The organism is Stenotrophomonas sp. STK17_22 (genome assembly GCF_051983905.1).
GTDB classification, from domain to species: domain Bacteria; phylum Pseudomonadota; class Gammaproteobacteria; order Xanthomonadales; family Xanthomonadaceae; genus Stenotrophomonas; species Stenotrophomonas maltophilia_A.
Genome location: NZ_CP197010.1, coordinates 3,883,598 through 4,107,085, shown reverse-complemented (window position 1 = coordinate 4,107,085; position 223,488 = coordinate 3,883,598). Strand labels below are relative to the sequence as shown.

Annotated in this window: 219 protein-coding genes, 2 tRNA genes and 1 riboswitch (1 of these 222 running past the window's edge); of the genes, 138 read left to right on the top strand and 83 right to left on the bottom strand. The window is 65.5% G+C overall.

Translation table 11 applies throughout. The features are described from left to right. Nucleotides 1–286: 286 nt before the first annotated feature. The gene (locus tag ACSYS9_RS19260; RefSeq protein WP_071229655.1) at nt 287–1,891 is read left to right on the top strand and encodes a hypothetical protein; all 1,605 of its coding nucleotides are present in this window, start codon (nt 287–289) and stop codon (nt 1,889–1,891) included. 79 nt (nt 1,892–1,970) lie between these two features. Here the strand turns inward: ACSYS9_RS19260 and ACSYS9_RS19255 are convergent, their stop codons facing one another. After that, on the bottom strand, nt 1,971–2,681 hold the full coding sequence (locus ACSYS9_RS19255; RefSeq protein WP_071229656.1) for a glutathione S-transferase: 711 nt from the start codon (nt 2,679–2,681) through the stop codon (nt 1,971–1,973). Between the two features lie 95 nt (nt 2,682–2,776). Next, nucleotides 2,777–3,268, bottom strand: coding sequence for a hypothetical protein (locus ACSYS9_RS19250; RefSeq protein WP_032128549.1), 492 nt, complete (start codon nt 3,266–3,268; stop codon nt 2,777–2,779). A gap of 154 nt (nt 3,269–3,422) precedes the next feature. Here ACSYS9_RS19250 and ACSYS9_RS19245 point away from each other — a divergent pair, with 154 nt between their 5' ends. Together ACSYS9_RS19245 and clpB are read left to right on the top strand one after the other, a co-directional pair. After that, complete coding sequence (locus tag ACSYS9_RS19245; RefSeq protein ID WP_071229657.1) at nt 3,423–4,244, top strand: DUF3014 domain-containing protein; 822 nt, start codon at nt 3,423–3,425, stop codon at nt 4,242–4,244. A gap of 181 nt (nt 4,245–4,425) precedes the next feature. Then, nucleotides 4,426–7,011, top strand: coding sequence for an ATP-dependent chaperone ClpB (gene clpB, locus ACSYS9_RS19240; RefSeq protein WP_071229658.1), 2,586 nt, complete (start codon nt 4,426–4,428; stop codon nt 7,009–7,011). 72 nt (nt 7,012–7,083) lie between these two features. On the opposite strand, the gene ACSYS9_RS19235 is transcribed toward clpB, so the two are convergent. From ACSYS9_RS19235 to ACSYS9_RS19225, 3 genes are all read right to left on the bottom strand, one after another. Continuing rightward, a complete protein-coding gene (locus ACSYS9_RS19235) occupies nt 7,084–7,884 on the bottom strand; it encodes a MipA/OmpV family protein (RefSeq protein WP_071229659.1) in 801 nt (266 codons plus the stop codon). Between the two features lie 140 nt (nt 7,885–8,024). Then, nucleotides 8,025–9,314 carry an ATP-binding protein gene (locus tag ACSYS9_RS19230; protein WP_071229660.1) on the bottom strand — a complete coding sequence of 430 codons (1,290 nt, stop codon included), beginning with the start codon at nt 9,312–9,314 and terminating at the stop codon, nt 8,025–8,027. Continuing rightward, entirely contained in the window at nt 9,311–10,048 is a 738-nt protein-coding gene (locus ACSYS9_RS19225; RefSeq protein WP_071229661.1) for a response regulator transcription factor, read from the bottom strand. Before ACSYS9_RS19225 ends, ACSYS9_RS19230 begins: the two co-directional genes overlap by 4 nt. A 181-nt stretch (nt 10,049–10,229) precedes the next feature. On the opposite strand from ACSYS9_RS19225, the gene ACSYS9_RS19220 reads away from it, so the two are divergent. Beyond that, on the top strand, nt 10,230–11,516 hold the full coding sequence (locus tag ACSYS9_RS19220; RefSeq protein ID WP_071229662.1) for an O-acetylhomoserine aminocarboxypropyltransferase/cysteine synthase family protein: 1,287 nt from the start codon (nt 10,230–10,232) through the stop codon (nt 11,514–11,516). Nucleotides 11,517–11,913: 397 nt separating this feature from the next. Here ACSYS9_RS19220 and ybaL read toward each other — a convergent pair whose 3' ends face one another. Further along, nucleotides 11,914–13,611: a YbaL family putative K(+) efflux transporter gene (ybaL, locus tag ACSYS9_RS19215; RefSeq protein WP_071229663.1), complete on the bottom strand. Its 1,698-nt coding sequence runs from the start codon at nt 13,609–13,611 to the stop codon at nt 11,914–11,916. Nucleotides 13,612–13,780: 169 nt separating this feature from the next. After that, nucleotides 13,781–16,168, bottom strand: coding sequence for a TonB-dependent receptor plug domain-containing protein (locus tag ACSYS9_RS19210; RefSeq protein ID WP_440568409.1), 2,388 nt, complete (start codon nt 16,166–16,168; stop codon nt 13,781–13,783). A gap of 336 nt (nt 16,169–16,504) precedes the next feature. Here ACSYS9_RS19210 and ACSYS9_RS19205 point away from each other — a divergent pair, with 336 nt between their 5' ends. Continuing rightward, nucleotides 16,505–18,370, top strand: coding sequence for an ABC-F family ATP-binding cassette domain-containing protein (locus ACSYS9_RS19205; RefSeq protein ID WP_071229665.1), 1,866 nt, complete (start codon nt 16,505–16,507; stop codon nt 18,368–18,370). Between the two features lie 538 nt (nt 18,371–18,908). Here the strand turns inward: ACSYS9_RS19205 and ampR are convergent. Continuing rightward, the gene (ampR, locus tag ACSYS9_RS19200) at nt 18,909–19,775 is read right to left on the bottom strand and encodes a LysR family transcriptional regulator AmpR (protein WP_071229666.1); all 867 of its coding nucleotides are present in this window, start codon (nt 19,773–19,775) and stop codon (nt 18,909–18,911) included. 176 nt (nt 19,776–19,951) lie between these two features. Here ampR and blaL2 point away from each other — a divergent pair, with 176 nt between their 5' ends. The 3 genes from blaL2 (at nt 19,952) to ACSYS9_RS19185 (ending at nt 22,860) form a co-directional block, all read left to right on the top strand. Next, nucleotides 19,952–20,863, top strand: a complete 912-nt coding sequence (gene blaL2 / locus ACSYS9_RS19195) for a L2 family extended-spectrum class A beta-lactamase (RefSeq protein ID WP_071229667.1) — start codon at nt 19,952–19,954, stop codon at nt 20,861–20,863. 85 nt (nt 20,864–20,948) lie between these two features. Beyond that, nucleotides 20,949–22,163, top strand: a complete 1,215-nt coding sequence (locus ACSYS9_RS19190) for a cation:proton antiporter (protein WP_032128538.1) — start codon at nt 20,949–20,951, stop codon at nt 22,161–22,163. A gap of 55 nt (nt 22,164–22,218) precedes the next feature. Continuing rightward, nucleotides 22,219–22,860, top strand: a complete 642-nt coding sequence (locus tag ACSYS9_RS19185; protein WP_049422905.1) for a hypothetical protein — start codon at nt 22,219–22,221, stop codon at nt 22,858–22,860. Between the two features lie 133 nt (nt 22,861–22,993). Here ACSYS9_RS19185 and ACSYS9_RS19180 read toward each other — a convergent pair whose 3' ends face one another. After that, nucleotides 22,994–23,737, bottom strand: coding sequence for a DUF3011 domain-containing protein (locus ACSYS9_RS19180; protein ID WP_071229668.1), 744 nt, complete (start codon nt 23,735–23,737; stop codon nt 22,994–22,996). A 158-nt stretch (nt 23,738–23,895) separates the two neighbouring features. On the opposite strand from ACSYS9_RS19180, the gene aspS reads away from it, so the two are divergent. The 18 genes from aspS to queC all read left to right on the top strand — a co-directional run bounded on the left by aspS (nt 23,896) and on the right by queC (nt 40,478). After that, nucleotides 23,896–25,647, top strand: coding sequence for an aspartate--tRNA ligase (gene aspS / locus ACSYS9_RS19175; protein WP_071229669.1), 1,752 nt, complete (start codon nt 23,896–23,898; stop codon nt 25,645–25,647). Between the two features lie 16 nt (nt 25,648–25,663). Beyond that, nucleotides 25,664–25,987 carry a DNA primase gene (locus tag ACSYS9_RS19170; RefSeq protein WP_071229670.1) on the top strand — a complete coding sequence of 108 codons (324 nt, stop codon included), beginning with the start codon at nt 25,664–25,666 and terminating at the stop codon, nt 25,985–25,987. Nucleotides 25,988–26,018: 31 nt separating this feature from the next. Beyond that, nucleotides 26,019–26,540 carry a GNAT family N-acetyltransferase gene (locus ACSYS9_RS19165; protein ID WP_032128533.1) on the top strand — a complete coding sequence of 174 codons (522 nt, stop codon included), beginning with the start codon at nt 26,019–26,021 and terminating at the stop codon, nt 26,538–26,540. 75 nt (nt 26,541–26,615) lie between these two features. Continuing rightward, nucleotides 26,616–27,248 (top strand): esterase/lipase family protein, encoded by a 633-nt coding sequence (locus tag ACSYS9_RS19160; RefSeq protein WP_071229671.1) that lies wholly within the window; start codon nt 26,616–26,618, stop codon nt 27,246–27,248. 162 nt (nt 27,249–27,410) lie between these two features. Then, the gene (locus tag ACSYS9_RS19155; RefSeq protein ID WP_032128531.1) at nt 27,411–28,142 is read left to right on the top strand and encodes a YebC/PmpR family DNA-binding transcriptional regulator; all 732 of its coding nucleotides are present in this window, start codon (nt 27,411–27,413) and stop codon (nt 28,140–28,142) included. 105 nt (nt 28,143–28,247) lie between these two features. Beyond that, complete coding sequence (gene ruvC / locus ACSYS9_RS19150; protein WP_032128530.1) at nt 28,248–28,769, top strand: crossover junction endodeoxyribonuclease RuvC; 522 nt, start codon at nt 28,248–28,250, stop codon at nt 28,767–28,769. Nucleotides 28,770–28,782: 13 nt separating this feature from the next. Further along, entirely contained in the window at nt 28,783–29,376 is a 594-nt protein-coding gene (gene ruvA / locus ACSYS9_RS19145) for a Holliday junction branch migration protein RuvA (RefSeq protein WP_014648163.1), read from the top strand. Between the two features lie 48 nt (nt 29,377–29,424). Beyond that, nucleotides 29,425–31,344, top strand: coding sequence for a potassium transporter Kup (locus tag ACSYS9_RS19140; RefSeq protein ID WP_019337542.1), 1,920 nt, complete (start codon nt 29,425–29,427; stop codon nt 31,342–31,344). 692 nt (nt 31,345–32,036) lie between these two features. Further along, nucleotides 32,037–33,077 carry a Holliday junction branch migration DNA helicase RuvB gene (ruvB, locus tag ACSYS9_RS19135; protein ID WP_010481595.1) on the top strand — a complete coding sequence of 347 codons (1,041 nt, stop codon included), beginning with the start codon at nt 32,037–32,039 and terminating at the stop codon, nt 33,075–33,077. Continuing rightward, the gene (gene ybgC, locus ACSYS9_RS19130; RefSeq protein ID WP_071229045.1) at nt 33,067–33,498 is read left to right on the top strand and encodes a tol-pal system-associated acyl-CoA thioesterase; all 432 of its coding nucleotides are present in this window, start codon (nt 33,067–33,069) and stop codon (nt 33,496–33,498) included. Before ruvB ends, ybgC begins: the two co-directional genes overlap by 11 nt. 10 nt (nt 33,499–33,508) lie before the next feature. Beyond that, nucleotides 33,509–34,288 (top strand): protein TolQ, encoded by a 780-nt coding sequence (tolQ, locus tag ACSYS9_RS19125; protein ID WP_006438802.1) that lies wholly within the window; start codon nt 33,509–33,511, stop codon nt 34,286–34,288. A gap of 24 nt (nt 34,289–34,312) precedes the next feature. Beyond that, on the top strand, nt 34,313–34,741 hold the full coding sequence (tolR, locus tag ACSYS9_RS19120; RefSeq protein WP_071229044.1) for a protein TolR: 429 nt from the start codon (nt 34,313–34,315) through the stop codon (nt 34,739–34,741). Continuing rightward, nucleotides 34,731–35,786 (top strand): cell envelope integrity protein TolA, encoded by a 1,056-nt coding sequence (gene tolA / locus ACSYS9_RS19115; RefSeq protein ID WP_049422025.1) that lies wholly within the window; start codon nt 34,731–34,733, stop codon nt 35,784–35,786. The genes tolR and tolA overlap by 11 nt, the downstream gene beginning before the upstream one ends. A 284-nt stretch (nt 35,787–36,070) precedes the next feature. Continuing rightward, entirely contained in the window at nt 36,071–37,390 is a 1,320-nt protein-coding gene (gene tolB / locus ACSYS9_RS19110) for a Tol-Pal system beta propeller repeat protein TolB (protein ID WP_032128528.1), read from the top strand. Between the two features lie 64 nt (nt 37,391–37,454). After that, a complete protein-coding gene (gene pal, locus ACSYS9_RS19105; RefSeq protein ID WP_032128527.1) occupies nt 37,455–37,973 on the top strand; it encodes a peptidoglycan-associated lipoprotein Pal in 519 nt (172 codons plus the stop codon). 3 nt (nt 37,974–37,976) lie between these two features. After that, entirely contained in the window at nt 37,977–38,795 is an 819-nt protein-coding gene (gene ybgF / locus ACSYS9_RS19100) for a tol-pal system protein YbgF (protein WP_071229043.1), read from the top strand. A 237-nt stretch (nt 38,796–39,032) separates the two neighbouring features. Then, complete coding sequence (gene queE / locus ACSYS9_RS19095; protein ID WP_071229042.1) at nt 39,033–39,734, top strand: 7-carboxy-7-deazaguanine synthase QueE; 702 nt, start codon at nt 39,033–39,035, stop codon at nt 39,732–39,734. A gap of 78 nt (nt 39,735–39,812) precedes the next feature. Further along, nucleotides 39,813–40,478: a 7-cyano-7-deazaguanine synthase QueC gene (gene queC, locus ACSYS9_RS19090; RefSeq protein WP_049422913.1), complete on the top strand. Its 666-nt coding sequence runs from the start codon at nt 39,813–39,815 to the stop codon at nt 40,476–40,478. Nucleotides 40,479–40,530: 52 nt separating this feature from the next. Here queC and ACSYS9_RS19085 read toward each other — a convergent pair whose 3' ends face one another. Beyond that, nucleotides 40,531–41,487 carry a DUF2268 domain-containing putative Zn-dependent protease gene (locus ACSYS9_RS19085; protein WP_071229041.1) on the bottom strand — a complete coding sequence of 319 codons (957 nt, stop codon included), beginning with the start codon at nt 41,485–41,487 and terminating at the stop codon, nt 40,531–40,533. 179 nt (nt 41,488–41,666) lie between these two features. Between ACSYS9_RS19085 and ACSYS9_RS19080 the strand changes: the two genes are divergently transcribed. After that, nucleotides 41,667–41,742 (top strand) — tRNA-Lys (locus ACSYS9_RS19080). A 63-nt stretch (nt 41,743–41,805) separates the two neighbouring features. Here the strand turns inward: ACSYS9_RS19080 and ACSYS9_RS19075 are convergent. The 19 genes from ACSYS9_RS19075 to ACSYS9_RS18985 all read right to left on the bottom strand — a co-directional run bounded on the left by ACSYS9_RS19075 (nt 41,806) and on the right by ACSYS9_RS18985 (nt 53,300). Next, nucleotides 41,806–42,834 carry a site-specific integrase gene (locus tag ACSYS9_RS19075; RefSeq protein WP_123959457.1) on the bottom strand — a complete coding sequence of 343 codons (1,029 nt, stop codon included), beginning with the start codon at nt 42,832–42,834 and terminating at the stop codon, nt 41,806–41,808. Continuing rightward, a complete protein-coding gene (locus ACSYS9_RS19070) occupies nt 42,834–43,049 on the bottom strand; it encodes a DUF4224 domain-containing protein (RefSeq protein WP_049446516.1) in 216 nt (71 codons plus the stop codon). Before ACSYS9_RS19070 ends, ACSYS9_RS19075 begins: the two co-directional genes overlap by 1 nt. Nucleotides 43,050–43,060: 11 nt before the next feature. Then, nucleotides 43,061–44,443: a DNA cytosine methyltransferase gene (locus tag ACSYS9_RS19065; RefSeq protein ID WP_440568400.1), complete on the bottom strand. Its 1,383-nt coding sequence runs from the start codon at nt 44,441–44,443 to the stop codon at nt 43,061–43,063. After that, on the bottom strand, nt 44,443–44,592 hold the full coding sequence (locus ACSYS9_RS19060) for a hypothetical protein (RefSeq protein WP_192840756.1): 150 nt from the start codon (nt 44,590–44,592) through the stop codon (nt 44,443–44,445). Before ACSYS9_RS19060 ends, ACSYS9_RS19065 begins: the two co-directional genes overlap by 1 nt. Next, complete coding sequence (locus tag ACSYS9_RS19055; protein WP_440568398.1) at nt 44,585–44,956, bottom strand: hypothetical protein; 372 nt, start codon at nt 44,954–44,956, stop codon at nt 44,585–44,587. Before ACSYS9_RS19055 ends, ACSYS9_RS19060 begins: the two co-directional genes overlap by 8 nt. Continuing rightward, a complete protein-coding gene (locus ACSYS9_RS19050; RefSeq protein WP_440568396.1) occupies nt 44,953–45,936 on the bottom strand; it encodes a hypothetical protein in 984 nt (327 codons plus the stop codon). Before ACSYS9_RS19050 ends, ACSYS9_RS19055 begins: the two co-directional genes overlap by 4 nt. Next, entirely contained in the window at nt 45,933–46,223 is a 291-nt protein-coding gene (locus ACSYS9_RS19045; RefSeq protein WP_165710893.1) for a hypothetical protein, read from the bottom strand. The genes ACSYS9_RS19050 and ACSYS9_RS19045 overlap by 4 nt, the downstream gene beginning before the upstream one ends. After that, nucleotides 46,223–47,083 (bottom strand): hypothetical protein, encoded by an 861-nt coding sequence (locus tag ACSYS9_RS19040; RefSeq protein WP_440568394.1) that lies wholly within the window; start codon nt 47,081–47,083, stop codon nt 46,223–46,225. Before ACSYS9_RS19040 ends, ACSYS9_RS19045 begins: the two co-directional genes overlap by 1 nt. Further along, nucleotides 47,080–47,301, bottom strand: a complete 222-nt coding sequence (locus ACSYS9_RS19035) for a hypothetical protein (protein WP_032962321.1) — start codon at nt 47,299–47,301, stop codon at nt 47,080–47,082. Before ACSYS9_RS19035 ends, ACSYS9_RS19040 begins: the two co-directional genes overlap by 4 nt. Continuing rightward, nucleotides 47,298–47,519 carry a sigma-70 region 4 domain-containing protein gene (locus tag ACSYS9_RS19030; RefSeq protein WP_279936240.1) on the bottom strand — a complete coding sequence of 74 codons (222 nt, stop codon included), beginning with the start codon at nt 47,517–47,519 and terminating at the stop codon, nt 47,298–47,300. Before ACSYS9_RS19030 ends, ACSYS9_RS19035 begins: the two co-directional genes overlap by 4 nt. Further along, the gene (locus tag ACSYS9_RS19025; protein WP_440568392.1) at nt 47,516–48,295 is read right to left on the bottom strand and encodes a lambda exonuclease family protein; all 780 of its coding nucleotides are present in this window, start codon (nt 48,293–48,295) and stop codon (nt 47,516–47,518) included. The genes ACSYS9_RS19030 and ACSYS9_RS19025 overlap by 4 nt, the downstream gene beginning before the upstream one ends. After that, nucleotides 48,292–49,254, bottom strand: coding sequence for a phage recombination protein Bet (bet, locus tag ACSYS9_RS19020; protein ID WP_440568390.1), 963 nt, complete (start codon nt 49,252–49,254; stop codon nt 48,292–48,294). Before bet ends, ACSYS9_RS19025 begins: the two co-directional genes overlap by 4 nt. A 7-nt stretch (nt 49,255–49,261) precedes the next feature. Continuing rightward, nucleotides 49,262–50,200: a hypothetical protein gene (locus tag ACSYS9_RS19015; protein WP_440568388.1), complete on the bottom strand. Its 939-nt coding sequence runs from the start codon at nt 50,198–50,200 to the stop codon at nt 49,262–49,264. Nucleotides 50,201–50,293: 93 nt separating this feature from the next. Next, nucleotides 50,294–50,812, bottom strand: coding sequence for a hypothetical protein (locus tag ACSYS9_RS19010; RefSeq protein WP_111097936.1), 519 nt, complete (start codon nt 50,810–50,812; stop codon nt 50,294–50,296). Nucleotides 50,813–50,972: 160 nt separating this feature from the next. Continuing rightward, the gene (locus ACSYS9_RS19005) at nt 50,973–51,335 is read right to left on the bottom strand and encodes a hypothetical protein (protein ID WP_440568386.1); all 363 of its coding nucleotides are present in this window, start codon (nt 51,333–51,335) and stop codon (nt 50,973–50,975) included. 109 nt (nt 51,336–51,444) lie between these two features. Further along, a complete protein-coding gene (locus ACSYS9_RS19000; protein ID WP_440568384.1) occupies nt 51,445–51,705 on the bottom strand; it encodes a hypothetical protein in 261 nt (86 codons plus the stop codon). Next, nucleotides 51,702–52,052 (bottom strand): hypothetical protein, encoded by a 351-nt coding sequence (locus tag ACSYS9_RS18995; RefSeq protein WP_440568382.1) that lies wholly within the window; start codon nt 52,050–52,052, stop codon nt 51,702–51,704. Before ACSYS9_RS18995 ends, ACSYS9_RS19000 begins: the two co-directional genes overlap by 4 nt. Nucleotides 52,053–52,179: 127 nt before the next feature. Further along, a complete protein-coding gene (locus ACSYS9_RS18990; protein WP_151458225.1) occupies nt 52,180–52,545 on the bottom strand; it encodes a hypothetical protein in 366 nt (121 codons plus the stop codon). Next, nucleotides 52,542–53,300, bottom strand: coding sequence for a S24 family peptidase (locus ACSYS9_RS18985; RefSeq protein ID WP_225792040.1), 759 nt, complete (start codon nt 53,298–53,300; stop codon nt 52,542–52,544). The genes ACSYS9_RS18990 and ACSYS9_RS18985 overlap by 4 nt, the downstream gene beginning before the upstream one ends. Nucleotides 53,301–53,364: 64 nt before the next feature. Between ACSYS9_RS18985 and ACSYS9_RS18980 the strand changes: the two genes are divergently transcribed. After that, a complete protein-coding gene (locus ACSYS9_RS18980) occupies nt 53,365–53,598 on the top strand; it encodes a transcriptional regulator (protein ID WP_088611191.1) in 234 nt (77 codons plus the stop codon). Between the two features lies 1 nt (nt 53,599). Further along, nucleotides 53,600–53,779 (top strand): hypothetical protein, encoded by a 180-nt coding sequence (locus ACSYS9_RS18975; protein WP_440568379.1) that lies wholly within the window; start codon nt 53,600–53,602, stop codon nt 53,777–53,779. Between the two features lie 9 nt (nt 53,780–53,788). On the opposite strand, the gene ACSYS9_RS18970 is transcribed toward ACSYS9_RS18975, so the two are convergent. After that, on the bottom strand, nt 53,789–54,064 hold the full coding sequence (locus tag ACSYS9_RS18970; RefSeq protein WP_242890153.1) for a hypothetical protein: 276 nt from the start codon (nt 54,062–54,064) through the stop codon (nt 53,789–53,791). A gap of 72 nt (nt 54,065–54,136) precedes the next feature. After that, nucleotides 54,137–54,325 (bottom strand): hypothetical protein, encoded by a 189-nt coding sequence (locus ACSYS9_RS18965; protein ID WP_440568377.1) that lies wholly within the window; start codon nt 54,323–54,325, stop codon nt 54,137–54,139. A 101-nt stretch (nt 54,326–54,426) separates the two neighbouring features. On the opposite strand from ACSYS9_RS18965, the gene ACSYS9_RS18960 reads away from it, so the two are divergent. The 32 genes from ACSYS9_RS18960 (at nt 54,427) to ACSYS9_RS18805 (ending at nt 81,480) form a co-directional block, all read left to right on the top strand. Further along, a complete protein-coding gene (locus tag ACSYS9_RS18960) occupies nt 54,427–54,792 on the top strand; it encodes a hypothetical protein (protein ID WP_440568375.1) in 366 nt (121 codons plus the stop codon). Then, nucleotides 54,789–55,004: a hypothetical protein gene (locus tag ACSYS9_RS18955; protein ID WP_440568373.1), complete on the top strand. Its 216-nt coding sequence runs from the start codon at nt 54,789–54,791 to the stop codon at nt 55,002–55,004. The genes ACSYS9_RS18960 and ACSYS9_RS18955 overlap by 4 nt, the downstream gene beginning before the upstream one ends. Beyond that, nucleotides 54,997–55,974: a hypothetical protein gene (locus tag ACSYS9_RS18950; RefSeq protein ID WP_440568371.1), complete on the top strand. Its 978-nt coding sequence runs from the start codon at nt 54,997–54,999 to the stop codon at nt 55,972–55,974. Before ACSYS9_RS18955 ends, ACSYS9_RS18950 begins: the two co-directional genes overlap by 8 nt. Next, nucleotides 55,971–57,407 carry a replicative DNA helicase gene (locus ACSYS9_RS18945; RefSeq protein ID WP_180836650.1) on the top strand — a complete coding sequence of 479 codons (1,437 nt, stop codon included), beginning with the start codon at nt 55,971–55,973 and terminating at the stop codon, nt 57,405–57,407. The genes ACSYS9_RS18950 and ACSYS9_RS18945 overlap by 4 nt, the downstream gene beginning before the upstream one ends. Further along, nucleotides 57,404–58,024 carry a hypothetical protein gene (locus ACSYS9_RS18940; RefSeq protein ID WP_440568369.1) on the top strand — a complete coding sequence of 207 codons (621 nt, stop codon included), beginning with the start codon at nt 57,404–57,406 and terminating at the stop codon, nt 58,022–58,024. Before ACSYS9_RS18945 ends, ACSYS9_RS18940 begins: the two co-directional genes overlap by 4 nt. A 205-nt stretch (nt 58,025–58,229) precedes the next feature. Then, nucleotides 58,230–58,514, top strand: a complete 285-nt coding sequence (locus tag ACSYS9_RS18935) for a hypothetical protein (protein ID WP_440568367.1) — start codon at nt 58,230–58,232, stop codon at nt 58,512–58,514. Further along, a complete protein-coding gene (locus ACSYS9_RS18930; protein WP_440568365.1) occupies nt 58,511–58,972 on the top strand; it encodes a RusA family crossover junction endodeoxyribonuclease in 462 nt (153 codons plus the stop codon). The genes ACSYS9_RS18935 and ACSYS9_RS18930 overlap by 4 nt, the downstream gene beginning before the upstream one ends. Beyond that, complete coding sequence (locus ACSYS9_RS18925; protein WP_440568363.1) at nt 58,969–59,181, top strand: hypothetical protein; 213 nt, start codon at nt 58,969–58,971, stop codon at nt 59,179–59,181. Before ACSYS9_RS18930 ends, ACSYS9_RS18925 begins: the two co-directional genes overlap by 4 nt. Then, on the top strand, nt 59,171–59,704 hold the full coding sequence (locus ACSYS9_RS18920) for a hypothetical protein (protein WP_440568361.1): 534 nt from the start codon (nt 59,171–59,173) through the stop codon (nt 59,702–59,704). The genes ACSYS9_RS18925 and ACSYS9_RS18920 overlap by 11 nt, the downstream gene beginning before the upstream one ends. 15 nt (nt 59,705–59,719) lie before the next feature. Then, the gene (locus ACSYS9_RS18915) at nt 59,720–59,959 is read left to right on the top strand and encodes a hypothetical protein (RefSeq protein ID WP_071229015.1); all 240 of its coding nucleotides are present in this window, start codon (nt 59,720–59,722) and stop codon (nt 59,957–59,959) included. A 100-nt stretch (nt 59,960–60,059) separates the two neighbouring features. Beyond that, nucleotides 60,060–60,137, top strand: a tRNA-Met gene (locus tag ACSYS9_RS18910). A gap of 88 nt (nt 60,138–60,225) precedes the next feature. Then, nucleotides 60,226–60,465 (top strand): hypothetical protein, encoded by a 240-nt coding sequence (locus ACSYS9_RS18905; protein ID WP_225792042.1) that lies wholly within the window; start codon nt 60,226–60,228, stop codon nt 60,463–60,465. Continuing rightward, complete coding sequence (locus ACSYS9_RS18900) at nt 60,462–60,929, top strand: lysozyme (RefSeq protein ID WP_071229014.1); 468 nt, start codon at nt 60,462–60,464, stop codon at nt 60,927–60,929. Before ACSYS9_RS18905 ends, ACSYS9_RS18900 begins: the two co-directional genes overlap by 4 nt. Before the next feature lie 124 nt (nt 60,930–61,053). Next, a complete protein-coding gene (locus ACSYS9_RS18895; RefSeq protein WP_071229013.1) occupies nt 61,054–61,521 on the top strand; it encodes a lysis system i-spanin subunit Rz in 468 nt (155 codons plus the stop codon). Next, nucleotides 61,521–61,976 carry a hypothetical protein gene (locus ACSYS9_RS18890; protein ID WP_053091891.1) on the top strand — a complete coding sequence of 152 codons (456 nt, stop codon included), beginning with the start codon at nt 61,521–61,523 and terminating at the stop codon, nt 61,974–61,976. Before ACSYS9_RS18895 ends, ACSYS9_RS18890 begins: the two co-directional genes overlap by 1 nt. Further along, complete coding sequence (locus tag ACSYS9_RS18885; protein ID WP_071229012.1) at nt 61,948–63,447, top strand: terminase; 1,500 nt, start codon at nt 61,948–61,950, stop codon at nt 63,445–63,447. The genes ACSYS9_RS18890 and ACSYS9_RS18885 overlap by 29 nt, the downstream gene beginning before the upstream one ends. A gap of 10 nt (nt 63,448–63,457) precedes the next feature. Further along, nucleotides 63,458–63,661, top strand: coding sequence for a hypothetical protein (locus ACSYS9_RS18880; protein WP_071229011.1), 204 nt, complete (start codon nt 63,458–63,460; stop codon nt 63,659–63,661). A gap of 4 nt (nt 63,662–63,665) precedes the next feature. After that, entirely contained in the window at nt 63,666–63,929 is a 264-nt protein-coding gene (locus ACSYS9_RS18875) for a hypothetical protein (protein WP_049446574.1), read from the top strand. Beyond that, nucleotides 63,929–65,641, top strand: a complete 1,713-nt coding sequence (locus ACSYS9_RS18870) for a portal protein (RefSeq protein WP_071229010.1) — start codon at nt 63,929–63,931, stop codon at nt 65,639–65,641. The genes ACSYS9_RS18875 and ACSYS9_RS18870 overlap by 1 nt, the downstream gene beginning before the upstream one ends. Beyond that, the gene (locus ACSYS9_RS18865) at nt 65,638–65,997 is read left to right on the top strand and encodes a hypothetical protein (RefSeq protein ID WP_143048240.1); all 360 of its coding nucleotides are present in this window, start codon (nt 65,638–65,640) and stop codon (nt 65,995–65,997) included. The genes ACSYS9_RS18870 and ACSYS9_RS18865 overlap by 4 nt, the downstream gene beginning before the upstream one ends. Continuing rightward, a complete protein-coding gene (locus ACSYS9_RS18860; RefSeq protein WP_071229008.1) occupies nt 65,987–66,676 on the top strand; it encodes a hypothetical protein in 690 nt (229 codons plus the stop codon). Before ACSYS9_RS18865 ends, ACSYS9_RS18860 begins: the two co-directional genes overlap by 11 nt. Nucleotides 66,677–66,745: 69 nt before the next feature. Further along, nucleotides 66,746–67,747 carry a major capsid protein gene (locus ACSYS9_RS18855; RefSeq protein ID WP_071229007.1) on the top strand — a complete coding sequence of 334 codons (1,002 nt, stop codon included), beginning with the start codon at nt 66,746–66,748 and terminating at the stop codon, nt 67,745–67,747. 70 nt (nt 67,748–67,817) lie between these two features. Then, the gene (locus ACSYS9_RS18850) at nt 67,818–68,252 is read left to right on the top strand and encodes a Bbp16 family capsid cement protein (RefSeq protein ID WP_054172937.1); all 435 of its coding nucleotides are present in this window, start codon (nt 67,818–67,820) and stop codon (nt 68,250–68,252) included. Next, entirely contained in the window at nt 68,249–68,572 is a 324-nt protein-coding gene (locus tag ACSYS9_RS18845) for a hypothetical protein (RefSeq protein WP_071229006.1), read from the top strand. Before ACSYS9_RS18850 ends, ACSYS9_RS18845 begins: the two co-directional genes overlap by 4 nt. 49 nt (nt 68,573–68,621) lie before the next feature. After that, nucleotides 68,622–68,954: a capsid staple protein gene (gene gp10 / locus ACSYS9_RS18840; RefSeq protein WP_071229005.1), complete on the top strand. Its 333-nt coding sequence runs from the start codon at nt 68,622–68,624 to the stop codon at nt 68,952–68,954. A gap of 3 nt (nt 68,955–68,957) precedes the next feature. After that, a complete protein-coding gene (locus tag ACSYS9_RS18835; protein WP_071229004.1) occupies nt 68,958–69,599 on the top strand; it encodes a hypothetical protein in 642 nt (213 codons plus the stop codon). A 2-nt stretch (nt 69,600–69,601) separates the two neighbouring features. After that, complete coding sequence (locus ACSYS9_RS18830; RefSeq protein WP_071229003.1) at nt 69,602–70,774, top strand: hypothetical protein; 1,173 nt, start codon at nt 69,602–69,604, stop codon at nt 70,772–70,774. Next, complete coding sequence (locus ACSYS9_RS18825; RefSeq protein WP_071229002.1) at nt 70,774–72,420, top strand: hypothetical protein; 1,647 nt, start codon at nt 70,774–70,776, stop codon at nt 72,418–72,420. The genes ACSYS9_RS18830 and ACSYS9_RS18825 overlap by 1 nt, the downstream gene beginning before the upstream one ends. Continuing rightward, a complete protein-coding gene (locus ACSYS9_RS18820) occupies nt 72,417–72,890 on the top strand; it encodes a hypothetical protein (RefSeq protein ID WP_071229001.1) in 474 nt (157 codons plus the stop codon). The genes ACSYS9_RS18825 and ACSYS9_RS18820 overlap by 4 nt, the downstream gene beginning before the upstream one ends. Before the next feature lies 1 nt (nt 72,891). After that, complete coding sequence (locus ACSYS9_RS18815) at nt 72,892–73,458, top strand: hypothetical protein (RefSeq protein ID WP_071229000.1); 567 nt, start codon at nt 72,892–72,894, stop codon at nt 73,456–73,458. A gap of 1 nt (nt 73,459) precedes the next feature. Then, nucleotides 73,460–75,469, top strand: a complete 2,010-nt coding sequence (locus ACSYS9_RS18810) for a D-Ala-D-Ala carboxypeptidase family metallohydrolase (protein ID WP_440568354.1) — start codon at nt 73,460–73,462, stop codon at nt 75,467–75,469. Further along, complete coding sequence (locus tag ACSYS9_RS18805) at nt 75,466–81,480, top strand: hypothetical protein (protein WP_440568352.1); 6,015 nt, start codon at nt 75,466–75,468, stop codon at nt 81,478–81,480. Before ACSYS9_RS18810 ends, ACSYS9_RS18805 begins: the two co-directional genes overlap by 4 nt. Before the next feature lie 3 nt (nt 81,481–81,483). Here ACSYS9_RS18805 and ACSYS9_RS18800 read toward each other — a convergent pair whose 3' ends face one another. Next, complete coding sequence (locus ACSYS9_RS18800) at nt 81,484–81,723, bottom strand: hypothetical protein (protein ID WP_440568350.1); 240 nt, start codon at nt 81,721–81,723, stop codon at nt 81,484–81,486. Between the two features lie 4 nt (nt 81,724–81,727). Beyond that, nucleotides 81,728–82,183, bottom strand: coding sequence for a helix-turn-helix domain-containing protein (locus ACSYS9_RS18795; protein WP_440568348.1), 456 nt, complete (start codon nt 82,181–82,183; stop codon nt 81,728–81,730). A gap of 106 nt (nt 82,184–82,289) precedes the next feature. On the opposite strand from ACSYS9_RS18795, the gene ACSYS9_RS18790 reads away from it, so the two are divergent. The 5 genes from ACSYS9_RS18790 to ACSYS9_RS18770 all read left to right on the top strand — a co-directional run bounded on the left by ACSYS9_RS18790 (nt 82,290) and on the right by ACSYS9_RS18770 (nt 87,054). Next, nucleotides 82,290–82,439: a hypothetical protein gene (locus ACSYS9_RS18790; RefSeq protein WP_440568346.1), complete on the top strand. Its 150-nt coding sequence runs from the start codon at nt 82,290–82,292 to the stop codon at nt 82,437–82,439. After that, a complete protein-coding gene (locus ACSYS9_RS18785; protein WP_440568344.1) occupies nt 82,436–82,954 on the top strand; it encodes a Rha family transcriptional regulator in 519 nt (172 codons plus the stop codon). The genes ACSYS9_RS18790 and ACSYS9_RS18785 overlap by 4 nt, the downstream gene beginning before the upstream one ends. A gap of 341 nt (nt 82,955–83,295) precedes the next feature. Beyond that, complete coding sequence (locus tag ACSYS9_RS18780; protein WP_440568342.1) at nt 83,296–84,840, top strand: hypothetical protein; 1,545 nt, start codon at nt 83,296–83,298, stop codon at nt 84,838–84,840. Nucleotide 84,841: 1 nt separating this feature from the next. Continuing rightward, nucleotides 84,842–86,599 carry a WD40/YVTN/BNR-like repeat-containing protein gene (locus ACSYS9_RS18775; RefSeq protein WP_440568340.1) on the top strand — a complete coding sequence of 586 codons (1,758 nt, stop codon included), beginning with the start codon at nt 84,842–84,844 and terminating at the stop codon, nt 86,597–86,599. A gap of 110 nt (nt 86,600–86,709) precedes the next feature. Continuing rightward, nucleotides 86,710–87,054, top strand: coding sequence for a hypothetical protein (locus tag ACSYS9_RS18770; protein ID WP_440568338.1), 345 nt, complete (start codon nt 86,710–86,712; stop codon nt 87,052–87,054). A gap of 248 nt (nt 87,055–87,302) precedes the next feature. On the opposite strand, the gene ACSYS9_RS18765 is transcribed toward ACSYS9_RS18770, so the two are convergent. Next, on the bottom strand, nt 87,303–87,620 hold the full coding sequence (locus tag ACSYS9_RS18765) for a hypothetical protein (protein ID WP_049463266.1): 318 nt from the start codon (nt 87,618–87,620) through the stop codon (nt 87,303–87,305). 650 nt (nt 87,621–88,270) lie between these two features. Between ACSYS9_RS18765 and ACSYS9_RS18760 the strand changes: the two genes are divergently transcribed. Together ACSYS9_RS18760 and ACSYS9_RS18755 are read left to right on the top strand one after the other, a co-directional pair. Further along, the gene (locus tag ACSYS9_RS18760) at nt 88,271–89,122 is read left to right on the top strand and encodes an alpha/beta hydrolase (RefSeq protein WP_071228994.1); all 852 of its coding nucleotides are present in this window, start codon (nt 88,271–88,273) and stop codon (nt 89,120–89,122) included. Nucleotides 89,123–89,206: 84 nt separating this feature from the next. Further along, nucleotides 89,207–90,145, top strand: coding sequence for an alpha/beta hydrolase (locus ACSYS9_RS18755; RefSeq protein WP_071228993.1), 939 nt, complete (start codon nt 89,207–89,209; stop codon nt 90,143–90,145). A 107-nt stretch (nt 90,146–90,252) separates the two neighbouring features. On the opposite strand, the gene ACSYS9_RS18750 is transcribed toward ACSYS9_RS18755, so the two are convergent. Further along, complete coding sequence (locus ACSYS9_RS18750; protein ID WP_032128520.1) at nt 90,253–90,678, bottom strand: response regulator; 426 nt, start codon at nt 90,676–90,678, stop codon at nt 90,253–90,255. A gap of 94 nt (nt 90,679–90,772) precedes the next feature. Continuing rightward, the gene (locus ACSYS9_RS18745) at nt 90,773–91,540 is read right to left on the bottom strand and encodes a CPBP family glutamic-type intramembrane protease (RefSeq protein ID WP_071228992.1); all 768 of its coding nucleotides are present in this window, start codon (nt 91,538–91,540) and stop codon (nt 90,773–90,775) included. Nucleotides 91,541–91,689: 149 nt separating this feature from the next. Here ACSYS9_RS18745 and ACSYS9_RS18740 point away from each other — a divergent pair, with 149 nt between their 5' ends. Continuing rightward, nucleotides 91,690–92,004 carry a zf-TFIIB domain-containing protein gene (locus ACSYS9_RS18740; RefSeq protein ID WP_032128518.1) on the top strand — a complete coding sequence of 105 codons (315 nt, stop codon included), beginning with the start codon at nt 91,690–91,692 and terminating at the stop codon, nt 92,002–92,004. A 32-nt stretch (nt 92,005–92,036) separates the two neighbouring features. Here the strand turns inward: ACSYS9_RS18740 and ACSYS9_RS18735 are convergent, their stop codons facing one another. The 7 genes from ACSYS9_RS18735 to ACSYS9_RS18705 all read right to left on the bottom strand — a co-directional run bounded on the left by ACSYS9_RS18735 (nt 92,037) and on the right by ACSYS9_RS18705 (nt 100,164). Beyond that, nucleotides 92,037–92,996 carry an IS110 family transposase gene (locus ACSYS9_RS18735; RefSeq protein ID WP_440568334.1) on the bottom strand — a complete coding sequence of 320 codons (960 nt, stop codon included), beginning with the start codon at nt 92,994–92,996 and terminating at the stop codon, nt 92,037–92,039. Between the two features lie 322 nt (nt 92,997–93,318). Then, entirely contained in the window at nt 93,319–93,831 is a 513-nt protein-coding gene (locus ACSYS9_RS18730) for a GNAT family N-acetyltransferase (RefSeq protein ID WP_071229584.1), read from the bottom strand. Between the two features lie 81 nt (nt 93,832–93,912). Beyond that, on the bottom strand, nt 93,913–94,923 hold the full coding sequence (locus tag ACSYS9_RS18725; protein WP_071229585.1) for a copper resistance protein B: 1,011 nt from the start codon (nt 94,921–94,923) through the stop codon (nt 93,913–93,915). Continuing rightward, nucleotides 94,920–96,731 carry a copper resistance system multicopper oxidase gene (locus ACSYS9_RS18720; protein WP_032128515.1) on the bottom strand — a complete coding sequence of 604 codons (1,812 nt, stop codon included), beginning with the start codon at nt 96,729–96,731 and terminating at the stop codon, nt 94,920–94,922. The genes ACSYS9_RS18725 and ACSYS9_RS18720 overlap by 4 nt, the downstream gene beginning before the upstream one ends. Nucleotides 96,732–96,806: 75 nt before the next feature. Then, on the bottom strand, nt 96,807–97,190 hold the full coding sequence (locus tag ACSYS9_RS18715) for a CopL family metal-binding regulatory protein (RefSeq protein ID WP_071229586.1): 384 nt from the start codon (nt 97,188–97,190) through the stop codon (nt 96,807–96,809). A gap of 85 nt (nt 97,191–97,275) precedes the next feature. Then, the gene (gene recQ, locus ACSYS9_RS18710; RefSeq protein WP_049463264.1) at nt 97,276–99,081 is read right to left on the bottom strand and encodes a DNA helicase RecQ; all 1,806 of its coding nucleotides are present in this window, start codon (nt 99,079–99,081) and stop codon (nt 97,276–97,278) included. A 534-nt stretch (nt 99,082–99,615) separates the two neighbouring features. Next, nucleotides 99,616–100,164, bottom strand: a complete 549-nt coding sequence (locus tag ACSYS9_RS18705) for a Dps family protein (RefSeq protein WP_006439098.1) — start codon at nt 100,162–100,164, stop codon at nt 99,616–99,618. Nucleotides 100,165–100,250: 86 nt separating this feature from the next. On the opposite strand from ACSYS9_RS18705, the gene hrpA reads away from it, so the two are divergent. Continuing rightward, nucleotides 100,251–104,333 (top strand): ATP-dependent RNA helicase HrpA, encoded by a 4,083-nt coding sequence (gene hrpA / locus ACSYS9_RS18700; protein WP_071229587.1) that lies wholly within the window; start codon nt 100,251–100,253, stop codon nt 104,331–104,333. 53 nt (nt 104,334–104,386) lie between these two features. On the opposite strand, the gene ACSYS9_RS18695 is transcribed toward hrpA, so the two are convergent. Then, a complete protein-coding gene (locus ACSYS9_RS18695) occupies nt 104,387–104,923 on the bottom strand; it encodes a hypothetical protein (RefSeq protein ID WP_032130197.1) in 537 nt (178 codons plus the stop codon). A 130-nt stretch (nt 104,924–105,053) separates the two neighbouring features. Between ACSYS9_RS18695 and ACSYS9_RS18690 the strand changes: the two genes are divergently transcribed. Together ACSYS9_RS18690 and ACSYS9_RS18685 are read left to right on the top strand one after the other, a co-directional pair. Beyond that, nucleotides 105,054–107,210: a RelA/SpoT family protein gene (locus tag ACSYS9_RS18690; RefSeq protein ID WP_071229588.1), complete on the top strand. Its 2,157-nt coding sequence runs from the start codon at nt 105,054–105,056 to the stop codon at nt 107,208–107,210. Between the two features lie 30 nt (nt 107,211–107,240). Further along, on the top strand, nt 107,241–108,806 hold the full coding sequence (locus ACSYS9_RS18685) for a hypothetical protein (RefSeq protein ID WP_071229589.1): 1,566 nt from the start codon (nt 107,241–107,243) through the stop codon (nt 108,804–108,806). On the opposite strand, the gene ACSYS9_RS18680 is transcribed toward ACSYS9_RS18685, so the two are convergent. Beyond that, nucleotides 108,803–110,902: a glycosyltransferase gene (locus ACSYS9_RS18680; RefSeq protein ID WP_071229590.1), complete on the bottom strand. Its 2,100-nt coding sequence runs from the start codon at nt 110,900–110,902 to the stop codon at nt 108,803–108,805. The two genes, ACSYS9_RS18685 and ACSYS9_RS18680, sit on opposite strands and share 4 nt — an antisense overlap. 96 nt (nt 110,903–110,998) lie before the next feature. Between ACSYS9_RS18680 and mrcB the strand changes: the two genes are divergently transcribed. Both mrcB and ACSYS9_RS18670 read left to right on the top strand, forming a co-directional pair. Beyond that, complete coding sequence (mrcB, locus tag ACSYS9_RS18675; RefSeq protein WP_071229591.1) at nt 110,999–113,437, top strand: penicillin-binding protein 1B; 2,439 nt, start codon at nt 110,999–111,001, stop codon at nt 113,435–113,437. Beyond that, nucleotides 113,434–113,973: a tetratricopeptide repeat protein gene (locus tag ACSYS9_RS18670; RefSeq protein ID WP_081352367.1), complete on the top strand. Its 540-nt coding sequence runs from the start codon at nt 113,434–113,436 to the stop codon at nt 113,971–113,973. The genes mrcB and ACSYS9_RS18670 overlap by 4 nt, the downstream gene beginning before the upstream one ends. Before the next feature lie 69 nt (nt 113,974–114,042). Here ACSYS9_RS18670 and ACSYS9_RS18665 read toward each other — a convergent pair whose 3' ends face one another. Beyond that, nucleotides 114,043–115,005: an IS110 family transposase gene (locus tag ACSYS9_RS18665; protein ID WP_440568328.1), complete on the bottom strand. Its 963-nt coding sequence runs from the start codon at nt 115,003–115,005 to the stop codon at nt 114,043–114,045. 749 nt (nt 115,006–115,754) lie between these two features. Between ACSYS9_RS18665 and ACSYS9_RS18660 the strand changes: the two genes are divergently transcribed. The 3 genes from ACSYS9_RS18660 (at nt 115,755) to ACSYS9_RS18650 (ending at nt 120,381) form a co-directional block, all read left to right on the top strand. Continuing rightward, nucleotides 115,755–117,803 (top strand): ATP-dependent DNA helicase, encoded by a 2,049-nt coding sequence (locus tag ACSYS9_RS18660; RefSeq protein ID WP_071228858.1) that lies wholly within the window; start codon nt 115,755–115,757, stop codon nt 117,801–117,803. A gap of 9 nt (nt 117,804–117,812) precedes the next feature. Beyond that, nucleotides 117,813–118,526 (top strand): tRNA (adenosine(37)-N6)-threonylcarbamoyltransferase complex dimerization subunit type 1 TsaB, encoded by a 714-nt coding sequence (tsaB, locus tag ACSYS9_RS18655; protein WP_049400494.1) that lies wholly within the window; start codon nt 117,813–117,815, stop codon nt 118,524–118,526. 503 nt (nt 118,527–119,029) lie between these two features. Next, nucleotides 119,030–120,381, top strand: a protein-coding gene (locus ACSYS9_RS18650; RefSeq protein ID WP_440568326.1) for an IS3 family transposase whose coding sequence is annotated in 2 segments (ribosomal slippage) — nt 119,030–119,477 and nt 119,477–120,381 — 1,353 coding nt in all. Because the reading frame shifts where the segments join, the coding sequence is not laid out codon by codon here. A gap of 147 nt (nt 120,382–120,528) precedes the next feature. Here the strand turns inward: ACSYS9_RS18650 and ACSYS9_RS18645 are convergent. Together ACSYS9_RS18645 and gshB are read right to left on the bottom strand one after the other, a co-directional pair. Beyond that, nucleotides 120,529–121,413 carry an energy transducer TonB gene (locus ACSYS9_RS18645; RefSeq protein WP_071228217.1) on the bottom strand — a complete coding sequence of 295 codons (885 nt, stop codon included), beginning with the start codon at nt 121,411–121,413 and terminating at the stop codon, nt 120,529–120,531. Further along, nucleotides 121,413–122,360 (bottom strand): glutathione synthase, encoded by a 948-nt coding sequence (gene gshB / locus ACSYS9_RS18640; RefSeq protein WP_049400397.1) that lies wholly within the window; start codon nt 122,358–122,360, stop codon nt 121,413–121,415. The genes ACSYS9_RS18645 and gshB overlap by 1 nt, the downstream gene beginning before the upstream one ends. Before the next feature lie 240 nt (nt 122,361–122,600). On the opposite strand from gshB, the gene pilG reads away from it, so the two are divergent. The 7 genes from pilG (at nt 122,601) to ACSYS9_RS18605 (ending at nt 134,584) form a co-directional block, all read left to right on the top strand. Beyond that, the gene (gene pilG / locus ACSYS9_RS18635) at nt 122,601–123,002 is read left to right on the top strand and encodes a twitching motility response regulator PilG (RefSeq protein WP_005418455.1); all 402 of its coding nucleotides are present in this window, start codon (nt 122,601–122,603) and stop codon (nt 123,000–123,002) included. A gap of 18 nt (nt 123,003–123,020) precedes the next feature. Continuing rightward, entirely contained in the window at nt 123,021–123,383 is a 363-nt protein-coding gene (locus ACSYS9_RS18630) for a response regulator (protein WP_005410717.1), read from the top strand. Continuing rightward, nucleotides 123,383–123,913 carry a chemotaxis protein CheW gene (locus tag ACSYS9_RS18625; RefSeq protein ID WP_005410716.1) on the top strand — a complete coding sequence of 177 codons (531 nt, stop codon included), beginning with the start codon at nt 123,383–123,385 and terminating at the stop codon, nt 123,911–123,913. Before ACSYS9_RS18630 ends, ACSYS9_RS18625 begins: the two co-directional genes overlap by 1 nt. Before the next feature lie 41 nt (nt 123,914–123,954). After that, nucleotides 123,955–125,991: a methyl-accepting chemotaxis protein gene (locus tag ACSYS9_RS18620; protein WP_071228216.1), complete on the top strand. Its 2,037-nt coding sequence runs from the start codon at nt 123,955–123,957 to the stop codon at nt 125,989–125,991. A 100-nt stretch (nt 125,992–126,091) separates the two neighbouring features. Beyond that, on the top strand, nt 126,092–132,796 hold the full coding sequence (locus tag ACSYS9_RS18615; protein ID WP_071228215.1) for an Hpt domain-containing protein: 6,705 nt from the start codon (nt 126,092–126,094) through the stop codon (nt 132,794–132,796). Continuing rightward, nucleotides 132,783–134,123, top strand: a complete 1,341-nt coding sequence (locus ACSYS9_RS18610; RefSeq protein ID WP_071228214.1) for a chemotaxis protein CheB — start codon at nt 132,783–132,785, stop codon at nt 134,121–134,123. Before ACSYS9_RS18615 ends, ACSYS9_RS18610 begins: the two co-directional genes overlap by 14 nt. Beyond that, nucleotides 134,120–134,584 (top strand): chemotaxis protein CheW, encoded by a 465-nt coding sequence (locus tag ACSYS9_RS18605; protein WP_032130103.1) that lies wholly within the window; start codon nt 134,120–134,122, stop codon nt 134,582–134,584. The genes ACSYS9_RS18610 and ACSYS9_RS18605 overlap by 4 nt, the downstream gene beginning before the upstream one ends. 108 nt (nt 134,585–134,692) lie before the next feature. Here the strand turns inward: ACSYS9_RS18605 and ACSYS9_RS18600 are convergent, their stop codons facing one another. Then, on the bottom strand, nt 134,693–135,430 hold the full coding sequence (locus tag ACSYS9_RS18600; RefSeq protein ID WP_071228213.1) for a 16S rRNA (uracil(1498)-N(3))-methyltransferase: 738 nt from the start codon (nt 135,428–135,430) through the stop codon (nt 134,693–134,695). Further along, nucleotides 135,421–136,812, bottom strand: a complete 1,392-nt coding sequence (gene bioA / locus ACSYS9_RS18595; protein ID WP_071228212.1) for an adenosylmethionine--8-amino-7-oxononanoate transaminase — start codon at nt 136,810–136,812, stop codon at nt 135,421–135,423. Before bioA ends, ACSYS9_RS18600 begins: the two co-directional genes overlap by 10 nt. A gap of 77 nt (nt 136,813–136,889) precedes the next feature. Here bioA and nudE point away from each other — a divergent pair, with 77 nt between their 5' ends. The 9 genes from nudE to gcvH all read left to right on the top strand — a co-directional run bounded on the left by nudE (nt 136,890) and on the right by gcvH (nt 143,201). After that, on the top strand, nt 136,890–137,453 hold the full coding sequence (gene nudE, locus ACSYS9_RS18590; RefSeq protein ID WP_005418435.1) for an ADP compounds hydrolase NudE: 564 nt from the start codon (nt 136,890–136,892) through the stop codon (nt 137,451–137,453). Next, a complete protein-coding gene (gene cysQ / locus ACSYS9_RS18585) occupies nt 137,450–138,253 on the top strand; it encodes a 3'(2'),5'-bisphosphate nucleotidase CysQ (protein WP_032130106.1) in 804 nt (267 codons plus the stop codon). The genes nudE and cysQ overlap by 4 nt, the downstream gene beginning before the upstream one ends. A 13-nt stretch (nt 138,254–138,266) precedes the next feature. Further along, nucleotides 138,267–139,106, top strand: coding sequence for a nucleoside triphosphate pyrophosphohydrolase (mazG, locus tag ACSYS9_RS18580; RefSeq protein WP_071228211.1), 840 nt, complete (start codon nt 138,267–138,269; stop codon nt 139,104–139,106). Next, nucleotides 139,103–139,432, top strand: a complete 330-nt coding sequence (locus ACSYS9_RS18575) for a YnfA family protein (RefSeq protein ID WP_032130110.1) — start codon at nt 139,103–139,105, stop codon at nt 139,430–139,432. The genes mazG and ACSYS9_RS18575 overlap by 4 nt, the downstream gene beginning before the upstream one ends. 241 nt (nt 139,433–139,673) lie before the next feature. Further along, the gene (locus ACSYS9_RS18570) at nt 139,674–139,976 is read left to right on the top strand and encodes a DUF962 domain-containing protein (RefSeq protein ID WP_049422150.1); all 303 of its coding nucleotides are present in this window, start codon (nt 139,674–139,676) and stop codon (nt 139,974–139,976) included. A gap of 66 nt (nt 139,977–140,042) precedes the next feature. Further along, nucleotides 140,043–141,002 (top strand): SPFH domain-containing protein, encoded by a 960-nt coding sequence (locus ACSYS9_RS18565; protein WP_005410704.1) that lies wholly within the window; start codon nt 140,043–140,045, stop codon nt 141,000–141,002. Between the two features lies 1 nt (nt 141,003). Beyond that, nucleotides 141,004–141,444, top strand: coding sequence for an NfeD family protein (locus tag ACSYS9_RS18560; RefSeq protein ID WP_071228210.1), 441 nt, complete (start codon nt 141,004–141,006; stop codon nt 141,442–141,444). A 155-nt stretch (nt 141,445–141,599) separates the two neighbouring features. Beyond that, nucleotides 141,600–142,712 carry a glycine cleavage system aminomethyltransferase GcvT gene (gcvT, locus tag ACSYS9_RS18555; RefSeq protein WP_071228209.1) on the top strand — a complete coding sequence of 371 codons (1,113 nt, stop codon included), beginning with the start codon at nt 141,600–141,602 and terminating at the stop codon, nt 142,710–142,712. A gap of 93 nt (nt 142,713–142,805) precedes the next feature. After that, nucleotides 142,806–143,201: a glycine cleavage system protein GcvH gene (gene gcvH, locus ACSYS9_RS18550; protein ID WP_005410701.1), complete on the top strand. Its 396-nt coding sequence runs from the start codon at nt 142,806–142,808 to the stop codon at nt 143,199–143,201. Between the two features lie 292 nt (nt 143,202–143,493). Here the strand turns inward: gcvH and ACSYS9_RS18545 are convergent, their stop codons facing one another. After that, the gene (locus tag ACSYS9_RS18545) at nt 143,494–143,865 is read right to left on the bottom strand and encodes a hypothetical protein (RefSeq protein WP_177179498.1); all 372 of its coding nucleotides are present in this window, start codon (nt 143,863–143,865) and stop codon (nt 143,494–143,496) included. A gap of 111 nt (nt 143,866–143,976) precedes the next feature. Between ACSYS9_RS18545 and ACSYS9_RS18540 the strand changes: the two genes are divergently transcribed. The 4 genes from ACSYS9_RS18540 to radC all read left to right on the top strand — a co-directional run bounded on the left by ACSYS9_RS18540 (nt 143,977) and on the right by radC (nt 147,844). After that, nucleotides 143,977–144,495 (top strand): hypothetical protein, encoded by a 519-nt coding sequence (locus tag ACSYS9_RS18540; RefSeq protein WP_032130057.1) that lies wholly within the window; start codon nt 143,977–143,979, stop codon nt 144,493–144,495. A 242-nt stretch (nt 144,496–144,737) separates the two neighbouring features. After that, nucleotides 144,738–145,940, top strand: coding sequence for a tyrosine-type recombinase/integrase (locus ACSYS9_RS18535; protein ID WP_034018398.1), 1,203 nt, complete (start codon nt 144,738–144,740; stop codon nt 145,938–145,940). Next, nucleotides 145,937–147,004: a PDDEXK nuclease domain-containing protein gene (locus ACSYS9_RS18530; RefSeq protein ID WP_034018401.1), complete on the top strand. Its 1,068-nt coding sequence runs from the start codon at nt 145,937–145,939 to the stop codon at nt 147,002–147,004. Before ACSYS9_RS18535 ends, ACSYS9_RS18530 begins: the two co-directional genes overlap by 4 nt. Nucleotides 147,005–147,334: 330 nt before the next feature. Beyond that, the gene (radC, locus tag ACSYS9_RS18525; RefSeq protein ID WP_034018403.1) at nt 147,335–147,844 is read left to right on the top strand and encodes a RadC family protein; all 510 of its coding nucleotides are present in this window, start codon (nt 147,335–147,337) and stop codon (nt 147,842–147,844) included. A gap of 258 nt (nt 147,845–148,102) precedes the next feature. Here the strand turns inward: radC and ACSYS9_RS18520 are convergent, their stop codons facing one another. From ACSYS9_RS18520 to ACSYS9_RS18510, 3 genes are read right to left on the bottom strand one after another with little or no spacing between them, the layout of a single operon-like run. After that, nucleotides 148,103–148,582, bottom strand: a complete 480-nt coding sequence (locus ACSYS9_RS18520) for a toll/interleukin-1 receptor domain-containing protein (protein WP_079391116.1) — start codon at nt 148,580–148,582, stop codon at nt 148,103–148,105. Nucleotides 148,583–148,603: 21 nt separating this feature from the next. Beyond that, a complete protein-coding gene (locus tag ACSYS9_RS18515; RefSeq protein WP_079391118.1) occupies nt 148,604–149,578 on the bottom strand; it encodes a caspase family protein in 975 nt (324 codons plus the stop codon). A gap of 18 nt (nt 149,579–149,596) precedes the next feature. Then, on the bottom strand, nt 149,597–150,136 hold the full coding sequence (locus ACSYS9_RS18510; protein WP_238568666.1) for a TIR domain-containing protein: 540 nt from the start codon (nt 150,134–150,136) through the stop codon (nt 149,597–149,599). A gap of 453 nt (nt 150,137–150,589) precedes the next feature. Between ACSYS9_RS18510 and ACSYS9_RS18505 the strand changes: the two genes are divergently transcribed. The 4 genes from ACSYS9_RS18505 (at nt 150,590) to ACSYS9_RS18490 (ending at nt 154,944) form a co-directional block, all read left to right on the top strand. Next, a complete protein-coding gene (locus ACSYS9_RS18505; RefSeq protein ID WP_022960621.1) occupies nt 150,590–151,417 on the top strand; it encodes a DUF932 domain-containing protein in 828 nt (275 codons plus the stop codon). 81 nt (nt 151,418–151,498) lie between these two features. Then, nucleotides 151,499–153,583, top strand: coding sequence for a ParB/RepB/Spo0J family partition protein (locus ACSYS9_RS18500; RefSeq protein ID WP_034018408.1), 2,085 nt, complete (start codon nt 151,499–151,501; stop codon nt 153,581–153,583). Nucleotides 153,584–153,646: 63 nt separating this feature from the next. Then, nucleotides 153,647–153,856 carry a hypothetical protein gene (locus ACSYS9_RS18495; protein ID WP_028624810.1) on the top strand — a complete coding sequence of 70 codons (210 nt, stop codon included), beginning with the start codon at nt 153,647–153,649 and terminating at the stop codon, nt 153,854–153,856. 773 nt (nt 153,857–154,629) lie between these two features. Continuing rightward, nucleotides 154,630–154,944, top strand: coding sequence for a DUF736 domain-containing protein (locus tag ACSYS9_RS18490; RefSeq protein ID WP_034018411.1), 315 nt, complete (start codon nt 154,630–154,632; stop codon nt 154,942–154,944). 52 nt (nt 154,945–154,996) lie between these two features. On the opposite strand, the gene ACSYS9_RS18485 is transcribed toward ACSYS9_RS18490, so the two are convergent. Further along, nucleotides 154,997–156,496: a hypothetical protein gene (locus ACSYS9_RS18485; protein ID WP_034018412.1), complete on the bottom strand. Its 1,500-nt coding sequence runs from the start codon at nt 156,494–156,496 to the stop codon at nt 154,997–154,999. Nucleotides 156,497–156,548: 52 nt separating this feature from the next. Continuing rightward, nucleotides 156,549–156,839: a helix-turn-helix domain-containing protein gene (locus ACSYS9_RS18480; protein WP_034018414.1), complete on the bottom strand. Its 291-nt coding sequence runs from the start codon at nt 156,837–156,839 to the stop codon at nt 156,549–156,551. A gap of 265 nt (nt 156,840–157,104) precedes the next feature. Here ACSYS9_RS18480 and ACSYS9_RS18475 point away from each other — a divergent pair, with 265 nt between their 5' ends. From ACSYS9_RS18475 to ACSYS9_RS18435, 9 genes are all read left to right on the top strand, one after another. After that, nucleotides 157,105–157,452 (top strand): DUF2958 domain-containing protein, encoded by a 348-nt coding sequence (locus ACSYS9_RS18475; RefSeq protein ID WP_034018415.1) that lies wholly within the window; start codon nt 157,105–157,107, stop codon nt 157,450–157,452. A 322-nt stretch (nt 157,453–157,774) separates the two neighbouring features. After that, the gene (locus tag ACSYS9_RS18470) at nt 157,775–158,581 is read left to right on the top strand and encodes a DUF2285 domain-containing protein (protein ID WP_034018418.1); all 807 of its coding nucleotides are present in this window, start codon (nt 157,775–157,777) and stop codon (nt 158,579–158,581) included. A gap of 75 nt (nt 158,582–158,656) precedes the next feature. Continuing rightward, a complete protein-coding gene (locus ACSYS9_RS18465) occupies nt 158,657–158,938 on the top strand; it encodes a helix-turn-helix domain-containing protein (protein WP_034018421.1) in 282 nt (93 codons plus the stop codon). Between the two features lie 14 nt (nt 158,939–158,952). After that, nucleotides 158,953–159,813, top strand: coding sequence for a replication initiator protein A (locus ACSYS9_RS18460; protein ID WP_034018422.1), 861 nt, complete (start codon nt 158,953–158,955; stop codon nt 159,811–159,813). A gap of 289 nt (nt 159,814–160,102) precedes the next feature. Continuing rightward, nucleotides 160,103–160,741 carry a ParA family partition ATPase gene (parA, locus tag ACSYS9_RS18455; protein ID WP_034018423.1) on the top strand — a complete coding sequence of 213 codons (639 nt, stop codon included), beginning with the start codon at nt 160,103–160,105 and terminating at the stop codon, nt 160,739–160,741. Next, nucleotides 160,738–161,025, top strand: a complete 288-nt coding sequence (locus tag ACSYS9_RS18450; RefSeq protein WP_034018439.1) for a hypothetical protein — start codon at nt 160,738–160,740, stop codon at nt 161,023–161,025. The genes parA and ACSYS9_RS18450 overlap by 4 nt, the downstream gene beginning before the upstream one ends. After that, on the top strand, nt 161,022–161,567 hold the full coding sequence (locus tag ACSYS9_RS18445; protein WP_034018424.1) for a DUF2840 domain-containing protein: 546 nt from the start codon (nt 161,022–161,024) through the stop codon (nt 161,565–161,567). The genes ACSYS9_RS18450 and ACSYS9_RS18445 overlap by 4 nt, the downstream gene beginning before the upstream one ends. Then, entirely contained in the window at nt 161,564–162,163 is a 600-nt protein-coding gene (locus ACSYS9_RS18440; RefSeq protein ID WP_034018425.1) for a S26 family signal peptidase, read from the top strand. Before ACSYS9_RS18445 ends, ACSYS9_RS18440 begins: the two co-directional genes overlap by 4 nt. Nucleotides 162,164–162,623: 460 nt before the next feature. Beyond that, entirely contained in the window at nt 162,624–164,618 is a 1,995-nt protein-coding gene (locus ACSYS9_RS18435) for a relaxase/mobilization nuclease and DUF3363 domain-containing protein (RefSeq protein WP_034018426.1), read from the top strand. Nucleotides 164,619–164,693: 75 nt separating this feature from the next. Here the strand turns inward: ACSYS9_RS18435 and ACSYS9_RS18430 are convergent, their stop codons facing one another. From ACSYS9_RS18430 to ACSYS9_RS18390, 9 genes are all read right to left on the bottom strand, one after another. Then, nucleotides 164,694–165,299 (bottom strand): ABC-type transport auxiliary lipoprotein family protein, encoded by a 606-nt coding sequence (locus tag ACSYS9_RS18430; protein ID WP_223231737.1) that lies wholly within the window; start codon nt 165,297–165,299, stop codon nt 164,694–164,696. 92 nt (nt 165,300–165,391) lie between these two features. After that, entirely contained in the window at nt 165,392–166,321 is a 930-nt protein-coding gene (locus ACSYS9_RS18425; protein WP_034018428.1) for an MlaD family protein, read from the bottom strand. A gap of 91 nt (nt 166,322–166,412) precedes the next feature. Then, on the bottom strand, nt 166,413–167,237 hold the full coding sequence (locus ACSYS9_RS18420) for an ATP-binding cassette domain-containing protein (RefSeq protein ID WP_220276609.1): 825 nt from the start codon (nt 167,235–167,237) through the stop codon (nt 166,413–166,415). Further along, the gene (locus ACSYS9_RS18415; RefSeq protein ID WP_016487831.1) at nt 167,231–168,388 is read right to left on the bottom strand and encodes an MlaE family ABC transporter permease; all 1,158 of its coding nucleotides are present in this window, start codon (nt 168,386–168,388) and stop codon (nt 167,231–167,233) included. Before ACSYS9_RS18415 ends, ACSYS9_RS18420 begins: the two co-directional genes overlap by 7 nt. Further along, on the bottom strand, nt 168,385–169,005 hold the full coding sequence (locus ACSYS9_RS18410) for a DUF3313 family protein (RefSeq protein WP_016487830.1): 621 nt from the start codon (nt 169,003–169,005) through the stop codon (nt 168,385–168,387). The genes ACSYS9_RS18415 and ACSYS9_RS18410 overlap by 4 nt, the downstream gene beginning before the upstream one ends. Before the next feature lie 15 nt (nt 169,006–169,020). Beyond that, a complete protein-coding gene (locus ACSYS9_RS18405) occupies nt 169,021–169,368 on the bottom strand; it encodes a DMT family transporter (RefSeq protein ID WP_032665245.1) in 348 nt (115 codons plus the stop codon). Nucleotides 169,369–169,448: 80 nt separating this feature from the next. After that, entirely contained in the window at nt 169,449–172,553 is a 3,105-nt protein-coding gene (locus ACSYS9_RS18400; RefSeq protein ID WP_034018429.1) for an efflux RND transporter permease subunit, read from the bottom strand. Between the two features lie 24 nt (nt 172,554–172,577). Next, complete coding sequence (locus ACSYS9_RS18395; RefSeq protein WP_228022241.1) at nt 172,578–173,609, bottom strand: efflux RND transporter periplasmic adaptor subunit; 1,032 nt, start codon at nt 173,607–173,609, stop codon at nt 172,578–172,580. Between the two features lie 131 nt (nt 173,610–173,740). After that, on the bottom strand, nt 173,741–174,382 hold the full coding sequence (locus ACSYS9_RS18390; RefSeq protein ID WP_034018431.1) for a TetR/AcrR family transcriptional regulator: 642 nt from the start codon (nt 174,380–174,382) through the stop codon (nt 173,741–173,743). Nucleotides 174,383–174,483: 101 nt separating this feature from the next. On the opposite strand from ACSYS9_RS18390, the gene ACSYS9_RS18385 reads away from it, so the two are divergent. From ACSYS9_RS18385 to ACSYS9_RS18370, 4 genes are all read left to right on the top strand, one after another. Beyond that, nucleotides 174,484–175,887, top strand: a complete 1,404-nt coding sequence (locus ACSYS9_RS18385) for an efflux transporter outer membrane subunit (RefSeq protein ID WP_016487825.1) — start codon at nt 174,484–174,486, stop codon at nt 175,885–175,887. Between the two features lie 89 nt (nt 175,888–175,976). Then, nucleotides 175,977–176,882 carry a LysR family transcriptional regulator gene (locus tag ACSYS9_RS18380; protein WP_006378999.1) on the top strand — a complete coding sequence of 302 codons (906 nt, stop codon included), beginning with the start codon at nt 175,977–175,979 and terminating at the stop codon, nt 176,880–176,882. A gap of 32 nt (nt 176,883–176,914) precedes the next feature. Then, nucleotides 176,915–177,178 (top strand): EexN family lipoprotein, encoded by a 264-nt coding sequence (locus ACSYS9_RS18375; protein WP_016487824.1) that lies wholly within the window; start codon nt 176,915–176,917, stop codon nt 177,176–177,178. A gap of 58 nt (nt 177,179–177,236) precedes the next feature. After that, nucleotides 177,237–177,554 carry a DMT family transporter gene (locus tag ACSYS9_RS18370; protein WP_000539741.1) on the top strand — a complete coding sequence of 106 codons (318 nt, stop codon included), beginning with the start codon at nt 177,237–177,239 and terminating at the stop codon, nt 177,552–177,554. A 335-nt stretch (nt 177,555–177,889) separates the two neighbouring features. Here the strand turns inward: ACSYS9_RS18370 and ACSYS9_RS18365 are convergent, their stop codons facing one another. From ACSYS9_RS18365 to ACSYS9_RS18355, 3 genes are all read right to left on the bottom strand, one after another. Continuing rightward, a complete protein-coding gene (locus tag ACSYS9_RS18365; RefSeq protein WP_052157317.1) occupies nt 177,890–178,396 on the bottom strand; it encodes a hypothetical protein in 507 nt (168 codons plus the stop codon). Nucleotides 178,397–178,440: 44 nt separating this feature from the next. Then, nucleotides 178,441–178,971: a polyketide cyclase gene (locus ACSYS9_RS18360; protein WP_034018433.1), complete on the bottom strand. Its 531-nt coding sequence runs from the start codon at nt 178,969–178,971 to the stop codon at nt 178,441–178,443. Nucleotides 178,972–179,251: 280 nt separating this feature from the next. Continuing rightward, complete coding sequence (locus ACSYS9_RS18355) at nt 179,252–180,157, bottom strand: LysR family transcriptional regulator (RefSeq protein WP_034018434.1); 906 nt, start codon at nt 180,155–180,157, stop codon at nt 179,252–179,254. A 306-nt stretch (nt 180,158–180,463) separates the two neighbouring features. Between ACSYS9_RS18355 and ACSYS9_RS18350 the strand changes: the two genes are divergently transcribed. From ACSYS9_RS18350 to ACSYS9_RS18290, 13 genes are all read left to right on the top strand, one after another. Further along, nucleotides 180,464–182,461, top strand: a complete 1,998-nt coding sequence (locus ACSYS9_RS18350) for a conjugal transfer protein TraG (protein WP_181853945.1) — start codon at nt 180,464–180,466, stop codon at nt 182,459–182,461. After that, nucleotides 182,458–182,934: a CopG family transcriptional regulator gene (locus tag ACSYS9_RS18345; protein WP_068605611.1), complete on the top strand. Its 477-nt coding sequence runs from the start codon at nt 182,458–182,460 to the stop codon at nt 182,932–182,934. Before ACSYS9_RS18350 ends, ACSYS9_RS18345 begins: the two co-directional genes overlap by 4 nt. 68 nt (nt 182,935–183,002) lie before the next feature. Beyond that, on the top strand, nt 183,003–184,001 hold the full coding sequence (trbB, locus tag ACSYS9_RS18340) for a P-type conjugative transfer ATPase TrbB (RefSeq protein WP_440569419.1): 999 nt from the start codon (nt 183,003–183,005) through the stop codon (nt 183,999–184,001). Further along, nucleotides 183,998–184,384: a TrbC/VirB2 family protein gene (locus tag ACSYS9_RS18335; protein ID WP_068587371.1), complete on the top strand. Its 387-nt coding sequence runs from the start codon at nt 183,998–184,000 to the stop codon at nt 184,382–184,384. The genes trbB and ACSYS9_RS18335 overlap by 4 nt, the downstream gene beginning before the upstream one ends. After that, nucleotides 184,381–184,650: a VirB3 family type IV secretion system protein gene (locus tag ACSYS9_RS18330; protein WP_068587373.1), complete on the top strand. Its 270-nt coding sequence runs from the start codon at nt 184,381–184,383 to the stop codon at nt 184,648–184,650. Before ACSYS9_RS18335 ends, ACSYS9_RS18330 begins: the two co-directional genes overlap by 4 nt. A gap of 10 nt (nt 184,651–184,660) precedes the next feature. Next, a complete protein-coding gene (gene trbE, locus ACSYS9_RS18325) occupies nt 184,661–187,111 on the top strand; it encodes a conjugal transfer protein TrbE (protein WP_164823733.1) in 2,451 nt (816 codons plus the stop codon). After that, nucleotides 187,108–187,851 carry a P-type conjugative transfer protein TrbJ gene (trbJ, locus tag ACSYS9_RS18320; RefSeq protein ID WP_164823732.1) on the top strand — a complete coding sequence of 248 codons (744 nt, stop codon included), beginning with the start codon at nt 187,108–187,110 and terminating at the stop codon, nt 187,849–187,851. The genes trbE and trbJ overlap by 4 nt, the downstream gene beginning before the upstream one ends. A 12-nt stretch (nt 187,852–187,863) precedes the next feature. Then, complete coding sequence (locus tag ACSYS9_RS18315) at nt 187,864–188,190, top strand: hypothetical protein (RefSeq protein WP_068596004.1); 327 nt, start codon at nt 187,864–187,866, stop codon at nt 188,188–188,190. After that, a complete protein-coding gene (gene trbL, locus ACSYS9_RS18310) occupies nt 188,187–189,554 on the top strand; it encodes a P-type conjugative transfer protein TrbL (RefSeq protein ID WP_068596007.1) in 1,368 nt (455 codons plus the stop codon). The genes ACSYS9_RS18315 and trbL overlap by 4 nt, the downstream gene beginning before the upstream one ends. 18 nt (nt 189,555–189,572) lie before the next feature. After that, nucleotides 189,573–190,277 carry a conjugal transfer protein TrbF gene (gene trbF / locus ACSYS9_RS18305; protein WP_181853944.1) on the top strand — a complete coding sequence of 235 codons (705 nt, stop codon included), beginning with the start codon at nt 189,573–189,575 and terminating at the stop codon, nt 190,275–190,277. After that, nucleotides 190,274–191,266, top strand: coding sequence for a P-type conjugative transfer protein TrbG (trbG, locus tag ACSYS9_RS18300; RefSeq protein WP_164823731.1), 993 nt, complete (start codon nt 190,274–190,276; stop codon nt 191,264–191,266). Before trbF ends, trbG begins: the two co-directional genes overlap by 4 nt. A 2-nt stretch (nt 191,267–191,268) precedes the next feature. Then, nucleotides 191,269–192,549 carry a TrbI/VirB10 family protein gene (locus ACSYS9_RS18295; protein WP_014603536.1) on the top strand — a complete coding sequence of 427 codons (1,281 nt, stop codon included), beginning with the start codon at nt 191,269–191,271 and terminating at the stop codon, nt 192,547–192,549. Further along, on the top strand, nt 192,546–192,791 hold the full coding sequence (locus tag ACSYS9_RS18290; RefSeq protein ID WP_034018438.1) for a DUF2274 domain-containing protein: 246 nt from the start codon (nt 192,546–192,548) through the stop codon (nt 192,789–192,791). Before ACSYS9_RS18295 ends, ACSYS9_RS18290 begins: the two co-directional genes overlap by 4 nt. A gap of 330 nt (nt 192,792–193,121) precedes the next feature. Here ACSYS9_RS18290 and ACSYS9_RS18285 read toward each other — a convergent pair whose 3' ends face one another. Further along, on the bottom strand, nt 193,122–194,015 hold the full coding sequence (locus ACSYS9_RS18285; protein ID WP_049463542.1) for a LysR family transcriptional regulator: 894 nt from the start codon (nt 194,013–194,015) through the stop codon (nt 193,122–193,124). A 114-nt stretch (nt 194,016–194,129) separates the two neighbouring features. Between ACSYS9_RS18285 and ACSYS9_RS18280 the strand changes: the two genes are divergently transcribed. Then, nucleotides 194,130–194,888, top strand: a complete 759-nt coding sequence (locus ACSYS9_RS18280) for an SDR family NAD(P)-dependent oxidoreductase (RefSeq protein ID WP_071228218.1) — start codon at nt 194,130–194,132, stop codon at nt 194,886–194,888. A 107-nt stretch (nt 194,889–194,995) separates the two neighbouring features. Here ACSYS9_RS18280 and ACSYS9_RS18275 read toward each other — a convergent pair whose 3' ends face one another. Continuing rightward, nucleotides 194,996–196,393 (bottom strand): serine hydrolase domain-containing protein, encoded by a 1,398-nt coding sequence (locus ACSYS9_RS18275; protein WP_032130059.1) that lies wholly within the window; start codon nt 196,391–196,393, stop codon nt 194,996–194,998. Between the two features lie 286 nt (nt 196,394–196,679). Between ACSYS9_RS18275 and ACSYS9_RS18270 the strand changes: the two genes are divergently transcribed. Further along, on the top strand, nt 196,680–198,008 hold the full coding sequence (locus tag ACSYS9_RS18270; RefSeq protein WP_071228208.1) for an NTP/NDP exchange transporter: 1,329 nt from the start codon (nt 196,680–196,682) through the stop codon (nt 198,006–198,008). Between the two features lie 42 nt (nt 198,009–198,050). Next, the gene (locus ACSYS9_RS18265; protein ID WP_071228207.1) at nt 198,051–198,398 is read left to right on the top strand and encodes a DUF1304 domain-containing protein; all 348 of its coding nucleotides are present in this window, start codon (nt 198,051–198,053) and stop codon (nt 198,396–198,398) included. A 29-nt stretch (nt 198,399–198,427) separates the two neighbouring features. Here the strand turns inward: ACSYS9_RS18265 and ACSYS9_RS18260 are convergent, their stop codons facing one another. From ACSYS9_RS18260 to ACSYS9_RS18245, 4 genes are all read right to left on the bottom strand, one after another. Beyond that, entirely contained in the window at nt 198,428–198,811 is a 384-nt protein-coding gene (locus tag ACSYS9_RS18260) for a hypothetical protein (protein WP_256200917.1), read from the bottom strand. 27 nt (nt 198,812–198,838) lie between these two features. Next, complete coding sequence (locus ACSYS9_RS18255) at nt 198,839–199,318, bottom strand: hotdog fold domain-containing protein (protein WP_049420962.1); 480 nt, start codon at nt 199,316–199,318, stop codon at nt 198,839–198,841. Nucleotides 199,319–199,393: 75 nt separating this feature from the next. After that, nucleotides 199,394–201,871, bottom strand: a complete 2,478-nt coding sequence (locus tag ACSYS9_RS18250) for an acyl-CoA dehydrogenase (RefSeq protein WP_071228206.1) — start codon at nt 201,869–201,871, stop codon at nt 199,394–199,396. After that, the gene (locus ACSYS9_RS18245; RefSeq protein ID WP_071228205.1) at nt 201,868–202,785 is read right to left on the bottom strand and encodes an alpha/beta fold hydrolase; all 918 of its coding nucleotides are present in this window, start codon (nt 202,783–202,785) and stop codon (nt 201,868–201,870) included. The genes ACSYS9_RS18250 and ACSYS9_RS18245 overlap by 4 nt, the downstream gene beginning before the upstream one ends. A gap of 141 nt (nt 202,786–202,926) precedes the next feature. Between ACSYS9_RS18245 and ACSYS9_RS18240 the strand changes: the two genes are divergently transcribed. Next, complete coding sequence (locus tag ACSYS9_RS18240; RefSeq protein WP_006464233.1) at nt 202,927–203,529, top strand: TetR/AcrR family transcriptional regulator; 603 nt, start codon at nt 202,927–202,929, stop codon at nt 203,527–203,529. A 151-nt stretch (nt 203,530–203,680) separates the two neighbouring features. Here ACSYS9_RS18240 and ACSYS9_RS18235 read toward each other — a convergent pair whose 3' ends face one another. From ACSYS9_RS18235 to hslO, 3 genes are all read right to left on the bottom strand, one after another. Then, nucleotides 203,681–206,434, bottom strand: coding sequence for a TonB-dependent receptor domain-containing protein (locus ACSYS9_RS18235; RefSeq protein ID WP_440568298.1), 2,754 nt, complete (start codon nt 206,432–206,434; stop codon nt 203,681–203,683). 381 nt (nt 206,435–206,815) lie between these two features. Next, nucleotides 206,816–207,664, bottom strand: a complete 849-nt coding sequence (locus tag ACSYS9_RS18230; protein ID WP_049401414.1) for an XOO1806 family protein — start codon at nt 207,662–207,664, stop codon at nt 206,816–206,818. Between the two features lie 116 nt (nt 207,665–207,780). Continuing rightward, nucleotides 207,781–208,674: an Hsp33 family molecular chaperone HslO gene (gene hslO / locus ACSYS9_RS18225; protein ID WP_071228203.1), complete on the bottom strand. Its 894-nt coding sequence runs from the start codon at nt 208,672–208,674 to the stop codon at nt 207,781–207,783. A 77-nt stretch (nt 208,675–208,751) separates the two neighbouring features. Between hslO and mtgA the strand changes: the two genes are divergently transcribed. The 4 genes from mtgA to ACSYS9_RS18205 all read left to right on the top strand — a co-directional run bounded on the left by mtgA (nt 208,752) and on the right by ACSYS9_RS18205 (nt 212,497). Next, nucleotides 208,752–209,501 (top strand): monofunctional biosynthetic peptidoglycan transglycosylase, encoded by a 750-nt coding sequence (gene mtgA, locus ACSYS9_RS18220; RefSeq protein ID WP_071228202.1) that lies wholly within the window; start codon nt 208,752–208,754, stop codon nt 209,499–209,501. Between the two features lie 42 nt (nt 209,502–209,543). Then, nucleotides 209,544–210,563 carry a glycosyltransferase family 2 protein gene (locus tag ACSYS9_RS18215; RefSeq protein WP_071228201.1) on the top strand — a complete coding sequence of 340 codons (1,020 nt, stop codon included), beginning with the start codon at nt 209,544–209,546 and terminating at the stop codon, nt 210,561–210,563. Further along, nucleotides 210,523–210,954 (top strand): CBS domain-containing protein, encoded by a 432-nt coding sequence (locus ACSYS9_RS18210; RefSeq protein ID WP_019336409.1) that lies wholly within the window; start codon nt 210,523–210,525, stop codon nt 210,952–210,954. The genes ACSYS9_RS18215 and ACSYS9_RS18210 overlap by 41 nt, the downstream gene beginning before the upstream one ends. Nucleotides 210,955–211,582: 628 nt before the next feature. Continuing rightward, nucleotides 211,583–212,497, top strand: a complete 915-nt coding sequence (locus ACSYS9_RS18205; RefSeq protein WP_180844144.1) for an IS110 family transposase — start codon at nt 211,583–211,585, stop codon at nt 212,495–212,497. A gap of 187 nt (nt 212,498–212,684) precedes the next feature. Here the strand turns inward: ACSYS9_RS18205 and ACSYS9_RS18200 are convergent, their stop codons facing one another. From ACSYS9_RS18200 to ACSYS9_RS18185, 4 genes are all read right to left on the bottom strand, one after another. Then, on the bottom strand, nt 212,685–214,658 hold the full coding sequence (locus ACSYS9_RS18200; protein WP_071228093.1) for an AsmA family protein: 1,974 nt from the start codon (nt 214,656–214,658) through the stop codon (nt 212,685–212,687). Nucleotides 214,659–214,741: 83 nt separating this feature from the next. Then, entirely contained in the window at nt 214,742–215,380 is a 639-nt protein-coding gene (gene trhA / locus ACSYS9_RS18195) for a PAQR family membrane homeostasis protein TrhA (RefSeq protein ID WP_005410682.1), read from the bottom strand. A 214-nt stretch (nt 215,381–215,594) separates the two neighbouring features. Next, on the bottom strand, nt 215,595–217,199 hold the full coding sequence (locus ACSYS9_RS18190; RefSeq protein WP_014038155.1) for a peptide chain release factor 3: 1,605 nt from the start codon (nt 217,197–217,199) through the stop codon (nt 215,595–215,597). Between the two features lie 66 nt (nt 217,200–217,265). Further along, complete coding sequence (locus ACSYS9_RS18185; RefSeq protein WP_071228094.1) at nt 217,266–218,150, bottom strand: M23 family metallopeptidase; 885 nt, start codon at nt 218,148–218,150, stop codon at nt 217,266–217,268. A gap of 149 nt (nt 218,151–218,299) precedes the next feature. After that, nucleotides 218,300–218,418: riboswitch (SAM riboswitch) on the top strand. A gap of 77 nt (nt 218,419–218,495) precedes the next feature. Between ACSYS9_RS18185 and metX the strand changes: the two genes are divergently transcribed. Genes metX through ACSYS9_RS18170 form a run of 3 tightly spaced genes read left to right on the top strand, consistent with a single transcriptional unit; the run spans nt 218,496 to nt 221,823 of the window. Next, a complete protein-coding gene (gene metX / locus ACSYS9_RS18180) occupies nt 218,496–219,527 on the top strand; it encodes a homoserine O-succinyltransferase MetX (RefSeq protein WP_049401407.1) in 1,032 nt (343 codons plus the stop codon). Beyond that, entirely contained in the window at nt 219,524–220,759 is a 1,236-nt protein-coding gene (locus ACSYS9_RS18175; RefSeq protein ID WP_071228095.1) for an O-succinylhomoserine (thiol)-lyase, read from the top strand. The genes metX and ACSYS9_RS18175 overlap by 4 nt, the downstream gene beginning before the upstream one ends. Beyond that, the gene (locus tag ACSYS9_RS18170; RefSeq protein WP_071228096.1) at nt 220,756–221,823 is read left to right on the top strand and encodes a homoserine dehydrogenase; all 1,068 of its coding nucleotides are present in this window, start codon (nt 220,756–220,758) and stop codon (nt 221,821–221,823) included. Before ACSYS9_RS18175 ends, ACSYS9_RS18170 begins: the two co-directional genes overlap by 4 nt. 58 nt (nt 221,824–221,881) lie before the next feature. Here ACSYS9_RS18170 and ACSYS9_RS18165 read toward each other — a convergent pair whose 3' ends face one another. Both ACSYS9_RS18165 and ACSYS9_RS18160 read right to left on the bottom strand, forming a co-directional pair. After that, nucleotides 221,882–222,877: an alpha/beta fold hydrolase gene (locus ACSYS9_RS18165; protein ID WP_071228097.1), complete on the bottom strand. Its 996-nt coding sequence runs from the start codon at nt 222,875–222,877 to the stop codon at nt 221,882–221,884. Nucleotides 222,878–222,999: 122 nt separating this feature from the next. After that, a protein-coding gene (locus tag ACSYS9_RS18160; RefSeq protein WP_049456519.1) for an L-serine ammonia-lyase crosses the window boundary here: on the bottom strand, nt 223,000–223,488 show its final stretch. The gene runs 894 nt beyond the window's last position; the window shows 489 of its 1,383 coding nt (coding positions 895–1,383); its start codon lies off the right edge, out of view — the gene reads right to left on this strand; its stop codon occupies nt 223,000–223,002.

The following is a 223,488-nucleotide window of genomic DNA, read 5'->3' as shown; positions in this document are numbered from 1 at the left end:
TGATTCTCTTCCGTGGCTGGCACGCGCAGGAAACTGTCAGGGGCCGTTCGGGATGGGCTGCGCAGGACCGTTGGCGCCATGGATGGCGCCATCGAGCCCCAGGGACGGGTTTACGGCGTGTCCTGCGCAGCCCATCCCGACCGGCCCAACCCAGAAATCGCTGTCCGCGACCAACCCAGCCACGAGGGGCCCCGCCGTTGGCTGGAACCCATCATTCCACGACGGAATTGGCGCCCGGGCCCCGCTGGGCCTACCATCGGCGGTCCCCACCCCCACCGCCCCTTCCATGTCCGCTCCCGCTTCCGCCGCACCGCGTCGCTGGTTCGTCGCCGGCGACTTCAACGGCTTCTTCGGCCTGGTCGTCGACAACCTCTCCATCCTCGGCTTCATCGCCATGGCCCTGGTCGGGATCTTCCAGTTCCCCGCCGACGTGGTGTTCGGCCGCATGTTCCCCGGCACCGCCTTCGGCGTGCTGGTCGGCAACCTGCTGTACACCCTGATGGCGCGCCGGCTGGCTGCGCGTACCGGCCGCGACGATGTCACCGCCATGCCGCTGGGCCTGGATGCACCGACCAGCATCGGCATGGCGCTGCTGGTGCTCGGCCCGGCCTTCATCGCCTTCAAGCAGCAGGGCATGGACCCGCATGCTGCGGGCATCGCCACCTGGCAGCTGGGCATGGCCGCGCTGGTGATCATGGGCGTGCTCAAGTTCGTGCTGTCGTTCTTCGGCGAAGCGGTTACCCGCGCGCTGCCGCGTGCCGCGCTGCTGGGTTCCATCGCCGGCATCGCGCTGGTGCTGATGGGCCTGCTGCCGCTGCTGGAAACGCTGCGCTCGCCGCTGGTTGGTTTCACTACGCTGGGCCTGCTGCTGTACGTGCTGATCGCCAAGGGCAAGCTGCCGGTGCGTGGCCCCGGCGTGCTGTTGGCCTTCGTGTTCGGCACCGTGCTGTATTACGGCCTTGGCCTGGCTGGGCTGGGTGCACCGGGCTTCCACGTACCGGAGTGGGTGCCGCCGCAGGTGGTGCTGCCGCTGCCGACGCTGGGCTTCCTCGAGGGCCTGCCCACCGCGATGACCTACCTGCCGCTGCTGCTGCCGTTCGGCCTGCTGATGGTGGTCGGTGGCATCAACGTGTCTGAAAGCGCACGCGCGGCCGGTGATGATTACCGCACCCGCGACATCCTGCTGGTGGAGGCGGTGGCCACGCTGGTGGCCGGTGTCTGCGGCGGCGTGGCGCAGACCACGCCGTACATCGGCCAGCCGGCCTACAAGCACATGGGCGCGCGCAGCGGCTACACGCTGCTGACCGGCCTGTTCGTTGGCATCGGCGGCATGCTCGGCATCATCTCCGGGCTGGTGCAGTGGCTGCCGCTGGCGGTGCTGGCACCGATCATCGTGTACGTGGCCATCGACATCACCACCCAGGCCTTCCAGGCCACGCCGCGCCACCATACCGGCGCGATGGTGTTCGGTTTCCTGCCGTCGGTAGCGTACCTGCTGGCGATCAAGGCGCCAGGCTGGATCGCGCCGGACCACCTGCCGCAGCTGCTGACCAAGCTCGACGGCCACGGCCTGCCCGAGTTGGCGGTGATCTTCACCCTCGGCAATGGCTTCATCATCACCTCAATGCTGTGGATCTCTGCGGTGGCGGCGATGGTTGATGGCCGCCTGCGCCGCGCCTGCGGCTTCCTGCTGGTGGCGGCGGTGCTGACCCTGTTCGGCCTGATCCACTCGGTGGACCCGCGCGGTGGCATCTACCTGCCGTGGGATCTGGACGGCCTGGCGCGCATCATCAGCTGGCAGTTCGCCGGCGCCTATGTGGCATTGGCGCTGCTGCTGGGCCTGCTGTCGATGCAGAAGCAGGCGGTGAAGCCGCTGGGTGAGAACAGCTGACCCCAGAGTAGTGCCGGCCGCTGGCCGGCATCCTCATGGACCTCGGACGTAGTGTGCAGCTGCCGGCCAGCGGCCGGCACTACCGCTCTCCATCGAGTTCCGGGTAGTGGCGGAAGATGCCGTTGGTGTTGAACGGCAATCGCCGTTCCGAGTCCAGATAGGAGGCAATGTTGGGCCGTTTCGCCACCCGCTCCTGCAGCGCGCGCAGCAGGGGCAGGGTCGGTTCCAGTGCCTGCATGCGGCGTGGGAACATGTAGTTCAGCCCGCTCAGCAGCTGGAACAGCGACAGATCCACATACGAGTGCTCGCGCAGTGCATGGCGGCCACCGTTGGCCGCCAGCACCTGCTCGAAGTAGCTGAGGAACTTCGGTAGCCGTTCGCTGCGCAGCGACGCGGCACGTGCCTTGGCCTCGGTCTTCTGCTCTTCGTAGTACTTCGATGCAGCGATCGGATGGTGGGTGTCATGCACCTCGGCCACCAGGTCGGCGATGGTCAGCTGCAACTGCAGCGCCTGCATCTGCCGCGAGGCTGCCTGTGGCACCAGGTCCAGCGTCGGGCCCAGGAAATCCAGGATTGCCGCGACCTGCGCGATGACCTGGCGACCGGCCTTCAGGAACGGCGGCGCGAAGGGCTGCGCACCTTCACTGCTGCCATCGAGAAACGGCTGCATCACTGCATCGCCGTGCACCCGCGCCATGTCGATGTAGTCGGCACCGGCATCTTCCAGCGCCAGCCGCACGAACTCGCCACGGCCCTGGATGCCGGTCCAGTAATACAGCGCGTATTGCATGGCAGTGTCTCCACGGGACAGGATGCATAGCGTCGCGCTGCTCGCGCAAAGCGGGCGTGAGTGCAATGCCTACTTGGCGTTGGATGTCGGAGTGTTCAGGCCGATGGCGCGACGGTGATGATGTCGTGCTCATTGACGCTGCCAGCCAGCGTGTAGCGATATCCCTTGGCCAGGACTTCAATGTAGCTGTCATGTGCGGCAAGGATGAAAAGCTGCAGGTCGTGGACATTGCGGGGATCGTAGTGCGCGAGCAGTGCCGCCAGGCCAGGATCGTGGATGACCCGGTAGAAGCCGGGGAAAGGGCAGAGACCGGTTTGCCGCCAGTGCGCGGTTTCATCGGCTGGTCCGGTTTCCTCGAAGATCTCGCCGTGGCGCATCTCGTGAAAATTTCCGCCCCGGCAACGCGCTTCATGGACAAGTTCGAAATCCACCTGCAGTGAGCGGTAACGCATGCCCGGCTGCGCTGCATAGTCCTCCAGCGTCTGTGCCTCCACGTTCACCTGTGCGCTCGCGTTCTGCTCTCGATACACCAGTGTCAGGTCGAGCGTGCTGATGCGGAAAGGCACCGGTTCCGGGCGAAGCTCCATGGGTCGTTCGTCGAAGGGGCTGGACTGCTCATTGGGCCGCCCGTCGCACTGCGCTGTCAACGCGTTTCCCGAACCTTACCGGAACGGGTGGGGAACCCACGGAAATCAGCCGGGTCACACCTTGTCCATGCGTGTGAGAACGAGGTGCTGCATCATGCAGAGTGGAAAAGCGGCTTGGCCCTGGGTGTTGGGCGTGGTGGTGATCGGTGGCGCGGGCGGTTGGCTGTTCCGCGATCAGCTGAAGAGCCTGGCAGACGGTGTTTCGGTGCCGGTGCAATCGCCCCCCGCCAGTACCGGCACACCGCCACAACCGAAGGCGGCTGCGGAACCCGCTCCAACACCACCCCCGATCAGGCATCCGCTGGATACCGAGGCCGCCGCCGACCCGGCACTGCCGAAGCTGGCTGACAGCGATGCCGCTGCCTGGGGCGCGCTGAGCCAGCTGTTCCAGGGCGAGGGCCCGCTGACCCTGCTGTTGCGCGATCATCTGATCCAGCGCCTGGTCACCCAGGTCGACAACCTGGACAAGCCCAGCGTACCACCCACCGCGCTGGCCGCGCGGCCGCTGCCGGGCAACCTGCAGGTCGAGGCGGGTGAGGGCGGCGAACGCATCGCCGCAGCCAATGCGGCGCGCTATGCGCCCTACGTGCAGGCATTTGCCGCGCTCGACCCGGCGGCAACGGCTACCGCCTACAAGCGCTTCTATCCGCTGATCCAGCAGGCTTACGTGGACCTTGGCCGGCCCGAGGGCTATTTCAACGACCGTCTGGTCACGGTGATCGACCACCTGCTGGAGACCCCGGAACTGGCCCAGGCGCCGCCGGTGCAGCGCGACGAACGGGGCCGCTATCGCTTCGTCGATCCCACTCTGCAGTCGCGCTCGATCGGGCAGAAGGCCCTGCTGCGCATGGATGTGGCGCAGGCGCGGGCGGTCAAGCAGCAGCTGCGGGCGATCCGCAGCGCGATCACCCGCTGAGCCGGTCCATCGCGCAGAACTGATCGGGATCAACGCGCCGACCACACCCGTTCCGGCATGCTGGCCGCAGGCTGACTGGCCTCGGGGTGCAGTCGCAGTCACCCTTGAAACGGGGTGAGGCAACCGCATCTTTCCAGCATCGCCGGCACGGGCCGGCCCTGACGACCGATGAGGATTCGCAATGCGGATGGACAAGCTCACCTCGCGTTTCCAGCAGGCGCTGGCAGACGCACAGTCGCTGGCCGTGGGCCGCGACAACAGCATCATCGAACCGGTTCACCTGTTCAGCGCGCTGCTGGATCAGCAGGGCGGCAGCACGCGCCCGCTGCTGGCCCAGGCCGGGGTGAACGTGCCGGTGCTGCGCGAGCGCCTGACCGAGGCGCTGGATGCACTGCCGAAGGTGTCCGGCCAGGCCGGCAACGTCTCGATGGGCAATGACCTGGGGCGCCTGCTGAACCAGACCGACAAGCTGGCCCAGCAGAACGGCGATGCCTTCATTGCCAGCGAGTGGTTCGTGCTGGCGGCGCTGGACGACGGCGGCACGCTGGGCATGGCGCTGCGCGCCGCCGGTGCCGACAAGACCCGCCTGCAGGCTGCGATCGACAAGCTGCGTGGCGGCGAGAACGTGCAGTCGGAGAACGCCGAGGAACAGCGGCAGGCGCTGGAGAAGTACACCATCGACCTGACCGCGCGCGCGGAGAGCGGCAAGCTCGATCCGGTGATCGGCCGTGACGAGGAAATCCGCCGCACGATCCAGGTGCTGCAGCGCCGGACCAAGAACAACCCGGTGCTGATCGGCGAACCTGGCGTTGGCAAGACCGCGATCGTCGAAGGCCTGGCCCAGCGCATCATCAACGACGAAGTGCCCGAGGGCCTGCGCGGCAAGCGCGTGCTGTCGCTGGACATGGGCGCGCTGATCGCCGGTGCCAAGTTCCGTGGCGAATTCGAGGAACGCCTGAAGGGCGTGCTCAACGACCTGGCCAAGAGCGAAGGGCAGATCATCCTGTTCATCGATGAGCTGCACACCATGGTCGGCGCCGGCAAGGCCGACGGTGCGATGGATGCCGGCAACATGCTCAAGCCGGCGCTGGCACGTGGTGAACTGCACTGCGTGGGCGCCACCACGCTGGATGAGTACCGCAAGTACATCGAAAAGGATGCCGCGCTGGAGCGCCGCTTCCAGAAGGTCTTCGTGGGTGAGCCGTCGGTGGAAGACACCATTGCCATCCTGCGCGGGCTGAAGGAAAAGTACGCGGTGCACCACGGCGTGGAGATCACCGACCCGGCCATCGTCGCCGCTGCGACGCTGTCCAACCGCTACATCACCGACCGCCAGCTGCCGGACAAGGCCATCGATCTGATGGACGAGGCGGCCTCGCGCCTGCGCATGGAAATCGACTCCAAGCCGGAGGAGCTGGACCGCCTGGAACGCCGGGTGATCCAGCTGAAGATCCAGCGCGAGATGCTGAAGAAGGAAAAGGACGAAGCCTCGCGGCAGCGCCTGGCCGATCTGGAGAACGACATCGATACGCTGGAGCGTGAGTTCTCCGACCTCAATGAAATCTGGAAGTCGGAGAAGGCAGCGCTGCAGGGTGCGACCAAGATCAAGGAGCAGGTCGAGCAGGCCAAGCTGGAGCTGGAAGCCGCGCAGCGCCGCCAGGATTTCGCCAAGATGAGCGAGATCCAGTACGGCCTGCTGCCGCAGCTGGAAAAGCAGCTGGCCGCCGCGCAGGAAGCCGAACACAGGGACTTCAAGCTGGTGCAGGACCGGGTCACCGACGAGGAGATCGCCGAGGTCGTGTCGCGCTGGACCGGCATTCCGGTCAACAAGATGCTCGAAGGTGAGCGCGACAAGCTGCTGCGGATGGAAGAGGTGCTGCACAACCGCGTGGTCGGCCAGGAGGAAGCGATCAAGGTCGTCTCCGATGCCGTGCGCCGTTCGCGTGCGGGCCTGTCCGATCCGAATCGCCCGGCCGGTTCGTTCCTGTTCCTCGGCCCGACCGGCGTCGGCAAGACCGAGCTGTGCAAGTCGCTGGCCGAGTTCCTGTTCGACAGTGCCGACGCGATGATCCGCATCGACATGAGCGAGTTCATGGAGAAGCACAGCGTCGCCCGCCTGATCGGTGCGCCCCCGGGCTACGTCGGTTACGAAGAGGGTGGCTACCTGACCGAGGCCGTGCGTCGCCGTCCGTACTCGCTGATCCTGCTGGACGAAGTGGAGAAGGCGCATCCGGATGTGTTCAACATCCTGCTGCAGGTGCTGGACGATGGCCGCCTGACCGATGGCCAGGGCCGCACCGTGGACTTCCGCAACACCGTCATCGTGATGACCTCGAACCTGGGCTCGCACCAGATCCAGGACATGAGCGCTGATGACAGCCCGGAGGCCTACACGCAGATGAAGGCGGCGGTAATGGGCGTGGTGCAGGCGCACTTCCGCCCGGAGTTCATCAACCGCCTGGACGACATCGTGGTGTTCCACCCGCTGGACAAGCAGCAGATCAAGCAGATCGCGCGCATCCAGATGCGTGGGCTGGAAAAGCGCCTGGCCGAACGTGGTTTGAAGCTGCTGGTGTCCGATGCAGCGTTCGACCTGCTTGGCAACGTTGGTTTCGATCCGGTGTACGGCGCACGTCCGTTGAAGCGTGCGATCCAGGCGCAGCTGGAGAACCCGCTGGCGCAGAAGATCCTGTCCGGCGCCTTCGTCAACGGCGACACCATTGAAGTCGGCAACGACGGCGGCCATCTGGTGTTCGCCAAGGCGTGATTCACACGGGGCGCTGCCTGATCGCGGCGCCCCGTTTCCTGCGGAGTACCCCGGGCCATGCCCGGCGCTCACTCAGAAGCGGTGCGTGTAGCCGCTCATCAGGCCGAACTGGTTGGGCTTCTGCACGATCGGGCTGTCGGCGGCGTCGCCAAGCAGTCGCGTGCCCTCAGCCGAGATGTACCAGTTGCCGTTGCGGCCCACGCGGTGGCTCCATTTCAGGCCAAGACCGGCACTGACCAGGCCGGCCTTCGGCGTGTGCTGGGCAAAGCCGGTGCGCGCCGCCTGTTCCGGGCTGACGCCGTACCAGGTCTGCATGTAGCCACGGTTGCCGTAGTCGGTGGACACGCTGCCGCTGACCACACCGCCGGCCAGGTCGAACAGCGGCATGCTCAGGTTCAGGTGGATCTGCTGGGTGGCCAGGCCGTTCTCGGCCTTGTCCTCGTCCTTGCGGGTGAACTGCCAGGCGCCGCTCAGCACGGCTTCGCCCAGCGTATAACCAGCCGAGACACCGACCAGGGGACGGGTATCGATATCACCCATGCCGCGCAGGAAGTCCGAACCGCCGAGCAGGGAGTCCTTGTCGCGGCGGATGCCGCTGGCGCCGACGTAGGCACGCACACGGGTGTGCTCGCCAATGGACGTGCCCCAACCGACGCCACTGGTACCCAGAAACCAGCCCCCCGGCGAGGTGACATCGAACGACAGCGACGGCGTCGCGCGGTATTCCTCGCTGCCGCTGTAGCGCGGCGTCACGCCACCGCCGGCAGCGACCTCGAAGGTCCAGTGGTCATCCTTGGCGTGGGCGATCGGTGCGGCGAACAGCGGCAACAGGGCCAGGCAGAGCAGGGTGGGGGAACGGCGAAGCTGGGACATGGAATCTCTCGACAATGGGAGGAAAGCAGCGCGCGCATCCGGCGAGTGCTGCAGGGTCGCCAGCGTGGCGATATGCCGGCGACCGATCCCTCCGCAGTTGTGCGGGAGTTGTAATCAACTGTAATGGTGCCCGTGGGCGTTCAGCTGGCAGCCAGCGGCCAGTGCATTTCCAGGCGCGCGCCACCCAGCGTGGCGCGGCTGATGCGCAGCTCGCCACCGTGGCGGGCTGCAATGCGGTTGACGATGGCCAGGCCCAGCCCGAAGCCGCCGGTATCGCGGCTGCGGCTGTCATCCAGGCGGGTGAACGGGCGCATCACTTTTTCGTGGTCGGCCTCGGCGATGCCCGGGCCGTCGTCATCCACGCGCAGGCACGCGCGGCCGCCGACACCGACCAGCGACACTTCCACCTGCGAACGCGCGTGGCGCAGCGCATTGCCTACCAGATTGCTCAGCGCCAGCTGCAGCAGCCGCGGTTCGGCATCCACCCGCGGCAACGCACTGGGCTGCACGCGCAGGACCACGCCGGCTCGTTCGGCATCACGGCGTGCATCGGCCAGGCAGGCCTGCAGCCAGTCGTTGGCTTCAATGCGCTGCATCGGCTCGCCTTCGCCGGGATGCTCCAGACGCTCATAGGCCAGCAGTTCGCTGACCAGCCGGTTGAGTTCGGCCAGGTCGCCGTGCAGCCCCTGTGCCAGCCGTGTACGGCGTTCGTGATCGTCGCTGTCCTGCATCAGGTCCAGGCCGAAGGCCACGCGCGCGATGGGCGTGCGCAGTTCGTGCGATATGGCATGGGTGAGGTCGCGCTGGCGCTGCACCAGTTCGGCCACGCGTGCCGCCATGCGGTTGGAGTGGTCGACGATGACCCGGATCTGCGAGCGTGGCGAGACCTGGGCACGTGCCTGCAGATCGCCCGAACCGATGCGGTCGGCATGCCGGCGCAGCGCTTCCAGGTCGCGCCAGAGCAGGCGCACCCACGCGTACAGGCTGGCGCCCACCAGCAGCAGGATGCTGAGGTAGGCGGCGATGGTCATGTACGTCGTCATCTGCACCGCGCCAGGCAGGCGCAGGTGCAGCCAGCGGCCATCGCTGCCCTCGATGGGCAGCAGGACCTGCTGGTATTGATCGCGCACGATGAAACCATCGGCCTTCACGGCCACCTGTTCCTGCGCGTCGAGTGCGGGAGGTTTGTCGAGCAGGGTCAGGGCGATGCCGTAGTGTGGCTGCCACTGCTGCAGGCGCTCACGCTGCTGGTCGGCATCCAGGCCGGCCAGGCCACTGCGCAGGGCGTACACCTGACCACGCACCTGCTGGACGAAGACGCGATCCTGCACGGGCGTGTAGATGCCGTCCAGGATGTGGTTGAGGAAGAACACCGACACCAGGAAGCAGGCACCCGTGATAAACCACAACCACAGGAACAGCCGCTTCATGCCGACCAGGACGAGGGATTGAACTGGTAGCCGCGGCCCCACACCGTCTTGATCCGCCGCGGTTCGCGCGCGTCATCGCCCAGCTTGCGGCGAAGCTTGCCGATGCTGACATCGACACTGCGGTCCAGCCCGTCGAAGCCGATGCCGCGCACCGCCTGCAGGATCTGGTCACGCGAGAGAATCTGCCCCGGCTGGCTGGCCAGCAGCCACAGGATCTCGAATTCGGTGGTGCCCATGTCCACCGGCTGGCCGTGCAGATGCACCTCGCGCTGCATGCGGTCGATCAGCAGCTCGCCGTGCATGAGGCGGCAGGGGCTGCCGGTGTTGCTGCTGCCATGGCGGCGGCGCAGCAGGGCGCGCAGGCGGGCCAGCAGCAGGCGCGGCTCGATCGGCTTGTGCACATAGTCGTCGGCGCCCGATTCCAGGCCGAGCACCTGTTCGATGTCGTCCTCGCAGGCCGTCAGCATCAGGATCGGCACATCGGAGAAGCTGCGGATCTGCCGGCACACATCGATGCCGCCAAGGCCGGGCAGCATCAGGTCCAGCACTACCAGTTCCGGCGCGTGCTGCCGGCAGGCCGCACCGGCGAGGTCGCCACGGGCCACATGCTGCACGGCGAAGCCGTGTTCGTGAAGGTAGTCACTGACCAGCTCGGCCAGGCGGCGGTCGTCCTCCACCAGCAGCACCGAGGTCGGCGAGCCGCTGGCGGCGGGTGTCCAGGGGGATGACTGCATGCGCTTGGGCCTCCGTGCCCGGGCAGGAGCGCCCGGCGGCGAAGCCTAGCAACGGCCCATGACGGCTGCCTGAATCGCGGCCAACCTGATAACCGGTGGTACTGGCGTCATCGCCAGCAGCTTTCAGCGCGTGGTTCTGGCTGGCCTATGGTGGCGGTTTCCCCGGATGGAGCCTGGCGCAATGAGCGACCCGCAGTGGCAACTGGAAACCCTGGCCGTGCATGGCGGCTACCGTCCCGATCCGACCACCCGCGCGGTGGCGGTGCCGATCTACCAGACGGTGGCGTATGCCTTCGATGACACCCAGCACGGCGCCGATCTGTTCGACCTGAAGGTGCCCGGCAACATCTACACCCGCATCATGAACCCCACTACCGACGTGCTGGAGCAGCGCCTGGCCGCACTGGAGGGTGGCATCGGCGCGCTGGCACTGGCCTCGGGGCAGGCGGCGATCACCTATGCCATCCAGACCATCGCCGAGGCCGGTGACAACATCGTTGCCTCCAGTGCGCTGTATGGCGGCAGCCTCAACCTGCTGGCGCACACGCTGCCGCAGTACGGCCTCCAGGCGCGCTTCGCCGACCCGGCCGATCCGTCCGCCTTCGCCGCGCTGATCGATGAACGCACCAAGGCGGTGTTCGTCGAATCGATCGGTAACCCGCGTGGCAACGTCACCGACATCGCGGCGATTGCCGAGGTCGCGCATGCCGCCGGCGTGCCGGTGATTGTCGACAACACCGTGGCCACGCCGTTCCTGCTGCGCCCGTTCGAGCACGGCGCCGACATCGTGGTGCATTCGCTGACCAAGTACCTCGGCGGCCACGGCAACAGCCTCGGCGGCGCGATCGTCGATTCCGGCCGCTTCGACTGGGCTGCACAACCCCAGCGCTTCGCACGGCTCAACCAGCCCGACCCCAGCTATCACGGCGTGGTCTATACCGAAGCCCTGGGGCCAGCGGCCTACATCGGCCGCGCGCGGGTGGTGCCGCTGCGCAATACCGGCGCTGCGTTGTCGCCGTTCAATGCGTTCCTGATCCTGCAGGGCATCGAGACCCTGGCCCTGCGCATGGAACGCATCAACGCCAACGCACTGGCCGTCGCGCAGTTCCTGAAGTCGCACGCTAAGGTGGCGTGGGTGCGCTATGCCGGGCTGGCCGACGACCCCGAGCATGCCGCCGCGCAGCGCTACCTGGGCGGGCACGGCTCGGGCGTACTGACCTTCGGCCTGCCGGGCGGCCGTGAAGCCGGCGCACGCTTCCTCGATGCACTGAAGCTGTTCACCCGCCTGGTCAACCTGGGCGACGCGAAGTCATTGGCCACCCATCCCGCCTCGACCACCCATCGCCAGCTGGACGCCGCCGAACTGGCCAAGGCCGGTGTCAGCGAAGACACCGTGCGGCTGTCGATCGGCATCGAGCATATCGGCGACCTGCGTGCCGACCTGGAGCAGGCCCTGGCTGGCGCCTGATAGCCGCACGCTTGGTCGTCATCGCCACAGGCGATCACCACCGGCACCGCGATGCGCTACGGTGGAACTGCCTCTCCAAGGCATGGCAACGTGGCGATCCAGATCCCCGGTCGATGCGGGTCGACCGGGGATTTTTTTGTTTCCGGGGTCAGATGCACCGCCGTGTCGACCAAGGTCGACACCTACCAACAGCCGCAGGAAATTGTCGAAGGCAGGGTGGGCCCGGTTGCAGGGGCGTGAGCGCCATGGATGGCGCGACCGAGCCTCCATGGACGGATTCACGGCGTCCCCTGCAACCGGACCCACCCCGCCATCCCACGGAATGCCAGCTTTTGCTTTTGTCGTTGCCGTTGCTTCAGCAGGTGCAGGGCTGCAAGCCCTGCCGCACCCACACTCCTCACACCACCGGAATACTGTGCTGTCCCAGCCCGCGATACGGCGGCGTGGCCATCACCATCTCGGCCAGCGAGTACGCCAGCTCACGCTCGGCCATCACCGTGCCATCCGCACCGTGCTCCAACAGATGCTTCACCTCTGCATCGCTGTGTGCTCGCGCCAGCAGGGTCAGATCCGGATTGATCGCACGCAGCTTGGCCAGCGCCTCACCGGCTTCCAGCGGCTGAGGAATCGCCAGCACCGCAATCTTCGCGCGTTCCGGATGCGCTTCGGCCAGCACGCGGTCGGCAGCAGCACTACCACGGATCGCCGCCAGGCCCTTGGCGTGCGCCTGTTCGACGTGCTCCTTGTTGTCATCGATCACCAGCACCGGCACGCCACGATCGCGCAGCACCTGCGCCAGCTCGCTGCCGACCCGGCCGTAACCAATGACGATGGCATGGTCACGCAGGTCACGCGAGGGACCGGTGGCCTCTTCCGGCTCGGCGGCCTGGGGCGACTGCTCCTGCTTGGCCTGCCAACGGTCAAGCAGCCCGAACACCAGCGGGTTGAGCATGATCGACACCAGCGCACCGGCCAGCACCAGCGACTGGCCTTCCTTCGGCAGGATCTGCAGGGCGACGCCGAGGCCGGCGATGATGAAGGCGAACTCGCCGATCTGCGCCAGGCTGGCCGAGATGGTCAGCGCGGTGCTGGTCGGGTGGCCGAACGCACGCACGATGAAGAACGCGGCGGCCGACTTGCCGAACATGATGATCAGCACCGTGGCCAGCACCTGCCACGGGTGCTGGACGAGGATGTTGGGGTCGAACAGCATGCCGACCGAAACAAAGAACAGCACCGCGAACGCATCGCGCAGCGGCAGCGAATCATGCGCGGCCTTGTGGCTCAGCTCCGATTCGTTGAGCAGCATGCCGGCGAAGAACGCGCCCAGCGCGAACGAGACGCCGAACAGCATCGCCGAGCCGAACGCCACGCCCAGCGCGATCGCCAGCACCGAGAGGGTGAACAGTTCGCGCGAACCGGTGCCGGCGATGCGTTCGAGGATCCACGGGATGACCCGGCGCCCGACCACCAGCATCACCGCCACGAACAGGCCCAGCTGCACGAAGGTCCAGCCGATGTCGGCCAGCACGCTGCCCAGCGAGTGCGATTCCTTGGCCGCATCGGGGCCGAACACACCGGCCATCACCGGCATCATCACCAGCGCCAGCACACAGGCCAGGTCTTCCACGATCAGCCAGCCGACCGCGATCTTGCCGCGCATGGTTTCCAGCAGGCGGCGCTCCTCCATCGCCCGCAACAGCACCACGGTACTGGCGGTGGCCAGCGAGAAACCGAAGATGACGCCATGCAGGGCTGGCCAGCCCATCAGCGAGGCCACGCCCCAGCCGAGCAGGGTAGCGACCGCGATCTGGCCGATGGCACCGGGGATGGCGATGGCCTTGACCGCCATCAGGTCCTTCAGCGAGAAGTGCAGGCCGACGCCGAACATCAGCAGCATCACGCCCAGCTCGGCCAGCTGGTTGGCCAGCGCCTGGTCGGCGACGAAGCCGGGGGTGAACGGGCCTACGCAGATGCCAGCAACCAGGTAACCGACCAGGGGAGACAAGCGGAGCTTGTTGGCCAGCGCGCCGAAGATGAAGGCGAGCCCCAGGCCAACGGCAACGATGTTGATCAGGTCGGTGTCATGGTGCATCGGCACTCGCAGAAAAACGGGGGTATCCCGATTTTCACCGATGACGCCAGATACGGCAAACCTTAAATGCGAATGGGGTCAGATCCCTCTCCCGCAGGAAAAAGGATCTGACCCCACCAGGGAGTTGCCGGCCAGCGGCCGGCACTACCAGAGAGGCGCCCGCCAGCACTTACCAGGTGTACTTGACCCGGCCGTACACGTACGCGCCGTTGAAGCCGAACGGCGAGTAGTTGCTGTACGGCAGCATGCCGAAGGTGGAGTTCTGCAGGTCTTCTGTGCGGTCCGGGTACTTGTCCAGCAGGTTGTCGGCGCCCACGGTCAGGGTCCAGTTGCTGCTCGGCTTGTAGCTGGCCGAGGCATCCACCACCCAGGCGTCGCCATAGGTCTGGTCGCGCAGTGCGGTGGCCGAGTTGCGCACGGTGAATTTGCCGTAGCGGGTCGCGGCCAGGCCCAGTTCCCAGTGGTCCGAACGCCAGGTGCCGCTCAGGATCGCCTTGTCGCGCGGATAGCTGTCCTCGATGCGGCCGATCTCATCGCGGCCGATCAGCGACTGGGTCAGGCCCAGCGTGCCGAACACCGCCGGGGTGCCGCCGACGCGGCGCACTTCGGTGTCGTTGTAGCTGTACGCGGCGGTCAGTTCCAGGCTGCTGGCGCTGAAGGGCACCGTGCAGCTGGACACGAAATCGACACCGCGGGTGCGCGTATCCAGGCCGTTGGTGAAGTACGAGAACGCGGTCACCTGCGGCAGGCCCAGCGTGCCCAGCAGCGCACTGGTGGCGGCGTTGGTGGTGATGCTGGACGACAATGCGATGCGGTCATCGATGTCGATCTGGTAGGCGTCGACGGTGATGTACAGGCGGTCGACCGGCTGCAGCACCAGGCCCAGGCTGTAGGAGGTGGAGGTCTCGGCCTTCAGCGGCGAGGCGCCCAGCGCCTGCGCAGCCGGGCTGGTGGTGGGGAAGGTGCCGCGCTCGACGAACACGCCGTTGAGGAACTGGCTGGTGACCGCCTGGTAGCCCTGCTGCGCCAGCGACGGCGCACGGAAGCCGCTGGACGCGGTGGCCCGCAGCGCAACCTTGTCGGTGAACGCGTAGCGCGCCGACAGCTTGCCGGAGAAGCGGTCGCCGAAGTCCGAGTAATCCTCGTAGCGGCCGGTGATGCCGGCCGAGAACTTCTCGGTCAGGTCCGCTTCCAGACCCGCATAGACCGCGTAGTTGTGGCGGTCGGCATGCACTTCATTGGTGGGGGTGAAGCCACCGAAGCCCTGCGCGCCACTGCCGGTGTACGAGTTCAGCTCGCCCGGCTTCTGGTCCCACTTCTCCTTGCGGTATTCACCACCGAAGGACAGCGTGACCGGGTAGGCCAGGCCCCAGTCCAGCGACTTGGTCAGGTCGGCATTGAAGATGTCCTGCTGGTACTTCAGCGTGCCGTCGTAGAACGAGCGCGGGCTGGTCGCACCCAGGCTGTAGTTGATGCTGTTGCGGGTGTGGAAGTCGAGGGTGTTCTCGCCGTGGTTCAGGCTCAGGTCCCAGGTCCAGCCGCTGTCGGTGTTGCCCTTGACCCCGGCCACCAGCGAGCGGTCCTTGGAGTACTGGTTGATCTCCGGCACGAAGCCGTCCGGGTAGGTCTGCGCCAGCAGCGCGCTCTGCCCGCTGTGGTTGCGCGAGCGGTAGAACGCGAACGAGGTGATGTCGCGGTTGCTGAGCAGCGCGCTGGCGTAGCCGGTCACGCGGTCGCTGAAATCGAAGCTGGCGTTGACCGAAGCCGCAGTCGCATCCACGCGCGGGTCGCCGACGATGAAGGTCTTCTGGCCGATGCTCGGGAAGTTGCCGGTGTTCGGGGTGGTGCCGCGGTACGGGCCGGCGCGGTTGCTTTCGTCCTGCTGGCTGATCTGGCCGGCCACGTGCACGCGGCCACGGCCGTTGCCGAACTCGACGCCGGTATCGCCGGAGAGCTGGTACTTGTTGCCGTCACCGGCCGAGTACTGGCCGTAGTCCACCGCCAGGCTGCCGCCACTGCCGCTGCCCTTGAGCACGATGTTGATGACGCCGGCGATGGCGTCCGAACCGTACTGCGCCGACGCACCGTCGCGCAGCACTTCCACGCGTTCGATGGCGGCGATCGGGATCGCATTGATGTCCACTGCCGACGAACCACGGCCGATGCTGCCGTTGACGTTGATCATCGCCGAGGTGTGGCGGCGCTTGCCGTCGACCAGCACCAGCACCTGGTCCGGTGACAGGCCGCGCAGCTGCGCCGGGCGCACGCCGCTGGTGCCATCGGTCAGGGCAGGGCGCGGGAAGTTCAGCGAGGGCAGGGCGCGCGACAGCGCGGTGGCCAGCTCGCTGGTGCCGGTGGACTGCAGGGCTTCGGGGGTGATGATGTCGATCGGCGACTGCGATTCGGCCACCGTGCGGTCGGCCACGCGGGTGCCGGTGACGATCACCGTGTCCAGGGTGTTGGCGGCGGTGCCGGCCTGCTGGGCAGCGGCAACGAACGGAGAGCCACCGAGTGCGACAGCGACGGCGGCGGCGATCAGGCTGGTCTTGCGGGTCATCGGGACGGAGCTCCGGTTGGCGGGGGCGGCACCGGAATCGACATCACGGGGGTGAGGCGGACGGCGGTTGTTGCGGTGCGCAAAGCAGGAATTAACGGGATATTCAGTGCGTGTCAAATGCCAGTCATCGGAAAAAACGTTGCAGCAGCAACCATTTAGCCCGGATCGGCACTGGCGGGGGAGGGAGCCCGGGACGCGCGCGGCAAGGACGTGGGAGAGAGGAACGCCGGCCGCCGCGCATCCCGGGACGCGTCAAGTATTCGTTAACGCTAGAATTGCGTCGCAGGAACAGTGCTCACCAGCACATTCCATCTGGTTATATGGACGCCTCCCCCGATGATTTCCCTTCGTAATTTCGCCTTGCGCCGCGGCGAGCGGCTGCTGTTGTCCAATGTCGACCTGACCCTGCACGCCGGTTACCGGGTGGGTGTGGTCGGCCGCAACGGTGCTGGCAAGTCCAGCCTGTTCGCGGCGGTGAAGGGCGAGCTGGAGGCGGACAAGGGCGATGTCGATCTGCCCGGCAAGGTGCGCATCGCCAGCGTCGCGCAGGAAACCCCGTCGCTGCCCGACCCGGCGCTGAGCTTCGTGCTGGGCGGTGATACCGAAGTGGCTGCGGTACTGGCTGAAGAGGCTGAAGCAACCGCGCGCGAAGACTGGGAGGCGGTGGCCAACGCGCACACGAAGATGGCCGAGATGGGGGCCTACGACGCCGAAGCGCGCGCCGGCAAGCTGCTGCACGGCCTCGGTTTCCCGGCCGAGACCCACCACCGCGCGGTGTCCTCGTTCTCCGGCGGCTGGCGCGTGCGCCTGAACCTGGCCCGCGCGTTGATGATGCCCAGTGACCTGCTGCTGCTGGACGAACCGACCAACCACCTGGACCTGGACGCGGTGTACTGGCTGGAGCAGTGGCTGCTGAAGTACCCCGGCACCCTGCTGTTGATCTCGCATGACCGCGAGTTTCTCGACAACGTGGCCACCCACACCCTGCACCTGCACGGCGGCGGCGCCAAGCTCTACCCGGGCGGTTATACCGATTTCGAGCGCCAGCGCGCCGAACAGCTGCGCCAGCAGCAGATCGCGCACGAGAAGGAACAGGCCGAGCGTGCCCACCTGCAGAGCTTCATCGACCGCTTCAAGGCGCAGGCCAGCAAGGCCGCGCAGGCGCAGAGCCGCATGAAGCGCCTGGCCAAGCTGGCCGGCACCGAAGCCGTGCGTGCCGAGCGCGAATTCCGCATCGAGTTCGCGCCGCCGGCCAAGCTGCCGTTCTCGCTGATCCGCCTGAACCACGTCGAGGCCGGCTACGGCAAGGACGCGGTGATCCTGCACAACGTCGGCTTCGGCCTGGAAGCGGGCCAGCGCATCGGCCTGCTCGGCCCCAACGGTGCCGGTAAGACCACCCTGGTGAAGACCCTGGTGGGCGAGCTGGCGCCGATCGTCGGCGAGCGCATGGCGCACCCTGACCTGAAGATCGGCTACTTCGCCCAGCACACGGTGGAGTCGCTGCACGAAGGCCAGTCGCCGATGGAGCACTTCCGCGAGATCGCCCCGGACGCACCGAACCAGTCGTTCCGCGACTTCCTCGGCAAGTGGAACTTCCCGGGTGACCGCGCGTTCGAGCCGGTCGATGGCTTCTCCGGTGGCGAGCGCGCACGCCTGGCGCTGGCGCTGATCGCCTGGCAGCAGCCGAACGTGCTGCTGCTGGACGAACCGACCAACCACCTTGACCTGGAAATGCGCGAAGCGCTGGCCGAAGCACTGGCCACCTTCGAAGGCGCGATCGTGATGGTCTCGCATGACCGCCATCTGATCGGCCTGGTCTGCGATACCTACTGGCGCGTGGCCGATGGCGTGGTCGAGCCGTTCGACGGCGACCTCGACGCCTACGCGGCCTGGCTGCGCACCCGTCCGCAGGCGCAGGGCACCAAGGCGCGCATGGAACAGGTGGAAGAGCCGGTGGTGGTCAAGACCGCGCCGGTGGCTCAGGTGGTGCAGAAGAAGCCGGTGAACCCGCACAAGCTGGCCGCCGCCGAAGCCAAGGTGGCCGAGCTGGAAAGCGCCCTGGCCGAGCTGGACCGCCAGCTGGCCGACCCGGCCAACTACGCCGATGCCACCCGCATGGCGGTGATCGGCCGTGACCGCGAAACCGCTGCCGCCCAGCTGGAAAAAGCCGAGGCAGCGTGGATGGAGCTGCTGGAGTCCTGACCGGTAGTGCCGGCCGCTGGCCGGCAGCGCGATGCGCCCACAACGATCAAGGGGTTGCCGGCCAGCGGCCGGCACTACCTACGCGCCCTGTGCCTGCAGCCATTCGCGGAACCGCTTCGCCGGTTCACGCTCGGCACGCGAGCATGGCGGTGATCGGCCGTGACCGCGAAACCGCTGCCGCCCAGCTGAAAAAAGCTGAGGCAGCGTGGATGGAACTGCTGGAGTCCTGACCGGTAGTGCCGGCCGCTGGCCGGCAGCGCGATGCGCCCACGACGATCAAGGGGTTGCCGGCCAGCGGCCGGCACTACCTACGCGCCCTGTGCCTGCAGCCATTCGCGGAACCGCTTCGCCGGCTCACGCTCGGCACGCGAGCATGGCGGTGATCGGCCGTGACCGCGAAACCGCTGCCGCCCAGCTGGAAAAAGCTGAGGCAGCGTGGATGGAACTGCTGGAGTCCTGATCGGTAGTGCCGGCCGCTGGCCGGCAGCGCGATGCGCCCACGACGATCAAGGGGTTGCCGGCCAGCGGCCGGCACTACCTACGCGCCCTGTGCCTGCAGCCATTCGCGGAAGCGCCTGGCCGGCTCACGTTCGGCACGCGATCGCAACCGCGTCAGCCAGTAGCGCCCCAGCTCCAGCGTGGTGCTGAACGGCTGCAGCAAACGGCCTTCAGCCAACTCCTGCTCGAACATGCGCAATGGCAGCAGCGCCACGCCGGCACCACCGACCGCGGCCATCGCGACCGTCAACGAGGAATCGAATACCGGCCCGCGCGCTTCCACGCCGCTGACCCCGGCCGCCTGCAGCCAGCGCGGCCATTCGTCGCTGCGGTAGGAACGAAGCAGCGGCAGCGTGCCCAGGTCGCGTGGCTGTTTCAGCCGCCGCGCCAGCGCCGGTGCGCACAGCGGTGCAAACGGCGCGTCGAGGATCGCCGTGCACGCCTGGCCCTGCCAGTCGCCATCACCGAAGCGGATCGCCAGGTCCAGGCCCTCGCCGGCCAGATCGATGCGATTGTTGTGGGTCTGCAGTCGCAGCTCGATGTCCGGGTGCGCGGCCTCGAACGCAGCCAGCCGTGGCAGCAGCCAACCGGTGGCGAAGGTGCCGACCACGCCCAGCGTCAGTACTTCACGGGCCGGGCCACCGGTGTAGCGCGCGATGCTGGCCGAGATACGCTCGAATGATTCGTTGAGCACCGGATACAGCGCCGCGCCCTCCTCGGTGAGCGCCACGCCGCGCGGTAGGCGATGGAACAGGCGGATGCCGAGCCGGTCCTCCAGCCCGCGGATCTGGTGGCTCAGCGCGGCCTGGCTGACGCACAGCTCCAGCGCGGCACGGGTGAAGTTCTGGTGGCGTGCGGCCGCCTCGAAGGCACGCAGGGCGTTCAGCGGCAGGGTAGGGTGCAGCATCAGAGTAGTCGTGAGCCAGGGTGATGGCTGATCCTACCTTCCCAGTAGCCAGTTCAGAAGAATTAAAGGGTTGATTGCGACAGGCATTAATCCAGCTAATGCCTTCCGCTGATTTTTCGCGCTGGTCGCCTGCGTGCGAGGCTTCAATAATCGGGCGGTCCCCAGGAGAACCCCGCATGCTCGCCCGTCGCCGATTCCTGCAGTTCAGTGGTGCCGCTGTTGCTTCCTCGCTTGCCCTGCCGTTGCTGGCACGTGCGGCGGGCAAGACCACCGCCAGTGCACCGACCGATGCCGCCCTCACCGCCGCCACCGACTTCGCCGCGCTGGAAAAGGCCTGTGCCGGCCGCCTCGGCGTGACCCTGCTGGATACCGCCAGCGGCCGCCGCATCGGTCATCGCCAGGACGAGCGTTTCCCGATGTGCAGCACGTTCAAGAGCGTGCTGGCCGCCACCGTGCTCAGCCAGGCCGAGCGCAGGCCCGCGTTGCTGGACACGCGCGTGCCGGTGCGCGATGCCGACCTGCTCTCGCACGCGCCGGTCACCCGTCGCCACGCCGGCAAGGACATGACCGTGCGCGATCTGTGCCGTGCCACGATCATCACCAGCGACAACACTGCCGCCAACCTGCTGTTCGGCGTGGTCGGTGGCCCGCCCGCGGTGACTGCGTTCCTGCGCGCGAGCGGTGATGCGGTGAGCCGCAGTGATCGCCTGGAGCCGGAGCTGAACAGCTTTGCCAAGGGCGATCCGCGCGACACCACCACGCCGGCGGCGATGGCTGCGACCCTGCAGCGCGTGGTGCTGGGCGAGGTGCTGCAGCCGGCGTCGCGGCAGCAGCTGGCCGATTGGCTGATCGACAACGAAACCGGCGACGCCTGCCTGCGCGCGGGCCTGGGCAAGCGCTGGCGCGTCGGTGACAAGACCGGCAGCAACGGCGAGGACGCGCGCAACGACATCGCCGTGTTGTGGCCGCTGGCCGGCGGCACGCCCTGGGTGCTGACCGCCTACCTGCAGGCGGGTGCGATCAGCAACGAACAGCGTGCCACGGTGCTGGCGCAGGTAGGCCGCATCGCCGATCGGCTGATCGGTTGAGGTAACCGGGGTCATTCAGAAGTGGCTTGCCGGATCGGTTCGGCGCGCGCATCCTGCGCGCGTTCGAATCACACGGAAGTCCCCCATGAGCCATGAACTGATCTACCTGCTGCTGATCTTTGCGCTGCTGGTGATCCCGCGCGCGCTGCAGCGTTTCAGCCTGCCCGCGCCGCTGACCTGCCTGCTGTTCGGCATCATCGGCATGCTCTGGCTGGGCGACCAGGCGCACGACGCGGTGATCGGTCTGTTGGCCACGCTGGGCATTTCCTCGCTGTTCCTGTTCGCCGGCCTGGAAGTGGATCTGCAGGCGCTGCGCCGTGGCATGTGGCCGCTGCTGGCGCATCTGGTGATCCGTACCGGCACGCTGTTCGGTGTGGGCTGGCTGGCCTGGCGCTACGCGGGGCTGCCGTGGCAGGCCGCCGGCCTGCTGGCGCTGGCGCTGTTGACGCCGTCCACCGGCTTCATCATGGATTCGCTGTCGCGGCTGGGCCTGAGCGAAGACGAGCGGTTCTGGGTGACCAGCAAGGCCATTGCCGGTGAACTGCTGGCGCTGGCGGCGTTGTTCATCGTGCTGCAGGCCGGTGATCCGGGGCACATGGCGCTGTCCAGCCTGGCCCTGCTGGCGATGATGGTCGGCCTGCCGCTGCTGTTCATCGCGCTGGGCCGCTGGGTGGCGCCGCACGCGCCGGGCTCGGAGTTCTCGCTGCTGGTCATGGTCGGCATGGTCGCGGCGTACATCACCTATCTGCTGGGTGTGTATTACCTGGTCGGTGCGTTCATCGCCGGCCTGGTCGCGCGCCTGCTGCACCAGCGCATGCCGCTGCTGGCCTCGCACGAGAACCTGCATGCGCTGCGCCTGTTCGCCTCGTTCTTCGTGCCGTTCTACTTCTTCAACGCCGGCACCAAGGTGCCCAGCGAAGCACTGAGCTTTGAGGCGCTGGGGCTGGGCATCGTGATCACCCTGGTGGTGCTGCCGCTGCGCATCGGCGTGGTCTGGCTGCAGCGTCGGGTGATGTTCGGCGAGAGCTTCCGCAGCAGCCTGCGGGTCTCGCTGGCGTTGGCCCCGACGCTGATTTTCACCCTGGTGCTGGCGGCGATCATGCGCGAGCGTTTCCAGATTCCGGCGGTGCTGTTCGGCGCGCTGCTGCTGTATGCCGCACTGACCACGCTGTTGCCGTCGCTGGTGTTCCGCACGCCGTTCGATGTCGATCCGGTTGAACAGGAACCTGCGGGTGAAGGCGAAGCCGCGCCGGTGGCGGCCACCGAAACCCTGCCAGCGGCATCTGCAGTCGATCGCTGAGCGGATGCTGCGCGTGCGGTTTGCGCACTTCGGCCATGGCCGTTAGGGTTGGGGCATGAAACTGCCTGCCGTTGTCACCGCTTCCGCCCTCCTGCTCAGCCTTGCTGCGTGTTCGCAGCGCTCCGATACGGTCGCCCATGATCTGGCGACCGCACCGGCCGATGCCTTCATGGCCGCCATCGCCGCGCATTGCGGCCAGGCTTACGCCGGCAAGGTGGTGGAGGACACGCCGGCACCGACCGGCAAGGATCCGTTCGCCGGGCAGCGCCTGGTCATGCATGTGCGCGGCTGTGCCGATCCGGCGCACGAGCTGCGCATCCCGTTCCATGTCGGCGATGACCACTCGCGGACCTGGGTGCTGACCCGTACGGAAACCGGCCTGCGCCTGAAGCACGACCATCGCCACGAAGACGGCAGCCCCGACGCGATCACCCTCTACGGTGGCGACAGCACGCCGCCGGGCACCGCCGAGCGCCAGCAGTTCCCCGCCGACGCCGATTCGGTGGCGATGTTCCGCCGCGCCGACATGCTGGCCTCCACGCACAACACCTGGGCGATGGAGATTGATCCCGACCAGACCTTTGTCTACGAGCTGACCCGCCCGGAGGGCCGCCGCTTCCGCGTGCAGTTCGACCTGAGCAAACCGGTTGCCCTGCCGCCTGCACCGTGGGGCGACGACAAAGCGTCCGCCCCGTGATCCCAGGGTCGGATCCCTCATGCGGAGGGCCCCGACCCCAGGAGGACCCTCAGTAGATCCACGCCATGCGTGGATGCGGGATACCAGACCGGGGCCAGAGCCCTGGCCGTCGGCAAGGGATCCGGCCGTGTGCTTACCGCGTACCGAAACGCGCGCGGCAGCCGTTGCTCACCCACACCTGGCCACGTGAGTAGCCCCAGCTGCGGCCTTCCTGGCAGGCACTGCCGGACAGCTGCTGCTGCAGCACCGGGCGGCCCTGGCGCTCATCCCAGTCGCAGGTCTGCGAGCGGTTGTTGTTGCTGCTGCAGGTAACTGAGTAGTTGCTGTTGCCGCCGCCCCAGCCACTGCCACCACCGCCCCAGCCGCGGGCTTCGGCGAATTCGGCACGGCAGCCGCCACTGACCCAGACCGCGCCGTTGCGCACGCCCCAGGTACGCCCTTCGTTGCAGGGGCTGCCGGACAGCTGGCGGACCAGGCGGGCATTGCGCCAGCCGACCGGGCAGCTGCGCTCGCGGTTGTTCTGGCTCTCGCAGCGGATGGTCTCGCCAGGCCGGCCGTTGTTGCCGCCCCAGCCACCGCCATTGCCGCCGCCCCAGCCACCGTGGGCCTCGACGAATTCGGCGCGGCAACCGTTGGTGACCCAGATGCTGCCGTTACGGCTGCCCCAGGTGCGTCCTTCATCGCAGTCCGAGCCGGACAGCTGACGCACCAGCTGCGCATTGCGCCAGCCGGTGTTGCAGACCCGTTCGCGGTTGTTCTGGCTTTCGCAGCGGACCACGCCGCTCTGCGCATGCGCGGAAGGGGCGGGCAGGGCAAGGGTGCCCGCGGCACCCAGGCTGAGGGTTACGGCCAGGCTGGCCAGGGACAGCGGTTTCATGGCGGCATCCCATACGGTGGCAGGTGCCCGACTATAGGGAGGGGGGCGATCAAGCCGGTGTGACTGGCCGGATTTGCCCCGGCCGGGGCCTCGGCCGCAGAATACGAGGCTTTCCGGCCCCCATCCGGTGCCGGCGTTCTCCAGCGGAGCTTCCCCCCATGCGTACCCACTTCTGCGGCCTGGTCGATGAGACCCTGATTGGCCAGACTGTCACCCTCGCCGGCTGGACCGACGTGGCCCGTAACCAGGGCGGCGTCTGCTTCATCGATCTTCGAGATCATGAAGGCATCGTGCAGGTGACCGTGGAAGTCGACAACGCCGACGTGTTCGCCGTGGCCGCGTCGCTGGGCTACGAGGATGTGCTGCAGGTGGAAGGCGTGGTGCGTGCCCGCCACGCGGTGAACGACAAGATGCGCACCGGCAAGGTGGAAGTGATCGCCACCGCCATCACCGTGCTGAACAAGGCCGCGCCGCTGCCGTTCCACGCCCACGAGAATCCGGGCGAGGAAACCCGCCTGAAGTACCGCTACCTGGACCTGCGCCGCCCGGAAATGCAGCGCATGCAGCGCACCCGCATCAAGCTGGTGCAGGCCCTGCGCCGCCATCTGGACGAAAAGGGCTTCCAGGACATCGAGACCCCGATCCTGACCAAGGCCACCCCGGAAGGCGCGCGCGACTTCCTGGTGCCGGCGCGCATGCACCCGGGCGAGTTCTACGCCCTGCCGCAGAGCCCGCAGCTGTTCAAGCAGATCCTGATGGTGGCCGGCTTCGACCGCTACTACCAGATCGCGCGCTGCTTCCGCGACGAGGCCCTGCGTGCCGATCGCCAGCTGGAATTCACCCAGCTGGACATGGAATTCGCCTTCGTCCGCGAGCGCGACGTGCAGGATTTCGTCGAGGACATGATCCGCGCCATCTTCAAGGAAGTGGTGGACGTGCAGCTGGACGCCAGCTTCCCGCGCATGACCTGGGCCGAGGCCATGCGCCGCTACGGCTCGGACAAGCCGGACCTGCGCATCGCGCTGGAGCTGGTGGACGTGGCCGAACTGGTCAAGGACAGCGAGTTCCCGGTGTTCACCGGCCCGGCCAATGATGCTGAGGGCCGCGTTGCCGCGCTGCGCATCCCGGGCGGTGCGTCGCTGTCGCGCAAGCAGATCGACGAATACGCCACGCATGCCGCCAAGTACGGCGCCAAGGGCCTGGCCTACATCAAGATCGCCGACAACGGCGAGATCAGCTCGCCGATCCAGAAGTTCTTCAGCGAGGAATCCTTCGCCGCGCTGGTCGCCCATGTCGGCGCCGGTAACGGTGACATCGTGTTCTTCGGCGCCGGTGGCTACAACAAGGTCTCCGACTTCATGGGCGCGCTGCGCCTGAAGGCCGGCAAGGACTTCGGCTTGGTCGCCGACGGCTGGGCACCGCTGTGGGTCACCGACTTCCCGATGTTCGAGTGGGACGAGGAAGAACAGCGCTACGTCGCCCTGCATCACCCCTTCACCGCACCGGCCGTGGACGACATCGCCGACCTGCGCGCCAATGCCCGTACCGCCGTTTCGCGCGGCTACGACATGGTGCTCAATGGCAATGAAATCGGCGGCGGTTCGATCCGTATCCATCGTCCGGACATGCAGAGCGCGGTGTTCGAACTGCTCGGCATCGGCGCCGAAGAGGCCCGCGCCAAGTTCGGCTTCCTGCTCGACGCGCTGAACTACGGCGCGCCGCCGCACGGTGGCATCGCCTTCGGCATCGACCGCATCGCCGCGCTGATGGCCGGCACCGAGTCGATCCGCGACGTCATCCCGTTCCCGAAGACCACCGGTGCCCAGGATCTGATGACCGACGCGCCGTCGCCGATCGTCGACGCGCAGCTGGCCGAAGTGCACATCCAGGTTCGCCCCAAGACCAACTGATCAGGAGATCCAGGCAATGACCGAGTTTGCGTTTTCGCTGGAGTGGGAAAAGCTGGGCAATGAAGGCTCCGAGGCCACCCTGGTCACCGAGCGTGCGCGCGTGTTCGGTGGTTGGCTGGTTCGCGTCGGAACCAACCCGGCGGCGATGGCCCTGACCTTCGTCGCCGACGGCGAAGGCCGTTGGGACGGTGAAGACTTCGGCGTCGAGGATTACGAGGACGACGAAGAGGAAGAGTACGACGAGGACGAGGAAGGCGAAGAAGAGGACGAGGACGAAGAGGAATACGAGGAAGAGGACGAGGAAGAAGAAGCGGAATCGGAATCGCCTGAAAAGGCTTGACCCGCGCTTCGCCCTGACGTCAACTTCCTGCATGTATTCGATCCGCCGCGCCACCGTGGACGACGCGCCGACCCTGTCGGCGCTGGCTGCCCGCACGTTCACCGAAACCTTCGGCCATCTGTATCCGCCGCAGGACCTGCAGGCCTTCCTTGAGGAGGCCTACACGGTCGAGCGCCAGCGCGTGATCCTGGCCCACCCGGATTACGCGGTGTGGCTGCTGGAGCTGGATGGGGAGGCGGTCGGCCATGCCGCCGCCGGCCCCTGTGGCTTGCCGCACCCGGACGTGAAGCCCGGTGACGGCGAACTCAAGCGGCTGTACCTGATCAAGACGCAGCAGAGCTGCGGCTGGGGCAGCCGCCTGCTGGAAACCGCGCTGGCCTGGCTGGAACACGAAGGCCCGCGCACGCTGTGGCTGGGCGTGTGGTCGGAGAACTTCGGCGCACAGCGTTTCTACGCCCGCTATGGATTCGAGAAGGCCGGCGAGTACCTGTTCCCGGTCGGTGACACCCAGGACCTCGAGTTCATCCTGCGCCGCGCACCGCGCGCGACCTGACGTTCACCGCCGCTTGCTGCGCGCGCGTGTTCAATCACCGTACGTTTCCGCCCCGCTGACCGCCAGGCTGTTTGCATGACTCCCCCCGTATTGCTGCTGCATGGCATCTGGAATGCCCGTGCCTGGGTCGGGCCGCTGGCCTGGCGCCTGCGCGCGCGTGGTTTCCAGGTGCACGCGTTCGGTTACTCCTCGGTGTTTGGTGGCCCCGACGTGGCCGTGCCGCAGCTGCTGGAGCGGCTGGCCGATGCCGGCCCGTTGTCGCTGGTCGGCCACAGCCTGGGGGGATTGCTGGCGCTGGAGGCCTTGCGCCGCCAGCCGCAGCTGGATGTGCAGCGCGTGGTCTGCCTGGGCTCGCCGCTGCGCGGCAGTGGCACTGCGCGTTCGCTGTCCGAGCACGGCTGGGGCCTGGCGTTGGGGCGCAGCAGCGATCTGCTGCTCGATGGCCTGCCGGACTGGCAGGGCAGGGCCGAGGTTGGCCTGATCGCCGGTTCGGTGCCGCACGGCCTAGGCAGCCTGCTGGGCGCCATCGACGACGCCTCCGACGGTACCGTGGCCCTGGCCGAGACACGCCTGCCGGGCCTGGCCGACCATTGCGTGGTACGTACCAGCCACAGTGGCCTGGTGGTATCGCCCGATGCCGCGCGGCAGACCGCGCATTTCCTGCGCCGCGGCCAGTTCGATCACAGCCGCGACGCCGCCGCTGCATGATTGAGTGGGTGCGACGGGCCTGCCTCGGTGGGTGCGAACCGTTGGTTCGCACGCTCTCCGCCGGGCATGACCTGGCGGCATCCCTCCGCCCTAGACACGGTTGCCGCCCCCGATCAGGTAGAATCCGCGCCTTGATCCTGAAGCAGCCAGACGGTAGCACCCATGGGTAGAGGCCCCTCCATCGAAGCCCGCAAGAACGCGTCCGACGCGAAGCGCGGCAAGATTTTCACCAAGATCATCCGCGAGATCGGCGTTGCCGCGCGCGGCGGTGGAGGCGACCCCAACAACAATCCGCGCCTGCGTGTGGCCGTGGACAAGGGCCTGGCCGTGAACATGTCCAAGGACGTGATCGAGCGCGCCATCAAGAAGGCTACCGGCGAACTGGAAGGCGTCGATTACGAGGAAATCCGCTACGAGGGCTACGCCCCGGGTGGCGTGGCCGTGATCGTCGACTGCCTGACCGACAACCGCGTGCGCACGGTGGCCGATGTCCGCCATGCGTTCAGCAAGTGCGGCGGCAACATGGGCACCGAAGGCTCGGTCGCCTTCATGTTCAAGCGCCTGGGCGTGCTCAGCTTCGCCCCGGGTGCCGACGAGGAAGCCATCACCGAAGCGGCCATCGAGGCCGGCGCCGATGACATCGTGGTCTACCCGGACGACGGCTCGATCGACGTGGTCACCAGCCCTGACGCGTTCAACGCGGTCAAGGATGCGATGGCCGCCGCTGGCCATGTCGCCGACCACGCCGAAATCACCTTCCGCGCGGACAACGACATCAAGGTCGAGGGCGAGGTTGCCCTGCAGGTCAAGAAGCTGCTGGACATGCTTGAAGACCTGGACGACGTGCAGGACGTGTACTCCAACGCCGAACTCGGCGCCGACGCCTACGCCTGAGCCGTCCTTGACGGCCTGGGCGCGGGCCGTTGAACGGTCACCGCGGACAGTCATGAGCCCATACGCCTGCCAGCGCCTCCCGTTCCGCCCCGCCAGGAGTGCAGCATGACCCGCATCCTCGGCATCGACCCCGGTTCGCAGCGGACCGGGGTCGGCATCATCGATGTCGACGCCACCGGCCGTGTCAGCCACGTGCACCACCAGCCGCTGGTGCTGCTCGGCGCCGACGATTTCCCGCAGCGCATGAAGCTGCTGGTGCTGGGCCTGGCTGACCTGTGCCGCGAGTACCAGCCGCAGGAAGTGGCCATCGAACGCGTGTTCATGGCCCGCAACCCCGATTCGGCGCTGAAGCTGGGCCAGGCCCGTGGCGCGGCCATTTCCGCCGTGGTGCTGCGTGACCTGCCGGTGCACGAATACGCCGCCAGCGAGATCAAGTTGGCGGTGGTCGGACGCGGTGGCGCCGAAAAGCAACAGGTTCAACACATGGTCGGGCTCATGCTCAACCTGAAAACCAAGCTGCAGGCCGACGCGGCCGACGCGTTGGCAGTGGCGATCACCCATGCCCACGTAAGGGCAACGGCCAACCGCCTGGGGCTCAGTGCCCGCCAGGCGTGGGGCCGCAAATGAGGAGCTGCACGCAATGATCGGTCGACTGCGCGGCATCGTCGCCTACAAGGCGCCGCCGTGGCTGGTGGTGGACGTGAACGGAGTGGGCTACGAACTGGAGGCGCCGATGAGCACCTTCTACGACCTGCCCGAGCTCGGCCGCGAGGTCACCCTGTACACCCATTACTCGCAGAAGGAAGACAGCGTCTCGCTGTACGGCTTCCTGCGCGAGGGTGAGCGGCGCCTGTTCCGCGACGTGCAGAAGGTCAGCGGCATCGGCGCGAAGATCGCGCTGGCCGTGCTGTCCGGTGTCAGTGTCGAAGAGTTCGCGCGCATGGTCCAGGCCGGCGACATCACCGCGCTGACCCGCATTCCGGGCATCGGCAAGAAGACCGCCGAGCGCATGGTGCTGGAGCTGCGTGACCGCGCGGCGCAGTTCGGTGCCGGCGGCGCGCTGCCGACCGGCAGCGGCCCGGCCCCGGCCGATCCGCTGTCCGATGCCACCGTGGCCCTGCAGCAGCTGGGCTACAAGCCGGCCGAAGCGGCGCGCATGGCCCGCGATGCCTTCAACGAAGGTGACGAAGTGGCCACCGTGATCCGCAAGGCGCTGCAGTCGGCACTGCGCTGACCCGCCTTCCTTTCCCCAACCCACCGCCTGAGCTTCGCCAGGAGTCCCATGTCCAGCAGTCAAACCCCGCACGCGGCCGCCCCAGGCGGTCATGGTCACGCCCCTCCAGCCGGAGGCCTCGCGCTGATCATCGGTGCGATCGGCGTGGTCTTCGGCGATATCGGTACCAGCCCGCTGTACACCCTGAAGGAGGCGTTCTCGCCGCACTACGGGCTCAACAGTGACCACGACACCGTGCTGGGCGTGCTGTCGCTGGCATTCTGGGCGCTGAACATCGTGGTCACGTTGAAGTACGTGACCATCATCATGCGCGCCGACAACGACGGCGAGGGCGGCATCATGGCGCTGATGGCGCTGACCCAGCGCACGCTGCGCAACGGGTCGCGCTCGGCCTATGTGGTCGGCATCCTCGGCATCTTCGGTGCCTCGCTGTTCTTCGGTGATGGCGTGATCACCCCGGCGATCTCCGTGCTTGGCGCGGTCGAGGGCCTGGAGGTGGCCGCGCCCGGCCTGCATGCCTTCATCGTGCCGATCACGGTGGTGGTGCTGCTGATGGTGTTTGCCGCGCAGCGCTTCGGTACCGAAAAAATCGGCAAGGCATTCGGCCCGATCACCTCGGTCTGGTTCATCTCGCTGGCGGCGATCGGCATCTACAACATCGTCGACGCACCGGAAGTGCTGAAAGCCTTCAACCCGTGGTGGGCGATCCGCTTCTTCATGGAACACAGCTGGCACGGCATCTTCATCCTTGGCGCGGTGGTGCTGGCGGTGACCGGTGGCGAGGCGCTGTACGCCGACATGGGTCACTTCGGCGCCAAACCCATCCGCCACGCCTGGTATTTCTTCGTGCTGCCGTGCCTGGTGCTGAACTACCTGGGGCAGGGCGCACTGGTGCTCAACCACCCCGAGGCGCTGAAGAACCCGTTCTTCGAGGCGGTGCCGCCGTGGGCGCTGTACCCGATGATCATCCTGGCCACGATGGCGGCGGTGATCGCGTCGCAGTCGGTCATCACCGGTGCGTTCTCGGTCTCGCGCCAGGCCATGCAGCTGGGTTACATCCCGCGCATGCGCATCAAGCACACCTCGCACGACACCATCGGCCAGATCTACATCCCGGGCATCAACTGGGGTATCGCGGTGATGGTGATCGGCCTGGTGCTGGCCTTCCGCAGCTCGTCGAACCTGGCCGTGGCCTACGGCATCTCGGTGTCGGCCACCATGCTGATCGACACCCTGCTGCTGGCCCTGGTCGCGCGTTCGCTGTGGCCGAAGGCCCGCAAGTGGATACTGCCGCTGTGCGTGGTGTTTTTCATCATCGACCTCGGCTTCGTCATCGCCAACGGCGCCAAGCTGCTGCAGGGCGCCTGGTTCCCGGTGGTGCTGGGCATCTTCCTGTTCACCATGATGCGCACCTGGCGCCGTGGCCGCGAGCTGCTGCGCGACGAGATCCGAAAGGACGGCATCCGCCTGGACACCTTCCTGCCAGGCCTGATGCTGGCGCCGCCGGTGCGCGTGCCGGGCACCGCCGTGTTCCTCACTGCCGACCCGACCGTGGCCCCGCATGCGCTGATGCACAACCTCAAGCACAACAAGGTGCTGCACGAGCGCAACGTGTTCCTGCACGTGGAAACCCTGCCCATTCCCTATGCGATGGAAGGGCAGCGGCTGAAGATCGAATCGGTGGGCGACGAGTTCTACCGCGTCTACGTGCGCTTCGGTTTCATGGAGACCCCGGACGTGCCGCTGGCGCTGATGCGCTCGTGCGACCACGGCGGCATCTACTTCGACCCGATGGACACCACCTTCTTCGCCAGCCGCGAAACCATCGTCGCCACCGCCAACCGTGGCATGCCGATCTGGCGTGACAAGCTGTTCGCGCTGATGCACAGGAACGCCGCTCCGGCGACCGGGTTCTTCCGGATTCCGGGCAACAGATTGGTGGAACTGGGCGCGCAGGTGGAGATTTAATCTCCACCTGCGCTACGTCCCACGATTTGCTGCGCAAACCGTGGGTCCCGCGCGCATTCCACCTTATCCCCGCGCCTGTCGGCGCGCCCCCTTGAAACGCAGGCGCCTTGGGCGCCGGCGTTCCGCGCATTCCACCTTATCCCCCCGCCTGTCGGCGCGCCCCCTTGAACAACAAGGGGGCTCCACTTGCGGAGATGCCGCGCGCTTGAAGCTTGGCCCACTCTGCTCTCCAGTTTCCTCCACGCCTGGATCTACCGTGCCGACCAACGGTCGGCACCCACCAAAGCAGAACGCCGTTCCGACAGGCCGCAGGAAACTGTCGAAGGCGGGGTGGGTCCGGTTGCGGGGGCGTGAGCCGCATGGGCCCGAGGCATGCCTCGGGCGGGTTGGGCAGGACGCCCAACCCCGGTCTTGCCGTGTGCGCAGGATTGCGCACACGAGCAAGCGGCGACCGAGCTTACATGGGTGAGGGCGCTTTGCTTGCGAAGCACTGCTTCGCAAGCGCCCGAACGCACAGCCGCCAGCGGCTGGGCCGGGCCCCGGAGGGGTACTTGCAGCGTTCCCCGCAAGCGGACCCACCCCGCCATTCCCCAGGAACTCAGCTTTGGCTGTTGCTCCGGCCGTTGCAGTTGCTTCTGCGGGTGCCGGGCGCAGCCCGGCCGAAACCCGCGCTTTTGCCGCATAATCAGCACATGACCGACGACCGCATCATCGGCGCCGGCGCCACCCGCGAGGATGACGCCGCCGACGCCAGCATCCGCCCCAAGCGCCTTGCCGACTACCTCGGCCAGGTGCCGGTGCGCGAGCAGATGGAGATCTACATCCAGGCGGCCAAGGGGCGCGGCGACGCGCTCGATCACGTGCTGATCTTCGGGCCGCCCGGCCTGGGCAAGACCACCCTCAGCCATGTCATCGCCAACGAACTGGGCGTGGCCCTGCGGGTCACTTCCGGCCCGGTGATCGAGAAGGCCGGCGACCTCGCCGCGCTGCTGACCAACCTGCAGCCGCACGATGTGCTGTTCATCGACGAGATCCATCGCCTGTCGCCGGTGGTGGAAGAAGTGTTGTACCCGGCGATGGAAGATTTCCAGATCGACATCATGATCGGCGAGGGCCCCGCCGCCCGCTCGATCAAGATCGACCTGCCGCCGTTCACCCTGATCGGTGCCACCACCCGTGCTGGCCTGCTGACCGCGCCGTTGCGCGACCGCTTCGGCATCGTCCAGCGCCTGGAGTTCTACAGCGTCGAGGAGCTGACCCGGATCGTGCGCCGCTCGGCAGCCATCCTGGCCATCGACTGCACCGCCGATGGCGCCGGCGAGATCGCACGCCGCGCGCGTGGCACCCCGCGTATCGCCAACCGCCTGCTGCGCCGCGTGCGCGACTATGCGCAGGTGAAGGCCGGCGGCCACATCGACGAGGCCGTGGCCCAGGCTGCGATGAAGATGCTCAAGGTTGACCCGGAAGGCTTCGACGAGCTTGACCGGCGCCTGCTCAAGACCATGGTCGACTACTTCGATGGCGGCCCGGTCGGCATCGAATCGCTGGCCGCGGCGCTGTCTGAAGAGCGCGGCACGCTGGAAGACGTGGTCGAGCCGTACCTGATCCAGCAGGGCTTCCTGGTGCGCACGGCGCGTGGCCGCATGGCCACCCACAAGGCCTACCGGCACATGGGCCTGAAGCCGAAGAACCCGCCGCAGGACCTGTTCGCGGAGGTTCCCGATGTCGGTTGAGCCCCGATTCAGTTGGCCGACACGCATTTACTGGGAAGATACCGACGCAGGTGGCGTGGTCTACCACGCCCGCTACGTGGCCTTCATGGAACGGGCCCGGACCGAATGGATGCGTGCGCTGGGCTACGGCCAGGAGCGCATGCGCGCCGAGCACGGGATGGTCTTCGCGGTGCGCTCGATGCAGATGGATTTCATCAAGCCGGCACGGCTGGATGACACCCTGCAGGTGAGTGCCCGCCTGGTCCAGCTGAAGAAGGCCAGCATGGTCTTCGACCAGCAGATCCTGCGCGACGGCGAGCTGCTGCTGTCGGCGCAGGTCCGCATCGCCGCACTGGAAGCGGCCAGTTTCCGCCCGCGTGGCATGGACGAGGCCGTCCTTGCCGTGCTGCAACCCCACCTCCACCCCGAATCCGAACACTGAGGAACAACGGATGATCGCAACGCTCCTGGCCCTGCAGGCCACGGTCACCGAGGCACTGCCGGCCGACGTCAGCAATGCCGCGACACAGACCCTTGCCCAGGCCACCACTGGCGGCGGCATCAACTACCTCGAACTGATGGCCAAGGCCAGCCTGCCGGTGAAGATCATCGTGCTGCTGCTGCTGGTCGGCTCGTTCGTCAGCTGGGTGATCATTTTCCGCAAGGCCCGCGTGTTCAAGCAGGCCACCCGCGAAGCCGACGAGTTCGAGAACCGCTTCTGGTCCGGTGCGGACCTGGGCAAGCTGTACAGCTCGGCCACCGACCGCAGCCGCAATGTCGGCGGCCTGGAAGCCATCTTCGAAGCGGGCTTCCGTGAGTACACCCGCCTGCGCGACAAGCGCCGCCTGGACGGTCGCGCCCAGCTGGAAGGCGCACAGCGTGCCATGCGCACCACCTACACCCGCGAAGTGGACCAGCTTGAGCGCAACCTGGAACTGCTGGCCAACATCGGCTCGACCGCGCCTTACGTGGGCCTGGTCGGTACCGTGTTCGGCATCATGGTGACCATGCACGACATGATCAGCAGCGGTGCGCAGGCCGGCATCGCCGCCGTCGCGCCGGGCATCTCCGAGGCACTGTTCGCCACCGCCATCGGCCTGTTCGTGGCGATCCCGGCGGTGTGGGCCTACAACCGCTTCACCACGCGCGTGGAGCGCATGTCGGTGCGGTTCGAGACCTTCGCCGAAGAGTTCAGCTCCATCCTGCAGCGCCAGAGCGCTGGCGACGAGTAAGCGCCTGACCCGGGAGTCCAAGCCATGTCCGCTGCCATCGGTCGCCGCAAGCGCCGCAAGCTGAAATCGGAAATCAACGTCGTTCCCTACATCGACGTCATGCTGGTGCTGCTGATCATCTTCATGGTCACCGCACCGCTGCTCACCCTGAGCTTCGACGTCGACCTGCCGCAGTCCAACGCCAAGGCGCTGGAGAGCAAGCAGGATCCGGTGATCGTCTCGGTGCGCCAGGACGGCCAGCTCAGCCTGAAGCTGCCCGACGCCAAGGACCCGACCGCCGTGTCGGCCGAGGAACTGGAAGGCCGTCTGGCCGGCATCGTCGCCCAGGACAAGGGCGTGCGCGTGATCGTCGCCGCCGACCGCGCCGTGGCCTATGAAAAGGTCATTGCTGCAATGGATGTGATCAAGCGCGCCAAGGTAGACAAGGTAGGCCTGGCCACCGATGCACGCTGACGCCCTGCCACCCCCGCATCAGCGCGAACCCGGCTGGGGCCTGCCCCTGGCGCTGGCGTTGCTGGTGCACCTGCTGGTCGCGCTGGTGTTCATCGTGGCCTGGTTCTGGTCGCCCGAGCGCAACACCGATGCCGCCGCCGGCGACCCCTCGGTCGAGGCCAGCCTGGCGCTGTCCGCGTCCGAGGCCTCCGCCGCACGCCAGGCCCTGCGCCAGTCGGAAAAGCTGGAAGACCTGCCGCCGCCGGTGGCCGAGCCGATCCCGGTGCCGGAAGACACCATCCCGCCGCCGCAGCCGATTCCCGAGCCGCGCCCGCAGGACGCCCCCACGCCCCAGCAGCAACAGGCGCAGGAGCGTGTCGCGCAGCCGGACACCAAGGACCAGGAAGCGGTGAGCGCGCTGGCCATCTCGCAGGAGAAGGCCAAGCAGGAACAGGAAGCCAAGCGCCGCCAGGAACAGATCGACCTGACCGAACGCAAGCGCCAGGAAGAAGCGGAACAGAAGCTGCGCCTGGCCAGGCAGCAGGAAGCGGACGAAAAGAAGAAGCAGGCCGAGCAGGAGCGCGTGGCGGCTGACAAGGCCGAGGCCGAGAAGCAGAAGAAGATCGCCGAGATCCGCGCCCGCCGCGAGCAGGCCGAGAAGGAAGCCAAGCTGGCCGAGCAGAAGCTGCGCCAGGTGGCAGCCGCGCGTAATGCTGCCGGCAGTGCCGCTGCCGGTTCCAGCGGTGCCTCCCAGCCGGCTGCCGGTGGCGGTGGCAATAGCGATGATCTTTCGGCCAAGTACGCGGCCGCGATCCAGGCCAAGGTGCTGTCGCAGTGGGTGCGCCCGGATACGGTGCCGCTCGGCCAGCGTTGCCAGATCACCATCACCCAGATTCCGGGGGGCACGGTGATGCAGGCCAAGGTCAGCCCGAACTGCCCGTACGACGAGGCCGGCAAGCGTTCGATCGAGGCCGCCGTGCTCAACGCGCAGCCGCTGCCGTACCGCGGCTTCGAGTCTGTGTTCGCACGCACGCTCAACTTCACCTTTACCGCCCAGGATCGCTGAGGCGGGCAGGGCTGGGTGGCCATCGGGCCACCTGCGCCCACGGATGTCGCGCCTGCCTCTGGCGGGCCCGGTTTCGACCGGGCAGGCTGGGGGCTGCTGTGGAATACCACCCTGCGGGGCGGTGTGGCCGGGGCAGGCGGTGCGATGTTAGCCACGACGTTAACGGTGCGTGAGAGGACGGGCTGGAACTGACCCGGAATTCACGTACCCTTGGTTCATGATTGCGAAGCGGTTCACTCCCGCTTTGTTATCCCTCGTTCCGGTTTCCCCCTATTGAGCGCTCCATGAAAAAGATGCCTCGCTGGCTTGCCGTGTTTGCGGCCCTGTTGCTGCCCTTTGCTGCCGTCGCGCAGCAGAAGGGGCTGGATATCGACATCATCGGCGGCAATGCCTCCGCGCTGCCGATCACCATCGTGCCGATGCCCTACCAGGGTTCGGCGGCTGCACCGCAGACCGACGTCGCCGGCGTGGTCCGCGCCGACCTCGAGCGTTCGGGCCAGTTCCGCACGCTGCCGGAAGCACAGATCGTCGAAAAGCCCGTGCGGGGCGGCGACATCCAGTTCGCCACCTGGCGCGCGCTGAAGCAGAACTACATCGTGGTCGGCCGCGTGCTCGACGCTGGTGCCGGCGCCTACCGTGTCGAGTACGAACTGTTCGACGTACCGAAGGGCGAGCGCCTGCTGGGCCTGGCGATGACCGCCCGTGGCAACGCCATGCGTGACGTCGCCCACCAGATGGCCGACGCCATCTACGAGAAGATCACCGGTGTCCGTGGCGCCTTCTGGACCCGCATCGCCTACGTGACCGCCAGCGGCAAGGGCGACGCCATGCGCTACGCGCTGATGGTGGCCGACTCCGATGGCTACAACCCGCAGACCATCGTGCGTTCGGCGGAGCCGCTGCTGTCGCCGTCGTGGAGCCCGGATGGCAGCAAGCTGGCCTACGTCAGCTTCGAGCGTGGCAATTCGGCCATCTACATCCAGAACATCGGCACCGGTGCGCGTGAGCTGGTCACCAGCTTCCGCGGCATCAACAGCGCCCCGGCGTTCTCGCCGGACGGCCGCAAGCTGGCCCTGACCCTGTCGCGTTCGGGTAACCCGGAAATCTACGTGATGGACCTGGGCAGCAAGCAGCTGACCCAGCTGACCAACCACTTCGCCATCGATACCGAGCCGACCTGGGCACCGGACGGCAGCGCGGTGTACTTCACCTCCGACCGCGGCGGCCGTCCGCAGGTCTACAAGGTCGGTGCGGGCGGCGGCAGCGCCGAGCGCGTGACCTTCCAGGGCAACTACAATGCCAAGCCCTCGGTGTCCTACGATGGCAAGAAGATCGCCGTCGCCCAGGGCTCGGGCAACAGCTACAAGATCGCGATGATGGACAGCTCGCTGGGTTCGCCCCGCTGGAGCACGCTGTCCCCGGGTTCGCTGGATGAATCTCCGAGCTTTGCGCCCAACGCAAGCATGGTGTTGTACGCCGCCCGCGAGGGTGGCCGTGGTGTGCTGTACGCCGTTTCTGCCGATGCGCGCGTGCGCCAGCGGTTGGTTCTGGCTGACGGAGATGTGCGCGAACCGGCATGGTCCCCATACCGTACCCAGCGCTAAAAGAGTGTTAATATTTTCGCTGTCTTGAACCCCTCATCGGCCTAGGAGCCACAAAGGTATCGCCATGAACAAGTCCACCCGCGTTCTGCTTGTTTCCCTGCTGTCTGTGGCCGTCCTGGCCGGTTGCTCGAAGAAGGTGAAGGAAGAGCCGGCAGCCCCGGTTGACACCGGCACCTCGACCACCACCCCGACCGCTCCGTCGACCTCCGGCCTGTACGGCCCGGGCGACCTGGACACCGACGCTTGCCTGCGCCAGCGCGTTGTCTACTTCGACCTGGACAAGGAAGACGTGAAGCCGGAATTCCAGGCCATCATGGCGTGCCACGCCAAGTACCTGCGTGACCGTCCGTCCTCGCGCATCACCCTGCAGGGCCACACCGACGAGCGCGGTTCGCGCGCGTACAACCAGGCCCTGGGCGAGCGTCGTGGCAACGGCGTCAACTCGGCCCTGCAGGCCAACGGTGGCTCGGCTTCGCAGCTGACCGTCGTGTCCTACGGTGAAGAGCGTCCGGTCTGCACCGAGTCGAACGAGTCCTGCTGGTCGCAGAACCGTCGCGTCGAAATCGTCTACACCGCGCAGTAATCCATGCGTATTGGCATCAAACTGATGCTGGTCGTTGCGGCAGCCCTCGTGGCTGCCGCACCGGCGCATGCACAGCGACAGAGCCTGGCCGACCGCGTTGGCGCGATCGAGCAGCAGATGTACAACAACAGTGCCAACCAGGACCTGTTGAACCAGATCAATCAGCTGCGGCAGCAGGTCACCAGCCTGCAGGCCTCGATCGAGCAGTTGCAGCACGACAACGCCCAGCTCAAGCAGTCCGCCCAGGACCAGTACCTGGATCTGGACAGCCGCCTGAACCGGTTGGAAGGGGGCAATGCCGCCCCGGCCCTGCCGCCCGTTCCGGCGAGCGCGCCGAAGGCCGCCCCGGCCCCGGCAAAACCCGCAGCGGCGGCCACTTCCGAGCGGCCGCCTTCCGTCCATGGTGATGCCGGCAGCCTTGCCGCCACCGGCGACGAGCGCACCTCCTACAACGTCGCCTTCGATTCGCTGAAGGCCGGCAAGTACGATGATTCGGCGCAGCTGTTCCTGAGCTTCCTGCAGCTGTACCCGAACGGCGTCTACGCGCCGAACGCGCTGTACTGGCTGGGCGAGAGCTACTACGCCACCCGCAATTTCCCGATGGCGGAGGCCCAGTTCCGTGAACTGCTCTCGCGCTATCCGACCCACGACAAGGCCGCTGGCGGCCTGCTCAAGGTCGGCCTCTCGCAGTATGGCGAGGGCAAGGTCGACCAGGCCCAGCAGACGCTGGAGACCGTCGTGGCGCAGTACCCTGGCTCGGACGCCGCGCGCACCGCGCAGGACCGCCTGCAGTCGATCCGCCTCGGCAAGCAGATCCGCTGATCCGCTGACCGGGCGTACAATACGTGTCCTGTAGAGCCGAGCCCACGCTCGGCTGCTTTCGTTTCCGGACCGGCAAACCCGCCCGGATCCGGTAGCGCCGGGCCATGCCCGGCGGCTTGCATTACCGGCTGGGCCACACCCGACCGGCTTCAGTTGTAGAGCCGAGCCATGCTCGGCTGCTTTCGTTACCGGCCACGGTAGCCCACCCGCCACGTGTCCCACCAAGAAGTCCCCGCCATGACCGCCGTTACCTCGTCCAGCGCCGCCGCCACGCCCAGTGAGATCGTGCAGTCGCCCCTGCCACGCCTGAAGATCACCGAGATCTTCACCTCGCTGCAGGGCGAAGCCGATACCGCCGGCTGGCCGACCGTGTTCGTGCGCCTGACCGGCTGCCCGCTGCGTTGCCAGTACTGCGACACCGCCTATGCCTTCCATGGCGGCACCTGGTGGGACATCGACGACATCGTGGCCGAGGTGCTGGCCCAGGGCGTGCGCCACGTCTGCGTGACCGGTGGCGAGCCGCTGGCGCAGAAGCGCTGCCTGGTGCTGCTGCAGAAGCTGTGCGATGCCGGCATGGACGTCTCGCTGGAAACCTCCGGCGCGCTGGACGTGAGCGCCGTGGACCCACGCGTATCGCGGGTAGTCGACATCAAGACGCCGGGCTCGGCCGAAGCCGCCCGCAACCGCCTGGAAAACCTGCCGCTGCTGACCGCGCGCGACCAGATCAAGTTCGTCATCTGCAACCGCGAGGATTACGACTGGGCCAAGGCGATGGTGGCCGAGCACGATCTGGTGAAGCGTTGCACCGTGTTCTTCTCGCCGAGCAAGGGTGAGATCACCGCGCGCCAGCTGGCCGACTGGATCGTCGAGGACCGGCTGCCGGTGCGCTTCCAAATGCAGTTGCATAAAATCCTGTGGAACGATGAGCCGGGCCGATGAGCCCAGGCAGCGTTCCCTGATGTAGCTCCGGCGCGGGACAGCGTGCTGGCTTTCCCCTCCCAACCGGATGTTTTACCCATGAAGAAGGCAGTCGTGCTTCTCTCCGGCGGCATGGATTCAGCCGCCGTCATCGCCATGGCCCAGGAACAGGGCTTCGCCGTGCATGCCCTGAGCGTGCGCTACGGCCAGCGCCATACTTCCGAACTGGATGCTGCCGCCCGCGTGGCCAAGGCCCAGGGCGTTATCGCGCACAAGACCGTGGACGTGGACCTGCGCAGCATCGGCGGCTCGGCGCTGACCGACGACATCGACGTGCCCGAGGCCGGCGGTGCCGGCATTCCGGTCACCTACGTGCCGGCGCGCAACACCATCATGCTGTCGCTGGCGTTGGGCTGGGCCGAAGTGCTCGGTGCCAACGACATCTTCTGCGGCGTCAACGCCGTGGACTACTCTGGCTACCCGGACTGCCGTCCCGAGTTCGTGGCCGCGTTCCAAGCGCTGGCCAACCTGGCCACCAAGTCGGGCGTGGAAGGCGCGGGCATCAAGGTGCACGCACCGCTGCAGTTCCTCAGCAAGGGCCAGATCGTCAGCGAAGGCGTGCGCCTGGGCGTGGACTTCGGCCTGACCGTGTCCTGCTACAACGCCGACGCCAACGGCGCCGCCTGCGGCCACTGCGATGCCTGCCGCCTGCGCGCGCAGGGCTTCACCGAAGCCGGCGTAGCCGACCCGACGCTGTACGCCTGACCGCGCAATCACTCTCTCGGTGGGTGCGAACCGTTGGTTCGCACTCCTTGGCCTACCGCTGCCGCAACCACCCCGACGCGTCAATAAACGCCCGCACTTCCTCCGGATCGGCATAGTCCAGTTCGATCATCCGCGCGATCGCCGCCTTCTCATCGGCCTGCTGCCGCATGTACCCCTGCGCGATGCGATACCCGGCGTAGTACCCCACATCACTCACCCCGAACGGATTGCGGGCGCTGTTGTAGAGCCAGTTGTCGAGATTTTCCCCGTTCATCTCAGCAATGAAGCGCGTGCGGATTTCCGCTTCGTGTGTTGCGCCGTAGTCGTAGAAGGGTAATGCCGGCCGGCGCCCACTGATGCGCTCCGCTACATACTCGGCCACACCCTCGCGCACCGCGTACTGGGCCAGGCTGCCGGTGGTCTCGCGCTGCTGCGTATGCACGTACTCGTGCAGGTTGCTCTGCGCGTTGTTCGCCCCCGGGCGGCTGTCGTAGAAGATCCGCAGGCGGCTGCGCATCGGCTCCGGCAGCTCGCTCACGTCCACGCGCTCATCGCCCAGCGCCATCTCCGCGCCGATCAGCACCTTGTCACCCAGCGTCGTGCCGCCGGTACGCAGAACACCGACCGCATAGGTGATGTTGGCGGGGCGCAGGGCGGGGTAAAGCTCCCGGAACGCAGCCAGGTCCCGTTCCAGGGTGGTGCTGGCCTGCTGCGCGTTGGCGGTCAATGGCCGTACTGACGTCCAGAAGCGCGGCCACGTACGCATGGCCGTGGCGTATTCGCGGGCGGTGTAGTTGCGCACCTGCATCAGCGCATGCAGGCCGGGGCTGCCCGGATCGATGTAGCGCTCCTGCACCAGTGCGACCTGGCGTTCAACGTCGGGCTCGGTGCGCACGGCGTCATAGGTAGCCCAGAAGCGGCCGATATCATCAGTGACGACCTGGGGCGGGGCGGCCAGTGCTGCGCAGGGCACCAGCAGGGCGGCAATGAGGCAGAAGGGCAGGCGCATCCGTGGCTCCGGGGAAGGATCACAGATGGGATGCGACGGAGGCCCGGAAGGTTTAAGCCGGCGGCCCAGATCGGGGTAGTGCCGGCCGCTGGCCGGCAACCTCGACGCACCAGGGTTTCACCCGGCCCGGCAAAGTAGGGTAGAATGCCCACCCCGCCGAAAGGCTGGGGCAGTGCAATGGGCCGTTAGCTCAGTCGGTAGAGCAGAAGACTTTTAATCTTTTGGTCGAAGGTTCGAATCCTTCACGGCCCACCATATGCACCAAGGCTTTCAGCCCTTCCCCCTCGCTCCGCAAAATATCGACCGCTCCGCAAACGGTCACTTCGTGGGGCTTGTCAGCGCGCCGCGGCGCTTCCGCACATAGATCTCTGTGGTGGTCACTGACTGGTGGCCGAGTTGCTGCTGTGCCTTCCGAATATCGCCAGCCGAATCGGCCTTGTCGGTGCCGGCCTTGGCTCGCAGATCCCTGAACTGGAACTGGTCCTTCGGGATGCCGGCACGCTCGCGCGCCCGATCGAAGCGGTAGCGCAGCGCGTCCTTGCCGATCGGCAGCCAGTCCTCGCCCAGCAGCAGGCGCGTGCTGATCGGTGCATCGTCCGGCCGCTTCCTCGACAGCAGGCGGTCGATCAGCACCTTCAGCTCGCCGGTAATCGCGATGCGCATCTGCATCTTCGTCTTGCTCTGGCGCAACACCAGCACTCCGTCCTTGATGTTGCGGCGGTCCAGCTCGCGCACGTCCGCCGGCCGCTGGCCGGTCAGGTAGGCCAGGTCCATCGCGTCTTTCAGCACCTGGTCGGCGGCGTCGTACACGCGCTGCAGCACGTCGTCCTCCACGTACACGTCGCGGCCGTCCTCCCGGTTGCGGTTCACGCCCGCGCATGGGTTCGGCAGATCGGTGTAGCCCTTCTTGCGACACCAGTTCCACAGGTGCGACAGCAGCGATTTCTCACGGTTCGCGCTGACCGGCGCGGCGCGGCGCCACTGCAGGAAGTTGAAAACGTGCGTCGGTCGAATGGCATCGAGCGGGCCCGGCGGGTCATCGAAGAACTTCAGCAGCGTGTCCAGCTCGCGCAGGTTGGCCTTTCGCGTTCCCTCGGCCTTGGTCGGAATCACCTCGATGCGGTACCGCTCGGCGGCCTGACGGAACGTCAGCTTCGCATCGGTCGGGATCGTCGCCGCGCGCTCGAGCTCGGCCCACTTCTGGATGGCCAGGCCGTAGTCGCTGCCCAGCGCAGTTTCCTTGCGAGGCTTGCCGCCGTGGTCGTAGTAGTAGTGCACTACGCCGGATTTCTGTTTCCGTGGGCGGAACCGGGGGATAGCCCCCGGCTTCTTCGGTTTCCTTCCCATTACGCTGCTGCCTTGTTCGGTTTCCATTCCGTCGCCGGCGGCGTCTTCGGCTCCGGCTTGCCCTCGATCGCGGACCACAGCACCACTGGCCACCCGTGGGCGTCCAGATAGTGCCGGATCCCGTTGTTGCGCAGGAACTCGGCTTGGCCCTTGCGCCGCGGTGTGCGGCACAGCGCCTTGATATCGTCACGGGACAGGTAGGGGCTGTCGGCCATGGTGTCCTCCTTCAGTTCGTGGCCAGCGCAGCGCGCAGCTGCTCGGTGGCGTGGGTTGCTGCATCGCGCAGGCGCTGGATCTCGCTGGACCTGTAGTGCGCGTGTTGGATCTGCAGGCCGATCCAGTGGATGACCGGCACGGCGAAGCTGTTGCCGAGCATCTTGTAGCGGGGGCCATCCGCCATCGGTTTGCCCTGAGCGTTCGGGACCAAGGTCCAGTCGTCGGGAACGCCCTGGAGGCGCTCGCATTCTCGCGGCGTGAGCCGGCGCACGTTCAAGCCTTGCACCATGCCGTTGTGGCGACGAGATCCGTTATTCGCGTCTAGCGTTGCGTGAACATCATCCACGCGAACACCGGACTGCGAGGATTGAAAGGCGACTGCGGCATGCCCGCCTCCATGGGATGCACGCAGGGTGCCGGGTATGTCACCTATGGACAGGCTGGTATCGCCTGCAGCCTTGCAGTCGAATGCCACCATTGGCGTGCCGCGGCCGGTGCCGTCTTCGCTGCCGTCAAACCCGCCGGCACGCAGCGTGTGCGCCACGGGCTGGACAAGGAACGTCTCCACTTCGAAGTCGATGCGCATGCCCTTGGCAGTGAGGCATGCTGCCACCTCAATCTCGCCGCTGGTGCGGCCGCCGCCGTATCCGAGGGTGTGCTGTATCAGGCCGCTTCCGCCGTCGCATTCGGCTCGCATGCCTGGGCCGCTACTGCTTCCAGCGCCAGCCGTAAGGGTGCTGGCAATTCCTTCCCCCTGGCCTCGGCGCGGCGCAGAATCCCCGCGCAGGCTGTCGGGCTCAAGAAGTACCGGGCGTCGATCGGTCCAGTTTCCAGTATCGAGGACAGCGAACACGCGGCGGCGCCGCTGCGCCAGTCCGAACCACTGCGCATCCAGCACGCTCCATTCGACGAGCCCGTGCTGACCGACTGCCATGCCTTCGCTGGCCCAGCCATCGCGGGGGACAGTGAGGTCGCATCCTGCCATTTCACCAACCACCACAGCAAAATCTCGGCCGTCGTTGCTGCTGAAGGCTCCGGGGACGTTCTCCCACCAGAGCCAGCGGGCCCCGCAAAAATGTCGAGCTGCATGGAAAATCCTCAGTTGGTGGTGGAACAGGGACGAGCGGGCGCCGGCGAGGCCAGCACGGCGTCCCGCGACTGAAAGGTCCTGGCACGGACTGCCGCCTATCACTGCATCGATGGGCCCAAGCGCAGCGATCTGCTCGTCGGTGATATCGGTCACGCTTCCAAGGTTCGGCACGTTGGGTAGGCGATGCCGCAGCACCGCACAGGCCGCGGGATCGATCTCGAACACGGCCACGCATTCCCAGCCCAGCGCAGCGAGGGCAAGGTGAGCGGCTTCCAAGCCGGAGAACAGGGACAGGTAGCGCATCAGGCCACCGCCTTTCGCCAGCACCAGCGCAGCCCTGCGCGCGCGGCGCGGCATGCGCGGCTGATCGCCCACAGGGTGGCGCTGCCTGCAACGAACCCGGCCAGGGCGAACACGTGGACCATTGCAGCGGTGAGCAGCTGGTCAGCCATTCGTCGGCTCCGGTTCGCTCCCTACGTGGGCGTCGGCCTCATGCAGCAGACGCAACAGGCCATCCATATCAAGACTGGCAGCCGGCAACCCCAAGTGGGCGGCGACCTGATTTCGTTTTGCCTCAGCCTGCTCCAGATAGTCCACGCGGTCCCGAAGGTCTTTGAGCGTCTGCAGCCACTTGCGCATGCTGTGGTGACCGTTGGTGTCATTCCGCCAGTCGCGCCTGCCGTCTCGATACTCGGTGACGTGCTCCACCACATCGATGGGTAGAGTGTGCAGGTGCGCGCTTACGTTGGCCTTAGCCCTTTTGATCGACTCATCCAGCGACTCGGTAGCCTTGCTCTTACGACTGAACCAGCTCATTTGCCCACCGCCTTGCCGTCGATCAGGGCCAGCAGTTCGGTCAACTTTTCATACGCCGGACCGTATCCGGTCATGTAGCTGACGTTGCTGATGGCCTGCACGACCGAATCACGGAACTGCATCAGGTCCACGGCCTGCGTGGGCTTGTACTCCTCGGCTGCCTCGATTGCGTTCTGCCAAGGGCAGTTGGCGCTGCTGTGTTCGCCGATTTCCACGCCGGTGATGGCTGCGATGTGACCGGCGAGGTCGTCGGCTACCTCGTGATAGCGGTCGCGCTGGTCGATGGTTTCGGACAGCACGCGGTCTTCCGGGGTGTCGCCGTCCTCAGCGTTCAGCGCTACCTCGAAGCGATTCCATGCCTTATCAACCATCGCATCAACGACTTCTTTCTCCCCCACCGGCTGGCGGGCGGCGAGGGCAGCCACGATGGCGTGCACGTCCGGATCATTGTCGTACTGCCCCTTCCGGGCGCGATCAGCGAAGACCCTTTCTCCGGCCTTGTCGTACTCAGCGGCCAACAGCTCGCGTGCAGTCGCCAGGGCATCCTGACCACCCGGGGAGGGCTGGGCGGCGAACCAGTGGCGGATGTTGTCAGCGATCACCTGCGGGTCGGCAATGTCGCCCCCGGGGACACATACAGCGAGCATTGCTTCCAGGTCGAAGCTTCTGTCCGGAGAGGGCTGGGCGGAGAGGGCGGCTACGGCTGCACGCACGGCATGGCGGCGTGCGATGCCTTCGAACGGCAGACCTGTTGCGCCTGCGGAATATGCATCAGCCAGAATGGCGTCGATCTCCGGCCAAGGCGCATCCCACAGCCTCACCCTCCCACCGGGCTGCACGTCCGCCAGGGTCTTCGGGTTCGCGTGCTTCTTGATGGCCTCGATGATGGCCACCTGCAGGTTGGCGCGCTGCTGGCCCACCACGTCCACCGGGATGAATGCTCGCGCGATTTCCAGCGCGGTCTGGTCGATATCGTTCATGCAACCTCCTGCAGTTGGGAGGCCTGTTCGGCCTCGATCAGGGCATAGCCGATGGCTTCGACGCGTTCGCGCAGCTGGCGGCGTGCGATCAGCAGCTGCAGCGCGATGTGCCGGCGGTGGTCGTTGAGCTGGAACGTCCGCGTCTCGATGTGCAGCTTTCCGGCCAGGTCGCGGCGGAACAGGCGGTAGGTGAGGACGTGGCCGCCCAGCACCTTGTCGATGGACCGGCCCCAGGCGAAGCCCTCGGTGCGCTTCGGGAGCCGGCGGTCGTAGCGATGGTGGGTCATCAGTAGGTGTCCCGTGCGTTGTCCAGGGCGGTCTGCACGTCTGCCGACAGCTGTTGGTCGGCCACGCTGGCGAACAGAACGTCGTAGTTCCAGGTCGTGTCGCGGAACACGCGCCCGTCGTCGAAGTCGCGCAGACAATCCAGCACGTCGTTGGCAATGGCCTTGTCCTCGTCGGTTTCGACGGAGAACCGGTCGAGCGCATGGCGCACACGGTAGGGGCCCTCGCTCCAATCGCCGCGCGTCTGTCGCATCGCCACGGCCAAGTCGAGGCGCTTATCACGGCCGCGCAAGGCTTCCAAGACGTCCTCCCATGAGGCATCGATGGGGAGGTCGTACCTGAGCAGCATCGCGGCCAGAGCCATATCGGCCTTGCGCTGCTCGATCAGTCGGTTGTGCTCCATTTCCTTGTGGCGGTCAGCCTGCTCCTTCTGCTTCGCTGCTTCCGCTTCGAACCGGCGGTAGTCGGCCAGCAAACGCTCGTAGGATGCTTGGGCATGGTCCCACCCGTCGCTCGTCTTCACCTCCCGGCGCAGATCGGTCAGGTAGCCGGCGTCGTGCGTGATCGACTTCGGGAAACGGGATCGGGAGCGAAAATCTCGTTCGCTGAAGCGCGACGGCATTCCAATCTCGGCCATCAGCGCTGTTACCCGTTCGATGATTTCCTGGTTGGCCGCCATCGCGGGTAGGTTCGCTTCATGGGTTGCCTTGTCTTCCGCGTAGGCCTGCTCCAACTTCTGCAGGGCGATGGCAGCTGTACGGGTCGGGCAGGCGCTGCCGTAGCTGGTCGACGGCGCGTAATACTTCGGGTCCGTCTTACAGCTGGTCACCTTGTTGCACGGGGCAATCTGCTGGATCTTCATGCGTGGCTCCGAAGCGGCACGCGGCGCACTGGCCCGTGCCACAGGTTGGTGAGGTTGTTCAGGCGGACCTGAAGCGGGTCGCGGCGCAGGGGGCGCAGCGGGTCGTGCAGGCGGCGCTCGGTGTTCCGGCAGGGCGCGCACGCGGCGGTCGCCTTGCCGTTGATCAGGGGGAAGAACCGCAGCGGCAGCCGGGCCGCGCACTTCGTGCAGGTTTTCATGGCTGCTCCAGGCGCGACTTGCTGAGGTTCTCCCAGGTGAGCGGGTAGGGGCCGCGCTTCACCCTGGTGTCGGCGGTGGTGAGCGAAACGCCCAGCTGCTCGGCGATCTGGCGCATGGTGTAGCTCTTGCCCTCGACCACTCGGGCGAACAGCGCCGCCTTAGCCTTGCCGCCACGGATCGTTCCCCGGTGCGGGTAGACGTAGTTCAGGCCCTTCATGCGGCCTCCTGGTGGGCGTCAGCGCGCAGGGACTGCTCGAAGCCGACCACCATCTGCCGGAACGGTTCCAGATCGGCGCGCAGCTTGGCGATGAACGCCTCGTCGCGGTCGAAGCGGCGCCACCACAGCTGCTTGCCCACGGCGGCCAGCGCCGGGCAGTACAGGCCGATGTGCCACCACTGCCGGCCGGTCAGCCACATGCAGCCCTGGGCCTGCTCGAACACCTCGCTCGCATCGTTGTCGATGTGGAACGCGCGCAGCTTCTCCGGGTTGATGAAGCACTTGTATTCGCTGCCGCCGTCCTCGCCGATGAAGCCGTCGGCCGAGCAGCCGTAGTCGCCGCAGTCGCTCAGCACGAACCCGGCGCGCTTCACCAGCAGCCCGGACTGCACCTCATGCTCGGCGCGGGCCTGCGGCTCAAGCTCATGGCCGCGGCGCATGGCGAACGTCTCGAAACCCTCGTCCAGCGGCTCGCCGCTGATGCGCTCGATGGCCAGCCGGAAGGCGTAGTTCTTCGACGCCTCGCTGAAGTCGCCGATGGGCTCGCCGGCGATCGCCTTCTCGATGATGGCCGAGCGCGGCACGGCCTTGTAGCCGGCGCGCTCCATGGCGGTTCTCTCGGCCAGGCCGGACAGCACCGCGTCCACATAGGTGCGTTGCTGGTCGGTCAGCTCGCCCACGCGCGAGCGCGCGGTGGCGAACATGCTGGCCGTGATGATGCCGGCGCGGGCGCGGTGCCACGCCTCGCTGCCCTGGTCGCACCCGATGACGATCACAGCGGCACCTCTTCATCGGCTGCGGTCTGCTGGCCGCCTTCTTCAACCACAGTGGCGCTGGCGCGGTCGGCGATGCCCTTCAGGGTTTCGTGGCCGGCCGTGCCGATCAGCTGCCGCTGTTCCTTGGTCAGGCGGCCCCATGCGCCCTGGTATTCCTCCATGCCGCACTCCGCGAACTCCTGCAGGCTGGCGTACAGGGCCTGCCGCTCCGGGGTGTCCTGCGGCTCGGCCTGGTGCTGGCGGGTGATGGCGCCAGCGGTCGAGGGGCGGCGATCAGCGCGCACAGATTCGGCATCGATGATGTCCTTGCCTTCCATTTCCTCGGCGGTGGGCTGGGAGCCGACCGCTTCCGGGAACGCCTTGCGCAGCGCCTGGGCCTCAGCGCACTTCGCCAGCTGGCCGAAGGCGCGCTTTTCCCACATGGCGTTGGGACTGCCATCGCTCTTGGACGCGTAGTTCTCCAGCCAGTATTCCTTGGCGGAGAACTCCACTACCTGGTTACCGAGCAGCTTGCGGACCGTAACGCGACACCACTCCGGATAATGGAGCTGGAACGGCTGCTGCGTCTTTTGCCTGCGGCCATTGGGGCCGTTGGACCAGACGTCGCGCACGGACTCCATGGTGCACGTCGGTCCGAACTCGGGTTCGCTGCAGCCAGCGTACTGGCCGGTGCGGGAAGCGTTGATGCGGTACAGGCCGATGCCGGGCATGACCACGTCGCGCATGCCGTTGACGGCGCTCCCGTCGGGGTTCTCGCCGATCTTCACCTTCATGGGCACGATGTGCACCGGCTTGGTCATCGGGTCGAGCCCGGCCGCCTGGCAGTAGCTCAGCACCATGTCGATGGACGCATCACTGGCGCCCGGGTACAGACTCGACTTCAACGCGCCGCGGATGGCTTCGGCCTGCTCGCTGGTCATCAGGGCGCCGGCAGCGGCGCGGGTGGTCATCTGGTTCATGGGTGCCTCAGTAGCGGATGGCCACGGCCGGGACCTTGCCCTGCACGATGGCGGTGATGACGGTGGCGGCATCGTCTTCGCTGATGCCCTGGGCGATCAGCGCGGCCATGGCGGCGCGGTTGATCGAACGGCGGTGTTCGACGTCGGCGGCGCGTGCTTCGTCCGCCTTGCGCTGGGCATCGGCCTGGGCCTGCCGCTCACGCTCGGCGCGCTCAGCTTCTTCCTGCGCGCGGCGCTCAGCGGCGGCGACGGCTTCAGCCTTTTCGCGCTCGGCCTTCTCGGCGGCATCCTTGGCACGCTGTTCGGCTTCGGCTGCCTCACGGGCTGCGCGCTCGGTGGCTTCGCGCGCCTCACGTTCGGCACGCTCCACGGCAGCAGCTGCCTCGCGCTTCGCGTTCTCTGCGGCCTCAGCCTGCAGGCGGGCCTCGCGCTCGACGCGCTCACGCTCGGCCTGCTCAGCTGCAACGCGCTGGCGCTCTGCCTCTTCAGCGGCGCGCACGGCTTCCTCGCGGGCGCGGATCTCTTCTTCCTTCCGGGCGATTTCAGCCAGACGGGCCTCTTCGGCTGCAGCGCGTTCGCGTTCTTCAGCTTCCACACGTTCGCGCTCGATGCGCTCCTGCTCGGCCTCCCAATCGGTGAGCGGCTTGCGTACTTCGTCGCGCAGCGCGTCCAGGTTGTCGCGGGCCTTCTTGCGTGCTGAATCAATGTCGCCGGTCTGCTTCTTCAGGTCGGCCACCAGCGCCTTGCCGGCGTCATCGATGGCGATCTTGGAGCGCGACACCTTGTAGGCAATCGAGGCGATTTCTTTGCGGCCGGCGACCGTCTTGACGTTCGGCACCAGGGTGACGGCTTCGGCGCGGATGCGGGCCAGAAGGTCGTCCAGTCCGCCGCCGGTGAAGACCTCGACGGCGTTGACGGATTCGAGCGGGATCAGGGCTTCGGACATGGAAGTTCCTTTTTTTCGACATGAAATGAGGTGCCGGCTTTGTGGAAGGCCTGGCCGGCGCAGGCACCCGCGGGGGGCGGGCGGGGGAATTCGTTACGCGGCCAGGTCGGCCTGCTGCGCGGCGGCGCTCGGCGGCGTGAGGGTCAGACGCACCTCACCCCGGCGCCATGCAGAGATCAGCTCGGCGTCTTCGTCCTCGTCCAGCAGCACCGAGACGGTGAAGCCCATGGCCACGCTGCCGCCTTCGAGCGGCTTCCAGGTGATCTTTTTCACCTTGGCGTCGGCGAAGAACACCGGCTCGATGTGGTCCATCAGCGAGCCGATCGACAGCTCGTAGCCTTCGAACTTGCCGGTGATGTCCTGCTCGCCCAGCAGCGGCAGGTTCAGCGCCACCAGGTCGGTGCTGCCTTCCATCGGCAGGTTCTGCTGCTGACCCTTGTCGGCCTTCTTCCAGAACGCCGGCAGGATGGCCGGGTCGATGGTGTTGAGGATGGTGTTCGGGGCGTTCAGCGAGAACTTCAGGTCAGCCGCGGCCGCGTCTTCGTCGCCGTGCTTTTCCTTCCGCAGGTTCAGATGCGAGAACACCGCATCGTGTTGATCGAGTTGGAACATCGGTGGTGCCTCTCGTAGGAGCCGGCCGCGCCGGCGGGAAGTCAGGACCAGGCCAGCGGCCAGCACATTGCGGCTGCGAGCGCGGCGGTGATGGCGTAGCAGGCGAGGCAGGCGGCGAAGTGGCGCCAGTTGCTGCAGCCGAAGAAGGTCAGGAGGCGCATCACAGGTTCTCCATGCACTCGCCGTTGCAGTCGCTTTCGAGGCAACCGGGGCAGGGCGGATGCTTGAGCGGTGGTGTCCGTTGCGGCGCGACTGCGCTCATGCCGGTGTCGGTGGGTTCGCACGCGGCCAGAGCGGCGCGCAGGCGGTCGTCGGCGGCCAGCTGGTCGGCAAGGTCGCGGGCTGCGAGCGAGGCGCGAGCGGCGGCGAGAACTTCGGCTACGCGGAGATCCTGGGCGCACAGTTCGTTGAACAGGTCGAGGTGCGCCTTTCCCACGCGCTCCCGGCGAACGCTCGCGCTGTTCTCGAAGTCCGTGGCCTCGCAGACAAGCAGGCCAAGTAGGGTCATGGTGCGCGGCGTCACGACAGCACCGCCTGCACCGTGACGGTGAAAGCCACACCGAGGCAGAAGGCCAGCAGGTAGCCCGAAGCCAGCTTCAGCGCCTGGAAATGCAGGGCTCGGTCGGCGGCGGTCATGCGCGTAGCTCCCGCAAGTACCGAGCGGCCAACCTGTCGCGCACCGCAACCAACCGTGGCTCTTCGGTGAAGTGCCAGCCGGGATCATTGAAGATTGGGCGACCGTATTCGCTGTACTGGGTTTCTCCCTTCTCGGTCGGGAAGAAGTGGCAGATGCGAGCCGCTGCTTCGGCACGCGCTGCGGCCTTTGCCGTGAAGTAGTGCCGCCGCTTCCGTGGCGAGTAGAAGACGGTGCGCTGTACCTTGATGGCGCTCATGCCGCCACCTGCTGCAGCGCCATTTCCAGCAGCTGCCCGTCGATCGCAGCGGCCTCGTCACGGGCCAGCCGGTACAGGTCCTGCAGCGCGCCCGAGCCCATCAGGTCCGCCGGGTCCGTGTGGTGCAGCCGGTGCAGCGCCAGCGTCACCTCGGTGTAGTGGGTGCCGCTGAACGTGCCGGCCGTCTGTTCCTCGGCCTCGCGCAGCTTCGCCGGGTCGGTGCGGTAGGCCTTGGCCAGGTCCGCGGCCTGCTCGGCGCGGTGTTCCTGACCGAAACGCGGATCTTCTTGGTTGTCCCAGTTGCGCTGGGCGCTACGTGCCCGGTCGCTGTATGGCTGCAGTGCCATGGTGAACCCCGTCATATGGCCCGGGTGGGCCGACGAGGTAAAATTAGCCCCGCTGTTATCCGTTGTCAACAGCTGGGCTAATTATGGTTCGATCGTCCGGTTCTTCGGCTACCGCGGCCGAGGCAAATCAGTAGCCGATTGGGCACTCCACGCGTCGTGCCAAGGTCTGGGTGTATCCGTCTCCGATGGAGTCCTTGGCGAAGAAGTAGACCTCTCGCTGCTGGTTGACTGCCAGGATTCCTTGGCAGGAACTACCGCAGGTGCTGCGTCCGACAGACTCGAAGCAGACGTTGCCTTCTACGGAGTAGATGTTGGAGGGCCAACGAGCACAGTCATATCTTGTGGAAGAGGGGCAGTCCTCTGCGCGGACATCACCAGCCGCTATGACCCCCATTCCGGCTAGCTTTTTCAGATCATTCAAAAGCCCAGCATTGGCTGTAACGCCAACAAGAACGATGGCGGCGCCTGCCGCCAGAGCAATTAGGGTCTTCATCCTTCCCAGCTCCCTATCCATCGAACCCGGCCGATCACCTGAATCGGGTGCCGGGGGTTGTCTAATCGTTTCGGCTTGCGCCAGTTGTGGTCACCACGGGGATTGTCGGCCTTGAAGAACACCAGGTCGTCGATCACCTCGCAGCGCTTCACGTGGTACTCCTTCGCTGCGCCGCCGCCGTCGACCATGATCACGTACATCTGGCCGTCGCGTGGATTTGTATCGCTGGTGTCGAACAGGATGGCGTCACCGCTATGAATGCGCGGCTCCATGCTGTCGCCCTTGCCGTACATGACCGCGAGGGCATTGGGACGCAGGCGCTTGCGGGCCAGAGACTCTGCCCTGAACTTCAGCTTGTGCGTCTCCGCGTACTCTTGGGCTTCGGGCCCTCCGCCCAAGCCAATAGCTTGCGCGTAGCCGCTGATGTCGGCCCAGTCCCCATCACCAGGCTGAGGCGCAGCGCCGCGTTGCTCTGGAAGATCCGACCGAATGTCAGTGTCAGAGCAGCCGAGCTGGCGCGCAAAAAAGAGCGTGGCGCGGTAGTTCAGAGCTATGAGTCCATTCATGTACTGGCTAATCAGGCTCTGGTTGGCGTCACCTGGACCGTCCCACGCGTCTGCTAATTGCTGTTGAGTCGGGCGCTCCTGTCGAGGGATCGCCAGCCATATCGCCTTCAGCCGTTTTGCTGCCTGAACGTCGGCCGGTGTGATGGTGCGTTTGTGTGAAGGCTTCTGCATATCAGCAACGCTAATCATGGGGCGGAGGCCGGGCAAATAGCTGGGCTGTTGACACAACAAACAGCTGGGCTAATATCAACGAATGGACATCGCCACCTACCGCAAAGAAAAGGGGCTGTCGCAGTCGGCGTTCGCTGATCTGCTGACGGCATCGGGCTCACCGGCTACGCAGGGCCTCGTCTCCCAGTGGGAGAAGGGCGCAACGATCCCGGCCGAACGGGTCGTGGAGATCGAGAAGGCGACGGGGGGAGAGGTGAAGCGCCACTCCCTCCGCCCCGATCTCTGGCAGACCCCGGAAGCGGAGGCTGCCGCCTGATATGGACGCCCGGATCTTCCACCGGCTGAACCCTCGCATCTGGCTGCGTACTGCCTTCCGGGCCGTGTTCGGCTGGCTGATGCGGCCGAGCGCGCGGGAGAGGGCACAGCAGAGCCTTGCCCGCCGGGCGGTCGACGAGTACGCCGATTCGATCGGTGTGCCCACGAGGATCCGTCGATGACTGGTCGGTTCAGCCCCCTCGCTGGAACTGGCCGGCCGCTCCGTCGATCTCACCCGAGATACCTGCGAGCCGTGCGAGGAACGCCTGCATGTAGGGACCGTGCTGGGCAAACAACGTTTCATGCTGGTCATCGATCCAATCCGGCTTCGATTGGTCCCACACATGCCGCAGTAGATCCGGCTCGGGGTGCGTGGCAATGAGGACCGATAGCAGGGCTTCGTTGGCCTTCGCAGTGGCCGCAAGAACCGAGGCCAGGCGCGTCAGCGTAGCCGTATCCATTTCCATGTCCGTCTCCGGTGGCAGTTGGGTTGGGTCGCACCGCCAACTCTACCGGCAGACGGGCGCCTATCCCGCCGGTCACAGGCCGGCCCGGGCAGGGAAGGGGATCACCACCCCGGGCACCTTCCGGCGCCGCCGCGGCCGCACCACCTGGCCGACCGGCCGCACGTCGACCCGCTCGCCGACCCGCTTCAGCACGAACCACTTTCCACCCATTCGCATGAGCGTCAGGACGTTGGCTCCGGCCAACTGATTCGTTTTCGCCACAGGGCTGCACTCCGATTTGGGGATGCGGCCATTTTCAGAACCAGTCAGGGGAACGCAGGGGAAAACGTCTTCCCCCGGATTCCCACCCACGGGATAACTGCATGAAAAGTCAGCAAATTACCTATGAAGACGGGTTGACCCGCAACCCCACGCTCCGTGACCACATGGCGGCGATGGTCCACCGCGGCGCCGGCCTGACGGCAGTGGCCGGCCAGCTGGACATGGCCCCGTCGAAGCTCAGCGAAAAGCTGGCCGGCTGCGACAGCGGCGGCAAGCCGCGTGGTCTATCGATCGACGACCTCGAGCGCTACATCCAAGCCACCAAGGACGTGTCGCCGGTTCACTACCTGATCGAGCGCTACCTGGTCACTCCCGAAGCAGCGACGGCAGAGGCTCTGGCCGAGCTGCACCAGCACCTTTCTGCCCTGAGCGGGACGCTCTCCAAGCTGGGGATCAAGTGGCCATGACCGCCAACACGATCAACTTGGCGGACGAGCAGCGCGAGCGCCGCATCCGCGAGCTAGCGGCTGCCATGAAGGTTGCCCGGTCCTGTGGCGACCGTTCGGCACTGCGGCGCCTGTGGAGCGAACTGCGCGCTTCGGTGCTGGCCCGTTCTCCGGAACAGGTGCGTGCCATGGAGCAGCGCATGGGCATGCAGGAGGGCCGTTGCCATGGCTGAGGCAGACGTTCGCCAAGCCAAGGGCCGGTATCGCAAGGTCGAGGTGCGCACGTGGGGCGACGAGAAGTTCCGCCGCCTGACGCCCATCCCGCCTTGCGGCCAAGGCCTGTGGCTGTTCCTGATCACGGGCCCCCACACCGGCCCGATCCCCGGCCTGTTCCGTGCTGGCCGTGCGGCGATGGCCGAGGAACTGGATTGGGAAGTTGAAGACTTCGATAAAGCCTTTGGGGAAGCCTTCCGCGAAGGCATGGTTAAAGCCGACTTCAAAGCCCGCGTGGTGTGGGTGCCGAAGGCTATCAACCACAACCGGCCTGAGTCGCCCAACGTGGTGCTGAGCTGGGCCGCAGAGTTCGATCTGATCCCCGAATGCGCTCTGAAATGGGAAGCGCTCGAAGTGCTGAGAGCCTTTGTTTACGGGCTTGGAGAGGCTTTCGCAAAGGCATTCGATAGGGCTTTCGGGAAGGCTTCCCAGAAGGCTTTGACGAAGACTATGCCTAATCAGGAACAGGAACAGGAACAGGAACAGGAACAGGAAGAAGATGAAGCCACTGACGTGGCTTTGCCGACAGCTGGCGGCGATGCCGCTGCTGACGACGATGGCGAAGAAGGCGGCGATGCAGGGGAGGGTGAGGACCTGCTGGGCAAGGTGCCGAGGAAGGTCGGCACGCCGCCATGCCCGCACCTGAAGATTATCGACCTGTACCACGAAATCCTCCCGCAACTGACCGAGGTACGTGTGTGGGAAGGCGAGCGCGAGCGAAAGCTGGCTGCCCGCTGGAAGGGCGACAAGGTGCGGCAGAACCTGGACTGGTGGCGCAGCTTCTTCGAGTCGGTGCGTGACATGCCGTTCCTGATGGGAGAGCGCACTGGGCGTGATGGTCGGGCCTTCACCTGCACGCTGGAATGGCTGGTCAGCCCGAAGAACTTCGCCAAGGTCATCGAAGGCAACTACGTGGACGTGCGCCGATGAACGCACTCCGCGAACAAGAGCCCATGCGCGGGCCGTTCAACCTCGACGCCGAGACGGCGGTGCTGGCGGGGTTGATGCTGCACAACGCTGAGCTGGCCAACGTCCAGGATTGGCTCGGTGCCGACGACTTCTACTCTCCAAGCAACCGCGCCATCTATACGGCGATCGTGGATCTGTCCGGAGCGAACAAGCCTGCAGATGGTGTGACCGTCGGCGAGTGGTTGTTGGCCCAGGGCGGAGACGACGGCGACAGCCTGGCCACCATGGCGATTGAACTGGCATCGACCGCTTACACCGCGTCGAACGTCGTGTCCTACGCCGAGGTGATCGTCGAACACTCGCATATGCGACAGTTCATCGACACCTGCCAGAAGGCGCTCGCCGCGGCCCAAGGACGCCGCGGGCACTCAGCGGAGCAACTGGCTGCGCACCTGGCCACGCGGTTGGGCGCGATCGCCCCAGTTCGGGCGACGGGACTGCGGCCGTATCGCGAGGTGATGAACCGATTCGCCACGCAGATGACTGAGCGGCACCAGCATGGCCGTCGTGTGGGCATGCCGACGCCATGGGCTGACGTGAACAAGGCCATCGGTGGATTGCTGGACGGCCAGGTGATCGTGCTGGCCGCGCGTTCAAACATCGGCAAGTCGCTGCTGGCGTTCCAACAGGCGCGCTTTACCGGTTTGCGTGGTGATCCGGTTGCGGTGTTCTCCATGGAAATGGTCGACACGGACGTAGCTGCACGCGACGTGGCCGCGCTGGGAGAAGTGCCGCTGCAGTGGATCATCGGTCAGGACGAAGGCGCCACGGCGGAAGACGCCGACCTCTACTGGGCGCGAAGCACCGAAGCGATCCGCAGCATGATGGGGGCCTCGATCTTCCTGGACGACGACCCGCAGCTCTCTGCGCCGCAGATAGTCGCGCGCGCCAAGCGTGCCCATGCACGCAAGCCGCTTCGCCTGGTCGTGATCGATCATCTGCACGAAATGTCGCTGCCGGGAAAGCAGGACGAGGCGCTGGAGCGCGGGCAGGCGCTGCGAGACATCAAAGGCCTGGCCAAGTTCCTGAAGTGCCCAGTGCTGGTGCTGGCGCAGCTCAATCGAGCGGGCGCGAAGGGCGAACGCCCGAAGGTGACCGACATCCGCGGGTCGGGCGGTATCGAGGAAGTGGCCGACGTGATCCTGTTCGTCCACCGCCCCGACGTCTACAACCCAACCGACCGGCCGGGCCTGGTCGAGGTGATCGTGGGCAAGGGCCGGAACATCCAGACCGGCACCGTCGTTTCGCTGCGCAACGAGTACCAGTTCCAGCGCGCTGTCGATTGGGATGGACCTGCGTTCGAGTTCGATCAGAGCCCGCCACCGGCAAAGCCGCAGAGGCAGTTGGCGCAGCGCCTCGGCAGTCGCCGCCGCAGCCAAGGAGACGACGAATGACCATGACCGCAGCAGCGAAGAAGATCCGCGCCAAGCGCGCGCGCCGCCCGATCTACCTGGTGGTGGCCAAGCTGATCGATCCGAACACCGGCGAGCTGGTGGGCGCCCTGGTGCCGGCCAATGCCGTCGACCAGCGCCTGCTGCGCGATCGCAAGTTCCGCGTGGGCCGGGAGATCCGCGGCGAGCTGAAGCAGCCGCGGGAGGAATGGCAGCACCGGCTGATCCACAAGATCGGGCACCTCATGGTCGACAACGTCGAGGGCTGGGAGCAGCTGGACGCGCACGACGCGGTGAAGCGCCTGCAGCTGGACGCCGGCGTGTGCTGCGAGACGGTGGAAATGGACGCCACCCCGGTCATCGCCGCTGTGCTGGACGCCTGCGAGGCACTGCTGGGTACAGGCGCCCGCAAGGTGCTTGCCGGTGTGCTGCCGGAGATCCGCACTATCCCGGTCAAGCGCGCCGAGAGCCTGTCATTCGACGAGATGGAACAGGCCCGGTTTCAGGAGCTGTTCGACGGCCTGACCGAGTACATCGGCAACCACTACACCCACGTGATGCTCGACGACGTGCGCGCCGAGTTCTGGAACATGGCCGGGCAGAACAGGAGGGTGGCGTGATGCGAAATGATAGTGCCGGAATGGGCTGGAAGCGTCGGTTTCTACTGCTGCCGCGGTGTGTCGAAGGAAAGTGGCACTGGCTGAAATGGTGCTGGTACCGATTCTGCGGAGACTGCACGGAATGGGTTTTCGAGGAACCGCCTTGCTCGGTCTGCGGCGGTGGCCCTGTGTTTTGCAGACACTGCATGGACCGCCGGGGGATCCGGTGAGAACGAAGAACTCCAAGGCCTTCACCCCGGCAGAGAAGCGCCACGTGGACGCCGTGAAGCTGCTGCCGTGCAGCGTTTGTAGCCGCCCAGGCCCGAGCGACGCCCACCACATCAAGCAGGGCCAGCACTTCACCACCGTGGCCCTGTGCAAGGACTGCCATCAGGGCAGTTTCAACGGCATCCACGGGCAGAAGCGCATGTGGCTGGTCATGAAGATGGACGAACTGGCTGCCCTCAACGTCACCCTTTCCCGGCTGCAGCTGAAGGAGGCCGCACGATGATCCACCTCACCCTCCCATACCCGATCAGCGCGAACCGCTACTGGGCCGTGCGCGTGATCCCGAAGAAGCCGAAGCCGCTGGCGATCACCTATGTCACCGAGGAAGCGAAGAACTACAAGGCGGCGGTCGGCCACCTGGCCAAGGCGGCTGGCATCCGCGCTCCCTCGACCGGCCGCGTGGTGCTGCACATCAAGCTGTTCCCGCACCGGCCGCAGGACTGGGCGAAGCGCGCACGGAAGGACCCGCACACCTGGGACGACACGGTGCAGTGCATCGACCTCGGCAACTGCGAAAAGGTGCTGTCCGATGCTCTGAACGGTATCGCCTGGGTGGACGACAAGCAGATCCGACGGACCCTGCTGGAACGCATGGAGCCGGACGAGAAGGGCGCGCGACTGGAGGTGGCCATCGAGTACCTGGCCGCTGCACCGTCCTTGTTCGGGGAGGCCGCAGCTTGACCACGCCAGAGGCCCGCACGCGGAAGCGATACAACGCCTACCTGCGCCGGCATGGCGTGTGCGCCGTCTGCACCATGCGCGAGCGCGGCAGCAGCCCGGCGCACTGCCAGCGTCGGCCGGACCGGCAGGGCGGCTGCGACACCGATGGCTTGCTGCCGGTGTTCCGATTCGACGAGGACGTGCTGAAGGGGATGCGCGATGGCGACTGACGACTACCTGGTGCAGCAGTTGCGAGCCTGGGGGCATGCGCAGGCCAACCGCTTCGCGCTGACCTACGCCGACCGCAGTACCCACGTGCTGGAGAAGGCGCGCGACATGGCGCCCGGTACCCGGGAAAGGGCCCTGCGCGACCTGGTGGGCCGAGACGGATCCAGCCGCCGCCGCTTCATGGCCGAGCGCAGCGGAGTACCGAAGATGGAAGTATTGCCGGCCTGGGCGGTGGACCCGGTGCGGTCGACGAATGATGCCGACAAGCCACACGACAACCCAGAGATCGCGGTGGACATTGGTATCCCCGATGAACTGCGGTGGGTCGAGCAGGCGCTGGCGTCGTTGATGCGGCAGCACCCGCTGCGCGCCCTGGTGCTGCACACCGAATACACGGTGTCGGCCAGCCAGGCGGTCAAGGCACGCATGGTGGCGGAGAAGTACGGCGGGGCGCTTTCAGTCTGGCAGTACCGCCGGGAGTTGCAGAGGGCGGTAGACTGGATGGGCGGCAGGATCGCCGCGTAATCACAGGCGTTGGAAATGGCTGATTTCAGTTGGTTGAACGATCTGGCTGATGGCGATTGGAGTTCCGAGGGTGGACAGAGCGTAAGGAACTTCAGCAGCAGGGAGTTTGCTGAAAATAGCGGCGTTGATGCCATAGACCATGCGCAGTTCAACCAGTGGGGCTCTACCCAGCAGCGTAAGTACAGGCTGGCCGATAGCTCTGTGATCGTTGGCGATCCCGAGCCCAAAGTCATGGTGATCTGGCCCCACTATTGACAGTTGCACAGACAGATGCCCTAATTCTGCAACTGTCAAGAATTGTCCCTGAAGCCCCGGCCCTGCGCTGGGGCTTCTGCGTTTCCGGGACTGCGCTTCCTGCGGGCGTAGGCCAGAGGTCCAGGCCACCGGGCTCATAACCCGGCCGTCGCCGGTTCGAATCCGGCCCCCGCAACCATCCACGCCCGTCCACCCTCACCGGACCAATTCGCCGAGCCTGCCGGGCTGCGGTGACGGGCACCTATCGACCAATCGGGGAGGGCGTCATGCCGAACCGGATCAACCATGGAACCGACATGCGGGGAGAAATCATTGACGCGGTGGGGACCGCAGCCCTGAAGGTCACGCCGCCGGTAACGGTGGCCACGGCCGTCGCATCAGGGTTCACCCTGGACAAAGCGGTGCTGGTGCTGACGGCCATCTACCTGGTGGGCCAGATCGGGTACCTGGTGTGGAAGTGGATCCGCGAATGGCGCCAGGCGCGCCGCGGCGGGGTGATCGGATGAAGGGCAAGGTGATCGGTGGCAGCGCCGCAGCCGTCATAGCACTGGCCGCCGCCGCGCTGGTGAAGCCGTGGGAGGGCTACTCGCCCACCCCGTACATCGACATGGTGGGCGTGGCCACCTACTGCTACGGCGACACCAGCCGTCCGGAGAAGGCGGTCTACACCGAGCAGGAGTGCGCCGAAAAGCTCAACAGCCGCCTGGGCAGCTACCTGACCGGGATCAGCCAGTGCATCAAGGTGCCGCTGCGCGAGCGCGAGTGGGCCGCGGTGTTGAGCTGGACCTACAACGTGGGCGTGGGTGCTGCATGCCGCTCGACCCTGGTGGGCCGCATCAACGCCGGCCAGCCCGCCGCGAGCTGGTGCCCGGAGCTGGACCGCTGGGTCTACGCCGGCGGCAAGCGTGTGCAGGGCCTTGTGAACCGTCGCGCGGCAGAGCGCCGCATGTGTGAGGGCAAATCCGAATGAAGATCGTGACCCACAACCCCTACACCGGGGCACCGCGTGATCCGCGCGACATCAAGAGCGACCCCTCGGCGGTCCTGTGTGTAAAGCCTGGCGTTCCGCTCGTGGCAGCGGCCAAGGCTTGACCATGAATCGCATCCTTGCCGTGGTCGCCGCCTTCGTCCTGTGGTCCGGCGCGATGGTCGGCGTTGGTTGGGCCTGGCGCAGTGACCGGGCAGAGGGCAGGGGGGCCACCCAGCGCGCCGCCGGCGCCGAGGCGGTCGCCGCCCAGGTGAACCAGACCCGCGCCACCGAGCACGCCCAAGCCCAGACACTGGCCACCATTGGAGCGAAGCATGAAGAAGACCGCGCTGCGGCCGCGACCGTCCCTGCTGCTGTTGTTGCTGGCGTGCGTGATGGCAGCCTCCGGCTGCGCGACGACCTCGCCACCTGCAACACCGCTCGCCTGTCCCAAGCCGTCGCCGGCACCATCGAACGTGACCAGGCAGCCCAACTACGAGCAGAGGTCGCGGGCGCTCTTGTTCAAATCGGGCGAGACGCCGATGACCACGTCCGCGCCTGCCAAGCCGTGATCCAGGTGGACAGGGAGCAGTAATGGCACGGCCCAGCAAGTACAGCCAGCAGCTGGCCGACGCGATCTGCGACCTGCTGGTTGATGGCAAGAGCCTGCGCACGATCTGTTCCACGGCAAAGATGCCGAGTCGTTCCACGGTCATTCGTTGGCTGGCCGAGAACGAGGCATTTCGCAACCAGTACGCGCGTGCACGCGAGCTGCAGGCGGACACGCTGGCCGAAGAGATCCTCGACATCGCCGACAAGGCGGTGCTGGGCGAGCGGCTGAAGAAGGACGGCAAGGGCAAGGTGCTGGAGCGACAGACAGGCGACATGGTCGAGCGCTCCAAGCTGATGATCGATGCCCGGAAGTGGTACGCCGGCAAGCTGCAGCCCAAGAAGTACGGCGAGCGTGTTGCCCTGGACCACGGCGTGCAGGACAACCTGGCCGACCAACTGAGGGCCGCCCGTGAGCGCGCAGCTGGCCGGGAGTCCTGAGCAGCAGCTGGTCGAGGCGATCGGCTCGTTCCAGCACGACCCGCTGGGCTATGTGCTGTTCAACTTCCCTTGGGGCGTCAAAGGCGGCCCACTGGATGGCAAGAAGCTGCGCGCCTGGCAGCGCCGGCAGCTGGAGAAGGTTGGCAGGAAGCTGCAGGCCGGGGCTGCTGATGCTGGCGAGGTGATCCGCCAGGCTGTCGGCTCTGGCCACGGCATCGGCAAGTCCGCGCTGGTGGCGATGCTCATCAAGTGGGCCTTCGACACGTTCGAAGACACCCGCGGCGTGGTCACGGCCAACACCGATAACCAGCTGCGCACCAAGACCTGGGCCGAGCTGTCGAAGTGGCACGGAATCAGCCTCACCAAGGACTGGGCAACGCTGACCGCCACCGCGCTGATCAGCAACGCCCCGGGCCACGACAAGACCTGGCGCATCGACGCGGTGCCGTGGTCGCAGAACAACACCGAGGCATTCGCCGGCCTGCACAACGAAGGTCGGCGCATCCTGCTGGTGTTCGACGAGGCTTCGGCCATCGCCGACAAGGTGTGGGAAGTGGCCGAGGGCGCGCTGACCGACCAGGGCACCGAGATCATCTGGGCCGCGTTCGGCAACACCACCCGCAACACCGGCCGGTTCCGCGAGTGCTTCCGCCGGTTCAAGGCCAGCTGGGACACCGAGCAGATCGACAGCCGCACCGTTGAGGGTGTGAACCTGGTCGAGGCCGAGCGCATGGTCCGCGACTACGGCGAGGACAGCGACGTGGTGAAGGTCCGTATTCGCGGCCTGTTCCCCTCGATGTCCGCTCGTCAGTTCATCGCCGAGGCGGACGTGGCTGCAGCCTACGGGCGACACCTGCGGCCCGAGCAGTACAGCTGGGCGCCGAAGATCCTCACGCTGGACCCGGCGTGGGAAGGCGACGACGAGCTGGTGATCGGCCTGCGTCAGGGCCTGGCCTATCGGCAGCTGCGCACGCTGGCCAAGAACGACAACGACATGGCGGTGGCGGCGATCCTCGCCCAGTTGGAGGACGAGCATCAGGCCGACGCTGTGTTCGTCGACGGCGGGTTCGGCACCGGCATCGTGTCCGCAGGCCGAACTATGGGCCGCGACTGGCGCCTGGTGTGGTTCTCGGGCGAGTCGGGCGACCAGGGTTGCCTCAACAAGCGCGCCGAGATGTGGAAAGCCTGCCGCGACTGGCTGAAGGAAGGCGGGGCCATCCCCGAAGACCCGCAGCTGCGAGACGAGCTGCAGGCACCGGAAACCGTGCCGCGCCTCGACGGCAAGCTGCAGATGGAATCGAAGAAGGACATGAAGCGCCGCGGCCTGCCGAGCCCCAACCGGGCCGACGCCCTGGTGCTGTCGTTCGCATACCCCGTGATGCCCCGGCCGCGCTTCCCCGATGGGTCGCCTATGGAGCATCGCGACCACGCCGACCAGCAGGCCGGCGAACCCTACAACCCGTTGTCCTGAAGGAATCTCCATGTGCAACTCCGCCCCCAAGGTGAAGCCGGTGGCCGCAGCGCCCGAAGTGGCGCCCGAGTCGATCGACGATGCTGCCGTGAACGAGCGTGACCGCGAACGCCAGCGGCAGCGCCAGCGCTTCGGCGCGCGGTCGACCATCCTGGTCGGTGACACCAGCTCGGCGATGCCGACCGCGTCGGTCAAGACGGCGCTGGGTGCCTGACGCCATGTGCACCTCGCGCCAGATCATCGATCCGGGTGGCCTGCTGTTCGGCGACAAGACCGGCAAGTACGCCGACCCGCTTGGCATCACCAAGACCGCCGTGGGCGATCCGACTGGCCGCGTGCGCCGCGCTCGCAAGGAAGCCGAGGACGAGCGCCGCACCTACGCCAGCAGCGGCGCGTCCTCTGTGGCGTATCGATCGCTGGCGCCGACCACAACCGCGCTGGGTGGAACGGCTCCGCGCAACACCGTGCTGGGGGGAGGCTGATGGACATCGCGAAGCTGCAGGCGCATTGCCGGCGACGCAAGACCGCCTTGAAGGAGGCGCAGAACGACTGGACGCCGCTGTGGCGCCAAACGTCGGAGTACATCGACCCGACCCGCGGCCGCTTCTACGGTGACCAGGACGACAAGCCGCGTAAGCGCAACTGGGCCAAGGTGATCAACAGCACGGCCACCGATGCGCTGGGCGTGATGGCCGCCGGCATGATGTCGCACATGACGCCCAAGGCGCAGCCGTGGTTCAAGGTGACCACGCCTGACCCGGCCATTGCCGAGCTGTTCGGCGTGCGCGTGTGGCTGGACGATGTTGCCCAGCGCATCCGCGACACCTTGGCCAGCAGCAACTTCTACAAGGCCATGCCGGTGGTCTACGCCGAGGACGGCATCTTCGGCGTTGCCCCGCTGCTGGTGCTGGAAGACTCGCGCGAGGTGGTCCGCTTCTACGCGCTGACCGCCGGCAACTACGCCGTGGGGCTGGACGACCAGGGGCGGGTCGACTCGCTGTGGCGCCGCTACCCGAAGACGGCGCGGCAGCTGGAGGAACGCTACGGCGCAGACGCGCTGCCGCCGGTGGTGCGCGATGCACTGCCGAAGAACGGTGACCAGAGGTTCTGGGTGGAGTCCCTGATCGAGCCAAACCCCGATGAGCGGCCCGGCATCGGCCCGCTGGGGCTGCAGGCTCCGCGCTTCCGTCCTTACCGCGAGGTGGTCTGGATTGATGGAGTGGCCAACGGCCAGAACGGCGTGATCGACATCGGCGGCCACTATGAGGCGCCGTTTGTGGTGGCCCGCTGGAACCCCGTCGCGGAGGACATCTACTCGTCCTGCCCGGCGATCAACTGCCTGGGCGACATCAAGCAGCTGCAGTATCTGGAAGGCGAGAAGCTGCGCCTAATGGAGCAGATGTCGGATCCGACGCTAGCTATGCCGGAGAGCCTGCGCCGTACCGGCGGCGCACGGTTGCGCAAGGGTGGCCAGGTGTACCTGCCGCAGGACGCCGCAAACGCCACGGTTGCGCCGGTCTACACGCCCGACTCGCGTGGCCTGGCGCAGATCCGTGAGGAAATCTCGGTCGTCGAGCAGCGGATCCAGCGGGCGTTCTTCTACCAGCTGTTCCTGATGCTGGAGGCGCTCGGCGACAAGACCGACCGCACCGCCACTGAGATCGTCACCCGCAAGGAAGAGAAGGCGGCAGTGCTGGCGCCGACCCTGGAGTCCATCACCGACGAGGTGCTGGACCCGGTGGTGGTCCGGGTGTTCCGTCTTCTGGAGCGCGCTGGCCGCATCCCCGATCCGCCGCAGGTGCTGGCCAATGTGCCGTTGAAGATCGAATACACCAGCATCTTGGCGCAGGCGGCCAAGGCGGCAGCGGTCGGCTCGATCGAACGCACCATGACCTTCGTGGCCAACGTGGCTCAGGCCACCGGCGACCCATCCGTGATGGACAAGCTGGACAGCGACCAGGTGGTCGACGAGTACACCGCGGCCGTGGGTGGACCGGCCTCGATCATCCGCAGCGACGACGCAGTGGCCAGGATCCGCGCAGACCGTGCGCAGCAGCAGCGCCAGCAGCAGCTCGCGGCGGCCGCGCAGCCGCTGAAAGACGCAACCCAAGCACTGAAGACCGCCAGCGATACGGTGCCCGAGGAAGGCTCGGCGGCCCAGGCGCTGATTGACGCCATGCAGGGTGCCGCATGAAGCGCCCCGGCATGGACCCACGGGAGGAAGAGCAGCGCCGCGTGGCCGAGCGCATCGCGGACCTGCAGGACAGCCAGCTGCGCGAGGACGCGCGGGCAGTGCTGGCCAATCCAGCCGGGCGCCGGCTGGTGTGGCTGTTCATTCAGGCCATGGATGTGGATGACAGCGCGTTCAACACCAACGCGATGGCGCAGTCCCGAAAGATCGGACGGCAGGAGGCCGGCCAGTGGTGGCTGCGCGTCGTCCGTGACAGCTGCCCGGAGCGCGAGGCACAGATGCGCGCCGAGGCCAACAGTGCAATGAAGCGGCTGCAATCGCAGCTGCAGCAACCCGAGGAAATCAACGATGTCGACTGACAACGCCAACACTGCCAGCAACCCCAATCCTGGCGCCGGCGATACCACCACCACGACCGAAACTCCGCAGGTTCCCGGCAGCAGTGCGCCGGCGGGGACCGATGGTGGCGGCAGCGGTGGTAACGCTTCGGGCAACGATGGAAAGCCGAACAAGGGCGAAGGCGGCGGTGAAGCCGGCAAGCCCGAGGACGGCAAGACCACCGCGGCACCGGAGCAGTACGGACAGTTCAACCTGCCGGAAGGGTTCACCCTGGAAGGCGATCGACTGGGCGCGGCCACGCAGTTCTTCAAGGCCAAGGGCTGGACGCAGGAGCAGGCCCAGGAGGCCGTTGACCTGTACACCCAGATGGCCGGGCAGGATGCGGCGGCGATGCAGCAGGCAATGGAAGCCCAGCGCCTGCAGCAGGTCGAGCAGTGGGGCGTGGATGCCAAGCAGCAGCTGGGCGCCAAGTACGACGAAACCGTCGGCCTGGCCACCACCGCGGTAAAGGCCATCAACGACCCCGAGCTGACCAAGGCGTTCAACGAACTGGGCTGGGGCAACCACCCGACCATGATCAAGGCATTCGCCTTCTTCGGTGGGTTCCTGCGCGACAGCAAGGTGGACGGCCTGGGCGGCACCACCGCATCTGGTCCGAGCGCTTCCAGCGACCCGAAGTCGATCCTCTACGGCGGCTGATAGCCGCCACGCAATACCCCATCAACCAGCCGCCGCAAGGCGGTTTTTTCGTATCTGGAGAGACAAACAATGTCGACCATCGGCAACACCTACCTGACCCTGGCGGACGTGTTCAAGCGCACCGACGCCGACAAGCAGATCGCTGCGGTGATCGAGCTGCTGGCGCAGGACAACCCGATCCTGCAGGACATGATCGTCAAGGAGTGCAATGACGGCACCACGCACCTGACCACCGTGCGCACCGGCATCCCCGAAGGCACTTGGCGCATGCTGTACCAGGGCGTTCAGCCCACCAAGTCGACCACCGCCCAGGTGCGCGATGCCACCGGCATGATCGAAGCCTGGAGCGAGATCGACGAGAAGCTGGTGCGCATGACGGGTGACTCGGCCGGGCTGCGCCTGTCCGAAGCCCAGGCGTTCCTCGAAGGCCTGAACCAGGGCGTGGCCACCTCGATGTTCTACGGTGACCAGGCTACCTCGCCGGCGAAGTTCACTGGCTTTGCTCCCCGCTTCAACAAGATCGCCACCAGCGGTTCGGGCGCCCAGATCGTTGACGCAGGCGGCACCGGCTCGGACAACACCTCGATCTGGTTCATCGTCTGGGGTGAGAACACCGTCCACGGCCTGTACCCGAAGGGCAGCAAGGCCGGCATCGATCGTGAGGACAAGGGCAAGCAGACCAAGACCAACGCGGATGGGTCGATCCTCGACGTGGTCCGCGAAAAGTTCCAGTGGGACATTGGCCTGTCGGTTCGCGACTACCGCTACGTTTCCCGCATCGCCAACATCGATGTGTCCGACGTGAAGGCCGGCAACGTGAAGCTGTACGACTTCATGCGCAAGGCCTATTACAAGCTGAAGCAGCGCCGCGTGATGGGTGGCCGTGCGGCCATCTACCTCAACACCGACATGCTGGAAGCGCTGGACGCGCTGGCCACCAATGGCGGCACCACCGACAACTTCGTGCGCCTCACCCGCAAGGAGGTCGAGGGCGAGGAAGTGCTGACCTATCGCGGCATCCCGCTGCGCGAGTCGGATGCGCTGCTGAACACCGAAGCCCGGGTCGTCTGATCCGCCGCCACTGAATCGGGCGCGCGGGCTCCGGCCCCGCTCCCTACCGCAATCCAAGGAGCAAACCACCATGATCTTCGATCAGCAGAACCTGTTCTCGAACGCACAGTCGGTGCTGGCGAGCGCAGTGTCCACCAACGTCATCGACCTGGGCGCCACCGGCACCGTGCAGGGCGAGGGCGCCCCCATCAAGCGCGACATCGGCCCGGGCACCCCGATCCCGCTGCGTGTGCAGGTGGTCGAGGCTTTCAACAACGCCACCAGCCTGCAGGTTGAGCTGCAGGTCTCGGCCACCGAGAACTTCGCCGCACCGGTCGTCGTCGGCTCGCAGACCAAGCTGCTGGCTGATCTGGCCGCTGGCTCTGTGTTCGGTGGCCTGTACTACGTGCCGCGCGGTACCAACCTGCGCTATGTCCGCCTGAACTACACGCTGGTGGGCACCGCGCCGACCACGGGCAAGGTCACCGCGGGCATCGTCGCCGGCCATCAGGAGAACAACCTGTGACCGGCCTGCGCGTTCGCGCGACCCGGCGCGGCTTCTTCGGGCAGACCCGCGAGGCGGGCGACGAGTTCGAGATCGCCGGCAAGGAACAGCTGGGCTCCTGGATGGAGCAGATCGGTGGCAAGGCCGTGGCCGAGAAGTCGGCGCCGCCGGCGGACCCGTTCCTGGCCCGCAACGCTGACCTGATCAAGGCGGACCTGGCCGGCCTGGAGGTCGAGCAGTTGGCCGCCTACCGCGAGCAGGAAGCTGCCGCCGAGAAGCCCCGCAAGGGCGTGATCGAGGCGATCGACGCGGCCGTGGCCGAGAAGTCGGCGAACGCCTGACAGTAACCACCGGGGGCGCCTTCGGGCGCCCCCACTACCGGAGCGGCACATGAAGCTCGTATCCATGAAGAAGGACGGCAGCCACGACCACGGCTGTGACTGCTGCGCCGCGGCGCCGTCAGGTTGTAGCGAGCCTGATTACCCGTGGGGGCTGCGCATCAACCTGGACGAAGACCAGATCGCGGCACAGGGCATCAAGCAGCTGCCGGCGTCTGGTGCACAGGTCGCCATTGAGGCGATCGCGACCGTGGTTTCGCTCGGAGAGGAAACGCGCGATGGCAAGGTGCATCGCCGGTTGGAGCTGCAGATCACCGACATGGGGCTGGCAGCCGCGAAAGGCCCGAAGCCCAGCGAAGTGCTGTACCCGAACGGTGAGGGCTGACCCATGACGTCCCAGGTCCAAATCTGCAACCTGGCCCTGGGCAAGCTGGCCCAGGACATCACGATCACCTCGCTGACCGAGCGCTCCAAAGAGGCGCGCGTGTTCTCGCGCCTGTGGGACCCGATGCGCGACCTGGTGCTGGCCGACCGGCTGTGGCCGTGGGCGATGAAGGCCCAGCGCTTGGCCGTCGCCGCTGAGGCACCGATGCCCGGTTGGGAGATCCGCTACGCACGTCCGGCGGACTGCATCACCGTGCTGGCCATCACCGACGACCAGGGCATGCGCGCCGGCCGCCGCCTGTCGCGCTGGTGTGAGCCGCAGTTCCGCCAGTGCCACGGCATCCAGTTCGAGCAGGCGATGGGCACGGACGGCACGTCGCTGCTGTGCGATCGGGCCGAGGCCTATCTGATCTACGTCGCACGCGTGGAAGACCCGGAGCGGTACCCGGCGCACTTCGTCGATGCTCTGGCCTGCAAGCTGGCCGAGGAAGGCGCGCCGACGATCATTGGTGCCAACGGATTCTCCAACAAATCCGGCCTGAAGCAGCTGTACCAGCTCGCGCTCAGCCAGGCCGCGGCGCATGACTTCAACGAGGCCGACGAGGACGAGCGCCAGCCGTCCATGGCCCAGATGGCGAGGGCCTGACCATGGCACGTCTGCTGCAACCGAGCATGTCCGGCGGTGAGTTGTCGCCCGGGCTCCAGGGGCGCGTCGATATGGTGCGGTACGCCATCAGCCTGAAGCGGTGTCTGAACGTCATCACCAAGCCCACCGGCGGCGGAGAGAAGCGGCCAGGCTACCTGTTCCGCGGCGGTGCCAAGCACAACGACCGTGCCACCCGCTTCATCCCGTTCATCTACTCGACAACGGTCAAGTACGCGATCGAGCTGGGCGACGGCTACATGCGTTTCTGGGTGGGTGGTGCGCTGCTGCGCAATGGGGCAGGGGACATCGTCGAGGTGGCCACGCCATACACCGGCCAGGACATCTACAAGGTGCGGCACACGCAGTCGGCGGATGTGCTTTTCCTGGTGCACCCGTGGATCCCGCAGAAGGAGCTGCGCCGCCTGGCCGTGGATCAGTTCGAGCTGCGCGACTTCGAATACCGGCGTGGCCCATTCCGCCCGTTCAACAACGACGAGGCCGCGCTGCTGGCCGTGTCCGGCACCCAGGGCGTGGTGACGGTGACGACCAACGTTCCGACCTTTACCGCGGAGATGGTCGGCTCGCTGCTGTACGCCGAGGAAAAAGAACTGCGCTCGGTGAAGCCCTGGGTGGCGGCGGAGAAGAAGGTGCCGCTGGGTGCACTTCGCCGAAGCGACCAGAAGGTCTACCGCTGCGTGAGCGTCCCTGTGGTGACCGGCCTGGCCGGGACGCCGTACTACGTCTGCGGCAGCGTGCGCCCCGTGCACGACAGCGGCCGAGCGTTCGACGGCCCCCAGGACGTGAAGTTCGACAACGTCAACGACTACGCCGTCGGGGTCGAATGGGAATACGTGCACGGCGGGTTCGGCATCATGAAAATCACTGCCTTTACCAGTCCGTTCGAGGTCACCGCCACGGTGATCGAGCGGATCCCCGACAGCATCGTGGGCAACGTACCGCCGCCGGTGGCAGGTCCGTGGACCTTCAGCGGCGACGGCACCACGAAACAGTTCTCCATCCCTGGCGCGACCAGCAGCAGCTACCTGGACTACCAGGTCAAGATCGACGGCGTGCCTGTGCAGTCGAATCCGTACTACCCGGGCGGCAGTGGAACCGGCGGCACCAGCGGTGGTGGCATCGGCCGCGGCGGCAACGTCGCGCAGGAGGTGCAGTGATGGCACAGGGCTGGACGATCGATCCCGGCGCGGACCTGATCAATTTCTACGAGGCGCCGCCGACCGGGACCAACAACATCGTGGTGACCCAGTACGCGGCTGGCGCTGTCGGCGGCACCGACGTCTGGGCCGTCGGCGCCTGGTCCTATCGCTATGGCTACCCCGGGGAGGTCGAGTTCTTCGGCGACCGGCTGTGGTTCGCTGGCAGCCCTGGCGATCCGCAGACCGTGTGGGCGTCGAACATCGGCGATTACCCCAACTTCGGGCGCAGCTCGCCGATCGTCGATAGCGATGCGGTGTCGTTCACGATCAATGCCCGCCAGGTAAACGCGATCCGCGACCTGGTGCCGCTGGACAGCCTGCTGGTGCTGACGACTGGCGGCGAATGGAAGGTCACCGGCGGGCAGGACGCTGTGGTGACGCCCAGCACGATCGGGATCAAGCCGCAGTCCGCCTATGGCACCGGCGACCTGCAGGCGAGGGTGCTGGGCGAGTCGGCGGTGTTCCTGCAGGCGCAGGGCCAGCGCGTGCGCGATCTGGCCTACCAGTTCGAGAAGGACGGCTTCCGCGGCAACGAGATCAGCATCTGGGCCGACCATCTGGTGCAGGGCTACACGTTCCGCGGCATCGAATACAGCACGGCGCCCTGGCCGATCCTGTGGATGCCGCGCACGGACGGTGTGCTGATCGGCTGCACGTACATGCCCGAGCAGGAGGTCACCGGCTGGCACCCGCATGAAACCGATGGCGAGGTGCTGGACGTCTGTTGCCTGCCCGGTGAGATCGAAACCGAGGTCTACCTGCTGGTGCGCCGCTTCATCAACGGCCAATGGGTCCAGTACGTGGAGCAGATGGCCCCGACCCGGTACGACGATCCGCTCGACTGGAAGTACGCCGACAGCCTGCTGACCTACGACGGCCGGCGCCCGAACGGCTCGCCCATGACGCTGACCAGCACCGATGGGTGGAACGAGGGCGCCGTGATCACCGCAACCACCGGCGCCGCGATCTTCAGCGGGGCAGGCGACGTGGGCAACATCCTGCGGCTGGCCATTGGCGACGAACACGTCCGCGTGCGGGTCATGGCCTATGTGTCGCCCACGGTCGCGACGGTGGAATCGATTGGCGCGGTGCCGCTGGCGCTGCGCGGCGTCGCTGTGCAGGACTGGACCTACCAGCGCTCGACGATCGCCGGCATGGGCCACCTTGAGGGCAAGGGCGTGGTTGCTCTGGTCGATGGCAATGTGCAGAAGGACCTGCTGGTGGTCGACGGCAAGGTGCAGTTGCAGCGCCCGGGTGGCGTGGTGCACATCGGCCTGCCGTACACCGCCCACATCGAGACGCTGGAGGTCAATGCCAACGGTGGCGACCCGCTGCGTCCGATGAAGAAGCTCGCCTTCGAGGTCGCGCTGCTGGTGCGCAACACCCGCGGCGTCTACGTGGGTACAACGTTGGACACGCTGGATCCCATCGCACAGCGCGATTTTGAGGACTACGACGAGCCGACGGCCCCATACACGGGCGTCCTGCGCAAGAACATGTCCTGCCGGTGGGGAGTGGGCAGCGGTCATTTCCACATCGTGAGCGACGACCCGCTGCCGATGGAGATCCTTTCTCTGATGCCCCAGCTGGTGGCGTCCGAATGAAGGTCACCGCAGAGCTGGTACCGGCCGAGGCTGGACACATCGAAGTGATCGCGGCTGCGGCACGGCCCGCAGACGTAGTCGAGCTGTGGGCATGCGACCGCACCACGCCGGCGGAGGCCCTGCAGCGTGGCCTGGCGGCCAGCGCTGAGGCATGGACTGCGATGGTGCGCGGCGTGCCTGTGTGCATGTTCGGGGCGACCCCTTACTCGATCCTCGGCGGCATTGGTACGCCCTGGATGGTCGGCTCGACGGGGCTTAACCCGCTGTCGGTCCAGAAGGAACTGCTGCGTCTGTCCCGCCCGGCGCTGGTCCGGATGCAGCAGGCATTCCCTTCGATGCTGTTCAACGTCGTCGACCAGCGCAACGAAGCCGCGCAGCGCTGGCTGCAGTGGCTGGGCTTCCACTTCCTCGCGCCGGTGCCGGTCGGACCGGACAGCGCCCCTTTCCTTCCGTTCTACTGGAGCGCATAACGTGTGCAATCCCGCAATCGCCCTTCTGGCGGCCACCGTTGTTACCGGTGCATACCAGGCTGATCAGCAGCAGAAGCAGGGCAAGGCCAACGCTCAGATCGCCGAGAACAACGCGATGCTGGCGCAGCAGGACGCCGACACCAGCAACGCCCTGGCCACCCGCGAGATGGAGCAGCAGTCCTGGCGCACGCGCATTGCGCTCGGCCAGCAGCGCGCCGCGATCGCTGCCAACAACATCGACCCGACGCTCGGCACGCCGGCGGAGATCCTAGGCGAGACCGCGATGTTCGGTGAGGTCGATCAGCAAACGATCCGCATGAACGCTGCGCGGCAGGCATGGGGCTTCAACGCACAGGCCCAGAACCAGCGGACGCAGGGCGAGCTGGCCCGCTGGAGCGGCAACGCTCAGGCGACCGGGACGGTCCTGGGCTCGCTAGCCAGCGCCGCGAGTATGGGCATTGGCGGCATGAGCCGCGGGGCCGGAGCTGGCGGTGGGAACCTGTCGTCTCAGGCCAACAGCATCACCATGCGCAACAACGCGCGCATTTCGCGCGGCTGGGGGCTGTGACATGGCAACTCTGATTCCAAGGGTGTCCGGCCCGCAGGTCGAGGCCCAGATGGGGCCGCAAGTTAGGAACACGGCCCAAGTCGACCTTTCGCCTGCCATCCATGCGGCTGGCCAGGTAGGGCAGGCCGCTGCACAGATCTTCCAGCAGCAGAAGGATCGATCGGACCTGACCGCTGTGATGCAGGCTCGCAGGGAGCTATCCGAGTGGGAAGGCAATGCGTTCAACCCCGCCAATCCTGACGGTGTGGCGAAGTACCGCGGCAAGGATTCGCTGCTCGCTCCAGACGCGTTGCTGGGCGATCTGGACAAGAGGTCAGGGGAAATTCGATCACGACTGACCGCAGACCAGCAGTCCCGCTTCGACCAGGTCGCATTCTCCTTCCGTGACACCGTGCAGACCCGTCTCAACGGGTACGCGGAGCGACAGTATTCGATGTTCGAGGAGGCTGAGAACAAGGCGGCCATCGATACGGTAGGGCAGGATGCTGTTCGTGCTGGCCTCGCCGGGGACTTCAATCTGGCCGATACCAGACTGCAAGAAGTGATCGGTATCGCGATGGCCTCTTACCAGAAGCAGGGCTATGGTCCGGAAGCACTGAAGGCCGGTGAACGAGGGATTATCTCCAGCGTTCGCAAGCAGACCGTCATAGGAATGGCGCTTCAGGACCCATTCGCAGCTCAGGACCTCTACGACCGCTATGCAGACCAGCTAACGCCGACGGATCGCGCAGTGGTGGAACGCGAGTTGCGACCCTACGTCGAGGACCGACAGGCCGACGCGGACGTGGACGCATGGGAGAGCCGGAATCCTGTCATGGCCGCACGGGCGGATGCTGCCAGCGTTCAGACCCAGTTCGCCTCTCTGGGCGCCCAACACGGATTCAGGACCACCAGCGTCACCCGGTCCGAAGAGGAGAACCGTAGCGTGGGTGGCGTGGCCAACAGCCAGCACCTGGAAAGCCGCGGCACTGCCCGGGATTGGTCGGTGAAGGGAAAAACGCCGGAGCAGATCAGTGCGTTTGTGGCAGATTTGAAAGCGGCAGGGTTCCAGGTCATCACCGAACCGCATGGGACTGGCCCGCATATTCACGCCGAGCTTCCCCCACAGCGCAAGGCCATTGCGCCCGAAGGCGATCCCGGATCGAAGGCCGACGCCCTGGCGTACTTTGATTCCTTCGCGGATCCACGGAGGCGTCGGGCAGCTCGGCAGCGCTATGGCGATCGGCTGGCTGTCGCCGAAGCCCGGCGCGCAGAGCAGGATCGAGATGTCTCCGAGTCCATCAACTTGGCCGTGGAGAACGCCGACCCGAACAGCGGGGCGAGCCTGCGGCAACTGCTGGGCCGGAACTACACGCGTGCAGCGGAGCGCGGCTGGATCCCATCGCTGGAAGCGCGGTGGAAGCAGCGACAGACCGGCCAAGCCGAAACCAGCAGTCCCACTACCGTGCTGGCTATGGACGAAGCGGTGTATCGCGCGTCCCTTGGCGGCGAGCCGGCCCGCGTCGCCCTGACCCACTTCAACCCCTACGACCCGAACCTGCAGCTGTCCGCGTCCGATCGGAAGCGCTACGCCGACGCCCAGCTGAAGTTGCTGTCCGGCAAGCCCGAACAGACTGCCAGCGTCGCCAGCGAGGCAGAGATCAATTCCATCGTGAAGCAGTACGTCACGGGGACGATGGGGATCGACGCGAGCAAGATCGGTGGAAACACGGCCGACGGTAAGAAGGCTTGGCAGTTCACCACCGACATGCGCCGCTGGGCCGAGCAGTTCGAGAACGAGAAGAAGCGCAAGCCGGGCTATGACGAGGTGCTGAAGCAGGCTGATTTCCTGACCCTGCAGGGCACTGTCGAGAGACCTGGACGGCTGTGGGGGACCAATACCGAGACCTACCGGGTGCAGGACCTCAACATTCCTGCGACTGATCGTATCCAGATCGAGGAAGCGCTCCGCGCTGCTGGCAAGCCTGTCACTGCCGACAACATCAACAAGCTCTGGCTGGGGAAGAAATGAATAATCCGTACTCTGCGGCAGCTGCTGCACTCCCCGACGACGCGGCCACCAGGGCTGCGCCAACCTCCAATCCCTATGCAGAGGCGGCCCGCGGTCTCCCCGCCGATACTGGCAGGGCAGTGGTCGGCGCTGGCCAGTTTTCTCCCGATGGAATCGCCACTGCGCAGCGCCAGGCCACCAGCTTGGGTGTGCCGGCCGAGGTGCTGGCACGCAACCCGGAGCAGGCAGCGCGCATGGAGCTGCAGCGCAAGATTGAGGGTGTGCGCGAGCGTAACCCGGCCCTGGCCGACTGGCTGGGGGATCCTCGTCGCCTTGGTTTGGTCAAGGACGAGGTGGAGGGCGTCGAGAAGCTCGCCGGCACGCTGTCCAAGCCCAAGCAGCAGGACTGGGCGCAGGAGCTGCTGGCCAACATGGTCTCCACCGGCATCGGCGTGTACGGCCATTTCAACCGGGCACGCACCGGCAAGTCCACGCCCGAGGACGTTGAGTCGTCCACTGACGTCCTGCGGTCCCTGCCGGCCGGCGCCGTGCGTGGTATCGGTATGGCAGTGGGCGGTGTGGGCGAGACCTACAACCTCGGCGAGCGCACCTTGGATCGCGGCCTATCGGGTGTCGGCGTACCCAGCGGCGGCGGCCCTGCCCGTAGCGACGTGCCGATCTGGCTGCGGCCAGGCGACTCGTTCGTCGGTACCGGTCAGTATCTGAAGCAACTGGCCGACTGGATCGCCCCACCGAAGCAACGGCAGACGTTCGGAACACAGGTGGCCGAAGGCGTAGGCCAAGTCGGTCCGATGGTCATCCAGAGCATCTACGCCCCGCAGACCCTGCCGGCCAGCACCTACGGCATGGGCGTGGACCAGATGGCGGACGCAGTTCGCGAGAAGGGGGCCTACGGTACCGGTCGGGGTGACTTGGCCATCGCTACTGGTGGTTTGGCGCAGGGTGCCTTGGAGCGTCTCGGCATCGAGCGGCTGGTGGAGCGCCTACCTCCGAACATCCGCAGCAGCACGATGCGCTACATCGCCGACATCAGCATCGCGGCGGCTACGGAGGGGGCGACCGAGGCTGGCCAGCAGGTCGCACAGAACGCGGCGCTGCAGGCCTTCGTGGACCCGAAGCAGTCCTTGACCGAGGGTGTTGCCGACAACGCGGCGCAGGGCGGCGCCGTGGGGGCGATCGTGCGCGCGTTGCTGGGCATCCCCGGTGTGCCGCGGTCGCGCACGCGAGCCGCCGCAGAGCAGGTGCAGAACATCATCGGGTCACAAGACGCCAATGCTGACCTTGCAGCAGCAACACAGGCAGCGGCTGAGCTGAAGCTCGGCGCACGTTCGCCGGACGACATGCGGGCGATTGTGCGACAGCTGGCAGGCGAGGATTCGAACCTTTATCTGGATGCCGAACAGGCCCAGACCTTGTTCCAATCCGCGCCGCAGGTGCTGCAGGATCTTGTGGGCGGGCAGGAAGCACTGGCTGAGCAGATGGCGACTGGCCAGATCACGATCTCCAAGGCCGACTGGATGGCCGCTGTTCCGCAGCTACCGAACTGGAGCGAGATCCTTCAACACACGCGAACCACGCCGGAAGGCCTGTCGCCGGCCGAAGTGGAAGGGCTGGATGTCGAAGCGATCGCCCGGGAGCTTGGCGTGCAAGACGAAGGGCAGGAGTCCGCCGATTCGGCGCAGGTCGACACCGATGGGGTCCGACAGGCCGTGTTGGCGCAGCTCGCTGCCACCGAGCGATACACGCCCGCACAGGCGGATAGCCAGGCGCAGCTCTGGCAAGCCGTCTTCGGCCGTCTGGGAGAGGTGACTGGACAGGATCCAATGGCGCTGTACGAACGCTATGCCGGCGGGATCCAGGTTGCGGAGGCCCCGGCAGAGGTTGGCGCACCCCGCACGCTTATGCAGCGCGGCATGGACGCACTGCGCAGCCTGTTCGGCCGGCCGCAGGTGGCCACCGATGGACGCGGGCAGCGGACCATCAAGCGAGAGGGCAGTTCCTACGTGCAGAGGGCCGGCCAGTGGCTGCTGGCCGACGATCAGGGCCAGGCCCGCGACTTCCTGACCCTGGACCAGGCGCGAACGGAAGCAGAGCGCACCGGCGGCGAGATCGTGCAAGACGATCCGATCGAAGGGCAGCGGCAGACCTGGAGTGTGGCGCTGCCGGACACCGCCGCGCGCGAGGTGCTGGCCGGGGACATCCTGTTCCAAGGCGGCGCCGCACCGCGTGGTCAGATTCAGATCGGGCCCGATCGTGCCATGCAGATCAGCCTGTTCAAGGGCGCCGACCTGTCCACGTTCCTGCACGAATCCGGGCACTTCTTCCTGGAGGTCTACCGCGACCTGGCCACGGCTGAGGACGCCGCGCCGCAGATCCGCTCGGACCTGGACAGCCTGCTGAAATGGTTCGGCGTCGAGTCGGCGGACCAGATCGGCGTCGACCAGCACGAACAGTTCGCCCGGGGCTTCGAGGCGTACCTGGGCGAGGGCAAGGCGCCGACACCGGAGCTGCAATCGGTGTTCAGCCAGTTCAAGCAGTGGATTCTCGGCGTCTACCGCAGCCTGCGGAATCTGGATGTGGAGCTGACCGACGAAGTGCGCGGTGTGTTCGACCGGATGCTGGCCAGCCAGGAAGAAATCGAGGCGGCGCAGGCACGGGTGGGCTTCGAGCCGATCGCGCGTGATCTGGCCGAGGCGCAGGCGCTGGGGATGACCGAACGGCAGTTCGCTGACTACCAGGCGCAGGTTGCTGCGGCGCGCGAGCAGGCCGAGGCCGACCTGATGGCGCAACTGCAAAAGGCCGATGCTAGGGCTCGCAAGCAGTGGTGGAAGGAAGAGCTGGCCGCAGTGCGCCGAGAGGTTGCATTGGATCTGAACGTCGATCAGACCGAGCGTCTGGCGCGTGCACTGTCTGGCGCTGAAGCTTTCCCAGATGGAACTCCGATACCGGACTCCCAGCGCGTCCAGCTGGACCGCGAATCGCTAGTTGAAGGTTGGGGAGAGTCGATTCTGCCTGCGCTGAAGGGTCTGTACCGCGACGAAGGTGGTGTTTCGCCAGAAATGCTGGCCCCGCTGCATGGCTTTGACTCGGCCAATGCACTGGTGGATGCCTTGGCAACCAGGGACCAGGTCAGCCAGAGAGTGCGGGAGGAAGCGGACGCCAGAATGCGGGAACGACACGGCGACCCAATGATCGACGGCTCGCTTCCCGACAAGGCGATGGAAGCTGTTCACAACAGCCGTCGGATTCGGCTGTTGGAGCGGGAACTTGCGATTCTCGCCAATCTGGCGGAGCAGCCACGTCCGAATCGCCGCGAACTGAAGGCTGTGGCCGAGGCGGTGATCGACCGGAAATCCTCGCGACAACTGCGCCCGAACGCCTATCTGGCAGCGGAGCGCAATGCCGCCCGGGCTGCAACCGCAGCAGCGACCAAAGGTCGATTCGGCGAAGCACTGTTGGCCAAACGTCAGCAGGCCCTGAATGCTGCGCTGTATCGGAGCGCGGTCGAAGCACAGAAGCGCCTCACTCGCATCGAACGCGCAGCGACACAGCTGACCCGCACGCCGGGGCAGGAGCGTCTCGCCAAGGCAGGGAGCGGCTTCCTCCCCCAGGTCAACGGTCTACTGGCGGCGTATGGTTTCGGCAAGGAAGCGCCCGGTGATTCCCGGGCCCTGGCGGACTGGGTCGAAGGGCTGCAGGACAGTGGAGAGGTCACGGCAGTAGGTGATGTGGTCATCGCACGGCTGGACAATCCCGCTGAATTTCGCGACGTGCCGTTCGCAGAGGCCCGGGAATTCGCTGAAGCGATCAAGAACCTGTCCCACTTGGCCAGCCGGCAGAACCAACTGCTGGCCGGCGCCCGGAAGGCGGACAAGGCCAGCGCCATCGCGGAGATGCTCAAGCGTTCCACATCGGTGCTGGGCGAAGCCCGAGAGTTCGTTACTGCCGATGACCTCCCGGCAGGAGCGCGGGCAGCAAGGACTGCGGGCGGCCTGCTCGATGACATCGATCGTCCAGAGTCCATCCTGGAGAAGCTCGACGGCGGAGAGACGGGGCCGTGGCACGACTTCATCTGGCACGCGCAGGAGCAGGCGGAATCCAAGAAGAGTGAGCTGATGCGGCGCGTGGGCGGCCAGTTGAAGCAACTCCACGCTGGTCTTCCCAAGAACTGGGAGGACAACCTGCGGCAGGTCGCGACTTTCAAGGGTGTAGCGATGACCCGTCGGCGATTGATCGGCATGGCCCTGAACCTGGGCAACGCCGGCAATCGGGAGCGCTTGATGGAAGGTGGCTTCACCACCAGCACCAGGACGATCCTTCTGACCGAAGCCGACCTCAACTCGCTGGCGGCAATGCTGAGTCCAACTGAACTGCGCTATGTCCAAGGCATGTGGGATGCCATCGGATCCATGCGACCGGACATTGAGGCCCTGAACGCAAGGATGGGCGGCGTGCCGGTCCAGTTCGTGGAGTCGGTGCCGTTCGACGTGCAGATGCCTGACGGGGAAGTCATTCACATGGCTGGCGGCTACTTCCCGCTCGCCTATGACTCAACTCGCTCTGTAGTTGGTGACGTTCAGGCGAACGAGGACGCCATGAAGGTGCTGATGGCCACCGGCGCCGGCCGCGCGGCAACCAGCAAGGGCTACGTGAAGGGCCGTGCCGAGACCGTCAAGGCAGCACTGAATCTGGACTATGGCCTGGTCGTGAATCGGCATCTTGATCAGGTGATGACTGACCTTTCCTACCGCGAGGCGGTCCGTGATGTGCACATGCTGCTGAACGATCCGCGCATCAAGAACTACGTAAGCTCCCGCCTGAGCCCTTCGGCGCTGCGTTCGCTCACCGGTGGCTTGGCCTATTCGGTGGTCGGCAGCACCGAGGCCGCAGGCAACGTGGCCAAGTGGCGTGCACTGGGCGATGGTTTGCTGGCCAACACGACGGTAGCAGCACTGGCGCTACGGCCGGACATCGCACTCGGCAACTATGGTTCGGCATTGGTCCAGGGCATCGACAGGTCAAGCACGTCGTCGGTGCTGCGATCGTTCGCGAAGTTCCAAACCCATCGCAGTGAACTGACACAGGAGATTGTCGAGAAGTCGCCCTTCATGGCAGCAAAGCTGCAGGAGGTCGATCACATGTACGCGAGCACCATCGGCAAGATCCGCGGCGATCGATGGAAGGGAGCGCATGCCGGTTACACCCGCTTGATGATGACGCTGCACCGCTTGGCCGATGCTGACGTGTCGCGCGTGGTCTGGCTGGCTCGCTACGAGAGCGAGCGTCGCAAGGGGACGCCTGATGTCGATGCAGTGAAGCTGGCCGACAAGGCCATCCGCATGACACAGACGGCCACTGGAAAGAAGGACCTTTCCACCTTCGAGCGTGATCCGGCGTTGCGACAGACCCGCCAGTACATGGGCCCGATGTTCGTCATCTTCGGCAGGCTCCGCGCTGCGACCGAAGGCAGCGGTGCATCGCGCGAGGGGTCGGCTCGCATCGCCTCGCTGTTCTTGCAGTGGGTACTGGCACCGACGGTGTTCGCAATACTGGCGGGCCGCCTGGCTGACGACGACGACAAAGACGGCGAAAAGGACTGGGTCACCTGGATGGTTACGGAAGTGGGACTGTTCCCCTTGCAGACGATCCCTCTGGTTCGTGATGTTGCATCGATCGCCGAGTCTCTGTTGGCCAAGCGCCCGCCAAACGCACGCAGCGCGCCGCTGGCCACCGCCATCAACAACATGGGCAAGGCGACGCAGCGCATCGCCAAGCGCTGGGACAGTGGTAAGTCGTTCGGCGACAGCTGGGACGAGTACACCGTGGACTTGCTGCAGTTGGCCGGCCCGCTCGTCGGCGCGCCGTCCACCCAGGCCAGAAAGTGGGACAAGGCATACAAGGAAATCTGGGACGACCCGGACACTGGAGCGCTCGAACTCACCCAGATGGCGGTCTACGGGGAGACCCCGTTCTACGCCGATGGGGAGGTGTTGCCCGACAAGAAGAAGTAGGGGCTATCGCTTCAGCTTGGCTACGGCGAAGGCCAACACCGTGGAGGCGGCGCAAGGCAGCAGGGCGGTTGCCGGCAGGTACTCCCACTCGGGGCTGTAGTGGACGTAGTTTTCTTCCACAAGGAAGTAGATCGTGCCGGCAAGGATGCCGGCCACGGCCCCCAATAGCGCGGCTCGCTTAGGCGTGGCCGCGACCATGCCTGCGGCAAAGGCGATGGCGACACAGAGGAACGCGAGGGTCATGGCTTCAGTCCTTGGCGTTGCGCTTTGATTTTGGTTTTGTAGGAGGTAGTTGCCCTGGGGCTAACTCGAGCTCACCTTCAAGCGCTCGAATTCCGTTCAGCACCATGCTGAGTATTTCTTCTTCGACCGTTCGACCGCTCGCCTTGGCGGCATGGCGGATGCGGTCCATCTCCGACGCGGGGAATGCGATCGGTATACGGCCGCCATCCGGGTCAACCATGTCGACATGCACCAAGTCTTCGCCCTTTCGGAGGAATTCCGGGGTAACCCCTAGAGCGTCGGCAAGCTTCAGCAGCATGCCGGGCCTGGGTAGCGCGATGCCCTGCTCGTATCGCGAGATCTGGCTGAAGTTGACCCCGGCTCGTTCTCCTAGCTCCCGCTGAGTCAGCCCTGCGCGCTCTCTGGCATTGCGGAGGGTGATCGGGAAGTTGCGTTCATCTATGGAGAGGGGGGAAGCCATGCCGTTAAGAATAGCCGCCGCTCAACGAAACTCAAAAAAAGTAGTTGACGACTGAACTTAACTCAACAATACTCAACCTCAACGAAACTCAACAGGAGCAGTGAAGGTGAGCAAAGAGCAAGTGGTTCTGGTTGTCCCGGCGGAGCTGAAAGCCTGGTTGAAGCAGCAGGCACAGGCCGAGTCGAGGTCGGTCAACTTCATCGCCACAGCGCTGCTGATGCAGGCCAAGGCCGCCAAGGTGAGGGAAGTCGCATGAACGGCCTCGACCACGCGTCCGAGGTGGTCATGCTCTCGGGCGATCATGTGATGACGGACAGCCGGAAGGTGGCTGAGGCATTTGGGAAGCGGCACAAGGATGTTCTGCGGGCGTACCGGAATCTCCAGTGCAGCGAGGATTTCACACGGCGCAATTTTGCGCAGTGCTTTGAAATCAATAGCTTGGCGAACGGGAAGCCATCCCCCCTGATCCAGATGACCAAAGACGGGTTCATGTTCTTGGTGATGGGTTTCACCGGCCCGAAGGCGGGCGAAATCAAGGAGGCGTTCATCGCCGCGTTCAACGAGATGGCGGAGTTCGTTCGGGCACAGGCTGATGGGGCATTGCAGCGCTGGGAAGTCGCCTATGTGGAATACCGCGCCGACCTGGAGCATGCCTCCCGGTGCGGGAAGGATCTCTCCATTTGGCGAGGCCGGCGGCTCGTTCACCTGGCCAGGCTGGAGAAATTGGACCCCCAGATCAAGCTGCCGCTGCTCGCGAGTGAAGCAGCATGAGCAGCCGCCCATCCCTGAAAAAGAGAAACGCCCCGGCGGCAACCGAGGCGTTTCAGAAATCGACTTCCAGCGAGGAAATCATGGCGAAGACTACACGCATTCTGGGCGCAGTCAAATTCGAACGCTCGGTCACCGAGGGGCGTGGATCGACCAACGTTGTCCCATTCCCACTGGACCGAGCGGTGAACGTTCGCGGCCGTGAGTCGTTCAACAGGGTGATGGCTAGGTTCCCAAGTCTGAGAACGGAACAGGCTTGGGAGTTGGTGAACTTGGCTTGGAAAATTGCTTGATCTAGCAGCCCCGCACATCGCGGGGCTTTTCATTTTGGAGCCTGAAATCAGATGACAATCTCTGCAAACGACCGCCGCAAGACCTACGTGGGGAACGGCGTCGCCACCGCGTTCAACGGGCCGAGGGCGTTCCTGTCCAGCCACATCCAGGTATTCACCGGCACGCACCCGGTCTACAACCTGGTGCCGCCGGCGCAGTACACGGTAACTGGGCTGCGCCAGCCGGCCAGCAAGGTGACCTTCAATGTCGCGCCCGCGCTGAATGCCGACATCCTGATCCTGCGCACGGTCCCGATGGACCAGCCCACGGACATCACCAATCAGGGTGCGTTCCTGCCGGAGATCCACGAAGACGCTTTCGACTACCGGGTGATGCAGCTGCAGCAGCTGTTGGACAACGGCATGCAGCTGGTCCAGGACCCGGTTACGGGCGAGTTCGTCTGGGACGCCAAGGGCAGCCGCATCACCAACGTGGGCGACGCCACGGCCTTGGCCGATGCCCTGAACCTTCGTAGTGCGCTGGTGCTGATCGAGCAGATCCAGGGCGGTGGAGGCACGATCGGAATCACGCCGCGGCTGTGGACGTTCGAGGGCGACGGGGAGGTGACCGACTTCCCTCTGGCCGGCGCCGACGTTCTGAGCCCGCTGTTCTACGACACTGCAGTCGAGATCACTGCGGGTGCCGGCAACTACAAGGTGTCCCGCCCGGTCGATGCGGATGGGGTAGGGGAGTTCCTGATCGTGCCGGGTGTCGATGGCGCTCCGCCGGCGATTCGGTTCAAGGTGCCGCTGGCTGACGGCGTTCAGGGCTTCACCACGTTGCGTGGCTACGCCAGGCCGTGGATCGGTGAACCGCCGGTCTACACGGTTGCGCCGCGGATCGTCAGCGTCACCGGCAACACCACGCTGGCCGGGGACATGCACAACACCCTGATCCTGGCCAACTCGGCCACGCCGATCACGCTCACCGTGCGGGCGAACACCGGCGGCAGCGCCGACTGGAAGGAAGGCCAGTTCTTCTCGGTACTGCAGGTGGGCGCCGGCCAGGTGACGCTCGCCGTGGAGGGCGGTGGACCGCTCACCGTGCCGCCGAGCTTCCAGGCCAAGACCCGTGCACAGGGCTGCATCATCAGCGGCACCTGCCTTGCGCCTGACGCCGACGCGTGGGTGGCAGCCGGCGACCTGCTGCGGGTGGCCGCGGCGGTCGACCTTCAGTGCTTCGACCTGGTCGATCGATCTGTGCTGATCGGAACCAACATCGGGACCGGGACCGGGAAGGACAGCCTGATCCTGCCCTACGGGCTGTTGCTGGACACCGTGGCCAACGGCGGCATCTATGCCACGCTCGCCGTCGCCCAGGCTGCCGGCGTCGTACTCACGGTTGATGTGAACCGAAACGGCACCAGCATCCTGTCGACCAAGCTGACTTTTGACAACAACGAGCGCACCACCATGACCGCGGCCATCCCACCGGTGCTGGTGCCGGGTGGCAACGTATTGGCCAAGGGAGACGAGATCAGCATCGACGTGGACCAGGTGGGTACGGCCCTGGCCAAGGGCCTGCGGGTCTACCTGGTCGGCCAGAGGGCAAGCTGACATGGCCGGCCGCATTTTTGATCGCCCCGACCTCGACCAGCGCGCCGGACGGAAGGCCCTGTACGTATCAGGCGCACTGACTTTCGCCATGCCGGGCAAGGCTTACGAGGGGCGACTCCAGGTCTACAACGGGATCGGCGGACTGTCTGTGCAGCAGGTTGACGGGGACACGCTTCCAAGCGGGACCAGCATCTACATCGACGGCTCCGAGGTCGTGGTGTCTTGGCCGGCCTATTCGGAGACCGCGGCGACCATCCCCAACCCGGGTTTCGAGGCGGGGGACGTTAACTGGGAGAAAGGGCCAGGCTGGTCGATCGGGACCGAGAATCCCCCGGTGGGCCTGCGTGCTGCCCGCTATGGGGAGAATCATGGGGACGCACTGATCTCCAATACGAGCCGGTTCCCGGTCAATCCAGGCGTGATGATTACCGCGAGCTGCCAGGTCCGACAGGGCGCAAGTTCGGAAGGTAACGCTGGCGCTGCCGTCCAGTTGGAATGGCGCTCTTCCGACGGCGCGCTTGTCAAGACTTCCGAAGGGAACGCGGTCATGTCGGCGTCGAAGAACCGGGTTTATCCGTCGACGGTGAGGGCCATTCCGCCGGCCAACGCTGCGCTGGTCAACGTGGCAGCAAAAGGTATCCGCAATCGGGAAAACAAGCCGCTCTTCATTGACCAGTTCGAATGGGATCACCATCACGTGACCGGCATCAACAGCACGCGGGTGTTCACCTTGGGCCTGATGGTGCGCGATTCGGCCGGCCGATCCTACCTGTGGCGGGGAACTATCCGGGTGTCTCGCGGCGAATGGAACGGTGCTTGGGAGACTGCTGGAATCTCGTTCCCGACGATGCACGGACTTTACGATGTGATCTGGTCGGAGCTGTTCCAGAGGTACATCGCCTGCGGCTACTACAATGCGAACCCCAACACCGCGATCATCAGCAGTCAGACCGGCTTCACGTGGTCGGATGACCTCCGTGGGAGTGGCCAGTATTTCGTCACTTTGGTCGAGGCCAGGACGCTCGGGCGGGTGTTCTGCTACGGAACAAGCAACCGGGTTGCGGTTTCTCTAAACGGTACGTCCTGGACCACGCAGACGCCGAACATCGAGCAGGGAGGAAATGGATTCTATGATGTTGCCTGGTCGGATGAGCTGGGGGTCATGGTTGCGATTGGGAACAATGGGATCCATCGCAGCACGAACGGGGTAAGCGACTGGGTGACTGTCGCTGCCAACGCAGCATCTACCATCTATTGCAAAGTCATTTGGGTCCGGCAGCTGGGCCTATTCGTACTCGTTAATGGATCGATCGTACGGACCAGCCCAGATGGGTTGGTGTGGACAGTTGTCTGGAACGGCGCTGGCCAGGGAAAGCCATTGAACGCGTTCTACTCCGAACGAGATCGTCTACTGTATGTGATCATCGCTCCCAATCCACTGGTGATCCGCCCATACATAAGCTCTCCAGACGGGATCACCTTCACCACCTACCCTGGCAATCCTGCAAATGATTGGGGATCCGAGATGACTGCCAAAAGCAGGTATTCCCCTGAACTGGAAGGTGCCCTGCTGGCGTCGAGCAACAACATCGCTTTCTTGTTTAAGGGGCCTGGAGAAGTAATGCCCGCGGGCACTTCCACGGGCGGACTTGTACAGTCCAGCTGTTGGTCTCCCAAGCTAGGCAGGTGGGTGATGGTCAACTCAAGTGCCGGCAACGCAAACATGGTTTCCATCTCCAAGACGGCATACAACGCCTGACAGTGGCCCATGGCGGGAGAGTCGAGCCATCGTCGACCCTACCCAAACGGTTCAGGGAGGTGGCCGGCCCGTTCGCAGGATCTGCGACGGCCGGCCGTATCCTTCCGGCCATGCCGCTCCCCGCCGACTTCCGCTGGACCACCAGGTCTGCCAGCCTGCCGAATGACCCGCTGACCGTGATCGCCTGCCACAGCGTGTGGGTGGTGGCTATGGCCCAGCGGGTGAACGACGGGATCTGGATCGCCTCGCTGGACCGGCATCGGCATGGCCCCGGCGGGCCGTTCCGCTGGTGCAGCAGCTACGAGCAGGGCCGGGCAGGGGCCGAGCTGTGGGTGGCCAGGCACGAGGACAGGCTGCGGGAGGATGTGGCCAAGATCCTGGCTTGGCAGGAGAAGGTCCGGGGGAACCGGCTGGCCAAGGCCGACCAGGATCCGCCTTTCGGCTGGATCGGGTAGGGGCTTTGGGGCGCTCCGCAACGAGAAACGGCGCCAAGCCACACAAGGGTTTCAGGGCGCCGTTGCAGATGGTGTTGCGGAGCGGGAATCAGGGTGAAAGCCTTGTGCCGCAATGGTTCTTCGTCAGACTTTTAATCTTTTGGTCGAAGGTTCGAATCCTTCACGGCCCACCATTGCATCCAATGACCCAGGTCATTCAGAAAGGCACCGCAATGCGGTGCCTTTTTTGTGGCGCTCGTCCAGGGCAACTACTTCGTCCGCGCATTCTTCGCTTTAGCCGCCGCCGCGTCGGCAGCCTCCTGTGCGGCCGTTGCTGCCGCATTCGCAGAACGTGCCGCCTCCGCTCTTGCCGCCTCGAAATAGGTGAGCCGCTGCAGACTGGTTCTGCGTTCCAGTTCCATTGCTGCGGCGAAGCTCTCCGGATGCTTTGCAGCGCAGGCCTCCTGCACCAGTTGCACGGCACGATCAGACAGCCCGGGCTGGATGTTGCCGAGCAGGCAATCGGCATACGGTACGGGCGCGGCCGGGCTGGCGGCCAGCGCGGCGATGAGTACTGCACTCAACATGCAAACCTCCTTGTAGGTTTCGAAGTGGCTGGTGACCAGTCGGTCCCAAGTATGGACCGGTTCTGGGTGCAACGGCGGGTACGCCGGCCGGATATCCCGGCACACCCGTTCCGCCAGCCCGCGGCAGGCGAAGAACAACCCATCGCCCCCCTTTCATCCAGATGGCAGTCGGGCGTGGCCATCGACCGGCAGCGCTCAGCGGCGTGCAGCATTTCCGCCACGGTCAGCATGCCAACGGCGGCACGCTTCGCGCGTGCCATCGCCTGTTCGCGCCCGGGCGGCAGATCGGTTTCCGGCCAGGGCAGGCTGTCGGCGCCGTCGCCATCGCGGATGCGCTTGAGGCATCCCCAGAATGCGCATCCACGCATGGCGTGGATCTACTTTCGCCTGAGAACAATCGCTGCGATGACGGCTGCGATGCCGACCGGGATCAGGACGACCGCCAGAAGAATGATCCAGTGCCAAATGCTGAAGCCCCCCATGTCCCAACTCCTTGTAGGAAACGACGAATGCTAGCAAACGCGATTGCAGTCATTTCCCGATACAGTTCAAGCATCGCGCAGCGCCGTAGCATACGTGCAGGCTTGCCGAATCGGCCGACGCCTTGGCCTTGGCGTTATGCTCGGCACTTTCCCAGGATGGGCCGCTCCATGCGCTTGATCGTGCTGTCGCTGTTGTTGTCCGCTGTCTCCGCCGCGCCGTTGATGGCCGCCGAGCCTGCGCCGTCCGCACAGGCCGCCGCCGCAACCCCGCTGGTCATCGGCGAGACCTTCACCATTGAATCGAAGGCGCTGGGCGAAACCCGCCGCATCAATGTCTACCGCCCGCAACCCTGGGGTCTGGACCCGAAGGCACCATTGCCGGTGCTGTACATGGCCGATGGCGGCATCGGCGAGGACTTCCTGCATGTGGCAGGGCTGGTGCAGGTGCTGAGCGGCAACGGCAGCATGCGTCCGTTCCTGCTGGTAGGCATCGAGAACACCGAACGCCGCCGCGACATGACGGGCCCCAGCAGCGACCCGCAGGACCAGAAGATCGCACCCCGCATCGGCGGTTCAGCGGCCTACCGCAGCTTCCTGCGCGATGAACTGATGCCGCAGGTGCGCCAACGCTACCCGACCACCGACGAGCGCGCGCTGATCGGTGAATCGCTGGCCGGCTTGTTCGTGGTCGAGACGTTGCTGCAGGAGCCGACACTGTTCAACAGCTACATCGCGCTGGACCCCAGCCTGTGGTGGAACCGGGGCGCGATGTTGGCCGCTGCGGCCAAGCAGTTGCCGGCGGTGACGCGTGCGCAGCCGCGCGTATTCCTGGCCAGCAGTGGGCAGCCGGAGCTGGCTGCGTCCGCCGCGCAGTTGGCCACGCTGCTGCAGCAGGCGTCGCCGTCGCCGCTGGTGAAGTACCTGCCACTGCCGGAGGAAACCCACGCGACGATCTATCATCCGGCCGCCTTGCAGGCGCTGCGCACGCTGTTCCCGGCACCGCCGCCGGCCTCGCCCTGATCCGGCGTGGCACTGCACCGCACGACGTGTGAGGATGCGGTAGCGGCGCCACCTGAGGGCGTCGCCCGCAACGGGAGAGCGTGGATGCAGCGTGTGCGTGGATGGAGTGTGGCGGCCTGCCTGGCCGTGGGTGGCTGTGCGATGTCGGTGGCACCACCGGCAACGCAGAGTGACGCGAAGGAAAGCGCGGCAACGGCGGTGCCGGGCGTGGTGCTGCCGGATACCGAAGCGCTGCGCGTACATGACCCCGTGGGGCGCGATTACCCGATCTGGGTGGCGCTGCCGGCCGACTATGCGGCGCATCCGGAAAAGCACTATCCGGTGCTGTACGTGACCGATGCGCTGTACAGCTTCCCGCTGGTGCGCAGCGTGCGCAATCTGGTGGGGCAGCAGGGTGTCAACATCGAGAATTTCATCCTGGTCGGTCTGCCGCCGCAGGAAGGCCTGACTTCAAAGCAGAGCCGCTCGCGCGACTACACGCCCAGCAATCCGGCGCGCACGGTCGATGGCTATTACAGTGATGACGTCACCTACGGCGGTGCCGCGCACTACCGTGATTTCCTGGCGACACAGGTGCTGCCGATGGTCGATGCGCGTTATCGCACCGATCCCGCCCGGCGCATGTTCGCCGGTCATTCCTATGGCGCGCTGTTCGGCGCCTATGTGCTGACCACTCAACCGGACATGTTCAGCACCTACATCCTGTCCAGTCCTTCGCTGTGGTTCGACCAGCTTCTGCTGCCGCGCATGCAGGATGGCGCCGTCATCCCTGCGCAGCCTACGCGCGTGCTGCTGTCGGTGGGTAGCTACGAGACGGACAAGCCAGGGCCACGTTATTCCACCGGCAACGACATGCTGAGGCAGACCGCGGACTTCGCTGCCCAGCTGAAGCGCACGGGTCGCAAGTTGAAGGTGGACAACGTGGTGATTGACGGCGAGGACCATCTCACGGTCTACCCGCGGGTGATCACTCGTGCACTGCTGGAGGTGATGCCGGGTGAAGGGCCGTACACCGGCGGTTGATGGAGGGCTGCATCCACGTATTGCGTGGATCTACCGGTGGTGTTGACGTGGATCCATGCCGAAGAGAAACGGAATCAGTAGATCCACGCCAGGCGTGGATGATTGCCTCAGGCCGCGCTGGCGTGCGGCGGCGGTATCAAGGTGGCATCTGCTGCATGGCGGAAACACAGGCGGATGGCATCGAGCAGCTCGCTCATGCTGTACGGCTTGGGCAGGAAGTGGATGCCGGCGCGCAGCTGCGGCAGCACGCGGTGCTGGTCCATGCCGGAGGTGACCAGGATCGGCAGCTGCGGTAGGTGCTCGCGCACGCGGTTGGCGGTTTCGATGCCGCTGATGCCGCCCAGGCAGACGTCGGTGAACAGCAGGTCGAACGGTTCGCCGGCGTTGAGCAGGCCCAGTGCGGCCTCGGCGCTGCTGACAGCGGTGACCTGGCAGGCCTGGCTTTCCAGGGCGAGGCGACTGAGTTCCTGGGTTTCCTCGGCGTCCTCGATCAGCAGGACGCGCGGTTCCACAAAGCGCTTGGACAGCAACATGACGCGGCAACTCCGGACAACAGGGGGAGCGAAAGGCGCGCAAGTATGCGCAAGCCGGTAGTGATCCCGGCGTGCACGGCAAGCTAAGTGGGCGTTACAGCTGTCTGCGTCGCTGGCGGCGCACGTACCAGGCCAGGATTGCGACCGCGAGCAGGGCGGTGCCGATACGCAGGCTGGTGGCCTGCCAGCCGAGCGCGACGGCGTCATCAAGGCTGAACACATTCCAGGCCAGGTTCATCGAAACGTGCAGGACCAGGCCGCACCACAGGGTGTCACCGTCGAGGTGGTCGAGCCAGGCGAAGATGAAGCCGCCGAGGGCGATCACCGCGCCGACGAGCAGCGCGATGCCGCCACCGTCGAACCCACCGAAGCCCAGCCAGTGCACCATGCCGAACAGCAGCGCCTGCGGCAGCGCGAGCAGCGGCCACGGACCACGCACGATCTTCACCAGCAGCACGAAGCCCAGGCCGCGGAACAGCACTTCCTCGGCCAGTGGGAACAGCACGGCCAGCATCGTGGCGTCCAGCGCGGTCAGCGCGGTGTTCGGGGTACCGAGCAGCGCCAGGCCCAGCCAGCAGGGCAGGCTGGCCAGCAACACCCACATTGGGCCGCCCCAACCATTCCCGCGCAGCCCGAGGCTGGCCAGCAGGCCCATGCCACGGGGCCGCAGCAGCGTGGCCAGCAGTAGTGCCACCAGCACCGCCAGCGCGTTGTCCAACAGGCTGCCGCCGTAGGGTATGGGCAGGGCGGGAATCGGTGTGCCGATGGCTGAGGCGATATCGCGCAGGTTCAGGCCCAGGCCGACGCCCAGCAGGACCAGCAACAGGCGCGCGGCGTTGGGCAGGCGGGACAACGCGGTCATGTACGCACTCCCTGCGGAACAGGGGCCCAGTGTGTGCGACTGCCGCCGCATCGGCACGCGTCGGAAGTCCCTGTGCCATCGGTCATGCGTTGCCGCACAGTCATCACCGCACAGGTACAGTCGATGCAGGACCGACAGGAGCAATGCCGATGCTGTGCCCCGTGTGCAAGACCCAGACCCTGCAGATGGCCGAACGCCATGGCATCGAGATCGACTATTGCCCCGGCTGCCGGGGCGTGTGGTTGGATCGTGGTGAACTGGACAAGATCATCGAGCGTGCCGGTGCCGGTGCCGGTGCGGCCGTGCCGCCGCCCGCGCCTGTACAGCAGCATCCGGCATCCTCTCCGCCGCCGGTGATGCACCGTGATACCCGCCACTTGGGCCAGCGCTACGAGGACAATCGGGGCCACGGATACAAGAAAAAGAAGAAGGACAGCTTCCTGTCGGAGCTGTTCGACTTCTGAGGCGTTGTAGAGTCGAGATCCTATGTTCGTGGTCAAGCCTGGAAGCAGGCTTGACCCACCTTCAGCATGGCCGGATCGAAGTCCCGGCCGCTTTTGAAGACACCCCAGGCGATCCTGGCCAGCTTTCTGGCCAGGATGTTGAAGACGGCGGTGCTGGGGTGACCGCGTTTTGACAGCTCGTCGTAGAGCGGTTGCCCCTGGCGACACCGCTTGAGCCCCATGGCGGCCATGTAGAGCATCTGGCGCAGCACTGGCGCGCCCTGTTTGGACAGCCGACGCCGTCCCGTTCTGCCGCCAGACTCGTTGGGCCGGGGATCCAGGCCCGTGCAGGCGATCCACGCGTTGGCGTTGGCCAACGGCCAGCGCGTCATGTAGTAAATCAGGTGAGCGGCGACGGCAGGGCCGATACCAGGGATGGTCAACAGGCGCTTGTAGAGCGCGCCATGCTCTCCATCGCGACCCAAGCGCTGCAGTTCGCTTTCCAGCTCGGACAGCGTCCCAGCCAGAGCGCAGAACAGATCTGACAGCTCCCCGGGGGCACTTTTGCTTACCCCGAAGGATTGCTCCAGGCGCGCGCGTGTCTTTACCAGCGTCTGCCGCTTGCGCAGCAAATCGTGCATCTGCTGCTGCTCATCGGTACGCGGTACGTATTCACGCAGGCGATCGTTCTCCTTCTTCACGTATCGGGCGATCGCTTCGGCGTCCATGGCGTCCGTCTTGCCACGCGAGCCCGTCGCCCGGCCGTAGTGCTTGATCAGACGTGGATTGATCACATAGACAACGTGGCCTGCCTGGCCAGCCATCCGAGCCAACAACTCGTAGTACCGCCCCGTCGCCTCCATGCCAATCCGGCATCGCTGGGGCAAGGTGTTGAGCCACTGGGCTATGCCGGCCCGGGTGTTGGCGATCCTGTCGCCGGCCTTGCGGTCGGCCACTGCCGGTACGAACTCCTTGGAGTCCACGTCCACGCCAATATCGAGAGAATCAGACATTTGTACGGCTCCCAGCTATCTTTAAGGGGCTGGGGTGGTACCGCACCGACGTTAGCTTGCCTACATCGACGATCCCCTTTGGGGGCCGTACGATCCTTTATCGACGTTCGTGTGCGGGATGGGGATCGCTCGACTCGTCTGTCGGCTAGTATCCGCAGATGCATGCTTGACGGTCCCTCCACCCTGGCTCCTACATACCGCGTAGGAGCCGGGAGGAACATACAAGCTTGCTCGACTGGCTCTTGTTACCAATAGTCGAGCAAGCTCGACTCTACGGATCAGGTGCAGTCGAGCATGGCTCGACGCTACATGGAGCGCGTGATCACGGCCGCCGCAGGATGAACTCGCGGTCGTGGGTGTCGCCGACGATGAAGTCGTACTCGCCAACCTTGCTGCAGCCGTAACGCGCATAGAAGCGCTGTGCGCCGAAATTCTCTTCCCACACGCCCACCCACAGGGTACGGCGCTGCGGCTGGTCCAGCCAGGCCATGAACGCGTCCATCATGCGTGCACCATGGCCGCCGTTCTGGTGTGCGGCCAGGATGTAGAACCGCTTCAGTTCGATGTCGCCGTCGCGTGCATCCGTGTGCGGCAGGGTGTTGGCACCGGCGGCCAGATAGCCGACCACCGACTCACCGTCCATCAACAGCCAGATGGCACTGCGTGGGTCAGACAGTTCGATGCGTTGCGGTTCGCTGCTGTAGTGCGCCTGCAGGAAATCGTGCAGCTCCTGCGGCGGATACGAGTCGCCCCAGGTTTCGTTGTAGGTGGCAATCGCGATGGCCGACAGCGCGTCGACGTCGGCAAGGGTGGCGCGGCGGATCTGCAACGACATGGCGGTGCCTGCATTGGAACGTGGCGCAGTGTAGCCGGCCCCGGCGGCTGCCGGGGCTGGCCATTGCTCACGATCTGCTGCTCAGAACCACATGCGCACGCCAGCCACCCAGCGCGTGTCGCGCGCGTGGTCACCGGCATAGTCGGCGGTGTCACCAAACGTGCGTTCGTGGCTGATGCCGATGTAGGGCGCGAAGCGGCGGCTGAACTCATAGCGCAGTCGCAGCCCGGCTTCGACCTTGTTCAGGCCACGGCCGATGCCGTACTCCTTCTCGTCCTTGGCCGCGACGGTGGCTTCCAGCAGCGGCTGCAGAATCAGGCGGTTGGTCAGCAGCACGTCGTACTCGACCTCGGCCTTGGCCAGCACCTGGCCGCCGGAGCCCATGTACAGCGTGGCCGAGCTCTCGAACTTGTACGGCGCCAGGCCCTGGATGCCGACCGCCGCCCATGTGCGCGAGTCGGCCGGGCGGAAGTCCTGGCGCACGCCGACCAGCACGTCCCACCACGGCGACACGCTGCGGCCATAAAGCGCTTCCAGCGACGACGATTCGGTGCGGCCACGACTACGCTCGCCATCGGTGCGCAGCCACAGGCGGTTGATGTTGCCGCCGATCCAACCGGTCGCCTCCCAGGCCTGGCCATTGCTGCTCTTGCCATCCCAATGTTCCAGACGGTCGATCAGCAGCAGGCTGTTGATCTCTGGCGCATGCTCCATCGCACCGTGTGCGATGGGCGGGAAGGCCGCGGCGCGGTCGGCATCGGTCGGCACCGGGATGGGTTCGCGCGGTTCGGTCGGTGCAGGCGATCCGTGGTCCATCGCGGCGTGGTCCATCGTGGAATGGTCCATCGTCGCCGGCTGCCTCGCGCCATGGTCCATCTTCGAGTGATCCATGGCTGAGTGGTCCATCGCGCCCGAATCCATCTTCGAATGATCCATCTTCGAATGATCGACCGGTTCGACCGGCGTCTTCGCGGTTTTCGCGGGCGGATCCATCGCGGCCATGTCATGACCAGCGTGCGACTGCGCGAACACCGGCAATGCAGCGGCCAGGCCCAGGGCCAGCAGGCTGGGGGAAAGCAGTGAGCGGCTCATTCTTCGATCCTCACTTCGCGCATCATGCCCGCTTCCATGTGGTACAGCAGATGGCAGTGGTAGGCCCAGCGGCCGAGTGCATCGGCGCGCACGCGATAGCTGCGGCGGGTGCCCGGCGGCATGTCGATGGTGTGCTTGCGCAGCTGGAACTCGCCCTGTGCGTTTTCCAGATCGCTCCACACGCCGTGCAGATGGATCGGGTGCTGCATCATGGTGTCGTTGACCAGCACGATGCGCATGCGCTCGCCGTAGTTCAGCCGCAGTGGTTCGGCGCTGGCGAATGGGATGCCATCGAACGACCAGGAGAACTTCTCCATGTGTCCGGTCAGGTGCAGTTCGATCTCGCGGCTCGGCTCGCGGCCATCCGGGTCTTCGAACAGGCTGCGCATCGCGCCGTAGGTCAGCACCTGGCGGCCGTTGTCGCGCAGGCCGATGCCGGGGTCGTCCAGCTTCGGTTCGGAGGCCGAGCTCTGCATGTCCACCAGCGGGTTGTTGCGTTCGCTGGCAGGGTGCTTCGGTGCCTTGCTGGCGGCATCGCCGCCGCCGTGCGCGCCGTGGCCCATGCTGGCGCCGCAGCCGCCTTCCATGCTCTTCATCGCGGCCATGTCGTGACCGCCGTGGCCACCACTGCCCATGTCGTGCCCCATGTCGCTCATCGTCAGCAACGGACGTGGATCGCGCGCGGGAATCGGTGCCTGCAGGCCATGGCGAACCGCCAATGTTCCGGCGGCGTAGCCGGTGCGGCCCATGTCCTGGCAGAAGATGGTGAAGGCGTCCTGGCCGCTCGGTTCGACGATCACATCGTAGGTTTCGGCCGGGGCGATGCGGAACTCATCGATGCTCACCGGGTGGATGTACTGGCCGTCGGCAGCGACCACGGTCATCTTCAGGCCAGGAATGCGTACGTCGAAGTAGGTCATCGACCCGCCATTGATGAAGCGCAGCAGCACCTTCTCGCCGCTGCGGAACAGGCCGGTCCAGTTGCCGGCCGGGGCGGTGCCGTTCATCAGGTAGGTATAGGTGTGCGCGTTGATGTCGGAGATATCGGTGGGCGTCATCCGCATCCGGCCCCACATGCCACGGTCGGACAGCGCCGCCGACCAGCCGTCGCGTTTCGCGTCGCGCAGGAAGTCGGGCAGGGTGCGCTTGTAGTAGTTGTCGTGCTCGGCCAGCTTCTTCATGCGGCGGAACAGCGCGCCCGGGTCCATGTCGGTCCAGTCCGACAGCATGATCACGTGCTCGCGGTCGTGGTGGTACGGCGCCGGTTCGGCCGGGTCGATGATCAGCGCGCCGTACAGACCAGCCTGCTCCTGGAACATGGAGTGGCTGTGGTACCAGTAGGTGCCCGACTGCTTCAGCTCGAAGTGGTAGTGGTAGGTCTCGCCGGGGCCGATGCCGTTGAAGCTCAGGCCGGGCACGCCGTCCATGTTGGCGGGCAGCAGGATGCCGTGCCAGTGGATCGAGGTCGGATGGCGTTCCAGCGTATTGCGCACGAACAGATCCACGGTCTGGCCTTCGCGCCAGCGCAGGATCGGTGCCGGCAGCGAGCCGTTGACGGTAATCGCCGGGCGGGTGCGGCCGGTGAAATTGGCGAGCGATTCGCCGATGGCCAGTTCGATGCGGGTGTCGCTTAGCACGGCGGGGGCGCCGGCCAGCCGGGGGGCGGCCGTGGCGGCGGCGAGCGCGCGCTGCGGCACGCCGACAGCGGCGATGCCGGCAACCACGCCGCCGGCGGCCAGGCCCTGCACGAACAGGCGGCGCGACGGCATGGGCACAGCGCCCGGACCGGGGGGAATACGGGTATTCATGGTGGTGACTCCAGACACGTAAAGACGCCGGCAGGCGGCCGGCTGCGGTGCGCAGGGCGCACGGTGCGTGTGGAATCAGCCGATGGGAGGACGCGAAATCGGCGGCAGTGGCGGCGCCGGGCGGCCATTGGCCGGCATCGGCTGCGGGGCCAGCGACAATGCCGGGCCGGCCATGACCGGCAACGGCAGCACTACCAGCAGCGGGTGCTGGGCACAGCTGCGCACGCAGTCCTTGATCTGGCAATGAGCGTCATGGGCGGGGGCCTTGGCCTGCGGAGCCTCGTCGGCCTGCATGCCGGCGTGGTGGTGGCAGTCGGCGGTGCCGCCGTCAACAGCAGTGGCAGCGGCGTGGGCCATCCGGCCCATTTCCTCGTGACCACTGGCCATGGCCGCGTTCAGCCCGTTGAGCAACAGGCTGAGCATGAGCACGACACGGAGCAGGGTCGAGGCCAGGGACATGACGCTAATCTAGCTGCAAGCGGGCGCGGATGCACTTCCGGCTGAATGGCCGGTTCAAGGTTGGACCAGCACCAATGTAGAGCCGCTACCCTTCTTCGCGCACGATCTCGACCAGGCGCGGGCCGTAGCGGCTCAGCTTGGTGCCACCGATGCCGCCGACCCGTGCCAGTTCATCCAGGCTGGTCGGGCGCTGTTCGGCGATGTTGCGCAGGGTGCTGTCGTGGAAGATCACGAAGGCCGGCACGTTCTGCTCGCGCGCCAGCTCGGCGCGCAGGCCGCGCAGGGCGTTGAACAGGGCCAGATCCTGCGGCAGCACCGACAGCCCGGTGCGCTGTGCGCTGCGCTCGCGGCCGCTGGTACTGCTGGCCGGATCGCGGCGCATGCTGATCTGGCGGCGGCCGGTCAGCACGTCGCGGCTGGCATCGGTCAGGCGCAGGCCACCGTGGCCCTCGCTGTCCACTTCCAGCAGGCTGGCGGCGACCAGCTGGCGGAACACGCTGCGCCAGGTGCGCGCGTCGAGGTCGCGGCCGATCGCGTAGGTGCTGAGCTTGTCGTGGCCCTGCTGCTTGACCTTTTCGTTCTCGCTGCCGCGCAGGACATCGATCAGGTGGCCGACGCCGAAACGCTGGCCGCTGCGATAGACACAGCTCAGTGCCTTCTGCGCCGGAATGGTCGCGTCCCAGGAGGCGGGCGGGGTCAGGCAGTTGTCGCAGTTGCCGCAGGGCTGGGGATAGGTCTCGCCGAAACCGGCCAGCAGCACCTGGCGGCGGCACTGCATGGATTCGCAGTAGCCCAACAGGTGGTCCAGCTTGGACCGCTCCAGCTGCTTGCGCTCTTCGCCGGCTTCGGACTGCTCGATCATCTGCTTGAGCAGCACCACGTCACCCAGGCCGTAGCACAGCCAGGCCTCGGCGGCCTCGCCATCGCGGCCGGCGCGGCCGGTTTCCTGGTAGTAGCCTTCCATCGACTTTGGCAGGTCGGTATGCGCCACGAAGCGCACGTCCGGCTTGTCGATGCCCATGCCGAAGGCGATGGTGGCGCACATCACGATGCCATCCTCGCGCAGGAAGCGGCGCTGGTTGCTGGCGCGTACTTCCGGTGGCAGGCCGGCATGGTAGGGCAGGGCGTTGAAGCCCTGGCCGCAGAGGAATTCGGCGGTCTCTTCGACCTTGCGCCGCGACATGCAGTAGACGATGCCGGCCTCGCCGCGGTGGCCGCGCAGGAAATCGGTCAGCTGCTTGCGGGCGTTGTCCTTCTGCACCACGGTGTAGCGGATGTTGGGGCGGTCGAAGGAGCTGACGAAGTGGCGTGCTTCCTGCAGATCGAGGCGCTCGGCGATCTCGCGCTGGGTCGGCGGATCGGCGGTGGCGGTGAGCGCGATCCGCGGGATCTGTGGCCAGCGCTCGTGCAGCACGGTCAGCTGGCGGTATTCCGGGCGGAAGTCGTGGCCCCACTGCGACACGCAGTGCGCTTCGTCGATGGCGAACAGGGCGATCTGGCTGCGCGACAGCAGCGACAGGAAGCGGCCGGTCAGCAGGCGCTCGGGGGCGACATAGAGCATGTCCAGCTCGCCCGCGAGCAGTTCGCGCTCGACGCGGCCGGCGGTCTCGGCGTCCAGGGTCGAGTTCAGGTACTCGGCACGCACGCCGAGCTGGCGCAGGGCTTCGACCTGGTCCTGCATCAGCGCGATCAGCGGCGAGATGACGATGCCACAACCGTCACGCAGCAGGGCCGGCACCTGGTAGCAGAGCGACTTGCCACCGCCGGTGGGCATCAGCACCAGGGCATCATGACCGGCAGCCACATGCTCCACGATGTCCTGCTGGGGACCACGGAAATCGTCGTAACCAAAGACGCGTTGGAGCAGGTCGTGCGCGGGACGGGAAGCCATCCGGCTAGTTTACCCCGGCGGGGGTGTCTCGGCAGGGCTGCGCCCTGCACCTGCAGAAGCCTTCAAGCCAGAGCAACGTCAAAGGCAACAGCCGGCTCTGGGGTGATCCGTGGGTTGGCGGGGCGGTGTCGGATTGCGGGGACGCCGCAAGTACGTCCGTGTAGGCTTGGCAGCCGCATCCATGCGGCTGACACCCCGCAATCCGACACCGCCCCGCCCTCGACAGGTTCACGCGGCTGTTGGTAGGTGTCGACCTTGGTCGACACATCTGTCAGATATCGAATGAATTCATCCGCGTCGACCAAGGTCGACACCTACCAGAGCGGACGCTGTCCCGGCAGATCGCGAAAAACTGTCGAAGGCGGGGGGTGTCCGGTTGCGGGGGCGTGAGCGCCATGGATGGATTTACGGCGTCCCCCGCAACCGGACCCACCCCGCCAACCCACAGATAGCCAGCTTCTGCTCTGGCTCTGGCCTTGGCTTCAAGGCCTCTGCGGGTGCAGGGCTGCAAGCCCTGCCGACCCCCCTCAATCCTTACTGGAGCAGCGAGCGCAGCATCCAGGCGTACTTCTCGTGGGTCTGCAGGCGCTGGGTCATCAGATCCTCGGTCGGGGCGTCGTCACCCTTGGCCGCCACGTCCAGCACTTCACGTGCCGTACGGCAGACCGCTTCGTTGGCGACCACCAACTGGCGTACCATTTCACGCCAGTCCGCACTGTCGGTCAGGCCCGGTTCCTCGGCGATCGAGGTCAGCGCAGCGAATTCCCGGTAGGAGCCCGGGGCATTGAAGCCCAGCGCGCGGATGCGCTCGGCCACGTCGTCCAGTGCCGCCCACTGCTCGGTGTACTGCGTCTCGAACATGGTGTGCAGCGAGTTGAACATCGACCCGGTCACGTTCCAGTGGAAGTTGTGCGTCTTCAGGTAGAGCGTGAACGCATCGGCCTGGAAGCGCGACAGACCGTCGGCGATCTTCTTGCGGTCGCCCTGGGTGATCCCGATATCGATGTTCGGCGCCGACGGTGCCGCCGCTGCAAGCTTCTGCTTGCCGGTCTTGGCCTTGGTCGTGCTCTTGGTCTTCGCCATGGGGTTCCTCCTTGTGGAATCGTTGGCCTTCACAATAAACCGGTCGTGATGACTGGTCGCTTTCAAAGTTTTGAACGAACCGATTGATGAACTCTATCGATAAAAATCCATCGCCCCGCCTGCGCCAACAGCGCGCCGCCATCGACGGCGCCATGAGCCGCGACCGGGGCCGTTTGCTGGGGATGCTCTCGCGTTGCCAGGCCAAGCCACAGGATGCGGCATTGGCCGCCACTTTCGAGCAGGCCTTGCAGGCGTCGGTGCAGCGCCGGATGACACGGGCGCAGCAGCAGCCGTCCATTACTCTGGACCCGCAGCTGCCGATTGCGCGTGAAGCCGACGCCATCATCGGGCTGATCCGCGACCACCAGGTCGTGGTGATCGCTGGTGAAACCGGCTCGGGCAAGACCACCCAGCTGCCGAAACTGTGCCTGGCCGCAGGCCGTGGCCAGGCCGGCATGATCGGCTGCACCCAGCCGCGACGGATTGCCGCACGTGCGGTGGCCAGCCGCGTGGCGCAGGAACTGCAGAGCGAACTGGGTCAGCTGGTCGGCTACCAGGTGCGCTTCAACGACAAGGTCAGCGACGACACCCGCATCAAGTTCATGACCGACGGCATCCTGCTGGCGGAAATTGCCAGTGACCGCTGGTTGTCGAACTACGACACGATCATCGTCGACGAGGCGCACGAACGCAGCCTCAACATCGACTTCCTGCTGGGCTACCTGAAGCAGCTGCTGCGCAAGCGCCCGGACCTGAAGCTGATCGTCACTTCGGCCACCATCGACACCGAACGCTTCGCCCAGCATTTCGACAATGCGCCGGTGATCAGCGTCGAAGGCCGCACCTACCCGGTGGAAGTGCGCTATCGCGCGCTGGAAGGCGAGGGCGAAGACCAGGGCGAACGTACCGTCAATGACGCCATCGTGTCGGCCATCGACGAAATCACCCGCCTGGATGCGCACGGCGACGTGCTGATCTTCCTGCCGGGTGAGCGCGAGATCCGCGATGCGCACCAGTCGCTGGAACGCCGCAAGTACCGCAATACCGAGGTGCTGCCGCTGTACGCGCGCCTGTCCAACCAGGACCAGGACCGGGTGTTCAACCCCGGGCCGAACCGGCGCATCGTGCTGGCCACCAACGTGGCGGAAACCTCGCTGACGGTGCCGCGCATCCGCTACGTGGTCGATCCGGGCTTTGCCCGCGTCAAGCGCTACAGCCCGCGCAACAAGCTGGACCGCCTGCACATCGAGCCGATCTCGCAGGCCAGCGCCAACCAGCGCAAAGGTCGCTGCGGACGTATCGCCGAAGGTATCTGCTACCGCCTGTACGCCGAAGCCGATTTCCAGGCGCGGCCCGAATTCACCGATCCGGAAATCCGCCGCTCCAGCCTGGCCGGGGTGATCCTGCGCATGCTGCAGCTGGGCCTGGGCCGCATCGAGGAGTTCCCGTTCCTGGAAGCGCCGGACGAACGCGCGGTGGCCGATGGCTGGCAGCAGCTGACCGAACTGGGCGCGATCGACGCCGAGCGGCGCATGACTACCATCGGCAAGCAGATGGCACGCCTGCCGGTGGACGTGAAGCTGGCGCGCATGCTGGTCGCCGCGCAGGCCGCCGGCTGCCTGCGGCCGATGCTGGTGATCGCCTCGTTCCTGGGCATCCAGGACCCGCGCGAGCGCCCGCCCGAAGCGCGTGGCGCGGCCGACAGCGCGCATGCGCAGTTCGCCGATGGGCGGTCAGAGTTCGTCGGTGTACTGCGCCTGTGGGATGCCTACCGGCAGGCCCATGAAGACCTGACCCAATCGAAGCTGCGTGACTGGTGCGGCCGCCACTTCCTTGGCTTCCTGCGCATGCGCGAGTGGCGCGAGCTGCATCGACAGCTACGCCTGCTGTGCGAGGAACTGGGCTGGAAGGAAGAGGCCAACGAGGCCTCGATGGCGCCGTTGCTGGCTGGCAGCAGTGCACCGGCTCCGGCGCGCGATGACGCCGCTGCAGTGAAGGCCACCCGTGGCCAGCTGCACCGTGCCGCGCGCCTGGCCCGCGAAGGCAAGGCCGAGGCGGCCCCGGCGCCAGTGCCCGTGCGTGCGCAGAAGGAACAGTCACCGGTTGGCGGCGGTTTCAGCGAACGCGTGCGTGCCGCTGCGTACCAGACACTGCATCGGGCGCTGGTGGCGGGCCTGCCGACGCAGATCGGCCACCGCACCGAGAAGGGTGACTTCCAGGCGCCACGCCAGCGCCGCTTCCTGCCGTTCCCGGGTTCGGCGCTGTCCAAGCGGCCGCCGCCGTGGCTGCTGGTGGCCAACCTGCTGGATACGCAGAAGGTGTGGGGCATGACCCTGGCGACGATCGAGCCGGACTGGGTGATCGCCGAACTGCCGCACCTGCTGCTGCGCAAGCACTTCGATCCGCACTGGTCGCGCGCGCAGGGCCAGGTGCTGGCCTCCGAGCAGATCAGCCTGTTCGGCCTGGTGCTGGCGCCGAAGAAGCCGGTGCACTACGGTCGCATCGCGCCGGGCGAAGCGCACGACATCTTCGTGCGCCAGGCACTGGTGACCGGTGAGATCAACACCCGCGCCAGCTTCGTGGCCGACAACCAGAAAGTGCTGGAGATCGCCCGCGAGGAAGAAGCCAAGCTGCGCCGTGCTGGCATCGTTGCCGACGAGGACTGGCAGGCGCGCTGGTACGTGGACCGGGTGCCGCCGCAGATCCATTCGGCGGCGGGTCTGGATACCTGGTGGAAGGGGCTGGCACCGGAACAGCGCAAGACCCTGCACTGGTCGCTGATCGATCTGTTGCCGGGTGAGGGCAGCGAACAGGAGCGTTACCCGAAGTACCTGCCGCTGGGCCAGGCGCGCCTGCCGCTGCATTACCGCTTCGAACCGGGTGCCGACGACGATGGCGTGACCCTGGACGTACCGCTGCACCTGCTCAACGCACTGGACCCGGTGCAACTGGGCTGGCTGGCGCCGGGTTTCGTCGCCGACAAGGCCTCGGCACTGATCCGCAGCCTGCCCAAGGCGATGCGCCGCAACTACGTGCCGGCACCGGACTTCGGCCGCGCGTTCTACGAGGCGTTCCCGCAGCCCAGCGCCGATGCCATTACCGGCGAACTGGCGCGCTTCCTGTCACGTGCAACCGGCGCAACGGTGACCGCGCTCGATTTCGAGCCTGGTTCGATCGAACCGCACCTGCACATGAACCTGCGGCTGCGCGACGAGCAGGGCAAGGTGCTGGCGACCTCGCGCGATCTGGACGCACTGCGCGCGAAATTCGGTGGTCGTGCCGGCGATGCGTTCGCTGCACGCGCTGGGCGCGAGATGGCCGCCGATGGCCTTCGCACGTTCCCGGCCACGCCGATTCCGCTGCAGGTGCCCGGTGAAGCGGGCGTGCCGGCTTATCCGGCGCTGCTGGACGAGGGCGACAGCGTGGCGCTGCGTATCTTCGCCGATCGCCAGCAGGCGCTGGAGGCCCATCCGCTGGGCGTGCGCCGTCTGCTGGAGATTGCCCTGGCCGAGAAGGTGAAGCAGGCACGCAAGCAGCTGCCGGTCGGTGCCAAGACCGGCCTGTTGTATGCGGCGATCGAGTCGCAGGAGCGCCTGCGTGGTGACCTGGTCGATGCGGCGATGAACGCGGTGCTGGCCGAGGGGCTGGAAGACATCCGCGATGCGGCGGCCTTCGAGCAGCGTCGTGAGCATGCGGCCAAGGCGCTGTTCGGCGAGGCCATGTCGCGGCTGAAGCTGGCCGAGACCATCCTGGCCCTGGTGGCGGAACTGAAGCCGATGCTGGAAGCACCGTTGATGGGCTGGGCGCGCGGCAATCTGGACGACATGGAAGCGCAGCTGGGCGGCCTGATCCATCCCGGCTTCCTGCGCGATACGCCGGCTGACGCGCTGGCGCAGTACCCGCGCTATCTGAAGGCGATGATCCTGCGCACCGAGCGTGCCAAGCGTGATCCGCCACGTGACCAGGCACGCATGCTGGAACTGCATCCGTTCCTGGAAGCGCTGGAAGCGGGGGAGCAGCAGGGACTGCGCGAGCGCCCGCAATGGCAGGCGCTGCGCTGGGATCTGGAAGAGCTGCGGGTGTCACTGTTCGCGCAGGAGCTGGGTGCGCGCACCGGCATCTCGGCGAAGAAGCTGGCGCAGCGGGTGACCGCACTGCGCCAGGCGTGACGTCGTTGCTGCAGAGCCGAGCCCACGCTCGGCTCTGCAGCAACGTCACGGCGTTACTTGGTTCGGCGCACCTTCGGCTGGGTGTTCACGCCGTCGACCTTCAGGTACCACACGCCCATCACACCGGGCTTGATGCTGACGGCGGGGGACTGCTTGCGCACACCGGCCAGGGTGCTTGCATCGGTCTGCTCCCATTCCTGGCCGTTGTCCAGCACGTAGACGCGGCCTTTGCCGAAGCCGCGGAACTCGCCCTGCAGCACGCCGGTGATCGGCTCGCTGCTGCCGAAATCGAAGAAGCCGCGATTCTTCACGATCACTTCCTGACGGCCTTCCTCGCGCGCCGTTTCCCGTACGGCCGCAACCGCCTGGGTGGTGGCCGCTTCGACCTTGCCCTGCAGCCAGCGGTTCAGCGTGGCCAGTTCCTGCGCGTTGAGCTTGTCCAGGCCGGCCGCCTTGAACTCGGCCGGTGACATCTGCTGCTGCAGGTCACCCTCCACCACGCGCTGGGCCAGCGCAGGCGCCGACAGGGACAGCAACAGTGCGGCACAGGCCAGCAGCCGTAGGCGGAAACGCGGGACGATCGAGGACATGTCGGGACTCTCCTGGGTTTGCCCTCGAGTGTAGCGGCATGTCTTCATGCCGGGTGATGGTGGCCGCGGTGATTGTCCCTGAACGGCGCCGGCGCTAGTGTAGGGGCCTCTGTCTTGCCTGCTCGATGCTGTGAACCGCGCTTCCGTCCCCGGCCTGGATGCCTTGTTGAACCGCCCCTCGGCAGCGGTGCTGCCTGCTCCGCTGCGCCAGGCCCTGCGCGGGCACTGGGAAGCGCAGGACTGCGACCATCAGATGCGCGCCAGCTGGTCGGTGCTGGGCGACACCCTCGACGCACTGGCGATGCTCTCGGCCGACGAAGGCGCGGTGGTCGCGGCCCTGCTGTTCGATCTGCCCGGCCTGCGCGCCAGCCTGGAGCAACTGCCGCTGGGCAACCACAAGGCCGCAGTGGTCGGCCTGCTGGATGGCCAGGATGCGGCCGATCCGGTGTGGGCGCTGCACGCCGGCCGCGAGGCCGGGCGCAACAGCGAGGGCCTGCGCCGCCTGCTGCTGGCGATCATCCGTGACCTGCGCGTGGTGCCCATCCTGCTGGCGCGGCAGCTGGCGCGCATGCGCGCGGCCGACAAGCTGGACGACGAGCAGCGCCGCGCGCTGGCGCAGCTGACCCGCGACATCCATGCGCCGTTGGCCAACCGCCTGGGCATCTGGCAGTTGAAGTGGGAGCTGGAGGACCTGGCGTTCCGCCACCTGGAACCGGAGACCTACCGGCGCATTGCGCGGGAGGTGGACGAAACCCGCATCGCCCGCGAGCGTTACGTCGAGAACGTCAAGAAGGTGCTGTCGCGCGAACTGGTCGCGCAGGGCATCAAGGCCGAGGTCAGTGGCCGCCCGAAGCACATCTACAGCATCTGGCGGAAGATGCAGAAGAAGCGGCTGGCGTTCGACCAGCTGTACGATATCCGTGCGGTGCGCGTCATGGTCGACGATGTCGCCGCCTGCTACGCCGCGCTGGGCGTGGTGCATGCACTGTGGGCGCCGGTGCCCAGCGAGTTCGACGACTACATCGCCCGGCCCAAGGCCAACGACTATCGCTCGCTGCATACCGCCGTGGTCGGCCCGGAAGGGCGCACCATCGAAGTGCAGATCCGTACCCACGAGATGCATTCGCAGGCCGAGCTGGGCGTGGCCGCGCACTGGAAGTACAAGGAAGGCGGCAAGGGCGCGGAGAAGTCCTTCGACCGCAAGATCACCTGGATGCGCCAGCTGCTGGAGCAGGCGCAGGATGGGCAGGGCAATGAACTGGCCGGGGCGCTCGATGCCGAGCTGACCGAGGACCGGGTCTATGCACTGAGCCCGAAGGACGAGGTGCTGGACCTGCCGCAGGGCGCCACGCCGCTCGATTTCGCCTACCAGGTGCACACGATGGTGGGCCACCGCTGCCGTGGTGCGAAGGTCAATGGCCGTATCGTGCCGCTGACCTACCGCCTGCGCAGCGGAGACCGTGTCGAGATCCTGACCGGCAAGGAGGCCGATCCGCGCCGCGACTGGCTGATGCCGGCCAACGGCTTCCTGGCCAGCAACCGCTCGCGCGAAAAAGTACGCAGCTGGTTCCACAAGCTGGACCGCGCGCGCAACGTGCAGGCCGGGCGCGAACTGCTCGAGCGCGAGCTGAAGCGTCTGGGCCTGCAGCATTCTGATCTGGCGGTGGCGGCGAAGAAGTTCCATGCCGACAGCGTTGACGACCTCTACATCCAGGTGGCGCTGGGTGACACCGGCCCGAACCAGGTCAGTCGTACCCTGCTGGAAGCCGAACGTGCAGCGAGCCAGCCGACGCCCGCGCCAGCCCTGCCGCGGCCGACCGCGCGCCGCGAGAACCTGGGCAAGTCCAAGTTCACCGTGCAGGGCGTGGGCAACCTGCTGGTGCAGCTGGCGCGTTGCTGCCAGCCAGTGGCCGGTGAACCGATCGTCGGCTACCTGACCCGTAGCCGGGGTGTCACCGTGCATCGTGCAGACTGTGCCGCGCTGGCCCGGCTGGCAGCCACCAGCCCGCAGCGCATCCTGCCGGTGGAGTGGGGCCAGGCCGGTGGCGGCTACGAAGTGGACGTGGTGGTCACTGCAGTCGACCGCCGCTGGCTGCTGAAGGACATCACCAACCTGATCGCCCAGGAAGACGCCTACGTGCTCGACATCCACAGTGACAACGTGCGCAACAGTGGCCGTGCCCACCTGCGCCTGCGCCTGAAGGTGAGCGACTACGGCCAGCTGTCGACCCTGCTGGGCAAGCTGGATGCGCTGCCCGGCGTGAGCGAGGCGCGTCGCCTCGGCTGAGCTTCACGCTGCCCCGGCTACCCTGCACGCATGGAACGCGAGCCTCCGCATCGCCCGCATGGCGCTGAACATCCTGCGCTGGACCGCGTCCGCCGCGAAGGCCGTTGGTGGTGGCTGCAGGCACGTCACGCGCGCCGGGTGTGGCGCTGGGCGCTGGTCGCGGCGCTGGCGGTGTTCGTGCTGCTGGTGCTGCTGCGCAAGCCGCTGGCCGACTGGTTCTGGGATGAGCCTCAGATTGAACAGTTGCTGGCCGAAGGCGATCGCGCACTGGCGGCCGGGCGGCTGAGTGCCGCCGATGGCAGTGGTGCGCGTGAGCGCTACCAGGCCGTGCTGGCGCTGGATGGTGATCGTCCGCAGGCCCGTGAGGGACTGGCCCGTACCGGCGCCGCGGCCCTGCAGCAGGCCAGCGAAAAACTGCAGGCCAACGACCTCGAAGGCAGCGCGCAGGCGCTGGCACTGGCCCGGGAACTGCAGGTGCCGCAGGGCGATGCGGACGCCGTGGCACGCCAGCTGCAGGCCCGGCGCAGCGCAGGCGCCGGCATCGGTGCACTGCTGGCGCAGGCGCGCAACGCCTTTGCAGCGGGCCGGCTGGACGACGGTGACAGCAGCGCGCTGCCCCTGTTCCAGCGCATCCTGGTACTGCAGCCGGACAATCTGCCGGCGCTGGAAGGTCGCGAGGACGCACTGAGCGATCTGCTGCAGCAGGCCCGCATCCTGGCCGGACGCGGCGAGCTGGCCGAGGCAGCCGCGATGCTGCAGCGTGCGCGCCAGTTCGATGCCGGCCACGCCGATCTGCCCGCCAGCCAGGAAGCATTGGCACAGGCCGTCGACCAGCGCCTGCGCCAGGCCCAGCGCGCCTTGCAGCGTCGGCAGCTGGAATCCGCAGCGAAGGGATTCCTCGCCGTGCTGGCAGTGGCGGTTGATGATTCCAGTGCCCAGCGCGGCCGCGAACAGACCTTGCAGGCGGTGCTGGCACGCAGCCAGAAGCAGGCCGACGATTTCCAGTTCGAAGCGGCGCAGGCCGATGCCGCACTGGCAGCGGAACTGGGTGCTTCGCCGGCGGCGCAACAGCAGCTCGCGCAACGCCTGCAGCGCGCCCAACAGGCGCAGAAGGCGCTGCAGCAGCCGGCGGTCAGCAACACGCAGCGCGAGCGCCAACTGCGCGACCACCTGCGCAGGATCGAGCGCGCCGAACGTGCCGGGCAATGGATCAGCCCCCCCGGGCACAGTGCGTTCGACGCGTTGCGCGAAGCGCAGTCATTGGCGCCACGCGATGCACGGGTGAAGGCTGCCGCAGCGCGGCTGCTGCCTGCCAGTCGCCGCTGCTTCGACGACAACCTGCGGCAGAACCGCGTGCAGGCCGCAGGTGCCTGCCTGCAGGCGTGGCAGACCCTGTCGCCGACCGCGGTTGGACTTCCCTCGGCACGCCTGCGCCTGGCCCAGCGCTGGCTGGCGATCGGCAGCGAACGGCTCGGCAATGGAGACCTGGCGTTTGCCGCACACGCCGCCGAACAGGCCCGGTTGCTGCAACCGGACCTGGCCGAGCTGCCGGCGTTCGAAGACCGCCTGCGCCGCGCCGGCGGTCGCCCGGATTAGGTGAAGAACACCCGCTGCACGGTCGCGCGGGCAGCGTCGAGGGAGAAGTGCTCTGCGATGTTGGCCAGGCCGGCGTCGGACAACTGCTGCCACAGCTGCGGATCCTGGTACAGGCGGACCACCGCATCGGCGAAGCCCGCCGCATCATCCGCCACCAGCACGTCCTGGCCCGGGTGCAGGTGCATTCCTTCCACGGCGCAGGTGGTACCGACCACCGGCTGGCCATGGGCCATGCTCAGGTTGATCTTGCCCTTCACGCCGGCGCCGAAACGCAGCGGCGCGATGGAAATGCGTGCGCCGTCCATGTAGGGCGTGATGTCCTCGACGAAACCGTGCATCTGCACGCCGGGTTGGCGTGCGGCCAATGCCAGCAGCGATTCCGGTGTGGCGGCACCGATGCAGTGCAGGCGTACCTCGGGCAGGCGGGCGCGGATGCCGGCAAAGACTTCGCCGATGAACCACTCCATGGCATCCAGGTTCGGCGGATGGCGGAAGCCGCCGACAAACACCAGATCATGGCGCTGTTCGAACGGTTTGCCGGCGCCGGCGACGTCGTGCAGGTTGGAGATCAGCTCCACCTGCACGCAAGGGGCGTCGGCCTGCAGCTGCTCGCGCTCGGCGGCACTGACCAGCACGGTGACGTCGCACTGCTCCATCACCGCCAGCTCGCTGGCGCGGGTGCGCTCGGCGGCGCGCAGCAACCCGGCATCACCGGCGACTTCGGCACCACGACGTTCGCGCAGGTAGTGCAGGTCCACGGTGTCGAACACAGTGCGGGCCTGCGGCGCATAGCGCTTCAGCAGCGGCAGGCACTCGTGGGCGACATGGTGGCGGACCAGCAGCGCCACGTGGAAACGCGCACCGTGCGTTCGCAGCCAGCTGGCGACGCCATCAAGGAACGGCGCATACCAGACTTCCACGCCCATCCGCTGCAGTGCTTCGGTGGCGGCACCGCCATGTTCGCGGCGGGTGGGAACAAACACCACATGAGCGCCGCCCTGCAGCAGCAGGCGGATCAGGTTCACCTGGCGCAGTGACGCCGAATCGCGATCCGGCTGGGGTACTTCCTCGTCCAGGATCAACACCTGGCGTCGGCCACGCAGCAGCAGCGCGGGTGACGGCACTTCGCCCACCGCCGGATGGTGGGCCAGCTCGGTGGCCCAGCGGGCGGCGAAGATGGCCTGGTTGCGCACCTGGTAGGCCTTCACCCCGCTGCCGGTATCGGTGCCGTTGCTGGTGCCTTCATCGTGGATCACCCGGCTGGCTGGTTGCACCAGCACACGCAGGCCCTGGGCGCGAACGCGGAAGGCCAGATCGGTGTCCTCGTAGTACGCCGGCTTGTAACGGGTATCGAAGCCGCCCAACTGCTGCCAGAGGGCGCGCGGCAGCATCAGCGCCGCGCCGGAGCAGTAGTCGACGTCGCGCAGGCTGGCAAAGCGTGGGTCGTCCGCCGCCTCGAAACGGCCGTAGCTCCAGCCGCTGCCGTTGGCGAAGATCACACCCCCTGATTCCTGCAGGCGGCCATCCGGGTAAAGCAGCTGGCTGCCGACCAGGCCGGCGTCGGGTGTGCTGGCGAACGTGTCCAGCAGGGCATCCAGCCAGCCCGGCTGCGGCACCGTATCGTTGTTGAGCAGCACCACATAGCGGCCGCGTGCGCGCGACACGCCATCGTTGCAGGCCTCGATGAAGCCGCCGTTGTGCTCGCGCACCTCATAGCGCAGTCCGGCGACCTGCGGCATCCACTGCACGGTGGCGTCGCTGCTGCCGTCATCCACGACCAGGATCTCGCACGCCGCCAGCGGCGGATGTGCCGCCAGGGCGCGCAGGCAGGCCAGGGTATGGCCGACGTGGTTGTAGACCGGGATGACGATACTCACTTCCGGCGTTTCGCTGAACGGCACCGTGAAGGGGGCGAAATCCTGTACCGGCGGCAGGAACAGCGGCGTTCGCGGCGCGGGAACGGCGCGCTGGGTATGCACGCGGATGCGCTGCCAGGTCGCCCGCCACCCACGGGTACGCAGGCTGGCCAGGCTCCGGCGGGCCAGGCCCGTGAGGCGGTTGATCAGGTATCGGATCTCGGCCAGGGACATCGCCATCCGGTTGCAACTCCAGCTTAAGCAGGGGAACCCGGGAGAATTCGCCAGCCGCAGCGGCTGGGGTAGACTCGCCAGACCCTACATTCTCGCATTCCCGTGCCCCGACGCTACGATTCCGACGACATCGACGATTTCGACGACGACGACCAGCAGGACAACGGCCCGCTGTGGCGGCGCCGGCTGATCACCTGGAGCATGGCTGCGGTCGCGTTGGGATTGGGTTTCCTCATTCCCTATACGCTGTACCTGAACCAGCAGGTGACCCAGCGTTTCGGCGAGCTGCGCTGGCAGATCCCGACGCGCGTCTACGCGCGCCCGCTGGTGCTCACCCCCGGCAAGGCGATGGATGCGTCCACGCTGAAGACCGAGCTGGCCGCCTCCGCCTACCGCGATGACGGCCAGGGCAAGGAGCCGGCCACCTATGCGGTGAACGGCGGGCGTTTCGTCATTTCCAGCCGCGGCTACAACGATGTCGACGGCCGGGTCGCCCCGCGCCGGCTGGAACTGTCGTTGTCCGACGGTGCGGTCGCGTCGCTGCGTGATGCCGACAACCGCAAGGCGCTGAAGGCCGCACGGCTGGACCCGGCGCGCATCGCCACCCTGTACGGGCAGAAGCAGGAAGAACGCCGCCTGATCCGCATGGATGAGGCGCCGGACCTGCTGGTGACCGGCCTGCAGGCGGTGGAGGACAAGGACTTCAACCGCCACCACGGCATCGACCTGTCCGGCATCGCCCGTGCGGTGTGGGTGACCATCCGCTCCGGTGGCCAGAGCCGCCAGGGCGCCTCTACGCTGACCCAGCAGCTGGCCCGCAGCGGCCTGCTCGGCATCGGCAAGGAGCAGACGGTTACCCGCAAATTCAACGAAGTGCTCTACGCGCTGATCATGGAAGCGCGCTACGACAAGCGCACCATCTTCGAGGCCTACCTCAACCAGGTGTATCTGGGCCAGCGTGGCAGCCAGGCGATCCATGGCATGTCCTCTGGCGCCGAGTTCTGGTTCGGTCGCGACCTGCAGTCGCTGGAGACCGAGCAGATCGCGCTGCTGATCGGCCTGGTCAAGGGCCCGTCCTTCTACGACCCGCGGCGCAATCCGGAACGCGCGCTGGATCGCCGCAACTTCGTGCTGGGCAAACTGCACGAAGCCACGCTGATCGATGACGCCGAGTACCAGCGTGCGTTGAAGGCCCCGCTGGGCGTGCCCAAGACGCCGGGCCTGGTTGCCGCCAACCGCTTCCCCGCCTATGTCGATCTGGTCCGCCGCCAGCTCGGCCATGACTATCCGGAATCTGCCCTGCAGGGCGCCGGCCTGAGCGTGATGACCGGCATGTCGCCGTCCGCGCAGGCCTATGCCGAAGGCGCGGTGACCCGCACCATCAAGTCGCTGGAGAGCAAGCGTCGCCCCGAACTGCAGGCCGGCATGGTGCTGACCGACGTGCACAACGGTGACGTGCTGGCGGTAATCGGCAGCCGTGAAGTGTCCGAGGTGGGGTTCAATCGAGCGATCGAAGCACAGCGCCCGGTCGGCTCGCTGTTGAAGCCGTTCGTGTACCTGCTGGCGCTGGCGCAGCCGGACCGCTACTCGCTGGCCAGCTGGGTCGACGATTCGCCGGTGACGGTGCAGCTCGGCCGTGGCCGCAATTGGAGCCCGGGCAACGCGGACAACCGCAGCCACGGCACCGTGCGCCTGATCGACGCGCTGGCGCATTCCTACAACCAGGCCACGGTGCGCGTGGGCATGCAGGTCGGCCCCGAGCGTGTGACCCAGCTGATCCACGTGCTGGCCGGCATCAAGGCCGAAGCGAATCCGGCGGTGATTCTCGGTTCGACCGACCAGAGCCCGTACGCGATGGCCCAGCTGTACCAGTTCCTCGCGTCCGGTGGCGAAATCCAGCCGCTGCATGCGGTGCGTGGCGTGCTCGATCCGCAGGGCAAGCTGCTCAAGCGTTACGACAAGACCCCGGCACCGGCCCAGGAAGGCGACTCGATTGCCGCCAACCTGATCAGTGTCGGCCTGCAGCAGGTGGTTGCCAGCGGCACCGCGCAGCGGCTCAACGCCGATGGCCTCGGCCGCCTGCAGCCGGCCGGCAAGACCGGTACCACCAACGATGGCCGTGACAGTTGGTACGCCGGTTACACCGGCGATCATCTGGCGGTGATCTGGATCGGCAACGACCAGAACGAGCAGGCCGGCCTGTACGGTGCCACCGGTGCGATGCGGGTCTGGTCGGGCATCTTCCAGCGCCTGCCGAGTGCGCCGCTGCGGGTCAGCAACAAGGGCCTGGACTGGCAGTCGGTGGCGCCGACCGGACTCAACAGCACGGATGAAGGCTGTCCGGGCGCGCGTCGTTTCCCGTTCGTGGTGGGCTACGCGCCGGCCTATGCACCGTGTGCGCCGGCGGTGTCGCCGGACGGGCAGGGTGCCGAAGGCGAGGGCGGTGGCTGGCGCAGCTGGTTCGGCCTGGACCGCAAGCCTGAGCCGCCTGCTGAACCTGCCGCGGCGCCCGCCGCCGCTACACCTCCTCCGAGCCGATGATGCCGATGAACATGCGATCCCTGCTGCAGCCCCTGGCCCTGACCGGCCTCAGCCTGGCCCTGGCCGCCTGCGTCAGCAGCGCACCGCCGGTGGCCAAGCCGCCGGTTGATACCACCACGCCGGCACAGCGCCTGGCTGCGGTGGATGCGGCCGCAGGTCCGGACGACAAGGAGCTGTCGGTGCAGCCGCTGCGTGATTCGCAGGTGGAAGACCTGCGGGTGACCGCACAGACGCAGCGCCAGGCCAACGACCTGGCCGGTGCCGCCAGCAGCCTGGACCAGGCGCTGGAAATCGTGGCCGGTGACCCGGCGGTGCTGCAGGAGCGTGCCGAGCTGGCGCTGTTGCAGGGCCAATGGGCACAGGCTGAGACGTTCGCGCGCAAGGCGGTGGATCTGGGCTCGAAGACCGGGCCGCTGTGCCGCCGGCACTGGGCGACGATCGAGCAGTCGCGTCTGGCGCGCGGCGAGAAGGAGAATGCGGTGTCGGCGCATGCGCAGCTGGAAGGCTGCACCGTGCCGGGGATCAAGCGGTACTGAGTTTCCGGCCAACGGCGCAGCCCCTCGTGGCTGGGCATACTGCGTAGAGTCGAGATCCTATGTTCGTGGTCAAGCCTGCTGGAAGCAGGCTTGACCCACCTTCAGCATCGCCGGATCGAAGTCCCGGCCGCTTTTGAAGACACCCCAGGCGATCCTGGCCAGCTTTCTGGCCAGGATGTTGAAGACGGCGGTGCTGGGGTGACCGCGTTTTGACAGCTCGTCGTAGAGCGGTTGCCCCCGGCGACACCGCTTGAGCCCCATGGCGGCCATGTAGAGCATCTGGCGCAGCACTGGCGCGCCCTGTTTGGACAGCCGACGCCGTCCCGTTCTGCCGCCAGACTCGTTAGGCCGGGGATCCAGGCCCGTGCAGGCGATCCACGCGTTGGCGTTGGCCAACGGCCAGCGCGTCATGTAGTAAATCAGGTGAGCGGCGACGGCGGGGCCGATACCAGGGATGGTCAACAGGCGCTTGTAGAGCGTGCCATGCTCTCCATCGCGACCCAAGCGCTGCAGTTCGCTTTCCAGCTCGGACAGCGTCCCAGCCAGAGCGCAGAACAGATCTGACAGCTCCCCGGGGGCACTTTTGCTTACCCCGAAGGATTGCTCCAGCCGCGCGCATGTCTTTACCAGCGTCTGCCGCTTGCGCAGCAAATCGTGCATCTGCTGCTGCTCATCGGTACGCGGTACGTATTCACGCAGGCGATCGTTCTCCTTCTTCACGTATCGGGCGATCGCTTCGGCGTCCATGGCGTCCGTCTTGCCACGCGAGCCCGTCGCCCGGCCGTAGTGCTTGATCAGACGTGGATTGATCACATAGACAACGTGGCCTGCCTGGCCAGCCATCCGAGCCAACAACTCGTAGTACCGCCCCGTCGCCTCCATGCCAATCCGGCATCGCTGGGGCAAGGTGTTGAGCCACTGGGCTATGCCGGCCCGGGTGTTGGCGATCCTGTCGCCGGCCTTGCGGTCGGCCACTGCCGGTACGAACTCCTTGGAGTCCACGTCCACGCCAATATCGAGAGAATCAGACATTTGTACGGCTCCCAGCTATCTTTAAGGGGCTGGGGTGGTACCGCACCGACGTTAGCTTGCCTACATCGACGATCCCCTTTGGGGGCCGTACGATCCTTTATCGACGTTCGTGTGCGGGATGGGGATCGCTCGACTCGTCTGTCGGCTAGTATCCGCAGATGCATGCTTGACGGTCCCTCCACCCTGGCTCCTACATACCTCGTAGGAGCCGGGAGGAACATACAAGCTTGCTCGACTGCGGGTCGGCGAGGTGGGCCGGGCGGGTGAGCTGCGCAGGGGGCGCTGCAAGTACGTCCGTGTAAGCTCGGTCGCCGCATCCATGCGGCTCACGCCCCTGCGCAGCCCACCCGCCCGGCCCCTGGCAGTTTCCGTGTGCGTCCAGCCACGGAAAAGAAAAAATCAGATCAAGAGCGGGTCGCGCGCTGCGCGCACTCGCCGTCATTCTTCTTTGCTGTTCCACCCACCGCTTCTGGAATCCCAGTCGAGCAAGCTCGACGCTACACCGCCCGTGCATCCGTCACCGGGAAACTGTCGAGGGTGGGACGGGAGGGGCGGGCAGGACCGTTGGCGCCAAGGATGGCGCCATCGAGCCCCATGGATGGGTTTACGGCGTGTCCTGCCTGCCCCTCCCGCCCCACCCAGCACGCAGAAGCCCAAAGCCGTTAACAACGCCGTTGCCGTTGCTGGTGCTCTGGCTCCGGCTTGAAACGGGTGCCGGGCAGCGCCCGGCCGGGTATCCTTTCCCTCTGATGTCCGACCTTGTCCATGCCAGCCGCGAAGCCCTCAGCGACGGCGGCGCGCTCGCCTCGCACCTGGATGCATTCGTCCCGCGTCCGGCACAGCTGCACCTGACCGAAGCCATCGCCGATGCGCTGCAGCAGCGTGATCTGCTGCTGGCCGAGGCCGGTACCGGCACCGGCAAGACGTTTGCCTATCTGGTGCCGGTGCTGCTGTCCGGGTTGCGCACCATCATCTCCACAGGCACCCGCGCGCTGCAGGACCAGCTCTACCACCGCGATCTGCCACGGGTGCGCCAGGCCCTCGGTGTCGGCCTGCGCAGTGCGCTGCTGAAAGGGCGTGCGAACTACCTGTGCCGCTATCGCCTGCAGCAGGCGCGCGGCGAACCGCGGTTTTCCAGTCCCGAGCAGGCCGCGCAGTTCCAGCGCATCCTGGCCTGGTCCGGTCGCTCGGAGTTCGGTGACATCGCCGAGCTCGACGGGCTGGCCGACGACTCCCCATTGCTGCCGATGGTCACCTCCACCGTCGACAACTGCCTGGGCACCGATTGCCCGTTCTGGGATGACTGCTTCGTGGTGCGTGCGCGGCAGCGTGCACAGGCTGCCGATGTGGTGGTGGTCAACCATCACCTGCTGCTGGCCGATCTGGCCCTGAAGCAGGATGGCTTCGGTGAACTGCTGCCGGGCGCCCAGGCCTTCGTCATCGACGAGGCGCACCAGTTGCCCGAACTGGCCGCGCAGTTCTTCGGCGAGGGTTTTGGCATGCGCCCGTGGCAGGAGCTCGGGCGCGATTGCCTGGCTGAAGCACGCGGTGTGGGCGGCGCGCAGTCGGCGCTGCAGGAACCGGTCGACCAGTTGCAGCAGGCGCTGCTGGCGCTGCGTTCGGCGATGGAGGGACTGCCGCCGCGTGGCACGCAATGGCGCGCGCTGGCGATGCCACAGGTGCGCGACGGATTCGATACGGTGATGGGAGGGTTGGTGACCCTGGAGCAGGCATTGCAGCCGCTGCGCGAAGCGGCGGCTGGTCTGGATGCCTGTCATGCGCGGGCGCGTGAGGCGGTCTCGCGGCTCAGCCGCTGGCTGGGCGATGACGAACCCACTCTCGATTTCGACACCGATCCGTCGGAAGCGAGCAGTGCGGCCGATGTGCTCTGGTACGAGCTTACGCCGCGTGGTTTCCGTTGCCAGCGCACGCCGATGGATGTGTCCGGTCCGCTGCGTGAGCATCGCGAGCGCAGCCGTGCCGCGTGGATCTTCACTTCGGCAACGCTGACCGTTGGCGGTGGTTTCGATCACATCGCCACCCGCCTGGGCCTGGACGATCCGCACACGCTGGTGCAGCCAAGCCCGTTCAATTGGCCCGAGCAGGCGCTGTGCTACCTGCCCGAAGGCCTGCCCGATCCGGCGGCGCGCGGGTTTGGCACCGCGCTGATCCAGACCTTGCGGCCGGTGTTGCAGGCCTCGCAGGGCAGGGCCTTCCTGTTGTTCGCCTCGCACCGTGCATTGCGTGAGGCCGCCGAGGCATTGCGCGACGGGCCATGGCCGCTGTTTGTGCAGGGCGAGGCACCGCGCGCGACGCTGCTGCAGCGCTTCCGTGAATCCGGCAATGGCGTGCTGCTCGGCTCGGCCAGCTTCCGCGAGGGCGTGGATGTGGTCGGCGAAGCGCTGAGCGTGGTGATGATCGACAAGCTGCCGTTCGCGGCGCCGGACGATCCGGTGTACGAGGCGCGGCTGGAGGCGATCCGCAGCCAGGGCGGCAATCCGTTCCGCGACGAGCAGTTGCCGCAGGCGGTGATCGCATTGAAGCAGGGTGTCGGCCGCCTGATCCGCAGCGAGAGCGACCGTGGCGTGCTGGTACTGTGCGACCCGCGCCTGCTCAACCGGGGCTATGGCCGGGTCTTCCTCGATTCGCTGCCGCCGTTCCGGCGTACTCGCAGCCTGGCCGATGTGCAGGCCTTCTTTACGCCACAATGGGCGCCCGTGTCCGATGATGCGGCTGCCCCAGTCGCTGTTGCGACCGGCCCCGAGCCGGCGCCCGGTGCCACGTTCCCCTTGTTCTGACCCGATCCGATGAAACTGCTCGCCTTTGAAACCGCCACCGAAGCCTGTTCCGTTGCCCTGCATGTCGATGGGCAGGTGCTGGAACGCTTCGAGATCGCCCCGCGCCGGCACGCCGAACTGAGCCTGCCGTGGGCGGAGGCGCTGCTGGCCGAAGCCGGCATCAGCCGCCGCCAGCTGGACGGCATCGCGCTCAGCCGCGGCCCCGGTGCGTTCACTGGCGTACGCCTGGCGATCGCGATTGCCCAGGGCATCGCACTGGCACTGGACCGTCCGCTGTTGCCGGTCTCGACGCTGCAAGTGCTGGCGTTGCGGGCACCGGCGGAAGAAACGCAGATCCTGTCAGCGATCGATGCGCGGATGGGCGAACTCTACGTTGCCCGCTTCGAGCGCGTGGACGGCCTGCCGGTGGCGCGTGATGCCGAGCGCGTATGCGCACCCGCTGCGGTATCGCTGCCGGAAGGGCTGTCCGCTTACGGCGTTGGTACCGGGTTTGGTGCGGCCGAGGGCGCGCTTGTTACGCAGTTGGGCGCTGGCCTGCGCGGCGTTGATGCCACTGCGTTGCCGCGGGCGTCGGACGTGCTGGCACTAGCGGTGCCGGCCTTCGCGCGCGGCGAAGCCATCGCACCGGAGAAGGTCGAGCCGGCGTACCTGCGCGACAACGTGGCACTGACCCTGGTCGAGCAACAGGCCGCGCGCGAGGCGAAGGCGAAGGCCAACGGCTGAGCCCCTCGTGGCGGGGTTGGTTGATCGCGTAAATCAAAAGCCGCGCTTGGCCGGGCGGGGTGGGTTCGCGGGGGACGCCGTGAACCCCGCTCCGCGGTCCGGCCCAGCCGCTGGCGGCTGTGCGTTCGGGCGCTTGCGAAGCCGTGCTTCGCAAGCAAAGCGCCCTCACCCCTGGGGGCTTAGCCGCGCCATCCATGGCGCGGATACCCCCGCGAACCCACCCCGCCCGACCTCTGACAGTTTCCGTGTGCGTCCGCCACGGAAAATCAAAAGAAAATCAAAGTCAAAAGCGGATCGCTTCGCTCGCATCCACGCATAGCGTGGATGTGTGTCGACCAAGGTCGACACCTACCAACAGCGGAGCGGGACGCGATGCGCCGGGATCTGTCAGAGGTGGGGCGGGGTGGCTGGGCAGGACCGTTGGCGCCATGGATGGCGCCATCGAGCCCCCAAGGTGAAGTGACCCCCGGGAGTTGGACGCTAGATCCAACCCCGAGGGATACATGAACAAATACGACGCGCGTTTCAAACTGCAGGTCGCCAAAGAGGCCTGCAAGACCTCCACATCGGTCAAAGCCATTGCCCGTCGCCAGGGCCTGGAGTTCTCCACGGTCAGGCGCTGGGTGGCGACCTATCGGCTGCATGGTTGGCGGGGATTTCATCGCCAGGCCCGGTCCTATGACCTCCCGTTCAAGCTGGGTGTCCTGGAGAAGATGAGCCAGGACGGCCTGTCCGGGCGCGAGGCCACCACCTACTTTCAAATTGGCGATGCCGGCGCGGTGGGGCGATGGCGGCGCCTGTATGCTCAAGGCGGTGCCCAAGCGTTGGCACCCCCTCCGCCGCCGCCCCGAAAGCCGATGAAGAAGACCCGTTCGTCCAAGCCGCCTGAAGATATGAGCCGCGATGAGCTGCTCAAGGAAGTCGCCTATCTGCGTGCGGAGACCGACTACCTAAAAAAACTCGATGCCTTGATCCGGGAAGAGCAGGCGGCGCAGGACGCAAAGCGCAAGCCGTCCAAGGATTGAGGCAGGTTCATACGCTGTCGCTTCTGCTCGAAGCAGCTGAGCTGTCACGCAGTACGTTCTATTACCAGAACCATGTCCTGGCCCATCCGGATCAGGATGAGGCAGCCCTGTGCGAGCGCATCCGTGCAATCTACGATCAAAGCCAAGGGCGCTATGGCTATCGCACGGTGACGCTGGAATTAGCCAATCAGGGTCATCGGACCAATCACAAGCGGGTTCAGCGCCTGATGGGGGAGATGGGGCTGAAATCGCGGGTGCGTGTGAAGCGCTACCAGGCCTTCAAGGGGGCGGCCAATGTTGTGGTTGGCAATGACCTCAATCGCCAGTTCCATGCAGAGCGGCCCAACCAGAAGTGGGTGACTGACGTGACCGAGTTCAAGGTGCAGGGTATGAAGCTGTACCTGTCGCCGATCATGGACCTCTACAACGGCGAAATCGTGGCTTATCAGATCAAGCGTCGGCCCGTATTTGATCTGGTGGGTCAAATGCTGGAGGAGGCCATCAAGAAGCTTTCCCCGGATGAGCGCCCCATGATCCACTCCGACCAGGGCTGGCAGTACCAGCATGAAAACTACCGGCACATGCTGGAAAAGCACTCGTTGAAGCAAAGCATGTCCCGGCGCGGCAACTGCCTGGACAATGCGGCGATGGAGAGCTTCTTTGGAACGCTGAAGTCGGAATTCTTCTACCTGAACAGCTTTGACAGCCTCGAGAGTCTGGAGGCTGGGCTGGTGGAATACATCCAGTACTACAACGAAGAACGCATCAAACTGAAACTGAAAGGTCTGAGCCCGGTAAAGTACCGGGAGCAGGCCCAATCGGCCGCCTGACCCCGTCCAAGTCTCGGGGGTCACTTCAAGGATGGGTTTACGGCGTGTCCTGCCCAGCCACCCCGCCACACCAAATCCACAGTCCAACCGCCGCCTTTGACGTTGACGTTCAGCGGGTCCCGGGCCGCAGGCCCGGGCAACAGAACCCTATCGATCGTCGTGCAGGGTGCCGCCCGGCAGGAACACCCACGTGCGGGTGACCTGCAGGATATCGATCTCATCCTCGGTCTTCGGCAACGGCGGGAACGGCTGCGCCAGCTTCACCACCCGCAGCGCCGCCTCATCCAGCAACGGCATCCCGCTCGAACGCAGGATCCGGCTGCTTTCCACGCTGCCATCGCGGCGCACACCCACGCTGATCACCACCTGGCCACCCAGGCGGCGCTGCCGGGCCTCGTCCGGGTAGTTCAGGTTGCCGACGCGCTCGGCGCGATCGACCCAGGCACGCAGGTAGTTGGCATAGGCATATTCGCGCGTGCTGGCCGACACGAACTTGCGGTTCGGACGCTTGGCGTACTGCGCCGAGCGCAGGTGGACTTCGGCGGCCAGGCGCGCCATCTCCACGTCGCGCTGTTCGCGTGCGCTCAAGGGCGCATCCGGTTCGGGCTGATCCGGCGTGGGCCGGGACTGTGCCTGCGCGACCACCTCTTCGCCATTGCGGCTGCTGACCACCCGCGCCTGCGGCGGCGGAACCGGTGCGGCCGATTGCTGCTGCTGCGGCACCGGGCTGATTCCAGACTGGGCCTGCGGCACGATGCCGGCCTGGTTGTCGCGCGGACGCTGTGCGCGGTCGTGCTCGCCACCGCCTTCCTGGTTGGCCGCGGCCAGGAAATCGGCCTGCTTCGGGGTCAGCGCGGTGCGGGTCTGGCTGAAGATGACTTCCAGTGTCGGCACCAGCGGCGCATCGCCCTTCACGGCGAAGCCCACGCCCAGGATCAGCAGGGCGTGGACCAGCACCGACAGCGCGATGGTCGCCCCCAGCCGTTGCGCTTCGCGCGGCGGCGGGGGCAGGACGGCAGGTGCGGCAGACATCAGCGCAGGCCGGCCTCGAGTGCGTCGAACAGGGTGCCAGCGATGTTCAGGCCGTACTGCGCGTCCAGTTCGCGCACGCAGGTCGGGCTGGTCACGTTGACCTCGGTCAGGTAATCGCCGATCACGTCCAGGCCGACGAAGCGCATGCCGCGGCGCTTCATCTCCGGGCCGACCTGGGCGGCGATCCAGCGGTCGCGCTCGCTCAGCGGGCGGCCTTCGCCGCGGCCGCCGGCGGCCAGGTTGCCGCGGAATTCATCGCCCTGCGGGATGCGCGCCAGGCAGTAGTCCACCGGTTCGCCATCGACCAGCAGGATGCGCTTGTCGCCGGCGGTGATGTCGGGAATGAACTTCTGTGCCAGCGCCATCCTGTGGCCGCCGTCGGTCAGGGTTTCCAGGATCACATTCAGGTTCGGATCGCCCTTGCCGCTGCGGAAGATCGAGCGGCCGCCCATGCCATCCAGCGGCTTCAGCACGGCCTGGCCGTGTTCCAGGGCAAAGGCCTTCAGCGCCTTGGCATCGCGGCTGACCAGGGTCGGCGGGCAGCACTGCGGGAACAGCAGGGCGGCCAGCTTCTCGTTGTAGTCGCGCAGGCCCTGCGGGTTGTTGACCACGCAGGCACCGGCAGCGGCGGCCACGTCCAGCACCTGGGTGTCGTAGATGTACTCGGCGTCGACCGGCGGGTCCTTGCGCATCAGCACGATCTGGCCGGGACCGAACTCGGTACGGCTGAACGCACCCAGCTCATACCAGCCGGCCGGGTCGTCGCGCACCTGCAGCGGTGCGGTCTGGGCCACCGCCACGCCACCTTCCAGGGCCAACCCGCCCGGGCGCACGTAGTGCAGGGCATGGCCGCGGCGCTGGGCTTCCAGCAACATGGCGAAGGTGGTGTCCTTGGCGATCTTGATGTGGGCGATGGGGTCCATCACCACGATGACGTTCAACGGCATGGGCGCACCTGTCTGGCAAGGCGTTGATGGTAGCGGCAACGTCGGTCGCGCGCCTCCCCGCCGTACTGCAACGCAGCGTCCGCCCGGCGGTCGCGCACGCATTGCGAAACCCGTCACGTTCAGGAGGGTGCCATGCCCCGCGCCATGGGGCGGCCTTGAAGCGGGCGCGGAAAGTGCGATATAGATACGCTTTCGTAGCGGCCCCCGCCAGAGATCGGGCCGTGCGCTTGGGGATAGGCAATGACTGAAAACACGACTGCGGGCGGGGAACTCGCAGGACTCCGGGTGATGGTCATCGATGATTCGAAGACCATCCGCAGGACTGCGGAAACGCTGCTCAAGCGCGAAGGCTGCGAGGTGGTCACCGCCACCGACGGCTTCGAAGCGCTTGCGAAGATCGCAGACCAGCAACCGCAGATCATCTTCGTCGACATCATGATGCCGCGCCTGGACGGCTACCAGACCTGTGCGCTGATCAAGGGCAACCAGCTGTTCAAGGCGACCCCGGTCATCATGCTGTCGTCCAAGGATGGCCTGTTCGACAAGGCGCGGGGACGCATCGTCGGCTCGGAGCAGTACCTGACGAAGCCTTTCACGCGTGAAGAACTGCTGGGTGCCATCCGCACATACGTCAACGCCTGACCAGGGGGGAAAGGCACAATGGCTCGTATCGTTCTGATCGAGGATTCACCGACCGACCGCGCGGTGTTCACCCAGTGGCTGCGCCGTGCCGGCCATGAGGTGCTGGAAGCGGACAACGCCGAGGATGGACTGCAGCTGGTCCGCGACCAGGTGCCGCAGCTGGTGCTGATGGACGTGGTACTGCCCGGCATGAGCGGCTTCCAGGCCACCCGCGCGATGGCCCGTGACGCAGCGATCAAGCACATCCCGGTGATCATCGTCAGCACCAAGGCGATGGAAACCGACAAGGCATGGGGCCTGCGCCAGGGCGCAGCCGATTACATCGTCAAGCCGCCGCGCGAGGATGAACTGATCGCGCGGATCAACGAACTGGTGGCCTGATGCGCTCGCCCTTCGACATCCTCGAAGCCTACGAACGGCGCAGCCTGGCCCATGCGGTGCAGCTGCCCGAACGGCAGTTCGCCCAAGACCTCTGGCGTGGCGTGGGCTACCGCGTCGGCCAGCGCCGGCTGGTATCCGATTTCCGCGAAGTGGTGGAAATCGTGCCGATGCCGCCGGTCACCCCGGTGCCGTGCGCGCAGCCGTGGCTGCTGGGCGTAGGCAACCTGCGCGGCAACCTGTTCCCGGTGGTCGACCTGAAGTACTTCCTGGAAGGCACGCGCACCGTGCAGCAGGAAGGCCAGCGCGTGCTGATCATGCGCCAGGCGGGTGGCGACGTCGCGCTGACCATCGATGAACTGTTCGGCCAGCGCAGCTTCGAACTGGACCAGCAGATCGCGGCCGGCACGCTGGCCGAAGGACGTTACGGCCACTTCGTCGATCGCGCCTTCCACGCCGACGGCCACGACTGGGGCGTGTTCTCGCTCTCGCTGCTGTCGCGTACCCCTGAATTCCGGCAAGCCGCGGCCTGAGGCCGGGCATCGCCCCCTGCATTGAAGATCGAGGTTGAACGATGAGTACTGCTTCGGACGCCACCAAGACCGGCAAGCTGCGGCTGGGCGGCAGCAACCTCTGGCTGTTCCTGCTGCTGGCATCGATGATCCTGTTCGGCGTCAACACCGGCGTCGCCACCTGGCAGGGCAGTCGCCTGGCCGATGCCGGCTCCAAGGCGGCCGACCTGCAGGTGCTGTCACAGCAGCTGGCCAACCAGGGCCGTGATGCGGTGGGCGGCAACGCGCAGGCGTTCACCGCCTTCAAGGCCACCCGCAACGCGATCGAACAGAACGTGTCGACCCTTCAGGGGCGCTACGGCAAGGAACCGGGCGTGTTCGGTGCGATCGCCACTCTGGCCGAGACCTGGGCGCCGCTGGGCAAGCAGGCCGGGCAGCTGGTTGCCAGTGAACCGGCGGTGCTGGCGCTGGCCGGCAATGCCAACAACTTCACCGGCGCGGTGCCGGGCCTGCAGGCCCAGCTGAACGAGCTGGTGCGCGCGATGTCCGCCTCGGGCGCGCCGTCGTCGCAGGTGTACAGCGCACTGCAGCAGGTCGTGGTGGCCGGCTCCATGGCCCGTCGCGTGACCGAAATGCGCGCCGGTGGCAGCGCTGCGGCGACGTCCGGCGATGCACTGGCACGCGACATCACCGTGTTCTCGCAGGTGCTCGACGGCCTGCGCAACGGCAACGAGGAACTGGGTATCACCGCCGTGCGTGGTGCTGCCGCCGTGGCCGCGCTGGAGCAGTCGCAGCAGAAGTGGGAAGCGATGAAGCAGGACGCCGACGCGATCCTGGCCAGCTCGCGCCAGCTGTTCGCCGCACAGTCGGCGGCCACTGCGCTGGGCCAGGGGTCGGCACACATGCTGGACGACAGCCGCAAGCTGTTCGAGGCGTTCTCCTCGTTCGGCTCGGTGTCCGATACCCGCCTGTTCCCGAACTTCTGGATCGGCGTGGTGTCCGGTGCGCTGTCGCTGATCGCGATCATCGGCTTCGTCTCCACCAACGTGCGCAGCCGCTCGCGCGAGCAGGAACTGCGTTACCAGACCCAGGTGGAATTCAACAGCCGCAACCAGCAGGCGATCATGCGGCTGCTGGACGAAATCTCCTCGCTGGGTGAGGGCGACCTGACCGTGAAGGCCTCGGTGACCGAGGACATGACCGGCGCCATCGCCGACGCGATCAACTACGCGGTGGACGAGCTGCGCCACCTGGTGACCACCATCAACGACACCTCGGCCAAGGTCGCGCTGTCCACCCAGGAAACCCAGGCCACTGCCATGCAGCTGGCAGAGGCGGCGGGCCATCAGGCCAACCAGATCACCTCGGCCTCGGACCGCATCGGTGAAATCGCGGCGAGCATCGAACAGGTGTCGCGCAACTCGGCCGAGTCGGCCGACGTGGCACAGCGCTCGGTGGTGATCGCTGCCGAAGGTGCCGGCGTGGTGCGCGAGACCATCCAGGGCATGGACCAGATCCGTGACCAGATCCAGGAAACCTCCAAGCGCATCAAGCGCCTGGGCGAGTCGTCGCAGGAAATCGGCTCGATCGTGGAACTGATCAACGACATTTCCGAGCAGACCAACATCCTGGCATTGAACGCGGCGGTGCAGGCGGCTTCGGCCGGTGAAGCGGGCCGCGGTTTCGCGGTCGTGGCCGACGAAGTGCAGCGCCTGGCAGAACGCACCTCGGGCGCAACCCGACGCATCGAGAACCTGGTCCAGGCCATTCAGGCCGATACCAACGAAGCGGTCACCTCGATGGAACAGACCACCGCCGAAGTGGTGTCCGGTGCACGCCTGGCCGAGGACGCCGGCACCGCACTGACCGAAATCGAGCGCGTGTCCAATGCACTGAACACCCTCATCAAGAACATCTCCATCGCCGCCCAGCAGCAGTCGGCTGCGGCCTCGGACATCACCCGCACCATGGGCGTGATCCGGCAGATCACCGGCCAGACCTCGCAGGGTGCCGGGCAGACCGCCGAATCGATCGGTCACCTCGCGCAGCTGGCGGCCGACCTGCGCCGTTCGGTCGCCGACTTCAAGCTGCCGGCGTGACGCGGGCAGGGCGGCGAGCAAGGAACCAGTCGATGAAGCATTTCCATTTCCCACGCCAGAACTCGCGCGGCCACCGCGCGGCGGCGAACGGAGCGCGTCCATGAGCAGTCTGCGCGATGCGATGAGCCACGCAGCGCTGGGCTGGGTCAAGCCCGAGCTGGACGAGACCCTGCGCCAGGTGCGCAACGAGGTCGAGTACTACGCGGAAGACCCGGCCGATGCCAGCCGCATGCGCATCTGCGCCGGCTACCTGCACCAGGTGCAGGGCACCCTGCGCATGGTCGAGCTGTATGCCCCGGCGATGGTGGCCGAGGAGCTTGAACAGCTGGCCAATGCCATCGGCGCCGGTAGCGTGGCTGATCGGGATGAAGCCTGCGCGACCCTGATGCGCGGCAGCGTGCTGCTGCCCGATTACCTGGAGCGCCTGCAGAACGGTCATCGCGATATTCCGATCGTGCTGATGCCGCTGCTCAACGAGATCCGTGCCGCGCGAGGCGAGGAAGGTGTGCATGACAGCGTGCTGCTGGCGTTCGCGCCGGACAGTGTCAGTGCCACCGAGGCCGAGCTGGACCATGCCCGTGGCAGCCTGAGCGGGCGCAACCGCGAGCTGCTGGATACCGTGGGCAGCGCGGTGAAGGAAGAACTGCTGCGCATCAAGGATGCGCTGGACCTGCACCTGCGTACTGGCGGTGCGCCCGAACAGCTGCAGACCCAGGCCAACGAACTTGGCGCCGTGGCCGATACGCTGGGCATGATGGGCCTGGGCGTTGCCCGCGGCGTGGTCGTGCAGCAGCGCGATGCGCTGCGTGGCGTGGTCGAAGGGCGCCAGCAGATCGACGAGAACCTGCTGCTGGATATCGCCGGCGCATTGCTCTACGTGGACGCGTCGCTGGACGACCAGGTCGCCCATCTGGGCGCCGGCGGCAGTGGCGAAGATGACCCCAGCGCGGTGGAGAACCGGCGCACGGTGGAGGTGCTGGCACATGAGGCCATCGCCAACTTCGCCGCCGCCCGCGAGCATTTCGTCGCCTTCATCGAAACCAGCTGGAACCATGCCGAGCTGCAGGACGTGCCGCGCCTGCTGGGCGATGTGTCCGGTGCGCTGCGCATGCTCGACCTGAACACCGCCGCCGATTACCTGCGCGGTGTGCAGCAGTACATCGAAGCCGAGCTGATCGGTCGCCAGCGCGTGCCCAGTGGCCGCCAGCTGGACACCCTGGCCGATGCCATGGCCAGCCTGGAGTACTACCTCGAGGCTCTGCGCGACCGCCGCCCGGGCCGCGAGGACATCCTCGACATCACCCGCAGCAGCCTTGAAGCGCTGCGCTATTGGCCGTTGCCGGACCGCAATGCGGTGGAGCCTGTTGCCGCCGCGCCGATTCCGTTCGCATCGCTGCTGGTGGACCGCGAGCCGATCGCGCTGCAGGCCGAGCCGCTGCAGCCGGAGCCCATCGAGATTCCAGTGCAGCCGGCCGCGCCCGCCGCCGGTACGGTGCCGGTGCCGCTGCCGGACTTCACCTTCGATCCGCCACCGGCCACGCCTGCACCGGAGGTGGTGGACAACCGCCTGATGTTCGGGGCGCTGGGGAGTGTCGCCTCCACACCGCTGTCGCTGCATGACGACGCGGATGCACCGCTGGTCTTCGCCGCCTCCAGCGCGCCTGCGCCCGAGGTACCGCAATGGGATCTCGCACCGTTCCATCCGGACTCCGAGCCGACCGCGAGTGCCGAAGACGAGCGCAGTCCGACCTTCGCCAGCTTCGACCCGGTCAGTTTCGAACGGGCCGAAACCAGCGTGGAACCGGCGCCGCAGTGGACACTGTCGGAGGCAACACCACCGGCATTGGCCGATGTGGCTGTGATGGATGTCGAGGACGACGTCGACGCGTCGGTGCCCTTCGACACCGCTGACGTTGCCGCGCCCGTGTTCGACCCGGTGGCTGCCGAGCACGATGTGGTCGCCGCCGGTGACGACGTGGTGTTCCGTTTCGACGCCGATGCGCTGGACAATGCCGACGACGTGCTGTCGCTGCATGCGATGGAGACGCTGTCGCTGGACGACGACGCCGGATTGCACCCGGCGCTGGAGATCGTCGATCCCGCTGCATCCGTGCGGGTGGACGAAAGCCCTGTGGTTGCCGAAGCGGACGCGGTTCCGGCGGATGTGCAGGAGGACGTGCCTGCGCCGATGGCCGAGGTGCTGACGCCGGTCTCCGATGCACCGGCACCGGCGGTGTCGGTGATTGATATCGACACCATCGCGCCCATCGACTTCAGCGAAGCCGACGCGCAGTTCTTCGCCGAGCTGAGCGCCGCGGCGGCCGACTTCAATCCGCAGGCCATGGCGGCTCCGCCCGCTGCGGACATCCCGGTCGTGGCCGGGACCGAGGCCGGCTTCGAGGCCGGCTTCGAGGCCGGCTTCGACGACGATGCCGAGAACATCGACGAGGACATCCGCGAGGTGTTCCTGGAAGAGTTCGACGACGAGCTGGCCAACTTGGGCACGCTGCTGCCGGCATGGCGCACGCAGCTGGACAACATGGACCGGCTGCGGCCGATCCGCCGCATCTTCCACACCCTCAAGGGCAGTGGCCGCCTGGTGGGTGCACGCACCCTGGGCGAGTTCGCCTGGAAGATCGAAGGCATGCTCAATCGCGTGCTCGATGGCAGTCGTCCGGCGACTCCGGCGGTGCTGGCGATGGTCGACAACGCCCATGCCGCGCTGCCGCAGCTGAACGCCGCGCTGCGCCATGGCCAGCGCATCAGCGTGGACCTGCAGGCGATGCAGGCCATTGCCGATCGGGTCGGTGCCGGCGAGGAGACCTTCTACGTGCCGTTGCCGGCTGCGGCCGCACCGGCAGCGACACTGGCCGAGTCCGAAGGCGAAGACGAAATCAGCCGCCTGCTGGAAGCCGAGGCCGCTGCGTCGGCGCAGGCCGATGCCACGGCGGTGGCGGAAGACGCCGGTACCCCGGCCAACATCGACAGCGTACTGCGCGAGATCCTCGAGGCCGAGGTCGAAGTCCACCAGGCGACCCTGCAGGAATGGCTGCGCTCGGCGCAGCAGGCACCGCAGCCGGTCAGCGACGCACTGCTGCGTGCGGTGCACACCATGAACGGCGCCTTCGCGATGACCGAAGTGCCGGAAATCACGGCGGTCACCGGCGGTGCCGAGTCCTACATCAAGCGCGCCCTGGCCGCCGACGTGGTGCCTGGCGACGAGGGCGTAGCTGCACTGGATGCGACCGCGCAGGCGATCACCGCGACCATGGAAGCGCTGCAGGCCGAACAGCCGCGGATTGTTCCGCAGGGCGCGTTGGTGCAGCGGCTGCAGGCATTGGCCGGCGAGCTGCCGGAAGCGCGCTGGCCGCTGTTCGCGCTGGAAGACGAGGACGAGGAGGGCGTCGAGCTGGCGCCTGATGCCGAGCAGGCATCCGCGGCCGAAGCGCCGCTGGCCGGGCTGGACACGCTGGACGAAACCAGCATGCCGTCCGCTTTCGATGCGGCGACCGATCTCATTGCCGAGCCGCAGTCGCATGCCGAAGATGCGCTGGAACCGGTTCCAGCTGCAACCGGGCTGGAGGCGCTGGACGTCGCAGCCGACAGCGGCCTGGACGTGGGCGAGCTGACCGCCAGCGACGATCTTTCGCGTTACTTCGACGCCGGCTGGCCGTCGGTGCCGGGCGAAGGTGAACCTGCCGCGGACGACACCGGCGCGATTGAATCGATCCAGCCGATTGAAAGTGCGCCTGATGTTGCCCAGCACGAATCAGATGCCGTGCCGGCGATCGCGACGGTCGACGACGCTGACCTGACCCTGGCGGACGATCTGTCGCCGTACCTCGACGCCAGTGCGCTGCCGGTGGATGACCGCGACGCGGAAGAGTTGCCGGTGTCTGCGGAAGTTGACGCGATCGACCTGAATACGCCGTTGCCGTTTGATTCGGACAGTGACGATGACAACGTCATTGACGACGCTGCTGCACTGCCACTCGACAGCGAGCTGTCGAGCCTGCAGGATGAAATGGCTGTGCCGGGTTTTGCAGAACCGGTCACGCTGGCAGCCGCGCTCGAGGCCGGCCTGCACGTGATCGCGGAGGAGCAGACCCTGGACGACGACGGGCAATGGCCCGTGATCGGCCTCCAGGCCAGCGAACTCGCGCCGGGTGAGGCAGATGCCTTTGCCGAGGATGCGGACGTCGGCGGGGAGGCGGCGGTCGGTGAAGGAGAGAGCGCCGATCAGCCGTCCCCGGCGACGGTGATTGAGGAGATCACCGCAGAGGCGCCGCAGGGCGGCACTGCTGCGGTGCGCTTCTTCGAAATGGAAGACGCACCGGGCCAGGGCACGGTCAATACTGATGCACAGGTTGCAGCGACAGACATCGTGCCGCGTGCGCCGCACCACGAGCAGGCACCTGTTGCGGCGGATGCCGAGGACGGCGCCGATGCACTCGACTTCAGCGTGTACGACCGCGAGCTGGTCGATATCTTTGTCGAGGAAGGCAAGGACCTGCTCGACCACTGCGATGGCCTGATCAGCGAACTGCGCGATGCACCGCAGGACCGCGAGGTGCTGGCCGGCCTGCAGCGTGACCTGCACACCCTGAAGGGTGGCGCACGCATGGCTGGCATCAACGCCATCGGCGATCTCGGCCACAGCATCGAATCGCTGCTGGAGGCGGTGGCCGCTGGCCGCACCGAGATCGAGCGCCGCGACGTGCAGTTGCTGGAGCGTGGCTTTGACCGCCTGCACCAGTTGCTCACCCGCACCGGCGCGCACCGCGTGGTGGAGCCGGCGCAGGATCTGGTCGAAGCCTTCGAGGTCCGCACCACCATCGATATCGCCGCAGCCGCTGCGGCCGCGCGTGTGGCAAGCGAGATCGAGACCGTGCCCGCACAGGCCGCGGGCCCGCTGGCGACCCTGATCGAAGCGCCGCTGTCGGCTCCGCTTCCGGCCGAGGGCGTGGTCGATGAAGATCCGCTGGCGCGTCCGCAGCAGGAGCAGGTCCGAGTGCGTGCCGACCTGCTCGACCGCTTGGTCAACCATGCCGGTGAAGTGGCGATCTACCGCTCGCGGCTTGAACAGCAGCTGGGTGCCTTCCGTGGTGCCATGGGCGAACTGGAGCGCACCAATGCGCGACTGCGCGACCAGCTGCGGCGACTCGACCTGGAAACCGAGGCGCAGATCGTCGCCCGCTACCAGCGCGAACAGGACCAGGCCGACCAGAAGTTCGATCCGCTGGAGCTGGACCGCTTCTCCACCCTGCAGCAGCTCAGCCGTGCGCTGAACGAGTCGGCGGCCGACCTGGGGGGCCTGCAGGGCGTGCTGGACGATCTGTCGCGCCAGTACGATTCGCTGCTGCAGCAGCAGTCGCGCGTCAGCTCCGAGCTGCAGGATGGCCTGATGCGCGCGCGCATGGTGCCGTTCGATGGCCTGGTGCCGCGCCTGCGCCGCGTGGTCCGCCAGTCCGGCATGGATACCGGCAAGCAGGTCCACCTGACCCTGGAAGGAACCCACGGCGAACTGGACCGCAACGTCCTCGACCGCATGGTCGCGCCGCTGGAACACATGCTGCGCAACTCCGTGGCCCATGGCCTGGAAGCGCCGGAACAGCGCCGCGCCGCCGGCAAGCCGGAGGAGGGCGAGATCGCCATCCGCCTGCACCGCGAAGGTTCGGAAATCGTGCTGGAAGTGGCCGATGACGGTGCTGGCCTGGACCGCGAGGCGATCCGCCGCCGCGCCATCGACCGTGGCCTGCTGGCCGCCGATGCGCAGCCGAACGAGCAGGAGCTGGACAACCTGATCTTCGCGTCCGGCTTCACCACCGCCGACCAGGTCAGCCAGCTGGCCGGTCGTGGCGTGGGCATGGACGTGGTGCGCAACGAAGTGCGCCAGCTCGGTGGCTCGGTCGACATCCAGTCGGTGCGGGGCCAGGGCGTACGCTTCACCCTGCGCCTGCCGCAGACGCTGGCCGTCACCCAGGCGGTGTTCGTGCAGATCGGCGAAACCACCTTCGCGGTGCCGGTGGCCTCGGTCAGTGGTATCGGCCGCCTGTCGCGCGAGCGTTTCGAAGCCGCCGACAGCAGCTACCGTTACAGCGGCGAAGACTATCCGCTGTACGACCTCGGCAGCCTGGTCGGGCAGGCCCCGGCGCGTGCCGATGGCCAGGACCAGGTGCCGCTGCTGCTGGTCCGTGCCGGTGATCTGCGTGCCGCCGTGGCGATCGACCAGGTGCTGGGCAACCGCGAAATCGTGGTCAAGCCGGTCGGCCTGCAGATCGCGTCGGTGCCGGGCATCTACGGTGCCACCATCACCGGCGATGGCCGCGTGGTGGTGATCCTGGACGTGGCGCCGCTGGTGCGCCGCTTCCTCGCCAACCCGACGCTGCCTGTGCTGGCCAACGCACCGCGCCAGGAGCGCCAGGTGCCGCTGGTGATGGTGGTCGACGACTCGCTGACCATGCGCAAGGTCACCGGCCGCATCCTCGAACGCCACAACTTCGAGGTCAGCGTCGCCCGCGACGGCGTGGAGGCGCTGGAGCGGCTGGAAGAGCGCGTGCCGGACCTGATGCTGCTGGATATCGAGATGCCGCGCATGGATGGCTACGAGCTCGCCACCGCGATGCGTGCCGACCCGCGCTACAGGGACGTGCCGATCGTGATGATCACTTCGCGCAGCGGTGACAAGCACCGCCAGCGCGCCTTCGAGATCGGTGTCCAGCGTTACCTGGGCAAGCCGTACCAGGAACTGGACCTGATGCGTAACGTGTACGACCTGCTGGGGATCGCCCGTGTCCGTGAGTGAAACCCAAGCGGCTCCGGCCGTGGCCCTGCTGGCCCGTCCCGGCGCGGCGCGCGAGCGCCTGCGTGAGGCGTTGTCGCACGCCGATGTGCAGCTGGTGCTGGAAGATGATCCCAACACGCTGGAGGCGCGGGTCCTGCAGGAGGCGCGCCCGCAGTTCGTGGTGATCGCGCTGGAAGCCGCCATCGAGGACGCCTTGGAGCGCCTGGAAGCGGTGCTGTCCGCACCGGGCCTGACCCTGGTGTTCGACGAGGCCGAGCTGGCCGCACGTCGTGATGGCTGGGAGGCTCAGCGCTGGGGCCGTCATCTGGCCGCCAAGCTGCATGGCCACCAGCAGGTGTTGCCGCCGGGGGCCGAAGAAGAACCCAGCCTGCAGCTGGAGCCGGGCCACCCGGCACCGCCGCCGGCGCCACAGGAAGAGGCGCTGCAGCCGCACCTGGACCAGGCATTGAGCTGGGCCGGCGAGGTCCCCGCTGACACTCTGTACTCGCCGCCTGTACAGCTGCACGAACCGATCGCGCTGGAACAGGCGCTGGCCGCGCTGCAGCCGGTGGTGCCTGAGCCGCTGCAGGCCCCCGCACTGCCGTCGCTGGCAGAGACCGCGTCCGCAGTACCGCCGCTACCGCCGGTCTCCTTCGACCACACCGCCTGGTCGCTGGTCGAGGACGAGGCCGATGCCTCGGCAACCGCTCCGCACCACGCTGCGGTGGAGGCTCCGCTGCCTTCCTTCGATACCGGTCATCTGAGTCTGGTCGATCTGGACGCTGCTGCGCCCGTGGGCGCACGCGCCGGATCGCTGCTGGTGCTGGCCGGCATCGGTGGCCCGGATGCGCTGCGTCGCCTGCTCGGCGCGCTGCCGCCTTCGCTGAGCGTGCCCGTCCTGGTGCACATGCGCCTGGATGGCGGGCGCTACGGCAACCTGGTCAAGCAGATGGCACGCGTGTCGCCGTTGCCGGTGCAGCTGGCTGAAGCCGGCGAGCGTGCAACTCCGGGTGAAGTGCACGTGCTGGCCGATGACATCGGCGTGCAGGCAGCCAGTGACGGCCTGCATTTCGTCAGCGACGCGCAGGGCATTGCGATTGCCGCGCTGCCAGCTGACCACACCGCGCTGGTCCTGCTCAGCGGCGCTGACCTTGCGCATGTTGGTCCGGCGCTGGATCTGGCCGCCGCCGGTGCATGGGTGGCCGGGCAGGTGGGCGAGGGCTGCTACGACCCGGCTGCGGCCACGGCGGTGGTTGCTGCCGGCATGGTGGCCGGTGAACCGCAGGAACTGGCGCAGGCGATTGCCGCGCGCTGGGGTGAGCAGGACGACAACGGAGAAGCACCATGAGCTATGCCAGCAATGACGAAATCCGCGGCGTCCTGATCCAGGCCGGCAACGCGCGCGTGCTGCTGCCCAATGCCACCGTGGCCGAAATGATGTCGCGCGTGCCGGTGCAGCCGGTCTCCGGTGCGCCGCGCTGGCTGGTCGGCGAGATCGGCTGGCATGGCTGGCAGGTGCCGCTGGTGTCGTTCGCACGTCTTTCGGGACTGGGCGAAGAAGCCGTGGGCGGCCACAACAAGGTGGTGGTGCTGAAGGCCCTCAGCGGCAACGCGCAACGCCCGTACTACGCCCTGCTGACGCAGAACTTCCCGCAGCTGATTTCGGTGCCGCGCGACGGCCTGCTGGCTGACGCCTCGGAAGAAACCTTGCCGGACATCGTGCACATGCGTGTGCTGCTGGGCGAGCAGAGCGCGCTGCTGCCGAACCTGGACGCGCTGGAAGCCGCCCTGGATTCGCTGGCGGCCTGATCGGACATCCGCCGGGCATTTTGAATTCCCGGTAGTGCCGGCCGCTGGCCGGCATCCACGGAATCATGCGGTTGCCGGCCAGCGGCCGGCACTACCAGGAATCGGGCCTTACCCCAGATCCCCCAACCGTGCCTGCAACGCTGCAATCGCGGCCAGGCCGGCCGTTTCCGTGCGCAGGATGCGCGGTCCCAGCTGCAGGCCCTGGAAGCCCGCGGCCGCCAGTTGATCACGGTCGCGTGGCGACCACCCCCCTTCCGGACCGATTGCAATCACGATGCCCCCGGCAGGCGCGGCGTCCAGCGTCGACAGCCTGTGCGCACCCTGCGGGTCCAGGGTCAGCCGCAGCGTATCGGGCGGCAGCGCCGCTGCCGCCTGCGCCAGCGACAGCGGGGATCCCACCTGCGGAATGCGCGCGCGCCCGGACTGGCCGCAGGCCGAGGTCACCACATTGTTCCAGTGCGCCACGCGCTTCTCCGCCCGTGCTGCATCCAGCTTCACCTCGGTGCGCTCGGCGTTGACCGGAATGATCGCCGCCACGCCCAGTTCGGTGGCTTTCTGCAGGATCAGGTCCATCTTCTCGCCACGGGCGATGCCCTGCAGCAGGGTGATCGCCAGCGGCGATTCGTTGTCGATGGCCTGCACGGCGTCGATGCGCACCTGCACTTCGCGCTTGCCGGCCACGGTCAGCGTGGCGCTGTAGTCATGGCCGTCGCCGTTGAACAGCACACAGGTATCGCCCTCGCGCAGGCGCATCACCCGCACCAGATGGTTGGCGGTCTCTTCCGGCAGGGTCACGGTCTGGCCGCTGTGCAGCGCCAGGTCGATGGGGCAGCGGGTCACGCGCATGCAATCGCCTCGTCAATCGCCGCCAGCGTGGTATGTGCCAGCAGCTCCAGTTGTTCGTCATCCACGCAGTAGGGTGGCATCCAGTACAGCACGTCGCCCAGCGGACGCAGTACCACACCGCGCTTCAGCGCGGCCTTGTAGGCGTGCAGGCCCAGCCGCATGGCCGGGTCGAACGGTGTGCGCTTGTTGCCATCGCGCGACAGCTCGAACGCCACCACCATGCCGGCCTGGCGCACGTCGGCCACGTGCGGATGGTCGCTGAACGGTGCGGCCAGCGTGCCCATCACCGAGGCGATGCCGCGGTTGCGGGCGATCACATCGTCGTCGCGGAAGATGTCCAGCGTCGCCAGCGCGGCCGCGCAGGCCAGCGGGTTGCCGGTGTAGCTGTGCGAATGCAGGAACGCGCGCTCGCGCGAGTCGTCGAGGAACGCGTCGTACAGGGCCTGCGTGGCCAGTACCGCGGCAAGCGGCAGGAAGCCGCCGGTCAGGCCTTTCGAGAGGCACATCAGGTCCGGCATCACCCCGGCCTGCTCGCAGGCGAACAGGGTGCCGGTGCGGCCAAAGCCTGCGGCGATCTCGTCGGCGATCATGAATGCACCGTGCGCATCGCACAGTTCGCGCACGCGCTGCAGGTACACCGGGTCGTGCATGCGCATGCCGCCGGCGCACTGCAGGCGCGGTTCCAGGATCACCGCGCAGATCTCGCCCGGGTGCTGGTCGAACAGCGTGGCCAGTCCATCCGCGGCCTGCCGCGCGCGATCTGCCGCACTCTGGCCCGGCTCGGCCAGGTAAGCGTCGGGCGAGGGCGCGAACAGGCCTTCGGCCAGCAGCGGTGCATAGACACGGCGGTACAGGGGGATGTCGCCCAGCGCGAGCGCGCCCAGGGTCTCGCCGTGGTAGCCGTTCTCCAGCGCGATGAAGCGCGTGCGGCGCGGCTCGCCACGGTTCTGGAAATACTGGAAGGCCATCTTCAGCGCCACTTCCACGCCGGCGGAGCCGTTGTCGGCGTAGAACACCTTGGCCAGCGGTTCGCGGCCAGGCTGGCGCGGGGCCAGCGCCAGCAGGCGTTCGGCCAGGGTGATGGCTGGCTCATGACCGAAGCCGGCCAGCATCACCTGTTCCAGCTGCGTGGCCTGGGCGGCGATGGCACCACCGATGCGAGGTTCGGCATGACCGAACAGGTTGGTCCACCAGCTGCTGACCGCGTCCAGGTAGCGGTTGCCGTCGTGGTCGAACAACCAGGCGCCCTGGCCGCGTGCGATCGGGACCAGTGGCAGGGTGTGCGGATGCTCGCGCATCTGCGTGCACGGGTGCCACAGCACCTGCAGGTCGCGCTGCCGCCAGTGCTCGACCAGCGGGGAGGGGGTTGGGTCTGCTAGCATTTCGGGCTCATGAACATGTTGCTGCCTGCACATTCTATCGGCCCCGGCGCAGGCGCCGGCCGCCGCGGAGATTCCGCATGAACGATGACCGTGCCGGCCGTCGCTTGCCGATCATCCATCGGATCACCGATGAGGAGAACGGTCCCTTCCAGCGCCAGCACCTGGACTTGGAGTTCTCCAACGGCGAACGCCGCCGCTTCGAGCGGCTGGTCAGCCGGGGGCATGGCGCGGTGGTGGTGGTGCCGATGCTCGACGACGAAACCGTGCTGCTGGTACGTGAATACGCCGCCGGCATGCACCGCTACGAACTGGGCTTGGTCAAGGGCCGGATCGATGCCGGCGAGACCCCCGAGCAGGCCGCCGACCGCGAACTGAAGGAAGAGGCCGGTTACGGCGCGCGCCGGGTGGACGTGCTGCGCGCGATGACCCTGGCCCCGACCTACATGAGCCACCAGTCGTGGCTGGTGGTGGCGCGCGACCTGTACCCGGAAAAGCTGGCCGGCGATGAGCCGGAAGAGCTGGAAGTCGTTCCGTGGAAGCTGGCCGAGCTGGACCAGCTGATGCTGCGCGAGGACTTCTCCGAGGGACGCTCGCTGGCAGCGCTGTTCATCGCCCGCCAGTGGCTGCAGGGAACGCGATGATCAAACTGACCACGGACCTGCGCGAGACCGCCATCGCCATTGCCCAGGAAGCCGGACAGGCCATCATGCAGGTCTATGCCGACGGCTTCGACGTGCAGATCAAGGATGACAACAGTCCGGTCACCGCAGCCGACCTGGCCGCCAACCAGGTCATCGAGCAGGGCCTGCAGCAGCTGACCCCGGATCTGCCGATCCTGTCCGAGGAATCGGCGCAGGTCCCCTGGGAACAGCGCCGCCACTGGGGCGCCTACTGGCTGGTCGATCCGCTCGATGGCACCCGTGAGTTCGTCAAGCGCAACGGCGAGTTCAGCGTCAACATCGCGCTGATCTACCAGGGCGCACCGGCCTTCGGCGTGGTGCTGGCCCCGGTGACCGGCATCGTCTGGCATGCCATGCGCGGGGAGCTGGCCTATCGCCGGCAGGGCCTGCACGACACCGTGTTGCGCACCCGCACGCCGGCCACCGCACCGCTGCGGGTTGCCGCCAGCCGCTCGCACCGCTCACCGGAAACCGAGGCGCTGCTGGCGCGCATGGGCCGCATCGAGACCATCGCACAGGGCTCATCGCTGAAGTTCTGCCGGATCGCCGAAGGCGGGCTGGATGTCTATCCCCGGCTGGGCCCGACCTCCGAATGGGACACCGCCGCCGGCCAGTGCGTGCTGCACGCCGCCGGTGGCGCGGTGCTGTCGGCGGCGACCGGCAAGCCGTTCCGCTACAACCGCCGCGAGACCCTGTTGAACGGTGATTTCATTGCCCTTGGTGACACCAGCCTGCCCTGGCGCGACTGGTTGTCCGATTGACCCTGGAGACCGCATGAGCGCGCACGACACCCCCACCACCGGCAGTGCCGCCAGCAACGAATTGGAACGCCTGCTGTCGATCATGGCGCGCCTGCGTGATCCGCAGGGTGGCTGCCCCTGGGACCTGGAACAGAACTTCGCGACCATCGCGCCGTACACCATCGAGGAAGCCTACGAGGTGGCCGATGCCATCGATCGGGGCGACCTCGATGATCTCTGCGATGAGCTCGGCGACCTGCTGCTGCAGGTGGTGTTCCATGCGCGCATGGCCGAGGAGCAGGGCGCCTTCGCCTTCGCCGAGGTCGCGCGCGCGATCAGCGACAAGATGCAGCGCCGCCACCCGCACGTGTTCGCCGATGTCAGCGTCGATGACGCCGATGGGGTGACGCGTAACTGGGATGCGATCAAGCGCGCCGAGCGAGTCGCCAAAGGAGAGCAGGACACTTCCGCGCTGGCCGGCATCTCGCGTGGCCTGCCCGAATGGCAGCGAGCGGTGAAGCTGCAGTCGCGCGCGGCCAAGGTCGGTTTCGACTGGCCGGGCCCGTTGCCGGTGCTGGACAAGGCGGCGGAGGAACTGCAGGAGCTGCGCGAGGAGTTCGAGCGCGGCGATATTGCCGGCAACAAGGCGCGCCTGCAGGAAGAGCTGGGCGATCTGCTGTTCGTCTGCGCCAACCTGGCACGCCACGCCGATATCGATCTGGGTGCGGCGCTGCGCGGGGCCAACCACAAGTTCGAACGCCGCTTCCGTGCGATGGAAGCGCAGGCTGACGCCCAGGGTGGAGCGCTGGCGTCGATGGACCTGGATGCGCAGGAAGCACTGTGGCAGCACGCCAAGGCGGCGGAGAAGGCGTGAAGACGCTCGCGCTGTTCCTGCTGACCGCGCTGGCCGAAATTGTCGGCTGCTACCTGCCGTGGTTGTGGCTGCGCAAGGGCGGCAGCGTGTGGCTGCTGCTGCCGGCTGCCGCCAGCCTGGCCCTGTTCGCCTGGCTGCTGACCCTGCACCCGACCGCCAGTGGCCGGGTCTATGCGGCCTACGGTGGTGTCTACATCGGCACCGCGCTGTTCTGGCTGTGGCTGGTCGATGGCATCCGCCCCAGCCGCTGGGACCTGTTCGGCGCAGCCCTGTGCCTGGCCGGCATGGCGGTGATCATGTTCGGGCCGCGCACGCCCCCGGTGTAGCGTCGAGCCATGCTCGGCCGCTTCGGCTTTTGTAGCGTCGAGCCAGGCTCGACCGCTTCCGCTCTTATGTAGAGTCGAGCCATGCTCGACTGCAACTGGGAGGGCCAGTCGAGCATGGCTCGCCTCTACAAAGGCAGCGCGGATCATGCACTGCCTTGTCAGAATCGGCCACGCTGTCCAGGCCGCTTTCCCTCCCGGGAAGGCGCATGATGGCGGTGACCACGGCCCCCGGAACACGCACATGTCCCGCTTCGCCAGCTTCCGCGAGTTCTATCCGTTCTATCTCAGCGAGCACCGCCACCCGGTATCGCGCCGGCTGCACTTCGTCGGCAGCTGCGGCGTGCTGCTGCTGGTCGTTGCAGCGATCCTGCGCGGGCAGCCGGTGCTGTTGCTGGCCGCCCTGTTCTGCGGTTACAGCTTCGCCTGGGTCGGCCATTTCTTTTTCGAGAAGAACCGACCGGCCACCTTCCAGCACCCGCTGTACTCGTTCATGGGCGACTGGGTGATGTTCGCCGACATCCTGCGCGGGCGCGTGCCCTGGTAGCTCCGCTGTGAATGTGGCCTTCACGCGCTATGCTGGGGCCTGGACGTCATAGATAAGGAAAGCAAGATGTTCCCGACCATGTTCTTTACCGTGGTACTGGCCTTCGTGGCCGTGGTGATCCTGTTCAAGGCAGTACGGATGGTGCCCCAGGGCTACGAGTGGACCGTCGAGCGCTTCGGGCGCTACACGCACACCATGACCCCCGGCCTGCATTTCCTGATCCCGATCGTGTACGGGGTGGGGCGCAAGGTGAACATGATGGAGCAGGTGCTGGACGTGCCCAGCCAGGAAGTGATCACCAAGGACAACGCCGCCGTGCGCGTGGACGGCGTGGTGTTCTTCCAGGTACTGGATGCCGCCAAGGCCGCCTATGAGGTGGCCAACCTGGAAGTGGCGATGATCGCCCTGGTGCAAACCAACATCCGTACGGTGATCGGTTCGATGGATCTGGATGAATCGCTCAGCCAGCGCGAGGTGATCAATGCCCAGCTGCTGAGCGTGGTCGACCATGCCACCAATCCCTGGGGCGTGAAGGTCAACCGCATCGAGATCCGCGACATCCAGCCGCCGCGCGATCTGCTGGATGCGATGGCGCGGCAGATGAAGGCCGAGCGCGAAAAGCGCGCGCAGATCCTCGAGGCAGAGGGTTCACGGCAGTCGGAGATCCTGCGCGCCGATGGCGAGAAGCAGGCCACCGTGCTGGAAGCCGAAGGCCGTCGCGAAGCCGCGTTCCGCGATGCCGAGGCGCGCGAGCGCCTGGCCGAGGCCGAAGCGATGGCGACCAAGGTGGTGTCGGCGGCGATTGCCGAGGGTGACGTGCAGGCGATCAACTATTTCGTCGCGCAGAAGTACGTGGAAGCGTTCAAGGAGCTGGCCAGTTCGCCGAACCAGAAGCTGGTGCTGATGCCGATGGAGGCCAGTGGCGTGATCGGTTCGATCGCGGGCGTGGCCGAACTGGCGAAGCAGGCGCTGGCCAGCCAGGACAACAAGGCCGCCGGCAAGCGGCCGCCGCCGCTCGGAGGCTGACATGCGCTGGGAAGTCGTCGGTTGGGGCGCGCTGGCGCTGCTGCTGTTCGCGGCCGAAGCGCTGGCGCCGGGTGCGTTCATGCTGTGGATCGGCATTGGCGCGGCGGCAGTGTTCGTACTGGTTGCGGTGTTCAGCGACATTCCACTGATGTGGCAGGTGATCGCCTTCGTCCTGCTGAGTGTGGTCTCGATCCAGTGCTACCGGCGCTGGGGGCGACCGCGGGCACGGCCCAGCGATGCGCCGTTGCTCAACCGCCGTACGGAGCAGTTGATCGGCCGGGAGGTCGCATTGCAGCAGGCCATCATCGGCGGCCAGGGACGGGTCAGCATTGACGATGCGTCCTGGCAGGTGAGTGGTCCGGAGCTGCCTGCAGGTACGTGGGTGCGGGTGCGCAGCGTGCAGGGCACGGTGCTGGTGGTCGAGGCCATGGCCCAGGGCTGAGGCTGCGGTGGTTTGGCCGCGTCCGCGGGTCGTCAAGGCCAGCGGGCGCGGTCGCATGAGGTGTGCTTGCAGATGGCCGCTGCGCTGCGGCACGCCTGCGGGCGACCGATCTGGGATAATGGGGATTCTTGTTTCCTCTGCTGCCGGACCCGGTCATGACCCAGAAGACGCTGCTCAACGATACCCACCGCGCCCTTGGCGCCAAGATGGTCGATTTCGGGGGTTGGGACATGCCCATCCACTACGGCTCGCAGCTCGACGAGCACCACCTGGTTCGTCGCGAGTCGGGTGTGTTCGACGTCAGCCACATGACCGTGGTCGATCTGCGCGGTGACCAGGTCAAGCCGTTCCTGCGCCGCCTGCTGGCCAACTCGGTCGACAAGCTGAAGGTGACCGGCAAGGCGCTGTACTCGTGCATGCTGAATCCGCGCGGCGGCGTCATCGACGACCTGATCGTCTACTACCTGGGCGACGATTTCTTCCGTATGGTGGTCAATGCCTCCACCCGCGAGAAGGACCTGGCCTGGCTGCGCGAGCAGGCTGCACCGTTCGGCGTCACCGTCGAGCAGCGCCCGGACCTGGCCATCCTTGCCGTGCAGGGCCCGCAGGCACGCGACATCGTCATCGGCCTGGCCCGCGAAAGCGATCGCGCAGCGCTGGCCAAGCTGGGCCGTTTCGCCGCCCTGCAGGTGCGGTCCGATGATGGTGTCGAACTGTTTGTCGCCCGTACCGGTTACACCGGCGAAGACGGCTTCGAAATCCTGCTGCCGCAGGACGCCGTGGTCGCGTTCTGGAACCGCCTGCTGGCGGCGGGCGTGAAGCCGGCCGGCCTCGGCGCACGCGACACGCTGCGCCTGGAAGCCGGCATGAACCTGTACGGCCAGGACATGGACGAAGAGATCAGCCCGTACGAAGCGGCGCTGGCCTGGACCGTGTCGCTGGACGAAGGTCGCGACTTCATCGGCCGCGACGTGCTGGAAGCGCAGAAGGCTGCCGGCACCGCGCGTCAGATGATCGGTCTGGTGATGGACGAGAAGGGCGTGCTGCGCCATGGTCAGGCGGTGACCACCGCCGGCGGCCAGGGCGAGATCCTGTCCGGCACCTTCTCGCCGACCCTGGCCAAGGGCATCGCCTTCGCCCGTGTACCGGCCGGTGAACTGGGCGAGGTCACCGTCGACATCCGTGGCCGGCAGGTGCCGGTGCGCGTGGTCAAGTTCCCGTTCGTGCGCGAAGGCCAGGCCCAGCCCGGCGTGCTCGCCGACGCCTGATCCGAAACTGCCGATCGTCACTGACAGCAGTGGCGGCCGGTTGGTTACACTAGCCCCGTTTTTTCCACCCCTGCATATCTCTGGAGCAGTCCCATGAGCGAGATCCCCGGCGACCTCAAGTTCCTCAAGTCCCATGAGTGGGCCCGTGTCGAAGGCAATGGCCGTGTCACCGTCGGTATTTCCGACCACGCCCAGGGCCTGCTGGGTGACCTGGTCTACGTCGAACTGCCGGAAGTCGGCGCCGACGCAAAGGCTGGCGAGCAGATCGCCGTTGTCGAGTCGGTGAAGGCCGCCTCGGACGTCTACAGCCCGATCAGCGGCAAGGTCGTCGAGGTCAACTCGGCGCTGTCCGACAAGCCGGAAACCATCAATGAAGATGCCTACGGCGAAGGCTGGATGTTCGTGGTCGAACTGACCAACGCCGAAGAGGTCAACGAACTGCTGGATCCGGACGCGTATGCCGAAGCCCTGGAAAACGACGACCACTGAGTCGTCACTTCCGGGTTCTGGAACGGCCACCTTCGGGTGGCCGTTTTTGTTTTGGCGAGTGCGTCGGACTCATGACGGCGGGTTCGCTCTGCACCCTCGGCGTGGCATCAGCCGACAGACGAACGGTGCCGATCAGCGTGCGCAGTTTTGCGCAAATCCGCGTTTCCGCCCCGCGCCAAAGCGATCGAATGTGAAAACTTTTCGCCCCCCGTTGCGGCCCCGTTGTGCTGGCGTTGGCGACGGTGCCGGTGACCATCGGCGATGCACGTGCGCTGTTGTCCGGAACATGTGCCTATCTGCGCAGAGTGCTTATTTCAAGTGTTTTTTGTTCAGAGAGCGCATCGACTTCGTCGTATGCGGCGCGCGTGCGCGCCGCTTCAATGGTCGTTGCAGGGCGCGCACGGCGGTGGGGAGGGCGGCGTCCGGGATGGCGCGGATGTGAAAATTTTTCGCGGGGGTTGTTGACAGTAAAAAAAACCGTGATTAGGTTTCGCCTCAGCAGACCTTGCCTGCCCAACCGAGTGCGCAGAATCAATCGTCCGATGCGAAGCAGCCCCTTCAAGACCACCGCGACCCTGATGACGGTGGACATGGCTCCGCTTCCCCCGGAGAAATGCAAGGCAACTCCCGTTCCGATGTCCGCTCCGCCGATCGAGGCGGGCATTGCCGCATCCGTAACGGCGCGCCTGACGCGCCGGCGGTCCCCGCACGCAGCATCCGCGGGTTTGATCCACCTGGGCGTTTCAACTCCCTATCACTGACGAGGAGCCATCCCATGGCAACCAAGAAAGCTGCGAAGAAGAAGCCCGCCGCCAAGAAAGCGGTGAAGAAGGTCGCGAAGAAGGCCGCTGCCAAGAAGGCAGTGAAGAAGGTCGCGAAGAAGGCGACCGCCAAGAAGGCAGTGAAGAAGGCTGCGAAGAAGGTCGCCAAGAAGACCACTGCGAAGAAGGCAGTGAAGAAGGCGGCGAAGAAGGTAGCCAAGAAGTCCACTGCCAAGAAGGCCGTCAAGAAGACCGCGAAGAAGGCCGTCAAGAAGGTAGCCAAGAAGGCCACCAAGAAGACTGCGAAGAAGGCAACGGCCCGCAAGCCGGCCAAGAAGGTCGCGAAGAAGGCAACTGCCAAGAAGGCCGTCAAGAAGACCGCCAAGAAGGCAGTAAAGAAGACCGCGAAGAAGGCGACCAAGAAGGCTGCCCCGAAGAAGGCAGCGAAGAAGGTTGCCAAGCGCAAGCCGGCCGCCCGCAAGAAGAAGGCTGCTCCGGTCGCTCTGCCGGCAACCCCGGCGCCGCTGATCTAAGTACTTCCCGATAGCCGCATCCTGAAACCCCCTTCCCTGACTGCCCAGCGGGGAGGGGGTTTTTTTATTTCACCATGACTCCAGCACCGAACTTCGCTGGACTACGCCGCAGCCAGATACAGCAGGTTTATCAATAACTTAGGCGGATTCATCATATGCCGGTGCTTTCTGAAACTTGACCCGGCTTCCATCCGCTTGGCTCCCAACAGGCTCCTGGAAATCGGGTCTTCCGAGGAGTCATCATGGCGAAAATCAAACTCACCAAGTCCGCAGTCGATGCGGCACAAGCCCAAGCGCAGCCAGTCGAACTGCGCGATACCCTGGTTCCTGGCTTCCTGTGCAAGATCACCCCGGCAGGCCGCAAGGTGTTCATGCTCCAGTACCGCACAAACGCCGGAGAGCGGCGCAAACCTGCCTTGGGCCTATACGGAGAGCTGACCGTCGAACAGGCTCGGTCGCTGGCGCAGGAGTGGCTGGCGCAAGTGCGCCGGGGTGGAGATCCTGCCGCAGAGAAGGCTGCAGCGCGTCAGGCACCCACGGTCAAGGAGCTGTGCATCAAGTTCATGGAAGACTACTCCAGCCAGCGTAACAAGCCGAGCACGCAGGAAGGCTACCAGAGCGTCATTGATCGCAACATCATCCCGATGCTTGGCCGCATGAAGGTGCAGGATCTGAAGCGGCCTGACGTGGCTTCGATGATGAAGAAGATGGCGCACAAACCCGCCGATGCGAACCGCACGTTCAGCGTGATGCGCAAGATGTTCAACTTGGCCGAGATATGGGGCTATCGCCCTGACGGCACTAACCCATGCCGCCATGTGCCCATGTACCCGAACGGCAAGGCGACTCACCTCATCAGCGACGAGGAAATGGGCAAGTTGTTTCGCTACCTTGACCAATTGGAGGCGGAAGGCCTGGAGCATGCCGTGATCCCGTTGGCCATCCGCCTGCAATTCGAGTTTGCCGCTCGCCTTTCTGAGATCGTCTCACTCCAATGGGATTGGATTGATCTGGAAAACCGGCGGGTGGTGTGGCCTGACAGCAAGACAGGCGGTATGTCCAAGCCCATGAGCGAAGAAGCCTATCGGCTTCTTTCGACGGCGGCTCGCAATGCTACGACGCCCCATGTATTACCGTCTCCGCGTCACCCTGATCGGCATTTGACCGACGGGGAGTATTACAACGGTTGGAGCCGCACTCTCAAAGCCGCTGGCGTGACGCATGTGGGTACGCACGGCATCCGTCACCGCTCGGCGACGGACATCGCCAATTCTGGCATCCCGGTGAAGGTCGGTATGGCTCTGACAGCCCACAAGACCGTGGCGATGTTCATGCGCTACGTCCACACCGAAGACAAGCCCGTGCGGGAGGCCGCCGAGTTGGTGGCGAACCGGCGCAAGGCGATCACCGGCGCTAAGCAATCCCCTGCGGAGGTGACGGCATGAGCAGGCGCAAGGTGTCCCCCTCTTCACCAGCAGCGCCGAAGGCACTGTTGGGTGACATTCGGGCACTGATTGAGGCTGCGCACCAGCGCGCCGCCTCGGCGGTCAATGCCGAACTAACCTTGCTGTTCTGGCGCATAGGCCAGCGCATCCATACGGAAGTGCTGGCCGGGCAACGGGCCGGGTACGGCGAGGAGATCCTGCCGTCTCTGGCCGAGCAGCTTGTCCGCGACTATGGACGCAGCTTCGCGGACAAGAACCTGCGCCGGATGGTGCAGTTCGCGGCCACTTACCCCAAGGAGCCAATTGTCGTGACGCTGTCACGACAATTGAGCTGGTCGCATTTCGTAGCCTTGCTGCCGCTGAAAGACCCCCTTCAGCGGGACTATTACGCTCAGATGGCGAGCACCGAGCGCTGGAGCGTGCGGACGCTACGCGAGCGCATCGACTCGATGTTGTACGAGCGCACGGCGCTATCCCAAAAACCGGAAGAAACCATCGCGCAGGAGCTGGCGACACTGCGCGATGCAAAGCGCATGACCCCAGCACTGGTCATGCGCGATCCCTACATCCTCGACTTCCTGGGGCTGCGAGATAGCTGGCAGGAAAGCGACCTGGAGGCAGCCATCATCCGCGAAATGGAAGCTTTCCTGCTGGAGCTGGGCGCGGGTTTCTGCTTCGTTGCCCGGCAGAAGCGCATCCAGATCGACGACGAGGATTTCCACCTTGACCTGCTTTTCTACAACCGCAAGCTGCGGCGGCTGGTGGCGGTGGAATTGAAGATCGGCGAGTTCAAAGCAGCCTACAAGGGACAGATGGAGCTTTACTTGCGCTGGCTGGACAAGCACGAGCGGGAGCCGGAAGAAGCCTCGCCGCTGGGGATCATCCTTTGCACCGGCAAGAAGCGCGAACAGATCGAATTACTGGAACTGGATAAGTCAGGCATTCACGTCGCCGAGTACCTGACCAGCTTGCCGCCGCGAGCGGTGCTGGGCGAGAAGCTGCAGCAGGCGACCGAGAGGGCGCGATTGCAGATCGAGCAGCGGGAGCCTGGCGAGAAGTCCTGACAGCAGTATCCGTGCGTCCTGGCGTACCGCCGTCGGGTTCGCGGGCTGCGCCCCGCGCTTCGTGCCGAATCGCAGCCATCCGGCTGCCCCCTGACGCCTTCGGCCCTCGTGGACCTGCGCGCTCCGCTTGCCCGAAAGCCGACTGTGTGACTGGGCGGGTTTAGGCGGTCTTGCTGTTCCCTTCACCGTATCACGGTGTTCTCGCCGTCAATGGCTGCACGCGCCATGCGCGCTTGCGGCACGTTGGCCGTCTGCGACCCCTGACTGCTTGCGCTGCGCCGTGCTGGCCACGGTTCCGGGCAATTCCGCCCGTGCAACCGGAGCACGATCATGTCGCAACTTTCTCTTTCTTCCTTCGATTCCGTTCTGATGGTTCGCAGCGCGCGTGGGCGCTACCAGCCAGCTTCTGCCAATCAGATCCTCGAAGCTGCACGCTTGGTCATCGACCAGAAAATGCCGCGCGGCGAATCCTTTACATCACCGATGGCGGTAAAGGAGTATCTGGGCACCAAGCTGGCGTGCCTGGAGCATGAAGTCTTCGCAGTGCTGTTCCTTGATACGCAGCATAGGCTGATCGAGTACAGCGAGCTTTTCCGGGGCACCATCGACAGTGCATCGGTGTACCCGCGTGAAGTTCTCAAGGAGGCACTGCGGCTCAATGCAGCGGCAGCCATCATTTCTCATAACCACCCGAGCGGGAATCCCGAGCCTAGCGCAGCCGATAAGTCGCTGACGAAGCGACTTCGGGAGGCGCTGGCAATGGTGGACGTGCGCGTGCTGGATCACATCATTGTTTGCGGCACGAGCACAACATCATTTGCAGAGCATGGCTTACTGTGAGTACAGGGGCTTCGGCCCCTTTTTACGATGTTTTTTTGGTTAGGCTCTCTTATAAAAAACCGAGACGCTGCCTCGGATTTTTATATGGGCAAAGGAGGCATCTCGACTCGGTGCGGCGATAGTAGCTCTCTCACAGAGCCCTCCTGCCGGGAATCTTGAGCCATTGCGGGCTGATATGAAGCTTACGCAATGGCTCAATAATGCACTCTTGGCAGAGACTTGATTACGCCAGTGTGACAGGGGTTTCTGTCACCGCTTTTACTGCCCAAGCTTTGCTCGCAATGTTTTATAGAAGTGTCTAGTTGCATCACCTCTGAATACAGTCGTCCCAGACGAAGCTGAGTCCATACTTGCTGTTACCACGCGCCTGGCTGCTTCTTTGGATGTCTCAGCGTATTTATCCAGATCAGAAGTGCTTCTGAGATATGGCCACTTCTTTAAATAATCTGGAAGCTCGATGTTTCCGCCAAATGTAGCAAGAGGAAAGTCCTTTTCCGTTGCAACACCTATTTCCCATGGTACCCACCATGACGCCTTGGTCGCCTCAGAAACAACAGCCAATAGTTGCGTGCATTTATCAAGTTCTTTTCTGACATGCGCAGCAACATCTTCACCATTGTTAAACTTTGGATCAATTACATCTAGGTAGCAGTCAATATTGTGATTATTCTTCAAGTGGCCTTGTATCCTCAAGGCTAATGCCGAGTCCAACTGCTGATGGGATAAAAATATCTTCATGCCCCCTCCTTTGGATGCAATTTACAAACGTTGTTTTTCAGCAAGAAGTCGGTAGTGCTCGCCTAGTACTGTCAATTTGCAGGACTTGCTTTGCATGGCAGCGTGCCACATGTGTGGTGCATTGACAGGCGCAACCAAGTTAAGGCGATTGTATCGCTGGAGTAGCGCGAATTTCCGCGTATTTTCAGGGTCTGGCGGAGGCATGCCGGGATCTCTACCCTTAAGTTCTGGCTCGAACGTAGGGTCAAGCTTGTATTCAAACCCACGTTGAGGGAAAAATTCAGTTATGCGTCTGAGATCATCAAGAGAGATCGGCGGATTGACCTTTCGAAGCGAGACGAATTGCCGGACGTTAGTTTTAAAAATCGGACGTTGTTCCCAAGCCCCCAGGGATTGGTCAACATGTGCATAAATGCTGCCCGGGGTGATGTCTCCAGTAAGGTTGGCCGCCCCTCCATGAAGAGCATCTACCAACAGGGTTGTGAATACGCCCCTACCATTTTCTTCCGTTGCATATTGATCAGCTGCTGAAGCAGTCAGGATCGTCAAACCTTCAGACAAACTGGCAAGCTCTCCTGCGACTGGAGGTGTGCCGGCTATTCCGGAATGGCAGCTATCAAGGATGATTATCTTGTTGCGTGCTGGCGATTTATTTGCCAATGCGAGGACTTCCGACAGCGATAGACCTTCGTCACCACGGCGAGAGTCCGTCGCCAGCAAATATCCTCCAGTTGCTTCAATATGCCCATGACCAGCAAAATAAAAAAGAGCAATATCAGCTTGCGCCTTGAAAAGCTCCTCAACCCGATCTTTTAATAAAGACCGTTCGACGCGATCTGTTGGGCCAGTCCCGGTGAACATTTTGCAATCGAAGTTGACGGAGCCATCCCCATGACGAGCTAGGACAGCTTGCACCGCGTGAGCGTCATCGACACATCCATATAAAGAGCCACCATGCTCGTAATGATTTATGCCAACGATAAGAGCTATGCGCATAACGTCACTCCGCGTATGTCAGAGACCGTTGATAAAGTTCTTTATGGCATCCCATGTCCATACGACAGTGTTTACGCCTTCAATTTTTGTCCTGTCATCGGAATAGGCCCAGATGCCCAGCACCTTTTTCCCCTCCTCACGTGCGCATGCAATCTCCCATTTCTGCCCGCTTGACGCCAAGGAGTTCTTGCTAATCAAGGCGATCACGCCATCCGATCGGCGAATTCGGGTACGGACTTTGTCTTTCCATTCCGACGCATAGGCTTCCTTGACTGACATATCTATGTATTCGAAAGGGGAATTTGTAAGAAGTGATTGACCTTTCAAAAAGTCCCTTTGCCTTTCGTCTTCAATAGCGAATGCAACGAAAATAACTTTCTTGTCTGCCATGTGATCCTCTTTTGCCGAAATGGTGTTGGAGTGCCTGTCGCGATACTTCGTATCGAATGTAACAGATATTTCGATATTAATCGTGTCGGACGCATAAGGCTGAAGGAACAAACATGGCGGGCGTCCCCGGCCCAAAAGCATGGCCGGTCGCGCTGTCGTGCCGCGCATCGAGCCTCGTTGCACGAGTCTCGCCCCTGTTCGGGCTTCCATCGTTCCCTCGCTCCGCTCGGCTGACGCCTACGGCCCGGCTTCCAGCTTCGGGCCTGCGCGCTTCGCTTGCGTGCGGTCTGCACATCGTGGCGGCCGTTGCCATGTCCAGCCGTCTCTCCTGACTCCATCACCTTGCTCGCGACTGTAGCCCGTGGCCGCGTGCCATCAAGGCGCGCCAGGCCGTGTCCTCGGCTGCGCCTGCGGGCCGCACCAACCTGTCGCTTTTCTCCTTGACGGCCCACGTCCGTGGGCTCCTGACCGTCGCGGGCGATGAACTCAGGAAAGACGGTGGCAACAGGGCCAACCGGGTTCCTCGTGCCAACCGCACCGAACAGCCGAAAGGCTGGGCTCCGAATCTAGGAATCCGGTGTGCGGTTTGAACAGCAAACCCTTTTCGTCAGGAGAAAGACCATGCTTGCATCCCGTTTTGCTTCCCGTTCCCCGGTACTGCGCAGCGATTCCCCGCTGTCCGATGACCAGATTCACCGCGTGGCCCCGTCCATCTTTGCGGAAGCCCCCCACGAAAGCCGTTCCCAGCGTTACGCCTATATCCCCACCGCCACGGTGCTGACCGAACTGCGCAAGGAAGGGTTTCAGCCTTTCATGGTGACGCAGACCCGCACCCGCCACGAAGACCGGCGCGACTACACCAAGCACATGATCCGGCTGCGCCATGCCAGCCAGATCAACGCCCGAGGCGAAGCCAACGAAATCATCCTGCTGAACTCGCACGATGGCACCAGCAGCTACCAGATGCTGGCCGGAATGTTCCGTTTCGTGTGCAGCAATGGGCTGGTGTGCGGCGATACCGTGGCCGATGTGCGCGTGCCGCATAAGGGCGACGTGGCCGGACAAGTGATCGAAGGTGCCTATCAGGTGCTGCACGGGTTTGACCGTGCGCTGGAATCCCGCGAATCCATGCAGGCCATCACGCTGGACGAAGGCGAGGCCGAAGTATTCGCCCGCGCCGCGCTGTCGCTCAAGTACGACGACCCGGATAAGCCCGCACCCATCACCGAATCGCAAATCCTGATGCCGCGCCGGTTCGACGACCGCCGCCCGGACTTGTGGAGCGTGTTCAACCGCACCCAAGAGAACCTGACCAAAGGCGGTTTGCATGGGCGCAGCGCCAACGGACGCCGCCAGCAGACCCGCCCCGTGCAGGGCATTGATTCCGATATTCGCCTCAATCGCGCTCTGTGGCTGCTGGCCGACGGCCTGCGCCAGTTGAAAGCCTGATTCCCCTGCGCGGCAGGGGCAGGCAGCAACCCTTGCCGCGTCATTCGCTGCTGCATTCCATCATCGCAAGGAGTTTTCACCATGAACGCCATCAACCACACCGAAGCCCAAGCCATCCACGCCGCAGCCAGCGCCGCGCCTGCCGTGCTGCTGGAAGCCGCCGACCCGAGCAAGAATCTGATTCTTGTGCCGCTGTCGCGGCTGGTATCGCGCCCTACGGGCCGCAACGTGCGCAAGACCCCGCGCATGTCGATTCCTGAACTCGCCGCCAGCATCCAGCGTGTCGGCCTGCTGCAAAACCTGATCGTCACCGCGACCACTGATGGCGAGCGTTACGAAGTCGTGGCCGGAGGCCGTCGCCTTGCCGCTCTCAAGCTGCTGGCGAAGAAGCGCCGCATCAGCAAAGAATGGGATGTGCCTTGCCTGCTGGTGGCCGATGGCACCGCCCGCACCGCCAGCCTGACCGAGAACGTGCAGCGCGAAGCCATGCACCCCGCTGACCAGTTCGAGGCATTCGCCGCGCTGGTGGCCGAAGGCCGACCCATCGAGGACATAGCCGCAGATTTCAGCGTCACACCGCTGGTGGTGCAGCGCCGCCTGAAACTCGCCAACGTGTCGCCGCGCCTGCTGGCCGACTACCGGGCCGAGGCCGTGAGCCTTGACCAGTTGATGGCCCTTGCCATCACCGACGACCACGCCGCGCAGGAAGCCGCGTTCTACGATGCGCCGACATGGCAGCGCAGCCCGCATAACCTGCGCGACCGCCTGACCGAGCGCGAGATTGATGCCCATCGGCATCCGTTGGTGCGCTTCGTTGGGCTGGACACCTACGAGGCCGCAGACGGTGGCATCCGCCGCGATCTGTTCGCGGAGGCCGATAGCGGCGTGTATCTGACCGATGCCACGCTGCTGGAACGGCTGGCGCAGGACAAGCTGGCCAGCCTTGCCGCCGAGGTGAAGGCCGAAGGCTGGGCATGGGTGGATGCCACCACCGGCACGACCTATGCCGACCTGCAAGCCTTCCAGCGCGCCCCGAGACAGCGCCGCAGCCCGGATAAGTGCGAAGCCCAACGCATCGAGAAGCTGCAAACCAAGATGCAGGCGTTGGCCGAGGCCGTGGATGCCGCCCTGGACGCCGACGATGAAGACAAGGCCGATGCCTTGCAGGAAGAAGGCGAACACCTGGGCGAACAGTTGCAGGCGCTGGAAGATGGCTTGCTGGACTACGGGGAAGCCGTCAAAGCTGCCGCCGGTGCCATCGTCACCATCGACCGCAACGGCGAGGCCGTGATTCATCGTGGCCTGCTGCGCGAAGCCGAGGCCAAAGCACTGCGCACGCTTGAACGGCTGCGGCAGGGTTTCGGCAGCGAGGGCGAAGCTGGGAACGACGACACAGGCGAGCAAGCCGACGACGCCCCCAAGCCCGCCGCCATGTCCGACCGGCTGGCGCAACGCTTGAGTGCCCACCGTACCGCCGCGCTGCAGATCGAAGTGGCCCGGCATCCGCAGGTGGCGCTGGCCGCACTGGTGCATGGCATGGCGCAGACCGTTTTGCAGGGCAGCTACTACGGCCACGATCTGCCGCTGGGCGTGAAGCTGACCCAGCAAGATCGGCTGGAAGGCATGGCCCCGGACTGGCCGGAATCGCCCGCCGCCGTGGCACTGCGCGAACTGCAACAGGTAGCGGGTGAAGCCTTGCCGGAGGACAGCGCCGAACTGTTCGCCGCACTGCTGGCGAAGCCGCAGGATGAACTGGTTCGCCTGCTGGCCGTATGCGTGGCATCCACGGTCGATGTGGTGACACCCCGCGCCACGCAGCACCAACCGGGCGCCGAACTGGCGCAGGCCGTGGCGCTGGACATGGCGGCATGGTGGCAACCGACCGCAGACGGCTATTTCCAGCATGTGCCGAAGGCCGCGACTCTGGAAGCAGTGGGCGAATTCGCACCGGAGCACGTCACCCGGCTGGCGAAGTTGAAAAAAGGCGACATTGCCAGCGAAGCCGAGCGGCTGGCCGATGGCACCGGCTGGATGCCTGCCATCTTCGCCGCCGAAGCCACGCAGCAGACCGTGCAGGAGGTGGTGACGGACGAGGCAGTCGAAGCACCGAATGAAGTCGCCGCCGTGGCGGATGAGCAGACGCGAGCCGAGGCATTGGCCGCTTGACCCCGCACCACAGATAGCGCCCCGGTTCCTTTGCGGGGCGCTATCATGCCGAGGACTCCCCCCATGAGCCACGACACCACGAACCGCCCGCGCATGGCCGCGACTTACGCCCCCGGCACGGTACGCGCCCGCCGCTGGCATGGCGATAGCGACGTGCGCGGCTATCGTCCGCCTCGCGGCTGGACAGCCCGTGCCGACCTGACCGACCTACACCCCATTACGGGCCGCGCCTTGCCGCGTGCCGTGTGGTGGATCATCGAAACCAAAGAATAGGAAGCCCCCCGCGCCCAAGCCGTTCCGTCTTGGGCGCGGGGAATGCCGAAAATCCGGGCACGGCGGTGGCCGCGCCCGGTTTCAAGGCTCAAAGCCAAAACGCCCCTTTGCCGCCTTCGGTCAGGCGGTAAAGGGGCCGCGCACAAGTCGCCTTGTGCGCAAAAGCCATTGAGGCCATGCAAGTGCAGCGGCGCACGCGCCGCCGACATTCCGACAGCACCTCGCCGCAATGGGCGGCGCTTGTGGGCCTACGCCCCGGCTTGCTGCGGCAGGTTGCTCGAAAGCGTGCCGTGCTCGACGCTGGCGGTTCTTTGCCTGTACGTCACGAAGGACGGTTCACCGACACGCCACATAGCCTCGATTTGGAACTTCCACGCCACGCATCAAGCATGTGGCCGCAAGTTGTGGCAGGAGCGCTCGTACCTTGTTGCTGGGGCATTGACCTGGCCGCGTCAGGGAACAAGCCGGTGAAGTTGTCATGCGAGGATGCCGAGTCGGCCATGTTTCCATTCGGGAGCGGGCGGCCCGTGCGTCCTTGTCTTGTTGCGAATCCTGGCGGTGGCGCGGCTGCGCCTTGGGCTTTATGACCGCAACCTGGAGGCGAAAACAATTTCCCCTGCGCTGCGCGCATTCCTCGCGGCACAAATTCTTTTCGCTTCCAGGCGCTCCACTGCGTTGCGCCCGCAAGCGGTGCAGCCAGCCCGTCCCCCGCCGGTCGGATCACAACAGGACGCGATGGGCGCGAACCCTGTTCAATCGAAAGGAAATTCATCATGGCAAACATCGGCACCTTCACCGCAGAGAAAGACGGTTTCACCGGCACGCTTCGCACTCTGACACTCAATGTCAAGGTCAAGCTGGTTGCCAACCCCAAGGGCGAGAACGAAAGCGCACCCGACTACCGCCTGCAAGCGGCTGGCCACGACATCGGCGCAGCGTGGAAAAAGACCAGTGAGGCCGGACGCCCTTATGTGTCCGTGACCCTTGATGATCCATCGTTCCCTGCAACGGTCTATGCCCGCCTGATCGAAAACGAGGATGGCACGCATGCCCTGATCTGGTCACGCAGCAAGCCCAAGGCGGCGTAACCACCTCAGCGCCTCGCCCACTATGGCGAGGCGCTTGGCCTACCTGCTCACTTCATTGGGGGTCAGCGAATTTACCAAACACCTGCAAGACAGGCGCCAGCACCAACTGGCCCACGGAATAAAGGCCCGGCCCTCTGCCCATGAGTTCCGCAATTCGTTCCTCGTGGAGTACGCCTGCCGCGCAGTCTTGCTCCATCTGTGCAACCAATGCGGCTTTGGCCAGGGCCAACGTGGCCTCTGCCTGCTGCGATAGGCCGCTCGCTGATTGAGCGTCATACGCAATCAGGTTATCGAGCACTGGGGTAATATTTTCCATGCCGCCTTTGACCATTTCCGCCCGTAAGCCTTCAACGACAGCAGTGACCAAGCGCCAAATTTGCTGTGGTTGCTGGTCAAGTTCCTTTTCGATCAGTGTTCGCGCCTCAAATAGCGACAACGTGGAACATGGCGCGAGCGCCGTACTCATGGTGCGCGCCAGCTTGAGGAGTTGATGTTCTTCCAAGCGTTCCAGCAGGTTTGCGAACGCACGCTGTTGCGTGCCGTCGGCGAGCGCATTCGCAAGCCCTTCGGTAGCGTGTTCCGGCACTTGAACGCGGCTTGGCGCTAAGAGCACCTGATGTTTGTCGATATCGTGTGGCGGATGCTCCGCGAGAGGATCAATGTCCACTGTCACTTCGCGCGTGGCGGAACCCTGCGGTGCCGTGCCCAGGTGTACGGAAAAGTTTAAAGCGGAGAACAGCGCGACACGGCCGTAAATTTGGCCGTCGAAGCCATCAACGCCGACCGTCACTCGATGCCCAAATTCAAACTTGTTGGCGCGCGCTCCGGCGGGCGGGCTGAAATCCCACCAGATCGGTGCCGTGCCTCCAAAGGGCTCCAGCGCAACCGTCACCGCCGCGCGTGCTTTGATCAATTCCTCGCGCTCTTCCGGCTGCTGTTCGCAGCCGCCCAGCGCTGCGACCTTGGCGATGGCTTGCGTGTAGTTGATGAAGTTGAAAAGCGTCCCTGATCGCGCGAGCTCTGGGAATTCCTGCGCGAAGAATGTCTGCGTCATGTACGCGATGGCGCCCAGACCACAGGCACCGCCAAATTTGCGCTTATGGTGAATGGAGCCGGTGATATACGGCCGAGCGGAGGGCTTCGACAAGGGTGTCCACTCGTGTCCATCGTCCTCCATCTTGTTTGCGAACTGTTTGACGGACTGCTGGTTGGGAAATGCCAGATGCAACTCTTCACCTTCGCCAACTGCTGTGCGGGAGATGATACGGGGCTTCGTGAATTTGATCTCCTTGGCAGAGATCGAAACGGTCTCTCCCGTCAGCGTATGCTCGCCATAGGCAGTTTTGGGGTGCTTGGAGTGATCCGGCCGAACGCCCAAGTATGCATTGAGGAAGTCGAGCTGCTCGGCAATCTCATTGACGAGACCCGAATAGCTGTTGTCGTGCTTGGGGCAATAGATGCCGGAGTTGACCCGCCGGCCTCCAAGAGACGCCGGAAAAACGTGCTCCCCAGAGCCTGCGGCCTGTCCGCACACGATGCATGTCTTCGCCATTGAGTTCCTTTCCAAAGTTGCACCACGCCAAGCGAAGCTATGCGATGCAGAGTCAATTAGGTACTTCGCCCAGGACTTCTTCAACGGCCCCCATCAAGTGGGCGACGCTGAGCCCCAGCGCACGCGCGATCTTGAAAATAATCGCCAGCGTGGGCATGTGTTCGCCGCGCTCAATCTTGCCCATGTGAGAACGCTCGATACCGGCTTGATGTGCCAAGGTTTCCTGCGCCACGCCTTGCTCGACCCGCAGTGCGCGCACCGCCGCGCCGAAGGCCTGGGCCAGCTCGGCGTCGAAGGTGGTGGAGCCGGCCGGTCGGCCGCGCTGGACGGTTCGCTTCTGCATAGACAGAAGCGTCGATTCACAGCACAATTAAAACCACGTTATATTTAACTCATTCATCCAATATCAACTGTTTTTGTGCCTTTACTGAAAACCGCATCGGCGGCTTTCTTCAAAAGCGGAGAGCCTGTTCCGTGTCTTTCCTGACTTCCGTGCATGTGCCTTCGTGTTTCTACGTCTCTGCGGATACGTGGGGTTGCGCATTGGTGCTTTCGTGGGAAGGCGTGAAAGCGTCTCTGATGCTTTGTGTATCCGTGGAAGTGCAACCATGACCGCGCTCATCACCGCCAACGAGCGCACGCACTTGCTGGCCAACGGCCACGCCCGCGCCGCCGGGCAGGACACCGACCCGCTGCCTGTGGTGCGCCTGTTCACGCCAGATGCGCATGCCACTTGGCTGCTGGCTTCGCTCGACCCAGCCGATGGCGATACTGCCCACGGCCTGATCGACTTGGGGATTGGCATGCCTGCACTGGGAACGGTGAAGCTGTCCGACCTGGCCGCCATCGTCGGGCCGCGCCAGCAGTCCGTGATGCGGGATCGCTACTTCCAGCCGGTGCGGCGGCTGTCGGAATACCTGCGGCTGGCCGAAGACAACAGCTCGATCACCGATTGAGGGCCACCGCGAAACGGTGGCGCAATGTGTCTATTTCGGTCTGGTCTGTGACCCGTTAGGTCTGAATCGGCAGTGTTGCACCGCAGTGGTGCGTGCCAGATCGAAACGGTCATGATGCCTGGCGCGGGCTGCGGCAAGCTGACCGACGCGGCATGCCATTGGAGTGCGTTGCCGCCGTCGCACTCGGACGATTTCAGCAACGCATCGGAGTTCATCGGTCTTGACACTGCCAGTTTACGCTTCACCCATGACGTTTTGACGATGGCCTCGTAGCACGCCGTTTCGCCGTGGCGACGCATCCCCAGCACAGGGAGGTTGCCTCATGGCTGATCGCAGTGCCGAGCCGTGGTATGCCACGGCGGCCTATCTCTATGTTCTGCATTTGGATGGCCCGGCGCTGGCCTGGGAGTACCTGCGCCGTCATCCAGACTATCGGCACGACTGGCTGCGCTATCGTCGCCAACCGGATGCTGCCGGGCATTGGGGGCTGCGCCTGCTGGAAGATCCCGCCCTGGATGCGCGGGACGCGCACCCGGCCTGGTTCCCCGATCACGATGCCGTGGTGCAGCTCTACCCCGACGCCGATCCGCCGCCCGATGCCTTGTGCTTTGAGTTCTGGAAGCTGCCGGGCCACAAACACCTGATCCATGACGGCAAGCGCCTGGTGCTGGTGGCGCGCTGGCCCGGCTGCTGCCTGCGTTTCGTTCTCGCACCAGGCTTGGCTGATGGCATGGCGTACGCCTATGCCATCCGGGCCTGCGCCGCGCCTTGCGAACGCTATGCGGCCTTGGCGAGCGAATTGAACAAGATCGCCGTAGCAGCCGGTGCCGTACCTGCGGCGACCGTCCGGCCACGTCCGTCGCTGTCCGCATTGCTGGAACTGCACACGCTTCAGGCGCTGGACGCAACCCTGGCGGGTGCGTCCTTGCGGGAGGTGGCCGAAGGGCTGTTTGGTGTGGATGCCGTTGCCGCCGACTGGCACGCCGACAGCGCTCTGCGCGCCCGCGTGCGGCGGCTGGTGCGACGGGGCGATGGGCTGATGCGCGGCGGTTATCGCCGTCTGGCACAGCTTCCGGCTGTCACTTCGCATGAGGGGGGACGTTTCGCATCCCCTGCAGAACGTCCCTGAGCAAGAGTCCCAAGTTTCTTGAGACTGCCTCCATCCGGCTGCGCTGTGTGGCCGGGCTTGATGGAGGTACATCCCATGCGACCCGCTCCCTTGTGGCCTGCCGCCGCTCCCGTTGCCACACCCGCACAACCCCAGCGCTATCTCACCAACGATGAAGCTGCCGATTACCTGCGCCTGTCACCGCGCACGCTGGAGAAACAGCGCGTCATTGGTGGTGGCCCGAAGTTCCGCAAGTTCGGTCGCCGTGTCATGTACGCCGTGGCCGACCTCGATGCCTGGGCGGAAACGCGCAGCTTCGAGACCACTTCCGACCCCGAATATGCCGAGCACCACTCGGCTGACAGCCGTGCGCGCTGATCGGCGCATCGCCGGTGGCCATCTCCATGTCCCGCCCACCAGGGCACGCCTTGCAGCAGCGCGAACAGCTCGACCTGTTCCGAGCTCTGCCGGGCGAGGACATGGCACCGCGCGATGCCCAGGACTTGATGGCTTATCCGTTCTTCTCGCTGGCGAAGTCGCGGCGCACCGCGCCGATCGACTTTCGCAGCGGCAACATCACCATTCGCGTGGAAGGCACGCAGGAGCATGGCATTGCCACGATCTGGGATGCCGACATCCTGATCTGGGCGGCCAGCCAGATTGTCGAAGCCAAGGACGCGGGCATCCAGCCCTCTCGGCGGATGCAGGCCACGCCCTACGAGATCCTGCGCTTCATCGGGCGCGGCAAGTCGCTGCGCGACTACCAGCGTCTCAAGGCCGCGCTCGACCGGCTGCAATCGACCACGGTGGCCACGTCCATCCGCGAAACGACGGGAAGGCGCTTGCACCGCTTTTCGTGGATCAACGAATGGAAGGAACTGGCCGATGCCAACGGCACACCGCTGGGCATCGAACTGATCCTGCCGGACTGGTTCTATGCCGGCGTGCTGGACGCCGCCCTGGTGCTGACCATCGACCCGACGTATTTCCGCCTCACGGGCGGCATCGAGCGCTGGCTGTACCGCCTGGTGCGCAAGCATGGCGGGAGGCAGGAATACGGCTGGCAGTTCGACTTCCGGCATCTGCACCGCAAGTCGGGCAGCAGCACGCGGTTTTCGGATTTCGCCTACGACTTGCGGGCGCTGGTTGCCCGGCAATCGCTGCCGGGCTACGAGCTGGGAATCGTGCGGATTCCCGAGGACGACATGGAATTGCTGACCTTCCGGCCCGTGCCGCAGACGGCACGGGGATAACAGCGGGACAAGCTGTGGATGGGGTCGTGCTATCAGGAGTAAGGGGTGTCGTGCTATCAGGAGTACGCCTATCGTGCTATCAGGAGTACGAAAACGCCGGAAAGCCAGTAACGGCGCGGGTTTGCGATCCCTCTAACATTACTAACTTAAATTCTCTAACTATTGATAGAGAAACAGCATTGCGGTGGACAAGTGCCGCAGGCCGAAAAACCGGCCAGGAAAAGCCGCAAAAATCACCCCGTTCGGCACGGCAAAAACAGTCCGGTCTTCCAAGCTGGAGGGCCGCGCCATGATCGTTGCCTTGCTCAACCAGAAAGGCGGTGTCGGCAAGACCACGCTCGCCACGCACATCGCTGGCGAACTGGCGCTGCGCGGCCAGCATGTCGTCCTGCTGGATGCCGATCCGCAGGGTTCCTCACTGGACTGGACGCAGCGCAGAAGCCAGCAGGGCTTGCCCCGGCTTTTCAGCGCAGTGGGCCTGGCACGCGAAACACTGCACCAGGAAGCCCCAGAACTCGCCAGACGGGCCGATCACGTCATCATCGACGGGCCACCCAGGATTGCCGCCTTGGCGCGTTCTGCGCTGCTGGCGGCCGAACGGGTGCTGATCCCGGTACAACCCAGCCCCTACGACCTGTGGGCCAGCGCCGAGATGGTGGCGCTGATCCGTGAGGCCCAGGTGTTCCGGCCTGCGCTAAGCGCGGCCTTCGTCATCAACCGGCGCGTCAGCACAACGGTAATCGGGCGCGAAGTACGACAAGCCTTGGCCGAACAGCCGTTGCCAGCGCTGCGCAGCGAGGTGCGCCAGCGCATCGTCTTTGCCGACAGCGTGGCTGCGGGTCGATTGGCGCGGGAGACGGCCCCCGATAGCGCGGCGGCGCAGGAAATCACCGCGCTGGTCGATGAGCTGCTGCGGTGGCCGTCATGAGCGACAACAGCAACCCACCCAACAGAAAACGCCCGGCCAAGCGGGTCGGCATCGGCGCGCGTCCGCCCGCCAATCCGCACGCCGAGGCTTGGATTCGACAGGGCGACGCGGATGCGCTCAACAAGGGCGACCTCTACACCGCTCGCCTGACCCTCGACATCACGCCCGCCATGCGGGCGCGCATCAAGGTGTCGGCCTTCACGCAAGGCGTGACCGTGGCCGACTTGCTGCGCGGTTTGCTGGAGCGCGAGTTTCCAGAACACCGCAGGGAGAACACGCCATGACCACATCCTCATTGTCTGCTGCCGCACCTGCCGCCATCGCGGCCACGGCTGCGCGCACATCACCTTCCAGCCAACCCGCCAGCGCGCCGTTGACGCGCGTATCGCTCGCCTACATCGAACCACGTTTCAAGCTCTACCTGCGCTTCGGCCAACCAGCGCGCACGCTCCAGCTAGATCGCTGGCGGCGCTGTGCCATGTTCATGCCGGGTGCAATGCTCTGCCGCGTTCGTTGGCAGGCCAACGACTACGGCACGATCCGCTGGCAGCTCATGGTGATGCAGGCTGCTACACCGCTTGATGCCGTGCAACGCATCCCCGGCGTGCAGCCAGGCGCGTGCCTGCTGCTGCATGCCGAAGGTGACGCCAATGTGCGTGCTGTGCTGGAACGCATCGACGGCATTGAGGCGCTGGGTATCTCTGCCATCGACGTGTCGCCCGCGTACTGGCGCACGCTCGCCAACCGGCTCGCCGCGCATTCGCCGCTGCCCGAATACACCGCCGAGCGGCACGCCGCCTGGCTGGCCGGGAGGGCGCCGCCATGACGGCCCATCCCACCACCGCACACACACACAAAGCCGCGCCGCTTCCTCGCTCGCGCCTGCGTGCTCGCCTCGTGCTGGCGAGCTTCGCCGCCGTCGGTCTCGCTGCGCTGGCCTGGGCGGCTTTCGTGCAGCCGCTGCCGCGCTTGATCTACAACCCGTCTGACAGCGTTCCGGTCGGCTGGTATCGCGTCGATCCGCAGCGCCACGGCGCCGATTCGCTGCCGCGTCCCTTGTCCGTGGGCAGCGTCGTCCTGACCACATTGCCGCCAGATGTAGCTGCGCTCGCTGCGCAGCGCGGCTACCTGCCGACTCGCGTTCCGCTGCTCAAGCGTGTGGGCGCGGTCGCGCCGCAACACGTCTGCATCGTCGCTGGTCAGGTACGCATCGACGGCGTGCCGATGGCCGCTGCGCTGCCTGCCGACCGGCTGGGCCGGCCGTTGCCATCCTTGCAGCTTTGCCGTCGCCTTGAGGCGGGCGAACTGTTCCTGTTGAGCGTGACCAATCCGGCATCGTTCGACAGCCGGTATTTCGGGCCGGTCAGCGCATCCGCCGTGATCGGCGTTGCGCATCCGGTCTGGATGGAGGCACGCCCATGATGGCCGCCAATTCACTGCACGTTGCCGTGCCTCTTGTCGTGCTATCAGGTGCGTCGTTCTGCAGGTCTTCGGCGTGCCGTCGCGCGTGCAGTGCGCGTGCATTCGCACCGCACTTCGCGCCGCCTTCAGCGCAGCCGTCCAACGTGCAGACGTCTTGCTTCGAACGCGCCTGGCCTGCGGCTCCAGGCTTGTCCACCTGCGCGTTCGCCGGCGGGTTGGCTGCGGGTGCAGCAGCGCCGCCGGGCCGACGATGCCCGGAGCGGGAGCGAAGGGCAACGGCGGAAGGCAAGACAAAAGGACGCGGCACCGGGCCGCGTCGAAGGCCTGTCTGCACATGGGGGTGGCGCGGCACGGAGCGGCTTTGCCGCCGTGCCGCGTGGGGCGCGAGGCCCGCGCCAATGCAGGCATGTCCGCGTGCTTCGCACGCCCGGAGACGCCGGAGCTTGCCAGGGGCGCTGCCATGACCGACCGCCGCGACGACGATTTCCGGGTGCGCCCTGGCGCGCCGAAGAACCGAGGCAAAGGCCAGGGCCGGAGCTTCGTTTCCAAGGTGCTCAAGCGGGCTGGCAAAGCCAGCGGCGGCAAGTCGGCGGTGCGCCGTCCTGTCGCTGGCGGGAGCGGCCAGCACGCGGGCCAGCGGCCCGGCTCACGGCTTGGGCGCGGCCATACGGCAGCGCGCTTCGCAGGTGCAAAGCTGACACCCATGTCACGGCGCGTGACCGTCAAGACGCTGCTGGTCAACCAGCGCAACGCCAGCCCGCAGTCGCTCGCCAAGCACCTGCGCTACATCGAGCGCGACGGTGCCGGCCGGGACGGCGAGCCGGGCCGTGCCTACGGGCCGCAGACCGACCATGCCGACCTCGATGCCTTCAAGAAACGCTGCCAGGACGACCGACACCATTTCCGTTTCATTGTTTCCCCGGAAGACGGAGCCGAGCTGCACGACCTGCGCACCTACACCCGGCACCTGATGAACCGCATGGAGGCCGACCTGGGAACGCGGCTGGATTGGGTGGCGGTCGATCACTGGAACACCGACAACCCGCACACGCACCTGATCGTGCGCGGACGCGACGATACCGGCAGAGACCTCGTCATCGCGGGCGACTACATCGCCCACGGCTTCCGCCATCGCGCCGCCGAGCTGGCGACGGAATGGCTGGGGCCGCGCACCGAACTGGAGATCCAGCAGACCTGGCAGCGCGAGGTGAAGCAAGAGCGGTGGACGAGCCTCGACCGCACGTTGCAGCGCGAGGTCGGCGAGGATGACCGGGTGCGGATCGAACGCTTCAACGAACCGACGTTGCAACGCCAGCGCCTGCTACTGATCGGCCGGCTGCAACGCTTGCAGCGGCTCGGCCTGGCCGACGAGGTGCAGCCCAGCACCTGGGCCATCCATGCCGACGCTGAGAAGACCCTGCGTGCCCTGGGCGAGCGTGGCGACATCATCCGCACCATGCAGCGCGCCATGAGCGGCCAGCCGCGCGAGCTGGCGATATTCGAGCCGGCCGACGACGGCCGTACCCTCGTCGGCCGCGTGGCCGCCAAGGGGCTGGCCGACGAGCTGCACGACCGCGGCTATCTGGTCATCGACGGCGTGGACGGCAAGGCCCACTACGTCGCTTTGAACGCCCGCGACGAACTGGCGAGCTACCCCACCGGCGCGGTGGTGGAGGTGCGTGGTTCCGCCGAGGTACGGGCGGCGGACAAGAACATCGCCGCACTGGCGAGCGATGGCCTGTACCGTACCGATCATCACCTGGCGATCGAGCAAGGCCGAGCCAAGCCCGGCCGCGACCCGCAGGAAGTCGTCGCGGCCCACGTCCGACGGCTGGAAGCCCTGCGCCGGGCCGGCATCGTGGAGCGCGTGGCGGAAGGGCTATGGAAAGTGCCGGACGACCTATCCGAGCGTGGGCGCCAGTACGATGCGCAGCGACTGGGCGGCGTGGCCGTGGACCTGAAATCTCACCTGCCGATCGAGCGGCAGGCCCGCGTGATCGGCGCCACCTGGCTCGACCAGCAACTGATCGGCGGCGGCCGGGGATTGGGCGACCTGGGCTTTGGTGGCGATGCCAAGCAAGCCTTGCAGCAGCGCGCCGACTTCCTCGAAGAACAGGGGCTGGCCCAGCGGCGTGGGCAGCGGGTGATTCTCTCCCGGAATCTGCTGGAAACGCTGCGCAATCGGGAGCTGGCGCAGGCCGCCCAGCACATTGCCGCCGATAGTGGGTTGGAGCATCGGCACGTCACAGACGGGCAGCGCGTAGCCGGCATCTACCGGCGCTCGGTCATTCTCGCCAGCGGTCGCTATGCGCTGCTCGATGACGGCATGGGGTTCAGTCTGGTGCCTTGGCGGCCGATAATCGAGCCACGACTGGGGCAGCAGATCGCCGCGACTGTACGCGGCGGCGGTGTGTCATGGGAGGTTGGACGGCAACGAGGTCCTGGGATTGGATAGGGGCCGTAGGCTGTCGTACCGAGTTAAGGTGTCGAGCAGCGTTCTGGCCCTAGCTTCTGTGCTCCGTTAAGGCGACTAGTCTGTGCTTATCGCCGACGCTGTGGGTGCATGGTTGCTTGCCGATTCCGGTGCAACTCGCAAACGCGCTGCCCCGACCTGAACTGCCCATTCAACGATCTGCCCGGCCAACACGTCTGTCGCGACACCGAACGCGCTCACCACATCTGCCTCTCGCTTGCTGCCTGTAGCTTGGATTGCTTCGAAGCGTCTACTGGCAATAGCAGTCCGTTTGGCCGGATCGACCAGTTGCACATCGAGCCGAACCCGAACCGCGGCGATCGCTTCAGTGCCGCGGTATTCGAGCTGGAACGCCCGTAGCGTACTGCGCAACTCCATATCGGCGCTCATTGGCGTGCTATCGGTAATCACCGAAGTCGACCGGCCATCGCGCATGAAGGCTTCGACGATTCGGTCGCGTAGCAGCACCGGTGCGGGGTCGGCCCAACGCACTCCTTGCCAAGCCGACAAGCGACCATCGGGCTGCGCAATGAAAAGCCGCTCCGAATCCAGGACGCGACTACTCTCAGGGGCGTAGACGCGCAGCGCCCCAGGTCCAGGAACGGCGCGTGGCGTACTCTCCGCCTGGGCGATGTGATAGTCGGGCAGTTTGTAGGTGACCATTGGAGCTGTTTTGGGAAGCACACTGCACGCGGACAAGCCGAGTACTAGCGTCATAGTCGCGGCAGCGACGGGAATCATCCTGGCGGAAGTGTTCACGGCTTGGTTTCCTCAATGTTCTCTCCACCGAGCAGGTATTGCGCCGGATTGCGATCCAGTCGGCGCAGCACGGTGTTTAGATTGGCCAGCGCCTGCTGGAGTTCGTGCATGGCAGGGCCTGTGGCGGCCATGCCTTGGTTCAGCGATTCCTGATTGTTTTGCAGTAGCGTCTCAACCCTGAAAGCGGCGCGTTCGAGGGATGCCGTTGCATCACGCGTGTTCACCATGATTTGCTTACCATCGTTATTTAGTAGCAGGTTGGCATCGCGAAGAGTGCTATTTGCTTGGCGCACGGCAGCTGTCGATTCTCTGCTTGCTTCGGTCAGATTGCTGATTAACGTCGCGATCTCGGCCCTCTGGTCAGCGACCGCGCCCGTAGTCTGTTCGAGATTCACTAGACTGCGGTGCACAAGAGCCAAATTCTCCTTCGACAGTAACTCCTGCGTGCGCAGCAAGATGCCGTTGAGTGTCGTCATGCTGTTACCCTCGCCGGAGACCAGGGATGCCATCGCCGAACGTGGCGCGAGGATCAACGGTTCCTCGTCCTCTTTCCGATCCAGCAATGGCACGTTTGGCCCGCCGTCGCTCAACTCGATCACCGCGTTGCCGGTAATTCCCGTGATGACCAATTCAGCGCGGGTATCCTGCCGGACCGGGATGGTGGCATTGATACGCACGCGCGCTATCGCCCGCCTTGGGTCACGCGGCGAAAGAGAAAGTGCAACGACTTCGCCAATCGTGATTCCGCTGTACTGAACCTGGCTGCCGGGCGTAAGCCCGGTCACTGGCTCATCGAACATGATCCGGTAATACTGGTAATCGTGGTCGGAACGTGTGTCGCTGAGCCAGAGCGCGAAGCCGATACCAATCGCACCGAGCAGCACGACGAACAGACCAATGAATACATGATGGGCACGTGGCTCCATGATCAGACCACCTCGTTTTCAGAGTGTAAATATTGCGTGCGCCCAGCCCAATGCGTGCGCGACGGAAGAATGATGCAGATGCGGAAGGGTTTCATGGCTGCGTCTCTTGGCTGGAAGCACCAGTGGCCTGTGCGGCCGCACGGCCACGGGGGCCGTGAAAGTATTCCTGTATCCACGGGTGCTTGAATCGCTCGACTGCCTCGATGCCGTCGTTGATGAGTACCTTCTGGTTCGCCAGGACCGCGACACGGTCGCATATGGTGTACAGCGTATCGAGGTCGTGGGTTACCAGAAACACCGTGAGACCCAGTGCATTGCGCAGGGTCAGAATCAATTGGTCGAAAGATGCAGCCCCGATTGGATCCAGTCCTGCGGTGGGTTCGTCAAGAAACAGGATGTTCGCATCAAGCGCCAAGGCTCTCGCCAGTGCTGCTCGTTTCACCATGCCTCCGGACAACGAGGCCGGATATTTGTCTCCCGCTCCGGCAGGCAACCCCACCAAGCCCAGCTTGCTTCTTGCCAAACGCTCGGCAAGAGGCCGCGCCAGACCGACATGCTCGATTAAAGGAAGAGCGACGTTCTCCAAGACGGTCAGCGATGAATACAACGCGCCCTTCTGGAACAGAATGCCGAACCTTCGCTCCATACGCGCGCGTGCAAGCCATTGGGCTCGCAGTAGGTCGCGCCCCCCGATACGGACCACGCCCGAATGCGGCTTCTGCAGCCCGACGATGCTACGCAAGAGCACGGATTTCCCGGTGCCTGATCCTCCCACCACGCCAAGGATTTCCCCGCGTCGCACGTCCAGGTCCAGGTCCTGATGGACCTGCTGGGTTCCAAACCTGTTGTCTAGGCCGCGCACTTCAATAGCGTGTCGCACACCGTTGTCGGTGTCTTGCTTCACCGCGCTCACCAGCCCATCTCCATGAAGAACAGTGCAGCGATGGCATCGATCAGGATCACCATGAAGATTGATTGCACAACACTAGAAGTCGTGTGGTCGCCTACCGACTCAGCGCTACCGGCGACCTTGAACCCTTCATGGCAGCCGATAGCGGCGATCATCACCGCGAAGAGCGGGGACTTGCTCATTCCGACAAGAAAATGGCGCACCTCGATTTTTTCCTGCACGATGGCAAGGAACTGTGCAGGAGGAATCTCCAAGCTCAGTGCGCATACAGTGGCGCCGCCCACAATGCCAGCCAAGATGCCTACTAATGTGAGCAGTGGCAAGGACACAAGAAGCGCCAGCACGCGTGGCAGCACCAGCAACTCGATGGGGTCGAGCGCGTTGGAGCGAAGCGCATCGATCTCTTCATTTGCCTTCATCGAACCGATTTGGGCGGTATACGCGCTTGCGGTACGGCCTGCAATCAATATGGCCGGGAGCAGCACTCCGAACTCGCGCATGAACGAGAAGGCGACCAGATGCACCGAGAAGATGCTCGCACCGAAGTTGGCCAGCACCGTTGCGCCCAGGAACGCCACCACCATTCCTACCATGAAGCTCAGTAGCGCCACGATGGGAATGGCGTCCACCGCTGACCGCTGGATTTGAGCGATCACCGAGGTCGTGCGCCAGCGACGCGGGTGACGAACGGTACGGCTCCATGTTTCGATGATCTGACCCACGAACCCGGCCAGACCAAGACACGCACGACAGCCCTGTTCCACGGTCAGGCCTATGCGTCCCAGACCGCGGAGCAGAGGATTCCCGCTCACCGCTGCTTTGTCCGTCTTCTGCTGAGCGGTAGCAGCGGCGGCAAGCGCTTTCATTAGGGCGAGGCGATCCGGGGACAGATTTGGAGCTGCCTCCGGCCGGTCGAGTATCGAGTCTGGCCCGAGAATTTCCACCAGCAGAGCCGCGCCGGCGGTGTCCAGTCTCTGGACTTGCGTCCAGTCGAGCAAGGGAGTGGCGTACCCCTCGGCATGGCTGATGCGGGCGGCGGACACGGATTTTGCCAGACTGGCGTAGTGCTCTATCGTCCAGTCGCCACCCGCCAGCCATTTGTGATCACCGCCGACCATGGCATCCTGCCGGAGCCAAGCCTGTGAAGCGTTGCTCATGGCTGCGTGTCCCGCCAAGCGCTGTCGATGCGCTCGATGCAGTTCGTGATCGCCGCTTTGGCATGACCCAGCAATGTGTACGAACCGGCGAACTCTTTAATGACGTTGCCGCGCTCGAAGCAACTGGCGGCAGCAACGCGTCGTCCCGTACTTACATCGACTGCTTCGAACTCTAGGCTGGCACCGCCCGTCGTCACGGGTCCAACCAGCAGGGTCGTCATTGCATTGACTGCCCGATTCGGTGTCTGCAGTTCGGTGACCGCTACACGCACCCGAACCTGTCCCGTGCCACCTGGGGTGGCGGGACTTTTGCCTTCCTGGCGTTTCAGTTCGCTCGTCACATGGTCTAGCACTTCACGCTGCTGCGCGTCATCGAGCCCATCGATGCGACCCGAGGCGGTCTTGATCTGCGCATCTTCCACCACGACAGCGGCATAACGCTTGGGCTCGAATCCCGCTGCGCGGTACATCAGTACGTTCTCGTATCGTGTCGGCGATAACTTCTCGTAGTCGCCGAGAAATCCGGAGCGCGTCATGCTGTTGGTCGCGCATCCAGAGAGCGCGGCTGCTACGCAAAAAAAAATGCCGCCGCGGATCAATGCAGTTTTGCTCTTCATAATGGGTCTCCTTGATCAAACGAAACTAAGACAGGCAATGCCTGCTGCGATGAGGGCGGTGCCAGACCAGCGCGTCACTGATGCGAGATCGCCTAGCAAGAGGGCGCCGATACCCAAGTTTCCAAGTAGCCCGATTCCTGCCCAGGCTGCAGAGGCCGCGCTGATCGGAATCCGCTTGAGCGCGAGCCACAAAAGTGCGCCGCTGGCCGCCATGCACGTCACTGCCACACAGAGGCCGACCCAGCGCGTCGGACCGCCCGCCGTGATGGCCCGCAGGCCCAATGGATAGCCCGCTCCTAGAACCCCTGCGGCAATGACAATCGACCAGGATTTCCAGATCAGCGGATGGATGCTGAATCGCATAAGCCTAGCGAGACATACGGATGAAGCGTGGGTACATACGAATTCTGAGAATGCGCAGCACGAGGCGGTCCGCAAGAGACTCATGAGCGATCTCCATGCGCGGTGGCGGCACTCAGGCTCCACGGCCCAATTCGCTTGATTCCAAACAGGACTTCGTAAAGCAACGGAATCAAGCCCAACGTCACCAGCGTTCCGAGCGCCAGCCCACCGATCATCGCGATCGCCATCCCTTTCCATAACGGTCCGGAGAAGAGCATGAGTGGCACCAGTCCCGAAATGCAGGTGACCTTGGTCATCACGATTGGACGAAGTCGTTGTATCGCGGCCCCAACCAAGGCTTCATGGCGCGGCAGGCCTTCCGCTAAGCCCTGGTCGATGCGTTCCAGCAACAGCACGGCGTTGTTGACAATGATCCCGAACAAGGCCAGTACGCCGAAGGTCGCCATGAAGCTGAAAGGTGTGCCGGTTAGCTTCAGAGCCAATACCACGCCGATAAGCGTGAAAGGGATCGTCGCGAGGATCACACCGAGCTTGCGGAAGGAATTGAACTGCCATACGAACAGCATCAGCATCGCCAGAAATGCGAGGGGCATGTAGGTCGACAGCGCGGCGTTCGATTCGGCAGCTTCCTCGATCTCGCCGCCAAGTTCGACCGAGTAGCCCGCGGGCAGGTCCAAGGCAGCGACGCTAGGCACCAGGCGGTTGACGATCTCCTGGGCGGTGTAGGAGGTGTTCTGTCCTTGCACGGTGATCGTGCGGATGAGATTACGCCGTTGGATGACCGATGGCTCGCTCGCGAGCGATACGTCTGCGACCTGGGCCAGCGTCACCGCCGGACCGCCGTTGCTGGGATAGATGAGCGTCGCGCCTACGTCTGCCGTGCTGCGACGCTCGCTTACGATGCTGCGCAGGACGATCGGAACGGAGGTGTCACCGTCGCGAATCACCGAGATCGATCGGCCGCTGTAGCGGACATCCAGCCCGCCAGCGATGTCTTCAGTCGTTACGCCCGCCCGACGCGCGCGGTCCTGGTCAACCTTTACGTCGATGCGGCCAATGCGCGTATCCCAATCGTTCTTGACGTTGATGGTTCCGGGCAGCTTGCGCAGTGCTGCTTCGATTTTGGACGCAGCCTCCAACAATACCTCCTCATCCGGACCGCTGACACGATAGATGGCGGTCCCTGATTCGGTCGCACCGAGCGAGAAGCGCTTGGGCTCGGCGCGCACGTCGCCATGTGCGTGCGCAAAGTAGCTGCGGGTTCGGGCGAGGACAGCGTCGATGTCGCTCTTCGGCTTCAGTGTGACAACGAAGTACGCGATGTTCGATGCCGGCAGCGGTGGATTCAGGCTAAGGATGAAGCGAGGTCCACCATCGGCGACGTAGCCGATGTGATCGGAGACTTCTGGATTGATGTTCGTGTCGCCCAGCCAACTACTGATCTGCTTCACGCGTGCGAGCGTTTCGCGCGAATCCGTACCTGGGGCGAGCTGCACCGGAATCTGGAACTGAAGCCGGTCGGACTTGGGCATGAAATCGTAAGGCAGGGTGGTGAAGCCATACAGCGCAATGGCAAGCGCCGCGATCATCGACGCTACATAGACCGCCTTATGGTGGAGAACCCACTCCAGTACGCGCCGGTAGCCACGGTAGAAGCGGGTGTCATAGGCGTCGCCATGCTCCTGCTTGTGGTGGGGTTTGGCGAAGTGGTAGCACAACAGGGGCGTGACAGTCAGGCACAGCAGCCACGATGCGAACAACGTCAGTGCCAGCACGACCACGAGATTGTGCAGATACTCGCTCGTGGCGTTCTGGCCAAAAAAGAACGGCGAGAACACGATCACGATCACGAGCGAGGACGTGAGCAGCGGAATGGCGAGCGTGCGGCCGGCCTCGAGGCAGGCATGCTTACGATCTTCGCCACCGGCTAGGCGGCGTTCGATGTCTTCGGCAATCACAATGCCGTTGTCCACCAACAAGCCGAGCGCAATGATGATGGCGCCCATCGAGACGTTCTGAAGCTCGATGTTCATCGCGCGCATGACGATGAGTGCACTGAGGATCGTCAACGGCACGATCATGCCCACGATGATCCCGGTTCGCCAACCGAGGAAGAGCACGACGACACCGAGGACGACGATGATCGTCTCCATCATGACGTGGTTCATTTTGCCCATCTCGTGCTTGACGACATCGGCCTGGAAAGTGACGTATGACAGATCGAAACCCGCCGGCAGCAGCTTCTCCTGGTCTGCAACCCGTGCTTTGAGCGCTTTTCCGAACTGCTCCACGTTTTGACCAGAGGCCATCGAAACCGCCATGACGACCGCGGGCTGGCCTTTGTAGATGGCGGCAGACTCCGGCGGATCGGCTGGCCGCACACTCACCTGCGCCAGTTCACCCAATGCGATCGTCGGCATGGGCGCCGTACTACTTTGCGGTCGCGGCAGCGCGATCGGCATTGCTCGCAGGGAGGGAGCGTCACTCACTTCGCCACTGACCGCCAAGGTTGCATTGATGCCGCCGACGACAATTTGTCCACCCGAAGCGACGACGTTCTGTTTGACGAGTTGGTCGATCACCCCCTGTGGTGTCAGCTCCAATCGCGCAAGCCTAGGCCGATCGAACTCGAGATAGACGCGCTCTTCCTGCAGGCCGTAGAAAGTGATGCGCTCAATACCAGGCACGGTGTACAGGCGGTCGCGCATCTGCTTGAGCGCGACGCGCATCTCGCTCATGGAGTAACCTGGTGCAGTGACCGCAATCGAGGCAACCGCGACGCGGCCGAAGTCTTCGTCGACGAAAGGCCCCATCGTGCCCTGTGGTAAGGCATCCTTCGAATCGGCGACCTTGGCCCGGACGCGCTGCCAGATCGGTGCCAAGTCGGTGTAGCGGTCCCAGATCGTGACCTGGATCATGGCGCTGCCTGCGCGCACGGTGCTCGTCACGCGCTTGACCTCTGCCAGTTCGCGCAAGCGCTCCTCGATCGGCCGGGCAATGAGTTGCTCAACGCGTTCGGCGGGCAGCCCCGGGTTCAACGCCGTGACCATCGCATCGCGGACCGTGACAGTCGGCTCCTCCTGAGAAGGAAAATTCAGGAAGGTCGCGATGCCGGCGACGAAAATGATAAGCGCTACAAAGTAGGTAAGTCGACTGGCGCGCAGCGCCATCTCGGTGATCTTCATGATGAAGTAACCTGGTGGATCGCGTTAGCGCTTGGTCAATTGAGTGGTGGCTTCCAGTGGTGTCACTGGCTGTCCATCGGTGAGCCATCCGCCTCCGGCGGCAACCACCGTCTCGCCGGGCTTAAGTCCAGCGAGGACGCGCGCGCTGTCTCCTTCCTGTGCCGGCGTGAAGCGCACCGCGCGACGGTGCACCTTCTTATCTGCAGGGGTGTAGACGAAGACGGAAGCCTCACCCGGCTTCGTGCCGAGCACCAGCGAGGCATAAGGGACGGATACAGTCTCGGGCCGAGAGGTCTTGGAGGTCGCCGCAGGTGCGTCGAGCACGACCTGTACGGGAATACCTGGCCGAAGTGCGCGCGCTTGCGCGTTATCTTCAGGCACTAGCACCACGGGTAGGAGCGAGCCATTTTCGGCGCGCAGACCGACACGACGTACCACCGCTCGGATTGGTTGTTCGGCTCCGCTCCAGAACAGTTCTGCGCGTTGGCCGACATCTATGTGAGGTGCCTGTGTAGTAGACGCGTTCGCGATGATCTCAGTGCCACTGCGCACACCGTCGACCTGAAATACCGGCGCACCAGCAGCAATGTCGGTGAACGCCAAAGCCAGCTTTTCCGCCACGACACCATCGAAAGGAGCGACGATTATCGTGCCACGTTGTGCTCGTTCGGCCAGGCCAAGCGCTGCCTTGGCAGTGCGCGCTTGGCCCTCTGCGACCGCTAGCTGCGCCTTGGCGCTCTCGAACGCAGCAGGGGAGATGACTTCGCTTTCGAGCAACCGGCGCTGTTGATCTGTCTGTACACGTCGATCCATCAGGCCGGCTTCGGCGGCCGCCAGGGATGCTTGCGCTTGCGTCACGCGAAGCCGGTCAGGTTCCGCATCAAGTTCTGCCATGACTTGACCGCGGGCGAACCGTTCACCCACGTCGACGTTCAACTTGGCGATCCGTCCTCCTGTTTCAAATCCTAGGATGCTGCGCTCGGTTGCTCGCGCCGAGCCAGTCAATTCGATGCGGGAGCTATGCGGAAGATCCGACTGCGCGGCGGCGAGCTTCACTGCACGCGGAGGCTCGGATACGGTGGATTGCGAGTTTCCGCACCCTGAGACCAGGGTCGAAATGAATAGTGTGCAAGCAACCGTCAAGGAGCGCAGTGCGCACGCGGTCATGAAAGCTCTACGGACGCGACTCATGGGTGTCCTTTCGCAGGGATCAGTTCGAGATGGCCCGAGGCGAGATCCTGGAGCGCCCGAAAGAAATGCCGCCGCTCTGCGGGTGCGAGTATCGGCAGACCCAGGAGATCGGCGAACAGGGCGCCATCCAATGCCAGCATGATGAGTGCCGCGGTCTCGGTGCCACGCGGGGATCGACGCACGCGTTCGTACTGCACGCGATACCACTCGCGCAGTGGGTCGAGAAGTGTTGGATCTTCCGCAGCTGCCGCGAGCAGCGCTGCGCCCATCTTCTGCATCTCGTCGTCGGGTATCGCTTCCACCTGGCTCGACAGCCAGGGGTCCGGGTCTCCGGCAAACCTGCGCTCGTGATTGGCTTGTACCGCGTCGAACGCCCGGATCATCTCGTCGATCAGTGTCACGAACAAATCGCGTTTGGTCTTGAAATGATAGAGAAACGCCCCTTTGCTCAACCCGGCCCGCACGACGACGGCGTCCAGCGTCAGACGACTGGCGCCTTCCTCCAGCACCAGTTCGCGAGCGGCCTGCAGGATGCGCTCGCGAGTTAGCTGGGCTCCTTGCTGGAGAACGGGCTGCGCATCGGTGCTGCTATGGGCGGTGGACGGGGGGTGCAACTTTGTTTTCGCGCGAGGCGGCATGGTCGTGCTCCAAAAAAAGCTTGAGTCATATACAGTCCAGACGGTATAGTAGAAGGCGTAAAACAGTCCGTCAAGACTTTTTCGGAATGCAAGGACCTGCCATGTCTCAAATTCTTGAACGCTATCGCCTCATGGCCATGATTTCGCCGCTAATGCTTCTTGCGGCTTGCAGCCATGCTCCGCACTCTGCCGATCCGCCTCGCCTGGATGTACCGGCCCATTTCTCAAATGAAGAGGGAGGTGAAGGCATCCTGGACAAATCATCCCGCCGTACTCTTCCCGTCGACTGGTGGACGGCCTACGGCGATCCACAGCTCAATGTCCTAGTCCGGGCGGCGCTGGAGCGCAACACCGAACTGTCGATTGCGCGCGCGCGCGTCGACGAGGCCTCGGCCGCCACGCGGCGAGCACGGGCCTCCCTGCTCCCCTCGTTGTCCGCGGGCACGCAGGCAACTCGAGGACGCGACTATTCAGAGAACGTTGCGATCGGCAATGATGGCCGCGCCACGTTGTCTGCATCGTGGGAGGCAGACCTGTCGGGGCGGCTTTCGCAGGCAGCAGAAGGTGCGCGCCTGGATGCGGTGGCAGCCGAACAAGCGTGGGTTGCCACGCGTTGGCAGGTCGCGTTTGAAACAGTGTCGGCGGCTGTGCAGCAGCGCCAAGCCAGTGAACTCGAAGCGCTCGCCACGGCGCGGCTGGCATCCGCCGAGCGACTTGTCTTGCTGACACAACGGAAGTTCGAGGCCGGACAAGCTACCGGCTTCGACATCGAGCGAACCCGCTCCGGCGTCGTCGCACTGCGTGTGGAGCAAGAGCAACTTCGGCGTGCGCGCGGCGAGGCGACGCATGCACTTGATGTACTAGCGGGACAAACGCCCGGAGCGTCTGCAGCTTCTCCGACTCTTGCTTCACTCGCCGCCCCCAATTGGACACCGACACGCATACCTGCGGACCTGCTGAGTGAGCGGCCCGACGTGCGCGCCGCCGAAGCGAAGTTCGCAGCCGAAACCGCGCGCTGGAACGCAGCCGAAGGCGAACGCTTCCCTAAGCTGGTGTTGGACCTGAGCGGCGGACGGCAGCGCGTTGAGAGTGCGGGGACGCGCATTACCGGCAACATTTTTTCACTTGGGGCCGGGGTTTCGTTGCCGATCTTCGATGGTGGCGCGATCCGTGCCGGCATCGAGACCGGAGAGGCGCGCAGCCGAGCTGCGCGCGCGGAGTTCGAGCGCACTTTGTTGAGTGCATTGCAGGACGTAGAGAACGCATACCTCGGTTGGCATACGCAGCACGCCGCACTGGAGCATCAGACCGAGGGGGTCGCAGTCGCGGAGCGTCAGCTCGATCGCAGCCGCCGTCTGTTTGAGGCGGGACAAGTGGACGCCACGGTGGTGGCCGAGGCTGAGGCGGGGGTGATGTCAGCGCAGGCTTCGCTGATCCGCACGCGGGCCGAGACAGCCGTGCAATGGGGTGTGCTGGCAAAAGCACTATCCGGCCCACCTGTTTGATCGGGGAAGCTTGCTGGAGCAGCTTGCGAAGGCTAGATAGCGTGGCGCAAGGCGAAGGTGGTGAGGCCTAAGTGAGGAGGAATGCGAACATGGAAATTCGGCATCTGCGCTACTTTCTAGCGGTGGCAGAGGAACTGCACTTTGCCCGAGCCGCAGAGCGCCTCCACATCGAGACATCGCCGCTGTCGCGCGCCATCAAAGAGCTTGAAGAGGAGTTGGGCGTAGCGCTATTTGCGAGAACCACTCGGAGCACCCGCTTGACTCGTGCAGGCAGACTCTTCTTTGAGAGCGTACCCCGTGTCTTCGCAGCTTTGCAGCAGGCGCGCGACAGTGTGAACGCCGCAGCCAATGGCTTTCATTGCCAGCTCCGTATTGCATTGTCTGATGGAATCACGCCATCGCGCCTGCCTGCGTTGTTGGCGCTCTGCCGGCAGGAAGAGCCGGAAGTGGAAGTTCGCTTCTTCGAAGTGCCTTTGTCACAGCAAATCAAGGGATTGTGTGGCGAACTGTACGATCTCGGCTTCGCTCAATCGGATGAAGTCGGCGAAGGCATCATCGCCGTGCCGGTGTGGAGTGACCCTCTGATGGTAGCTGTGCCCGCACGGCACCCCTTGCTATCCCACAAACAGATTCCCCTGGAAGAGCTGTTGCGGTATCCGCTGGTGCTCTGCGACGCGGTGGCGTGTGAGGGCCATGCTCGGCAAGTTGAACGGGTGCTACGTCGCGTGGACATTGAGCCTCTAATTGCCGAACGCGTGACTTCCAGCGATCTAATGATGGTCCTGGTTTCGGCGGGACTTGCACTAGGCCTCACAGGAGGTGCGCATATTACTGCCAGCAGGGAACAGGGTGTGGTCGCACGGCCGCTGACTGGAGGTTCGCCCATGCTCACGACCTATCTGCTACGACCGGCCAGCGAGCCGTCAGAAATACTGACTCGCTTCATGGAACGCGTTCATTCGATCAAATCTCCAGACGCCAAAAGTCGGCGGTAAACCATCACACAATCTCCCAAGGAAACTTAACCATGAAGAAGATTGCTCTCATATTGCTTTCCTCGACACTGGCAGCCTGCAGCCCATCCGGGAAACCAGATAAAGGCAACCTTCCGACGGTCGATGAATTAGCGCTCAATCCTGAGCGGCTGAAAAAGTTGCGCCAGCAATGCAAGTTGGATCGTCCTATGCTGGGCGACCAACTATGTAACCGGGTTGCCGAGGCTACCCGAAAGCGCTTTTACGAAGATGGCGATGTGCCCTACACCACACCTAAAGAGCCGCCGAAGTTCTAAGCTGGTGGTCACGCTGGAGTATGTATGCCGGATATGAAAAACTTGAAGGAGAATTGCAATGGGCTGGATCTATCTTGTTTTGGCTGGATTGTTTGAAATCGGATGGCCGGTCGGGCTGAAAATGGCGCAAGAGCCAACATCGCGTTGGAGTGGGGTCGCAGTAGCCGTCTCTTTCATGACAATTAGCGGCGCCTTCCTATGGCTTGCTCAGCGTCAGATACCGATTGGGACTGCTTATGCGGTGTGGACGGGTATCGGAGCGGCGGGAACGTTCTTAGTCGGAATTCATTTCTATGGCGACCCAACCTCCCTGATGCGATACCTTGGCGTGGCGCTGATCATCCTGGGCGTTATCACGCTCAAGTTATCGAGTTGAGTACTAGCTCCTTTGATAGCGTAGTCACTGGGACACCCTGCGACACAGACTGGATCGGGTTCTGGGAACTCGCACGGTCACCTCCTCCTAGTCGTTATATGTGGTGAGCTTGCCGCAGCCTCGGGAGAGTTCGAGCCAGTGCGCGTAAGGCGGTGGAGCAGCCATTCCGGGTGCTCCACCTTCAGCTCCTGCAAAGGTGGAGAAAGAGTGTGGGTTGGCTAGCATGGCGCGGCCAAGAATCACCAAACCCATCTACCTGCCAGCGATCACGTGCTCGGCCATTCGCGGATGGTCGATGCCCCAACTCACTGCCACAGGTAGCCCAGTCTCGCGGCTCATGCGTTTGGCAAAGGGGCTGACGCGACGGCCGGCAACCAGCGGCTGGCCATTCGCTTCCTTGACATTAACCAGTCCGGCTCGGCCGTGGCAGACCGCCGCGACCACCCTGCCGTCAGCCCAAGCGCCCGACAGCAGATTGACGAGCGCCCCGCTCCGGGTAAGTCCCACATGGTGCCATGGCCGCCGGGCAGGAACATCACCGCACCCCCTTCCGGGGCGATGCTGTCGATCTTCAGCGAGCCTTCGAGCTTGTCCATCGACACCTTGTCATCGAGGAAGCATTCCACGCTCGGCGGGTTCATGCCTTCGCTCGCTATGGAATGAGGATCCACCGGAATCTCGCCGCCGGCGATTGACGCAATATCCACATTGGCACCTGCATCGACCAAGGCGTAGTACGGGGTGGACTGTTCCTCGAACCACACGCCGGTCAGGCGCGGGTCGTCGCCCATCGTTGCCTGCGAAGTCAAAACCAGCAGAATCTCGAGGGGAGTTCCCATCATGGTTTTCTCAGTTCAGACGCTTGGGATCAAGCGGCCAGCGACCATTACGCCTGCTTGGCTTTGCGCGCTGTCTCGACCAAGCTGTCGAGCCAGTCCTGATGGCCGTTGATCATCGGGTTGGGTTTGGCGTTGTGCAGCTCCTCGGCCGGCTTGCCCTTCTGCGTTTCCTGCGTGAGGATGCGCACGCGCCCGCCGTCCAGGTTCTCGACCAGCCAGGCGTGATGCACATCCAGGCGCGTATCTGTGCCTTCCTCGCCGGACCAGCCGTGCCAGGCCACGCGGCCGGGTTGCCCATCCGCAGGTGCCACGTACTCGTTGCACTGCCCCTCTACCGGGAAGCCGAAGGTCTCGAAATAAAATCGATCGCCGTCGGCCAGTACCGGGCCTTTGCCGCCATGAAAGCGCACGTTAGCCGAGTTGGCGTAGTAGCTTGACCACAGCGATGGTGTGACGAGTAGCGGCCATACGTCGGCCGCGCTCAAGCCGGCGGCGATGATCTCATTAGAGGCGAAATTCTCAGTAAAGCCCGGCGTGTAGCCTTCGGGCCAGAGGATGGCGTTCTGTTGCTTGCTCATATCGAAGCTCCTTCACAAAATGTCAATGACGCAACAGGGGTGGCTGCGTCATTCAAGTGGTCATAGAGCAATCATGATCCTCCCTGTGAAATAAGTGAAATACTAATTTTTTATTTTTGAAATCATATAATTTGATATCAGCGTCTAGGTTCTGCCATCCGCCGACAAGGCTATCTCGCAGCGGTGCTACGAAAGGGTCCGTCTCCAATTGAGCCGGCTGATTGCATATTTGTAGTGCGAGGCAGAGTTGTGCTGAGCATGACGATGAGAGCCATCTTGCCTACTTGTTGTTAGCACAGGAAGTGAACAGCAGTGCTCGTATCCAGCGATGTGCTGGATCGTGATGGGTGCGTTCGTGCCAAGCAGCCGTCTTGGTGAACCCCGGTATCTTCACCGGCGGCAGGGAGATAGCCAGCTTGTCCATACCGGCGACCAAGCGGCTCGGCAAGATCGCAACCATGTCACTGGCACGCAGGATGTCTGGCAAGATCAGAAAGCTCTTGACCGACAGTGTGACGCTTCGTTGTTTGCCCAACTGTTCTAGCGCATCGTCGGTGACGCCGCGGAAACCTCCACCATCGTAGGAAACAAGCGCATGGTCGAGAGCACAGAACTGCTTAACTGTCAGCTTGCGCCCCATAGCCGCTGGATGGTCTTCCCGCAGGACACACACGTAGTGCTCCTTGAATAGCTCTCGGGCATGCAGATTTGGCGGAGTGATCTCTGGCGTCAGGAGGGCTAGATCGATCTGACCGCGCTCAAGCTGGTTCTGTAGCAGTCCGCTCTCGACTGGCACTAATGAGACTCGAACGCGCGGTGCGTGCTGTTTGAGTGCCGATAGAAATGGGACAGCAATGGCACGCAGCGCATAGTCCGTCGCGGCGATGGAGAAGGTCAGTTGTGCGGTGGCTGGGTCGAAAGAAGGTGGCTGGAGCAGCGCGTCGATTTCCGCTAGCACCTGTTTGACAGATATCCCTATGTCTAGCGCCCGCTGCGTCGGAACGATGCCCCGCTGCGCACGCGCGAACAGCGGGTCGCCGAAGCTTTCACGCAGCCGCGCAAGCATGCCGCTCAAGGCCGGTTGGGTTAGTCCAAGACGTGCTGCCGCCCGTGTCACGTTGCGTTCGTCCAACAATACGTCCAGCGCCTTGAGTAAGTTGAGATCCATGCTCTTCATATCTTTCATTCTTATCAAGATTTCAATAAATAATTCTTTTCCATGATATCTAGATTCTGCTCATGAGGGGAGCAAGACCCAGCGAGAATTTTTTTCTGGGCAACCTCTTGGAAACTCCAAATGCGCCATAGGGTGCTGTAGTTTGCGGCGTTTGTCTTCGACTCGCCCCGCCGCTCATTCTTTCTTTTCCCTCGACCGTTGTGCTCAAAACGGTCTTTGACGGGCACCCACCCGGCACCGATCCTCGCTCTATGCGGCACGTTCCTGTGCCGCTTTTGAACGAGGAATCAGTGCAGGGAAATCGGAGGCCAGTCAATGCAAGCTCAGGGCGTACTGTTCGGGCAGATCGCCGCCGTATTCGGCATCGTGATCGCCGGCGTGTGGGGTGCAACGCAATGGACAGCCGCCGCCCTGGGCTATCAACTACGCCTTGGCTCGCCATGGTTCGACTTCTTTGGAACCCCGGTCTATCACCCTTGGCGGCTGTTCGAGTGGTGGTTCTTCTTTGATGCCTACGCGCCGCACGTCTTCGATATCGGCGGGGCCATCGCGGGTGGAAGTGGTCTGGTGGCCGTGGTGGTCGCCATCGCCATGTCGGTGTGGCGCTCGCGGCAAGCGCGCCTTGTCACCACCTACGGTTCGGCACGCTGGGCCGATGCGGAAGACATACGCAAAGCTGGGCTGATCCAGCCCGACGGGGTTTTCCTCGGGCTGCATCGCGGCCAGTACCTCCGCCATGAAGGCCCGGAACACGTCCTGACCTTCGCACCAACGCGCTCGGGCAAGGGTGTGGGCCTGGTCGTTCCCACCTTGTTGAGTTGGCCCGCATCCGTCGTCGTTCACGACATCAAAGGCGAGAACTGGACGCTCACCGCAGGCTGGCGTTCGCGGTTTAGCCACTGCCTCCTGTTCAACCCCACGGATGCGCAGTCGGCAGCCTACAACCCGCTGCTGGAAGTGAGGCGCGGCGCGCACGAAGTGCGCGACGTGCAGAACGTGGCCGACATTCTTGTCGATCCCGATGGCGCACTCGAACGCCGGAACCATTGGGAAAAGACCAGTCACGCGCTGCTGGTTGGCGCCATCCTGCATGTACTGTACGCAGGCGAGGACAAGACGCTGCGCGGTGTCGCCAACTTCCTCAGCGACCCGGCGTGTCCGTTCGAGCTGACGCTGCACCGGATGATGACGACGAAGCACCTGGGCGATGCGCCTCACCCGGTTGTCGCATCCGCTGCCCGCGAAGTGCTCAACAAGTCGGACAACGAGCGATCGGGCGTGCTCTCCACCGCCATGTCGTTTCTCGGCCTGTACCGCGACCCGACCGCGGCCGAAGTCACATCGCGCTGCGATTGGCGCATCGCCGACCTGATTTCCGCCGAGCACCCGGTATCGCTCTATCTGGTGGTGCCGCCCTCCGACATAAGCCGCACCAAACCGCTGATCCGGCTCATCTTGAACCAGATCGGGCGGCGGCTGACCGAATCGCTCGACGGCAGCGATGGCATCGCGCGCCGGCACAAGCTGCTGCTGATGCTGGACGAGTTTCCGGCGCTGGGTCGCCTAGATTTTTTCGAGTCCGCGCTTGCCTTCATGGCCGGCTACGGCATCCGCAGCTTTCTCATCGCTCAGAGCCTGAACCAGATCGACAAGGCATATGGGCAGAACCATTCCATCCTCGACAACTGCCATGTCCGGGTGACTTTCGCCACGAACGACGAAAGGACGGCGAAAAGGATTTCAGAAACCCTCGGCACCGCCACCGAGCTTCGCGCGCAGCGCAACTACGCCGGCCACCGGCTCGCTCCGTGGCTGGGGCACCTGATGGTGTCGCGTCAGGAAACTGCACGTCCGCTGCTGACGCCCGGCGAGGTGATGCAGCTTCCACCTGATGACGCAGTGGTCATGGTGTCCAGCGTTGCCCCGATCCGCGCGAAGAAGCTGCGCTACTACGCCGACGCCAATTTCAAGAATCGCGTCCTGCCACCGCCCGCGCTCGTAGCCGGGAGGTACACCGACGCGCCGCCAGCCCGCCCCGACGACTGGAGTGGCTTGGCGATCCCGGCCGTACCTGCGGCGCCGGCCTCGGCATCCGCCGATGGCCTGGGCGGCACCGACGACGGCGGCCCGCGCCGCCAGCCCGAACTCTCCGAAACCGTCGCCTACGACCCTGAGCCGGACGCACATGCGAACGACTTGGCGCTGCTCGATGACGACGACCTGGCGCTGCCGCTTCCCGGCCAGCTCGACCCGGCCATGCAGCGCACGGCCCGGCTGGCTTCCCTCGACCCCAACGACGGAATCGACCTATGAGCCAATACCGCCTCAATCTTTTCATCCAGCCCGAGCACGCCCAGCGCCTGGACGAACTGGCCGCCAAGAAAGGCGTGTCCAAGTCGTCCATCGTCGCAGCGGCCTTGGCGTCCTGGCTGTCGCCCGATGCTGGCGACCAGCGCGAGGCCGCCATTGCCAAGCGGTTGGATCGACTGTCGCGGCAGACCGAACGCCTGGAGCGCGACCAAAACATCCAGATCGAAACGCTCGCGCTGTTCATCCGCTACTTCCTGACCGTCAGCACGCCGGTGCCCGAAGCCCATCAGGATGCGGCACGCGCCCAGGGCAAGGTGCGCTTCGAGCAGTTCGTCGAGCAGTTGGGCCGCCACCTTCTGCGCGGCCGCAGTCTGGTGCGCGACGTGGTGGAGGAACTGCACCCCGATCCGATGCGGATGGATGACGCAGCAGTGATGGCGTCCGCCCATGAACGAACTGCGGAGCGTGCATCATGAGTGCCGTTCCACAGATCCCGCCCGAACCTCGCTCATCCGCAGCAGCGTCCCAGGATCGCCGCATCCAGATGCTGCGCACGGCAATGGGGCCGCTGATCGCCGCTGCGCTCGAAGACCCGGATGTGGTGGAAATCATGCTCAACCCCGATCGCACCCTGTGGGTGGATCGGTTGTCGTCGGGTCGCTCGCCGCTGGGCGTGGAGCTGCCCGAGGCCGATGGTGAACGCATCATCCGCCTGGTCGCCGCGCATGTCGGTGCGGAGGTGCATCGCGGCCAGCCGCTCTTGACCGCCGAGTTGCCGGAGACCGGCGAGCGTTTCGAGGGCATCCTGCCTCCGGCCGCCCCGGGGCCAGCCTTCGCGCTGCGCAAGCGGGCCGTGAGCATCATCGGCCTGGATCGCTACGTGGCCGACGGCATCCTGACCGCCGGGCAGGCCGAGTTCCTGCGCCGCGCCGTGCGCGAGCGGCAGAACATCCTGATCGCTGGCGGCACCAGCACCGGCAAGACCACGCTGGCGAACGCGCTGCTGGCCGAGATCGCCGCCACAGGCGACCGCGTGCTGGTGCTCGAAGACACCATCGAGCTGCAATGCGCGGCCCGCGACCATGTGCCGCTGCGCACCCGCGCCGGCGTCGTCACCATGACCGAGCTGGTGCGAGCCACGATGCGTCTGCGGCCTGACCGCGTGATCGTCGGTGAGGTGCGCGGCGGCGAAGCCCTCGACCTCATCAAAGTGTGGGGCACCGGCCACCCCGGCGGCATTGCAACCATCCATGCCGGCTCCGCGCTGGGCGCCTTGCTGCGCCTCGAACAGCTGATTCTCGAAGTCGCTGTGAATCCGCCGCGGGCGCTGATCGCCGAGGCGGTCAACGTCGTCATCCACATCGCCGGACGCGGCCGCAAGCGCCACGTCGAAACCATAGCCCGTGTCGTCGGCTTCGACGACACGGGCTATCGCCTGGCGGACGCACTGGAAACGCCGTTTCCGGAGCTGACGCCGGTTCCTCTCGCAGCTGACGCCGCTGCACATCCCCGCCCCCCCAACCGACTTGGAGAACTGCCATGACGCATGTTGATTCTTTCCGCTTTTCCGTAAATCCGCCTCCTCGCCTGTCCGGCCTGGCGCCGCTGTGCAGCCTCACCCGCCCTGCGGGTCATGGACTGCTGCTGGCCGCGCTGCTGCTGTTGCTGGCCGGGACGGCGCAGGCCGCCGGTTCCTCGATGCCGTGGGAGGGGCCCTTGCAGTCGATTCTGGAGTCGATCCAGGGGCCGGTGGCACGCATCGTCGCGGTCATCATCATCATCGCCACGGGACTGGCGCTGGCCTTCGGAGACACCAGCGGCGGCTTTCGCAAGCTGATCCAGATCGTGTTCGGGTTGAGCATCGCGTTCGCCGCTTCCTCATTCTTCCTGTCGTTCTTCTCGTTCTCCGGCGGGGCCGTCGTATGAGTGCGGCCAGCGACTTTCCAGGCTTCGAGGTGCCGCTGCATCGCTCGCTGACCGAGCCAATACTGCTGGGCGGCGCACCGCGCACCGTGGCAATCGCCAACGGCACGCTGGCCGCCGCCGTCGGCCTGGGCCTGCAACTGTGGATTCTCGGCGTGGTGCTCTGGATCGTAGGCCACTCGCTGGCCGTATGGGGTGCGCGCGTCGATCCGCAGTTTATGCAGGTCTTCGCGCGCCACATCAAGCACAAGCCGCTGCTGGACGTGTGAGGAGGATCGCATGCTGAACCTTGCCGAATATCGTCAGCGCCCGGCCTTGCTTGCCGACTGGCTACCCTGGGCCGGGCTGATCGCGCCAGGCGTGGTGCTGAACAAGGATGGCTCATTCCAGCGCACCGCACGCTTTCGCGGGCCAGACTTGGACAGCGCCACGCAGGGCGAGCTGATCGCCACATCGGCGCGGCTCAACAACGCGCTGCGCCGCCTGGGTTCAGGCTGGGCCTTGTTCATCGAAGCCGCGCGCCGGCCAGCGGCAGACTATCCGCACTCGGACTTTCCCGAGCCACTGTCCTGGCTGGTGGACGAGGAACGCCGCGCCGCCTTTGAGGAATCGGGCCACCACTTCGAGAGCGGCTATCACCTGACGATGGTGTTTCTGCCGCCCGAGGAATCGCGTGCCCGCGCTGCCAAGCTGCTCTACGAGAACTCGCCAGGCGACGGAGTGGACTGGCGTGGCCGGCTCGATGCCTTCGTGTCGGAAACCGATCGGGTATTCGATCTGCTCGATGGCGTGATGCCGGAGATTGCCTGGCTCGATGACAACCAGACGCTGACCTACCTGCACGCCACGGTGTCCACGCGGCGCTACCGCGTCGACGTGCCCGACGTGCCGTTTCATATCGACGCGCTGCTGGCCGACTGCGCCTTGGTCGGTGGCCTTGCGCCCATGCTCGGCGACCAACACCTGCGCGTGGCGTCGGTGCGAGGCTTTCCGACCTCGACGTGGCCGGGGGTTCTGGACGACCTCAACCGCCTGGGCTTTGGCTACCGCTGGAGCACACGCTTTCTCTGCATGGACAAAGCCGAGGCGGAAAAGGAACTCGGCCGCTTGCGCCGTCAATGGTTTGCGAAGCGGAAGAACGTCGTCGCGTTGCTGCGCGAGACGATCTTCCAGCAGGAATCCCCGCTGGTGGATACCGATGCGAGCAACAAGGCCGCTGACGCCGACTCCGCCTTGCAGGAGTTGGGCAGCGACCAAGTTGCCTTCGGCTACCTCACCGCCACGGTGACGGTGCTCGACGCCGACCCGGCCGTGGCCGACGAGAAGCTGCGCATGGTGGAGCGCGTCATCCAGGGCCGGGGCTTCGTGACGATCCCCGAAACATTGAACGCCGTCGATGCCTGGCTGTCTTCGATTCCCGGAAACGCATACGCGAACGTGCGTCAGCCCATCGTTTCAACGCTGAACCTGGCCCACATGATGCCGCTGTCAGCGGTATGGGCTGGGCCGGAGAAGAACGACCACCTCGACGGCCCGCCGCTGATCGTGACACGCACCGATGGTGCGACGCCGTTCCGGCTGGTAATGCACATCGGCGACGTGGGCCACACCCTTGTCGCTGGGCCGACTGGCATGGGCAAGTCAGTACTGCTCGCCATCCTGGCCATGCAGTTCCGGCGCTACTTCGGCTCGCGGATCTTCGCCTTCGACATGGGGCGCTCGATGCGCGCCACCATCCTCGGCCTTGGCGGTGAGCACTATGACCTCGGCGCCGATGGCGGCATCGCCTTCCAGCCACTCGCACGAATTGCCCAGGAGGGCTACCGCACCTGGGCCGCCGAATGGGTGGAGGGCCGGCTGCTGCACGAAGGCGTGACGGTCGGCCCGGACGAGAAGGCTGCCATCTGGTCGGCGCTGAGAAGCCTTGCCGGTGCGCCGGCGGAGCAGCGCACCATGACCGGCTTGTCGGTGTTATTGCAGTCCAACGCGCTGCGCCAAGCGCTCGCGCCCTATGTGCTGGGCGGCGCACACGGCAAGCTGCTGGACGCTGACCAAGACCGGCTGGGCATGGCAGACGTGCAGGGCTTCGAGATGGAAGAACTGATGCACAGCCCTGCCGCCGTTCAAGCGGTGCTGCGCTACCTGTTCGCCCGCTTCGACGAACGTTTCGACGGCGCGCCCACGCTTTTGATCCTCGATGAAGCGTGGCTATTCCTTGATGAGCCATCTTTCGCGGCCCGCATCCGGCAATGGCTCAAGACGCTCAGAAAGAAGAACGTCAGCGTCATCTTTGCCACGCAGTCGCTGGCCGACATCAAGGACTCGACCATCGCGCCAGCCATCATCGAAAGCTGTGCGAGCAGGATTTTCTTACCTAATCCGCAGGCGACCGAGCCGCAGATTCGCTCGATCTACGAAGGCTTCGGCTTGAACAGCCGGCAGATCGAGATCGTCGCCACCGCGCAGCCCAAGCGCGACTACTACTACCAGTCGCGCCTCGGCAACCGCCTTTTCGACCTCGACCTGGGGCCTGTCGCGCTCGCATTCGCGGGCGCATCCACCCCTCAAGACCAACGCGACATTGACCGCATGCTGACGCAGGCCGGCGCTCCAGGCTTCGCCGGCGCGTGGCTGCGTCATCGCGGCCTCGGCTGGGCCGCCGACCTGCTGCCGTCCGCTCAGGCGGCAGCTTCCTTTCTCGCTTCTCAACCGCTGGAGGTTTCGCCATGAAGACCAAGCCCCGTTTGCTCTCCGTCTCACTCGCTGCCGTGCTGTCGGTATCGATGTTGGCCGTGCAGCCCGCATCCGCGCTGACGGTGTTCGACCCGTCCAACTTCGTGCAGAACACGCTGACCGCCGTGCGCACGCTGGAACAGATCAACAACCAGATCAACCAGCTCCAGAACGAGGCGCAGATGTTGATGAACCAGGCCAGGAACCTGGCAAATCTCGACTTCAACATCGTCAACCGCCTGCGCTCGACGCTCGCCACCACCGAGCGCCTGATCGCCGAGGCGCGCGGCTTGGCCTACGACGTGCAGAGCATGGATGCCACGTTCGCCCGCCTGTACCCGGAACAGTACGCCGCCACCATCAGCGGCGACCGCATGGCACAGGATGCCCGCGAACGCTGGCAGAACACCCTGAACGGCCTGCATACCGCGATGCGGATGCAGGCGCAGGTGTCGCAGAACCTCGCCCAAGACGAAAGCGCGCTGGCCGACCTCGTGAGCCAGAGCCAGTCGGCCACCGGCGCGCTGCAAGCGATGCAGGCGACGAACCAGCTCCTGGCTTTGCAGGCCAAGCAGTCGATCCAGTCGCAGCAGCTCCAGATCACGCAAGACCGGGCCGCTTCGCTGGAACTGGCGCGGCAAGCGGCGGCTATGGAGCGCGCCCGCGAAGTGCGGCGGCGCTTCCTCGGCACCGGCACGCCGTACACGCCGCAGTCCGTCAACTTCTACAACAACTGACCGGAGGCGGCCATGCGATGCGCTTCCGTCCTGCTGGCCGTGCTGCTGACCGCGTGCGGCCAGCAGCCGGCCGAGAACCTGGCCGACGCCCTGGCCGCAGATCCGGTGCGGCTCAAGGCATTGCGCGGGCAATGCGCGGCCGACCGGCAGGCCGTGGGCGAGGATGCCTGCCGCGCCGCCGCCGAAGCCTTCCGGCGGCGCTTTTTCGCCGGCTATACCGGGCCGGACGAATACAACTCGCTGGCTGAACTCCTGCCGATTCCGCCGAGCTTCGATACGCCCGCAGATGAATTGCCAGAGGGCGCCGCTCCGCTCACTCCGCCCGAGGATTCGCCATGAACGACGTGACCATCATCGACCGTTTCTTCGATACGTTCTCGCGCTACATCGACTCGGGCTTCGGTTTATTGCAGGGCGAAGTGGCATTTCTCACCGCCACGCTCATCATCATCGACATGACGATCGCTGGCCTGTATTGGGCCATGAGCCACGCCACCGGCCAGGGAGACGACGTGATCGCCAAGCTGCTGCGCAAGGTGCTCTATGTCGGCGCGTTCGCCTACATCATCGGCAACTTCAACTGGCTGGCGAGCATCGTGTTCCGCTCGTTCGCCGGCTTGGGGATTACCGCGACCGGCTCGGCCATCACGATGGAGAACTTCCTTCAGCCGGGCCGCCTGGCAAAAACCGGCATCGACGCTGCCGCGCCGATTCTGGAGCAAATCGGGGACATGGCTGGGTTCCCTGAGGTGTTCGTGAACATCGACCCCATCGTGGTGCTGTTCATCGCCTGGCTGGTGGTGATCCTCTGCTTCTTCGTGCTGGCGGTACAGCTTTTCATCACGCTGATCGAGTTCAAACTGACCACGCTCGCCGGCTTCGTCTTGATCCCGTTTGCACTCTGGAACAAGACCTCGTTCCTCGCGGAAAAGGTGCTAGGCAACGTGGTGTCGTCAGGCATCAAGGTCTTGGTGCTGGCCGTCATCGTCGGCATCGGTTCCGGCCTGTTCGCCGAGTTCCAGGTGCATCCGGACGAGCCATCCATCGACCACGCGCTGGTCGTGATGCTGGCCTCGCTCGCGCTGCTGGCGCTGGGCATTTTCGGCCCCGGTATCGCCACCGGCCTGGTGTCCGGTGCGCCGCAGCTTGGTGCGGGCGCGATGGCTGGTGCTGCGGTCGGGGCTGTCGGCACCGGCGTTGCGATCGGGGCCGCCGCAACGGGCGTGGGCGGCGCCGTCATGGCAGGTGCACGAATGGCCCCGGCGGCCGCAAAGCTGGCCGGTGCCGGCGCGCGTGCCGCGACTTCGGCGGCCGGCAGTGCCCGATCGGCGTTCCAGGCCGGTGCCACTGCGGCCAGCGGCGGTGCCAAGGGCGCGGTGGCTGGCTTCGGCAATGTCGCCAAGACTGGCGCACAAGCCGCAGGCCGCCGCGTCGCCTCTGGTGCTTCCGCTGCGGGGCAGAAGATGACCGATTCCTTCCGCGCCGGCTGGAACGGCACAGAAGCCGGCAGCGACGGTGCCGGCCCCGGCCAGGCCGCGGACAGCACCGCAGGCTCGCAGAAGCAAGAGCAGCCTGCCTGGGCCAAGCGGATGCACCGCCGCCAGCAAGCCACCCATGCCGCGACCACTGCCGCCCACACGCTGCGCGGCGGCGACGGCGGCGGCTCCGGGCAAGGCCCGAGCCTGCGGGATTCGGATACCTAATCTTCAAGGAGAACACCCATGCGATTCAAACGACCGCAGGTGCGCTACGCCGATACGCCGCAGCCTGCCACCCCGTATCAAGCCGCCGCCCAGGTGTGGGACGACCGTATCGGCTCGGCTCGCGTGCAGGCGAAGAATTGGCGCCTGATGGCCTTCGGCTGCCTGGTGCTCGCGCTGTTGATGGCCGGTGGCCTGGTGTGGCGCTCGGCGCAGTCCATCGTGACGCCCTATGTCATCGAGGTCGATCAGGCCGGGCACGTGCGCGCCGTAGGTGAGGCCGCCACGCCGTACCGGCCCGGCGACGCGCAGATCGCGCACCACCTGGCGCGCTTCGTGACGCTGGTTCGCTCGCTGTCCATCGACCCCATCGTGGTGCGGCAGAACTGGCTCGATGCCTACGACTACACCACCGACAAGGGCGCGGCGGTGCTCAACGACTACGCCCGCACCAATGACCCATTCGCCCGCATCGGCAAGGAATCGGTGACGGTGCAGATCACCAGCGTGGTTCGCGCCAGCGACACGTCTTTCAACGTGCGTTGGACAGAGCAGCGCTATGTCAACGGTGCGCCCGCCGGCACCGAACGCTGGAACGCCGTGCTTTCGACCGTCCTGCAAACCCCGCGTACTGAACAGCGCCTGCGCAAGAACCCATTGGGCATCTACGTCAACGGCCTGTCATGGAGCCGCGAACTGGATTCTTCCGAAGGAGCCAAACCATGAAACTTCGTTTCCGCCTTTACGTTTTTCCTTTGACGCTTCTGGCCCTCGCGGGCTGCGCCTCGCAGGGCAAGCCGCCGCCGTCCATCTTGCTCGACGAGCCGGTGCTGGCCCAGCCATTGCCCGAACCGCCCACGCCCGTCGAAGTCGTCGCCGTCCCTGAACCGCTGGCGCTGCCGGCGCAGTTGAAGCCGCTGCCGGAACTCGATGAGGCCCCCGTTGCGCCGGAGCCGGCCGACGAAAAGGTGCGCGTTTCCCGTGCCAATGCAGAAGCGCGTATCGCGCCTACCCGTGAGGGCTACGTCAACGCGATTCAGGTGTGGCCGTTCACCGATGGCGCGCTTTATCAGGTCTATGCGTCGCCGGGGCGCGTGACGGTGGTTTCGCTTCAACCGGGCGAGGAACTGGTAACGGTCGCCGCCGGCGATACCGTGCGCTGGATCGTGGGCGACACGTCCAGCGGCGGCGGGGCCGATCTGCGCGTCAATGTGCTGGTCAAGCCTATCCGCTCCGGTCTGAAAACCAATCTCGTCATCACCACCAGTCGGCGCACCTACCTGCTGGAGCTGACCTCGACCGAGAGGGCATGGATGGCGTCGGTGTCCTGGGACTATCCGAAAGACCGAATGCTCGCGTTGCAGCGCCAGGCGCAGGCAGCGCAGGCAACAACGCCTGTCGATACGGGCCTGTCGCTGGACAAGATCCGCTTCCGCTACGCGGTATCGGGCAGCAACCCGCCGTGGAAGCCTCTGCGCGCCTTCGATGATGGAGAGAAGGTCTATATCCAGTTCCCGCCGGGCATCGCCCAGGGCGAGCTGCCGCCGCTGTTTGTCATCGGCGCGCAGGGCGACGGGCAACTGGTGAACTACCGTTTTCGCTCGCCGTACTACGTCGTGGATCGCCTGTTCGGCGCGGCCGAACTGCGGCTGGGCGGCGATGGCGGCGACGTGGTGCGGATCGAGCGCACCGATGGTGTTGCACGGAGGAACTGACCATGAGCCAGGATGACACTCCCGACCTTGCCGCGCCGCAGGCGGACAAGGTGGCGCCGGAGGCAGTGGCGCTGCGCGCCCAGCCGCGTCCAGTCACACGCCTGAACCGGCGCTCGCTGGCCATCCTTGCCGGCGTCCTAGCGGTCGCCGTGCTCGGCGCGCTGATGTGGTCGCTGCAACCTCATCGACGCAGCACAGGCGAGCAGACCGAGCTTTACAACGTCGATCGCGTGTCAAAGTCGGAAGGACTGGATGCGCTGCCGACGGACTATTCCAAGCTGCCGCCGGCGTTGCCGCCTGCCGTTCCCGAACTAGGGCCACCGCTGCCGGGCGATCTTGGCCCGGCTATCGTGAAGTCGCAGCAGCCGGCGACGGCTGCCTACGCGGCCCCCGGTCACGACCCGAACGATGCCCTGCGAAAAGAAGCCGAGGCGGCCGCGGCCTCGTCCGTGTTCTTCCGCTCGGGTGGGCAGAATGCGGCGCCGGTAGCGCAGACACAGGTGGCCGCTGCGCCGGGCTTCGCCGCCAATGCGGCGTTTGACCCGCTGGCGGCCGGGCCGGCCTCCACGGCGGCCCAACCTGCTGACCCGACAGCGGTGCAAAACCGGCAAGACCAGAAAGAGGCTTTCATGAAAGCTGGCCCCACTGAAACCCGTAATTCCGGCAATCTGACTCTGCCAATTTCGCCGTATCAGGTTATGGCCGGAACAGTGGTCGCAGGTGCCTTGGTGACGGGCATCAAGTCGGACTTGCCCGGCGACGTGATCGCCACGGTGACGGAGCCGGTCTATGACACAGCCACCGGGCGCTTCCTGCTGATTCCGCAGGGTTCGCGCATCCTGGGCAAATACAACAGCCAGGTCAGCTACGGGCAGAGCCGCGTTCAAGTCGTCTGGAACCGGATCATCCTGCCGGACACGTCTTCGCTCACGCTCGACAACCTGGCCGGCACCGACCCAGCCGGCTATGCCGGGCTGGAGGACGATGTGGACTACCACTGGGGCCGCATCTTTGCCGGTGCGGCACTCACCACGCTGCTGGGCGTCGGTGCCGAGCTGGCCGCGCCGGAGAACCGGCAGGATGGTGATCGCGTCATCATCGCTGGGCGCGACAGCGCGCAGGACAGCATCAATCAGGTCGGCCAGGAGATGACCCGGCGCAACCTCAACATCCAGCCGACCTTGACGCAACGGCCGGGCCTGCCGGTTCGCATCATCGTCAACCGGGATCTGGTGCTGCGGCCGTACCAGCCGCTGTTCTTCAACCGGGGGACTTCACGATGAGCACGACCAAGAAGCTGCGACTCGGCCCGCTGCCGAAGACCGAGAGCACCAAGCTGACTTTCGTTTGCCCGACCAGTTTGAAAGCCGACCTCGACCGCTACGCCGCGCTACACGCGCAGGCGTATGGCGAGGCTGTCGACGCGGCGACGCTAATCCCGCATATGCTGGAAGCGTTCATGGCTGGAGATCGGGGATTCAGGAAGGGGGGCACGAGCAAGACTGAGCCTCCGAAATCGAGTTGACGATGTCGGCGCAGCCACCACTGCCCAGAATGAAAGCGCAGCCTGCGGGCTGCGCTTTCGCTTTTGAGGAAGTCTTGTGGCAACTCAAGGCGTGATATCGATGCGATCTTGCACGCTACGGCGCTCTTACGCTTTCTATCGCGAAGCGCCTATACGACACCTAGCTTGAAAAACGGCAACGACACGCAGAAGCCAGAAATTGGCCTAACCTGTTGTCCCACAAGCCCTATCGTCGCGCTGCATCGCTCACCTAGAAGCTTGACAGCGGACATTTTTTATGGGCCGTTTGCAGGGTCGAGCCGTGCTCGACTGCTTTTCTGACGGTCGACGCTAGCGGTGCGGCGCCGGTGGAAAGCGCTCTACCAGGAAGTCCAGGAAGCTGCGCAGGCGGGTCGAGTGGTAGCGATCGTGGGCGTAGACCACGTGCATCGGCCGACCGGTCTGGCCGAACTCAGGGAACAGCTGCACCAGGCGTCCGGTGTCGATGTCGGCAGCCAGCAGCAGTGCCGACTGCAGCACGATGCCCAGCCCGTGCAGCGCTGCCGTGCGCAGCGCTTCGCCGTTGTTGATCTGCAGCCGGCCGCCGGGCACACGCTCGAGTTCGCCAGCATCGGCCTGCAGCCACTGTGCGAGTGCGCTCGGTTCGAAGGACAGGCACTGATGCAGGGCGAGGTCGCGCAGGCTGCGAGGCGTGCCATGCCTGGCCAGGTACGCCGGCGATGCGCACATCATCAAGCGATACGGTGCCAGCGCACGCGCCACCAGCATGCTGCTGTCGGCCAGCGTGCCGATGCGCAGCGCCGCTTCGAAACCCTCCTCGGCGAGGTCGACCACGCGGTCGCTCAGCGTGACTTCGACCCGGACATCCGGATGGCGCGCCATGTATTCGGCCAGTGCCGGTACCAGTGCGTGCGTGCCGAAGATCACCGGCGCACTGATGCGCAACGTGCCCGCCGGTGCCAGCTGCTGGTGCTGCGCCTGTGCGTCCGTTTCTTCCACCAGCCGCAGGATCTCCCGGCAGCGGGTGTAGTAGTCCTCGCCGAAGGGCGTCATGTGCTGGCGCCGGGTAGTACGGCTCAACAGCTGCATTCCCAGCCGTGCTTCCAGCGCACGCAGGTGCTTGCCGGCCATCGTCGCCGAGATATCCATCGCCGCCGCCGCAGCGCTGAGGCTGCCCTTGTCCACGATCAGCACGTAGACCTGCATGCTCTCCAGCAGATTCATCTGACACCCCGGGTGTTGAATGCTGAAACCTGCGCGGAGTTTATCAATCAGGGGTGATCAAACAGCATGTACTGCACGGGCCGGATGTACCGGCTGGCGGATTGGGAGAACATCATGGATCTGGGGCTTGAAGGGTGTACCGCGCTGATCACCGGGGCGGGCAGTGGCATCGGTGCCGGTGTGGCCAGGCTGCTGGCGGCCCAGGGAGTACGCATTGCGATCACCGCACGGCGTGCCGAGCCGCTGCATGCACTGGCGGCAGAGATCGAATCTGCAGGCGCGCCGGCACCGATCGTCCTGCTGGGCGACCTCACCGATGCGGAGCAGGTACGCCACATTGCGGATGCAGCCTCGGCGGCACTGACGCGTGTCGACATCCTCGTCAATGCGGCTGGAGGAGGCCGGCCGACCACGGTGGATGCGGGGGACGATGTCTGGGAGGAAGCCATGGCCTTGAACTTCTCTTCGGCACGACGCCTGACCCAGGCACTGCTGCCGGCGATGCAGGCGCAGGGCTGGGGGCGGGTGATCAACCTCAGCGGTTCAATGGAACCGCGCGCGGTGAATGCTGCCACGGCGGCGAAGGCGGCGTTGCATCTGTGGAGCAAAGGGCTGTCGTCGGCGCTGGCCTCACAGGGCATCACGGTCAATGCAATCGCGCCGGGACGCATCAACAGTGCTCAGATCCGGGACCGCCTGCATCCAACCGAGGAAAGCCGGCGTGAGTTCATCGAACGCAACATTCCGATCGGGCGTTTTGGTGATCCGGAGGAAGTGGCGCCGCTGGTGGCCTTTCTGGCCTCGCCCTTGGCCGGCTACATCACCGGCGCGGTGATTCCGGTGGATGGCGGCATGCACTACTTCGCGCATTAGCCTTCCGTTTGTAGAGTCGAGCACTGCTCGATTGCTTTGCTCTACAACTGCCACTAAAAAGGGCGACCCGCAGGCCGCCCTTCGCACACACGATGAAGCCCGCCAACTCAGCGCGGCGAGGCCACCGCACGGTTGCTCGAAGCACCCTTGCCCTTGCGCTTGTCCTGCTGTGCCGGGCTCGCGCCTTCGGCCATCAGGTTGTCGCTGCCGAAGTCGGTGTCCACGTCCAGCCAGCGCTGCGTCGGCAGGCCGAGCGCGGAATCGAGCACCGTCGGCAGCAGGCCGCTGGGCAGGCCGCTTTCGCCGTTCCACATGATGGCGATGCCGAGATCGCGTTCCGGCACCAGCGCGACCAGGCCGCGATAGCCCTGCACGGCACCGGCATGGAACACCACATCGTGGCCGGCGTAGTCGAAGGTGCGCCAGCCCAGTGCGTAGCCGGCCGAATGCAGGCGCTCGCGGCGCCAGCCCGAACGCATTTCGCCCGGGGTGTTGATCAGGCTCGAATGCAGGGTGGCCAGCAGCGGTGCCGGCAGCACGTCCGGGCGATGGCCGGTGTGGGCCAGCAGCCACTGCGCCATGTCGCTGGCGCTGGCGTTGACGCCGGCGGCCGGGGCGACGCGGTAGTAGGTCGGCTTCGGTGTCAGCGACACCCAGCCATTGCGGCTGCGCACGTGCGGACGCGCCCAGCGCGAGCTGGCCTGGATGCCGGCCAGGCCGAGGCTGGCATCGTTCATGCCCAGCGGCTTGAAGATGCGGCGCTCGACCGACTGCTCGTAGAAGCTCCCCGAGGCGGCATAGACCACGTCGCCGATCAGGCTGAAGGCCACGTTCTGGTAGGCGTAGCAGTCGCCCGGCAGGCACTTCAGGCTGGTATTGGCCAGCTTCTGGGTGAGTGCGTAGTACTCGGCGTTGCCTTCGATGTCGCGGTCGTAGGCGTTGTACGGCAGGCCGACGCGGTGGCTGAGCACGTCGGCCACGGTCAGGCGATCGGTCGCTTCCGGAGAGTTCAGGCGGAAGCCCGGCACGTAGTCGGTGACCTTGCTGTCCCAGCGCAGCGTGCCATCGTTGACCAGCAGTCCGGCCATGGTGCCGGCGAAGGCCTTGGACAGCGATGCCAGGCGGAACACGGTGTGGGCGTCGACCGGCAGCGGGTTGTTGACATCGGTAACGCCATAACCACGCGCGCTGAGTACGCGGCCACCCTGCACGATGGCCACGGCCATGCCGGGCACACGCTCGCCATAGGTGAGTTGCTGCGCCATCGATTCGATGTTGGCCACGTTGAAGCCGGCCGCCGGCAGCTGCACCTGCGGCACCAGGCCGGTGCGGTAAGCGGCGGGCTGGGTGTGGGCGACGGCGGTGGCGGCGGATTCGATGTTGGCCGGCATCGGCGGCAATGGCGGCGGGGTCTGCGCGGTGGTGGACAAGGCAACGGGCATCAACATGCCCAGCAAACCGGTGGCCGCCGAACGGATCGGACGACGCAGGCTGTTCTTTTTCATCGTGGAGACCCGTGCGCGACTGCTGATGGCGATTCTAGCGCCGCTTTTCCCTTGTGCACAAACAAAGCGAAGATGAATGCGCATCTCGTTGAAAAAGTTGGAATTTTGACGCCACGAAAGCATGTATCGGAACGTGTCGTCCGGGCGGGGCCGTGACACTGCGTTGCGGCCCTCTGCGAGGCTGCTGCTGGCGATGTTGCAGTGCATTGGCTAACGTACGCGCTTCACCGCCCCCGGAGCCTGCCATGCCGCTGTCCAACCGCCGTCTTCTGGCGAGGGACGCCGCGTGAGCGCGGTGAAGGGCAAGGGGCCGTTGCGTGGGCTGGCGGCGGCACTGCGTGAATCGCCGGCGCTGTGGTGGTCGTTCCTGTACTTCTTCTGCCTGCTCAGCGGCTACTACGTGCTGCGCCCGGTGCGTGAGGCGATGGCCGCCTCGGCCGACCTGGAAACGGTGTTCCCGCCGATGCTGATCGCCTGGTTCGCCAGTCATGGCATCGCGCTGAAGGATTTCGTCCTGCAGTTCCTGTTCTCCTGCGTGTTCGTGATCATGCTGGTGCTGCAGCCGGTGTACGGCTGGCTGGTCAGCCGCTTCCCACGGCGGGTGTTCCTGCCGGCGGTGTATGGGTTCTTCATCGTCACCTTGCTGGGTTTCTACGTACTGTTCGACAGCGGTGTGCCGGGCCGCGGCATGGCGTTCTTTTTCTGGATCACCGTCTTCAATCTGTTCGCGGTGGCGGTGTTCTGGAGCTTCATGGCCGATGTGTTTTCCAACGCGCAGGCACGAGCCTTCTACGGTTACATCGGCGCGGCCGGCACCATCGGTGCCTTTCTCGGGCCGATCATCACCGGTGCCCTGGTGCAGCGTGTGGGCATCGCCAACCTGATGTTGGTCTCGGCCGGCTTCCTCGCCATCTGCCTGTTGAGCATCTGGCGACTACGGCACTGGGCGGTGCTGCGTGAGCAGGAGCAGCAGCTGGTATCCGGCGAGCAGCCGATGGGGGGCAGCGTGCTGGACGGCCTGAAACTGATCGTGCGTGAGCCGTTGCTGCGCTGGCTGGCGATCATGGTGGTGTTCGGCGTGGGCGTGGGCACCCTGCTGTACAACCAGCAGGCCAGCATCGTGCGTGCGGCGTTCAACGATGCAGGCGCTGCCACGGCCTTCTTCTCGCGTATCGACCTGGCGGTGAACGCACTGGCGCTGCTGATGCAGCTCGGCCTGACCCGCTGGCTGCTGTCGCGCCACGGTATCGCGCCGGCCCTGTTGATCCCTGGTTTTGCGATCCTGATCGGCTTTTCGGTGCTTGCCGCTTCACCCATGCCGTTGATGGTCGCAGTGGTGCAGGTGATGACCCGCGCCAGCGAGTTCGCATTGGCCAAGCCGGCACGCGAAACCATCTATACCCGCGTGGACCGGCAGTGGCGCTACAAGGCCGGTGCGGCCATCGATACCGTGGTGTACCGCGGCGCGGACCTGAGCTTTGCGTGGGTGCACAAGGGCCTCTCATTGTTCGGCTCGCACGTGGTGTTCATCGGCGGCATGCTGGTGGCCGCGTGCATGACCGCAGCCGCGTTCGGTGTACTGCGCGAAGAAAAGAAACTGCCGCGCGACCGCTGATTTTCCGGGGCCCGACCCCCATCCCTGTCCAAGGAACTGCCCATGTACTGGATCGCACTCACCCTGACGTTGCTCGTCGCCCTGCTGCACGTTTATTTCCTGGTGCTGGAGATGTTCCTGTGGACCCGCCCGCTGGGCCTGAAGACCTTCCGCAACACGCCGGAGAAGGCGGAGACCACGCGCGTGCTGGCGGCCAACCAGGGCCTGTACAACGGCTTCCTGGCGGCGGGCATCGTGGTGGGGCTGGTGATCGATCAGCCGGTGCTGGTGACGTTCTCGCTGGCCTGCGTGGTGGTGGCCGGGTGCTATGGCGCGTACAGCGTGAGCCGGCGCATTTTCATGATCCAGGCCGTACCGGCCATTCTGGCGCTGGTGTCGCGAGCGCTCTGACGTGGGCGCGTGCTGGCAGGCGCCGCCGATCAGCGGCTGATGGCGCGCATGAAGCCCAGCCACATTGGCACGGCATGCAGCGCCGCACCCAGCACGAACAGGCCCGTCAGCAGGTGTACGCGCCAGTCGTTGATGCGCAGGAAGACGAATTGTTCAAGCGCGCGGCCCACCCAGAACACCGCCATGAAACCCAGCAGGACCAACCCCAGACGAGTGCCGACCAGGTCCGGGGCAAAGATCAGCGCGATCAGCCCCATTCCCAGGAACACATAGATCACGCGCAGATTGAGGATCTGCATGATCGCGCGGTTGACCGTGCCGAGCTGGGCGAGCTCGCGTTTCCAGCCGAACAGCCGCCAGAACGCCAGATGGAAGGCGGCAAACCCCAGGCTGTGAATGCCTGCCAGGCGCACAAGCAGTTCAGCGGTCGTCATGGTTGATCAGCCTATACGCGGAGGGCGCGGCGATACCCACATCGCGATGGTCGCATGGAACACCTCGGTCCCTGCCGCATCGGTCACGCTGACCTTCACGGGCAGGTCGTAGCCGTCCGCAGCACTGACGATGGACAACATGGGCGTCGCCACGGCCTTCAACGTGCCCAAGGCCTTGGCCTGGTATTTCACTTCCATGCCCTTGGGGATCCAGCGCATGTCTGCCGGCAGGCTGGCGTCCACCATCACCCCGCCGACCAGCTCGGCCAGGTTGCACATCGCGATCGCATGTACCGTGCCGATGTGGTTGTTGATGCGGCGGTGCTGGCGGATCACGCCTTCGCAGCGGCCTGGCTCCAGTGCGGTGATGGTGGGTGCGATGCTGGCGAAGTAGGGCGCCTTGAAGCACACCGCGCGCGAGAACAGCCAGTTGCCGGCAGGCCAGCGCTGCAGGCGGTGGTAAAGCGAGAGCAGGGGCGTGGACATGGTTGATGTTCCGGTCGGCGGATAAAGCGACGGCGGGCCGAGGCCCGCCGTCGTGGCAACGCGTGTCGCGGGCGATCAGGCCGCCTGCGAATGCGGGTCCTTGTGCTGGCGGTCGTAGTAGCTGGCCGCGCGCAGTTCGTGGGTGTCGAAGTCGTCCACGGTGATGGTGTCCAGGGTCAGCGTACGCAGTTCTTCCAGCAGGCTGCGCTCGTCCTGGGTGATCACGCCTTCGGCCACGGCCTCGTCCAGCTGGCTCTTGAAGTCCAGCGCTTCGATGCCCTTGCTCTTCAGCGCCTTCAGGAACTTGCGCTCCACCGGCTCGGCCATGATCGCCTTGCTCAGGTAGCTGTTGATACGACCGCCCGGGTTGTTCTCGCACGGGGTCAGGAACACGCCGCTGGCCAGACGGTCGCGGGCTTCGTTCGGCGCCATCAGCAGAGCTGCAACACGGCGGCTCAGGCGGTCGCCGGGGGCCTCGGCACGACGGCCCAGCGGGAAGATCAACGCCCACATCAGCCAGCCGATCGGACGGATCGGGAAGTTGCGCAGCGCGGCCGACAGCGATTCTTCGATCTTGTGCACGCTGTCATGGAAGGCCCAGGCCAGCAGCGGCTGGTCGGCCTGCGGTGCGCCTTCGTCGTGGTAGCGCTTGAGCATGGCGCTGGTCATGTAGACGTGGCTCAGCACATCGCCCAGGCGGCCGGACAGCGATTCCTTGAACTTCAGCTTGCCGCCGAGGGTCATCATCGAGATGTCGGCCATCAGCGCCAGGTTGGCCGAGTAACGGTCCAGCTTGCGGAAGTAGCGGCGGGTGTAGGCGTCACCCGGGGCAGCACCGAAGCGTGCACCGGTCAGGCCGAACCAGAACGAACGCACGGCATTGGAGAGGCCATAGCGGATGTGGCCGAACAGGCTGCGATCGAACTCCTGCAGACCGGCACGGGTATCCGGATCCTGCGCAGCCTTCATTTCCTTCAGCACCCACGGGTGGCAGAGGATCGCACCCTGGCCGAAGATCAGCAGGCTGCGGGTCATGATGTTGGCGCCTTCCACGGTGATCGCGATCGGCGCGGCCTGCCAGCTGCGGCCGGCGAAGTTGCGCGGCCCCAGGATGATGCCCTTGCCGCCGATCACGTCCATCATGTCCGAGATCACTTCGCGGCTCATGTTGGTGCAGTGGTACTTGGCGATCGCCGACGGCACCGACGGCACGTCACCACGGTCAACCGCCGCCGCAGTGGCCTGCGACAGTGCGCTGATCTTGTACGCCTTGCCGCCGATGCGGGCCAGCGCTTCTTCCACGCCTTCGAAGCGGCCAACCGACAGGCCAAACTGCTTGCGGATGCGTGCATAGGCGCCGGTCACGGCGGCACCGGCCTTGGCACCACCACTGGCGGTGGACGGCAGGGTGATCGAGCGGCCCACGGCCAGGCACTCGTTGAGCATGTTCCAGCCCTTGCCGGCCATGGCAGCGCCACCGATCAGCTGGGTCAGCGGAATGAACACGTCCTTGCCGCGGATCGGACCGTTCTGGAACGTCGAGTTCAGCGGGAAGTGGCGGCGGCCGATTTCAACACCGGCGGTGTCGCGCGGCAGCAGGCCCAGGGTGATGCCGATGTCGCGGGTATCGCCGATCAGGCCATCCGGATCGTACATGCGGAAGGCCAGGCCGATCAGCGAGGCAACCGGGGCCAGGGTGATGTAGCGCTTGTCGAAGGTCAGCTTGACGCCGAGCACCTGCTCGCCGTTCCACTCGCCCTTGCAGACGATGCCGTAGTCCGGAATCGAGGTGGCGTCGGAGCCGGCGAACGGACCGGTCAGGCCGAAGCACGGCACTTCGCGGCCATCGGCCAGGCGCGGCAGATACTGGTCCTTCTGTTCCTGGGTGCCGTAATGCACCAGCAGTTCACCGGGGCCCAGCGAGTTGGGCACGCCGACGGTGGAGCTGACCACCGAAGACACCGACGCCAGCTTCTGGATCACCTTGTGGTGGGCCAGCGCGGAGAAGCCCAGGCCGCCGTATTCCTTCGGGATGATCATGCCGAAGAACTTGTTCTTCTTGATGAAGGCCCACAGTTCCGGCGGCAGGTCGGCGTGGACGTGGGTGATTTCCCAGTCGTTGACCATGGCGCACAGCTCTTCCACCGGGCCATCGAGGAAGGCCTGTTCTTCGGCGGTCAGCTGCGGCTTGGGATAGTTGAGCAGGATGTTCCAGTCCGGATCACCGGTGAACAGTTCACCCTCGAAACCGACCGAGCCGGTTTCCAGCGCGATGCGCTCGGTCTGCGACAGTGGCGGCAGCACCTTGCGGAACACCTTCATCATCGGGCCGGTCAGCAGCGGCTTGCGGATGAACGGCAGCAGCAGCGGCACGGCGATGACGGCCAATACAGCGGCCGCGACGATCGTGGCGGTCTGGTTGACGTAGGGAATGAACCAGCAGGCGGCCAGCAGGGCCACGCTGATCAGCGTCCAGGTAACCAGCCGCATGCGGTGGTAGGCGACGAACGCGCCTGCCAGCAGCAGGGCGAGGAAGGGAAGAACGATGCTCATGAGCGTGCTCCGGTGACGTGCTCGTTTGTGGCGGACGAAGCCGCAGCGTCTGCTGCGGGCAACACGTCCAGATAGTCCAACACAGTAGCGGTAAAGGCGTCGTTGTCATCGCCGGCGACCATGTGCGTGGCCTGCGGCAGCTGTACATGACGCGCGTGCGGCGCCAACGCCAGGAATTCGGCCACGGTCTGCGGCGTGACCAGGTCGCTGCGACCACCGCTGACCAGCAGCAGCGGGCACTTCACCTGGCGCGCGGCTTCGGCCAGTGCGTCCTGGTGCTGTTCGCTGTCGCGGGCCAGTTCGGCCACCAGGCGCGGATCCCAGTGCCAGCGCCAGCGGCCGTGACCGTCTTCGCGCAGCAGCGCGCGCAGCGACTGCTCGGATTTGCGCGGACGGTGCGGCATGTAGGCCGAGATCACGTCGGCGGCCTGGCTCAGCGAGGCGAAGCCGTCGGGATGGGCGGTCATGAAGGCGAGGATGCGCTCGACACCGGCGGTATCCCAGCGCGGGGTGATGTCGACCAGCACCATCGCCGAGAACAGGCCCGGCCAGCGCGACTCGGCCAGCAGGCCGAACAGGCCCCCCATCGAGGCCGCAACCAGCACCGGCGGGCGCGGCTGTTCACCGGCCAGCACGATCAGGTCATCGGCGAACTGTTCGCCGTGATAGGGCAGGTCGGCGGCATTCCAGTCCGAATCGCCGTGACCACGTGCGTCATAAGCCAGCGTCTGCAGGCCGGCTGCAGACAGGGCACGCGCGGTGGCATTCCAGGCGTGACGGGTCTGGCCGAAACCGTGCGCGAACAGCACCCGGCCACGACGACCGTGGTCGCTGGCAGTGGCGGCGAGGCGGGCACCATGGGCCGCCTCCAGGTCCAGGTCATGGAACGCAGCGGGAGTAGGGGACGTAACCATACTTGCTAGTATGGATCGCTTGTGAGGGAAGTCAATACTGCATCGTATGGTGCGGTGCGGCAGCCCTGCGGGAGAGCCCTTTGACGGTTTCGCCCGCAACGGCGTACTGCAACGAACCCCGGCGTATGGTTAAATCAGCCCATGAATCAACCTGACGCTTCCGCCGGCGAACCGCGCGCCGGCCGCAACAGCCGCCTGAGTGCCGAAGACTGGGCCCAGGCGGCCCTCGACCTGATTGCTGAACAAGGCGTAGGCGCCGTTGCGGTGGAACCGCTGGCGCGGCGCCTCGGCGTGACCAAGGGCAGTTTCTATTGGCATTTCCCCTCGCGTGACGCCTTGCTGCAGGCCGCGCTGGAACGCTGGGAACTGTTCGAACAGGAACAGGTGTTCGGCAGCCTGGAAGACGTACCGGACCCGCGCGTGCGCCTGCGCCAGCTGTTCCAGATGGTGGCGCATGAAGTGCAGCCGCACATCATCTACAGCGAGCTGCTGAAGGCATTGGACCATCCGATGGTGCGTCCGGTGATCGACCGCGTGTCGCAGCGCCGCCTCGACTATCTGATCGCCTCGTTCCGCCAGGCAGGGCTCAGCTCGACCGATGCGCGCCACCGCGCACGCCTGGCGTACGCGGCCTATGTCGGCTTCCTCCAGCTGTCGCTGCAGCTGCAGCAGCCCAAGCAGGCGCGCGAGGATTTCGAGGCCTATGTCGAGCATCTCATCGAGACGCTGATTCCGAACGGTTGAAGATCGCCGTATCTGGTCACGAGAAAGCCGCGGCATTGCCGCGGCTTTTTTCTTGCGTGCCATCCTTGCGTGCCATCCACGTATTGCCGGAGGCACAAAGAACAACGGCCCCTTGCGGGGCCGTTGCTGCATCAGCTGATCAGTGGATCGATCAGAACTTCTGCTTGTACTGCATGTACATGTAGCGGCCCGGCAGGTCGTACTGCGGGTCGAACATGTTGTACGAGGTGTAGTACGAAACCGGCGGGCTCTTGTCCCACGCGTTGTTCAGGCCGACCATGATGGTGCCCTTCCACGGCGTGTTGTAGCGGAACTGGATGTCGTGGTAGGTCGTGGCACCAATGTGGTTCGTTCCCTTCGCGCCATCAGAGCAGTATGCGAAGGTTTCCGGTTCCTTGACTGGATCAAACGGGCACGGTTCGGTCATGCCGGACTTGTAACGAATGCCGTAGTTGACCCCGAAGTCCCCGTAGGACCAGTCCACATACAGATTGGAACGGATGCGCCAGTACGGATCCTGGTCGAGATAGCGTCCCTGGCGACCCTCGATCGGAGCATCCTGAGTCGACTTGGTATCCCACTTGGACAGGTAGGTGCCGTCCAGAGTGATGGTGAACTGGCCGATCGAAGTTTCCGGCAACTTGTACAGGATGCCCAGATCCCAACCTTCCACCTTGTACGACGCCAGGTTCTGCAGCGGCATGTTGACGTTGGTGATGGTGTAACGCTGGCTGGTGCTGCCGTAGTTCGGGTCACGCGTGATCAGGCCGCAGTTGGCTGCCTGCTCCTGCGCGGTGCCGCCATAGCAACGATCCATGATGTCCTGGATGGCCGGACGGGTGATGGCGTCCTCGATCTTGATCTGCCACCAGTCCAGGGTCACGTTCAGACCCTGCACGAAGCTCGGGCTCCACACCAGGCCCAGCGTCTTGCTGGTCGAGGTTTCCGGCTTCAGGTTCGGGTTGGCCTGCCAGGTGAACGGCTCAGGAGTCTGCTTCGCACCACTACCAGCGCCCGGCTGAACGAAGCCGATCGGCACGCCCTCTGCCGCACATTGTGCCGCGATAGCGCCGGTACGGCGACCAGACGTTGAGGAGCACGGATCGATGTAGCTCTCGAACGAATCAGCATCACCGCGATACAGGTTGTTGATGCTCGGGGCGCGGAAGCCTTCCGAGTAGTTACCACGCACCATTAGGTCGTCGATCGGCTTCCAGCGGAAACCGAACTTGTTGTTGGTGGTGTTGCCGAAGTTGCTGTACTTCGAGTAGCGGGTTGCCGCGCTGAAGTCGAGCAGCTTGGCGCCCGGCAGGTCAGCCAGCACCGGGATCGACAGTTCCAGGAAGAACTCGTCCAGGTCATAGCTACCCTTGGTGGGGGATGCTCCGTTGCCGGTGCTCAGGCCAGAGGCGATGAAGGCGTCCGGATCGAACTGACCGGTTTCCTTGCGATATTCGTAACCAGCTGCGAAGCCCAATGCACCCGCCGGCAGCTGCACGATTTCGCCGGAGATGTTGGCGTAATAACCCTTGGACACCAGGCTGGCGGAGTCATGCGCCGTGAACGAGGTGTAATCCAGTGCCTCCTGCGAGATCGAACCCATCCCACCCAGCGGATTGATCGGGGCGCAGCCCGGAATGATTGCGCCAGCGGAGTTGAGGCACACAGCCTTGCCATCGCGGATCGCCGAGGGACCATATGCCTCGGCCAGACGCTGCTTGTTGAACAGGCCGTAGGTCAGATCGTTCTGGTCGGTCTTGTCGTAGCGGTAGCCGACATCCCAGTCGAAATTGCGGTCGGCGAATTCGAAGAAGCCCTCGAAACCACCGTAGAAGTGCCAGTTCTTGACGTTCTGGTTGAACGAACGTCCACCGGTTTCGTTGAAGCGGCGCGCGACGCCAGTCAGATCAACGCCGTACGGATTGTACATGCTGCCCGCGCTGAGGCGCTGGCCGGTGACCGGCATGGCAGCCAGCAGCTGTTCGGACTTGCGTTCGTTGTACATCGCCTCGGTGCGGAAGGTGATGTTGTCGGTAACGTTGTAAGAACCCACCGCGAACAGCGAGGTGCGCTCGTTGGGGGTCAGCAGGTAGTTGTCCGGCGCGGTGTTGTAGCCGTGAACATTGGGATCGAACGGCGTTTCAACGCCGTTGAGGATGATGTAACGCTCGTCGTTACGCAGATACGAACCCGGAATACCGGTGCTGCTCTGGCCGCTGAAGAACGGCGGGCCACCGGCGGAGATCTTGCGATCGCCGGCCATCACGGCCTTTTCGTTGACGTAGGAGACGCCCAGCACCAGCGAAGCGCGGTCAGTGGTGGTGCCCAGAGTGAAGTCGGCCGCTTCGCGGTCGCCGTCACCGGCGCTGTACTGGCCCTTGTAGAAGTTGGCTTCCGCGCCATCGAAGTTCTGCTTGGTGATGATGTTCACCACGCCGGCGATCGCGTCCGAACCGTAGATGGTCGATGCGCCGTCCTTCAGGATGTCGATGCGCTCGATCATCGCGGTCGGGATGGTGTTCAGGTCGACGCTGCCATCCAGGCCGGTGGTCCAGCGGCGGCCATTGACCAGCACCAGAGTGCGCTCGGAACCCAGGTTGCGCAGGCTGACGCCGGCAGAACCGTCACCGCCGTTGTTGTAGGTACGGTTCAGGGCGGCACCGTTGGCGGCAACGCGCTGCAGGATGTCGGCGACCGAAGTCACGCCCTGCTTGTCGATGTCGGCGCGGGTCAGGCTCAGGACCGGCTGCGAGGTTTCGATGTCGGTGCTCTTGATGCGCGAACCGGTGACCGAGATGCGGTCAAGGTTGGTCGCTTCCTGGGCCTGGGCGGTGGCAGTGGACGCCACACCGGCAACGAGCGCGACCAGAACGGCATCGCGCAGCTTGTTGGACTGGATATTCATTGGCTCTCTCTCTCCAAGAAATCTTGGCTGGGTTAATGCCCGGCGGGGGAGCGAAAAGCGCTCCCAAATCGCGAGGCTGAGCCGATAGTAGCGGGCGTTCGCCAAGAATTAAAGCTGCGTTAATCAAGTCTATGATTTTGGTAAAAATGAAAATTGATGCACGAAATCAAGGGGTTGAATCGCAGGTGACATCACTCTGTCTCGTTTGTTAGCGCAAAGTGACGAAAAAAGTTTCCGTTGATGTGTATCGCAGTGTGTCGACGTGAATTGCGCGGTATCCAATTCGTCGAAAAGCGCTCTGCGTGTATCACGAACGCGCATACGCAACGGGCGCCTTTCGGCGCCCGGGAGAAGTCACTTCAGGAAGACCCAGGAGTGGGGTCAGAGATCCTGTTCGTAACGCACATACGGCACGGTGCCGTCGTCATTGCTTTCATTGCGCGGGGAGAACGGATTCTTGCCGCGGCTGATCACGTTCTCGGCGCCAACGGTAAGTTGGCCAGACCACGGGGTACGCCAGGTCAGGCCGATGCCCAGGCCCTCCCACTTGCCGGGCTTGCCCGGCACGTCGATCACGCGGCCGATGATGCTGCCGGTGAAGTTGCCGTAGCCGGCGCCGATGCTCAGGCTCTTGCTGTCCCAGCGGTCGACGATGGACGGTGCGGCATCGGCCAGCGGTACCAGGCGGGCCTTGGCGTAGGTACCGGCGATCGAGACAAAACCCTCGCGGCCGATGTTCTTCTGCGCGAATACGGTCAGATCGTTCTGCTCGGCACGCAGCGAGGGTGTCTTGTTCGGGCCGGACAGCCACGCCGGCAGCGTTTCACGGCCGGTGCCGGCGGTGATGCCGAGGCGGCCGCTGCCGCGGTTCAGCGCGGCGGTACCGGTGAAGCGGCGGCTGTTGAGGTCGTCGTCGTCACCCAGGCTGGCCAGCATGCAGTGACTGGCCAGGCCGCTCATGCTGGTCCCGCTGCTGCTGTTGCAGAGCAGACCCAGTGAGTCGCCGGAGGACAGGCCGAAGGCCGCATCCAGCGAGTTGCGGCCGAAGTGCCAGCGGGCGCCGGCGGCCTGTTCGCCGGTGGGCTCCAGGTACAGCAGGGCCTCGACCTTGCCGCTGCCCTTGTTCCATACCGGCAGCACGGTCCGGGTGTCCTTGCTCTGCGCGTGCACGCCCGTGATCGCGCCAAGGGCGATCAGCAGGGCCAGCGGTAGACGCAGGAAGGTACGCATCGGACCAGTTCAGACAGGGACGGACAACGGAAGTTCCCGCGGAGACGGGAACTTGATCCTAGGGTGTTTATGAATTCTTAACAAGCCTTGATCCCCCCAGATGCAAGACAAGCCGTTTACTGAAGCCGTTCAGGCGCCGGTACAGTCCCCTCGGCACCGTGGAACAGTATGCCGAACTCCGTCAAAGGAAAGTGATACTCCCGCCCGCAGAATTCGCAACGGACCTCGACGGCGCCGGTGTCCGCGGCTGCGGCACGGGCCTCGTCCTCGCCCAGCGACTGCAGCATCGACGCGACCCGCTCGCGGGAACAGGAGCAGGCGAAGGACAGCGGCTTGCCGCCCATCAGTTCCGGCTTCTCTTCGTGGAACAGGCGGTGCAGCAGCTGCTCGGCCGGGGTGGCCAGCAGCTCGGCTTTGCCCAGGGTCTCGAACAGGGCGCTGGCACGCGCCCAGCCGTCTTCGTCACCCTCGTCACCCGGCAGCTTCTGCAGCAGCAGGCCGGCGGCGCCGTTGCGGTCGGCGGCCAGCAGCAGGCGGGTCGGCAGCTGTTCGGACTGGCGGAAATAGTCCTCGAAGGCCTCGTCCAGCTCCGGTGCGGTCAGCGCGACCAGGCTCTGGTAGCGCTGCGGCTCGCGCGGGTCCAGGCCCGGGTTCTCGATGGTGATCGCGAGCAGGGCGTCATCACCCAGGCTGGACAGGTCGCGCGGCGCATCGGTGCCCTCGCTGAGCTGGGCGATGCCGCGCAGGGTACCGGCAGCGGTGCACTCGGCAAACAGGGTGCGCAGCGCGGTGCTGCTGCGCAGCTGGATCGAGAGGCGGCCATCGATCTTGGTGTGGCCGGTGAACAGCGCCGAGGCCACGCAGGCCTCGCCGAGCAGTTCGGCGGCGGTATCCGGGTACTCGGCGTGGGACAGGATCTCCTGCCAGGTCGCCTGCAGGCGCACGTGGACGCCACGGACGCCAGCGTCGGGAAGCAGGAAGCGGATCAGGGAATCGGGGTTGGCGGTCATCGGCTCACATCGCGCGTAAACGAGGGCGGTTGCCGGATAATGCGCCGACAACCGGATAGAAGAAGGATGCACCAGTAATGGGGGCAGGGGGAGAGCAGCACAAGGTGGAGGCCATCGCGGAAGTCCCGCGCCGCAGGCGCTGGCGCTGGAAACGGCTGCTCTGGCTGCCGCTGCTGCTGGCCGCTTTCAGCTGCCTGCAGGTACTGGTGCTGCGGTTCATCGACCCGCCGGTATCCACGGTCATGCTGTGGCGCTATGGCGAGGCATTGGGGGACGCCGACTGGTCCTATCGCCTGCACTACCAGTGGCGCGACCTGGACCAGATGGCAGCGAGCCTGCCGATCTCGCTGGTGGCCGCGGAGGACCAGCGCTTCCCCGACCACAATGGCTTCGACCTGCAGGCCATCGAGAAGGCCCGCGACCACAACGCCAAGGGCGGACGCCTGCGGGGGGCCAGCACGATCAGCCAGCAGGTCGCCAAGAATCTGTTCCTCTGGCAGGGCCGCAGCTGGGTACGCAAAGGCCTAGAAGTCTGGTACACGGTGCTGATCGAAGCACTGTGGCCGAAGGAGCGCATCCTGGAGATGTACGCCAACATCGCCGAGTTCGGCGATGGCGTGTATGGCGCGCAGGCAGCGGCGCAGACGTTCTGGGGCAAGGATGCGGCCAGGTTGAGCCCGGCCGAGAGCGCGCGGTTGGCGGCGGTGCTGCCGGCACCGCGGCGCTACAACGCGGCAGCACCGGGGCCGTATGTGCAGCGGCGTGCGGCATGGATCCAGCGCCAGGCCCGGCAGCTGGGCGGTGCGGCGTACCTGTCGGAGGATTGAGCGCGCGGGTTGTCGGGTCGGCAGGCAACGTACAATCCGTGCATGACCCGCGAACGACTCACTTTAGTCATTGCCGCCTACAACGAAGCCCAGGCGCTGCCCTGCCTGCATCCACGCCTGTGCGCGGTGCTGGACGGCATGCCCGATATCGAGGGCCACATCCTCTATGTGGACGACGGCAGCCACGACGGCACCTGGGACGTGATCGCAGGATTGGCTCAAGCCGACACGCGCGTGTCGGCGTTGAAGCTGTCGCGCAACTTCGGCAAGGAGGCCGCGCTGACTGCCGGCCTGGATCTGGTGCGCGACGGCGCGGCGATGATCCTCGATGCTGACGGGCAGGATCCACCGGAACTCGTGCCGCAGTTCGTCGAGCGATGGCGCGAAGGCTACGACAACGTCTATGGCACGCGCTTGGCCCGCGATGGCGAAGCCTGGATCAAGCGCGCCACGGCGGCGGCGTTCTATCGGGTGATCGGTCGCCTGTCACGCACGCCGATCCCTGCCGACACCGGTGATTTCCGTCTGTTGTCGCCACGCGCGCTGAGTGCGCTGCGCGAGATGCGTGAACGCCACCGCTTCATGAAGGGCCTTTTCAGCTGGGTCGGATTCAAGCGTATTGCTGTGCCCTACCACCGTCACGCGCGGGTGGCCGGCTCCAGCAAGTTCAGCCTGTGGCGGCTGTGGAACTTCGCGCTGGAGGGCATCACCGGGTTCTCGACCGTTCCCCTGCGGGCGGCGACCTACATGGGCCTGGCAACGGCGGCGGTGGCCTTTGTATTCGGCGTGTGGGTGATTGCCAAGGCGGCCCTGTACGGTGACCGGGTGGCGGGTTGGCCGACGATGATGGCGGTGATCCTGTTCCTGGGCGGGGTGCAGTTGATCGCGCTGGGCCTGATCGGCGAGTACCTGGGACGGCTGTACGAGGAATCCAAGCAGCGCCCGTTGTACCTGGTTGACGCGTGGCTAGCATCCGCCGTGGCAGACTCGGCCCTGCAACCCACCCTCGGAGGGCAGGCAGATGACCACGGTACGGCAACTGTTGGACGGCAAGTCTCCTGAAGTACATGCGGTCGCGCCGGATGCGGCGGTGATCGATGCGATCCGGTTGATGGCGGAAAAGGGCATTGGCGCGGTGCTGGTGATGGATGGTCCGCGGCTGGTCGGGATCCTTTCGGAGCGCGACTACGCGCGCAAGATCGTGCTGCGTGATCGTTCGTCGCGGGATACGGCGGTGGCCGAGATCATGACGGCGAAGGTGGTGACGGTTTCGCCGGGCGAGCAGGTGGAGCACTGCCTGCAGCTGGTGACCGACTACCGCATCCGCCACCTGCCGGTGGTGGAGGGCGCACAGGTGCTGGGGGTGATTTCCATCGGCGACCTGGTGAAGTCGGTGATCGATGCGCAGCGGCGCGAGCTGGATCAGCTGCAGCAGTACATCGTGGCAGGGTGAGTTGTTCGCTGGCGGGCCTGCGGCCCGCCGGCCCGCTTTTCGAAGCCAGAGCCAGAGCTGAGGGCAGCGCCTTCCTGGTACGCCGGGAGGCTGAGGGCATGGGCGTGCAGGACACGCCGCAAGTACGTCCCTGTAGGTTCGATGGCGCCATCCATGGCGCCAACGGTCCTGCACGCCCATGCCCTCTGCCTCTGGATACATTGCCGCGAGCGCGGTGAGATTCGCCGCAGACGATCTGCTTTTGGTAGCTGCCAACCTTGGTTGGCAACAGCTTTTGAATTTGCTTTTCTCTTCTGACTTTGAATTTCCGCTCTCGTTCCGCGCGCGCTGGAAACTGTCCGGAGCCGAAGCAAGGCGGCAGGCAGGACCGTGAGGCGCATGGATGCGCCGACCGAGCCTTATCTGATCGGAATCTGGCAGCGTAGGCGTCGAGAGCCGGCGTGGGCCGCCGTGCGAGCCTAGATCTCGACGATCCGTAATCAGGATCGCGACGATCGCCATGTAGCTTGGCGCCCACGCCGGAATCTCCCTTGATCCGCCCGAACAGTTGCTGGAGCGACCACTCGAAGCGATAAGACTGGGCAAGCGGGGGAGCTCTCGACCCTTCCAGACTATACGGAGTCAGGTGATGAACGGGATCGGGATTGATGTCAGCAAGCGTCAGCTGGATATCGGTACGACGGACGGAGAAACCCTGCAGGTCGGCAACAACCGCTCCGGGTTTTCTGAACTGGATGTTTGGCTGAAGAAGCGTCCGACCCGCCAGATCGTGCTTGAAGCCACAGGTGGCTATGAGCAGCCTGTGCTGGATTTCCTGCACAAGGCCGGTCATCCGGTGGTCCGTGCCAATGCCTTGCGCGCCCGGAAACTGGCTCAGGGGTTGGGTCAGATTGCCAAAACCGACCGTTTGGATGCCTACGCGTTGGCGCAGATGGCCGCCCTGGTGAAGCTGCCTCCCTATCAGCCGCTGCAGTCTTGGCAGCAGAAGATGCGGGAGTTCGTTCGGGCACGTCGGCAGGCGATGGACGCCCTGACCATCGCGCGGCAGCAGCAGGAAATGGTGCTTGATCGTGAACTGCGCCGACTACTGCAGGGCAACATCACCCGCCTACAAACGTTGGTTGAGCGTCTGGGCAAGCAGATCGTCGAGCAGGTTGGTCAGCAGCCTCAACTGAAGATGCTGAAGTCGATGAAGGGCGTAGGGCCTGTGCTGCAGGCAGTTCTAGCCAGCTATTTGCCAGAGCTTGGCAGGATCACTGGCAAGCGCATCGCCAGCCTGGTCGGGGTAGCCCCGATGTCCCACGACAGCGGCACGATGAGAGGAAAACGAAGCATCCACGGTGGAAGAGCCGAAATCCGGCAAGTGCTCTACATGGCGGCAATGTCGGCCATGCGGCATGAACCTCGGCTGCGCGATTTTTACCAGTCGCTACGAGCCCGCGGCAAGGAAGGCAAGGTGGCCATCGTGGCAGTAATGCGGAAGATGCTGGTCATCCTCAACGCCCGTGTGCGCGACGCTGAAAGCGAGCTAGTCCCCGCCTGAGGCGAGCCAGGGCGAAAGACCAAAGGCTGCCGGCCAGCGGCCGGCACTACCGTGCCCGTTTACCTGACGGGCCTGAGACTCTCCAGCAACACAGTTGCTACAGGGACGTATTTACGGCGTGTCCTGCCTGTCGCCTTGCTCCGGCTCTACGCGCGGGAAAAGAGGCGCCGCGAACAACGCTGTAACTCTACTTCGCATACTGCCCACCGCAGTCGGCATCCTTCCCCGGCCCCAGTTCGATGGTCGCCAGCAACGCCGCCGGCGGGGCAATGCTGCCCAGTGCCAGGGCCACCGCGCCACGAATCCCCAACGCCTTGAAGTCCGGTCGGAATGACGGGTCCTTGAACGTGCCACTAATGTGCAGTGGAGAGCGCAGTACCAGGATGCTCTTGTCCTTCGGGCGCGGTTTCAGCAGCAGGTCCAGGGTCTCGTCGCGCAGGCTGACCGTGCCTTCGCCGATGAGGATCGTATCGGCAGTGTCCACCGCCAGCGCCTGGCTGGTCATCAGGCCGTCGCGCACGCCGAAGTCGGCGAAGGCGCAGCGCAGGGGAATCTGTTTGTCGCCGGTCACCAGGAATTTCAGTGATTCGGTGATGTCCAGCCCTGCAAGTTCCATCACCAGGTTGCCGACATGGCCGCGGCCCATCGCCAGGCCGACCTTGCCACTGCTGCTGCCGAGCATCGCGGCGATCGAGTTGCCGCGGCCGCTCAGGTCCACCTCGCCGCCGATGCCGCCCTTGGCCTGCTCGGCCAGTTTCGCGTCCGGAAACAGCTGGCCGAGCTGCACGCCGCGCACACTGGCCTTCAGGGCGGTGCTGATCTGCGGACGGCGCGCGTCCATGCGGATCGTGCTGCGGATATCGCCTCCGGCCACGCCGAAGTTCAGCGGGTCCAGCCGCAGTACGCCGTCATCCAGCAACAGGTGCGCGTCCATGTCGTCCAGCGGCAGTGATGGCGCGTTGATGCGGTGGGCCTTCCAGCGCACGTCGGCATCCATCGCGCGCAGCTTGCCGAGGTTGTAGGGCGTGTCGGGCAGCACGCGTGCGCGGGCGGCAACCCGTGCGGCCTCGGCCTTCTGTTCGGCGTTGGCGGTTTCGCCGCCGCCGGTTTTCGGTGGGGCACCGACGAAGCCGGCAAGGTCATCGAAGTCCAGGCGCTTGGATTCCAGCGTGGCGGTCAGCCGCGGCCGCGCACCGCCCACTTCGAACTGCAGATTGCCGCCGAGGTCGCTGTCACCGACCTTGCCGGTGAAGGCGTCGTAGCGCCAGACGTTGTGGTCACGCTTGAGCCGGCCGTTCAACGCATAGGGCGGCGACGGCGGAATGGCAATGCCGAGCAGCGGATAGAGGTCGGCGAGGTCCTGGCCGCTGAGCGCAAACTGCAGATCGAACACGCGCAGCTGGAAGGGATTGGTCAGCGTGCCACTGGCTACCGCGTGGGTGGCGCCTGCTCGGCCATCGAGATGGATGCGGAACGGATGGTCGCTGTCGGTCAGCTCCAGCGGTGATTCCGTGCCGCCACGCAGGGTGAACGGATTGCCCTGCCAGTGTCCCTTGCCCTGTACCAGCAGCGGTGGCGCCGCATCGGCCTGTTTCGGCTGGCCGCTGCGCACGTCCACGCGGATATCGGTACGGCCGAGCGCGTCGAGGAACTGCAGGCGACCGTCATCGATGCGCAACCGTTTGAGCTGCGGGCTGGTCCCACCGGCGCTGCCACCGAGGAAATCCCAATTGCCCGGGTCGCCCTTGCGCGACGCTGTTTCCAGCAGCACGTCCGGGCGGGTCAGGCGTACTTCGGGCAGCTGCACGCTGCCGCGCAGCAGCGGCCACACCCGCACGTCGATCTCGACGCGGTCTGCGGTGGCCATATCGGGTTGCTTCGCCCAGCTTGCATTGGCGAAGGTGATCGCATCGGCGCGGATCGTACTGGTGCGGCCAAGGTCGACATCAAGGTTCCCGATGTGCAGCGCACGGCCGGTGCGTGCCTGCACCGCGCGCTCAACCGGCCCCTTGAACCAGTTCCAGTCCCACAGCGCGATCAGCAGCAGGAGTGCCGCCAGCAGGAAGATCAGGATCGTGAGCCAGCGCCGGCCTCGTGGGCCGGGGCGGCGGAGGCGCCAGCGGGGCGTGCGCTTTGCGGCAGGGGAGGCGGCAGCATTCACGCTGCCATGGTTGCCCCCTGTTCGTGGACAGGGCGCGAAGCGACCATGTGCATGGCGTGCACACGCCGCCGTCGAGCGGCCGTTTACAGCACCTGCATGGTGACCGCGACGAAGTGGCAGACGCTGCCACCGATCACGAACAGGTGCCAGATCGCATGCGAATACGGGATCGATTCACGGTGGTAGAAGTAGGTCCCCAGCGTGTACGACAGGCCACCGGCGAACAGCCAGGTGAGGGTGCCGCCGTCGATCGAAGCCCACATCGGCTTGATCGCCACGACCACCAGCCAGCCCATGGCGATGTAGATCACCGTTGAGAGCACCTTGAAGCGGCCGGTGTAGAACAGCTTGAACACCACGCCGCCCAGCGCCAGCGCCCAGATCGCGGTGAACAGGCCCCAGCCCCACGGACCACGCAGGCCGATCAGGGTGAACGGGGTATAGGTGCCCGCGATCAGCACGTAGATCGCACAGTGGTCGAACACCTTCAAGCGGCCCTTGGCGACCGGATGCTGGATGGCGTGATACAGGGTGGAGGCGGTGTACAGCAGCAACAGCGCGATACCGAATACGATCGCACTGGCCAGCTGCCAGCCGTCGCCGTAGATCGCAGCCAGGGTGATCAGCACCGCGCTGGCTGCCAGGGCGAACACCGCGCCCAGGCCATGGGTCAGGGCGCTGGCGATTTCTTCACGGATCGAAGCAATGGACGTCGTGGACATGGGCATGGGCATCGTTCACGGGGAGGGGGACCCGCGTCCCCCTATCATCGCCGCGATGGCCGCCGTGTGCACGCCCGTCACCGTATGGTGGGTGAATCCCTGCGTTGCGCCGATGAATCCGTGAGCGGTAGATCCACGCCATGCGTGGATGAACGACCCGCGACGGCCGGGGGCAGAGCCCTTTCCCTGCGGAAAGGGATCCGACCCGCTGGCATCAGCCCACCGAAACCGTATGCGCCGCTTCGCGGGTGGCCGAGAAGCGCACGTCCGGCGAGCGTTCCTGGGCCAGCTGCAGGTTGACCCGGGTCGGTGCCAGGTAGACCAGGTGGCCGGCCGCATCCAGCGCCAGGTTCAGCGCATTCTTCTCGCGGAACTCTTCCAGCTTCTTCTCGTTGCTGCAGTGGACCCAACGCGCAGTGGTCACGCTGACCGGCTCGAAGGTGGCTTCCACGCCGTACTCGTCCTTCAGGCGGTAGGCGGCCACGTCGAACTGCAGCACGCCGACCGCACCCAGGATCAGGTCGTTGCTGGTCAGCGGGCGGAAGAACTGGGTCGCACCTTCCTCGGACAGCTGGGCCAGGCCCTTCTGCAGCTGCTTGAGCTTGAGCGGATCGCGCAGGCGGGCGCGGCGGAACAGTTCCGGGGCGAAGTTGGGGATGCCGGTGAAGGTGACTGCTTCGCCTTCGGTGAAGGTATCGCCGATGGAAATGGTGCCGTGGTTGTGGATGCCGATCACATCGCCCGGCCACGCCTCGGCGGCGATCTCGCGGTCGCTGGCCATGAAGGTCAGCGCGTTGGCCAGCTTCATTTCCTTGCCGGTGCGCACGTGGAAGGTCTTCATGCCGGCGCTGAAGCGGCCCGAGCAGACCCGCATGAACGCCACGCGGTCACGGTGCTGCGGGTCCATGTTGGCCTGGATCTTGAACACGAAGCCGGTCAGCTTGTTCTCTTCCGGGGCGATCTCGCGGCCGGTGGTGGAACGCGCCTGCGGCGACGGGGCATGTTCGACGAAGAAGTCCAGCAGCGGCTGCACGCCGAAATTGTTCACGCCGGAACCGAAGAACACCGGGGTCTGCTTGCCGGCGCGGTAGGCGTCCAGGTCGAACGGATGGCTGGCGCCCTGCACCAGTTCCAGTTCGTCGCGCAGGTCGGCCAGCATCTGTGCACCGATCTTCTCGGCCAGGCCGGGCGCATCGATGGACGGGAAGATGGTCGAGTCCTGGCGGGTGAAGTTGCGGCCCGGTTCGTACAGGTGCACTTCGCCGGTCAGCAGGTGGACCACGCCCTTCAGGCGCTGGCCCATGCCGATCGGCCAGGTCACCGGCGCGCACTGGATGCCCAGCACGGTTTCCACTTCATCCAGCAGCTCGATCGGGTCCTTGCCCTCGCGGTCGAGCTTGTTGATGAAGGTCATGATCGGGGTGTCGCGCAGGCGGCAGACTTCCATCAGCTTGATGGTGCGCTCTTCCACGCCCTTGGCCACGTCGATCACCATCAGCGCCGAGTCCACCGCGGTCAGCACGCGGTAGGTGTCCTCGCCGAAGTCGGCGTGGCCGGGGGTGTCGAGCAGGTTGACGATCTTGCCTTCGTACGGGAACTGCATCACCGAGGAGGTTACGGAGATGCCGCGCTCCTTTTCCAGCGCCATCCAGTCGGAGGTGGCGTGGCGGGCGGCCTTGCGGCCCTTGACCGAACCGGCCATCTGGATCGCGCCTCCGAACAGCAGCAGCTTTTCGGTCAGCGTGGTCTTGCCGGCGTCAGGGTGGGAGATGATGGCGAAGGTGCGGCGACGCGACGCTTCGTTGGCGACTTCGGACATGGCAGTGGCGCCCGCCCGGGGCGCTTTTCAAAGAGATAAGCGCCCGATTATACCGGCCGGGGCCGTTCAGCGCCCGATGCCGCCCTCGACCTTGTCCTGGCGGGCGAACTGCAGTTGGCCCTGTTCGGCGAAGATGCGTGCCGGCACCGAGCGCAGGCCCATGCCGCGGTTGACCTGCACCACGAAGTGCAGGTGCGGCGCGCTGCTGAAGCCGCTGTTGCCTGACAGGCCGAGCGGCTGCCCGGCCCCCACCGCCTGGCCGCGACGCACGCGCATGCCGCCGGCCTGCAGGTGGCCGTACAGCGCCATGCTGCCGTCGCTGTGCAGCACACGGATGAAGTTGGCGCGGGCACCATCACGTTCGCGGTCCTGGCCGTTGCCACGAAAACCATCCTGGATCTGCATCACCGTGCCCTCGCGCGCGGCCAGCACCAGCGTGCCCTCCGGCAGTGCGAAGTCGACCGCATCGCGGTTCTCCTCGTCATCGTGGCTGAACCGGCCCTGCGGCGCCTGGTCCACGCGCGGACGGGCCGCATCGAAAGGCAGGCGATAGGCGACATCTTCGGCCTGTGCGGCCGGGTTGCCCGGCACCGACTGCAGGCGCAGATCCAGCGTGCGGCCATCGAGCGGGGCGGGCAGGTGGCCGACCACCAGGCTGCTGTCGCCCTGGATCAGCGATTGCAGCGGCAGCCCTTCGACCGGGCGTCCGGGTGCAGCGCGCAGTTCGATCTGCAGCGGTCCTGCCAGCCCATTGTCGATCCGGGCCTGCCATTGCGTGCCGACCGGCTGCAGGCGCAGCCGGGCCATGGGGGCGGCGCCCTCGGCACTGCCAGCGTGGGTGGTTGGGGTGGCGGGGGAAACCAGTCCCCAGCCCTGGCGCCAGTCACCGGCGCTGGCCGTCGTGCTCGCCAGCAGGGACATCAGCAGGCAGGTCAGGGGCAGGCGCAGCATCAGTGGTTCCAGAGGGTAGGGACCACCGGGACTGTAGCCGATCCTGAACAGGACGACCGCGACCGCCTTCGCATAGTCACGTTGAAAATATTCATCGCTTTATCCGCATGAAGGGATTGACAGTGCCGGAAAGGGCTGGCATCGTGGCTCCACCATCGAGACCGGCAGAGGGACAGGCCCTTTGAAGCCGGGGCAGCCCGCGGATGCGAAAGCGTCTGCGTAGGTGCCAAATCCTGCGGGGACCGTGGCGTCCACCGAAAGATGGTTCGAACCATGCACCACACGTGCATCTCGAACGCGGGCCCCGCGAAGGCTCGATGGCCGATTCCCCAACCGGATCCCGCCATGAGCTTCGCCGCCAGTACCGCGCTTCGCCCCGAACCCTTTGTCCCCGTCAGCGTGCCGGTCGAAGACCGCGTGCATGCCGAGCGCGGTGAGTTCGCCGCGGTGCTGTCGATGCGTCACGCCGGCCCCAGCCCGGTGCGCCTGCGCTATGAGTGGGTCGGCCCGGCCAATGCGCCGGTGGTGGTGCTGGCCGGTGGCATTTCCGCCCATCGCCACGTGGCGTCCAATGCACAGTTCAGCGAGAAGGGCTGGGCCGAAGACCTGGTCGGCAGCGGGCGCGCGCTGGATCCGCAGCAGCTGCGTGTACTGGCCTTCGACTTCATCGGCGCCGATGGTGCACTGGATGTGCCGATCGATACCGCCGACCAGGCCGATGCACTGGCGCTGCTGCTGGACCATCTCGGCATCCGCACGCTGAAGGCGTTCGTGGGCTACTCCTACGGGGCGCTGGTCGGCCAGCAGTTCGCGATCCGCCACCGTGCACGCGTGCGCCAGCTGGTGCTGGCCAGTGGCGCGCATCGCCCGCATCCGTATGCCGCCGCCTGGCGCGCATTGCAGCGCCGCGCGGTCGCGTTGGGCCAGCTGCAGTGCGGCGAAGACCACGGCCTGGCGCTGGCCCGGCAGTTCGCCATGCTCAGCTACCGCACCCCGGAAGAGTTCGGCGAGCGCTTCGATGCCGCGCCGGAAGTGATCAATGGCCGTGTGCGCGTGGCCGCCGAAGACTATCTCGATGCGGCCGGTGCGCAGTACGTCGCGCGCACGCCGGTGACTGCTTACCTGCGCCTGTCCGAATCGATCGACCTGCACCGCGTCGACCCCACCGCGATCCTGCCGCCCACCGTAGTTGTCGCGGTGGAGGGTGACCGCCTGGTGCCGCTGGCCGACCTGGTCGGTCTGGTCGAAGGGCTGGGCCCGCGCGGCAGTCTGCGCGTGCTGCGCTCGCCCTACGGCCACGACGCCTTCCTCAAAGAAACCGATCGCATCGACGCGATCCTCGCCACCGCCTTCCGCACTTCTGGAGAGTCCGCATGAGCCTGCACGCAAACGAGCCGTCCTGTAGTCGCACCACTGCCGCCGTCCGTGCCGGCATCGATCGGGACACCGCGCATGGTGCGGTCACGCCGCCGATCGTGCTGTCGTCGAACTTCAGTTTTGAAGGCTTCGGCAACAAGCGCCAGTACGACTACACGCGCAGTGGCAACCCGACCCGTGACCTGCTCGGCGAGGCGCTGGCGGAACTGGAGGGCGGCGCCGGCGGCGTCATCACCGCCACCGGCATGGGTGCGATCAACCTGGTGTTGAACGCATTGCTGCAGCCGGGCGACACCCTGGTGGTGCCGCACGATGCATACGGCGGCAGCTGGCGCCTGTTCAATGCGCTGGCGAAAAAGGGCCACTTCGAACTGGTCACCACCGACCTGACCGATCCGCGCGCACTGGCGCAGGCGCTGGCCACGCAGCCGAAGCTGGTGCTGGTGGAAACGCCGTCCAACCCGCTGCTGCGCATCACCGACCTGCGCTTCGTCATCGAGGCCGCGCACAAGGCCGGTGCACTCGTGGTGGTCGACAACACCTTCCTGTCGCCGGCACTGCAGCAGCCGCTGTCGTTCGGCGCGGACCTTGTGCTGCATTCCACCACCAAGTACATCAATGGCCATAGCGATGTGGTCGGTGGGGCGGTGGTCGCGCGCGATCCGGCGCTGCACGAGCAGCTGGTGTGGTGGGGCAACGCGCTGGGCCTGACCGGCTCGCCGTTCGATGCGTTCCTGACCCTGCGCGGCCTGCGCACGCTGGATGCGCGCCTGCGCGTGCACCAGGAAAACACCGCGTCGATCGTCGCATTGCTGGACCAGCATCCGGCGGTCGGCGCGGTGTACTACCCGGGCCTGGCCGATCACCCGGGCCACGCCATCGCCGCGCGCCAGCAAAGCGGCTTCGGCGCGATGCTGTCGTTCGAACTGGCCGACTGCGAAGGCGATGATCCGCATGCCGCAGTGCGTGCCTTCGTCGATGGCCTGCGCTGCTTCACCCTGGCCGAATCGCTGGGTGGCGTCGAAAGCCTGATCGCGCACCCGGCCACCATGACCCATGCGGCGATGACCGCTGAAGCGCGCGCGGCCGCCGGCATCAGCGAAGGCCTGCTGCGCCTGTCGGTCGGCATCGAGGCCGAGCGTGACCTGCTGGCTGATCTCGGCGCAGCGCTGCAGCGCGCCGAAGCCGTGATCGATGCGGCTGCGCGCCGCAAACAGGTGGTGGATGCATGAGCGCGCTCGCCGCTGACATTCCTGCGCTGGGCGTGGGACGCTTGGCGCTGCTCGGCACCGGCACGGTCGGCTCTGCCTTCGTGCAGCGCTACCAGGCGTTGCGGGCACGCGGGTTGGAACTGCCCAGCGTGCAGTGGCTGGCCAATTCGCGCACCGCACTGGCGATCGACCGTGATCTGGCGTTGCCGCTGGAGCTGGCACGACGCGCACCGCGTGACGGTCTCAGCTCACCGCCATGGGCGAGCGCCGAAGGGCTGGAACGGGGTGACGTGGTGGTCGATGCCACTGCCAGCGAAGATGTGGCCGCACGTCACGTGCAGTGGCTGGCGCGTGGGGTGCACGTGGTCACCGCCAACAAGCTGGGCCGCGGTGCGCAGCTGGCACGTGCCACGGCCATCGCCGAGAGCTGCGCAGACAGTGGCGCACGCTATGGCGACAGCGCCACCGTCGGTGCCGGCCTGCCGTTGCTGAGCAGCCTGCGCGCGCTGGTAGCCGGTGGCGACCACATCCACGCCATCGAGGGCGTGCTGTCCGGCTCGCTGGCGTGGCTGTTCCATCGCTATGACGGCCAATCGCCGTTCTCGGCGGCGGTGCGCGAAGCGCTGGCGGCCGGTTATACCGAACCGGACCCGCGTCTGGATCTGTCCGGCGAGGACGTGCGCCGCAAGCTGCTGATCCTGGCGCGCAGCAGCGGGCTGGCGCTGGATGCTTCGCAGGTGCAGGTGGATTCACTGGTGCCTGAAGCGCTGGCAGCGCTGCCGCTGGAGGATGCGGTGGCTGCGCTCGAGCAGCTGGATGCGCCGCTGCAGGCGCGCTGGCAGCAGGCACGCGACAATGGTCGTGTGCTGCGTTTCGTCGGCCGCGTTGATGGCGAGGGTGCGCAGGTGGGCCTGCGCGAGTTGCCGGCCGATCACCCCTTGGCGCAGGGTGCGGGCACCGACAACCGCGTGGCCATCCACAGCGATCGCTACCGCCGCCAGCCGTTGCTGATCCAGGGGCCGGGCGCGGGTGCGGAAGTCACTGCGGCCGCGTTGCTGGATGACGTGCTGCGGATCGTCGGCTGATCGCAGCGTTCCTGTCGAGACAAGCCCATGCTCGGCTCGACAGGAGCACGCCTGCTGGTCAGCGGGACTTCAACGCCTTCAACAACGCGTTGTTGAACTGCTTCGGGTCCTGCACCTGTGGCGAATGGCCCAGTTCGGCGAACTCGACCAGCGTCGCGCCGGGAATCGTCGCGGCCGCCGACTTGCCGAGCACCGGATAATTGCCCAGCGTCGCCTTCACCGCAGGCGGCGCCAGGTCACGGCCGATCGCGGTGCGGTCCTTCTGGCCGATGAACAACGTGGTCGGCACCTGCAGATTCTTCAGTTCGTAGACCACCGGCTGGTTGAACACCATGTCCGATGCCAGTGCCTGGCTCCACGCAACGACCTGCTTGCCCGGGCCTTCATACATGCCCGACTGCATCCGCGCCCACGGTTCATACGCCGGCTTCCATTTGCCGTCGTAGTACACGTCCAGCTGGTAGCGGCGGATGCTGTCATAGCTGATGTTCATTTCGCCGGCGTACCACGTGTCGACGCTGCGCCAGGGAACACCCAGCGCCTTCCAGTCTTCCAGCCCGATTGGATTGACCAGTGACAGGCTGCGCAGGTCCTGCGGGAACATCAGCGCGTAGCGCACCGCCAGCATGCCGCCCATCGAATGACCGACCAGGTGCACCGGTACATCACCCAGTTGCAGCTGTTGCAGCAGGGCATGGGTGTTGGCGGCCAGCTGCGCGAACGAATACTGGTAGCGTTCGGGCTTGCTGGATTTGCAGAAGCCCACCTGGTCCGGGGCGATCACCCGGTAGCCGGCGTTCAGCAGCGGCGCGATGGTCTGCTGCCAGGTGGCTGCGCAGAAATTCTTGCCGTGCAGCAGTACCACCACACCGATGGCGCGGCGCTTGGGCAGGACATCCAGATAGGCCATTTCCAGTGGCTGCCGCTGCGACTCCAGCGCGAAGATCTTCACCGGATAGCCGTAGTCGAAACCTTCCAGCCGCGGACCATAGGTCGGCGCGGCAAGCGCGGACAGCGGCAGGCAGGCAAGCAGGGCAGCAGCGATCACGCGCATGGGGCCAATCCGGGGCGGGGGAGCCCCGAGCCTAACCGGAACGCGGTGACGGTGTCGTCCGATGTTGAGCCGGGCTCATGCCCGGCTGCAGGGTAGAGCCAGGCCATGCCTGGCTGCGGCCATCAGCATTCGATGACGTTCACCGCCAGGCCACCGCGGCTGGTTTCCTTGTACTTGTCCTGCATGTCGCGGCCGGTATCGCGCATGGTCTTGATCACCTTGTCCAGCGACACCTTGTGCTTGCCGTCGCCGCGCATCGCCATGCGCGAGGCATTGATCGCCTTCACCGCACCCATCGCATTGCGCTCGATGCACGGGATCTGCACCAGGCCGCCGATCGGGTCGCAGGTCAGGCCCAGGTTGTGTTCCATGCCGATTTCCGCAGCATTCTCGATCTGGCTCGGGTTGCCGCCCAGCGCCGCGACCAAGCCGCCGGCCGCCATCGAGCAGGCCACGCCCACTTCGCCCTGGCAGCCCACTTCGGCACCGGAAATCGAAGCGTTTTCCTTGTACAGGATGCCGATCGCCGCCGAGGTCAGCAGGAAGTCGAACACACGCTGCTCGTTGGCGCCGGGGCAGAAACGGTCGAAGTAATGCAGCACCGCCGGCAG

Bases quoted from the DNA above. Each gene is read 5' to 3' on its own strand.
- ACSYS9_RS18770 (WP_440568338.1), top strand. From the start codon at position 86,710: ATGCCGCTCCCCGCCGACTTCCGCTGGACCACCAGGTCTGCCAGCCTG.
- ACSYS9_RS19070 (WP_049446516.1), bottom strand. From the start codon at position 43,049: ATGGCCGACAGCCCCTACCTGTCCCGTGACGATATCAAGGCGCTGTGC.
- ACSYS9_RS18515 (WP_079391118.1), bottom strand. From the start codon at position 149,578: ATGCGCATAGCTCTTATCGTTGGCATAAATCATTACGAGCATGGTGGC.
- ACSYS9_RS18390 (WP_034018431.1), bottom strand. From the start codon at position 174,382: ATGCCGCCTCGCGCGAAAACAAAGTTGCACCCCCCGTCCACCGCCCAT.
- ACSYS9_RS18660 (WP_071228858.1), top strand. From the start codon at position 115,755: ATGTCCGACCTTGTCCATGCCAGCCGCGAAGCCCTCAGCGACGGCGGC.
- tolR (WP_071229044.1), top strand. From the start codon at position 34,313: ATGTCCGCTGCCATCGGTCGCCGCAAGCGCCGCAAGCTGAAATCGGAA.
- ACSYS9_RS18465 (WP_034018421.1), top strand. From the start codon at position 158,657: ATGCGACCCGCTCCCTTGTGGCCTGCCGCCGCTCCCGTTGCCACACCC.
- ACSYS9_RS19060 (WP_192840756.1), bottom strand. From the start codon at position 44,592: ATGGCTGACCAGCTGCTCACCGCTGCAATGGTCCACGTGTTCGCCCTG.
- ACSYS9_RS18895 (WP_071229013.1), top strand. From the start codon at position 61,054: ATGAATCGCATCCTTGCCGTGGTCGCCGCCTTCGTCCTGTGGTCCGGC.
- ACSYS9_RS18880 (WP_071229011.1), top strand. From the start codon at position 63,458: ATGTGCAACTCCGCCCCCAAGGTGAAGCCGGTGGCCGCAGCGCCCGAA.
- gshB (WP_049400397.1), bottom strand. From the start codon at position 122,360: ATGCCGTTGAACGTCATCGTGGTGATGGACCCCATCGCCCACATCAAG.
- ACSYS9_RS18835 (WP_071229004.1), top strand. From the start codon at position 68,958: ATGACGTCCCAGGTCCAAATCTGCAACCTGGCCCTGGGCAAGCTGGCC.
- ACSYS9_RS18985 (WP_225792040.1), bottom strand. From the start codon at position 53,300: ATGATTAGCGTTGCTGATATGCAGAAGCCTTCACACAAACGCACCATC.
- ACSYS9_RS18805 (WP_440568352.1), top strand. From the start codon at position 75,466: ATGAATAATCCGTACTCTGCGGCAGCTGCTGCACTCCCCGACGACGCG.
- ACSYS9_RS19035 (WP_032962321.1), bottom strand. From the start codon at position 47,301: ATGAAAACCTGCACGAAGTGCGCGGCCCGGCTGCCGCTGCGGTTCTTC.
- ACSYS9_RS19160 (WP_071229671.1), top strand. From the start codon at position 26,616: ATGACTCCCCCCGTATTGCTGCTGCATGGCATCTGGAATGCCCGTGCC.
- ACSYS9_RS18210 (WP_019336409.1), top strand. From the start codon at position 210,523: ATGACCACGGTACGGCAACTGTTGGACGGCAAGTCTCCTGAAGTACAT.
- ACSYS9_RS18670 (WP_081352367.1), top strand. From the start codon at position 113,434: ATGATGCCGATGAACATGCGATCCCTGCTGCAGCCCCTGGCCCTGACC.
- ACSYS9_RS18235 (WP_440568298.1), bottom strand. From the start codon at position 206,434: ATGAATATCCAGTCCAACAAGCTGCGCGATGCCGTTCTGGTCGCGCTC.
- ACSYS9_RS18315 (WP_068596004.1), top strand. From the start codon at position 187,864: ATGCGATGCGCTTCCGTCCTGCTGGCCGTGCTGCTGACCGCGTGCGGC.
- ACSYS9_RS18625 (WP_005410716.1), top strand. From the start codon at position 123,383: ATGCGCTCGCCCTTCGACATCCTCGAAGCCTACGAACGGCGCAGCCTG.
- tolQ (WP_006438802.1), top strand. From the start codon at position 33,509: ATGATCGCAACGCTCCTGGCCCTGCAGGCCACGGTCACCGAGGCACTG.
- ACSYS9_RS18385 (WP_016487825.1), top strand. From the start codon at position 174,484: ATGTCTCAAATTCTTGAACGCTATCGCCTCATGGCCATGATTTCGCCG.
- parA (WP_034018423.1), top strand. From the start codon at position 160,103: ATGATCGTTGCCTTGCTCAACCAGAAAGGCGGTGTCGGCAAGACCACG.
- ACSYS9_RS19055 (WP_440568398.1), bottom strand. From the start codon at position 44,956: ATGAGCTGGTTCAGTCGTAAGAGCAAGGCTACCGAGTCGCTGGATGAG.
- ACSYS9_RS18775 (WP_440568340.1), top strand. From the start codon at position 84,842: ATGGCCGGCCGCATTTTTGATCGCCCCGACCTCGACCAGCGCGCCGGA.
- ACSYS9_RS18765 (WP_049463266.1), bottom strand. From the start codon at position 87,620: ATGTTGAGTGCAGTACTCATCGCCGCGCTGGCCGCCAGCCCGGCCGCG.
- ACSYS9_RS18565 (WP_005410704.1), top strand. From the start codon at position 140,043: ATGTTCCCGACCATGTTCTTTACCGTGGTACTGGCCTTCGTGGCCGTG.
- ACSYS9_RS18505 (WP_022960621.1), top strand. From the start codon at position 150,590: ATGCTTGCATCCCGTTTTGCTTCCCGTTCCCCGGTACTGCGCAGCGAT.
- radC (WP_034018403.1), top strand. From the start codon at position 147,335: ATGTCGCAACTTTCTCTTTCTTCCTTCGATTCCGTTCTGATGGTTCGC.
- ruvB (WP_010481595.1), top strand. From the start codon at position 32,037: ATGACCGACGACCGCATCATCGGCGCCGGCGCCACCCGCGAGGATGAC.
- ACSYS9_RS18165 (WP_071228097.1), bottom strand. From the start codon at position 222,877: ATGCGCGTGATCGCTGCTGCCCTGCTTGCCTGCCTGCCGCTGTCCGCG.
- ACSYS9_RS19170 (WP_071229670.1), top strand. From the start codon at position 25,664: ATGACCGAGTTTGCGTTTTCGCTGGAGTGGGAAAAGCTGGGCAATGAA.
- ACSYS9_RS18570 (WP_049422150.1), top strand. From the start codon at position 139,674: ATGTCCCGCTTCGCCAGCTTCCGCGAGTTCTATCCGTTCTATCTCAGC.
- trbG (WP_164823731.1), top strand. From the start codon at position 190,274: ATGAAACTTCGTTTCCGCCTTTACGTTTTTCCTTTGACGCTTCTGGCC.
- ACSYS9_RS18810 (WP_440568354.1), top strand. From the start codon at position 73,460: ATGGCAACTCTGATTCCAAGGGTGTCCGGCCCGCAGGTCGAGGCCCAG.
- ACSYS9_RS18285 (WP_049463542.1), bottom strand. From the start codon at position 194,015: ATGAATCTGCTGGAGAGCATGCAGGTCTACGTGCTGATCGTGGACAAG.
- ACSYS9_RS18500 (WP_034018408.1), top strand. From the start codon at position 151,499: ATGAACGCCATCAACCACACCGAAGCCCAAGCCATCCACGCCGCAGCC.
- ACSYS9_RS19190 (WP_032128538.1), top strand. From the start codon at position 20,949: ATGAGCCATGAACTGATCTACCTGCTGCTGATCTTTGCGCTGCTGGTG.
- ACSYS9_RS18330 (WP_068587373.1), top strand. From the start codon at position 184,381: ATGAGTGCGGCCAGCGACTTTCCAGGCTTCGAGGTGCCGCTGCATCGC.
- ACSYS9_RS19235 (WP_071229659.1), bottom strand. From the start codon at position 7,884: ATGTCCCAGCTTCGCCGTTCCCCCACCCTGCTCTGCCTGGCCCTGTTG.
- ACSYS9_RS19065 (WP_440568400.1), bottom strand. From the start codon at position 44,443: ATGCGCTACCTGTCCCTGTTCTCCGGCTTGGAAGCCGCTCACCTTGCC.
- ACSYS9_RS18430 (WP_223231737.1), bottom strand. From the start codon at position 165,299: ATGGTCACCTACAAACTGCCCGACTATCACATCGCCCAGGCGGAGAGT.
- ACSYS9_RS18950 (WP_440568371.1), top strand. From the start codon at position 54,997: ATGGCTGAGGCAGACGTTCGCCAAGCCAAGGGCCGGTATCGCAAGGTC.
- ACSYS9_RS18405 (WP_032665245.1), bottom strand. From the start codon at position 169,368: ATGCGATTCAGCATCCATCCGCTGATCTGGAAATCCTGGTCGATTGTC.
- ACSYS9_RS18945 (WP_180836650.1), top strand. From the start codon at position 55,971: ATGAACGCACTCCGCGAACAAGAGCCCATGCGCGGGCCGTTCAACCTC.
- bioA (WP_071228212.1), bottom strand. From the start codon at position 136,812: ATGCTAGCAGACCCAACCCCCTCCCCGCTGGTCGAGCACTGGCGGCAG.
- ACSYS9_RS19220 (WP_071229662.1), top strand. From the start codon at position 10,230: ATGAGCGACCCGCAGTGGCAACTGGAAACCCTGGCCGTGCATGGCGGC.
- trhA (WP_005410682.1), bottom strand. From the start codon at position 215,380: ATGTCCACGACGTCCATTGCTTCGATCCGTGAAGAAATCGCCAGCGCC.
- ACSYS9_RS19030 (WP_279936240.1), bottom strand. From the start codon at position 47,519: ATGAAGGGCCTGAACTACGTCTACCCGCACCGGGGAACGATCCGTGGC.
- ybgC (WP_071229045.1), top strand. From the start codon at position 33,067: ATGTCGGTTGAGCCCCGATTCAGTTGGCCGACACGCATTTACTGGGAA.
- ACSYS9_RS18360 (WP_034018433.1), bottom strand. From the start codon at position 178,971: ATGAGCAAGCAACAGAACGCCATCCTCTGGCCCGAAGGCTACACGCCG.
- ACSYS9_RS18870 (WP_071229010.1), top strand. From the start codon at position 63,929: ATGGACATCGCGAAGCTGCAGGCGCATTGCCGGCGACGCAAGACCGCC.
- ACSYS9_RS18715 (WP_071229586.1), bottom strand. From the start codon at position 97,190: ATGTCCCTGGCCTCGACCCTGCTCCGTGTCGTGCTCATGCTCAGCCTG.
- mtgA (WP_071228202.1), top strand. From the start codon at position 208,752: ATGGGGGCAGGGGGAGAGCAGCACAAGGTGGAGGCCATCGCGGAAGTC.
- trbB (WP_440569419.1), top strand. From the start codon at position 183,003: ATGCTGCGCACGGCAATGGGGCCGCTGATCGCCGCTGCGCTCGAAGAC.
- hslO (WP_071228203.1), bottom strand. From the start codon at position 208,674: ATGACCGCCAACCCCGATTCCCTGATCCGCTTCCTGCTTCCCGACGCT.
- ACSYS9_RS18855 (WP_071229007.1), top strand. From the start codon at position 66,746: ATGTCGACCATCGGCAACACCTACCTGACCCTGGCGGACGTGTTCAAG.
- ACSYS9_RS18335 (WP_068587371.1), top strand. From the start codon at position 183,998: ATGACGCATGTTGATTCTTTCCGCTTTTCCGTAAATCCGCCTCCTCGC.
- pilG (WP_005418455.1), top strand. From the start codon at position 122,601: ATGACTGAAAACACGACTGCGGGCGGGGAACTCGCAGGACTCCGGGTG.
- ACSYS9_RS18255 (WP_049420962.1), bottom strand. From the start codon at position 199,318: ATGTCCACGCCCCTGCTCTCGCTTTACCACCGCCTGCAGCGCTGGCCT.
- ACSYS9_RS18510 (WP_238568666.1), bottom strand. From the start codon at position 150,136: ATGCGCGGCACGACAGCGCGACCGGCCATGCTTTTGGGCCGGGGACGC.
- ACSYS9_RS18785 (WP_440568344.1), top strand. From the start codon at position 82,436: ATGAACGGCCTCGACCACGCGTCCGAGGTGGTCATGCTCTCGGGCGAT.
- ACSYS9_RS19085 (WP_071229041.1), bottom strand. From the start codon at position 41,487: ATGCGCCTGCCCTTCTGCCTCATTGCCGCCCTGCTGGTGCCCTGCGCA.
- ACSYS9_RS18485 (WP_034018412.1), bottom strand. From the start codon at position 156,496: ATGGCGAAGACATGCATCGTGTGCGGACAGGCCGCAGGCTCTGGGGAG.
- ACSYS9_RS18900 (WP_071229014.1), top strand. From the start codon at position 60,462: ATGAAGGGCAAGGTGATCGGTGGCAGCGCCGCAGCCGTCATAGCACTG.
- ACSYS9_RS18620 (WP_071228216.1), top strand. From the start codon at position 123,955: ATGAGTACTGCTTCGGACGCCACCAAGACCGGCAAGCTGCGGCTGGGC.
- ACSYS9_RS18600 (WP_071228213.1), bottom strand. From the start codon at position 135,430: ATGCGCGTGACCCGCTGCCCCATCGACCTGGCGCTGCACAGCGGCCAG.
- ACSYS9_RS18995 (WP_440568382.1), bottom strand. From the start codon at position 52,052: ATGGCACTGCAGCCATACAGCGACCGGGCACGTAGCGCCCAGCGCAAC.
- ACSYS9_RS18230 (WP_049401414.1), bottom strand. From the start codon at position 207,664: ATGCGTACCTTCCTGCGTCTACCGCTGGCCCTGCTGATCGCCCTTGGC.
- trbJ (WP_164823732.1), top strand. From the start codon at position 187,108: ATGAAGACCAAGCCCCGTTTGCTCTCCGTCTCACTCGCTGCCGTGCTG.
- aspS (WP_071229669.1), top strand. From the start codon at position 23,896: ATGCGTACCCACTTCTGCGGCCTGGTCGATGAGACCCTGATTGGCCAG.
- ACSYS9_RS18735 (WP_440568334.1), bottom strand. From the start codon at position 92,996: ATGTCTGATTCTCTCGATATTGGCGTGGACGTGGACTCCAAGGAGTTC.
- ACSYS9_RS18185 (WP_071228094.1), bottom strand. From the start codon at position 218,150: ATGCTGCGCCTGCCCCTGACCTGCCTGCTGATGTCCCTGCTGGCGAGC.
- ACSYS9_RS19225 (WP_071229661.1), bottom strand. From the start codon at position 10,048: ATGCAGTCATCCCCCTGGACACCCGCCGCCAGCGGCTCGCCGACCTCG.
- ACSYS9_RS18760 (WP_071228994.1), top strand. From the start codon at position 88,271: ATGCGCTTGATCGTGCTGTCGCTGTTGTTGTCCGCTGTCTCCGCCGCG.
- ACSYS9_RS18755 (WP_071228993.1), top strand. From the start codon at position 89,207: ATGCAGCGTGTGCGTGGATGGAGTGTGGCGGCCTGCCTGGCCGTGGGT.
- ACSYS9_RS18265 (WP_071228207.1), top strand. From the start codon at position 198,051: ATGTACTGGATCGCACTCACCCTGACGTTGCTCGTCGCCCTGCTGCAC.
- tolA (WP_049422025.1), top strand. From the start codon at position 34,731: ATGCACGCTGACGCCCTGCCACCCCCGCATCAGCGCGAACCCGGCTGG.
- ACSYS9_RS18780 (WP_440568342.1), top strand. From the start codon at position 83,296: ATGACAATCTCTGCAAACGACCGCCGCAAGACCTACGTGGGGAACGGC.
- ACSYS9_RS19000 (WP_440568384.1), bottom strand. From the start codon at position 51,705: ATGAGCGCCATCAAGGTACAGCGCACCGTCTTCTACTCGCCACGGAAG.
- ACSYS9_RS18520 (WP_079391116.1), bottom strand. From the start codon at position 148,582: ATGAAGATATTTTTATCCCATCAGCAGTTGGACTCGGCATTAGCCTTG.
- ACSYS9_RS18245 (WP_071228205.1), bottom strand. From the start codon at position 202,785: ATGGTTACGTCCCCTACTCCCGCTGCGTTCCATGACCTGGACCTGGAG.
- ACSYS9_RS18205 (WP_180844144.1), top strand. From the start codon at position 211,583: ATGAACGGGATCGGGATTGATGTCAGCAAGCGTCAGCTGGATATCGGT.
- ACSYS9_RS18370 (WP_000539741.1), top strand. From the start codon at position 177,237: ATGGGCTGGATCTATCTTGTTTTGGCTGGATTGTTTGAAATCGGATGG.
- nudE (WP_005418435.1), top strand. From the start codon at position 136,890: ATGAACGATGACCGTGCCGGCCGTCGCTTGCCGATCATCCATCGGATC.
- ACSYS9_RS18490 (WP_034018411.1), top strand. From the start codon at position 154,630: ATGGCAAACATCGGCACCTTCACCGCAGAGAAAGACGGTTTCACCGGC.
- ACSYS9_RS18630 (WP_005410717.1), top strand. From the start codon at position 123,021: ATGGCTCGTATCGTTCTGATCGAGGATTCACCGACCGACCGCGCGGTG.
- ACSYS9_RS19230 (WP_071229660.1), bottom strand. From the start codon at position 9,314: ATGAAGCGGCTGTTCCTGTGGTTGTGGTTTATCACGGGTGCCTGCTTC.
- ACSYS9_RS19010 (WP_111097936.1), bottom strand. From the start codon at position 50,812: ATGTTCCAACTCGATCAACACGATGCGGTGTTCTCGCATCTGAACCTG.
- ACSYS9_RS18795 (WP_440568348.1), bottom strand. From the start codon at position 82,183: ATGGCTTCCCCCCTCTCCATAGATGAACGCAACTTCCCGATCACCCTC.
- ACSYS9_RS18535 (WP_034018398.1), top strand. From the start codon at position 144,738: ATGGCGAAAATCAAACTCACCAAGTCCGCAGTCGATGCGGCACAAGCC.
- ACSYS9_RS18290 (WP_034018438.1), top strand. From the start codon at position 192,546: ATGAGCACGACCAAGAAGCTGCGACTCGGCCCGCTGCCGAAGACCGAG.
- ACSYS9_RS19185 (WP_049422905.1), top strand. From the start codon at position 22,219: ATGAAACTGCCTGCCGTTGTCACCGCTTCCGCCCTCCTGCTCAGCCTT.
- ACSYS9_RS18645 (WP_071228217.1), bottom strand. From the start codon at position 121,413: ATGTCTGCCGCACCTGCCGTCCTGCCCCCGCCGCCGCGCGAAGCGCAA.
- ACSYS9_RS18445 (WP_034018424.1), top strand. From the start codon at position 161,022: ATGACCACATCCTCATTGTCTGCTGCCGCACCTGCCGCCATCGCGGCC.
- ACSYS9_RS19140 (WP_019337542.1), top strand. From the start codon at position 29,425: ATGTCCAGCAGTCAAACCCCGCACGCGGCCGCCCCAGGCGGTCATGGT.
- ACSYS9_RS19205 (WP_071229665.1), top strand. From the start codon at position 16,505: ATGATTTCCCTTCGTAATTTCGCCTTGCGCCGCGGCGAGCGGCTGCTG.
- ybaL (WP_071229663.1), bottom strand. From the start codon at position 13,611: ATGCACCATGACACCGACCTGATCAACATCGTTGCCGTTGGCCTGGGG.
- ACSYS9_RS18350 (WP_181853945.1), top strand. From the start codon at position 180,464: ATGCAAGCTCAGGGCGTACTGTTCGGGCAGATCGCCGCCGTATTCGGC.
- ACSYS9_RS18820 (WP_071229001.1), top strand. From the start codon at position 72,417: ATGAAGGTCACCGCAGAGCTGGTACCGGCCGAGGCTGGACACATCGAA.
- ACSYS9_RS18745 (WP_071228992.1), bottom strand. From the start codon at position 91,540: ATGACCGCGTTGTCCCGCCTGCCCAACGCCGCGCGCCTGTTGCTGGTC.
- ACSYS9_RS18685 (WP_071229589.1), top strand. From the start codon at position 107,241: ATGGAACGCGAGCCTCCGCATCGCCCGCATGGCGCTGAACATCCTGCG.
- ACSYS9_RS18545 (WP_177179498.1), bottom strand. From the start codon at position 143,865: ATGCCCGCCTCGATCGGCGGAGCGGACATCGGAACGGGAGTTGCCTTG.
- ACSYS9_RS18875 (WP_049446574.1), top strand. From the start codon at position 63,666: ATGTGCACCTCGCGCCAGATCATCGATCCGGGTGGCCTGCTGTTCGGC.
- ACSYS9_RS18605 (WP_032130103.1), top strand. From the start codon at position 134,120: ATGAGCTATGCCAGCAATGACGAAATCCGCGGCGTCCTGATCCAGGCC.
- ACSYS9_RS19245 (WP_071229657.1), top strand. From the start codon at position 3,423: ATGCAGAGTGGAAAAGCGGCTTGGCCCTGGGTGTTGGGCGTGGTGGTG.
- ACSYS9_RS19210 (WP_440568409.1), bottom strand. From the start codon at position 16,168: ATGACCCGCAAGACCAGCCTGATCGCCGCCGCCGTCGCTGTCGCACTC.
- ACSYS9_RS18375 (WP_016487824.1), top strand. From the start codon at position 176,915: ATGAAGAAGATTGCTCTCATATTGCTTTCCTCGACACTGGCAGCCTGC.
- ACSYS9_RS18435 (WP_034018426.1), top strand. From the start codon at position 162,624: ATGACCGACCGCCGCGACGACGATTTCCGGGTGCGCCCTGGCGCGCCG.
- trbL (WP_068596007.1), top strand. From the start codon at position 188,187: ATGAACGACGTGACCATCATCGACCGTTTCTTCGATACGTTCTCGCGC.
- ACSYS9_RS18955 (WP_440568373.1), top strand. From the start codon at position 54,789: ATGACCGCCAACACGATCAACTTGGCGGACGAGCAGCGCGAGCGCCGC.
- ACSYS9_RS18170 (WP_071228096.1), top strand. From the start codon at position 220,756: ATGAGCGCGCTCGCCGCTGACATTCCTGCGCTGGGCGTGGGACGCTTG.
- gcvH (WP_005410701.1), top strand. From the start codon at position 142,806: ATGAGCGAGATCCCCGGCGACCTCAAGTTCCTCAAGTCCCATGAGTGG.
- ACSYS9_RS19180 (WP_071229668.1), bottom strand. From the start codon at position 23,737: ATGAAACCGCTGTCCCTGGCCAGCCTGGCCGTAACCCTCAGCCTGGGT.
- ybgF (WP_071229043.1), top strand. From the start codon at position 37,977: ATGCGTATTGGCATCAAACTGATGCTGGTCGTTGCGGCAGCCCTCGTG.
- mazG (WP_071228211.1), top strand. From the start codon at position 138,267: ATGAGCGCGCACGACACCCCCACCACCGGCAGTGCCGCCAGCAACGAA.
- ACSYS9_RS19040 (WP_440568394.1), bottom strand. From the start codon at position 47,083: ATGAAGATCCAGCAGATTGCCCCGTGCAACAAGGTGACCAGCTGTAAG.
- blaL2 (WP_071229667.1), top strand. From the start codon at position 19,952: ATGCTCGCCCGTCGCCGATTCCTGCAGTTCAGTGGTGCCGCTGTTGCT.
- ACSYS9_RS19260 (WP_071229655.1), top strand. From the start codon at position 287: ATGTCCGCTCCCGCTTCCGCCGCACCGCGTCGCTGGTTCGTCGCCGGC.
- ACSYS9_RS18365 (WP_052157317.1), bottom strand. From the start codon at position 178,396: ATGATGGGAACTCCCCTCGAGATTCTGCTGGTTTTGACTTCGCAGGCA.
- ACSYS9_RS18730 (WP_071229584.1), bottom strand. From the start codon at position 93,831: ATGTCGTTGCAGATCCGCCGCGCCACCCTTGCCGACGTCGACGCGCTG.
- ACSYS9_RS18695 (WP_032130197.1), bottom strand. From the start codon at position 104,923: ATGTCCTCGATCGTCCCGCGTTTCCGCCTACGGCTGCTGGCCTGTGCC.
- ACSYS9_RS18990 (WP_151458225.1), bottom strand. From the start codon at position 52,545: ATGAAGACCCTAATTGCTCTGGCGGCAGGCGCCGCCATCGTTCTTGTT.
- queE (WP_071229042.1), top strand. From the start codon at position 39,033: ATGACCGCCGTTACCTCGTCCAGCGCCGCCGCCACGCCCAGTGAGATC.
- ACSYS9_RS19165 (WP_032128533.1), top strand. From the start codon at position 26,019: ATGTATTCGATCCGCCGCGCCACCGTGGACGACGCGCCGACCCTGTCG.
- ACSYS9_RS18240 (WP_006464233.1), top strand. From the start codon at position 202,927: ATGAATCAACCTGACGCTTCCGCCGGCGAACCGCGCGCCGGCCGCAAC.
- ACSYS9_RS19155 (WP_032128531.1), top strand. From the start codon at position 27,411: ATGGGTAGAGGCCCCTCCATCGAAGCCCGCAAGAACGCGTCCGACGCG.
- ACSYS9_RS18860 (WP_071229008.1), top strand. From the start codon at position 65,987: ATGTCGACTGACAACGCCAACACTGCCAGCAACCCCAATCCTGGCGCC.
- ACSYS9_RS18740 (WP_032128518.1), top strand. From the start codon at position 91,690: ATGCTGTGCCCCGTGTGCAAGACCCAGACCCTGCAGATGGCCGAACGC.
- ACSYS9_RS18890 (WP_053091891.1), top strand. From the start codon at position 61,521: ATGGCACGGCCCAGCAAGTACAGCCAGCAGCTGGCCGACGCGATCTGC.
- ACSYS9_RS19255 (WP_071229656.1), bottom strand. From the start codon at position 2,681: ATGCAATACGCGCTGTATTACTGGACCGGCATCCAGGGCCGTGGCGAG.
- ACSYS9_RS18920 (WP_440568361.1), top strand. From the start codon at position 59,171: ATGGCGACTGACGACTACCTGGTGCAGCAGTTGCGAGCCTGGGGGCAT.
- ACSYS9_RS19015 (WP_440568388.1), bottom strand. From the start codon at position 50,200: ATGTCCGAAGCCCTGATCCCGCTCGAATCCGTCAACGCCGTCGAGGTC.
- ACSYS9_RS18475 (WP_034018415.1), top strand. From the start codon at position 157,105: ATGACCGCGCTCATCACCGCCAACGAGCGCACGCACTTGCTGGCCAAC.
- ACSYS9_RS18530 (WP_034018401.1), top strand. From the start codon at position 145,937: ATGAGCAGGCGCAAGGTGTCCCCCTCTTCACCAGCAGCGCCGAAGGCA.
- ACSYS9_RS18960 (WP_440568375.1), top strand. From the start codon at position 54,427: ATGAAAAGTCAGCAAATTACCTATGAAGACGGGTTGACCCGCAACCCC.
- tsaB (WP_049400494.1), top strand. From the start codon at position 117,813: ATGAAACTGCTCGCCTTTGAAACCGCCACCGAAGCCTGTTCCGTTGCC.
- recQ (WP_049463264.1), bottom strand. From the start codon at position 99,081: ATGGCTTCCCGTCCCGCGCACGACCTGCTCCAACGCGTCTTTGGTTAC.
- ACSYS9_RS18750 (WP_032128520.1), bottom strand. From the start codon at position 90,678: ATGTTGCTGTCCAAGCGCTTTGTGGAACCGCGCGTCCTGCTGATCGAG.
- hrpA (WP_071229587.1), top strand. From the start codon at position 100,251: ATGAACTCTATCGATAAAAATCCATCGCCCCGCCTGCGCCAACAGCGC.
- ACSYS9_RS18615 (WP_071228215.1), top strand. From the start codon at position 126,092: ATGAGCAGTCTGCGCGATGCGATGAGCCACGCAGCGCTGGGCTGGGTC.
- tolB (WP_032128528.1), top strand. From the start codon at position 36,071: ATGAAAAAGATGCCTCGCTGGCTTGCCGTGTTTGCGGCCCTGTTGCTG.
- ACSYS9_RS18665 (WP_440568328.1), bottom strand. From the start codon at position 115,005: ATGTCTGATTCTCTCGATATTGGCGTGGACGTGGACTCCAAGGAGTTC.
- ruvA (WP_014648163.1), top strand. From the start codon at position 28,783: ATGATCGGTCGACTGCGCGGCATCGTCGCCTACAAGGCGCCGCCGTGG.
- ACSYS9_RS18980 (WP_088611191.1), top strand. From the start codon at position 53,365: ATGGACATCGCCACCTACCGCAAAGAAAAGGGGCTGTCGCAGTCGGCG.
- ACSYS9_RS18680 (WP_071229590.1), bottom strand. From the start codon at position 110,902: ATGGCGATGTCCCTGGCCGAGATCCGATACCTGATCAACCGCCTCACG.
- ACSYS9_RS18280 (WP_071228218.1), top strand. From the start codon at position 194,130: ATGGATCTGGGGCTTGAAGGGTGTACCGCGCTGATCACCGGGGCGGGC.
- ACSYS9_RS18975 (WP_440568379.1), top strand. From the start codon at position 53,600: ATGGACGCCCGGATCTTCCACCGGCTGAACCCTCGCATCTGGCTGCGT.
- ACSYS9_RS18380 (WP_006378999.1), top strand. From the start codon at position 175,977: ATGGAAATTCGGCATCTGCGCTACTTTCTAGCGGTGGCAGAGGAACTG.
- ACSYS9_RS18930 (WP_440568365.1), top strand. From the start codon at position 58,511: ATGATCCACCTCACCCTCCCATACCCGATCAGCGCGAACCGCTACTGG.
- ACSYS9_RS18940 (WP_440568369.1), top strand. From the start codon at position 57,404: ATGACCATGACCGCAGCAGCGAAGAAGATCCGCGCCAAGCGCGCGCGC.
- ACSYS9_RS18495 (WP_028624810.1), top strand. From the start codon at position 153,647: ATGAGCCACGACACCACGAACCGCCCGCGCATGGCCGCGACTTACGCC.
- ACSYS9_RS18175 (WP_071228095.1), top strand. From the start codon at position 219,524: ATGAGCCTGCACGCAAACGAGCCGTCCTGTAGTCGCACCACTGCCGCC.
- ACSYS9_RS18470 (WP_034018418.1), top strand. From the start codon at position 157,775: ATGGCTGATCGCAGTGCCGAGCCGTGGTATGCCACGGCGGCCTATCTC.
- ACSYS9_RS18865 (WP_143048240.1), top strand. From the start codon at position 65,638: ATGAAGCGCCCCGGCATGGACCCACGGGAGGAAGAGCAGCGCCGCGTG.
- ACSYS9_RS18295 (WP_014603536.1), top strand. From the start codon at position 191,269: ATGAGCCAGGATGACACTCCCGACCTTGCCGCGCCGCAGGCGGACAAG.
- ACSYS9_RS18540 (WP_032130057.1), top strand. From the start codon at position 143,977: ATGGCAACCAAGAAAGCTGCGAAGAAGAAGCCCGCCGCCAAGAAAGCG.
- ACSYS9_RS18905 (WP_225792042.1), top strand. From the start codon at position 60,226: ATGCCGAACCGGATCAACCATGGAACCGACATGCGGGGAGAAATCATT.
- ACSYS9_RS18480 (WP_034018414.1), bottom strand. From the start codon at position 156,839: ATGCAGAAGCGAACCGTCCAGCGCGGCCGACCGGCCGGCTCCACCACC.
- trbE (WP_164823733.1), top strand. From the start codon at position 184,661: ATGCTGAACCTTGCCGAATATCGTCAGCGCCCGGCCTTGCTTGCCGAC.
- ACSYS9_RS18850 (WP_054172937.1), top strand. From the start codon at position 67,818: ATGATCTTCGATCAGCAGAACCTGTTCTCGAACGCACAGTCGGTGCTG.
- ACSYS9_RS18825 (WP_071229002.1), top strand. From the start codon at position 70,774: ATGGCACAGGGCTGGACGATCGATCCCGGCGCGGACCTGATCAATTTC.
- ACSYS9_RS19045 (WP_165710893.1), bottom strand. From the start codon at position 46,223: ATGACCCACCATCGCTACGACCGCCGGCTCCCGAAGCGCACCGAGGGC.
- ACSYS9_RS18800 (WP_440568350.1), bottom strand. From the start codon at position 81,723: ATGACCCTCGCGTTCCTCTGTGTCGCCATCGCCTTTGCCGCAGGCATG.
- ACSYS9_RS18190 (WP_014038155.1), bottom strand. From the start codon at position 217,199: ATGTCCGAAGTCGCCAACGAAGCGTCGCGTCGCCGCACCTTCGCCATC.
- cysQ (WP_032130106.1), top strand. From the start codon at position 137,450: ATGATCAAACTGACCACGGACCTGCGCGAGACCGCCATCGCCATTGCC.
- pal (WP_032128527.1), top strand. From the start codon at position 37,455: ATGAACAAGTCCACCCGCGTTCTGCTTGTTTCCCTGCTGTCTGTGGCC.
- ACSYS9_RS18915 (WP_071229015.1), top strand. From the start codon at position 59,720: ATGGCTGATTTCAGTTGGTTGAACGATCTGGCTGATGGCGATTGGAGT.
- ACSYS9_RS19250 (WP_032128549.1), bottom strand. From the start codon at position 3,268: ATGGAGCTTCGCCCGGAACCGGTGCCTTTCCGCATCAGCACGCTCGAC.
- gcvT (WP_071228209.1), top strand. From the start codon at position 141,600: ATGACCCAGAAGACGCTGCTCAACGATACCCACCGCGCCCTTGGCGCC.
- ACSYS9_RS18560 (WP_071228210.1), top strand. From the start codon at position 141,004: ATGCGCTGGGAAGTCGTCGGTTGGGGCGCGCTGGCGCTGCTGCTGTTC.
- ACSYS9_RS18275 (WP_032130059.1), bottom strand. From the start codon at position 196,393: ATGAAAAAGAACAGCCTGCGTCGTCCGATCCGTTCGGCGGCCACCGGT.
- ACSYS9_RS18705 (WP_006439098.1), bottom strand. From the start codon at position 100,164: ATGGCGAAGACCAAGAGCACGACCAAGGCCAAGACCGGCAAGCAGAAG.
- metX (WP_049401407.1), top strand. From the start codon at position 218,496: ATGAGCTTCGCCGCCAGTACCGCGCTTCGCCCCGAACCCTTTGTCCCC.
- ACSYS9_RS18440 (WP_034018425.1), top strand. From the start codon at position 161,564: ATGACGGCCCATCCCACCACCGCACACACACACAAAGCCGCGCCGCTT.
- ACSYS9_RS18830 (WP_071229003.1), top strand. From the start codon at position 69,602: ATGGCACGTCTGCTGCAACCGAGCATGTCCGGCGGTGAGTTGTCGCCC.
- gp10 (WP_071229005.1), top strand. From the start codon at position 68,622: ATGAAGCTCGTATCCATGAAGAAGGACGGCAGCCACGACCACGGCTGT.
- ACSYS9_RS18410 (WP_016487830.1), bottom strand. From the start codon at position 169,005: ATGAAGAGCAAAACTGCATTGATCCGCGGCGGCATTTTTTTTTGCGTA.
- bet (WP_440568390.1), bottom strand. From the start codon at position 49,254: ATGAACCAGATGACCACCCGCGCCGCTGCCGGCGCCCTGATGACCAGC.
- clpB (WP_071229658.1), top strand. From the start codon at position 4,426: ATGCGGATGGACAAGCTCACCTCGCGTTTCCAGCAGGCGCTGGCAGAC.
- ACSYS9_RS18215 (WP_071228201.1), top strand. From the start codon at position 209,544: ATGACCCGCGAACGACTCACTTTAGTCATTGCCGCCTACAACGAAGCC.
- queC (WP_049422913.1), top strand. From the start codon at position 39,813: ATGAAGAAGGCAGTCGTGCTTCTCTCCGGCGGCATGGATTCAGCCGCC.
- ACSYS9_RS18970 (WP_242890153.1), bottom strand. From the start codon at position 54,064: ATGGAAATGGATACGGCTACGCTGACGCGCCTGGCCTCGGTTCTTGCG.
- ruvC (WP_032128530.1), top strand. From the start codon at position 28,248: ATGACCCGCATCCTCGGCATCGACCCCGGTTCGCAGCGGACCGGGGTC.
- ACSYS9_RS18400 (WP_034018429.1), bottom strand. From the start codon at position 172,553: ATGAAGATCACCGAGATGGCGCTGCGCGCCAGTCGACTTACCTACTTT.
- ampR (WP_071229666.1), bottom strand. From the start codon at position 19,775: ATGCTGCACCCTACCCTGCCGCTGAACGCCCTGCGTGCCTTCGAGGCG.
- trbF (WP_181853944.1), top strand. From the start codon at position 189,573: ATGCGATTCAAACGACCGCAGGTGCGCTACGCCGATACGCCGCAGCCT.
- ACSYS9_RS18450 (WP_034018439.1), top strand. From the start codon at position 160,738: ATGAGCGACAACAGCAACCCACCCAACAGAAAACGCCCGGCCAAGCGG.
- ACSYS9_RS18345 (WP_068605611.1), top strand. From the start codon at position 182,458: ATGAGCCAATACCGCCTCAATCTTTTCATCCAGCCCGAGCACGCCCAG.
- ACSYS9_RS18720 (WP_032128515.1), bottom strand. From the start codon at position 96,731: ATGAATACCCGTATTCCCCCCGGTCCGGGCGCTGTGCCCATGCCGTCG.
- ACSYS9_RS18355 (WP_034018434.1), bottom strand. From the start codon at position 180,157: ATGAAAGATATGAAGAGCATGGATCTCAACTTACTCAAGGCGCTGGAC.
- ACSYS9_RS18425 (WP_034018428.1), bottom strand. From the start codon at position 166,321: ATGGAGCCACGTGCCCATCATGTATTCATTGGTCTGTTCGTCGTGCTG.
- ACSYS9_RS18250 (WP_071228206.1), bottom strand. From the start codon at position 201,871: ATGAGCATCGTTCTTCCCTTCCTCGCCCTGCTGCTGGCAGGCGCGTTC.
- ACSYS9_RS18725 (WP_071229585.1), bottom strand. From the start codon at position 94,923: ATGAGCCGCTCACTGCTTTCCCCCAGCCTGCTGGCCCTGGGCCTGGCC.
- ACSYS9_RS18415 (WP_016487831.1), bottom strand. From the start codon at position 168,388: ATGAGCAACGCTTCACAGGCTTGGCTCCGGCAGGATGCCATGGTCGGC.
- ACSYS9_RS19075 (WP_123959457.1), bottom strand. From the start codon at position 42,834: ATGGGAAGGAAACCGAAGAAGCCGGGGGCTATCCCCCGGTTCCGCCCA.
- ACSYS9_RS19050 (WP_440568396.1), bottom strand. From the start codon at position 45,936: ATGAACGATATCGACCAGACCGCGCTGGAAATCGCGCGAGCATTCATC.